Origin of the sequence: Streptomyces sp. 378 (genome assembly GCF_030124145.1) — a bacterium.
GTDB lineage: Bacteria > Actinomycetota > Actinomycetes > Streptomycetales > Streptomycetaceae > Streptomyces.
The window spans coordinates 1-228,131 of record NZ_JASKMS010000003.1; the positions used below are offsets into that span (position 1 = coordinate 1).

General features: G+C 72.2%; 194 protein-coding genes and 18 pseudogenes (1 of these 212 running past the window's edge). 120 read left to right on the forward strand and 92 right to left on the reverse strand.

Translation table 11 applies throughout. The annotated features are described in order from the left end of the window. Nucleotides 1–59 precede the first annotated feature (59 nt). On the reverse strand, nt 60–4,016 hold the full coding sequence (locus tag QNO09_RS05140; protein WP_283968850.1) for a glycosyl hydrolase: 3,957 nt from the start codon (nt 4,014–4,016) through the stop codon (nt 60–62). Between the two features lie 207 nt (nt 4,017–4,223). On the opposite strand from QNO09_RS05140, the gene QNO09_RS05145 reads away from it, so the two are divergent. The 6 genes from QNO09_RS05145 to htpG all read left to right on the forward strand — a co-directional run bounded on the left by QNO09_RS05145 (nt 4,224) and on the right by htpG (nt 11,556). Further along, the gene (locus QNO09_RS05145) at nt 4,224–5,510 is read left to right on the forward strand and encodes an MFS transporter (RefSeq protein ID WP_283968851.1); all 1,287 of its coding nucleotides are present in this window, start codon (nt 4,224–4,226) and stop codon (nt 5,508–5,510) included. A gap of 2 nt (nt 5,511–5,512) precedes the next feature. Further along, nucleotides 5,513–6,976 (forward strand): L-fucose/L-arabinose isomerase family protein, encoded by a 1,464-nt coding sequence (locus QNO09_RS05150; RefSeq protein ID WP_283968852.1) that lies wholly within the window; start codon nt 5,513–5,515, stop codon nt 6,974–6,976. Between the two features lie 356 nt (nt 6,977–7,332). Then, nucleotides 7,333–7,620, forward strand: coding sequence for a DUF3040 domain-containing protein (locus tag QNO09_RS05155; protein ID WP_283968853.1), 288 nt, complete (start codon nt 7,333–7,335; stop codon nt 7,618–7,620). A 193-nt stretch (nt 7,621–7,813) separates the two neighbouring features. Continuing rightward, nucleotides 7,814–8,734, forward strand: coding sequence for a hypothetical protein (locus tag QNO09_RS05160; protein ID WP_283968854.1), 921 nt, complete (start codon nt 7,814–7,816; stop codon nt 8,732–8,734). 120 nt (nt 8,735–8,854) lie between these two features. Then, nucleotides 8,855–9,571, forward strand: coding sequence for a class F sortase (locus QNO09_RS05165; protein WP_451522632.1), 717 nt, complete (start codon nt 8,855–8,857; stop codon nt 9,569–9,571). 86 nt (nt 9,572–9,657) lie between these two features. Continuing rightward, nucleotides 9,658–11,556, forward strand: coding sequence for a molecular chaperone HtpG (gene htpG, locus QNO09_RS05170; RefSeq protein WP_283968856.1), 1,899 nt, complete (start codon nt 9,658–9,660; stop codon nt 11,554–11,556). A gap of 13 nt (nt 11,557–11,569) precedes the next feature. On the opposite strand, the gene QNO09_RS05175 is transcribed toward htpG, so the two are convergent. From QNO09_RS05175 to QNO09_RS05185, 3 genes are all read right to left on the reverse strand, one after another. Next, nucleotides 11,570–11,821 carry a twin-arginine translocase TatA/TatE family subunit gene (locus QNO09_RS05175; protein WP_283968857.1) on the reverse strand — a complete coding sequence of 84 codons (252 nt, stop codon included), beginning with the start codon at nt 11,819–11,821 and terminating at the stop codon, nt 11,570–11,572. Beyond that, the gene (locus QNO09_RS05180; RefSeq protein WP_283968858.1) at nt 11,809–12,474 is read right to left on the reverse strand and encodes a hypothetical protein; all 666 of its coding nucleotides are present in this window, start codon (nt 12,472–12,474) and stop codon (nt 11,809–11,811) included. Before QNO09_RS05180 ends, QNO09_RS05175 begins: the two co-directional genes overlap by 13 nt. A 75-nt stretch (nt 12,475–12,549) precedes the next feature. Beyond that, complete coding sequence (locus QNO09_RS05185; protein WP_283968859.1) at nt 12,550–13,125, reverse strand: TerD family protein; 576 nt, start codon at nt 13,123–13,125, stop codon at nt 12,550–12,552. 144 nt (nt 13,126–13,269) lie between these two features. On the opposite strand from QNO09_RS05185, the gene QNO09_RS05190 reads away from it, so the two are divergent. Both QNO09_RS05190 and QNO09_RS05195 read left to right on the forward strand, forming a co-directional pair. After that, a complete protein-coding gene (locus QNO09_RS05190) occupies nt 13,270–13,656 on the forward strand; it encodes a BlaI/MecI/CopY family transcriptional regulator (RefSeq protein ID WP_283968860.1) in 387 nt (128 codons plus the stop codon). Nucleotides 13,657–13,662: 6 nt separating this feature from the next. Continuing rightward, nucleotides 13,663–14,643 (forward strand): M56 family metallopeptidase, encoded by a 981-nt coding sequence (locus tag QNO09_RS05195; protein ID WP_283968861.1) that lies wholly within the window; start codon nt 13,663–13,665, stop codon nt 14,641–14,643. 336 nt (nt 14,644–14,979) lie between these two features. On the opposite strand, the gene QNO09_RS05200 is transcribed toward QNO09_RS05195, so the two are convergent. The 4 genes and pseudogenes from QNO09_RS05200 to QNO09_RS05210 all read right to left on the reverse strand — a co-directional run bounded on the left by QNO09_RS05200 (nt 14,980) and on the right by QNO09_RS05210 (nt 19,206). After that, nucleotides 14,980–15,372, reverse strand: a complete 393-nt coding sequence (locus QNO09_RS05200; RefSeq protein ID WP_283968862.1) for a hypothetical protein — start codon at nt 15,370–15,372, stop codon at nt 14,980–14,982. A 132-nt stretch (nt 15,373–15,504) separates the two neighbouring features. Beyond that, nucleotides 15,505–17,973: a carbohydrate-binding protein gene (locus QNO09_RS05205; RefSeq protein ID WP_283968863.1), complete on the reverse strand. Its 2,469-nt coding sequence runs from the start codon at nt 17,971–17,973 to the stop codon at nt 15,505–15,507. A gap of 88 nt (nt 17,974–18,061) precedes the next feature. Next, nucleotides 18,062–18,151 (reverse strand): annotated as a pseudogene (locus QNO09_RS39660) (carbohydrate ABC transporter permease); the annotation flags it as partial. 17 nt (nt 18,152–18,168) lie between these two features. Beyond that, on the reverse strand, nt 18,169–19,206 hold the full coding sequence (locus QNO09_RS05210) for a LacI family DNA-binding transcriptional regulator (RefSeq protein WP_283968864.1): 1,038 nt from the start codon (nt 19,204–19,206) through the stop codon (nt 18,169–18,171). Nucleotides 19,207–19,312: 106 nt separating this feature from the next. On the opposite strand from QNO09_RS05210, the gene QNO09_RS05215 reads away from it, so the two are divergent. Next, nucleotides 19,313–21,448 carry an alpha-galactosidase gene (locus QNO09_RS05215; RefSeq protein ID WP_502962245.1) on the forward strand — a complete coding sequence of 712 codons (2,136 nt, stop codon included), beginning with the start codon at nt 19,313–19,315 and terminating at the stop codon, nt 21,446–21,448. Nucleotides 21,449–21,726: 278 nt separating this feature from the next. Here QNO09_RS05215 and QNO09_RS05220 read toward each other — a convergent pair whose 3' ends face one another. Further along, a complete protein-coding gene (locus tag QNO09_RS05220; protein WP_283968865.1) occupies nt 21,727–23,364 on the reverse strand; it encodes a cellulase family glycosylhydrolase in 1,638 nt (545 codons plus the stop codon). A 372-nt stretch (nt 23,365–23,736) separates the two neighbouring features. Then, entirely contained in the window at nt 23,737–24,846 is a 1,110-nt protein-coding gene (locus QNO09_RS05225; RefSeq protein ID WP_283968866.1) for a GDSL-type esterase/lipase family protein, read from the reverse strand. Nucleotides 24,847–25,235: 389 nt separating this feature from the next. Between QNO09_RS05225 and efeU the strand changes: the two genes are divergently transcribed. After that, nucleotides 25,236–27,278 carry an iron uptake transporter permease EfeU gene (efeU, locus tag QNO09_RS05230; RefSeq protein ID WP_283968867.1) on the forward strand — a complete coding sequence of 681 codons (2,043 nt, stop codon included), beginning with the start codon at nt 25,236–25,238 and terminating at the stop codon, nt 27,276–27,278. Between the two features lie 50 nt (nt 27,279–27,328). Further along, nucleotides 27,329–28,612, forward strand: a complete 1,284-nt coding sequence (efeB, locus tag QNO09_RS05235) for an iron uptake transporter deferrochelatase/peroxidase subunit (RefSeq protein WP_283969181.1) — start codon at nt 27,329–27,331, stop codon at nt 28,610–28,612. A gap of 362 nt (nt 28,613–28,974) precedes the next feature. Here efeB and QNO09_RS05240 read toward each other — a convergent pair. Then, nucleotides 28,975–29,187: pseudogene (locus tag QNO09_RS05240) on the reverse strand (tripartite tricarboxylate transporter permease); the annotation flags it as partial. Nucleotides 29,188–29,233: 46 nt separating this feature from the next. On the opposite strand from QNO09_RS05240, the pseudogene QNO09_RS05245 reads away from it, so the two are divergent. Then, nucleotides 29,234–29,542 (forward strand): annotated as a pseudogene (locus QNO09_RS05245) (NAD-binding lipoprotein); the annotation flags it as partial. A 191-nt stretch (nt 29,543–29,733) separates the two neighbouring features. Next, nucleotides 29,734–29,848: pseudogene (locus QNO09_RS05250) on the forward strand (IS481 family transposase); the annotation flags it as partial. On the opposite strand, the gene QNO09_RS05255 reads toward QNO09_RS05250, so the two are convergent. Beyond that, nucleotides 29,842–30,015 carry a hypothetical protein gene (locus QNO09_RS05255; RefSeq protein WP_283969195.1) on the reverse strand — a complete coding sequence of 58 codons (174 nt, stop codon included), beginning with the start codon at nt 30,013–30,015 and terminating at the stop codon, nt 29,842–29,844. The pseudogene QNO09_RS05250 and the gene QNO09_RS05255 overlap by 7 nt on opposite strands. A 177-nt stretch (nt 30,016–30,192) precedes the next feature. On the opposite strand from QNO09_RS05255, the gene QNO09_RS05260 reads away from it, so the two are divergent. The 9 genes from QNO09_RS05260 (at nt 30,193) to QNO09_RS05300 (ending at nt 37,896) form a co-directional block, all read left to right on the forward strand. After that, nucleotides 30,193–30,363, forward strand: a complete 171-nt coding sequence (locus QNO09_RS05260) for a DUF5670 family protein (RefSeq protein WP_184567467.1) — start codon at nt 30,193–30,195, stop codon at nt 30,361–30,363. Nucleotides 30,364–30,455: 92 nt separating this feature from the next. Continuing rightward, nucleotides 30,456–30,947, forward strand: a complete 492-nt coding sequence (locus QNO09_RS05265; protein WP_283968868.1) for a hemerythrin domain-containing protein — start codon at nt 30,456–30,458, stop codon at nt 30,945–30,947. 411 nt (nt 30,948–31,358) lie between these two features. Next, nucleotides 31,359–32,474, forward strand: coding sequence for a Gfo/Idh/MocA family protein (locus tag QNO09_RS05270; protein WP_283968869.1), 1,116 nt, complete (start codon nt 31,359–31,361; stop codon nt 32,472–32,474). Beyond that, entirely contained in the window at nt 32,471–33,397 is a 927-nt protein-coding gene (locus tag QNO09_RS05275) for a DUF6807 domain-containing protein (RefSeq protein ID WP_283968870.1), read from the forward strand. Before QNO09_RS05270 ends, QNO09_RS05275 begins: the two co-directional genes overlap by 4 nt. After that, nucleotides 33,391–34,155 (forward strand): cupin domain-containing protein, encoded by a 765-nt coding sequence (locus QNO09_RS05280; RefSeq protein ID WP_283968871.1) that lies wholly within the window; start codon nt 33,391–33,393, stop codon nt 34,153–34,155. Before QNO09_RS05275 ends, QNO09_RS05280 begins: the two co-directional genes overlap by 7 nt. Before the next feature lie 69 nt (nt 34,156–34,224). Further along, nucleotides 34,225–35,505 (forward strand): ABC transporter substrate-binding protein, encoded by a 1,281-nt coding sequence (locus QNO09_RS05285; RefSeq protein WP_283968872.1) that lies wholly within the window; start codon nt 34,225–34,227, stop codon nt 35,503–35,505. Continuing rightward, on the forward strand, nt 35,502–36,440 hold the full coding sequence (locus tag QNO09_RS05290; RefSeq protein WP_283968873.1) for a carbohydrate ABC transporter permease: 939 nt from the start codon (nt 35,502–35,504) through the stop codon (nt 36,438–36,440). Before QNO09_RS05285 ends, QNO09_RS05290 begins: the two co-directional genes overlap by 4 nt. Beyond that, on the forward strand, nt 36,437–37,297 hold the full coding sequence (locus QNO09_RS05295) for a carbohydrate ABC transporter permease (RefSeq protein ID WP_283968874.1): 861 nt from the start codon (nt 36,437–36,439) through the stop codon (nt 37,295–37,297). The genes QNO09_RS05290 and QNO09_RS05295 overlap by 4 nt, the downstream gene beginning before the upstream one ends. Further along, nucleotides 37,294–37,896, forward strand: coding sequence for a hypothetical protein (locus tag QNO09_RS05300; RefSeq protein ID WP_283968875.1), 603 nt, complete (start codon nt 37,294–37,296; stop codon nt 37,894–37,896). The genes QNO09_RS05295 and QNO09_RS05300 overlap by 4 nt, the downstream gene beginning before the upstream one ends. A 433-nt stretch (nt 37,897–38,329) precedes the next feature. On the opposite strand, the gene QNO09_RS05305 is transcribed toward QNO09_RS05300, so the two are convergent. Next, a complete protein-coding gene (locus QNO09_RS05305; protein WP_283968876.1) occupies nt 38,330–39,031 on the reverse strand; it encodes a phosphatase PAP2 family protein in 702 nt (233 codons plus the stop codon). A gap of 137 nt (nt 39,032–39,168) precedes the next feature. Between QNO09_RS05305 and QNO09_RS05310 the strand changes: the two genes are divergently transcribed. Next, nucleotides 39,169–39,825 (forward strand): class I SAM-dependent methyltransferase, encoded by a 657-nt coding sequence (locus QNO09_RS05310; protein WP_283968877.1) that lies wholly within the window; start codon nt 39,169–39,171, stop codon nt 39,823–39,825. A 199-nt stretch (nt 39,826–40,024) separates the two neighbouring features. Here the strand turns inward: QNO09_RS05310 and QNO09_RS05315 are convergent, their stop codons facing one another. Further along, nucleotides 40,025–41,860 carry a glycoside hydrolase family 15 protein gene (locus QNO09_RS05315; RefSeq protein ID WP_283968878.1) on the reverse strand — a complete coding sequence of 612 codons (1,836 nt, stop codon included), beginning with the start codon at nt 41,858–41,860 and terminating at the stop codon, nt 40,025–40,027. Nucleotides 41,861–41,951: 91 nt separating this feature from the next. After that, nucleotides 41,952–42,731, reverse strand: a complete 780-nt coding sequence (locus QNO09_RS05320; protein ID WP_283968879.1) for a DeoR/GlpR family DNA-binding transcription regulator — start codon at nt 42,729–42,731, stop codon at nt 41,952–41,954. A 116-nt stretch (nt 42,732–42,847) separates the two neighbouring features. Between QNO09_RS05320 and QNO09_RS05325 the strand changes: the two genes are divergently transcribed. Both QNO09_RS05325 and QNO09_RS05330 read left to right on the forward strand, forming a co-directional pair. Beyond that, a complete protein-coding gene (locus QNO09_RS05325) occupies nt 42,848–43,729 on the forward strand; it encodes an SIS domain-containing protein (RefSeq protein WP_283968880.1) in 882 nt (293 codons plus the stop codon). Between the two features lie 13 nt (nt 43,730–43,742). Next, nucleotides 43,743–44,603, forward strand: a complete 861-nt coding sequence (locus tag QNO09_RS05330) for a class II fructose-bisphosphate aldolase (protein WP_283968881.1) — start codon at nt 43,743–43,745, stop codon at nt 44,601–44,603. Here the strand turns inward: QNO09_RS05330 and QNO09_RS05335 are convergent. Then, a complete protein-coding gene (locus QNO09_RS05335) occupies nt 44,593–45,723 on the reverse strand; it encodes a methyltransferase (protein ID WP_283969182.1) in 1,131 nt (376 codons plus the stop codon). The genes QNO09_RS05330 and QNO09_RS05335 overlap by 11 nt on opposite strands. A gap of 68 nt (nt 45,724–45,791) precedes the next feature. Here QNO09_RS05335 and QNO09_RS05340 point away from each other — a divergent pair, with 68 nt between their 5' ends. From QNO09_RS05340 to QNO09_RS05355, 4 genes are all read left to right on the forward strand, one after another. After that, nucleotides 45,792–46,433 carry an alpha-ketoglutarate-dependent dioxygenase AlkB family protein gene (locus QNO09_RS05340; RefSeq protein WP_283968882.1) on the forward strand — a complete coding sequence of 214 codons (642 nt, stop codon included), beginning with the start codon at nt 45,792–45,794 and terminating at the stop codon, nt 46,431–46,433. 114 nt (nt 46,434–46,547) lie between these two features. Next, complete coding sequence (locus QNO09_RS05345) at nt 46,548–47,795, forward strand: ROK family protein (protein WP_283968883.1); 1,248 nt, start codon at nt 46,548–46,550, stop codon at nt 47,793–47,795. Between the two features lie 139 nt (nt 47,796–47,934). Beyond that, nucleotides 47,935–48,825 (forward strand): NAD(P)-dependent oxidoreductase, encoded by an 891-nt coding sequence (locus QNO09_RS05350; protein ID WP_283968884.1) that lies wholly within the window; start codon nt 47,935–47,937, stop codon nt 48,823–48,825. 12 nt (nt 48,826–48,837) lie between these two features. Continuing rightward, nucleotides 48,838–49,260, forward strand: coding sequence for a PPOX class F420-dependent oxidoreductase (locus QNO09_RS05355; protein ID WP_283968885.1), 423 nt, complete (start codon nt 48,838–48,840; stop codon nt 49,258–49,260). A gap of 18 nt (nt 49,261–49,278) precedes the next feature. On the opposite strand, the pseudogene QNO09_RS05360 reads toward QNO09_RS05355, so the two are convergent. The 3 genes and pseudogenes from QNO09_RS05360 to QNO09_RS05375 all read right to left on the reverse strand — a co-directional run. Beyond that, a pseudogene (locus QNO09_RS05360) lies at nt 49,279–49,550 on the reverse strand (phosphotriesterase family protein); the annotation flags it as partial. A 426-nt stretch (nt 49,551–49,976) separates the two neighbouring features. Then, complete coding sequence (locus QNO09_RS05370) at nt 49,977–50,510, reverse strand: ATP-binding protein (protein WP_283968886.1); 534 nt, start codon at nt 50,508–50,510, stop codon at nt 49,977–49,979. Between the two features lie 183 nt (nt 50,511–50,693). Beyond that, a complete protein-coding gene (locus tag QNO09_RS05375) occupies nt 50,694–51,017 on the reverse strand; it encodes a hypothetical protein (protein WP_283968887.1) in 324 nt (107 codons plus the stop codon). A 507-nt stretch (nt 51,018–51,524) separates the two neighbouring features. On the opposite strand from QNO09_RS05375, the gene cds1 reads away from it, so the two are divergent. Beyond that, the gene (gene cds1 / locus QNO09_RS05380) at nt 51,525–52,649 is read left to right on the forward strand and encodes an L-cysteine desulfhydrase Cds1 (protein ID WP_283968888.1); all 1,125 of its coding nucleotides are present in this window, start codon (nt 51,525–51,527) and stop codon (nt 52,647–52,649) included. A gap of 9 nt (nt 52,650–52,658) precedes the next feature. On the opposite strand, the gene QNO09_RS05385 is transcribed toward cds1, so the two are convergent. After that, nucleotides 52,659–53,126, reverse strand: coding sequence for an SRPBCC family protein (locus tag QNO09_RS05385; protein WP_283968889.1), 468 nt, complete (start codon nt 53,124–53,126; stop codon nt 52,659–52,661). 63 nt (nt 53,127–53,189) lie between these two features. Next, entirely contained in the window at nt 53,190–54,020 is an 831-nt protein-coding gene (locus tag QNO09_RS05390) for a DeoR/GlpR family DNA-binding transcription regulator (protein ID WP_283968890.1), read from the reverse strand. Nucleotides 54,021–54,308: 288 nt separating this feature from the next. Between QNO09_RS05390 and QNO09_RS05395 the strand changes: the two genes are divergently transcribed. After that, entirely contained in the window at nt 54,309–56,663 is a 2,355-nt protein-coding gene (locus QNO09_RS05395) for a hypothetical protein (protein ID WP_283968891.1), read from the forward strand. A gap of 5 nt (nt 56,664–56,668) precedes the next feature. On the opposite strand, the gene QNO09_RS05400 is transcribed toward QNO09_RS05395, so the two are convergent. The 4 genes and pseudogenes from QNO09_RS05400 to QNO09_RS05415 form a co-directional block, all read right to left on the reverse strand. Next, nucleotides 56,669–59,104 carry a right-handed parallel beta-helix repeat-containing protein gene (locus QNO09_RS05400; RefSeq protein ID WP_283968892.1) on the reverse strand — a complete coding sequence of 812 codons (2,436 nt, stop codon included), beginning with the start codon at nt 59,102–59,104 and terminating at the stop codon, nt 56,669–56,671. A gap of 228 nt (nt 59,105–59,332) precedes the next feature. After that, nucleotides 59,333–59,938 (reverse strand): Rv1733c family protein, encoded by a 606-nt coding sequence (locus tag QNO09_RS05405; protein ID WP_283968893.1) that lies wholly within the window; start codon nt 59,936–59,938, stop codon nt 59,333–59,335. A 109-nt stretch (nt 59,939–60,047) separates the two neighbouring features. Continuing rightward, nucleotides 60,048–60,929 (reverse strand): annotated as a pseudogene (locus tag QNO09_RS05410) (MOSC domain-containing protein). 43 nt (nt 60,930–60,972) lie between these two features. Next, nucleotides 60,973–61,401 carry a DUF6643 family protein gene (locus tag QNO09_RS05415; protein ID WP_283968894.1) on the reverse strand — a complete coding sequence of 143 codons (429 nt, stop codon included), beginning with the start codon at nt 61,399–61,401 and terminating at the stop codon, nt 60,973–60,975. Between the two features lie 298 nt (nt 61,402–61,699). Between QNO09_RS05415 and QNO09_RS05420 the strand changes: the two genes are divergently transcribed. After that, nucleotides 61,700–62,977 (forward strand): TerD family protein, encoded by a 1,278-nt coding sequence (locus tag QNO09_RS05420; RefSeq protein ID WP_283969183.1) that lies wholly within the window; start codon nt 61,700–61,702, stop codon nt 62,975–62,977. A gap of 15 nt (nt 62,978–62,992) precedes the next feature. Here QNO09_RS05420 and QNO09_RS05425 read toward each other — a convergent pair whose 3' ends face one another. Beyond that, complete coding sequence (locus QNO09_RS05425) at nt 62,993–64,183, reverse strand: glycosyltransferase (RefSeq protein WP_283968895.1); 1,191 nt, start codon at nt 64,181–64,183, stop codon at nt 62,993–62,995. A gap of 39 nt (nt 64,184–64,222) precedes the next feature. Here QNO09_RS05425 and QNO09_RS05430 point away from each other — a divergent pair, with 39 nt between their 5' ends. Both QNO09_RS05430 and QNO09_RS05435 read left to right on the forward strand, forming a co-directional pair. Next, nucleotides 64,223–65,008: a glutamate racemase gene (locus tag QNO09_RS05430; protein ID WP_283968896.1), complete on the forward strand. Its 786-nt coding sequence runs from the start codon at nt 64,223–64,225 to the stop codon at nt 65,006–65,008. A 114-nt stretch (nt 65,009–65,122) separates the two neighbouring features. Then, on the forward strand, nt 65,123–65,677 hold the full coding sequence (locus QNO09_RS05435; RefSeq protein ID WP_283968897.1) for a hypothetical protein: 555 nt from the start codon (nt 65,123–65,125) through the stop codon (nt 65,675–65,677). 62 nt (nt 65,678–65,739) lie between these two features. Here QNO09_RS05435 and QNO09_RS05440 read toward each other — a convergent pair whose 3' ends face one another. Continuing rightward, nucleotides 65,740–66,939, reverse strand: coding sequence for an O-antigen ligase family protein (locus QNO09_RS05440; protein ID WP_283968898.1), 1,200 nt, complete (start codon nt 66,937–66,939; stop codon nt 65,740–65,742). 213 nt (nt 66,940–67,152) lie between these two features. Here QNO09_RS05440 and lnt point away from each other — a divergent pair, with 213 nt between their 5' ends. The 4 genes from lnt to QNO09_RS05460 all read left to right on the forward strand — a co-directional run bounded on the left by lnt (nt 67,153) and on the right by QNO09_RS05460 (nt 72,152). After that, complete coding sequence (gene lnt, locus QNO09_RS05445) at nt 67,153–68,826, forward strand: apolipoprotein N-acyltransferase (protein WP_283968899.1); 1,674 nt, start codon at nt 67,153–67,155, stop codon at nt 68,824–68,826. A gap of 10 nt (nt 68,827–68,836) precedes the next feature. Then, entirely contained in the window at nt 68,837–69,316 is a 480-nt protein-coding gene (locus QNO09_RS05450; protein ID WP_283968900.1) for an NUDIX hydrolase, read from the forward strand. A 54-nt stretch (nt 69,317–69,370) separates the two neighbouring features. Further along, entirely contained in the window at nt 69,371–70,171 is an 801-nt protein-coding gene (locus QNO09_RS05455; RefSeq protein WP_283968901.1) for a 3-hydroxybutyrate dehydrogenase, read from the forward strand. A gap of 76 nt (nt 70,172–70,247) precedes the next feature. Continuing rightward, a complete protein-coding gene (locus QNO09_RS05460) occupies nt 70,248–72,152 on the forward strand; it encodes a helix-turn-helix domain-containing protein (RefSeq protein ID WP_283968902.1) in 1,905 nt (634 codons plus the stop codon). A 980-nt stretch (nt 72,153–73,132) separates the two neighbouring features. Here the strand turns inward: QNO09_RS05460 and QNO09_RS05465 are convergent. The 4 genes and pseudogenes from QNO09_RS05465 to QNO09_RS05480 form a co-directional block, all read right to left on the reverse strand. Then, nucleotides 73,133–74,719: pseudogene (locus tag QNO09_RS05465) on the reverse strand (oleate hydratase); the annotation flags it as partial. Nucleotides 74,720–74,826: 107 nt separating this feature from the next. Beyond that, the gene (locus QNO09_RS05470) at nt 74,827–76,041 is read right to left on the reverse strand and encodes a globin domain-containing protein (RefSeq protein ID WP_283968903.1); all 1,215 of its coding nucleotides are present in this window, start codon (nt 76,039–76,041) and stop codon (nt 74,827–74,829) included. 337 nt (nt 76,042–76,378) lie between these two features. Continuing rightward, entirely contained in the window at nt 76,379–76,537 is a 159-nt protein-coding gene (locus QNO09_RS05475; RefSeq protein WP_283969196.1) for a hypothetical protein, read from the reverse strand. Between the two features lie 14 nt (nt 76,538–76,551). After that, nucleotides 76,552–77,060: pseudogene (locus QNO09_RS05480) on the reverse strand (SulP family inorganic anion transporter); the annotation flags it as partial. Between the two features lie 250 nt (nt 77,061–77,310). Between QNO09_RS05480 and QNO09_RS05485 the strand changes: the two are divergent. Together QNO09_RS05485 and QNO09_RS05490 are read left to right on the forward strand one after the other, a co-directional pair. After that, nucleotides 77,311–77,569: pseudogene (locus QNO09_RS05485) on the forward strand (LuxR C-terminal-related transcriptional regulator); the annotation flags it as partial. Nucleotides 77,570–77,645: 76 nt separating this feature from the next. Continuing rightward, nucleotides 77,646–78,411: pseudogene (locus QNO09_RS05490) on the forward strand (NAD(P)-dependent oxidoreductase); the annotation flags it as partial. A gap of 127 nt (nt 78,412–78,538) precedes the next feature. Here QNO09_RS05490 and QNO09_RS05495 read toward each other — a convergent pair. Further along, nucleotides 78,539–78,955 (reverse strand): pyridoxamine 5'-phosphate oxidase family protein, encoded by a 417-nt coding sequence (locus tag QNO09_RS05495; protein ID WP_283968904.1) that lies wholly within the window; start codon nt 78,953–78,955, stop codon nt 78,539–78,541. A 117-nt stretch (nt 78,956–79,072) separates the two neighbouring features. On the opposite strand from QNO09_RS05495, the pseudogene QNO09_RS05500 reads away from it, so the two are divergent. From QNO09_RS05500 to QNO09_RS39855, 16 genes and pseudogenes are all read left to right on the forward strand, one after another. Beyond that, a pseudogene (locus tag QNO09_RS05500) lies at nt 79,073–79,219 on the forward strand (respiratory nitrate reductase subunit gamma); the annotation flags it as partial. A gap of 241 nt (nt 79,220–79,460) precedes the next feature. Further along, nucleotides 79,461–79,901, forward strand: coding sequence for a pyridoxamine 5'-phosphate oxidase family protein (locus tag QNO09_RS05505; protein ID WP_283968905.1), 441 nt, complete (start codon nt 79,461–79,463; stop codon nt 79,899–79,901). Nucleotides 79,902–80,103: 202 nt separating this feature from the next. Further along, a complete protein-coding gene (locus QNO09_RS05510; protein ID WP_283968906.1) occupies nt 80,104–80,796 on the forward strand; it encodes a response regulator in 693 nt (230 codons plus the stop codon). A 185-nt stretch (nt 80,797–80,981) separates the two neighbouring features. Continuing rightward, nucleotides 80,982–82,010: a type I glyceraldehyde-3-phosphate dehydrogenase gene (gap, locus tag QNO09_RS05515; RefSeq protein WP_283968907.1), complete on the forward strand. Its 1,029-nt coding sequence runs from the start codon at nt 80,982–80,984 to the stop codon at nt 82,008–82,010. Between the two features lie 121 nt (nt 82,011–82,131). Next, nucleotides 82,132–83,874, forward strand: a complete 1,743-nt coding sequence (locus tag QNO09_RS05520; protein ID WP_283968908.1) for a GAF domain-containing sensor histidine kinase — start codon at nt 82,132–82,134, stop codon at nt 83,872–83,874. Nucleotides 83,875–84,005: 131 nt separating this feature from the next. Further along, nucleotides 84,006–84,914, forward strand: a pseudogene (locus QNO09_RS39850) (pyridoxamine 5'-phosphate oxidase family protein). Nucleotides 84,915–85,284: 370 nt separating this feature from the next. Continuing rightward, a complete protein-coding gene (locus QNO09_RS05540) occupies nt 85,285–85,914 on the forward strand; it encodes a DoxX family membrane protein (protein WP_283968910.1) in 630 nt (209 codons plus the stop codon). Between the two features lie 156 nt (nt 85,915–86,070). Then, nucleotides 86,071–86,982, forward strand: a complete 912-nt coding sequence (locus tag QNO09_RS05545; protein WP_283968911.1) for a universal stress protein — start codon at nt 86,071–86,073, stop codon at nt 86,980–86,982. Between the two features lie 21 nt (nt 86,983–87,003). Continuing rightward, entirely contained in the window at nt 87,004–88,026 is a 1,023-nt protein-coding gene (gene adhP / locus QNO09_RS05550; protein ID WP_283968912.1) for an alcohol dehydrogenase AdhP, read from the forward strand. 5 nt (nt 88,027–88,031) lie between these two features. After that, nucleotides 88,032–88,889 (forward strand): annotated as a pseudogene (locus tag QNO09_RS05555) (universal stress protein). A 473-nt stretch (nt 88,890–89,362) separates the two neighbouring features. Then, nucleotides 89,363–92,056 carry a bifunctional acetate--CoA ligase family protein/GNAT family N-acetyltransferase gene (locus QNO09_RS05560; protein ID WP_283968913.1) on the forward strand — a complete coding sequence of 898 codons (2,694 nt, stop codon included), beginning with the start codon at nt 89,363–89,365 and terminating at the stop codon, nt 92,054–92,056. Between the two features lie 151 nt (nt 92,057–92,207). Continuing rightward, the gene (locus tag QNO09_RS05565) at nt 92,208–92,717 is read left to right on the forward strand and encodes a flavodoxin domain-containing protein (protein WP_283969185.1); all 510 of its coding nucleotides are present in this window, start codon (nt 92,208–92,210) and stop codon (nt 92,715–92,717) included. Nucleotides 92,718–92,872: 155 nt separating this feature from the next. After that, nucleotides 92,873–93,502: pseudogene (locus QNO09_RS05570) on the forward strand (zinc-binding dehydrogenase); the annotation flags it as partial. A 32-nt stretch (nt 93,503–93,534) separates the two neighbouring features. Further along, nucleotides 93,535–93,909 (forward strand): annotated as a pseudogene (locus tag QNO09_RS05575) (pyridoxamine 5'-phosphate oxidase family protein); the annotation flags it as partial. Nucleotides 93,910–94,112: 203 nt separating this feature from the next. Beyond that, entirely contained in the window at nt 94,113–94,319 is a 207-nt protein-coding gene (locus QNO09_RS05580; RefSeq protein ID WP_283968914.1) for an Hsp20/alpha crystallin family protein, read from the forward strand. Continuing rightward, nucleotides 94,319–94,480 carry an Hsp20 family protein gene (locus tag QNO09_RS39855; protein ID WP_502962246.1) on the forward strand — a complete coding sequence of 54 codons (162 nt, stop codon included), beginning with the start codon at nt 94,319–94,321 and terminating at the stop codon, nt 94,478–94,480. Before QNO09_RS05580 ends, QNO09_RS39855 begins: the two co-directional genes overlap by 1 nt. Before the next feature lie 40 nt (nt 94,481–94,520). On the opposite strand, the gene QNO09_RS05585 is transcribed toward QNO09_RS39855, so the two are convergent. From QNO09_RS05585 to ppdK, 5 genes and pseudogenes are all read right to left on the reverse strand, one after another. Next, complete coding sequence (locus tag QNO09_RS05585; RefSeq protein WP_283968915.1) at nt 94,521–94,970, reverse strand: flavodoxin domain-containing protein; 450 nt, start codon at nt 94,968–94,970, stop codon at nt 94,521–94,523. 28 nt (nt 94,971–94,998) lie between these two features. Beyond that, a pseudogene (locus QNO09_RS05590) lies at nt 94,999–95,777 on the reverse strand (bifunctional acetaldehyde-CoA/alcohol dehydrogenase); the annotation flags it as partial. A gap of 237 nt (nt 95,778–96,014) precedes the next feature. Beyond that, nucleotides 96,015–96,647 carry a CBS domain-containing protein gene (locus QNO09_RS05595; RefSeq protein WP_283968916.1) on the reverse strand — a complete coding sequence of 211 codons (633 nt, stop codon included), beginning with the start codon at nt 96,645–96,647 and terminating at the stop codon, nt 96,015–96,017. Between the two features lie 78 nt (nt 96,648–96,725). Continuing rightward, nucleotides 96,726–97,109, reverse strand: coding sequence for a hypothetical protein (locus tag QNO09_RS05600; RefSeq protein WP_283968917.1), 384 nt, complete (start codon nt 97,107–97,109; stop codon nt 96,726–96,728). A gap of 143 nt (nt 97,110–97,252) precedes the next feature. After that, a complete protein-coding gene (ppdK, locus tag QNO09_RS05605) occupies nt 97,253–99,949 on the reverse strand; it encodes a pyruvate, phosphate dikinase (RefSeq protein ID WP_283968918.1) in 2,697 nt (898 codons plus the stop codon). Between the two features lie 254 nt (nt 99,950–100,203). On the opposite strand from ppdK, the gene QNO09_RS05610 reads away from it, so the two are divergent. From QNO09_RS05610 to QNO09_RS05630, 5 genes are all read left to right on the forward strand, one after another. Beyond that, nucleotides 100,204–101,136, forward strand: coding sequence for a universal stress protein (locus QNO09_RS05610; protein WP_283968919.1), 933 nt, complete (start codon nt 100,204–100,206; stop codon nt 101,134–101,136). 228 nt (nt 101,137–101,364) lie between these two features. After that, nucleotides 101,365–103,623 carry a formate C-acetyltransferase gene (pflB, locus tag QNO09_RS05615; protein WP_283968920.1) on the forward strand — a complete coding sequence of 753 codons (2,259 nt, stop codon included), beginning with the start codon at nt 101,365–101,367 and terminating at the stop codon, nt 103,621–103,623. After that, nucleotides 103,620–104,384, forward strand: a complete 765-nt coding sequence (gene pflA, locus QNO09_RS05620; protein WP_283968921.1) for a pyruvate formate-lyase-activating protein — start codon at nt 103,620–103,622, stop codon at nt 104,382–104,384. Before pflB ends, pflA begins: the two co-directional genes overlap by 4 nt. A gap of 117 nt (nt 104,385–104,501) precedes the next feature. Further along, nucleotides 104,502–105,494, forward strand: coding sequence for an Acg family FMN-binding oxidoreductase (locus tag QNO09_RS05625; protein WP_283968922.1), 993 nt, complete (start codon nt 104,502–104,504; stop codon nt 105,492–105,494). Between the two features lie 487 nt (nt 105,495–105,981). Beyond that, complete coding sequence (locus tag QNO09_RS05630; protein WP_283968923.1) at nt 105,982–106,869, forward strand: universal stress protein; 888 nt, start codon at nt 105,982–105,984, stop codon at nt 106,867–106,869. Here the strand turns inward: QNO09_RS05630 and QNO09_RS05635 are convergent. The 4 genes and pseudogenes from QNO09_RS05635 to QNO09_RS05650 form a co-directional block, all read right to left on the reverse strand. Continuing rightward, on the reverse strand, nt 106,863–108,191 hold the full coding sequence (locus QNO09_RS05635) for an AAA family ATPase (protein ID WP_502962247.1): 1,329 nt from the start codon (nt 108,189–108,191) through the stop codon (nt 106,863–106,865). The two genes, QNO09_RS05630 and QNO09_RS05635, sit on opposite strands and share 7 nt — an antisense overlap. Before the next feature lie 29 nt (nt 108,192–108,220). Beyond that, nucleotides 108,221–109,714, reverse strand: coding sequence for an NUDIX domain-containing protein (locus tag QNO09_RS05640; RefSeq protein WP_283968924.1), 1,494 nt, complete (start codon nt 109,712–109,714; stop codon nt 108,221–108,223). A gap of 341 nt (nt 109,715–110,055) precedes the next feature. Further along, nucleotides 110,056–110,253, reverse strand: a pseudogene (locus QNO09_RS05645) (ATP-binding cassette domain-containing protein); the annotation flags it as partial. A gap of 162 nt (nt 110,254–110,415) precedes the next feature. Then, nucleotides 110,416–110,943, reverse strand: a complete 528-nt coding sequence (locus QNO09_RS05650; protein ID WP_283968925.1) for a hypothetical protein — start codon at nt 110,941–110,943, stop codon at nt 110,416–110,418. 347 nt (nt 110,944–111,290) lie between these two features. Here QNO09_RS05650 and QNO09_RS05655 point away from each other — a divergent pair, with 347 nt between their 5' ends. The 3 genes from QNO09_RS05655 to QNO09_RS05665 are packed head-to-tail and all read left to right on the forward strand — an operon-like array spanning nt 111,291 to nt 112,881. Further along, entirely contained in the window at nt 111,291–111,710 is a 420-nt protein-coding gene (locus QNO09_RS05655) for a DUF1622 domain-containing protein (RefSeq protein ID WP_283968926.1), read from the forward strand. After that, a complete protein-coding gene (locus QNO09_RS05660) occupies nt 111,707–111,997 on the forward strand; it encodes a DUF1622 domain-containing protein (protein ID WP_283968927.1) in 291 nt (96 codons plus the stop codon). The genes QNO09_RS05655 and QNO09_RS05660 overlap by 4 nt, the downstream gene beginning before the upstream one ends. Then, on the forward strand, nt 111,994–112,881 hold the full coding sequence (locus QNO09_RS05665) for a potassium channel family protein (protein WP_283968928.1): 888 nt from the start codon (nt 111,994–111,996) through the stop codon (nt 112,879–112,881). Before QNO09_RS05660 ends, QNO09_RS05665 begins: the two co-directional genes overlap by 4 nt. Before the next feature lie 128 nt (nt 112,882–113,009). Here QNO09_RS05665 and QNO09_RS05670 read toward each other — a convergent pair whose 3' ends face one another. From QNO09_RS05670 to QNO09_RS05690, 5 genes are all read right to left on the reverse strand, one after another. Then, entirely contained in the window at nt 113,010–113,276 is a 267-nt protein-coding gene (locus QNO09_RS05670) for a hypothetical protein (protein WP_283968929.1), read from the reverse strand. 51 nt (nt 113,277–113,327) lie between these two features. Continuing rightward, nucleotides 113,328–113,558, reverse strand: coding sequence for a YrhK family protein (locus QNO09_RS05675; protein WP_283968930.1), 231 nt, complete (start codon nt 113,556–113,558; stop codon nt 113,328–113,330). Between the two features lie 97 nt (nt 113,559–113,655). Further along, a complete protein-coding gene (locus QNO09_RS05680) occupies nt 113,656–114,693 on the reverse strand; it encodes a S1C family serine protease (protein WP_283968931.1) in 1,038 nt (345 codons plus the stop codon). A 344-nt stretch (nt 114,694–115,037) separates the two neighbouring features. Then, nucleotides 115,038–117,446, reverse strand: a complete 2,409-nt coding sequence (locus tag QNO09_RS05685; RefSeq protein ID WP_283968932.1) for a SpoIIE family protein phosphatase — start codon at nt 117,444–117,446, stop codon at nt 115,038–115,040. A gap of 323 nt (nt 117,447–117,769) precedes the next feature. After that, nucleotides 117,770–119,122 (reverse strand): DUF2254 domain-containing protein, encoded by a 1,353-nt coding sequence (locus tag QNO09_RS05690; protein WP_283968933.1) that lies wholly within the window; start codon nt 119,120–119,122, stop codon nt 117,770–117,772. Between the two features lie 412 nt (nt 119,123–119,534). Here QNO09_RS05690 and QNO09_RS05695 point away from each other — a divergent pair, with 412 nt between their 5' ends. Together QNO09_RS05695 and QNO09_RS05700 are read left to right on the forward strand one after the other, a co-directional pair. Then, nucleotides 119,535–119,954, forward strand: a complete 420-nt coding sequence (locus QNO09_RS05695) for a PRC-barrel domain-containing protein (RefSeq protein ID WP_283968934.1) — start codon at nt 119,535–119,537, stop codon at nt 119,952–119,954. Between the two features lie 337 nt (nt 119,955–120,291). Continuing rightward, the gene (locus tag QNO09_RS05700; protein WP_283968935.1) at nt 120,292–120,948 is read left to right on the forward strand and encodes an alpha/beta fold hydrolase; all 657 of its coding nucleotides are present in this window, start codon (nt 120,292–120,294) and stop codon (nt 120,946–120,948) included. A gap of 79 nt (nt 120,949–121,027) precedes the next feature. On the opposite strand, the gene QNO09_RS05705 is transcribed toward QNO09_RS05700, so the two are convergent. The 3 genes from QNO09_RS05705 to QNO09_RS05715 form a co-directional block, all read right to left on the reverse strand. After that, nucleotides 121,028–121,492 (reverse strand): hypothetical protein, encoded by a 465-nt coding sequence (locus tag QNO09_RS05705; RefSeq protein ID WP_283968936.1) that lies wholly within the window; start codon nt 121,490–121,492, stop codon nt 121,028–121,030. 80 nt (nt 121,493–121,572) lie between these two features. Continuing rightward, entirely contained in the window at nt 121,573–121,935 is a 363-nt protein-coding gene (locus tag QNO09_RS05710) for a hypothetical protein (RefSeq protein WP_283969197.1), read from the reverse strand. Next, nucleotides 121,932–122,261, reverse strand: a complete 330-nt coding sequence (locus tag QNO09_RS05715) for a helix-turn-helix transcriptional regulator (protein WP_283968937.1) — start codon at nt 122,259–122,261, stop codon at nt 121,932–121,934. The genes QNO09_RS05710 and QNO09_RS05715 overlap by 4 nt, the downstream gene beginning before the upstream one ends. A gap of 107 nt (nt 122,262–122,368) precedes the next feature. Between QNO09_RS05715 and QNO09_RS05720 the strand changes: the two genes are divergently transcribed. The 3 genes from QNO09_RS05720 (at nt 122,369) to QNO09_RS05730 (ending at nt 130,009) form a co-directional block, all read left to right on the forward strand. Then, on the forward strand, nt 122,369–122,773 hold the full coding sequence (locus QNO09_RS05720; protein ID WP_283968938.1) for an STAS domain-containing protein: 405 nt from the start codon (nt 122,369–122,371) through the stop codon (nt 122,771–122,773). Nucleotides 122,774–123,072: 299 nt separating this feature from the next. Continuing rightward, nucleotides 123,073–127,344: a HAMP domain-containing protein gene (locus QNO09_RS05725; protein WP_283968939.1), complete on the forward strand. Its 4,272-nt coding sequence runs from the start codon at nt 123,073–123,075 to the stop codon at nt 127,342–127,344. 97 nt (nt 127,345–127,441) lie between these two features. After that, nucleotides 127,442–130,009 carry a SpoIIE family protein phosphatase gene (locus QNO09_RS05730; RefSeq protein WP_502962248.1) on the forward strand — a complete coding sequence of 856 codons (2,568 nt, stop codon included), beginning with the start codon at nt 127,442–127,444 and terminating at the stop codon, nt 130,007–130,009. A 28-nt stretch (nt 130,010–130,037) separates the two neighbouring features. Here QNO09_RS05730 and QNO09_RS05735 read toward each other — a convergent pair whose 3' ends face one another. Beyond that, a complete protein-coding gene (locus QNO09_RS05735) occupies nt 130,038–131,714 on the reverse strand; it encodes an NAD-dependent malic enzyme (RefSeq protein WP_283968940.1) in 1,677 nt (558 codons plus the stop codon). A gap of 168 nt (nt 131,715–131,882) precedes the next feature. On the opposite strand from QNO09_RS05735, the gene QNO09_RS05740 reads away from it, so the two are divergent. The 9 genes from QNO09_RS05740 (at nt 131,883) to hypA (ending at nt 139,051) form a co-directional block, all read left to right on the forward strand. After that, nucleotides 131,883–132,353, forward strand: a complete 471-nt coding sequence (locus QNO09_RS05740; RefSeq protein WP_283968941.1) for a DUF6069 family protein — start codon at nt 131,883–131,885, stop codon at nt 132,351–132,353. Between the two features lie 200 nt (nt 132,354–132,553). Next, entirely contained in the window at nt 132,554–134,125 is a 1,572-nt protein-coding gene (locus tag QNO09_RS05745) for a hypothetical protein (protein WP_283968942.1), read from the forward strand. A 1-nt stretch (nt 134,126) separates the two neighbouring features. After that, nucleotides 134,127–135,215 carry an NADH-quinone oxidoreductase subunit B family protein gene (locus QNO09_RS05750; RefSeq protein ID WP_062925206.1) on the forward strand — a complete coding sequence of 363 codons (1,089 nt, stop codon included), beginning with the start codon at nt 134,127–134,129 and terminating at the stop codon, nt 135,213–135,215. A gap of 79 nt (nt 135,216–135,294) precedes the next feature. Continuing rightward, entirely contained in the window at nt 135,295–137,088 is a 1,794-nt protein-coding gene (locus QNO09_RS05755; RefSeq protein ID WP_283968943.1) for a nickel-dependent hydrogenase large subunit, read from the forward strand. Next, nucleotides 137,081–137,626 (forward strand): NifU-related iron-sulfur-binding protein, encoded by a 546-nt coding sequence (locus tag QNO09_RS05760; protein ID WP_283968944.1) that lies wholly within the window; start codon nt 137,081–137,083, stop codon nt 137,624–137,626. Before QNO09_RS05755 ends, QNO09_RS05760 begins: the two co-directional genes overlap by 8 nt. Continuing rightward, nucleotides 137,623–138,219, forward strand: coding sequence for a DUF5947 family protein (locus QNO09_RS05765; protein ID WP_283968945.1), 597 nt, complete (start codon nt 137,623–137,625; stop codon nt 138,217–138,219). The genes QNO09_RS05760 and QNO09_RS05765 overlap by 4 nt, the downstream gene beginning before the upstream one ends. A 41-nt stretch (nt 138,220–138,260) precedes the next feature. Next, nucleotides 138,261–138,467, forward strand: coding sequence for a hypothetical protein (locus QNO09_RS05770; RefSeq protein ID WP_283968946.1), 207 nt, complete (start codon nt 138,261–138,263; stop codon nt 138,465–138,467). A 76-nt stretch (nt 138,468–138,543) separates the two neighbouring features. After that, a complete protein-coding gene (locus tag QNO09_RS05775; protein WP_283968947.1) occupies nt 138,544–138,693 on the forward strand; it encodes a hypothetical protein in 150 nt (49 codons plus the stop codon). Nucleotides 138,694–138,700: 7 nt separating this feature from the next. Next, entirely contained in the window at nt 138,701–139,051 is a 351-nt protein-coding gene (gene hypA / locus QNO09_RS05780) for a hydrogenase maturation nickel metallochaperone HypA (RefSeq protein ID WP_283968948.1), read from the forward strand. A 66-nt stretch (nt 139,052–139,117) separates the two neighbouring features. Here the strand turns inward: hypA and hypE are convergent, their stop codons facing one another. The 8 genes from hypE to QNO09_RS05820 form a co-directional block, all read right to left on the reverse strand. Then, nucleotides 139,118–140,188 carry a hydrogenase expression/formation protein HypE gene (gene hypE / locus QNO09_RS05785; RefSeq protein WP_283968949.1) on the reverse strand — a complete coding sequence of 357 codons (1,071 nt, stop codon included), beginning with the start codon at nt 140,186–140,188 and terminating at the stop codon, nt 139,118–139,120. Then, entirely contained in the window at nt 140,181–141,323 is a 1,143-nt protein-coding gene (hypD, locus tag QNO09_RS05790; RefSeq protein WP_283968950.1) for a hydrogenase formation protein HypD, read from the reverse strand. The genes hypE and hypD overlap by 8 nt, the downstream gene beginning before the upstream one ends. After that, nucleotides 141,320–141,640: a HypC/HybG/HupF family hydrogenase formation chaperone gene (locus QNO09_RS05795; protein WP_283968951.1), complete on the reverse strand. Its 321-nt coding sequence runs from the start codon at nt 141,638–141,640 to the stop codon at nt 141,320–141,322. Before QNO09_RS05795 ends, hypD begins: the two co-directional genes overlap by 4 nt. 3 nt (nt 141,641–141,643) lie before the next feature. Then, a complete protein-coding gene (gene hypF / locus QNO09_RS05800; RefSeq protein WP_283968952.1) occupies nt 141,644–143,956 on the reverse strand; it encodes a carbamoyltransferase HypF in 2,313 nt (770 codons plus the stop codon). Next, nucleotides 143,953–144,690, reverse strand: coding sequence for a hydrogenase nickel incorporation protein HypB (hypB, locus tag QNO09_RS05805; protein WP_283968953.1), 738 nt, complete (start codon nt 144,688–144,690; stop codon nt 143,953–143,955). The genes hypF and hypB overlap by 4 nt, the downstream gene beginning before the upstream one ends. Before the next feature lie 41 nt (nt 144,691–144,731). After that, a complete protein-coding gene (locus QNO09_RS05810) occupies nt 144,732–145,319 on the reverse strand; it encodes a hydrogenase maturation protease (RefSeq protein WP_283968954.1) in 588 nt (195 codons plus the stop codon). Then, entirely contained in the window at nt 145,316–147,058 is a 1,743-nt protein-coding gene (locus QNO09_RS05815; RefSeq protein ID WP_283968955.1) for an enoyl-CoA hydratase-related protein, read from the reverse strand. Before QNO09_RS05815 ends, QNO09_RS05810 begins: the two co-directional genes overlap by 4 nt. Before the next feature lie 123 nt (nt 147,059–147,181). Next, nucleotides 147,182–148,423, reverse strand: coding sequence for a PP2C family protein-serine/threonine phosphatase (locus tag QNO09_RS05820; protein ID WP_283968956.1), 1,242 nt, complete (start codon nt 148,421–148,423; stop codon nt 147,182–147,184). Between the two features lie 173 nt (nt 148,424–148,596). Here QNO09_RS05820 and QNO09_RS05825 point away from each other — a divergent pair, with 173 nt between their 5' ends. The 8 genes from QNO09_RS05825 to paaE all read left to right on the forward strand — a co-directional run bounded on the left by QNO09_RS05825 (nt 148,597) and on the right by paaE (nt 157,251). Next, nucleotides 148,597–151,080: a SpoIIE family protein phosphatase gene (locus QNO09_RS05825; protein WP_283968957.1), complete on the forward strand. Its 2,484-nt coding sequence runs from the start codon at nt 148,597–148,599 to the stop codon at nt 151,078–151,080. 94 nt (nt 151,081–151,174) lie between these two features. Then, entirely contained in the window at nt 151,175–151,933 is a 759-nt protein-coding gene (locus QNO09_RS05830; RefSeq protein ID WP_283968958.1) for an IclR family transcriptional regulator, read from the forward strand. Between the two features lie 101 nt (nt 151,934–152,034). After that, a complete protein-coding gene (locus QNO09_RS05835; protein WP_283968959.1) occupies nt 152,035–153,264 on the forward strand; it encodes a PP2C family protein-serine/threonine phosphatase in 1,230 nt (409 codons plus the stop codon). A 248-nt stretch (nt 153,265–153,512) separates the two neighbouring features. Further along, nucleotides 153,513–154,499, forward strand: a complete 987-nt coding sequence (gene paaA / locus QNO09_RS05840) for a 1,2-phenylacetyl-CoA epoxidase subunit PaaA (protein WP_283968960.1) — start codon at nt 153,513–153,515, stop codon at nt 154,497–154,499. After that, nucleotides 154,496–154,789, forward strand: a complete 294-nt coding sequence (gene paaB, locus QNO09_RS05845) for a 1,2-phenylacetyl-CoA epoxidase subunit PaaB (RefSeq protein WP_283968961.1) — start codon at nt 154,496–154,498, stop codon at nt 154,787–154,789. Before paaA ends, paaB begins: the two co-directional genes overlap by 4 nt. Before the next feature lie 10 nt (nt 154,790–154,799). Then, the gene (gene paaC / locus QNO09_RS05850; RefSeq protein WP_283968962.1) at nt 154,800–155,627 is read left to right on the forward strand and encodes a 1,2-phenylacetyl-CoA epoxidase subunit PaaC; all 828 of its coding nucleotides are present in this window, start codon (nt 154,800–154,802) and stop codon (nt 155,625–155,627) included. Further along, complete coding sequence (gene paaD, locus QNO09_RS05855) at nt 155,621–156,136, forward strand: 1,2-phenylacetyl-CoA epoxidase subunit PaaD (protein ID WP_283968963.1); 516 nt, start codon at nt 155,621–155,623, stop codon at nt 156,134–156,136. The genes paaC and paaD overlap by 7 nt, the downstream gene beginning before the upstream one ends. Then, a complete protein-coding gene (gene paaE / locus QNO09_RS05860; protein WP_502962249.1) occupies nt 156,136–157,251 on the forward strand; it encodes a 1,2-phenylacetyl-CoA epoxidase subunit PaaE in 1,116 nt (371 codons plus the stop codon). The genes paaD and paaE overlap by 1 nt, the downstream gene beginning before the upstream one ends. Before the next feature lie 332 nt (nt 157,252–157,583). Here paaE and QNO09_RS05865 read toward each other — a convergent pair whose 3' ends face one another. Next, nucleotides 157,584–159,194 (reverse strand): PucR family transcriptional regulator, encoded by a 1,611-nt coding sequence (locus QNO09_RS05865; RefSeq protein ID WP_283968964.1) that lies wholly within the window; start codon nt 159,192–159,194, stop codon nt 157,584–157,586. Between the two features lie 227 nt (nt 159,195–159,421). Here QNO09_RS05865 and QNO09_RS05870 point away from each other — a divergent pair, with 227 nt between their 5' ends. From QNO09_RS05870 to QNO09_RS05890, 5 genes are all read left to right on the forward strand, one after another. Continuing rightward, the gene (locus tag QNO09_RS05870) at nt 159,422–160,690 is read left to right on the forward strand and encodes an aspartate aminotransferase family protein (RefSeq protein ID WP_283968965.1); all 1,269 of its coding nucleotides are present in this window, start codon (nt 159,422–159,424) and stop codon (nt 160,688–160,690) included. Next, nucleotides 160,687–163,554 (forward strand): FAD-binding and (Fe-S)-binding domain-containing protein, encoded by a 2,868-nt coding sequence (locus tag QNO09_RS05875; protein WP_283968966.1) that lies wholly within the window; start codon nt 160,687–160,689, stop codon nt 163,552–163,554. Before QNO09_RS05870 ends, QNO09_RS05875 begins: the two co-directional genes overlap by 4 nt. Then, a complete protein-coding gene (locus QNO09_RS05880; protein ID WP_283968967.1) occupies nt 163,551–164,990 on the forward strand; it encodes an NAD-dependent succinate-semialdehyde dehydrogenase in 1,440 nt (479 codons plus the stop codon). The genes QNO09_RS05875 and QNO09_RS05880 overlap by 4 nt, the downstream gene beginning before the upstream one ends. Before the next feature lie 104 nt (nt 164,991–165,094). Further along, nucleotides 165,095–167,062, forward strand: a complete 1,968-nt coding sequence (locus QNO09_RS05885) for a heavy metal translocating P-type ATPase (RefSeq protein ID WP_283968968.1) — start codon at nt 165,095–165,097, stop codon at nt 167,060–167,062. A gap of 218 nt (nt 167,063–167,280) precedes the next feature. Beyond that, nucleotides 167,281–167,679 (forward strand): SseB family protein, encoded by a 399-nt coding sequence (locus QNO09_RS05890; protein WP_283968969.1) that lies wholly within the window; start codon nt 167,281–167,283, stop codon nt 167,677–167,679. Nucleotides 167,680–167,709: 30 nt separating this feature from the next. Here the strand turns inward: QNO09_RS05890 and QNO09_RS05895 are convergent, their stop codons facing one another. The 5 genes from QNO09_RS05895 to QNO09_RS05915 form a co-directional block, all read right to left on the reverse strand. Then, nucleotides 167,710–168,099, reverse strand: coding sequence for a MarR family winged helix-turn-helix transcriptional regulator (locus QNO09_RS05895; RefSeq protein ID WP_283968970.1), 390 nt, complete (start codon nt 168,097–168,099; stop codon nt 167,710–167,712). A 71-nt stretch (nt 168,100–168,170) separates the two neighbouring features. Next, nucleotides 168,171–169,202, reverse strand: a complete 1,032-nt coding sequence (locus QNO09_RS05900) for a LacI family DNA-binding transcriptional regulator (RefSeq protein ID WP_283968971.1) — start codon at nt 169,200–169,202, stop codon at nt 168,171–168,173. Next, a complete protein-coding gene (locus QNO09_RS05905) occupies nt 169,199–170,107 on the reverse strand; it encodes a carbohydrate ABC transporter permease (RefSeq protein WP_283968972.1) in 909 nt (302 codons plus the stop codon). The genes QNO09_RS05900 and QNO09_RS05905 overlap by 4 nt, the downstream gene beginning before the upstream one ends. Continuing rightward, complete coding sequence (locus tag QNO09_RS05910) at nt 170,104–171,078, reverse strand: carbohydrate ABC transporter permease (protein WP_283968973.1); 975 nt, start codon at nt 171,076–171,078, stop codon at nt 170,104–170,106. Before QNO09_RS05910 ends, QNO09_RS05905 begins: the two co-directional genes overlap by 4 nt. Next, nucleotides 171,075–172,394 (reverse strand): ABC transporter substrate-binding protein, encoded by a 1,320-nt coding sequence (locus QNO09_RS05915; RefSeq protein ID WP_283968974.1) that lies wholly within the window; start codon nt 172,392–172,394, stop codon nt 171,075–171,077. Before QNO09_RS05915 ends, QNO09_RS05910 begins: the two co-directional genes overlap by 4 nt. Before the next feature lie 185 nt (nt 172,395–172,579). On the opposite strand from QNO09_RS05915, the gene QNO09_RS05920 reads away from it, so the two are divergent. From QNO09_RS05920 to QNO09_RS39665, 15 genes are all read left to right on the forward strand, one after another. Then, nucleotides 172,580–174,601, forward strand: a complete 2,022-nt coding sequence (locus QNO09_RS05920) for a beta-galactosidase (protein WP_283968975.1) — start codon at nt 172,580–172,582, stop codon at nt 174,599–174,601. 110 nt (nt 174,602–174,711) lie between these two features. Next, complete coding sequence (locus QNO09_RS05925) at nt 174,712–176,271, forward strand: glycoside hydrolase family 53 protein (protein ID WP_283968976.1); 1,560 nt, start codon at nt 174,712–174,714, stop codon at nt 176,269–176,271. A 183-nt stretch (nt 176,272–176,454) separates the two neighbouring features. Next, on the forward strand, nt 176,455–176,712 hold the full coding sequence (locus QNO09_RS05930) for an ArsR/SmtB family transcription factor (RefSeq protein ID WP_283968977.1): 258 nt from the start codon (nt 176,455–176,457) through the stop codon (nt 176,710–176,712). Nucleotides 176,713–176,777: 65 nt separating this feature from the next. Further along, a complete protein-coding gene (locus QNO09_RS05935) occupies nt 176,778–177,737 on the forward strand; it encodes an SMP-30/gluconolactonase/LRE family protein (protein ID WP_283968978.1) in 960 nt (319 codons plus the stop codon). A gap of 215 nt (nt 177,738–177,952) precedes the next feature. After that, nucleotides 177,953–178,411 carry a fluoride efflux transporter CrcB gene (crcB, locus tag QNO09_RS05940; protein WP_283968979.1) on the forward strand — a complete coding sequence of 153 codons (459 nt, stop codon included), beginning with the start codon at nt 177,953–177,955 and terminating at the stop codon, nt 178,409–178,411. Next, a complete protein-coding gene (locus tag QNO09_RS05945; RefSeq protein WP_283968980.1) occupies nt 178,408–178,788 on the forward strand; it encodes a DUF190 domain-containing protein in 381 nt (126 codons plus the stop codon). The genes crcB and QNO09_RS05945 overlap by 4 nt, the downstream gene beginning before the upstream one ends. Next, the gene (locus QNO09_RS05950; RefSeq protein WP_283968981.1) at nt 178,785–179,132 is read left to right on the forward strand and encodes a fluoride efflux transporter FluC; all 348 of its coding nucleotides are present in this window, start codon (nt 178,785–178,787) and stop codon (nt 179,130–179,132) included. Before QNO09_RS05945 ends, QNO09_RS05950 begins: the two co-directional genes overlap by 4 nt. A gap of 120 nt (nt 179,133–179,252) precedes the next feature. Continuing rightward, complete coding sequence (locus QNO09_RS05955; RefSeq protein ID WP_283968982.1) at nt 179,253–180,089, forward strand: undecaprenyl-diphosphate phosphatase; 837 nt, start codon at nt 179,253–179,255, stop codon at nt 180,087–180,089. 178 nt (nt 180,090–180,267) lie between these two features. Then, complete coding sequence (locus QNO09_RS05960) at nt 180,268–180,945, forward strand: FadR/GntR family transcriptional regulator (protein ID WP_283969188.1); 678 nt, start codon at nt 180,268–180,270, stop codon at nt 180,943–180,945. Then, nucleotides 180,942–182,384, forward strand: a complete 1,443-nt coding sequence (locus QNO09_RS05965) for an amino acid permease (protein WP_283968983.1) — start codon at nt 180,942–180,944, stop codon at nt 182,382–182,384. The genes QNO09_RS05960 and QNO09_RS05965 overlap by 4 nt, the downstream gene beginning before the upstream one ends. 32 nt (nt 182,385–182,416) lie before the next feature. Next, complete coding sequence (locus tag QNO09_RS05970) at nt 182,417–183,433, forward strand: asparaginase (protein ID WP_283969189.1); 1,017 nt, start codon at nt 182,417–182,419, stop codon at nt 183,431–183,433. Nucleotides 183,434–183,551: 118 nt separating this feature from the next. Beyond that, the gene (aspA, locus tag QNO09_RS05975) at nt 183,552–184,961 is read left to right on the forward strand and encodes an aspartate ammonia-lyase (protein ID WP_283968984.1); all 1,410 of its coding nucleotides are present in this window, start codon (nt 183,552–183,554) and stop codon (nt 184,959–184,961) included. A gap of 34 nt (nt 184,962–184,995) precedes the next feature. Continuing rightward, on the forward strand, nt 184,996–185,928 hold the full coding sequence (locus QNO09_RS05980; protein ID WP_283968985.1) for a glutaminase: 933 nt from the start codon (nt 184,996–184,998) through the stop codon (nt 185,926–185,928). Between the two features lie 365 nt (nt 185,929–186,293). Continuing rightward, nucleotides 186,294–187,688: a polyprenol phosphomannose-dependent alpha 1,6 mannosyltransferase MptB gene (gene mptB, locus QNO09_RS05985; protein WP_283968986.1), complete on the forward strand. Its 1,395-nt coding sequence runs from the start codon at nt 186,294–186,296 to the stop codon at nt 187,686–187,688. Beyond that, nucleotides 187,685–189,070 (forward strand): glycosyltransferase 87 family protein, encoded by a 1,386-nt coding sequence (locus QNO09_RS39665; protein ID WP_349636949.1) that lies wholly within the window; start codon nt 187,685–187,687, stop codon nt 189,068–189,070. Before mptB ends, QNO09_RS39665 begins: the two co-directional genes overlap by 4 nt. 59 nt (nt 189,071–189,129) lie before the next feature. On the opposite strand, the pseudogene QNO09_RS05995 reads toward QNO09_RS39665, so the two are convergent. The 4 genes and pseudogenes from QNO09_RS05995 to QNO09_RS06010 form a co-directional block, all read right to left on the reverse strand. Continuing rightward, nucleotides 189,130–189,990, reverse strand: a pseudogene (locus QNO09_RS05995) (D-alanyl-D-alanine carboxypeptidase family protein); the annotation flags it as partial. Between the two features lie 204 nt (nt 189,991–190,194). Next, nucleotides 190,195–191,337: a transcription termination factor Rho gene (rho, locus tag QNO09_RS06000; protein ID WP_283968988.1), complete on the reverse strand. Its 1,143-nt coding sequence runs from the start codon at nt 191,335–191,337 to the stop codon at nt 190,195–190,197. A gap of 263 nt (nt 191,338–191,600) precedes the next feature. Next, nucleotides 191,601–192,428 (reverse strand): class I SAM-dependent methyltransferase, encoded by an 828-nt coding sequence (locus QNO09_RS06005; RefSeq protein ID WP_283968989.1) that lies wholly within the window; start codon nt 192,426–192,428, stop codon nt 191,601–191,603. A 69-nt stretch (nt 192,429–192,497) separates the two neighbouring features. Beyond that, the gene (locus tag QNO09_RS06010) at nt 192,498–192,896 is read right to left on the reverse strand and encodes a nuclear transport factor 2 family protein (protein ID WP_283968990.1); all 399 of its coding nucleotides are present in this window, start codon (nt 192,894–192,896) and stop codon (nt 192,498–192,500) included. Between the two features lie 68 nt (nt 192,897–192,964). Between QNO09_RS06010 and QNO09_RS06015 the strand changes: the two genes are divergently transcribed. Both QNO09_RS06015 and QNO09_RS06020 read left to right on the forward strand, forming a co-directional pair. Next, complete coding sequence (locus QNO09_RS06015; RefSeq protein ID WP_283968991.1) at nt 192,965–193,528, forward strand: PadR family transcriptional regulator; 564 nt, start codon at nt 192,965–192,967, stop codon at nt 193,526–193,528. A gap of 4 nt (nt 193,529–193,532) precedes the next feature. Further along, nucleotides 193,533–194,264, forward strand: a complete 732-nt coding sequence (locus QNO09_RS06020; protein WP_283968992.1) for a class I SAM-dependent methyltransferase — start codon at nt 193,533–193,535, stop codon at nt 194,262–194,264. Nucleotides 194,265–194,296: 32 nt separating this feature from the next. Here QNO09_RS06020 and QNO09_RS06025 read toward each other — a convergent pair whose 3' ends face one another. The 7 genes from QNO09_RS06025 to QNO09_RS06055 form a co-directional block, all read right to left on the reverse strand. Next, nucleotides 194,297–194,515, reverse strand: coding sequence for a serine aminopeptidase domain-containing protein (locus QNO09_RS06025; protein WP_283968993.1), 219 nt, complete (start codon nt 194,513–194,515; stop codon nt 194,297–194,299). A 79-nt stretch (nt 194,516–194,594) separates the two neighbouring features. After that, the gene (locus tag QNO09_RS06030) at nt 194,595–195,761 is read right to left on the reverse strand and encodes a serine hydrolase domain-containing protein (protein WP_283968994.1); all 1,167 of its coding nucleotides are present in this window, start codon (nt 195,759–195,761) and stop codon (nt 194,595–194,597) included. 112 nt (nt 195,762–195,873) lie between these two features. Then, the gene (locus QNO09_RS06035) at nt 195,874–196,842 is read right to left on the reverse strand and encodes an acetylxylan esterase (RefSeq protein WP_283968995.1); all 969 of its coding nucleotides are present in this window, start codon (nt 196,840–196,842) and stop codon (nt 195,874–195,876) included. Nucleotides 196,843–197,091: 249 nt separating this feature from the next. Then, nucleotides 197,092–197,676 (reverse strand): Rv1733c family protein, encoded by a 585-nt coding sequence (locus QNO09_RS06040; RefSeq protein WP_283968996.1) that lies wholly within the window; start codon nt 197,674–197,676, stop codon nt 197,092–197,094. Nucleotides 197,677–197,892: 216 nt separating this feature from the next. Then, nucleotides 197,893–198,648: a ferredoxin reductase gene (locus tag QNO09_RS06045; protein WP_283968997.1), complete on the reverse strand. Its 756-nt coding sequence runs from the start codon at nt 198,646–198,648 to the stop codon at nt 197,893–197,895. Continuing rightward, nucleotides 198,641–199,246, reverse strand: a complete 606-nt coding sequence (locus QNO09_RS06050) for a sulfite oxidase-like oxidoreductase (RefSeq protein ID WP_283968998.1) — start codon at nt 199,244–199,246, stop codon at nt 198,641–198,643. The genes QNO09_RS06045 and QNO09_RS06050 overlap by 8 nt, the downstream gene beginning before the upstream one ends. Nucleotides 199,247–199,333: 87 nt before the next feature. Beyond that, the gene (locus QNO09_RS06055; protein WP_451522742.1) at nt 199,334–199,732 is read right to left on the reverse strand and encodes a MarR family winged helix-turn-helix transcriptional regulator; all 399 of its coding nucleotides are present in this window, start codon (nt 199,730–199,732) and stop codon (nt 199,334–199,336) included. Between the two features lie 310 nt (nt 199,733–200,042). Here QNO09_RS06055 and QNO09_RS06060 point away from each other — a divergent pair, with 310 nt between their 5' ends. Continuing rightward, nucleotides 200,043–200,846, forward strand: coding sequence for a putative protein N(5)-glutamine methyltransferase (locus tag QNO09_RS06060; protein WP_283969000.1), 804 nt, complete (start codon nt 200,043–200,045; stop codon nt 200,844–200,846). Nucleotides 200,847–200,864: 18 nt separating this feature from the next. On the opposite strand, the gene QNO09_RS06065 is transcribed toward QNO09_RS06060, so the two are convergent. Further along, nucleotides 200,865–202,943: a SpoIIE family protein phosphatase gene (locus QNO09_RS06065; RefSeq protein ID WP_283969001.1), complete on the reverse strand. Its 2,079-nt coding sequence runs from the start codon at nt 202,941–202,943 to the stop codon at nt 200,865–200,867. Between the two features lie 249 nt (nt 202,944–203,192). On the opposite strand from QNO09_RS06065, the gene QNO09_RS06070 reads away from it, so the two are divergent. Beyond that, nucleotides 203,193–203,561 carry a hypothetical protein gene (locus tag QNO09_RS06070; RefSeq protein ID WP_283969190.1) on the forward strand — a complete coding sequence of 123 codons (369 nt, stop codon included), beginning with the start codon at nt 203,193–203,195 and terminating at the stop codon, nt 203,559–203,561. 7 nt (nt 203,562–203,568) lie between these two features. Here QNO09_RS06070 and QNO09_RS06075 read toward each other — a convergent pair whose 3' ends face one another. Then, a complete protein-coding gene (locus QNO09_RS06075; protein WP_283969002.1) occupies nt 203,569–204,738 on the reverse strand; it encodes a M20 family metallopeptidase in 1,170 nt (389 codons plus the stop codon). A 97-nt stretch (nt 204,739–204,835) separates the two neighbouring features. On the opposite strand from QNO09_RS06075, the gene QNO09_RS06080 reads away from it, so the two are divergent. Both QNO09_RS06080 and QNO09_RS06085 read left to right on the forward strand, forming a co-directional pair. Beyond that, nucleotides 204,836–206,851, forward strand: a complete 2,016-nt coding sequence (locus QNO09_RS06080; RefSeq protein WP_283969003.1) for an FAD-dependent oxidoreductase — start codon at nt 204,836–204,838, stop codon at nt 206,849–206,851. 29 nt (nt 206,852–206,880) lie between these two features. After that, complete coding sequence (locus QNO09_RS06085) at nt 206,881–207,441, forward strand: PadR family transcriptional regulator (protein WP_283969004.1); 561 nt, start codon at nt 206,881–206,883, stop codon at nt 207,439–207,441. Nucleotides 207,442–207,550: 109 nt separating this feature from the next. Here QNO09_RS06085 and QNO09_RS06090 read toward each other — a convergent pair whose 3' ends face one another. Together QNO09_RS06090 and QNO09_RS06095 are read right to left on the reverse strand one after the other, a co-directional pair. Next, nucleotides 207,551–208,093, reverse strand: a complete 543-nt coding sequence (locus tag QNO09_RS06090) for a hypothetical protein (RefSeq protein WP_283969005.1) — start codon at nt 208,091–208,093, stop codon at nt 207,551–207,553. A gap of 169 nt (nt 208,094–208,262) precedes the next feature. Next, complete coding sequence (locus tag QNO09_RS06095; RefSeq protein ID WP_283969006.1) at nt 208,263–209,189, reverse strand: fibronectin type III domain-containing protein; 927 nt, start codon at nt 209,187–209,189, stop codon at nt 208,263–208,265. A gap of 467 nt (nt 209,190–209,656) precedes the next feature. Here QNO09_RS06095 and QNO09_RS06100 point away from each other — a divergent pair, with 467 nt between their 5' ends. Further along, nucleotides 209,657–210,460: a glycoside hydrolase family 75 protein gene (locus QNO09_RS06100; protein WP_283969007.1), complete on the forward strand. Its 804-nt coding sequence runs from the start codon at nt 209,657–209,659 to the stop codon at nt 210,458–210,460. A 178-nt stretch (nt 210,461–210,638) separates the two neighbouring features. On the opposite strand, the gene QNO09_RS06105 is transcribed toward QNO09_RS06100, so the two are convergent. Genes QNO09_RS06105 through dhaK form a run of 3 tightly spaced genes read right to left on the reverse strand, consistent with a single transcriptional unit; the run spans nt 210,639 to nt 212,683 of the window. Continuing rightward, nucleotides 210,639–211,049 (reverse strand): PTS-dependent dihydroxyacetone kinase phosphotransferase subunit DhaM, encoded by a 411-nt coding sequence (locus QNO09_RS06105; protein ID WP_283969008.1) that lies wholly within the window; start codon nt 211,047–211,049, stop codon nt 210,639–210,641. Continuing rightward, nucleotides 211,042–211,641: a dihydroxyacetone kinase subunit DhaL gene (gene dhaL, locus QNO09_RS06110; protein WP_283969009.1), complete on the reverse strand. Its 600-nt coding sequence runs from the start codon at nt 211,639–211,641 to the stop codon at nt 211,042–211,044. Before dhaL ends, QNO09_RS06105 begins: the two co-directional genes overlap by 8 nt. A 49-nt stretch (nt 211,642–211,690) precedes the next feature. Then, nucleotides 211,691–212,683 carry a dihydroxyacetone kinase subunit DhaK gene (dhaK, locus tag QNO09_RS06115; protein WP_283969010.1) on the reverse strand — a complete coding sequence of 331 codons (993 nt, stop codon included), beginning with the start codon at nt 212,681–212,683 and terminating at the stop codon, nt 211,691–211,693. Nucleotides 212,684–212,972: 289 nt separating this feature from the next. Between dhaK and QNO09_RS06120 the strand changes: the two genes are divergently transcribed. Then, on the forward strand, nt 212,973–213,335 hold the full coding sequence (locus QNO09_RS06120; RefSeq protein WP_283969011.1) for a hypothetical protein: 363 nt from the start codon (nt 212,973–212,975) through the stop codon (nt 213,333–213,335). Nucleotides 213,336–213,392: 57 nt separating this feature from the next. Here QNO09_RS06120 and QNO09_RS06125 read toward each other — a convergent pair whose 3' ends face one another. From QNO09_RS06125 to QNO09_RS06135, 3 genes are all read right to left on the reverse strand, one after another. Then, nucleotides 213,393–213,770 carry a hypothetical protein gene (locus QNO09_RS06125; protein ID WP_283969012.1) on the reverse strand — a complete coding sequence of 126 codons (378 nt, stop codon included), beginning with the start codon at nt 213,768–213,770 and terminating at the stop codon, nt 213,393–213,395. Next, nucleotides 213,767–215,479: an aa3-type cytochrome oxidase subunit I gene (gene ctaD, locus QNO09_RS06130; RefSeq protein ID WP_502962250.1), complete on the reverse strand. Its 1,713-nt coding sequence runs from the start codon at nt 215,477–215,479 to the stop codon at nt 213,767–213,769. The genes QNO09_RS06125 and ctaD overlap by 4 nt, the downstream gene beginning before the upstream one ends. A gap of 140 nt (nt 215,480–215,619) precedes the next feature. Then, on the reverse strand, nt 215,620–216,267 hold the full coding sequence (locus QNO09_RS06135) for a hemerythrin domain-containing protein (RefSeq protein WP_283969014.1): 648 nt from the start codon (nt 216,265–216,267) through the stop codon (nt 215,620–215,622). Nucleotides 216,268–216,569: 302 nt separating this feature from the next. Between QNO09_RS06135 and QNO09_RS06140 the strand changes: the two genes are divergently transcribed. Continuing rightward, nucleotides 216,570–217,664 carry a carboxylate-amine ligase gene (locus QNO09_RS06140; protein WP_283969015.1) on the forward strand — a complete coding sequence of 365 codons (1,095 nt, stop codon included), beginning with the start codon at nt 216,570–216,572 and terminating at the stop codon, nt 217,662–217,664. Nucleotides 217,665–217,683: 19 nt separating this feature from the next. On the opposite strand, the gene QNO09_RS06145 is transcribed toward QNO09_RS06140, so the two are convergent. Beyond that, a complete protein-coding gene (locus QNO09_RS06145; protein WP_283969016.1) occupies nt 217,684–218,034 on the reverse strand; it encodes a hypothetical protein in 351 nt (116 codons plus the stop codon). A 188-nt stretch (nt 218,035–218,222) separates the two neighbouring features. On the opposite strand from QNO09_RS06145, the gene QNO09_RS06150 reads away from it, so the two are divergent. The 3 genes from QNO09_RS06150 (at nt 218,223) to QNO09_RS06160 (ending at nt 221,457) form a co-directional block, all read left to right on the forward strand. Continuing rightward, a complete protein-coding gene (locus tag QNO09_RS06150) occupies nt 218,223–219,506 on the forward strand; it encodes a PP2C family protein-serine/threonine phosphatase (protein WP_283969017.1) in 1,284 nt (427 codons plus the stop codon). Between the two features lie 149 nt (nt 219,507–219,655). Further along, nucleotides 219,656–220,855, forward strand: a complete 1,200-nt coding sequence (locus tag QNO09_RS06155) for a hypothetical protein (RefSeq protein WP_283969018.1) — start codon at nt 219,656–219,658, stop codon at nt 220,853–220,855. Nucleotides 220,856–220,866: 11 nt separating this feature from the next. Then, on the forward strand, nt 220,867–221,457 hold the full coding sequence (locus tag QNO09_RS06160; protein WP_283969019.1) for a hemerythrin domain-containing protein: 591 nt from the start codon (nt 220,867–220,869) through the stop codon (nt 221,455–221,457). A gap of 66 nt (nt 221,458–221,523) precedes the next feature. Here the strand turns inward: QNO09_RS06160 and QNO09_RS06165 are convergent, their stop codons facing one another. Next, nucleotides 221,524–222,066: a DUF6174 domain-containing protein gene (locus tag QNO09_RS06165; protein ID WP_283969020.1), complete on the reverse strand. Its 543-nt coding sequence runs from the start codon at nt 222,064–222,066 to the stop codon at nt 221,524–221,526. 271 nt (nt 222,067–222,337) lie between these two features. On the opposite strand from QNO09_RS06165, the gene QNO09_RS06170 reads away from it, so the two are divergent. Continuing rightward, on the forward strand, nt 222,338–223,435 hold the full coding sequence (locus tag QNO09_RS06170) for a winged helix DNA-binding domain-containing protein (protein ID WP_283969021.1): 1,098 nt from the start codon (nt 222,338–222,340) through the stop codon (nt 223,433–223,435). A gap of 75 nt (nt 223,436–223,510) precedes the next feature. After that, nucleotides 223,511–224,092, forward strand: a complete 582-nt coding sequence (locus QNO09_RS06175) for an Rv1733c family protein (protein WP_283969022.1) — start codon at nt 223,511–223,513, stop codon at nt 224,090–224,092. A gap of 51 nt (nt 224,093–224,143) precedes the next feature. On the opposite strand, the gene QNO09_RS06180 is transcribed toward QNO09_RS06175, so the two are convergent. The 5 genes from QNO09_RS06180 to QNO09_RS06200 form a co-directional block, all read right to left on the reverse strand. Further along, entirely contained in the window at nt 224,144–225,391 is a 1,248-nt protein-coding gene (locus tag QNO09_RS06180) for a cation:proton antiporter (RefSeq protein ID WP_283969023.1), read from the reverse strand. A 6-nt stretch (nt 225,392–225,397) separates the two neighbouring features. Then, nucleotides 225,398–225,883, reverse strand: coding sequence for a cation:proton antiporter regulatory subunit (locus QNO09_RS06185; protein WP_283969024.1), 486 nt, complete (start codon nt 225,881–225,883; stop codon nt 225,398–225,400). Nucleotides 225,884–226,007: 124 nt separating this feature from the next. Then, a complete protein-coding gene (locus QNO09_RS06190) occupies nt 226,008–226,463 on the reverse strand; it encodes a hypothetical protein (protein ID WP_283969025.1) in 456 nt (151 codons plus the stop codon). Nucleotides 226,464–226,655: 192 nt separating this feature from the next. Then, the gene (locus QNO09_RS06195; protein WP_283969026.1) at nt 226,656–227,948 is read right to left on the reverse strand and encodes a putative hexosyltransferase; all 1,293 of its coding nucleotides are present in this window, start codon (nt 227,946–227,948) and stop codon (nt 226,656–226,658) included. Then, nucleotides 227,945–228,131, reverse strand: partial view of a bifunctional glycosyltransferase family 2/GtrA family protein gene (locus QNO09_RS06200; protein ID WP_283969027.1) — the final stretch only. The gene runs 1,088 nt beyond the window's last position; 187 of the gene's 1,275 nt are visible here — the last part of the coding sequence; the start codon falls outside the window, past its right edge — the gene reads right to left on this strand; its stop codon occupies nt 227,945–227,947. The genes QNO09_RS06195 and QNO09_RS06200 overlap by 4 nt, the downstream gene beginning before the upstream one ends.

Below are 228,131 nucleotides of genomic sequence, written 5' to 3' on the forward strand. Positions count from 1 at the left end.
ACCCCCAGAGCACGCACCGAACGCCGCTCCTTCTCCCACGGAGATCCATCAGAAGCGGCCTAGCCGACCAGGGGCGAGTCGGTCGGGATCCGCAGCGTCACCGGACCGAAGAGCCCCGAGGACAACTGGGACGCGAAGGCCCAGGCGGTCGGGGTGGCCTCCGCGAGATACGGCGCCAGCGTGCCCCGGACCGTCACCTCCAGCCGGACGGTACGCCCGGCGGCACCGCGCAACGGGAAGCGGTAGGGCGCGCAGAACGCCTCACCGGCGAACTCCCCGTCGACCGACACCTCCACGCTGCCCCGCACCCGCCCGAGATCCAGCACCGGATCGCACCCGGGCGGCACCTCCACCACCCGCGCATACGTCACACCCCCGCTCCAGCCGCCCAGTCCCCGCTCGCGCCAGTCGCCCAGCGCCAGCGGTGCGGGCACGGTCCGCACCCGTACCGGCCCCCGCCAGGCGGAGCCGCCCCGCAGCACCGCCGTGGGCTCGGTGACCACCTCGACCGCGGTGGGCTCCGGGAGGGGTTCCCGGAGGGCCAGCCGCTCGCCTGTCAGGGCACGTTCCTCTCCACCCCCCACCCGCACCCGCGCGTGCAGCGCCAACGGCAGCTCCAGCGACACCGTCCCCGACGGAACGGTGAACCGGAACCGCTGCGGCGCCAGGTGGACGTCATCGGTGGAACGCGACGGCCACACCGTCCCGCCGGGCACCGGACGGCCGTTGAGCCATGCGGTGTCCGGCAGCGGGTGCGGCCGTACCGCGGCGTGGCAGTGCTGCAACTCGCCCCGCCTGCGCTCGTCCTCGACGGTCCGGCCCCGCCACGCGCCCGTCTCGGCCTCCCAGCCGGCACCGCTGACCAGGGACGTCACCCCGGACCCCGACCGTGCCACCAGGTCGACGAACACCGCGTCCCGGACATCGGCGCTGTCGGCCACAACCTCCAGCGTGTGCGCGCCCGCCCCGATCCGCGGCTCGTGACGGAAGAACACGGGCACGGCGCCCCAGTCCGCCGCGTAGTACTCCGCCTTCTCCTGGCGCGCCACCACCTCCCCGTCGAGCAGCACGGTCACCGCCGAGGCGGCACCCACGACGAGCACCGTCCGCGCGTCCCCGGCCGGGATCCGCAACCGGGCGCGATAGCCGACCCGGCCGTCGGGCCGGACCCCGTCGGGCGGGCGCATGAACCGTGGGCGCGGCCCGAACCCGCCCGGCTCGGTCAGGCAGAAGAAGCTGCCGAGCGGCGTGCCTGCGGCGGCCGAGATCGTCGAGGGCCGGTCCTGGGCGCCCGACAGTTCGTACTCCAGGACGTTGCGGTCGCGGACCACGGTGACCCGGGCGGAGACGACGTAGCCGCCGCCGTCCAGATCCAGCGGTTCCCCGTTCCACCACACCCGCTTGACCGCCTCCGCGCCGACGTGCAGTTCGGCGAGCCCCCGGCGGCCGGTCTCGACGATCGTCCGCACCCGGGCGGCCGTCGCGCCGCCCGGCACGGGGACGCGTACGAACTCCTCGTTCACCAGACCCTTCAGGCCCAGCAACCCGCCCTGGTCCGGGATGCCCCGGCTCGACGAGTACACCGCGACGTCCCAGCCGGACTCCGGTGGCACAAGGGGGAGTTCACCGGCCAGGACCCGCTGTGCACACGCCGCGTCCAGCGGCTCGGGAACCCGATCGAGCGGCACCGGAGGCAGGACCCGGACCCGATTGCCGTAGGTGACGCGGGCCCGCTGCCACGCCCCACCCCCGGTCCACTCCATGGTCCAGATCTGTGGCTCCTCCACGGAGGTTCCGGCGGGCAGCGCCAGATCGCCCCAGGTGTTGTCCATCGTGGGGACCAACCTGCCCTGCCAGCCGGCCGAGAGGTCGAGCACCCGGACCGCCCTCCCCGCCGGGGAAGGCGTCGGCGTCGGACGGCCCTCCCGCCAGACGACCAGGGCCGCGGGAGCCCCGTCCAGCGGCACCTCAATGGTCGACCGGGCGCCGCCGTCGGACACAGTGACGCGGGCCGGGGAGCGCGAGCCGGTCGCCGGGTTCCAGACCTCGGCCTCCGCGACGCGCGCCCGGACGGTGACGGACGAGGTGCGAACGGGCTCGCGAGCAGGGCCGCACGGCCGGAGCGGATGCGCGCCGATCTCCGGGAAGGCGGCCGTGACCAGTGCCACCGCCTCGTCCCCCCTGCGGCGGACGAGCAGCGGTACCTCACCCGTCGCGTGCCCGGCCGCGTCGGCCACCGCCTCGGCGCCGGCCTCGGGGTCGCCCACCCGCTCCAGCCGGGGATGGGCCAGCAGGGCCGCCACGACCGTGTCGTCACCGGACCGGCCGGCGGCCGTGGCGGGCGGTCGGCCCACGACCACGACCCGCCCTCCCGCGTCCAGCAGTGCGGCCAGTCGCCGTGCCGTCGCCTCCTCCAGCACGCTCGCCGAGGGCAGCAGCACCGCGTGATACGCCAGGTCCCGGATCCGCAGGGCGCCGTCCGCGGCCCTGGCGCGCCGCACCGAGTCGTCGTCGACGACGTCGAAGGAGATGCCGCGCCGGTCCAGCGCACCGGCATGCGGCCCGAGCCAGTTGTTGGTGCCGCACAGGTCCAGGTAGTGCCGCTGTGTCTCGTCGGCCCGTCCGTGGCCCCCGCCCAGCCGCCCGTCGCCGAAGTGCCGTACCGGCGCGTCCAGCGGGACGAGGGCCTGCATGGTGGCGGTGGGGTGCAGCACCGCCACCTCGGCCGCGTAGCCGCCCCACGACATGATCGAGCAGATCCGGGCCACGGCCCGGGAGAACGCCGGGTACTGCTTCCAGTAGGGCTGGCGCCAGTCGGTGGACGGCGGCGCCCACTCGAACCAGCCGCCCGCCGTGCCGAAGTAACTGGCATGCGGGTTGTAGAGGTTGGCGCCGCTGCGCAGGAACGGCAGCAGCCAGTCGTAGGTGTCCTCCAGCGTGCCGCCCCAGCCCGAGGAGTGGAACGCCTCGATCCAGACGCGTTCGTGGCCGTAGAGGTGGGCCATGGAGGAGTGCACCTTGGCGTCGCCGTGGTGGTCGCTGCCCGCCGCGCCGTACCAGCGGTGGGTGCGGAAGTAGTCCGTGTAGATCTGCGTCGACTGGGCCGGGTAGCCCGCGCGGGCGGGGTGGCTCTGGTCGCTGCCCAGCAGCAGGCCGCGCTCGCGGTGCCAGTCGGCGAGCGGCCGGAACAGGGCCTCCTCCGTCAACTGCGCGCGGACCGCGTAGTAGTCGGCGCGGACCTTCCCCTCCGGCACGCCGGCGTCCGTGCCGAACAGGGCCGGCAAGTGGTCGAGCAGGTCGTAGCCGCGCCGGGCGCGGAACTCGTCGGCGAAACGACGGCTCCAGGCGTTGGTGCCGGGCAGCTCGTCCTGGAAGCTGCCCGCGATGACGGTGCCGAGGTACTCCGGCACGCGGCGGTCGTACGCGTGGTGGACCGCGTCCATCAACAGGCCCACGGCGTGCGGGTCCAGATAGTCGAACGCCGTCGGCACGGCCGTGACGAGCCGCGCCTCGCTCCCGTCGGGAGCGGCGATCCGCCCGTCGACGGAGAGGTCGAGACGCCGGCCCCCCGGGGCGTACGCGGCCAGGGGAGTCTCGGCATCCCCCAGAGCGACCGAGCCCCGGCAGACGCGGACGTCACGGCAGCGCAGCGCCAGTCCGGCCGCCTCGGGATGACGCCGGGTCACACCGCCCTGCACATTGGCTCCGGAGAACCCGATCTGGTCGTAGAACCACAGCCGGGTGCCCAGCTCCGCCGCCATCTCGCAGGTGTCGGTGAAGCGTGCCCACCACTCCTCGCCGAACCACGCCGGATCGTCGGCCGGTGCCCCGAACGTGGGCCCGGCCGGTGCCATATTGATGACGACCAGGTTGTGCACCCCGCCCTCCGCGAACGCCCGCAACTGCCAGGCGAGTCGCTCGCGGGTGACCTTGGCACCCGACCACCACCACAGGGGAGTGGGGCCGAAGTCGCGGGGCGGGTTCTCGAACAGCTGCCGAAGCGCGGGGGAGAGCACGGACGCGGTCCTTCCCCTAAAACGTTTTGAGACCACCTTCACCGTAAGCGAGCTGGAGCGGTCACGCCATATCCCGGGACGGCCCTGGGAACCCGGCCTCAACTCACCCACACGTGTGCGACGCCTTGTTGCAACGTTTTTCTCGCCCTATCCTCGCTGCGACCAGGCCCCCGGAACCGCGATGTCACCAGACGACGGAGTCGCATCATGGCCGGTACCCGCCCCATCCCCGCACCGCTATGGAAGGCCGCCGCCCTGTCGGGCATGGCCTCCTACCTCGACGCCGGGCTGATCGTGAGCATCGCCGTCAACCTCGGCATCTACCGCGACAGTTACTCCATGGGCGTGTGGATGGCCGGGGCGATCAGCGCCATCGTCACCGGCTGCATCGCCGTCGGATCCCTCGTCGGGGGACGCCTCGCCGACCTCTTCGGCCGCCGCCGCGTCTACAACTGGGACATCTTCTGCTTCGCGCTCGGCGCCCTCGTCATCACACTCGCGCCGGACGACGTCACCCTGCTGATCGGCGTCCTCGTCGCGGGGCTCGCGGCCGGCGCCGACCTGCCGACGTCCCTCGCCGTGGTCTCGGACGCGGCGCCCTCCTGGGCCCGTGGCAGACTCGTGGCGTTCACGCAGGTCATGTGGATGCTGGGCATCGCCGTCGCCGTCTTCCTCGGCTTCGTCCTGTCCACCACGGGCATGACCGGGGCCCGGCTCATCACCGGGCAACTGGCCGTCGCCGCCCTCGTCACCTGGGCCCTGCGGTCCCGGCTGCGACTGCCCGACGAGCTCGCGGAGCCCGGCCCGGAGACGGCCCCGGCGGACCCCGCACCGACCAGCGTGTGGGCCCGCGCCGCCCTGCTCCCGATGGCCGCGACGTTCGTCTTCTACGTGACCTGGGGTCTCGGGGCCAACACCTTCGGACAGTTCGGCACCTATCTGCTCGTCACCGTGAGCGACGCCTCGCAGAGCCTGGCCACCGGGATCAACCTGGCGTTCATCCCGATCGGTGTGCTGCTGACCTTCGCCTTCGTGCGCGTCGCCGACAGCCCCTGGCGCGACCGGCTGTTCCACGTGGCCGCGGTGGTGCAGATCCTCGCCTTCGTCATCGCCTCCCTGACCGCGGGCGCACTTGTCGGCATGCTCGTCTTCTTCGTGCTCTACCAGCTCTCCAACCCCTTCGCCGGAGAGGCCAACTACAAGGTGTGGTCGCAGCTCACACTGCCCGCCGACACCCGAGCCACCACCCAGGGCCTCACCTACGCCCTGTCCCGGGGCGTCTTCGCGGTCGCCGCGTTCTTCACCCCCGCCCTCGCCGACCACAGCCCGTCCGTCCTGCTCTGGACGATCACCGCCTGCATGACGGCGGCGGCGTCGGCGGGCGTGTTCATCATCCGTGTCCTGATCCCCCGTTCCGCGAGCGCGGTGCGCGACGCGGCGGAGCCGCGCGTCCCCAGCACCTGGCCCGCCGACCATCCCGACAAGGAGCACTGATTATGGCAACGACCGCGGATCACACGGCAGTACGAGCCGCCGCCCTGCGTGACCTGCCGCCGCCGGTCACCCGGCGCCGCACCCGGATCGGGCTGGTCGCCGGCGGACTCGGGACCTACTGGCCGCAGTTCCCGGGCCTCCTCCCACAGCTCAAGGAGTCGGCCGCCCATGTCGCCGACCGCCTCCGGGAGATGGACGCGGAGGTGACCGACGCCGGGTTCGTCTCCGACGCACAGGAAGGCGCCCGCGCCGCCGAGGAACTGCGCAGGGCCGACTGCGATCTGATCGTGCTGTTCCTGACGACATACCTCACCTCGTCGATGGTGCTGCCGATCGCCCAGCGTTCGCACACACCGGTGCTGGTCATCGACCTCCAGCCGTCCCAGAAGATGGACCACGCCTCCTTCGACACCGGGGCCTGGCTGGCCTACTGCGGACAGTGCCCCGTCCCGGAGGTCGGCAACGTCTTCCGGCGGGCCGGCCTCCCCTTCCGGTCGGTGTCGGGCTGGCTGCGGCAGGAGTCCGCCTGGCGTCGTATCGAGCAGTGGATCCGGGCCGCGCACATCCGTGCCGCGCTCCGGCACGCCCGGCACGGCCTCATGGGGCACGTGTATCCGGGCATGCTCGACGTGCAGACCGATCCGACACTGCTGGCCACCACGTTCGGCTCGCACGTGGAGGTGCTGGAGTTCGACGACCTGAGGCACCGCGTGGAACGGGTGACCGAGACGGAGACCCGGGAACGGATGGCGCTCGCCCGGCAGATCTTCACCCTCGACGAGAGCGTGCGGGAGGAGGACTTCGCCTGGGGCGCGACCGTGTCCGTCGCCCTGGACCGTCTGGTCGCGGACTTCGAGCTCGACAGCCTCGCCTACTACCACCGCGGCCTCGACGGCGAACTGCACGAGCGGCTCGGGGCCGGCATGATCCTCGGCGCCTCCCTGCTCACCGCCCGGGGCGTGCCCGCGGCCGGCGAGTACGAACTGCGGACGTCGGTGGCCCAGTTGGCATCCCAGAGCATCGGCGCCGGAGGCTCCTTCACCGAGATCCAGGCCCTCGATTTCGAGGACGGCGTGGTGGAGATGGGCCACGACGGCCCGGCCCACCTGTCGGTCGGCGCCCGCGCCCCGCTGCTGCGCGGCCTCGGCGTCTACCACGGCAAGCGCGGCTGGGGCGTGAGTGTCGAGTGCGACGTCCGGCACGGGCCCGTGACCCTGCTCGGCCTCGGTCAGGACGCCGACGGCAGCCTGTCGTTCGTCACCTCCGAGGGCACCGTCGTACCGGGGCCGCTGCTGGAGATCGGCAACACCACCAGCCGCGTCGACTTCGGCCGCGACCCCGGAGAATGGGTCGACGCCTGGAGCGCCACGGGCGTCGGCCACCACTGGTCCGTGACGGTCGGCCGCCATACGGCCGACTTCCGGGCGGCAGCGAGCCTGCTGGGCATCGACCACCGGCAGGTGTGACGGGCCGGGCCTCGTCGAGGATGGGGGTCGCCCCTCTCCCCGGCCAGCCGAGGGCCGAGCGGTAGGAGGCGGCCGGTCCCCGGCCCGCTCGGTCCGTGACAGCACCCCTCCTCGGACAGAACACCCCTCTCGCGGACGCGCGTTCGGACAGCGCGGCCACCGGGAAGGATGAGGGTGGGGCCCCATGGTGGAAGCCGCTGGAGGGGGGAGAAGCCGAAGCCCTGGTGAGAGGGCCGTACCGCCGCATCGGCGGCCCGTCTCCCTGCGCACCGTCACAGGGCCCGACACCCCAGGACTTGTCATGGCCTCGGCCGTGCCCTGCCTCGAAGCGCTCGGGTTTCCGGGAAGGAGAAGCCGTGCCGCAGTCCGAAGACCGGCGTCTGGCCGATCTCGAAGCACGACTCGAACGGGAGGATCCCCGGTTCACCCGGGCCCTGCGATCCGGTCGCCCCGCCCGGCCACGGGAGTACCGCAGAACCGGAGCCTGGTGGGGACTGGGACTCGGCGTGGCCGTACTGGGCTCGGGCATCGTCCTGGCCCAGGGGCTGCTCATCGCGGGCGGGCTGGTCCTCGTCGGCATGGCGGCCCAGCTGGCCGATCCGGACCCGGCCCGCATGACGAACCGGCGGTTCGGGCGGCGCTGACGCGGGCGGGTCTCCGGGCCCCTCCGAAGGCGTCCGGACCCGCGGTATGCCGCCGTCAGGGTGGCGTAGTAACCCGTGTGAACGCCTCGGATGGTGGGACGGCCCGGTCTGACTGACGGTGGTTCACGTCGAGGCCGGGTCTCGTGAGCTGGCAAGGCGTCAGCTGCCCGGCTCGCGACGGAAGGACTCACCGATGCGCTCTGCCCGCATGCTGCTCGCGACGGCCACCGCCACGGCCGCCCTCGCGATCGCCGCACCCGCCGCCTACGCCGAGGCGATGGGTGACTGGGACCACGACAACAACTCCTACAGCAAGGAGCACCACAAGGACGGCGACCACCACGCGCCGCGTGGCGGCGTACACACCGGCGGAGGTGCGCTGGCCGCGCTGACCTCGGACAACGACCGGGAACCCTCGGAGCACGGCAAGGACACCTCCGGCGACCAGGGCCACGAAGAGGGCAAGGAAGAGGGCAAGGAAAAGGGCAAGCACGAGGAGCACGGCAAGGACGACGGGCAGGAGAAGGGCTGGGAGGGCAAGCACGAGGAGCACGGTAAGCCGCACGGCGGGATGCACACCGGCGGCGGTGCCCTGGCGGCCGTGAACTCGAACGACGACGGGCACGAGAAGGGCTGGGAGGGCAAGCACGACAAGCACGACAAGCCGCACGGCGGGATGCACACCGGCGGCGGTGCCCTGGCGGCCGTGAACTCGAACGACGACGGGCACGAGAAGGGCTGGGAGGGCAAGCACGACAAGCACGACAAGCCGCACGGCGGGATGCACACCGGCGGCGGTGCCCTGGCGGCCGTGAACTCGAACGACGACTGGGACAACCCCAAGCACGACCCGGACACGTACAAGGACGGCGAGGGCGGCTGGGGCGACAAGCAGGAAGGGATGGGCTCCGGCGACAAGGGCGACTGGGGCGGCAAGGAGGGCAAGGAGGGCAAGCACGGCAAGCACGACAAGCCGCACGGCGGGATGCACACCGGTGGCGGCGGGCTGGCCTCGGGGCCGGGCGTGACGGCCGGCGGTCTGGCGGTGCTGGCGGTGGCCGGCACGGGCCTGTACGCGCTGCGACGTCAGCGGGCCTCGCAGGGTGCCGTCTGACCGGAACCCGACCGCATGCCGCCGTGGCCGCCGCGCGTGCCCCTCACGTCGCGGCGGCCCGGCTCGTCCTCCCGCGTGCCGTGCCGTGCCCGCTGCCGTGCTCGAATGAGGTGGTCCCTGATGGCAGCCAGTCCCCCCGCTCTTCCCGACCCCGGGCCCGAACCGTCGAGGCGGCGACTCCGTACCGTGGTGACGGTGCTCTGGGCGGCTGCAGCCCTCGCCCTGACCGTGAGCATGGTCGGCGGCCGGGGCGCGTCGCCCGACGCCGGCCCGCCGCACGCACCGTCCGCCCTGTCGGCCGCCTCGGCCGTACCCGAACTGCCCGACACGCCGAACACGTCCGCGGCGCCGCACCGGTCCGCCGACGCGGCGGCCGGCCCGCACCTGCCGCCCTCCCGGCCGGTCCGTCTGATCATCCCCAAGATCTCGGTCGACGCGCCCTTCACCGACCTCGCCATCGGCCCTTCGGGGCAACTGGAGCCACCGCCGCCGGACGACACCAACCTCGTCGGCTGGCACGCCAAGGGGCACACGCCCGGTGAGGCCGGTACCGCGATCATCGCCGGGCACGTGGACACCGCGACCTCCCCTGCCGTGTTCGCCGGGCTCAGCGTGCTGAAGAAGGGCGACCGGTTCCAGGTGGTGCGGGCCGACGGAGTCAAGGCGACCTTCGTCGTGGACGCCGCGGAGTCGTTCGACAAGGACGCCTTCCCCAACGACCGTGTGTACGGCGACACGGCGGAGGCCCAGGTCCGGCTCATCACCTGCTCGGGTGACTACGACCGTCAGGCCCGGGACTACACCGAGAACCTGGTGGTCTTCGCGCACCTCGTCTGACATCCGGTGCCACGGCCTGACTTGGTGTTTTAGAGTGGCTGGCACCAGTTCAGGCGACTGTGGGACCTGCGAGGTATGCGCACACCATGACGACCGAAACGTTTGAGTTCCAGGTAGAGGCACGTCAGCTGCTCCAGCTGATGATCCACTCGGTCTACTCGAACAAGGATGTCTTCCTGCGGGAACTCGTCTCCAACGCCTCCGACGCGCTCGACAAGCTGCGTCTGGAGAAGCTGCGGGACGACTCGCTCGACGCCGATGTGTCGGACCTGCACATCGAGCTCGACGTCGACAAGGAGTCCCGCACCCTCACGGTGCGGGACAACGGCATCGGCATGTCGTACGACGAGGTCGGACGGCTCATCGGCACCATCGCCAACTCCGGGACGGCCACGTTCCTCCAGGAGCTGAAGGAGGCCAAGGACGCGGCCGGGGCCGAGGGACTCATCGGCCAGTTCGGTGTCGGCTTCTACTCCGGATTCATGGTGGCCGACGAGGTGACGCTGGTGACCCGCCGCACCGGCGAGGGCCAGGGGACCCGCTGGACGTCGCGCGGCGAGGCCACGTACACGCTGGAGAGGGTCGACGACGCGCCGCAGGGCACGTCCGTCACCCTGCACCTCAAGCCCGCCGACCCCGAGAACCAGCTGCACGACTACACCTCGGAGTGGACCATCCGGGAGATCGTCAAGCGCTACTCGGACTTCATCACCTGGCCCGTCCGGATGGTCCCGCGGGCGAAGGACGGGGAGGACGCGCCCGAGCCCGAGACGCTGAACTCCATGAAGGCCCTGTGGGCGCGCTCGCGCGACGAGGTCTCCGACGACGAGTACCACGAGCTGTACAAGCACATCAGCCACGACTGGCGCGACCCGCTGGAGACGATCCGGCTCCAGGCCGAGGGCACCTTCGAGTACCAGGCGCTGCTCTTCGTCCCCTCGCATGCCCCGCACGACCTGTTCACCCGGGACTTCAAGCGCGGTGTCCAGCTGTATGTGAAGCGCGTCTTCATCATGGACGACTGTGAGGCGCTGCTTCCGCCGTACCTGCGCTTCGTCAAGGGCGTCGTCGACGCACAGGACCTCTCGCTCAACGTCTCCCGCGAGATCCTCCAGCAGGACCGGCACATCCGGATGATGCAGCGCCGGCTGACCAAGAAGGTCCTGTCCACGGTCAAGGAACTCATGACCGGGGACGCCGAGCGCTACGCCACGTTCTGGCGCGAGTTCGGCACCGCCCTGAAGGAGGGCCTGGTCACCGACTCCGACAACCGCGACGCCATCCTCGCCGTCTCCTCGTTCGCGACCACGCACTCCGACGAGGAGCCGACCACCCTCGCGCAGTACGTGGAGCGGATGAAGGACGGCCAGAACGACGTCTACTACATCACCGGCGAGTCCCGGCAGAGCATCGAGAACTCCCCGCACATGGAGGCGTTCCGGGACAAGGGCATCGAGGTCCTGCTGCTCACGGACGCCGTCGACGAGGTGTGGGTCGACGCCGTCGGCGAGTACGAGGGCAAGAAGCTGCGGTCCGTCGCCAAGGGCGAGATCGACCTCGACGCCGAGGGCGAGGAGAAGGCCGGCGAGGAGCGGGAGAAGCAGGCCGAGGAGTACGCCGGGCTGCTGGGCTGGATGCGGGAGCAGCTCGACGAGGACATCAAGGACGTCCGACTCTCGACACGGCTCACCGTCTCCCCGGCCTGCGTCGTCTCCGACGCGCACGACCTGACCCCGGCCCTGGAGAACATGTACCGGGCGATGGGTCAGGAGGTGCCGCGGACCAAGCGGATCCTGGAGCTCAACCCCGGCCACCCGCTGGTCAAGGGCCTGCACCAGGCGTACCAGGCGAGTGAGGACCGTACGGAGCTCGCCGAGTCCGCCGAGCTGCTGCACACCCTGGCGGTGCTCGCCGAGGGCGGTCAGCCCAAGGATCCGGCGCGCTTTGTCAGGCTGGTGTCCAACCGTCTGGAGCGCACGCTGTAGTCACGGGGCGGGATCAGGGGTGGTCCGGGGCGTCCGCCGCCCGGGCGCCGGGCGGGGTCGTGCCGGTGCCCGGCGGGACGACCTCGCCCCGGACCACCTTCGGAGCCGGGGCCGTGCCGGCCTCCTCGTCCTTGGCCGCTCGGGCCTCGGCCTTGAGGATGCGGGCCGCCTTGCCGGCCGAGCGGGTCAGCTCGGGGAGCTTCTTCACTCCGATGACGGCTATGACGACTACGAGAATGATCGCGAGCTCGCTCAGTCCGAACATGGTGTCCTGTCCTCTCTCGCCCGGGCCGGGCACGGCGTGAGCGTATCGGGCGGGGAGCACGGCGTGATCGCCGTCTCGGGATGCGGCATCAGGTGCCGGCGCAGGTGCGGCAGCATCCCGCGGTCGAGCAGCTCCTGCCGCCAGACCAGCCGGGCGTGCTCCACCTGGTCGGCGGCGGGGGGCGCGCCGCGCCGGCGCGGGGCCGTGTGCAGCACGGCGGCCAGGGTGACGAGACCGGACAGGGCCGCCACCGGCGCCAGGGTCCAGCCGGCCGCGACGAGCGAGCCGGGCAACGGGCCGAGGGCGCCGGCGAGGTGCAGCAGACCGCCGAGCAGCAGCAGCGCGGCGGCGGACGTGCCGGACACGAGCGGTGTGAGCACCGCGAGGGCCGGCAGCAGCCTGCCCGGCCCGCGCAGGCTCCGCGCCTCGCGCCGGGCGGCCCTGCGCACGGCGAGATAGGAGCGGTACGGCTCGTCGGCCGCCGTGGCGATGTCGTCGGCCTGGGCGAGCGCGTGGGCGCGCAGGTGGGCTGCCACCCGGCCGGCCGCGTCGGCGCCCAGGGCGCCGCGTAGGTCCGTGGTGTTCATCGCGTGGTGCAGTACGGCTTCGAAGTCCGCGCGGTCCTCCGGGCGGAGGCGGGACGGTTCGGCCACATGGTCTCCCGGTCGTCGCTGAAGCGGCCGCCGGGTGCGCCGGCACGCGGCGGACCCGACGACCGGCGGCACCTGTCAGACGTTGACGCCGAAGTCGGAGGCGATACCGGCCAGACCCGAGGCGTATCCCTGGCCGACGGCGCGGAACTTCCACTCGGCGCCGTGCCGGTACAGCTCGCCGAAGACCATCGCGGTCTCGGTGGAGGCGTCCTCGGACAGGTCGTAGCGGGCGATCTCCTGACCGCCCGCCTGGTTCACGACCCGGATGAAGGCGTTGCGGACCTGCCCGAAGCTCTGACCGCGGTTCTCGGCGTCGTGGATGGACACCGGGAACACGATCTTGTCGATCTCCGCCGGCACGGCGGCGAGGTTCACCTTGACGGACTCGTCGTCGCCCTCGCCCTCACCGGTGAGGTTGTCACCGGTGTGTTCGACCGAACCGTCCGGGCTCTTCAGGTTGTTGTAGAAGATGAAGTGCTGGTCCGAGGGGACCTTGCCGGAGGCGTCGAGGAGCAGGGCGGAGGCGTCGAGGTCGTAGTCGGTGCCGGTGGTGGTGCGCACGTCCCAGCCGAGGCCGACCAGGACGGCGGTGAGGCCGGGCGCCTCCTTGCTGAGCGAGACGTTGCCGCCCTTGGACAGGGAAACTCCCACGGGGTACTCCTTCTTGAGCGCTGACGTGTGCGGTGCGGACACCACTCTGAAATCTACAACAATGTAGAAGTGCATGGGTTCGGACCGGCGGATCTATACGATGTCCGAACGGGCAGTGCAGGGCGGCGAACAGGAGGCAGGGTGGTGACGGATCCCGGGCAGCGTCCCCGGCGGGGACAGGGTGAGCTGGAGGCGCTGGTGCTGTCGGCGCTGCGGGAGGCGGACGGCCCGGCCACGGCCGGCTGGGTGCAGGAACGCCTCGGCGGCGACCTCGCCTACACGACGGTGATCACCATCCTGACCCGCCTGCTGGGCAAGGGCGCGGTGACCCGGGAGCGGATCGGCCGGTCCTTCGCCTGGACACCCGCCTCGGACCAGGCGGGCCTGGCCGCTCGCAAGATGCGCAAGGTGCTGGACGCCGAGAGCGACCGGGGCGCCGTCCTGGCCAGCTTCGTCACCGGCCTCGGCCCGGACGAGGAGAAACTGCTGCGTGACCTGCTGGACCAGGCGCAGAGCCCAGGGGAAGACTGACACCTGATGGGGGTCTTCGTCTTTCTGCCGCTCGTCCTTCCGCTCACGGCCTGGCCGGTCGCGCGTCTCGCCGAACAGCATCTGCATCCGCGCACCGCGACGCGGCTGCTGACGGCGCTGGCCGTGGTGCTGGCCCTGTGCAGCACGGTGTGTCTGGCGCTGGTGATGGTGGTCGGCACCGCACAGCTCCCCGGCAACCCGTTGCCCGACGGCTGGTCCGATCCCGAGGTGCGGGCGGCGGTGCCCTACGACGAGGTCGTGGGCAAGGCCGCGATTCCCGCGCTGTGCGCGGTGGTCGCCGCCTGCGTGCGGACGGTGCGGCGGCACGGGCGGGTACGCCGTCAGGCGCATCTCGCCCTGTCCGGGCTGCGGGGGACCGAGGTGGCGGTGTTGCCCGACGCCGTGCCCTACGCGTACGCGCTGCCGCCCGGGGGGCGATGGGGCGGCACCGGGCCGGGTGCCGGCGCCGACGGGAGGGGACGGCGTGGCCGTGTCGTGGTGACCACGGCCCTGCTGGACGGGCTGCGGCCGGCCGAGCGGCGGGCCCTGTTCGCCCACGAGCGGGCCCACCTCGCCGCACGGCACGACCGGTACCTGCTCGCCGTGCAGCTCGCGGCCCGGGCCAATCCGTTCCTGCGGCCGCTGCGCACCGCCGTGGCGTACACGGCGGAGCGGTGGGCGGACGAGGAGGCGGCCCGGGTGGTCGGCAGCCGCCGCACGGTGGCGAGGGCGATCGGCAGGGCCGCCCTCGTCTCACGGGGCACGCCGCTGCCCACACTCGCGGGACTCGCCGCTCCCGGGCCGGTACCGCGCCGGGTGGCGGCACTGCTCGGCCCGGCCCCCACCGGACACCACTGGCCCCCGGCGTTCACATCGGTGGGGCTGGCGGTGTGGGGGGCTGCCGCGGGGACGGCCGTCTCGGCGATGTCGTCCGCGAACTCGGCCGTGACCATGGTCCTCATCCTGCACGCGGCGACGCCTCTCTGAGGGGCCGGCGAGGCGGTCTCCGCGGCGGGCCGGGGCCGGACGACCGGGCGGGCCTGCCGGGGCAGCACGTGTCCGAGTGCCGCCCCACGGCCGGACCCGCCGTCGTGCGCGGGCGGTCTGCGGTGTTCACGTCGGTGGGGCCGATGGTGTGCCGGGGCCGTGATCACCTTCGATGCGATGCACGCGGCGGCACCCCGGTGCCTGTGAGGGAGCGCGAGCCCCGGTGCGTCCGAGCGGTTGCCCCTCGGCGGACCGCCGCCGGGATCACCTCCGGACGTACCGGTGCCGCAGCCCGCCTCCATGGCGGACTGCGGCACCGGTGCCCGCTGACGGCCGTCAGCAGTCGCGTATGGGATTGGTCTCGCTGTAGATCGCGGTGTCCTTCATCCAGCCGAGCTGCCCGCTGTCGGCCACCGTCAGTACCCAGCGGGTGGGGTGGGGGCCACCGACCCAGGCTTGGTTGTCGAGCTTGCAGTAGAACCAGCTGGGGTTGGAGTACATGTGGCCCACCACCGTGGTGGGGTCGGGGTAGCGGCGGTTGTTGCCGATGGAGCCGTAGACCGCCGCGCCGGACACGTTGTGGCACCAGGTGCGGATACCGTCCCCGTACGCCCAGCAGTTGTCGGCGGCGGAGGCGCTGGGCGCCATCGCGACCCCCAGGCCGCCGGCCAGAGCCGTCGCCGCAAGAACCGAACCGAGCTTCGTACGCAGGGAACTCCCCGTGGTCATGGCCCGACCGGGCCGTTGTCATGGCCGCTCGGACGTGCGGAGGCGGCCGTGACAACAGACGATGGGCGAGGGGACTTCGGTTGCGGAGGAACGCACCTCACTCCTCCGTGACCGTCCCGCGTCACCGCACTCTCAGCCCACGACCCGGCCGAGCTCGATCCGGTCGATGTTCGGCGCCCAGGCACCGGCGTTGCCGAACGTCACCTGGTTCGCGCCCTTCGCCAGATCCACCGGGACGCCGACCGTCCAGTAGTCGTCCCAGCTCCAGGTGTTCTTGAACGTGACCTTCCGGGGTGCGGCGTTGCCGACCGTGATGTCCGCCGTGCGGGACATGATGTCCGTGTTGTAGGCGTGGCCGTTGTCCCGGCGCTCGTTGTGCGCGTAGTGCACGACCAGCACATAGCGGCCGGACCGGGGTGCGTTCACCGTGAACTCGGCGGTGCTGGAGGGGCTGTTGCCCAGCCATCCGATGTACGAGCCGGCCGACGCGTGCGGGGAGTCGACCAGCTTGGCGCCACCCGCGAGCGTGGCCGAGGCGCCCTCGTGGGAGAGGGTGCCCGAGGTCGATCCGTCACCGGTGACGTCGAGGGAGCGGACGGCGGCGTGGCCCGACGTCATCGCCACACGGTTGTTGCCCGCGAGGAGGTAGAGCCGCAGCGGGCGGCCGGGCGCCGCCGTGACCGTCTCGCCGTGCAGGGTGAGTTTCACCGCCGCCGAGGTCCGCGCCGTCACGGTGTAGTAGCCGTCGCGCGGGGCGTAGACGTCGAAGACGGCCCGGTCGCCCGGGCGCAGGACCAGGGCACCCGTGCCCACGCCGGCCGAGGACGAGTAGTCGTACGACGGTTCGCCGCCGATGTCCGCCAGGGTGGCCTCGTACGAGGTGGCGGCGGCACCGGTGCGGGCCGTCAGGTCGATCCGGTCGAGGGTGACCTCGGCGTCGCCCTTGGCCAGCACCACCTGGTGCGTTCCCGCGCTCAACCGGACACGCACGTCCTTCTTGGCGCGGTAGGTCCAGTTCTCGGTGGACGGGTAGGTGACCGTCACCGGGGCGGCGCCGTCGACCGAGAGCTGCTGCGTGGCGGGCCCGCCGGACTGGTTGCCGTACAGGATCGCCAGGTCGTAGGAGCCGTCCTTCGGCACGTTCACCGTGAACGCGACCTTGCTGCCGGGCTGGTTGAGCGAACCGACGTCCTTGGTGCCGGACGCGGCGTAACCGTTGGCGTTCTGCACGGTGCCCTGGGTGTAGACCTTGCCGTCGGTGAGGGCCGCGTCCTCGGCCTCGTACGACGCCGACCACGGGACGGAGGCGGCGGCCGGGGTGCCCGCACCGCCGGGGGTGAGGACGATCCGGTACGCCGACATCTTGTGCAGGCCGCGCAGCGGGACCGTCGCCGAACCGTCGTCCGCGACCCTCACCTTGGTGCGCGCGAGGACCCGCGGCGCCGCGTGCTGCCCCTCGTATCCGGACCAGGCGGCCTCAGCGACCGTCGCGGTGACCGTACGGCCGAACACGGACCGGGGGACGTTGCGCACGACCACGTCCGCGGCACCGTCCGAGCCGCCGAACAACACCTGGGCCTGGCGGCGCGAGGTGTCCACCGCGGCGAGACCCTGGAGGGTGTCGACCGTGTTCGGCTGCGGCGCGGTCACCCGCACCGTGTTCCCCGTCAGGCCCGCGTACCAGCGGAACAGCCACCAGCCGCCGTTGGGGATGTTGGAGCGCACCACCTGGCCGCTGAGATTCCCGGCGGCGTCCCAGTACGCCATGTTGGCGTACACCTTGTTGCGCTCGAACATCGACACCCACTGCACGAGCTGCCCGGGCACGGACAGGTCGCGGCGGTTGGCGTACTCGTCGATGTTGATCTTCAGTGGCGCGACGCCCGCCTCGCGCTCCAGCTTGCGGTAGTCGTCGTGGTGGCCCTGGAAGTCGCGCAGGGAACCGGAGCCGAGCTCGTGCCAGGTCATCACCTGGGGCAGCACGTTCTCCCGTTTGGCGAAGGCGAGGAAGTCCTTCAACAGGCGGGTGTGATACGCGGCTTCGTTGGGTCCGGCGATGCGCGCGTCCGGGTCGATCGCGCGGATCCGCTGGTACACCGTCTTCCAGTCCTTGAAGAACCGGTCGCGGTTCTTCTCGTACTCCGTCTGGTCCTGGACGTCGAGCTTGTACCAGATCTGGTCGGGCTCGTTGAACGGGATGTAGACGAAGCGGTCGCTGTTCGGGTCGGCCGAGACCTCCTGGACGATCTTGTCGACCTTGGGCAGGTAGTCGTCGATGCCGAGGTCCTCGTACGGCCACTTGGCGTAGACGTCCTGCATCATCACGTTGATCTCGCCGCCGCCGGTGCGGAAGAACGACCTGGAGACCGTGAGCGCGTCGCCGTTGGGGTGCTGGGCGCCGCCTTCCGGCTTCTGCGAGATGCTGGTGATCTTCAGGGGCTCCAGCACGGCGTCGCTGGGCACCCCGTCGTCGCTGAGCCCGTAGAGGGAGCCGTTGGCGCCCAGCATCACCGGGCCCTCGGAGGCGCTGAGGTCGACGGTCAGGCGCTGGGGACCGGCGGCCGCGGCCGCCGGTCCCGCCGCGGGGAGGGTGCCTGCCATGGCGGTTGCTCCAAGTAGTGCTGTGATCAGGGCCGTTCTGGTACGGCGTCTCGTGCGGGTGGGGGTGATCACGCTGCTGGACCTCCAGTCACTTGACGGCTCCATTGGTGATTCCGGACACGATCTTGCGCTGGCCGACGAGGAACACGGCGACCATGGGCAGGCTCATGACCACGACGGTGCTCACACGCGCTGTCAGTCGACGGCCGGAGGCGGCCCCGAGCTCTCGCGCACCACCAGCTCCGGCACGGACACGGGATGGGGGGCGACCGGCGCGGACTCCTCCAGCGCGCCGTGCAGCAGGGCGAACGCGGCCCGGCCGAGTCCGGTGAAGTCCAGTCGTACGGTCGTCAGCGCCGGAGTGAGGAAGGCGGAGTGCGGGGCGTCGTCGAACCCGGCCACGCTGACCTCGCCCGGCACGGACCGGCCGGATTCGTGCAGGGCGCGGAGCACGCCGAGCGCGAGATCGTCGTTGCCGCACAGGATCGCGGTGACCGACGGGTCCCGCGCCAGCTCCAATCCGGCGGCGTGGCCGCCCGCCGGTCCCCAACCGCTCTGCACCGGGCGCGGTTCCGGGGCGCCCGCCTCCGTCAGCGCTCGCCGCCAGCCGCTGGTGCGGGCGCTGGTGCGGCGGGTGCTGGACGGGATGGCGACGTAGTGCACGGTCTCGTGGCCGAGCGAGAGGAGATGGCGGGTCGCCTGGTAGGCGGCCTCCCGGTCGTCGGTCCACACCCAGGGGCTCTCACCGCCGGGCGGGCTCGCCGGGGTCTCGACCACCCCCACGACCGGCAGCCCGTCGGGCACGGCCCCCAACGCCCGTACACCGGCCGGATCGTAGGCGATCACGATGATCCCGCCGCCCGCGTCCGCCGCCCGCTGCACCTCGGCGGCGACGGCCGCGTCCTCGGCGGATTCCAGGACACCGATGCCCACGGCGTAGGACGTGGCGCGGGCGGACTCCTCGATGCCCTGGAGGATCGAGGCATAGCCGTAGTGGGTGGTGTTGGCGGTGAGCACGGTCACGGCGCGGGTGCGCCCGCTGGCCAGAGCCAGGGCGGTGGCGTTGCGCCGGAACCCCAGCTCCTCGATGGCCGTCAGCACCCGCTCCCGGGTGGACGGCCGGACGCTGGGATGGCCGTTGATCACCCGCGAGACCGTCTGGTAGGAGACCCCGGCGGCCGTGGCGACGTCCCTGATGCTCGCCGGGCGCCTTGTGTGACCGGTCACATTCATGCCAGGATTGTGACCGGTCACACTTGGGTCGTCAAGAGACCGTAACGAGGGATTCACGCGGGCCCGCCCTCCCCGGCGACGGGGCGGGGTCAGGAGGGGGAGCACCTTGACCGGCACGGCGGACGCGGCGCACATGGCCTCCAACCAGCGGCAGCACGCGTTCACTTGGGGGCACCAGGCGCTCGACGCCCGGTTCGCCGTCGCCGCCGACGGGACACCACGACTGGTCCGGCTGGCGCACCCCGACGACGACCGCCCGGCCGGCTCGCAGTTCGCCGCACTCCCGCTGGTGGAACTCACCGCCCTCGGCCACGGCAGCGGCTGGTCCGGTCCCCGCTTCACCGGCACGGCGCTCGGCGCGCGGCTCGCCCACCGCGGCCACCGCACCGGCAGCCGTGACGGCTGGGAGTGGCTGACCGTCGAACTCCACGACTCCGCGAGCGGGTTGACCGCGTTCGCCGAACTCACCTCACCGGCGGGCCTGCCCGTCCTGCGCTCGCGCGTCCGGCTCCGCAACGACGGCAGCGCACCCCTGGTCGTCCAGTCCGTCAGCAGCCTGCTGCTCGGCGGCCTGCCCGCGCCGGCCGCCCTCGACGTCCACCGGGCCCGCAACGACTGGCTCGCCGAGTGCCGTTGGTATGCCGAGCCGCTGCGCGCGTGTGTCGCCGACATCAACACGGACGTCCACGAGCACGACAGCCGGGCCGCCCTCGCCCTCACCGGGCGCGGCAGCTGGCCCACCGACGGCCATCTCGCCATGGGCGCGCTGACGGAGCGCGGCGGCGGTCGGGCCTGGGTGTGGCAGGTCGAGTCCCCGGCCGGCTGGCGCTGGGACCTCGGCGAACGCGCCCACGGCACCTGTCTGGCGTTGAACGGCCCCACCGACGCCGAGCACCAGTGGCGGGTCCGGCTCGCCCCGGGCGAGGAGTTCACCACCGTCCCCGGTGCCCTGGCCCTCGGCCCGGACCTCGACACCGCGCTGGGCGCCCTCACCTCCTACCGCCGGGCGATCCGCCGCCCGCACCCCGACCACACCGCCCTCCCCGTCGTCTTCAACGACTACATGAACACCCTCATGGGCGACCCGACCACGGCCAAACTGCTGCCGCTGATCGACGCCGCGGCCGACGCCGGCGCCGAGTACTTCTGCATCGACTCCGGCTGGTACGACGACGACACCCGGGGCTGGTGGGACAGCGTCGGCGCGTGGCAGCCCTCGCCGCGCCGCTTCCCCGACGGCGGCATCCAGGCCGTCCTGGACCGGATCCGGGAGCGCGGGATGGTGCCCGGACTGTGGCTGGAACCGGAGGTCGTCGGGGTGCGCAGCCCCGTCACGACCGAACTGCCCCCCGAGGCGTTCTTCCAGCGCGACGGCGTACGCGTCACCGAACAGGGCCGCCACCAGCTCGACCTGCGCCACCCGGCCGCCCGCGCCCACCTCGACAAGACGGTCGACCGGATCGCCGGCGACTGGGGCGTGGGCTACCTCAAGCTGGACTACAACATCGTCGTCGACCCCGGCACACAGGCCCCCGGGGACCTGGCACCGGGGGCGGGACTGCTCGGCCACGCCCAGGCCTACCTGGACTGGCTCTCCGCGGTACTGGACCGCCACCCCGGCCTCGTCGTCGAGAACTGCGCCTCCGGCGGTATGCGCATGGACGGCGCCACCCTCGCCGTGGCCCAGCTCCAGTCCACCAGCGACCAGCAGGACCCGCTGAGCTACCCGCCCATCGCCGCCGCCGCGCCCACCGTGGTCCCGCCCGAGCAGGGCGCCGTCTGGGCCTACCCGCAGCCCGAGTACGACGACGACCTGATCGCGTGGACCCTCGGCGGGGCCCTCCTCGGCCGCATCCATCTCTCCGGCCACCTGAACCGCATGTCGGACCACCAGCGCGCCCTCGTCCGGGACGCCGTCGATGTCTACAAGTCGATCCGCGAGGACCTCGCCCGGGCTCTGCCGTTCTGGCCGCTGGGCCTGCCCGGCTGGACGGACGACTGGCTGGCCCTCGGACTGCGCGCCCCCGGCGACGGAACGGCCTACCTCTCGGTCTGGCGGCGCGGCGGACCCGGTGAACTCCGTGTCCCCGTCCGGCACCTGGCGGGCCGGGCCGTCCGGGCGGAGGTCCTGCACCCGTCGTCGGCGGGGACGGGCCGGGCCTCCTGGGACGGTGAGGCGCTGACGGTGTCCGTGCCGCGCACACCCGGCGTGTTGCTCGTCCGGCTCGGTCAGGAGCGGTGAGCGGGACCGCTCACGCGGGGACGGCCTCGCGCTGCCGCGTCCGATCGCGCCCGTCCCGGCGAACGCCCACGCCATGCCGGGCTCGGCCACCCGGCGGAACACCCGTCGCACCGGCGGGGTGCACAGCGCGGTCACGAGCACCGCGGCGGCGAGCGTCACGACGCTCTCGCCCAGCGGCCGGTGGGTGAACCGCTTTCCGACGTGGGTGCGGCGCGGATCACATCAAGGGCGGTGCCGCCGGGCAGGGAGCCGGGCGGCACCGCCGTACGCGGGTGCGCTCAGCTCACCGAGCAGTTGGCGCCGTTGAGGGTGAAGGCCGTCGGGCTGGGGTTCGCGGTCGAACGGGTGGCCGTGAAGCCGAGAGTGACCGAGCCGGACGCGGGGATCGTCGCGGTGTAGGAGGCGGCCGCGACGCTCACCTCGGAGCCGCTCTGGGTCGCCGTACCGCCCCACAGGTTGGTGATGCGCTGGCTGTCCGGGAAGGTCCAGCGCAGCGTCCAGCCGTTGATCGCCGACGTGCCGGTGTTGCGCAGGACGATCTCGCCCTGGAAGCCGCCGGACCAGCTGCCCGTCACCCGGTAGCCGACGCCGCAGGCCGCAGGCGAGCCGCCGGGGGAGGTCGTGACCGTCACCGTGCCCGAGCGGGGCGAGCGGTTGCCGGCGGCGTCGCGTGCGTAGACGGCGAAGGTGTGGGAGGTCGCGGGGGACAGGCCGGTGAGGGCGGCGGTGGTCCTCGTGGTGCTCGTGACGGCCGACTCGCCGCCGCCGCTGATCCGCACGACGTCGTAGCCGGTAACGCCCGTCGCGTCGGAGGCGGCGGCCCAGGTCAGGGTGGCGGACGAGGAGGTCACCCCGGAGGCGGTCGGGGTGCCGGGGGCCGTCGGGGGCGTGGTGTCGCCGCCGCCGGAGCCGTAGACCGCGGCCTCCTTGGCGGTGGCGGCGATGCCGTTCGCACCGTTGAAGAGCCGTCGGCCCCAGGAGGTGAGCTGGTCCGGGTCGAAGTTGGTGACCATGTCCAGGTAGCCGACCTCGCTGCTGTTGCCGCTCCACGACCAGCCGAGGTAGCCGAGGCGGAGCTGCTGGGTCACGGCCAGGATGGTGTCCTCGTCGGGATTGCCGTCCGAGTGGTCGTGACCGAACTCGCCGACCACGATGGGGAGCCGGGCGGTGACGAAGCGGTCCAGATAGGCGGTGATCTCGGCGGCGGTGTCGAAGACGCCGTACATGTGGATCGAGAAGACCGTGTTGGCGTCCGGGTCGGCGGCGAAGACCGAGGCGGCGTTGTCGCGCATCGTGAACGCCCAGTCCTGGCCCCAGTTGGGTGCGTCGACCATGATCGTGTGGTCGAACCCGGCGTTGCGCAGCTTCTGGATGGCGCCCTTGGTGTCGGCCGTCCAGGCCGTGTAACCGGTGTTGCCGTGCGGCTCGTTGCCGATGTTGACGATGACGTAGTCCTCCTGGCCGGTCAACGCGCTCTGCACGCTGATCCAGTAGTCGGCGGCGCGGGAGAGCGTGACGGCTCCGCTCTGCTCGCCGTAGCCGGTGGTGTCGTGCACCTCCAGGACGCAGATCAGCCGGTTCTGCTTGCACTGGGAGACCACGTTCGCCACGTCGGCGGCGTCGTTGCGCGTCCAGCGGTCTCCGCTGGAGAGGACCACGCGGACGGTGTTGGCGCCTTTGGCCTTGATGTGGGCCAGGGAGCTGATCCGGTCCGGATACCAGGTGTGGGCGTGGTTGACGCCACGCATCACGAAGTCGTTCCCGTTCGCCTCGAGCAGCCGGCCGTTCTGGACCCGGAAGCCGGTGGGGGCGGCCTGGGCCGGCGGCGTGAGCACGAGGAAGGACAAGAAGAGGCCCAGAAGGGCGGCGGCCACGGTGGCCGGGCGTGGGGTGGCGAGCGTGGGGCGGAGTCTCATGACGGCTCCAGAAGTGGGGGTCGGGTGCGGCGTGTGGTCGGTGGCGTTGTGGCGTTGAACGGGGTGTTGCTGTCGTCGGGTCCGGTCGGCGCGGGCCCGTGGGGCGGGGTCGGGTGGTCGGTGGCGCTGTGGTGCTGAACGGGGTGCTGGTGCTCTCGGGGCCCGGTCCGTACGGGCCCGTGGGGTGGGGTCGGGTGGGGCGTGTGGTCAGTCACGCTGTGGTGCTCGACGGGGTGTTGCTGCTGTCGGGGCCCGGTCCGCTCGGGCCCGTGGCCGGGACGTCCTGGAGGCCGCCATCGCGAGCCCGCGCCCGCGGGTCGCCGGCGGCTCGGCGCCGTCGGCCACGGGCGTCCGTGGATCCCGGCACGGCAGTCATCCCGCCGGTGCCTTCGCGGTGCAGGTGACAGTCGCCGCCGGGGTGCCCGCCGTCGCCGGGACGGTGGCGACGAAGCCGAACGTGGCGCTCGCGCCGGGGGCGAGCGCGCCGTTCCAGGTCGCGTTCGTGACGGTGGCGGTGCCGTCCGCGGCCGTGGTGTGGGTGCCGTTCCAGACCTGGGTGAGTCGCGCTCCGCTCGCCGGCGCGACGGTCGCGGTCCAGCCCGAGACGGTGGAGGCCGACGTGTTGGTCACCGTCACCTCGCCCTGATAGCCGCCCTGCCAGGAGGAGACGGCCCGGAAGCGCGCGGTGCAGGCGGCCGGTTCCTCGCCCGGGTCACCCGGACCGCCCGGGTCCTGCGGGATGCCGGCGTCGAGGACCGCGGCCAGGGCCGGGAACCAGCGGGCAGCGATCTTGTTGTCGCCGGAGGCGTTGGGGTGCACGCCGTCGTAGGTGTCGGTGGCCGTGCTGAAGCCGGTCCACTGGTCGACCACGGTGACGGGGGAGCGGTCGGTGCCGGTCGCCCGGGCCCAGCCGGGAATACGCGCGTTGAAGTCGACGACGCGTTGCGCACAGGCCCCGCAACTGCTCGGGTTCATGGGGATGAGCTGGGCCACGAGGATCCGCGTGTCCGGATCGGAGGCCCTCATCTGCGCCACGAGCCTGGTGTAGGCGGCGAGGATGCGGTCGGGGGAGATGCCGCTCCAGACGTCGTTCGTGCCGAAGTGCATGACAACGATGTCCGGCCGGGTGGAGGCCAGCCTGCCGGGGAGCAGGTCCTGGTCGGCCACATTGGTGACCAGTTCGCCGCCGTGTCCCTCGTTGTCACCGTCGTGCGCCTGTCCGCAGCCCTGCGGGGGGAGGGTGCCGACGAAGTCGATGTCCTTGTATCCGCTGCTCACCAGCCGGTTCCACAGCACGGCGCGCCAGCAGCCAGGCGAGCCGGTGATCGAATCGCCCAGCGGCATGACGCGCACGGGGTCCGCCGCGTTCGCGGTCGCCGCGTGCGATGCGGACGCCATGCCGGGCGGGAGGAACAGGGCGGCCAGGAGCCCGAGAACGGACATGAGCCGTAAGCGCGGGGACGAGTGGGGGGTTCTGCGCATGGTGGTCCCTTCCCTTGATGAGGTGGGAGCGCTCCCACCTCATCAAGCCATCGTTGTCATTGACGCGTCAATAGGCGGGACGGTGAGAGGGCGACGCGCGGAAGCCGGACGCACGCGGCGGCGGTCACCCGGAGGCGGACGTGGACTCGGAGTGGACGCTGCCGTCACCGGCCCTCGGCGAGCACACCGCGGAGGTCTGCGGTGAGAAGAGCCCCCAGACTCCATGACGGTTCCGGGCCGTTGACCTTCGCCGAGACCTTTGCCAGGCCATGAGGCATCCATGACCGGATGCCCAGAGAGCCGAGTCCATGATGGTCGGCGTCGGCAAGGCATGCCTTGGCTAACTCGTTGGAGTGCGTCGGGGCATCGGGTCGGGAGGGCCGCGGTACATGTGGGACGACGCGTTTCCGAGTTTCCTGATCGGGCTGAGGGAAGGACTGGAAGCCGGGCTCGTCGTCTCCGTGCTGGTCGCCACCCTCGTGCGGGCCGGGGCCAGATCGAGGCTGCCGCAGGTGTGGACCGGCGTGCTGGCCGCGATCGCGCTCTCGATGAGCTTCGGTGCGGTCCTCACCTTCACGGCCGCCTCCCTGCCCACCACCGCGCAGGAGGCGTTCGGCGGCGCACTGAGCATCGTCGCCGTCGCGTTCGTCACCGCGATGGTTTTCTGGATGCGGCGATCCGCCCGTAGCCTGGCGAGCGCGCTCAAGGGGAAGGTCACCGAGGCGCTGACCATGGGCGCCGGTGTCCTGGTCCTCACCTCCTTCCTCGCGGTGGGGCGTGAGGGCCTGGAGACCGCCCTGTTCCTGTGGACCACAGCCCGTGCGGCCCACGAGTCGGCCGGCCCCCTGACCGGCGCGGGTGCCGGGCTCGTCCTCGCGGCCCTCCTGTGCTGGGGGCTCTACCGCAGGGTCCTGCGCATCGACCTCACCCGCTTCTTCACCGTCACCGGCGCCGCCCTCGTCGTCATCGCCGCAGGCGTCCTCGGTTACGGGCTGCGCGACCTCCAGGAGGGCGCGGTCCTGCCCGGTGGGACGGCGTACGCCTTCGACCTGAGCGGCAGCGTCGACGCCGGCTCCTGGTACGGCACCCTGCTCCAAGGCGTGCTCAACCTAACGCCGGCGATGACCTGGCTCCAGGTGGCCGGGTACGCCGGTTATCTCGCCGTGGTGATGGCGCTGTTCGTGCGGGGAGGAGGGGGAGGAGGGGGAACGCCGGAAGACCCGAGCCGAGGGCACGCCGACGCGTCGGCCGACCGGCCCACCGGCCCCGCTCCGACCCGTACCCGGCGGCTCCTGCCCGTCGCTGTCGTCGCCGTTCCCGCCCTCCTGGCCGGGCTCGTCGTCGCACTGGCAGACCCCGAACCCGCCGCAGGGGAGACGGTCGCCGTCTCCGAGACGGCCTGCGGCCAGGGCTTCACCGCGCCCGAACCGGGGCGGCAGGACTTCCGGATGCACAACACAGGGACCCAGACGTCCGAGGTGTATCTGATCGACCCGTCCTCGCACGCGGTCTACGGCGAGATCGAGGGCCTGGCCCCCGGCACCACCCGGGACCTCGTCGTCACCGTGGCGGGTGGAACGTACGCCTGGCGCTGTGTGCCGGCCGACGGCAGGGCCGTCACCTCGAAGGCGGTCCGGGTCGACGGCGCAGCCCGTGCCCACGCCGTCGCCCCCGTCTCCGCACAGGATCTCGCCGCACCGCTCAAGGCGTACAAGGCGTACGTGAACCGGGGACTGGCCACGCTCGTCACCCGCACCGGGAGACTCAGCGACGACATCCGCGCCGGGCACCTGGACACCGCCCGCACCGACTGGCTGACCGCCCACCGCACCTACGCCTCCCTCGGCGCCGCCTACGGCACCTTCGAGGACTTCGACCGGAAGATCGACGGACGGCCCGACGGGCTGCCGGACGGCGTCCACGACAAGGACTTCACCGGCTTCCACCGGATCGAGTACGGACTGTGGCACGGCGAGTCCGCGGCCGGGCTCAAGGACGTGGCACAGCGGTTGGCCGACGACGCCGCCGGGTTGCGGAAGGCCTTCCCGCACCAGGACTTCGACCCCTCCGACCTGCCCCTGCGCGCCCACGAGATCCTGGAGAACACCCTCCGGTTCGAGCTGACCGGCGACACCGACCAGGGCAGCGGCACCGGGCTTGCCACCGCCGAGGCCGACCTCGCCGGTACACACGAACTGCTGACCGTGCTGGGGCCGTTGCTCACCTTGCGTGCCCCGAAGCTGCTTCCCACCGTCGACGCGGACAGCACACGACTGCGGAGGCTGCTCGACTCCGGGCACCACGGGGCCGGGTGGACCCCCGTCGACCGGCTCGACCCGGCCGTGAAAGCACGGATCGACGGGGCAGCGGGGCAACTCCTCGAAGACCTCGCGCCGGTGCCGGACCTGCTCGAGATCAGGAAGTCCGCATGAGCGCCCGGCGTCGGGACCAGCGCGCAGAAGACACCGAAGGGAACACCCCCATGCCGTCCGCCGACCCGCCGCCAGGCTGCCCCGCCCACACCGGCCGCCGCTCCTTCGTGAAGACGGCCCTGGGTGCCGGAGCCGCCGGAGCAGTCCTGGCCGGGGGCGGGCTCGCAGTCGCCGAGAGCGGCAGCGGCACGGCCCGGGCGGCCGGGCGGCAGAGCGCCGATCGGGTGGCCTTCCACGGAACCCAACAGGCGGGGATCCTCACCCCCGCCCAGGCGGCCGCCGCCTTCGTCTCCTTCGACGTCATCGCCGACGACCGCGCCGAACTGGCCGATCTGCTGCGGACCCTCACCGAGCGGGCCCGCTTCCTCACCTCCGGCGGCACACCGGTGGACCTCGGCGTCGGCGCCCCGCCCTCGGACAACGGGCTTCTCGGCCCGGTCGTCCCGGCCGACGCGCTCACCGTCACCGTGGGGCTCGGCGCTTCCCTCTTCGACGACCGCTACGGACTCGCCCGGGCCAAACCGCGCCGGCTCACGCCCATGCGGACCTTCCCCAACGACAACCTGAACCCCGCCGAGTGCCACGGCGACCTGTCCCTGCAGATCTGCGCGTCCCGGCAGGACACCGTGCTGCACGCCCTGCGCGACATCGCCAAGCACACGCGGGGCGCCCTGCAGATCCGGTGGCGCGTCGATGGCTTCCAGAACACGCCCCGGCCCAGCGGTGCCCCGCGCAATCTCCTGGGCTTCAAGGACGGCATCGCCAACCCGGACGTGGCGTCGGCCCGCGAGATGGACCGTCTGGTGTGGGTCGGACAGGGGCAGGGCGAGCCCACCTGGGCGGTCGGGGGAAGCTATCAGGTCGTGCGGATCATCCGGATGCTCGTGGAGTTCTGGGACCGGGTCTCGCTGTCCGAGCAGGAGCTGATGTTCGGCCGGCGCAAGGACACCGGCGCCCCGCTGGACGGCGCCGAGGAGACGGACAGCCCGAACTACGCCAAGGACCCGCACGGCACGGCGATCCCGCTCGACGCGCACATCCGGCTCGCCAACCCGCGCACGGCGAAGAGCGACGACTCCCGGCTTCTACGGCGTGGTTACAACTACGACCGGGGCATCGACAGCGTCGGCGACCTCGACATGGGACTGATCTTCTGCTGCTACCAGCAGGACGCGCACCGCCAGTTCGAGGCCACCCAGACCCGGCTGATCGACGAGCCCCTCGTCGACTACATCTCCCCCACCGGCGGCGGCTACTTCTTCGCCCTGCCCGGTGTGCGGGACTCCTCCGACTGGCTGGGCAGGGGGCTGCTGTCGACCGGGCGGACGGGCTGACCGGTGCGACCCCGGAGCGAGAGGAACGGTGACCGGCACGCGCGACGGGTGGGGGGAACGGTGACCGGCACGCGCGACGGGTGGGGGGAACGGCGACCGGTACGCGCGACGGGTGGGGGGAACGGCGACCGGTACGCGCGACGGGTGGGGGGAACGGCGACCGGTACGCGCGACGGGTGGGGGGAACGGCGACCGGTACGCGCGACGGGTGGGGGGAACGGCGACCGGTACGCGCGACGGGTGGGGGGAACGGCGACCGGTACGCGCGACGGGTGGGGGGAACGGCGACCCGCACGCGCGACGTTCAGGAACGGGCGTACGGGTCACCGCGGCCGGCGACGTGGAGTTCCGCCCCGACTCGGTCAGGCTTCGGCGCGGTTCCGAGTCACCGCCTTCCTCAGCAGCGGCCAGGCCAGCAGCAGCACGATCACCGCGTACACGATCACCGCGAACGGCGTGTCGACCAGGACCGTGACGTCGCCGTCGCTGATCTGCAGGGCGCGCCGCAACTGTTGTTCGGCGTTCGGGCCGAGGATCACGCCGATCACGGCGGGCAGCACGGGCAGCCCGTAGCGGATGTCGGTGCTGCTCGCCCTGGTCGCCCTGCTGTACGTGCCGACGCTCGTCGGCCTGCTCATGGCGCAGATCTCCCAGAACCGGCACCTGGCGGCGGTGTTCGAGGAGTTGTTCTCGGCCGACGGCACCGGCATCCGCCCGCGGCCGGCCGGCAACTACGTGCTGCCCGGTTGCGAGACGACCTTCGCCACCGTCGTGGCGGCGGCACGTCAGCGCGGTGAATGCGCCATCGGTTACCGAAGTCACGACGACGCGTCGGCCGGACCGGGCTACGGGGTGCGGATCAACCAGCCCAAGGCGGAGCGGCGCGGCTGGACGGCCGGGGACGAGGTGATCGTGGTCGGCGAGGACTGAGGCCGCCGCGTACCCGGCGCGCCGGACCGGCCCGGTGGAGCCGCCCCGGCGCCACCCGCACGGCCGGTCCTCGCGCGGTCAGCGCCATAACGCGGGCGGAACTCCGTTCTGCCCGGGCGCGAACAACGGCCCCGCAGTCGCGACGCCGGGGGGTGGCGCCGCGTGCCAGTCCTCCTCCGCGAGCACGTTCTCCCGAACGCACCCAGGCCTTGGCAGACTTCCTGCACACCTACCACCACCCTCGCCGCCACACCGCACTCGGAGGCCACCCACCCATCAGCCGCGCGAATCCCGGCGGGTCAATACAGCCGGGGCCACAGCCTCTTGCCGGTGGCCGCGTCCAGGCCGACGAGTTCCATGCGCGGGCCCTCGGACTCGTCCTGGGCCGCGGTGGCCGGGGGGACGAAGCCGTCGCTGCGGGCGTTGGCGCAGTACCCGGCGTCGGCCGGCGCACCGGCAGACGCTCCGATCACCCGGGGAGTTGTGGACAGCCCCTTTTCCCGGCGGGAAGTTCCCATGAAACCCGGCCTCGTTTCCGGCGCCCGGGCAAAAGCGACCCAGGTGCCCCTGATCCGGGTGAAGAAACACAGAAAATTCGACTGCGTGTTCCCCTGAGGCCAGGGCATCAGAGGGGGCGGAGGTTGATAACTATGGTTCCCCTGCTTCTCGTCCTGCTCCTGGCCCTGGTCCTCTTCGGTGCGGGCTTCGCACTGAAGGCCCTGTGGTGGATCGCGGTGATCGTGCTGGTCCTGTGGCTGCTCGGCTTCGTGCTGCGCACCGCGGACAGTGGTGGCCGCAAGGGCCGCTGGTACCGCTGGTAGGCCGACAGGCCGCCACCCGAGGCGAACAGAACATCAGGAATGGGGTAAACGAAGGTGACCCGTATGTCTTCGAGGAAAGGCGTTCCTGTTCCATGGCCGACACACAAGACGTCGTAGAACTCATTCTTCAGGACCACCGGCGTATGGAAGACCTCTTCCGTCAGATGCGGAGCGTCGAAGCCGACCGGGCCGGTGCGTTGCGGGAGTTCGCGGATCTGCTGATCGCGCACGCACAGGCCGAGGAATCCAAGGTCTACCCGGCGCTCAAGCGGTACAAGAACATCGACGACGAAGAGGTCGAGCACGGCGAGCACGAGCACGACGAGGGCAACGAGGCCCTCCTGGAGCTCCTCGAGGTCGACGAGGTCGGCTCCGAGGAGTGGGACTCGAAGCTCGAGGAGCTCGTCGAAGCCGTCACCCACCACGCCGACGAGGAAGAGCGCACCATCCTCAACGGCGCGCGGGAGAACGTGGCGATGGAGCGCCGGGAGGAGCTGGGCCAGGCGTTCGCGCAGGAGCGCGAGCGTCAGCTGAAGGCCGGGTGTGGTTCCGTGGAGAACGTACGCAAGATCGTCGAGTCCTGACTCGACCGGACCGGCCCTGATGGTCACCGCCCGCGGGCGGTGACCATCAGGGCCGGTCGTCGTGGTCACGACCGCGCGGCCCACGGCCCCTCGGATGCCGCGCGGTCGACGTCCCGCGACGGTGGCCGCGCTGTCGGCCGGGACCTGCGCAAGACGCGGTGCGACACGACGGTGGGGGCGGCCCGTCACCCGACCGCCCCGGGGGAGGTCGGGCCCGGCGACGACGCGGAGACGCCGTTTCCATGGCGGGGACAACCATCCGCATCTCTGTCCCGAGCTGGGGCGATGTGCGGGCAGACCTTGTGCAGGTCGTTGCAGGGGGGTTGTCCAGACATTCTCTCCCGCCTAGGGTCCCTACCGAGTGCAAGCGCTTTCCCAGCGTGTGTCCGCCGGCCGTCCGAGGAGCGCCGCATGTCCTTGTCCCCCACCCGCCGCCGCGTGGCCGTCGTCGGCACCGGAGCCATCGTCGCCGGGAGCCATCTGCCCGCGCTGCGGGCCCACTCCGACCGGGTGGAACTGGTGGCCGCCGTCGACGTGGACCAGGAACGGCTCGGCGCCTTCCGTGAGCTGGCCGGTGACCAGGTCGCCGGATACACCTCGACGGACGCGATGCTGGACGCCGAACGCCCCGACCTGGTCCTCATCGGCACCCCGCCCTCCCTGCACCGCGACCAGACGGTGGCCGCGCTGAAGGCGGGCGCCTGGGTGCTGTGCGAGAAGCCCCTCACCCTGTCGCTCGCCGAGTACGACGAGATCGCCGCCGCCGAAGAGGCCTCCGGCGCGTACGCGGCGGTCGTCTTCCAGCACCGCTACGGATCCGGCGCCGTGCACGCCCGCGAGCTGATCACGAGCGGCGAGCTGGGAGCCCCGCTGGTCGCGCACTGCCAGACCACCTGGCACCGGGACGCCGCGTACTACGCGGTGCCGTGGCGCGGGAAGTGGGCCAGCGAGGGTGGCGGCCCGACCATGGGCCACGGCATCCACCAGTACGACCTCATGCTGCACCTGCTCGGGGAGTGGGAGGAGATCCGCGCGATGGCCGCCCGTCTGGTCCACGACACCGAGAGCGAGGACGTCTCCACCGCCCTGGTGCGTTTCCGCAGCGGCGCCCTCGCCACCGTCGTCAACAGCGTGCTGTCCCCGGACGAGGTGAGCCGCATCCGGGTCGACTGCGCGGACGCCACGGTCGAGCTCACCCACCTGTACGGCCACGGCAACGACAGCTGGACCTACACCCCGGCCCCGCACGTCGCCTCCGAGCGGGCCACCGCCTGGCGCACCCCCGCAAGCGACGTGCCCAGCTCGCACACCGCCCAGCTGGGGGCCCTCCTCGACGCCTACGACACCGGCACCAGGCCCCCGGGCAGCGGCCGCGACGCCCGCGCCACCCTGGAGTTCGCCGCCGCCCTGTACAAGGCGGCGTTCACCGGCCGTCCGGTGCACGCGGGGGAGATCGTGCCCGGAGACCCCTTCTACGAGGCCATGCACGGCGAGTCCCCCGACTGGGCCCCCAAGGAGCGCGCATGACCATCCGCGTCACCCACACGTACGGCGAGAACATCGCCGTCACGGCGGCGAACGGTACGGAGATCCTCCGCTACGTCTACCGCCCCGACCCGGATCCCTTCGAGTCCCGCAAGCCCTACGCCCACCCGGTGCGCACGCTCTCCGGCCGCACGGTCACCGGCTACCGCCCGAACGACCACCGCTGGCACAAGGGTCTGCAGATGACCGCGAGCCATCTGTCCGGCCAGAACTTCTGGGGCGGCAACTGCTACGTCCACGGCGAGGGCTACCTCCCCCTGCCCGAGCGTGTCGGCTCGATGCGGCACGACGGCTTCGCGGACCTCACCGTCGAGGACGACCGCCTCGCCCTCACCGAACACCTCACCTGGATCGAGCACGGCGGCGAGGAGTGGGCGCGCGAGGTCCGCGGGCTGACCGTCCACTCGGTGGACGAGGAGGCCGGTTCCTGGGCCCTGGACTGGTCGATCCGCCTCACCAACACCCGTTCCGAACCTCTCGCCTTCGGCTCCCCGACCACCGCGGGCCGTGAGATGGCCGGCTACACCGGACTCCAGTGGCGCGGCCCGCGCGACTTCACCGGCGGCACGGTCTTCGCCCCGGACACCGACGCCGACGCGGGCACACTGATGGGCACCCAGGGGCCCTGGCTCGCCTTCACCACCGAGCACGACGACGTCGACGGCCACTCCACCCTGGTCTTCGCGCACGCGCCGGAGAACCTCGACGAGACGTCCGCGGTCCACGCGTCGCACTGGTTCGTCCGCTCCGAGCCGTTCCCGACGGTCGCGTTCTCCTGGGCGTTCTTCGAGGAGTTCGAGCTGCCGCCGGGGGAGTCCTTCGCCTACCGGTACCGCCTCGTCGTCGCCGACGGCGCCTGGGACCGCGACCGGGTCGGCGCGCATCTGAAGGGCCTGCCGTGGTGAGCGCAGCCGAGCCGGCGGGCCTTGCGCACCCACTGCCCGGCGCGATCGGCCTGTCCCACCTCAGCGCCTACGACTGGGAGGCCGCCGACGGGGTCTGCGGCGGCAGCCCGCACCTGCACCTGGTGTGCACCGAGGCGTACGTCGTCACCGGCGGCCGGGGAGCGGTGCAGACGCTGAGCCCCGACGGCTACCGGGACATCCCCCTCGAAGCCGGCTCCCTCGCCTGGTTCACACCGGGCACCGTGCACCGCATGGTGCAGGGCGGCGATCTGCGCATCACCGTGCTGATGCAGAACAGCGGTCTGCCCGAGGCCGGGGACGCCGTGTTCACCTTCCCGCCCGAGGTGCTCGCCGACCCCGGCCGGTACGCCGCCGCCGCGTCACTGCCGCCCGGCACCGGACCGGAGACGGCGGCCGCCGCCCGGCGCCGCAGGGACCTCGCCGTCGAGGGCTACCTCGTCCTGCGCGAGGCCCTCGTCGCCGGCGACAACGGCCCGTACCTGGAGTTCCAGCGCGCCGCCGCCCGGATCGTGCGCGACAAGGTGCCCACCTGGCAGGCCCTGTGGCGCGAGGGCGCCCTGGCCACCGCGGAACGCACCGGCGCCCAGCTCGACGCCCTGGCCGCCGGCGATCCCGCCTACCTGGGCGAGGCCACCGCCCACGAGGCCGCGCCCACCCGGCTCGGCGGCTTCGGCATGTGCGGCCGGCGTGACGAGTACGCGCTGCCCGGAACGACGCTGCCGCACCAGGGGAAGTAGCGGCAGGGGACCTTGAGGGGGCCCTGAGGGGGGCTCAACCGAAACTCCGTCGAGAGGAGCGAGCTCGGCATGCCCGGACACAGGACGAAGGGGTTCTGCGCGTCGGCCGCCGCACTGGCACTGTGTGCCGTACTGGCGGGCTGCGGAGGATCAGGGGAGACCGGCGGCGGCAAGATCGTGCTGCGCTACACGTGGTGGGGCAACCCCGACCGCGCGGAACGCACCGAGCGGGCGGTCGCGCTGTTCGAGAAACAGCACCCGAACGTCGATGTGACCACGTCGTTCTCCGGCTACGACGCCTACAAGCAGAAGCTCGCCACCCAGGCCGCCGGCGGTGACGCCCCGGACGTGATGCAGCTGGACTACCGGCAGATCGACCAGTACGCCTCCGGTGGCGTGCTGCTGGACCTGACGAAACAGAAGTCCGTCCTGCGCACCTCCGAGATCGACCAGGGCCTGCTCGCCACCGGCCGCGTGGACGACGTGCAGTACGCGATCCCGCAGGGCCGCGGCACCGAGACCGTCGCCTACGACATCGAGACCTGGAAGAAGTCGGGCGTCCCCCTCCCCGGCGAGAGCTGGACCTGGGATCAGTGGGCCGACACCATGCGCGCTCTGGCGAAGAAGACCGGCAAACCCGGGGCGACCGACCCCGGCCAGAGCGAGGACTCCTTCGAGGTCTGGCTGCGCGGGCAGGGCAAGGCCCTCTACACCCGGGACGGCGGGCTCGGGTTCACCGCCGACGACCTCACCCGCTGGTGGACCTTCACCGACCGGCTGCGCCGCGAGGGCGCCGTCTCGCCCGCCGAGCAGACCACGCAGCTCGACGGCTCCGTCGAGAACACCCCGCTGGGACGCGGCATGTCCGTCACGGACGCCAACTGGGACGCCCCGGCCAGCGGCTTCGTCGCCCTCGTCCAGGGCGGCGTCGCGCTCGCCCCCATGCCGTCCGGCGAGGACGGCACACCCGGCCAGTACTTCAAACCGTCCATGTTCCTGGGCGTCTCGGCCAACACCGGCCACCCGAAGGAGGCGGCCCAGCTCGTCGACTTCATGATCAACGACCGGCAGGCCGCGACGATCCTCGGCGCGAGCCGCGGCATCCCCGTCAACGAGACGATCCGCGACGAGATCGGCCCGCGGCTCAAGGACTTCGACAGGACCATCGCCGACTTCCAGGCGTCCCTGGAGGGCAAGCTCAAGGACCCGCCCCAGGCGCCGCCTTCGGGCGACAACGCCCTGCAGAGCACCTTCCAGCGCGACTACGACCAGGTGTCCTACGCGCGCATGTCGCCCCGCGAGGCGGCCGAGAACTACGTCACCGAGGCGAAGGCGGAGCTGAGGTCATGACCACCACCGCGATCCCCGCGGAGGCCGGGCGCGCCCCCGCGGTCGCCCCGAAGCGGCGGCCCAAACGCGAACGCGAGGGCGCCGCCTGGGTGTTCCTCTCGCCCTGGGTGCTCGGCGCGATCGTCCTGACACTGCTGCCGATGGCCGTGTCGCTGTACCTGTCGTTCACCGACTACGACCTGTTCACCCCGCCGAAGTGGGTGGGCCTGCGCAACTACGCGCAGATGTTCACCGAGGACCCGCGCTACTGGCGCTCGGTCGTGACGACCCTGACCTACGTCGTCGTCGCCGTGCCCCTCCAACTGGCGCTCGCCCTGGTCGTCGCGCTGGCCCTGAAGGGCATGAAGCGCGGCAAGGCCTTCTACCGCTCCGCGTTCTACGCGCCGTCCCTGCTCGGCGCGTCGATGTCCATCGCGCTCGTGTGGCGGGCGATCTTCAACGACGGCGGCACCGTGGACCACCTGCTCGGGACCGGAGGCTGGGTCAACCAGCCCGGCTGGGCACTGCTGGCCGTCGCTCTGCTGACGGTGTGGCAGTTCGGGGCGCCGATGGTCATCTTCCTCGCCGGGCTCCAGCAGATCCCCGCCGAGCTGTACGAGGCGGCGGCGGTCGACGGAGCCGGGAAGTGGCGGCAGTTCCTGTCCGTCACCGTCCCGATGCTGTCGCCGGTGCTGTTCTTCAACCTGGTCCTGCAGACCATCCAGGCCTTCCAGGTGTTCACCCCCGCCTTCGCGGTCAGCGCGGGCAAGGGCGGACCGGCCGACTCGACCCTCGTCTACACCCTGTACCTCTACGACCGCGGCTTCGTCGCCTCCCATATGGGCTACGCCTCCGCCATGGCCTGGGTGCTGCTTCTGGTGATCGGCATCGTCACGGCGGTGCTGTTCCGCACCTCGCGCTCCTGGGTCTTCTACGCCTCCGAGGGGGACCGGTGACCTCGACGACCGCCGCCCGCACGCCCGTTCGCCGGGGCCGTCTCGCCCTGCACCTCGGATGCCTGGCCGCCCTGCTGGTCATGCTGTACCCCCTGGCCTGGCTGCTGGCCACCTCGCTCAAGCCCGCCGACGAGGTCATAGCCAGCCTCGACCTGCTTCCCGGCCACCTGGAATGGTCCAACTACCGAACGGCCCTCGACGGCGTCAACGACGTCTCCATCTGGCGGCTGCTGGGCAACTCCCTGCTGATCGCGGGCGGCGCGGTCCTCGGCAACGTCATAAGCTGCTCGCTCGCCGCCTACGCGTTCGCGCGCCTCAGGTTCCGTTTGCGTGGACCCCTGTTCGCCTTCATGATCGCCACGATCATGCTGCCGCACCACGCGGTGCTGATCCCGCAGTACATCATCTTCAACCAGCTCGGCCTGGTGAACACCTACTGGCCGCTGATCCTGCCGAAGTTCCTCGCCACCGAGGCGTTCTTCGTCTTCCTCATCGTGCAGTTCATGCGCGGTCTGCCGCGCGAGCTGGAGGAGGCGGCCCGGATCGACGGCTGCGGCCCCTTCCGCAGCTTCTTCCAGGTCGTGCTGCCGCTCACCCGGCCGGCCCTGATCACCACCGCCATCTTCACGTTCATCTGGACCTGGAACGACTTCTTCACCCAGCTCATCTACCTCTTCGACCCCGAGAAGTTCACCCTCACCCTGGCGTTGCGCTCGTTCGTGGACGCCTCCAGCACCTCCGCGTTCGGCCCGATGTTCGCCCTGTCGGTGATCGCGCTGCTGCCGATCGTGCTGTTCTTCCTCGCCTTCCAGCGGTTCCTGGTGGAGGGCATGGCCAGCTCCGGAGTGAAGGGGTGAGCGGATCGCGTACCCGCGAGGCGGGCGAGGTGTTCGGCCCGCGCATGACCCTGTTCGCCGACGTGCTGAGCGTCGGACTCGCCACGGCGGTGGCCTGTCTGCCCCTGGTCACGGCTCCGGCCGCGCTGTCGACGGCGTGCGCGGTCCTGCGCGGCGCGGGACAGGACCGGCCCGTCACGGCGGGGCGGTATGTCGCCCTGCTGCGGCGGCGGTCGCGCACCGGCGACCTGGTGGCGGGAGCCGTCACCCTGGCCGGCCTGCTGCTGCTGGCGGCGGACCTGGCGCTGGCCGGGGCGGGGCTGCCGGGGGCGCCGCTGTTCGCGGTGGCCGCCGCGGTGATCGGCGCGTGCGCGGCGGTGGTCGGCCTGCGGGCCTGCGCACGCCCCGAGTCGCTGACCGACTGGCGCGCGGCGGTGCGCGGGGCCGGCCGGGACGCCGTGACGGACGTGGGCGGCAGCGGCCTGGTCCTGCTGGCCGTGGCGACCGCCGCGCTGTGCGCGTGGATGCTGCTGCCGCTGGCCTTCCTCGCGCCCGGGCCGCTGGCTCTGGCGCTCACAGCCGTCGACGTACGCCGGTCCGCCGCCGTTGTCCCTCACTAGTGCCCGCGGCAGGCAACGTTTGCCCCGTCGCGACGCCCGGCACGCTCCCCCGTTCCCGGCTTCGCTCGAACGGGAGGGGCCCCCACCGCCGCACCGGCCGAAAGCCCAAGTACGTCCAGTACGAGGGCTTCCGGCCGGCACGCCGAGAGCACGCACCGGACGCCGCTCCTCAATGGGCAAACGTTGCCTGCCGCGGCACTAACCGAACATCCAGGGGCCGCTGGGGTGCCCAGGGCCCTCGCCACCGTCACCAGGACCGGTGATGCTCCCGCCGACAGGCCTCGGGGCTCTCCGGCCGGACGCGGACCAGCGGGTCCGGCTCCAGCACCTGGGCGGGCGGCCCGGTGCGCACCGGGCCGCCCGAGCCGCGTACGCGTTCGTCAGTACAGCCGGGCGGGCCCGGCTGAGCCCCCTTCACCGGCCCGGCCGCGCGTCACCCGCGCAGGGCGCCGGCGACGCTGATCCGCGGCCAGGAACCAGCCGCCGCGAGGAGGGCCTGTGTCCGCGCCGACGGAGTGGCCGCTGCCGCCGCCAGCGCCGCAGCGGCGCTGGCGATTCCGAGGACCGCCCCCGCCGCCACATCGCCCGGGTAGTGCACGCCGGTGTGCACACGGGAGTAGCCGACGGCGCTCGCCAGCGCCCCGAGCGGTACCGCGGCGGGAGGCAAGACCACGCCCACGGCGGTGGCGAACGCGACCGCCGACGCCGTGTGCCCGGACGGGAACGACGCCGAGGTGGGCATCTTGACGTGCCGGTCCACCGTCACCCGGGCCGCCTCGCGGTCGGGCCGCGCCCGGCGCACCAGGCGCTTGCCGAGCAGATTGGCGGAGGCCGAGGCCACGGCGATCGCGCCGACGCCGACGAGGGCGGCCCTGCGCGGCCGCTTCCCGGCCAGCGCCAGGGCGGCGGCGATGGCGAACGAGATCTTGGAGTGATCGGCCGCGTGCGACAGGTGGCGCAGTGTCCGGTCCAGGGTCGGCGTGGGGGTGGCGGCCACCGCCGCGTACAACGCGCCGTCCACGGCCCTGAGATCGCCGAACACGGCGCCCAGGAGCCGGTCGCGTCCCTCCGTGAAGTCCTCGGCGTTTCGGAGCGGACGGGGGGCGTCCGCGTCTGTGGTCGTCGGATCGGTCATGTGCTTCTCCCCGCAGTGGCCTTCCCCAGCACGGTACCGGCTCACGCCCGGCGCACGCTCGGCGCCCCTGCGGGCCGGTACCTCCCGAGTGCCCGGACGGCGGACGGCCACCGGCGGTGAGCAGGGACACTGAGCGCATGTCACCCCTGTCTCGCCGCGTGCTGAGCGCACTGGAGCGTTTCCACGCCGCCCGCCCCTGGGACCACAACGCCCACTTCCACCGCTGGATCCTGCGGCAGCTACCCGGGCGGGTGGGGAGCGCCCTGGACGTGGGCTGCGGCAGTGGCGACCTGTCCCGGCTGCTGGCCGTCCGGGCAAAACGCGTGCACGCCATCGACGCCGATCCGCAGATCACGGCCAGGGCGCGGGAACTGACCCCGGCGACGGCCCCGGTGACCTACACGGCGGCCGACGCGCTGACCGGTCTCGGTGAGCGGTCGTACGACGTCATCACCTGCGTCGCCGTCGTCCACCATCTGCCGTTCACCGAGGCCCTGGAGTCCTTCCGCGACCGTCTCGCCCCGGGGGGCACCCTGGTGATCGTCGGCGTGGCCCGGGAGTCGACGCCGGTCGACCATCTGCTCGGCATCGCGTCCCTCCCGCTCAACGTCGTCATGGCGCTGTTCAAGAACCGGGGCCGCCCGGCACCCCGGCCGGTCTCGATGACCGCCCCCACCCGTGCGCCGGACCTCACCTTCCCCGAGATCGTGCGCGAGGCCCGGGCCGTACTACCCGGCGTCCGTCTGCGCCGCCGTCTGCTGTGGCGCTACACCCTGGTGTGGCGCCACCGCTGATCCGCCGACGTCCCGGTCCGCGGCCCGCAAGGCCCGCAGCCGCGGCGAGTTGCCTGCCACGAGGACCGACGAGAAGGCCATGGCCGCACCCGCGATCATCGGGGTGAGCAGGCCGGAGGCGGCCAGGTCCGCGCCGGGGAAGCGGTGGCCGCACCCGACCCCCCGGGGGCATGCGGAGGACGGCCACGGGCACGGAGCGTCAGCCCAGCGCCCGGTCCAGGTTGAACGCCGCGCTGATCAGCGCCAGGTGGGTGAACGCCTGCGGGAAGTTGCCCTGCTGCTCCCCGGTGTGGCTGATCTCCTCGGCGTACAGGCCGAGATGGTTGGCGTACGTCAGCATCTTCTCGAAGGCCAGGCGCGCCTCGTCGATCCGGCCGGCGTGCACCATCGCCTCGACGTACCAGAACGAGCAGATGGAGAACGTGCCCTCGTCGCCGCGCAGCCCGTCCGGGCTCGACCGGGGGTCGTAGCGGTAGACCAGGGAGTCGGACACCAGCTCCTCGGTGAGCACGTCCAGCGTCGACAGCCACTTCGGATCGGTCGGGGCGATGAACTTCGTCAGCGGCATCATCAGCACGGCGGCGTCCAGCACGTCACCCTCCTCGTGCTGGACGAAGGCCCCGCGCCGCGCACACCAGCCCCGGCTCATGATCCGCCGGTAGATCGTGTCGCGGCACTCCCGCCAGCGCGGCAGGTCCGCGGGCAGGCCGCGCCGGTTGGCCATCCGGATGGCCCGCTCGATCGCCACCCAGCACATCAGCCGCGAGTACAGGAAGTTCTTGCGCCCGCCCCGCGTCTCCCAGATCCCCTCGTCGGGCTGGTCCCAGTGCAGGCACACCCAGTCCACCAGCGCGCACACGTCGTCCCACTGACCGCTGGAGATGGGCTTGGCCCACTTGTCGTACAGGTAGATCGAGTCGATCAGCGCGCCGTAGATGTCGAGCTGGAGCTGATCGGCCGCCGCGTTGCCGACCCGCACCGGCGCGGAGCCGTGGTGGCCCTCCAGGTGGTCCAGGGTGCGCTCGGGCAGCTCGGCGCGGCCGTCGATGCCGTACATGATCTGCAGCGGGCCGGAGCGCTTGCCGTCGCCCGGGCTGATGTGCCGGGTCACGAAGTGCATGAAGGCCTCGGCCTCGCCGCTGAAGCCCAGCCGCAGCAGGGCGTAGACGCAGAACGCCGCGTCCCGCACCCACACGTACCGGTAGTCCCAGTTGCGTTCGCCGCCGAGTTCCTCGGGCAGGCTCGTCGTCGGCGCGGCCACGATCGCCCCGGTGGGCGCGTAGGTGAGCAGCTTCAGCGTCAGGGCCGAGCGGTGCACCATCTCCCGCCAGCGGCCCTTGTACCGGGACGCCGCCAGCCAGTGCCGCCAGTACGCCACCGTCGCCTCGAACTGCTCCTCGGCCTCCGTGCGCGCGCACCTCCGGGGCGCCACGTCGCCGCCGACCTTGTCCAGCGCGAACACCGCCGACTCGCCCTCGGAGAGTTTGAAGTCGCCGCGCACGTCCGGGCCGTCGGCCTCCAGCGGCACCGTCGCGGTCAGCGCGAGCGCCATCCCCTCCGTCTCGAACACCGCCGTGTCCCCGGTCAGCCGGAGGGTGTGCGGCAGGGAGCCGTAGTCGAACCGGGGCGCCACGCGCGTACGGAAGGGGATCGAGCCCCGCACGCACACCACCCGCCGGATCAGCCGGTGCCGCTCCGCCTCGGCCGGCCCGCCGCCGACCGGCATGAAGTCCTGCACCTCGCCGACCCCGTCCTCGGTGAAGAACCGGGTGATCAGGACGTTGGTGTCGGGGAAGTAGAACTGCTTGGTCCGCGCCGGCACGGTCGCCGCCAGTTCGAAGCAGCCGCCGCGCTCCGCGTCCAGGATCGCCGCGAACACGCTCGGCGCGTCGAAGGCCGGGCAGCAGTACCAGTCGATCGTGCCGTCGGTGCCCACCAGGGCCACACTGCGCAGATCGCCGATCAGCCCGTGCTCGGCGATCGGTACATACCGCCGGCCGCTCGCCACGCCCCGGTCCCGTGCCGCTCCGCCCATGACGGCCTCCCTGCCCGGTAGGCGCCTCAGCCCCAGCCTAGAACCGCCGACGGACGTGCGCTGTCGGAGCGTCGCTGTCGGGCCCTCACCGTCAGACCGTGACGACCCGCAGCCCGGTTTCCTCGAACCGCCGCACTGTCTGCGTGTCGGCCGCCGTGTCCGTGACCAGCGTGTCCACCGCCTCGACCGCGCAGATCCGGGCGAACGCCCGCTGCCCGAGTTTGCTGGAGTCGGCGGCCACCACCACCCGTTCCGCCCGCTGGCACAGCAGCCGGTTGATCGCCGCCTCGGCCTCGTCGTGCGCCGCGGCGCCGTGGGTCACGTCGAAGGCGACGACGCCGAGCACCGCCACGTCGACGGTGATCTGCCCGAGCACCCCGTCCGCGAGCGGCCCGACCAGCTCGAACGACTGGGGCCGTGCCACCCCGCCGGTCAGCACGATCTTGAACTGAGGCCGTACGGCCAGTTCGTTGGCGATGTTCAGCGCGTTCGTCACGACGGTCAGGGCGGGCGACCCGGAGGTCAGGTCCCCGCGCATGGCCAGGGCCCGTGCCACCTCGGTCGTGGTCGTCCCCCCGGTCAGCCCGACCGCCTCGCCCGGCGCCACCAGATCCGCCACCGCCTTGGCGATGCGCTGCTTCTCGGAGGCGTGGCGGGCCGTCTTGTAGCGCAGCGGCAGCTCGTAGGAGACGCCGTGCACGACCGCCCCGCCCCGGGTGCGCACGAGCATCTGCTGCTCGGCGAGCCCGTCGAAGTCACGGCGGATCGTCGCCGCCGACACCCCGAGCTCCGCCGCCGCGTCCTCGACGTCCAGCCGGCCGCGCTCCACGAGCAGTTCCAGCAGCGCCTTCCAGCGGGCGTCGCGCGACATCAGGACCTCCACCTCTCCATTTCCGGCGACCCTAGCGCACCCGATCCGGCCGAATGCTTGATGATGCTCGAAGGCTGGCTATATCGTGCAGGAAAAATCAGAACGGAGGGTGCGGTATGACGCATGTCGAGGACGAGCTGGCAGACCAGCCCGCATGCTGGGCCCGCGCCGCGTCCCAGGCGGCCCGGTACGCGAAAGTGCTGCCGGTGCCGGGGGAGAGGGTCGCGATCGTCGGCTGTGGCACCTCGTACTTCATGGCGCAGGCGGCCGCGGCCCTGCGCGAGGGCGCGGGCCAGGGCGAGACCGACGCGTTCGCGGCATCCGAGTTCCCCCACGGCCGCCGCTACGACCGGGTCGTCGCCCTCACCCGCTCCGGCACCACGACCGAGGTCCTGGACCTGCTGAGCCGGTTGCGGGGCCGCACCGCCACCACCGCGGTCACCGCCGACCCGGACACACCCGTGCGGACGGCCGCCGACGACCTCGCCGTCCTGGACTTCGCGGACGAACGCTCCGTCGTCCAGACCCGGTTCGCGACCACGGCCCTCACTCTGCTCCGCGCCCACTTCGGCCTCCACCCCGACACGGCCGTCACCGACGCCCGTACGGCCCTGACGGAACCGCTGCCCGAACGACTGGTGGAATGCGGGCAGTTCACTTTCCTGGGGCGCGGCTGGACCGTCGGTCTGGCCCACGAGGCCGGGCTGAAGATGCGCGAGGCCGCGCTGGCCTGGGCGGAGTCCTACCCGGCCATGGAGTACCGGCACGGTCCCATCAGCGTCAGCACGACGGGCACGGCGACCTGGATGCTGGGCGACGCGCCGGACGGACTGGCCGAACAGGTGCGCGGCACCGGCGCGTTGTGGATCGCCGGGCGCCTCGACCCGCTCGCCGAACTGATCCGCGCCCAGCGCCTCGCGGTCGCCGTCGCCGCGTCCCGCGGGCTGGACCCCGACAGCCCGCGCCACCTCACGCGCTCGGTGATCCTCGCGCCCTGACCCGGGAGACCCCGTGCCCCTGACCACCACCGGCGACCTCGTCACCCGCGCCGCCGCGGCCGGCTCGGCCGTCGCCTCCTTCAACGTCATCACCCTGGAACACATCGAGGCCGTCATCGCGGGCGCCGAGTCCGCGCACGCCCCCGTCGTCCTCCAGGTCAGCGAGAACGCGGTCAAGTTTCGCGGCGGACAACTGCTTCCGCTCGCCCGAGCAGCCGTCGCCGCCGCCGAACACGCCGCCGTCCCCGTCGCTCTGCACCTCGACCACGTGCGGAGCGACGCACTGCTGCGCCGGGCCGCGGACGCCGGCTTCAGCTCCGTGATGTACGACGCGGCCCGGCTCCCCTACGCGCAGAACCTCGCCGCGACCCGGGCGGCGGTCGACTGGGCACACGCCCACGGGCTCTGGATCGAGGCCGAGTTGGGCCAGATCGGCGGAAAGAACGGCAGCCCCCCGCTGGACGCGCACGCCCCCGGCGCCCGCACCGACCCCGAGGAGGCACGGGCGTTCGTCGCCGACGCGGGCGTGGACGCCCTGGCCGTCGCCATCGGCAGCTCCCACGCCATGACCACCCGCACGGCGGCCCTCGACCACGCCCTGCTCACACGCCTGTCGGCCGCACTGGACGTCCCGCTCGTCCTGCACGGCTCCTCCGGCCTACCGGACGGCGAACTCACGGCGGCCGTCGCGGGCGGCATCGCCAAGGTCAACATCGGCACCGCCCTGAACATCGCACTGACCGGCGCGATCCGGGAGTTCCTCACCGAGCGGCCCGAGGCGGTCGACCCGCGCGGTTACCTGACCCTCGCGCGGGAGGCGATGACACGGGCGGTGGCCACAACCCTGCGGACCCTCGGCGCCGCTAGCGCTTGACCGCCTTCAGCACCACGAACTTCGGGTCGCTCGCGACCAGTTGACTGTTGCCGAACAGCTTGCGCAGCGTGACGTGGTAGCCGAGGTGCCGGTTGCCGACCACCCACAGCTCGCCGCCCGGCCGCAGCGCGCGCCGCGCCCCGGTGAACATCCGCCGGGCCGTGGCGTCGGTCGTCGCCTGGTGGGAGTGGAAGGGCGGGTTGTTGAGGACCAGGTCGACACTGCCGGACGGCACGCCCGCCAGCCCGTCGCCGACCCGGAACTCGGCACGCCCCGGCGCGCCGTTGGCCTCGTACGTCGCCTCCGCCGAGGCCACGGCCTGGAACGACTCGTCCACGAACAGCACCTCGGCGTTCGGATCGGCGAGCGCCACCGCCGTGCCCACCACGCCGTTGCCGCACCCCAGATCCACCACCCGGCGGCCCCGGCCGTCCGGCAGGTGCCGCAGGAAGAACCGCGTCCCGATGTCGAGCCGGTCGGCGCAGAAGACCCCGGCGTGGTTCACGACCGTGCTGCCCGCAGCCGGGCCGACGTCGTCCGGCAGCGCGTAGACGTACGGCCACGGACTGCCGGGCCGCTCCAGCGCCGGATCAGGCGTGCAGAAGATCAGCCGGGCCTTCTTCTCGGCCAGCGAGGTGCGGGTCGGGCCGAGGATCCGCTCGAACAGCCGCAGCGTCGAGGTGTGGATCTCCTTCACCATGCCGGTGCCGACGACGACCGTCCCCGGGTGCACGGCCGGCGCCAGACGCAGCAACTGGTCCTCCAGCAGCGCCAGACTCTTGGGGACCCGCACCAGCAGTACGTCGACCCGCTCCGGCGGCGGGTCCTGCGTGGTGAGCAGCCGGACCGCGCCCGGCTCGGCCCCGGCCCGCGCGAGGTTGGCGCGGGTCGCCTCCCGCGCGAGGTAGGAGTCGGTGATCTGCACCGGCCCGTGCGCCGCGAGCGCCGTGACCAGCGCTCCCCAACGGTCCCCGACGACCACGACCGTGCCGTCCAGCGGCACCCGCTCCTCGGCCAGATGCCGCAGCAGATACTCGTCCGAGGCGTCCCAGGCGCGCAGCCTGTCGCGCGGGTCCTCGGGGAAACGGGTCAGCGCCGGCTCGCCCCACGGCGTCGTCATACGGTCGTTCATCGTGCGACCAGGCTAGCCGAGCCGCAGCTCAGGACGGGTCGGGCACCATGGAAGGCATGGACGCCGAGCTGTTTCCCAGAGCCCGTACGCAGGTGGCGCCCGGTGCCGTCCACCTGCCCGACTGGCTGGAAGCGGAACGACAGAGGGCACTGCTGGCCGCCTGCCGCGGGTGGGCCCGGCCACCCGCCGGCCTGCGCACCGTCCGCACCCCGGGCGGCGGCACCATGACCGCCCGGCAGGTCTGCCTCGGCTGGCACTGGTACCCGTACGGCTACGCCCGCACGGTCGCCGACGGGGACGACGCCCCGGTGAAGCCGTTCCCGCGGTGGCTCGGCGAACTGGGCCGCCGGGCGGTCCGCGACACCGTGGGAGGACCCGCTCCGGACTACGACATCGCGCTGATCAACTTCTATGACGCCGACGCCCGCATGGGCATGCACCGCGACAGCGACGAGAAGTCGGACGCGCCGGTGGTGTCGCTGAGCCTCGGTGACACCTGCGTCTTCCGCTTCGGCAACACGCGGACGCGCACGCGGCCCTACACCGACATCGAACTGCGCAGCGGCGACCTCTTCGTCTTCGGAGGACCTGCCCGCCTCGCCTACCACGGCGTCCCCCGCGTCCACCCCGGCACGGCACCGCCGGGGCTGGGCCTGACGGGCCGGCTCAACATCACACTCCGGGTCAGTGGCCTCTGAGAGGTGTGCAAGGGGGTGTTCACGGGCGTCGCGGCGGGCGGGACTCCGCGGACACCCCGGCGCCCGGCGGGCACGCCGGGCCACCACCGGGCGGATCATGGGAGACTCGCCCTCATGAGCGGGAAGGCGGACCCCCGGCAGGCGGGGGACGGGAGCATGCCGAGGACGCGGCTGGACCGGGGGCGCGGAGCGCTCGGACCGGCGCTGGAACTCGTGCACACCGGACGCGCGCCGACCCGGGCCGTCCTCACCGCCGAGCTCGGGGTGACCCGGGCGACGGCCGGCGCGGTCGCCGCGGAGCTGGAGGCGCTCGGGCTGATCCGGGTCGACGCCCGGCCCGGCGCGGCGGCCGGCTCGCAGGGCAGGCCCTCCCACCGGCTGGCCGTCGCCGACGACGGGCCCGTCGCGCTCGCGGCGCAGGTCCACTCCGACGGCTTCCGGGCGGCGTTGGTCGGGCTGGGCGGCCGGATCGTCGCCACCGCGCCCGGCTGCGAGGTCGTCGACGCCGACCCGGCCAAGGTGCTCGCCTCGGTCGTCGCGGCCGGTGCCGAGCTGCTGCGCGAGACCGGACTGCGATGTGTGGGCGCGGGTCTCGCCGTACCGTCCGCCGTCGCCGAACCCGAGGGTCTGGCGCTGAACCCCCTCCACCTGGCGTGGCCTGCGGGTGCGCCGGTCCGGGACATCTTCGCCGAGCAGGTGCGCGCGGCCGGTGTCGACGGGCCCGCGTTCGCCGCGAACGACGTCAACCTCGCCGCGATCGCCGAGCACCGGCACGGCGCCGGCCGCGGCGCCCGCGACCTGCTGTGCGTGGCCACCGGTCACCGCGGTGTCGGCGGCGCGCTCGTCCTCGACGGCCGCCTGCACCGGGGCAGTTCGGGCCTGGCGCTGGAGGTCGGGCACCTCACCGTGCACCCCGAGGGCCGCCCCTGCCACTGCGGCGGCCGCGGCTGCCTCGACGTCGAGACCGACCCGCTGGCCTTCCTCACGCAGGCCGGGCGCGAACCCGGCCCCGAGGTGTCCCTGCTCCAGCAGTCCATCGACCTGATCCGCCACCACTACGACGACCCGGGCGTCCGCACCGCCGCCGAGGCCCTGATCGACCGTCTGGGTCTGGGCCTGGCGGGCCTGGTCAACATCCTCAACCCGGACCGCATCATCCTCGGCGGCCTGCACCGCACCCTCCTCGACGCCGACCCGGGCCGCCTGCGCGCGGTCGTGGCCGACCGCAGCCTGTGGGGGCAGAGCGGCGGCGTCCCCATCCTGCCGTGCACGCTCGACCACAACAGCCTGGTCGGCGCGGCGGAACTGGCCTGGCAGCCCGTCCTGGACGATCCGCTCCGAGCGCTGACCGCGCGGGGGTGAGCGCGGTCCGGGCGTGCTCCGGAGATCCTGACCCCACGGGTATCAGGCTTGTCCGCGCCGCCTGCGGGAAGGTTCGTCGCCGAGCGGGCAGGCTGGTCCGCGGGCAGTCCGCCCGCACCGCACCACCGAGGAAGCAGACATGACCGACAAGCTCACCGTGAGCGTCCTGGGCACCGGCATCATGGGCGCCGCGATGGCCCGCAACCTCGCCCGCGCCGGGCACACGGTCCACGCCTGGAACCGCACCCGGGCCAAGGCCGAGCCGCTGGCCGCGGAGGGCGTGCGCATCGCCGACACCCCCGCGCAGGCCGTCCAGGACGCCGACGTCGTCCTGACCATGCTCTACGACGGTCCGGCCGCGCTGGACACCATGCGCGAGGCCGTCCCCGCCCTGCGCCCCGGCACCGCCTGGGTGCAGTCCACCACCGCGGGCATCGAGGATGTCGCCGAACTGGCCGCCTTCGCCCACCGGCACGGCCTGGTCTTCTACGACGCCCCCGTCCTGGGCACCCGCCAGCCCGCCGAGGCCGGGAAGCTGACCGTGCTCGCGGCCGGCCCCACCGAAGGGCGGGAGAGGGTCACACCGGTGTTCGAAGCGGTCGGCGCCCGTACCGTCTGGTCGGGCGAGGACGGAGCGGCGGGCGGCGCGACCCGCCTCAAGCTCGTCGCCAACAGCTGGGTCCTCGCCGTCACGGCCGCCGCCGGCGAAGCCCTCGCCCTGTCCAAGGCCCTCGGTGTCGACCCGCACGGCTTCTTCGACCTCGTCGCCGGGGGTCCGCTCGACATGGGCTATCTGCGCGCCAAGTCCGATCTCGTTCTCCAGGACAGGCTCACCCCGCCCCAGTTCGCGGTGACCACGGCCGCCAAGGACGCCCGGCTGATCGTCCAGGCCGGCGCCGACAACGGCGTACGCCTGGATGTCGCCGAAGCGGCCGCCGCCCGCATGGAGCGCGCCGCCGCCCAGGGCCACGCCGACGAGGACATGGCGGCGGCCTACTTCGCCAGCTTCGACGAGAAGACCGACGCCTAGGAGGTTCCCCAGATGTCCAAGCCGCCACTGCCGCCCGAGGCCGAGGCCCTGCTGAGCCGGCCCAACCCGTGCGTCATGGCCACGCTGCGCTCCGACGGCGCTCCCGTCTCCACCGCCACCTGGTATGTGTGGCAGGACGGCCGGGTGCTGATCAACCTCGACGAGGGCCGGGTGCGTCTGAAACATCTGCGCCGCGACCCGCGCGTCACCCTCACCGTCCTCGTCGGCGACGACTGGTACACCCACGTCACCCTGATCGGCCGCGTCGCCGAGATGTACGACGACGAGAACCTGGCCGACATCGACCTCCTCGCCCGGCACTACACCGGCGAGCCCTATCCGGACCGCTTCCGCCCCCGGGTCAGCGCCTGGATCGACGTCGAGCGCTGGCACGGCTGGGGCTCGATGAAGGACAGCGACCAGGCCGGCGGCTGAGGCCGCCGGTGCCACCGGTCAGCGGCACTCCACCCCGAACGCCCGGCCCGCGTTCTCGGTGAGGATGCGCCCCACCGGCTCCTCGCCGACGGCGTCGGCGAGCCGGGGGGCACCCGGCGCAGCAGTTACGGGCATCCCCGGGCCGCCGTTCACCGAGCGGGCGGCGGCCGTGTGGTGTCCGCGCCCAGCAGCAGCCGGCCGCCGAACCCCGCCTCGGCGAGGGCGAGTACGGCGTCCGGCATCCGCCAGTCCGTGGCGTGATGGACGAGTGACGGCCCGTCAAAAGCCAGATCCGGCCGGCAAGGAAGGCGCGGCACGACCACGACGACCGCCCCGACGACCACGCGGCCCGCCGCCCGGGTCGTCGGCGCGGTGAAGCCGTACGGCGGAGGCGACACCGCCGTACGCGCCGTCCCTCGACGGCGTGACCGTGACCTTTCCGGCCGCTTCACCGCGGTCGCGGGGCCCTCTGGCTCCGGCCCGTCCGCCCTGATGCACGGCGCGGCCGGCCTCGACACCTCGGCCAGTACCCCAAGAGCAAGAGGACCGCCCGGCCTCGACACCCCGGCCGGCCCTCTTGCGGGACCGCGTCCGGCCCGGCGTGCGGCACGCCCGGACGTACGGCGGGCCGTCGCCACGGAGTGACGTGCGCCCCGGGGGCGTACCCGGTGGCGCATGCGCCCGGAACCCCCGGAGGAACGGTGGTCACCGCCCGGTCAGCCGGCAACGGCGGACCGGGCGGGAGCATGGTCGGGCCGGAGCCCGTCGGTGGAAGCCCCGACCTCGGCGAACCTGCGCGCGGGCTTCTCCTGGGCCGTGCGCCGCGACCGAAGCGGCGGCGCCGTCACCACGGGAGGGGACGTCGGCAGCGTGAACCACACGACCTTGCCGGACTCGCCGTCCGGCCGGACGCCCCAGCTCTCGCTCATGGCGGCCACCATGGCGAGCCCGCGTCCGCAGGTCGCCAGCGGCTCGGCGTCGTCGACCACGGGCATCCGTGGATCGCCGTCGCGCACCGAGACGGTGAGCCGGTCGAGCAGCAGCTCTATCTCCACGGTGCACGTCTTGTCGGGCTGGGCGTGCCGGTGGACGTTGGACAACAGCTCCGTCACGCCGAGCGAGGCCCGGTCGATCAGGGGGTCGAGATGCCAGTAGCGCAACTGCGCAGATACGATTCTGCGGACCTGGCCGATCCGCGACGGCAGGGCTTGGAGCTCCACCGTGCAGTGCCTGCTTGGGTAGCTGATCACGGCTGCGACTCCCCGACGTGAGGTCCGGAAGAACACGGAGTTCGGATCCAGCAGGGCGCCTGCGTGACGCTGCCGCCTGCTGTCGTGGCCGGCGGGCTGGTTCGCAGCGTTATCGCCGGTAAACCCAGAGTGACGTGAGACCAGAGTGGCGCAGGGGATGAGGTACCGCAAGTCGCGGACATCTCAGCCGCCACGCCCCGACGCCCGGCGCACGGCTTCGATGAAGCGCCGCGCGGCCGGCGGGCCCGGCTCTCCCGGTGCGGGGTCGTGATCGCCCAGGGTGAGCAGGTACCGATTGCCGTTGAGATCCGCCGTGGCCCGGTCATCGGGGCCGAACCAGGGCTTGGAGGCACGCACGGCCTGCACCGGCGCGCTGTCGATCTCACTGCCGTAGCTGGTCAGCAGCTCGAGCCTGCCGTCGCTGATCCGGACCTGCCCGGCCCGGGTGAGCGACCGCAGCCGCTTCCCGATCCGCACGCCCGTGGCCCTGAACTCCGGTTCTCCCATGCCACCCGCCCCCTGGTGCGTCTCGGTGTACCGGCGCGCCGTGCGCGACGCCCGGTACGGGCTCGTGTCCTGATCCAGTGTGCCCCGTCCGGACCCGCGGTCCCCTCGGGGGTGGTGCGCCCGGCCCGGCCCGAACGTCGGCCCGAGCGCACGGTGTTGTCCGCCGCACCCCCGCCGCGGGGACGAGGTGCCCGTACCCGGAAGCCGGCTCCGGACGGTGCGTCGTACCCCCGCGGTCGCCCGCCGGGGCCTTGGTCCCGCCGTGCAGTCTGCCTCCGCCCGGCGGCGAGCACCAGTGCCCGCGAGCCCCTCGCCGGGGGGCGCCCGCAGCATGCCCGCCCATGCGCCCCCCGGTCTGCGCGCCCCCTTGCACCGGCCCTGCCCCTGGGGGCGCTTTGAGGGGCTCAAAGAAGCGTTTATGCAGGTGAGAAGCGTGCGCAAGGTGCTTATGATCGGAGGTGTCGGCCGCGCGGCGCGTCGACGGCGCGCAGCGTTAGGAGCCCCCTCGTGAGCACTCCCCAGCAGACCCGGACCGGCGTGACCCACGACGTCGACCACAGCGACGCCGCCTACCGGGCGTGGCTCAAAGAAGCCGTCCGCAGAGTCCAGGCCGACGCCAACCGCTCGGCCGACACGCATCTGCTCCAGTTCCCCCTGCCCGAGCGGTGGGGCATCGATCTGTACCTGAAGGACGAGTCGACCCACCCCACCGGCAGCCTCAAGCACCGCCTCGCCCGCTCCCTCTTCCTCTACGGCCTCTGCAATGGCTGGATCCGGCCGGACCGCCCCGTCATCGAGGCCTCCAGCGGCTCGACGGCCGTCTCCGAGGCGTACTTCGCGAAGCTGATCGGCGTGCCCTTCATCGCCGTCATGCCGCGCACGACGAGCGCCGAGAAGATCCGCCTCATCGAGTTCCACTCCGGCCGGTGTCACTTCGTGGACGACCCTCGCACGATGTACGAGGAGTCCGCCCGCCTCGCGGCCGAGACCGGCGGCCACTACATGGACCAGTTCACCTACGCCGAGCGGGCCACGGACTGGCGCGGGAACAACAACATCGCCGAATCCATCTTCCGTCAGCTGCGCCTGGAGCGGTTTCCCGAGCCGGCGTGGATCGTCGCCACGGCGGGCACGGGCGGCACCTCCGCGACCCTCGCGCGTTACGTCCACTACATGCAGTACGACACGCGCGTCTGCGTGGCCGACCCGGAGAACTCGTGCTTCTTCGAGGGCTGGACCACCGGCGATCCGGACGTCACCTGCGACTGCGGCTCCCGCATCGAGGGCATCGGCCGGCCCCGAATGGAACCGAGCTTCGTGCCCGGCGCGATCGACCGGATGATGAAGGTGCCCGACGCGGCCAGCGTCGCCGCCGTACGGGCCCTGGAGCGCGCCATCGGCCGCAAGGCGGGCGGCTCGACCGGCACGGGGCTGTGGAGCGCGCTGAAGATCGTCGCGGAGATGGTGTCGGAGGGGCGGCGGGGCAGCGTCGTGACCCTGCTGTGCGACCCGGGGGACCGGTATCTCGACAAGTACTACTCGGACGCCTGGCTGGCGGCCCAGGGGCTGGACATCGAGCCGTACACGGCCATGATCGACTCGTTGCTGAGGACGGGCGTCTGGCGCGACTGAGTACGGCCCTCAGGCGTTCAGCCGCCGGTCCAGTGCCGTCATGGCGTCCCGGAACGCGCGCGCCTGGCCCCCGCGCACCGCTTTCATCGCCAGCCGGTAGGCCGCCGTCCCGTCGGTGGCGAACGTCCACCGCACCCGGGTGCCGCCGCCGACCGGCGCGAGCCGCCATTCCTCGGCTATCGCCCGCACGCCCGGCACGTTGGTGACGTCGACGCGATAGGCGTACACCTCGGGCGCCTCCGCCGCGATGAGCGACTCGCGGAACCGGATGCCACCGGTGAGCGTGATGTCGCGCCCCGAGCCCGCGTCGACCGGGCGGGCTGCCGTCACCCGCGGGAACCACTCGGTCCAGCCGGGCACGTCGGCGAGCGCGTCGTAGACCTGCTCCACCGGAGCGGAGACCCCTCGGCCGAAAACGTGCCGAACGGGCGCGGTCCCGACGAAGTCGAGCTCCACCGGGCGCAGTCGACGAGCCATGGACGAAGCCCTCCTGGACGGAAGCGGTCGAGACCGTGGAGGGTCACCCTAGCTGGCGCTCCGTCAGCTGTCTGTACCGTCCTCGGGCTCCCCGGCCACCACCAGGCGCCGCAGGTGCTCGGCGACCACCCCGCGTGCCTCCTCCGGAAGACCGGCGTCCGTGACCAGCGTGTCGATCCGCTCCAGTGAGGCGAACGAACTCAGGCCCACCTTGCCCCACTTGGTGTGGTCGGCGACCACGACCACACGGCGCGCGGACTGGACGAGCCGCCGGTTCGTCTCGGCCTCCGCGAGGTTCGGCGTCGACAGACCGGCCTCGACCGATATGCCGTGCACCCCGAGGAACAGCAGGTCGAAGTGGAGCGCCGCGATCGCCTGGTCGGCCACGGGGCCCACGAGCGAGTCGGAGGGCGTGCGCACCCCGCCCGTCAGCACGACCGTGGCCGCGCCCTGCCGAGGGCCCGAGGTGCGCTGCGCCGCGTGGAACACGTCGGCGACCCGCACCGAGTTGGTGACCACCGTGAGATCCGGGACGTCCAGCAGCTGGTGCGCCAGCGCGAAGGTCGTCGTACCGCCCGACAGGGCGATCGCCGCGCCCGGCGCGACCAGTTTGGCCGCGGCGCGCGCGATGTCCTCCTTGGCGGTCAGCTCCAGGCCGGACTTGGCCTCGAAGCCCGGTTCGTGCGTACTCGCCTCGACCACCGGGACCGCGCCGCCGTGCACCTTCTCCAGCACGCCCTGGCGGGCGAGCGCGTCGAGGTCGCGGCGGACCGTCATGTCCGACACGCCGAGCTTGCGGGTCAGCTCGTTGACCCGGACACCGCCCCGGCGGCGGACCTCGTCGAGGATCAGGGATCTCCGCTGCTCCGCGAGGAGGTTCTGATTCTCGCTCACGTACGCTCCGGTCCTTTCGCCTCAATGCCGTCCGACACGCCCCACACCGGCTCCGACTGGGACATTCTTCCTGGCTCCGGTGCGAGGACGTCTCATCCTCGCATGTCGCGGGGCGGGGAGCGCCACCGACTGCTCGTCGCGCACATGTCACCCGTGGTTCATGCTTCGCCGCGGTTCATCACGGATCGGGGAGATTCCGTGACAGGAGGTGTACGCCGCCGCGGAAGTGGAGATCCTTGTGCCCGCACGGACGGAGCCGACGGCGTGTCACGGGGGAAGTGCGAATCAGTGGAACGTGCGCGGGAACATGCGTCGACCGGCGGACCGGACGGTCCCGCCGCGCGGCCCGGCGAAACCGGGACCGCACTGGAACTCCTGGTCCACGGCGTGGGCGGGACCACGCCGCAGGAGATGCTCAACGATCCGCGCACGGTGCGGATCACCGGCGACGACACCGCGGCCGTCTTCCGGCGCGCCGACGACGTCGACGCCGAGCACAGCCCCGACGACCGCCGCCGCGACGGACCGGTGCCCGAGGCGTACGTCTGGTGCAACCTCACCTCCGGCAACGGCACCCGCGCCCTGTGGTTGCTGCTGCTGCCCTTCATGGTCGTCAACCTCGCCCACTGGATGCGCCCCACCGCCCACGGCCGCCGCCGCGCCGTGCGTCTGTACGGCCTCCTGGTGCGGCTCGCCGGGCTCACACTGACGGTGCTGCTCGTCGCCGCGGCCTGCGAGGTCGCCCTCGATCTGGCGGCTTGGCAGTGCGCGGGCACCGCCGCCTGCGCCGACCGCCACACCTGGCTGGGCTTCCTCTCACCCACCGTCTCGGACGGCGGCTGGTGGAGCGCCCCGGGCCGCAGGCTCGCCCTCGCCGCGGCCGTCCCCACCGCCCTGACCCTCCTGCTGTGGTACCTGTCCCGGCGTACGTGGAGCGACTACGAGTCCCAGCAGCCCATCGAACGCGCCCCCGAGCCCGAAGCGGACGGCGGCCCGACGGCACTCGGCCGGCCCGGGTTCTGGTACGGACGCCGGCTGGTGGCGCGCCTGCGTGCCGCGCACACCGCCGCCGGCCTGATCACGGTCGCCGCAGCGGTCGGCAGCGCCGCCGCCCGCCACGACCGCCGGCCCGGCGGCCCCGCCGTCCTCGACACCCTGGGGCTGATCCTGGAAGCGGCCCTCGCGGCCTGCGCGGTCGCCGTGGTGTGGGTGGTGTGCCGCCGGGGCCGCAGCGAGAAACGGCTGGACCGGGAACTCGACGAGCGCTTAGTACGGCGTCTGCCGCTCGCGGCGCTCGTCCTGCTCGCCCTCGCCCTGCTGTACGCCGGATGGGAGCGCCCCGGGTGGACGTCGCACGGCAGACTGCCGGGTGACACGACCTTCGGCGGGATCGCCCTGGTCCAGGGCCTGCTCGTGATCGTCCTCGGTGTCGTCGCCCACGTTCTCCACCGCACCGACCCCGACCGGCGGGCGGTGCTGCGGGGCCTGGGCGGACCGGCCGTGGCGATGCTGGCCTGCGCACTGGGCGGGGTGATGTCCGGCGGCGTGTCCCAGCGCGTGTCCGACTGGCTGGACGGCACCGGAGCGTCCATCGAGGGCCCGCCGGTCCTGCTGACCTGGCAGGCGTCCGTGATCCCGCCGCTGCTCGTCGTCCTGCTGGGGCTCATCGGCTGGCTGGGCCATCGTGCCTGGCGACTCGCCCGGGCCGAGCGGACCGCCGTGGCACTCGACTACCCGGACGAGGACCTGGACCCCGCCCGCACCCGCCGTATCGCCTACACCCGGGCGATGGCCGCGCTCACCGACCGGGGACCCCGCGTCGTGGCCGTCACCTCAGGTGCCACGCTGCTGCTCGGTGCCGGAGCCCTGGTGGGCGCCCTGGTCACCGACGAAACCCCGGGCGAGGCCGCGCAGGGCGCCTACCCCGTCGTCCACGGCGCCGCCGAGACCGCCCAGGCGCTCGGCTCCTGGCTCATCGGCTTCGGCTTCATACTCTTCGTCACCTGGGGCCGGCGCGCCTACAAGGACGCCGCGGCCCGCCGCACCATCGGCATCCTGTGGGACGTCGGCACCTTCTGGCCGCGTGCCTCCCACCCCTTCGCCCCGCCCTGCTACGCCGAGCGCGCGGTGCCCGACCTGACCTGGCGGATAGCGACCTGGACCCGTGTCACCGGCGGACGGCTGGTCCTCTCCGGCCACTCGCAGGGCAGCGTGCTCGCCGCCGCGGCGGCCTGGCAACTCGCCCCGTCCGCCCGCAAACGGGTCGCACTGCTCACCTACGGCTCACCTCTGGAGCGCCTCTACGGCCGCTGGTTCCCGGCGCACTTCGGACTCGCCGCGCTCAGCTCCCTGCACCGGGACGTCGACTGCTGGCGGAACCTGTACCGGCTGACCGACCCCATCGGCGGCCCGGTGCGCCTGCCCGGCGACCGCGGCCCGCAGGTCGACCACGTCCCCCTGCGGGACCCGCTCGCCTACGGCCGCACCGATCTCCTGCCGCTGCCCGCGCCGATCCTCGGGCACTCCGACTACCGGGCCGACCCGGCCTTCGCCGAGGAACGCCGCAAGCTGCTGGCCCGGCTGCGGCCGGACGTCCCGGAGGTGCCCTCGCCCCGTCCCCGACCCGAGCCGCCCGCCGCCTGAGAGGGTCACAGGAGCTCGGGCAGATCCTCGGCGTAGAGCAGCGTCAGGTCGTCCGTGCTCGGCTCCACGACCTGGGCGACCCGGCTCGCGTGCCGCTCGACCATGGCCTCGAAGGTCTGCCGCGCGGTACGGCCGTTGCCGAACGCCGGGCCCTTGGGGAGCACCGTGAAGTACTTCCGCAGGGCCTCCGCCGCGCCCGGCGCGAGTCGGTACTCGTGCTCCTCGGCCTGCTGCTCCACGATCCGCAGCAGGTCATCGGGGCCGTAGTCGCTGAAGGTGATGGTCCGTGAGAAGCGGGACGCCACCCCCGGGTTCACCGACAGGAAGCGCTCCATCTCCGCCGTGTAGCCCGCGACGATCACCACGACCGCGTCCCGGTGGTCCTCCATCAGCTTCACCAGGGTGTCGATGGCCTCCTTGCCGAAGTCGCGGCCCCCGTCCTCCGGGGAGAGCGCGTACGCCTCGTCGATGAACAGCACGCCGCCGCGCGCCTTCTCGAAGGCCTCCTGGGTGCGGATCGCCGTCGAGCCGATGTGCTCGCCGACCAGGTCGACGCGGGACACCTCGACCAGATGGCCCTTCTCCAGCACGCCGAGAGAGGCGAGGATCTCGCCGTAGAGCCGCGCGACCGTCGTCTTGCCGGTGCCGGGGGAGCCCGTGAAGACCAGGTGCCGCTTGACCGACGCCGCCTTCAGACCCGCCTCCTGCCGGCGCCGGCCGACCTCGATCATGTCGGTGAGGGCACGCACCTCGCGCTTGACGCTCTCCAGGCCCACCAGCGCGTCCAGTTCACCCAGGACATCCTTGGAGGAGCGGCCCGGCTGCTCGGGCTCGGCGACCGGTGCCAGGGGCTCCGGTTCGGCGCGCTGCCCCGGGACCGCGCCCAGCAGGCCGGGGGAGTGACTCGCCGTCTGCACGGCCGTCTCCCGCGCCGCGGGTGTGCGCGGCCCACCGCTCTCGTCGCTCGTGCAGTCCTCGACCAGCGGGCTCGCTCCGGAGGCCGCGTCCGCACCGCCGTCCGCGAACTCGTAGCCGCCGCGCGCGCACCGCTCCGTGCGGCACTTCCGCAGCGTCGTACGGCTGCCGTCGATCACATGGAAGCCGTAGCCGCCACTGCCCGTGACCCGGCAGTTCAGGAAACTGCCGCGGCCACCGGCCGAGACGTAGACCCCGGCCTCCGCCGGGGAGTCGATCGTGCAGCGCTCGACGGTGGGATCGGCGCCCTTGGTGACGATCACGCCGGTCTGGGTGCCGTCCACCGTGCAGTTGCTGAGCGTGCCGCCGCTGCCGTGGTCGCGGAACCAGGCGCCCGTCGCCGCGTCCCGGATCCGGCAGTCGTCGAGCTGAGCGGTCGCGCCGTCGCTCACCGACACGGCCGTGTTGCGCACCTGCGAGAGGTCGGTGTCGACGACGTCCGCGCGCGAACCGCGGTCCAGGACGAACAGCGCGTCCGGCACGTCGTGCACCCGGCACGAGTCGAGCACCGCCGTCGCCCCGTCGCTCACCCACACCGCCGGGTAGTCGCCGGTGCTGTCGAAGATCTCGCACTGGTTGGCGTCCACGCGCGTGCCCGGGTCCCACACCGACAGGCCGTTGCGCCCGAACTGCCGCACGGTGGTGCGGGTCAGCGTGAGAACGGAACGGGAGCGCAGGTCGACCGCGTTCTCCGGGATGTCGTGGATACGGCAGTCGGCGAGCGTCAGTACGGCGTCCGTGTCGAGCGTGACCCCGTCGGCCGTCGTGCGGTGCACATCGCAGTCGGTGAGGTGCGCGGTGGCCCGGCCGGTGATCTGCACACCGCTGCCCCGCACTTCGTAGATCTCGCAGCCCACCGCTTCCAGCGCCGAGTTCTCCCCGGTCGCCGACAGGCCCGAGCCCGAGGTGTGGTGGATCCGGCAGCGCTCCAGGCGGGGGTGGGCGCCGCCGCGCACCGCCACGCCCGCCTGGCCGGCCGCGACGACCTCGCACTCCTCGAACACCCCGCCCGCGCCGTCGAGTACGGCGATGCCGATGCCCGCCGGGTTGTCGACCGCGCAGCGCCGCACCGTGGGCCGCGCGCTTCCGCGGACCTCGATCCCGGCCGCCGACCGGGTCACGATCCGCACGTCCCGCAGCTCCGGGGTGCCCTCCTCCACCAGCACGGCGGGAGCGGCCGCGTCCTGGCCCTCCACATGGAGGTCCTGCACCACCGCCGAGGCCCGCACAGTCAGTGGCACCCCGTCCGCGGGCGCGATCCGCACGGAGCCGGGGGAGCCCTCGGGACCCCGCAGGGTCACCGCGCGCTGCAGGACGAGGTTCTCCCGGTAGGTGCCGGGCGCGACGGTGAGGACGTCTCCGTCGGCCGCGGCCTCCAGGGCGGCGGCGAGCGATGCGTACTCACCCGTGCGGCGCCGCCACCGCGACGTGCCGGTGTGCGTCACCTGGACCGTGCCCTGTGCCATGGTGTAGCTGTGCCCCCACCTCGGTCGTACTGATGGCTCGTCCGCCCTCGGGGCGCTCCGGCCGGGGTCGCGACCGCGACCGAGCCCGGCCGTGGTGGCCCGGGCGCGCACGCGGCACCGACACCGGCGCGTCCCTGGGGCTCGCTCGCGCGCGGGTTGTGCCGAACGGTTCGGCCGGACCACCGTAGCGTGCGCGCGGGTGGTGGGTTGACCAGAGCCGGAAGGCCGTCAGTTGCCGGCGCCCGTCCTGCCCCAGTCCGGACCCGCCCTGTCCCATGCCTGGTCCCAACGGGCGTACCGGCGGCGGACCATGTGCCAGACGATCAGCCGTCTGCCGCCCTCGATGAGGCCGCCCGTCACCAGGGCCGCGCCGAAGCCGGCGAGGACCGCGTGCGTCGAGGCCGTCGCGGAGTCGAGCGGGCGCGCCACCAACCGGCCGTGCCGGTCGGTCCATATGCGAAACTCGTCGCCCTGCCGCGGGTCCTTGAGACTCGCCAGGACGGGCCCCTGGTGCGGGGAGCCGTCCGGCGCGGTCCAGCCGGCGAGGACGCGGTTGCGCAGATCTCTGCCCGACGAGGTCTCCGGGTCGGCGTCCAGCGGGGAGCGGTCCAGCTTGCGGACCACGGTGGCCGTCACCGGGTGCCGCGCTTCGTGCTGGGCCCGGACGGAGCGCTGCAGCGCGTCCTGCGCGGCTCCTCCGACGAAGGAGCCCACCACGGGGGCGGCCGACAGGATGAGCAGCAGGGCGGCCAGGGCCACCCAGGCCTCGGCGAGGTCGGTCGCGCGGCACAGTGGGTTGCGCCGCCAGCGCCAGAGTCCGCTGATCGCTCGCACCGCCCGCACCCCCTTCCCCGCTCCGTGATACTCCCCGGCGGAGCCGTCCGCGCGCGGACCTCTCGAAGAGAGACATCACCTCTCCCCAGGGCTGCCTCTCATGAATTTCTCACACCAGGCCAACGCCCGGGCCGGCGGCGCGGTTCCCGCGGCGGTCGGAGCGCTGTTCGAGGATCCCGACCGGGTCACCCACCCGGATCGTGCCCCGGGAGAGGGGTATCAGGTTCTGCCCGAAGACCAGCTTGCCGCCGAGCCGCCGGTGCCGCCCCAGGCTGAACAGGGGCTCGCGGGCGCGCTCGCCGGTGCCCTGGTCGGTGGTGGTGACCACGCATCGGCCGCAGGGCTTGGCCGCGCGGAAGTGCACCTCCCCGACGGCGAGGCGCGACCAGTCGTCCTCGGCCCACGCGGGGGTGCCCGCCACGACCACGTTCGGCCGGAAGCGGTTCATGGGCAGGGGGCCCTCGTCGGCGTGCTCGCCCCGCGCGATGAGGGAGTTGAGGGCGTCGAGCGAGGCCGTCGTGGTGAGCAGCAGCGGAAAACCGTCGGCGAAGGAGACGGTCTCACCGGGCCGCGCGTACTGCGGGGCGACGGGCCGGCGCGTGGCCGGCTCGTCCATGTACGCCAGGCGCGCGTCGATGCCGAGGAAGGAGCTGACCCAGGCGTGCGCGGCCTCGTCCTCGGCCGGGACCGCCTCGACCTTGTCGCGGAAGATCTCCACCGTCACGGTGGCGAGGGGCCGGGGGACGGCCACCGTCAGCGGCCGCATGCCGGGTGTGGACAGCCGGACGGCGCCACCGGGCAGCAGCTCGGCGGCGGCGAGCGCCAGGCGCGGCAGCAGGCGTTGTGTGACGACCTTTCCCCCGTCGTCGATCAGCACCCAGCGCCGGTCACCGGCCGGCCCTCAGGGCTCCACGACGGCCTCCCGGGGCGCCGGGCCCCGGACCGCCTTGACCGGATGGATGTGAAGCGCGTGCAGGTGAGCGTTCCCCATGGGGCCATCGTGCCAGGCGGCACCGACAGCCCCCGGGGGCGGCTCAGTACCCGCGGTACTGCTGGTTGTTGTACGGGTCCTGATAGGGGGCCGGGGCCGGCCGGGGAGCCGCGGGGCGCATCGCCTCGTAGCCGGCGGGGGCCGCCGGACGCGGCTGCTGCGGCTGGGGGCCGGGGTAGCCGCGCGGAGCGGTGGCCTGCTGCGGGATGTACGCCGCGGGCGCCTGCTGCAGAGGTGCGGGCTGCTGCGCCTGCGGATAGCCGTAGAAGGGCTGGGAAGGAGCTGCCGGGAGGGCGGGCAGCGCCGACGGGAGGGCGGGCAGGTTGCCGCCCGGCATGTCGTACTGAGCGGGGACCCGGATCGGAGCGATCTGCGGGGTGCCCCGCTCGGCGACGAGCTTGTCGTAGATCGGGGTGTCCGGGAAGGAGGCGGAGTAGTAGCCGCCGCCATAGGTGGAGCGGGGGGAGGTCATGGCACATAAGTTAAGCCCACGATGTGCTGGTTGGGGAGACCGATAAGAGGGTTGTTTTCCGTGTCCGCAGTGACCCGGTATCCCCAATGCGAGCGAACTCGGCAAAAAGGGGCGGCGAACGAGGGCTTGATCGTGTAAAGGCCGAGTTCCGGGCGGGTTACCAGCGGTTGGCGCTCGGGCTTCCGGTCGCTCGTGCCTGGGACTTCGCCGACGGCAAGGAATAGGTTGTGCGGACGGAGCCGGACCGACGGCCGGGGCGGGTTTGGCGCGGTGACACTCGATGGGGGCGGAAATGCACATGCTGAAAGGTTCAAATACTCCGGTGCCCACTGCGGCTTTGCGGGTGGAATGGGGGTGGCGGACCGGCCCCGGAGTGCCGGACGCCGACGCCTCCGCTTTGCTGCTGGCAAGCGGAAAGGTCCGCTCGGACGCGGACTTCGTCTTCTACAACCAGCCCACGCACTCCTCGGGAGCCGTCCGGCACGAGGGCAAGCGCACCGTCGGCGGCCGGGTGACCGACACGCTCCTCATCGACCTCGCGCGCGTGGAGCCCGCGATCGAGACGATCGTCCTGGCCGCCTCCTCCGACGGCGGCCCCTTCGGGCGGGTTCCCGACCTGTACATCGAGGTCCAGGACGCCGCCCAGGGCGCTGCGGTGGCCCGTTTCGACAACCCGGGCGCCACCGATGAAACCGCTTTCGTGCTGGGCGAGTTCTACCGCCGCCAGGGCGCCTGGAAGTTCCGCGCCGTCGGCCAGGGCTACAGCAGCGGACTCGAAGGTCTGGCCACGGACTACGGCATCACGGTGGACGAACCGCAGCAGGCGGCCCCGGCCATGGCTCCGGCACCCCCACCCGTCCCACCGCCCGCCCCGTACACGCCCCCGCCGGCGCCGCAGCCCGTGGCCCCACCCCCGCCCGCCGCGCCGCCCGCGCCCGTCCGCCTCACCAAGGTGACGCTCACCAAGGCGGCCCCCTCCGTCTCGCTCACGAAGCAGGGTGGCACCTCCGGCGCGCTGCACGTGAACCTCAACTGGCAGGTGCGCAAGCAGTTCTCGGGGTGGAGCAGCAAGTTCGGGCGCCCGACCGCGATGCACTCCGACCTCGACCTCGACCTGTGCGCGCTGTACGAACTCGCCGACGGCAGCAAGGGCGTCGTACAGGCCCTCGGCAACAGCTTCGGGGCGCTGCATCAGCCTCCGTACATCCACCTCGACGGAGACGACCGCACCGGCGCCGTGTCGACGGGTGAGAACCTCACCGTCAACCTCGACCACAAGGAAGCCTTCCGGCGGATCCTCATCTTCGTCACCATCTACCAAGGCGCCCGCTCCTTCGCCGAACTGAACGCGTCGGTGACGCTCCGGCCCCAGCACGGGGCGCCGATCGAGTTCTCCCTCGACGAGTGCACGGTCCCGTCGCTGGTGTGCGCGCTCGCCCTGATCACCAACAGCGGCGGCGACCTGGTCGTCCAGCGGGAGGCGCGCTATCTGGTGCCCGACCGCGGGGTGAGCCCGCAGCGGACCGTCGACCACGCCTACGGGTGGGGCATGAACTGGACCCCCGGCCGCAAGTGACCGAGCCCGGCGCCGTCAGCCCTCGTCGGGCACGGCGTCCGGACTGGCGTAGGTGCGGCCCTTCCAGGCCGCGCCGCGCCCCCGGTAGTGCTGCACCGCCGAGTCGACCGTCATGAGGAGATAGAGGAACGCGGTGAACGGCAGCAGGGGAGCGAGCCACAGCGGCTGCCGGTAGTAACGGAGCATCGGGACGTACGTCCCCGCCATGACGAGCCAGGCGAGACCGCCGAGGACCGCGGCCGGGGCGCCACCGGCGACGAGGCCGGCCAGGACGGCCACGGGCGGGACCAGGTACACCAGCGCCAGCCCGGCGACCGTCCCGGCCAGCAGCAGAGGGCTGTACCGCACCTGCGCGTACGCGCTGCGCGAGACCATGCGCCACAGGTCGTGCAGCCGCGGATACGGTCGCACGCTGTCCACCCGCTCGGCGAGCCCCAGCCAGACGCGGCCGCCGCCCCGCTTGACGGCCCGGGCGAGCGCCACGTCGTCGATCACGGCGTGCCGGATCGCGTCCGGGATCCGCGCCGCCTCGGCCGCATCCGCCCGCAGCAGGACGCAGCCCCCGGCCGCGGCCGCCGTCCGGCCCTTCTCGCCGATCCGGCGGAAGGGGTAGAGCTGTGCGAAGAAGTACACGAACGCCGGCACGACGAGCCGCTCCCACACGCTCTCCACCCGCAGCCGGGCCATCTGGGAGACGACGTCGAACCCTCCCGAACGCGCCGCCGCCACCAATTCCCGCAGACTGTCCGGCGCGTGCGCGATGTCGGCGTCCGTCAGGAGGAGGTACTCCGGCTCGCGCGCGCGTGCCAGCCCGATGCCGTGGCGCACCGCCCACAGCTTGCCGGTCCAGCCCGCCGGGGGCTCGCCCGGCGAGCCCACGGTCAGCGGCAGCCCACCGTGCCGGCGCGCCAGCTCACGCGCCAGATCACCGGTGCCGTCCGAACTGCCGTCGTCGACGAGGAAGATCTCCGCCCGCCCCGGATAGTCCTGGACGAGCAGCGACGGCAGCGCGGCGGGCAGCACGGCCGCCTCGTCGCGCGCGGGGACGACGACGCACACGGCCGGCCACGCGTCCGGCTCCTCGCGCGAAGGCAGCCGCACATCGGTGCGCCAGAAGAAGCCCTGGCAGAGCAGCAGCCACAGCCAGGCGAGCAGTGATCCAGCGGCGGTCCACACAACAGCGCTCACGCGCGCAGTCTGCCCCACGGGACCTGCCCGGGACCGCTCATCGTCTATCGTGATCGGGTGAAGATCGCGCTCATGGACTCCGGAATCGGTCTGCTGGCGGCCACCGCCGCGGTACGGCGACTGCGCCCCGACGCCGATCTCGTGCTCTCCCTGGACCCCGACGGCATGCCGTGGGGCCCGCGCACCCCGCAGGACCTGACCAGGCGTGCCCTGGCCGTCGCCGAGGCCGCCGCCGCGCGCCGCCCCGACGCCCTGATCGTCGGCTGCAACACCGCGACCGTGCACGCGCTCACCGCCCTGCGCGCCCGCCTCGAACCCGGGCTCCCGGTCGTCGGCACCGTCCCGGCGATCAAACCGGCCGCGGCCGGCGGCGGGCACCTCGCCATCTGGGCCACCCCGGCCACCACCGGCAGCCCCTACCAGCGGGACCTGATCCGGAACTTCGCCGGCGGCGTGCCCGTCACCGAGGTGCCGTGCTGGGGTCTCGCCGAGGCCGTGGAACACGCGGACGAGGCGGCGATCGACGCGGCCGTGTCCGCGGCCGCCGCCCTCACCCCGGACGAGGTGACGACCGTCGTGCTCGGCTGCACCCACTACGAACTGGTCGCCGAGCGCATCCGGACCGCCGTCCAGCGCCCCGGTCGACCGCCGCTCGTGCTGCACGGCTCGGCGGGCGCCGTGGCCGCCCAGGCCCTGCGTCGGCTCGGCGAGCAGCCCGCGCCGGGAGCCACACCGCACGGCACGCTCACCGTGCTGCTCAGCGGACGCGAGGGCGCGCTGCCGGACCCCGCGCTGGCCTATGCGGAGGGCCGCCTGCTGCAGGCGGTCACACCCGCCGGCTGACCGGAACCCGTCACCGACGGTCATCGTCGTTCCGGGGCAGCCCGCCGCCCGGCCGGCGCCGTCACGCTCCGCCATGAGGTACCAGCGGAGTGAATCCTGAGTACCCTCAAAGACATGAGGGACCACCGCCACGGCGAGAACGCCCCCCACCCGCACTCGGAGGTGTGGACCGGCCGTGCCACCAACCGAGTGCAGTGGCTGCTGGCGCTCGCGGGTGCCGCCTGCATGGCACTGGGCATCGAGCTGGCCGTCGACTCGGCCTGGAAGTCCGGCATCGCCCCGCTCGTCATGGCCGTCGTGGGGTGCATCGCCGCCGGGCTGCTGGTCCTCTTCGGAACACTCGCCTTCGTGCACGTCGCCCTGCGGGTCGACGAGGAGCACCTCGAAGTGCGCTGCGGCCACATCGGCGTGCCCCGCCGCCGTATCCCGCTCTCCCAGGTGGTCGGCGCCACCTACATCTCCCATGTCACCCCCCGCCACTGGGGCGGCTGGGGTTACCGGTGGCGGCCCGAGAAGGGCACCGCGGTGGTCGTACGCCGGGGGGAGGGCGTGGAGCTGGAGCTGTGGGACGGGCACACCTTCACGATCACCGTGGACGACGCGGAGGCGGCCGTACGGGTGATCGAGGCCCGCCTGCGGCCCACCAAGCCGGGCGCCCCCGCGCACTGAACCGCCGAGCGCTCATCGCGTCCATCGGCCCGGCCCACCGACCATGTCGCCCGCTGAACCGCTCAGGGTTCCTGTGCGCCGGATGCGACCGCGCCGCCGCAGCAGGGGTGATCACCGACTGTGATCACGGCGCCGCGGCGCGGCCGTCGTCGAGGACCGGACGCCGTGCCGGTCGGCACGCGGTGGTGCGCCGTCACCAGGCAGTAGTGCGGTTCGCCCCGCGCGGGGGGGCTCTCCGGAGCGTGGCTCGTGGGTTCCAGGGGGCGCGCCGTGGCCATGCCCGCCAGCAGGCCCGCTCCCAGCGACACCGCGGTGAAGCTGAGCGCGTTGCCGATCGCGGCGATGGCGGCGAGCGCCGTCAGGGCCGCGCCCGCGGTGAGCGCCACCGGGGTCGGGCGCGGGCCGCGCCACAGGGCGTAGAGCATCCAGCAGAACGCCGCCGCCAGCAGGAGCACACCGACGACGCCCTGTTCGGCCGCCTGTTGCAGGAGCGCCGAGTGGGGCTTGCCGTCGGACAGCAGTGACTCGGCGGATGTCGCGCTCAGCTCCCCGAAACGGCCCGGGCCGGCTCCCAGAGCGGTGTCCTCGCCCACCAGTTGCCACGCCTCGTGCCACAGGCGGACGCGGTGCGGCGTCAGTCGCCCCTCCAGCGCGGCCATGAGACCGCCCGGCACGGCATGCGCGGCGATCGCCCAGATCACGCCGGTCACCAGGACGGCGACGGCCGCCAGCACGGCCATCCCGGCGCCGCGGTGACGGGTACGGCCGAGGGCCAGCGAGCCCGCCAGCACCGCGAGACAGGTCACGAAGCCACCGGTCGAGCCGAGCACGGCCGCCAGCGCCGCGATCGCGGCGGCCAGCAGACGCAGGGCGAACCGCACGGCCGGGACCGGCGCGGCCCAGGCCGCGCAGCAGGCGGCACCGGCCGACAGCGTCAGTACGGCGGCGGTCCCCCCGGCGTGCCCCAGGGGCGCGGCGATCTGCGGGCCCGGAGCGAGGTGCGGAACGGCCACGGTCAGCGTGATCCCGGCCAGCGCGCCGGCCAACGGTGCCCCGACGGGCAGCAGCGCCCCGCTGATCCGCCCGGCGGCATACCCGGCGGCCACGGCCAGCACCGCCAGGAGCACCCCCTCGGGCCTGCCGTCGTGCACGGCGGCCGTGATCAGGGACCAGCCGGCGCAGGCCCCCAGCACCACGACGCCCGCCGCGTCAGAAACGATTCGTCTCTCGCCGTCCGCGTCCGTTCCGGACGAGGACGTCACCCCTGTGGAACCCACCCCGCCCGCCCCCCGGCGCCCCGTGCCCCGACCTGTGAAGACCTCGGCCGGAACGGGCCCGACGGGCCGTACGACTGAGGCTTGGCACACCGTAACGGCTGGTGAGGGGTTTGGGGATGTGTCGTGACGAAATGAACAGGGAGTCCGCCCCGCAGACTGCGCTGTTCGCCCCGAGGTCACGCGCCTTAGACTCCGGGAGTGACCGTCACCGCAACCTCCGTCGGCGAGTCGGACCAGCTGGAGCCGCGGACCGCGCCCGCGGCGCGGACCTGGGCCGAGCGGCTCGTGCGTCTCCTTCCGGCCGCCGCAGCCGCGCTCTCCGGCCTGCTCCTCTACGTCTCCTTCCCGCCCCGCACGCTGTGGTGGCTGGCCCTGCCGGCGTTCGCCGTCTTCGGCTGGGTGCTGCGCGGCCGCGGCTGGAAGGCGGCCCTGGGCCTCGGCTACCTCTTCGGCCTCGGCTTCCTGCTGCCGCTGCTGGTGTGGACCGGAGTGGAGGTGGGGCCGGGACCGTGGCTCGCCCTGGTGGCGATCGAGGCCCTCTTCATCGCCGTGGTCGGTGCGGGTGTGGCGGCGGTGTCGAATCTGCCCGGCTGGCCGGTGTGGGCGGCCGCCGTGTGGATCGCCGGCGAGGCGGCACGCGCGCGTGCGCCCTTCAGCGGCTTCCCCTGGGGAAAGATCGCGTTCGGGCAGGCGGACGGCGTGTTCCTGCCGCTCGCCGCGGTGGGCGGCACCCCGGTGCTCGGCTTCGCGGTGGTCCTGTGCGGCTTCGGGCTGTACGAGGCCGTCCGGCTGGCCGGGCGCCGGCGGCGGACCGGTGAGGTGCGGCGCGCAGCGGCGGCCGTGGGCCTGCTGAGCCTTGCCGTCCCGGTCGTGGGCGCCGTCGCGGCCCGGCCGCTGGTCAGCGACACGGCCCAGGACGGCACCGCCACCGTCGCGGTGATCCAGGGCAACGTGCCCCGCGCCGGCCTCGACTTCAACTCCCAGCGACGCGCCGTCCTCGACTACCACGCGCGCGAGACGGAACGCCTGGCCGCCCAGGTCAAGGCCGGCAAGGCCGAGCAGCCCGACTTCGTGCTGTGGCCGGAGAACTCCTCCGACATCGACCCCTTCGCCAACCCCGACGCCCGCGCCGTCATCGACAGCGCGGCCCGGTCCATCGGTGTGCCCATCTCGGTCGGCGGCGTCGTCGAGCGGGACGGCAGGCTGTACAACGAGCAGATCCTGTGGGACCCGGCGAAGGGCCCCGTCGACACCTACGACAAGCGCCAGATCCAGCCGTTCGGCGAGTACCTGCCGCTGCGCTCGCTCGTCGGCGCGATCAACAACGACTGGACCGCGATGGTCCGCCAGGACTTCAGCCGTGGCACCAAGCCGGGCGTGTTCACCATGGACGGCACCAAGGTCGGATTGGTCACCTGTTACGAGGCCGCCTTCGACTGGACCGTGCGCTCCGAGGTCACCGACGGCGCCCAGATGATCTCCGTGCCCAGCAACAACGCCACCTTCGACCGCAGCGAGATGACCTACCAGCAGCTCGCCATGTCCCGGGTGCGCGCGGTCGAACACAGCCGGACCGTCACGGTGCCGGTGACCAGCGGTGTCAGCGCGATCATCATGCCGAACGGGAGAATCACGCAGAAGACCGGCATGTTCGTCGCCGACTCCCTGGTGCAGAAGGTGCCGCTGCGGTCCTCGCAGACTCCCGCCACCCGGCTCGGCATCCTCCCGGAGATCGCGCTCGTGCTTCTCGCGGCCGGCGGACTCGGCTGGGCCGGCGCCACCGGGCTGCGCGGACGACGCGCCGGTGACATGGAGCGGTACGCCGGTCGCACGCCGCCCGAATCGCGTCGGGCCGCCGAAAGCGGCCCTTAAGGTCGACGGCATGGCTACTCCCGACTTCATCCGCACCCTCCGGGCCTCCGCCGGTCATCAGCTGCTCTGGCTCCCCGGGGTCACCGCCCTCGTCTTCGACGACGAGGGCAAGGTGCTGCTCAACCGCCGCGCCGACACCCGCAAGTGGTCCGTGATCGGCGGCATCCCGGACCCCGGGGAGCAGCCCGCGGCCTGCGCGGCGCGAGAGGTCTACGAGGAGACGGCCGTGCGCTGCGTCGCCGAACGGGTCGTCGTCGTCCAGGCCCTGGAGCCGGTCACGTACGAGAACGGCGACACCTGCCAGTACATGGACATCACCTTCCGCTGCCGGGCCGTCGGCGGCGAGGCGCGGGTCAACGACGACGAGTCGCTGGACGTGGCCTGGTTCGACGTCGACGCCCTGCCCGAACTGAACGAGTTCGGACTGCTCAGGATCAAGCAGGCCCTGTCGGACGCCCCCACATGGTTCGACCCCACTGCCTTGGGCTGAACTATGGGGCCTGACCATATGGGGTGGGGCGGGGGCGCTGCCTAGGGTCGCACCATGACCGCGCCCCGTGCCCACCTGGCCCCCCACGCCGTTCCGCTCGACCTGGGCGGACGCACCGCGCTCGTCACCGGCGCCGCCGGCGGCATCGGCCGTGCCTGCGCTCTGCGGCTCGCGACCGCCGGGGCCAAGGTGAGAGCCGTCGACCGGGACGCCGCGGGGCTGGAGACACTGGCCGACCGGGGACGCGGTCTCGCCGGCACCGTAGAGCCGCACGTCCTGGACCTCACCGACCTGGACGCCGCCGAACTCGCCGCCGCGGGCACCGACGTCCTCGTCAACAACGCCGGGATCCAACTGATGCGACCCATCGAGGAGTTCCCGCCCGACGTCTTCCACACGGTGCTCACCGTGATGCTGGAAGCGCCGTTCCGGCTCATCCGCGGAGCCCTGCCCCACATGTACGGGCAGGGGTGGGGCCGCATCGTGAACGTGTCATCCGTCCATGGGCTGCGCGCCTCGGCCTACAAGTCGGCCTATGTGGCCGCCAAACATGGTCTGGAAGGACTGTCCAAGACCACCGCCCTCGAAGGCGCACCCCACGGAGTCACCTCGAACTGTGTGAACCCCGCCTATGTGCGCACCCCCCTGGTCGAGAAGCAGCTCGCCGACCAGGCGCAGACGCACGGCATCCCCGAGGAGCGGGTCCTGACCGAGGTGCTCCTGCGGGACAGCGCCGTCAAGCGGCGTATCGAACCGGAGGAGGTCGCCGAGGCGGTGGCGTATCTGTGCGGTCCTCAGGCGTCCTTCGTGACCGGCACCTCGCTCGTGCTCGACGGTGGCTGGACCGCCCACTGAGCCCGCCGCTTCCGTCGGCCCGGGGAGTTGTCCACAGGGCTGACGGGACGGCCCGGTCATGGTGAATCCTGTGAGCATGTCCAGCGATCATGTGCAGTCCGCCGAGATGCCGTTCCTCGAGCTCTTGGCCAGAGGCGCGTCGGCCGACGTCTACGAGCAGCCGGAGCTGCTCGCGCGTGCCGAGGGGCGCCCGGAGGAGTGGATCGCCGCGCTCCGGCAGGCCAAGCCGCTCGCCCTGCGCGTGCGCGCCGAGCTGGAGGGGCGGCGCCGGCGCGAGGCCGAGCTGTCCGCCCTGTTCGAGACCGCCCACGACCTCGCGGGGCTGCGCGACCTCGACGCCGTGCTCCAGGCGATCGTGCAGCGCGCCCGCTCGCTGCTGGGCACGGACGTCGCCTACCTCAGCCTGCACGACACCGAGCGCGGCGACACCTACATGCGGGTCACCGAGGGCTCCGTCGCGGCCCGGTTCCAGCAGCTGCGGCTTGGCATGGGGGAGGGGCTCGGCGGCCTGGTCGCCCAGACCGCGCGCCCCTATGTCACCGACGACTACTTCAAGGACGACCGTTTCCAGCACACCCTCACCATCGACGCGGGCGTGCGGGACGAAGGACTGGTGGCCATCCTCGGGGTGCCGCTGACCCTAGGGCACCACGTCATCGGCGTGCTGTTCGCCGCGGACCGCCGCGCCCGGGTCTTCGAGCGGGAGCAGATCGCCCTGCTCGGTTCGTTCGCCGCCCTCGCCGCGGCCGCCATCGACACCGCGAACCTGCTCGCCGAGACCCGGTCGGCGCTCGCCGGTCTGGAACGGGCCAACGAGATCATCCGGGACCGCAGCGGCGTCATCGAACGCGCGTCCGACGTGCACGACCGGCTGGCCGAGCTCGTCCTGCGCGGCGGCGGGGTGCACGACGTGGCCGCAGCCGTCTCCGAAATCCTCGACGGCACGGTCCGGTTCGCCGAGCCCACCGCCGCCCCGGCCGGGGCGCTGGAGACGTCCCGCGCGGAGGGCCACGTGGTGCGGCACGAGGACGACTGGATCGCGGCCGTCACCGCGGGCGGTGAACTGCTCGGCGCGCTGGTGCTGCGCGGCCACCCGGGACTCGACCCCGTCGACCAGCGCACCCTGGAACGTGCCGCCATGGTCACCTCCCTGCTGCTCCTGGCCCGCAGATCCGCCGCCGAGGCCGAACAACGCGTGCGCGGCGAACTGCTGGACGACCTGCTCGACGCCCGCGACCGCGACCCGCGCCTGCTGCGGGAGCGTGCGGCCCGGCTCCACGCCGACCTCGACGCGCTCCACGTGGTCCTGGCCGCGCGGCCGGAGGGCGGCGCGGCCGATGCCGACCAAGAGGCGGACGCCCGCAGACGCCTGGCGGCGGCCGCGTCCCACCTGGCCGCCACCCGGTACGGCCTGGCCGCCGCGCGGGACGGGGGCACCGTCCTGCTGCTGCCCCTCGGCCCCGGGGACACGGCGACCGGCCTGGCCCGCCGCGCCGCCCGGCACCTGGGCACCGCGGTCCACGCACCGGTCACCGTCGGCGCTTCCGCACCCGCCGACGACCTCGCCCTCCGCCCCGAGACCGTGGCCACGGCCTACGCGGAGGCCCGGCGCTGCCTCGAAGCCCTGCGCGTCCTCGGCCGTTGTGGCGACGGGGCCGCCGCCGAGGACTTCGGCTTCCTGGGACTGCTCTTGGCCGGCGACCGGGACATCCCGGGCTTCGTCGACCGCACCATCGGTCAGGTCCTCGCCTACGACCGGCGCCGTGGCACGGAACTGCTGCGCACCCTCGACGCGTACTTCGCGTGCGGCATGAGCCCCGCCCGCACCAAGGACGAGCTGCACGTCCATGTGAACACGGTCGCCCAGCGCCTGGAGCGTGTCGGCCGCCTCCTCGGCGACGACTGGCAGAGCCCGGCGCGCGCCCTGGAGATCCAGCTCGCCCTGCGCCTGCACCGGTTGTCGGCGCCGGCACGGCACTGACCCCCGTACGCGCGGACGTACGGGGGCCGCAGAACACGCTCGCGGGATCAGACGCTGCGGGCGTCCTCCACGGTGGCACTCGTCCGGTCGGCCCCCGGCTCGGTGGCCGGAACGACATCGGCCAGGTCCCGGTGACGGGTCTCCTCGGCCACAGCCACCGCGATGACCGTGAGGATCACTCTACTGACGAGTCATCAGGTATCGGTGCGGGGCCATGGCGTGCCTGTGCGGCGTCCGATTGGGCATTGCAGACTGGCCGACCATCGGACGGATGCTGACCTGATGGGCGGCTGGGTCCCTTTCGGTACGGGGACTCAGCCGTAGCCCTGTCGTCTTGTGGGAAGTCGACAAGGCGTGAGTGGCCCCGTATTGGTGGGTGCTCGGTCCTGCCCTCGAAAAAATGTCGTGGCGAAGTGCTCCCAGCAAGTTCTTGGTCTGCTGGTGGTACCTGCTTGCTGTAGCGCTGATCTGGCACGGTCTCCGCCCGTACAGCGAGGCGTACCTGCGCCGCTTGCGCAGTCGGAGGCGATGGCGGACCGGCTCGTGGTGACACTGCGGGAGCGGCAACCGGGCTGGCGGACGGTGGACGCGCTGGGGGACCGGGTGCGTGAGGGGCTCGCCCAGCCGAGCGAGCTCGACGACCTGTCGGAGCGGTGCGGGGCAGACCTGGAAAATCCCAGGGTGAGCGGGTGCCGCGAGGTCTCCTGCGTCGGCGGGCCTGCTGAAGCACCTCGAGCTCGTGGCGGGGGAGCCTGGCCAGCAGGCGACCGGGGGCCCCGCGAAGAGCACCGTCCCCGACAGCTCGGTGGCGCCGGACCAGATCGGAGTGCTCCGCGATTCGTACAGCAGCGGTTCGCTATGGGTGTCCATCGCCACGATCGCTGCCTGTACCGGTCGGCCCCACTCGTCGACGGGGGTACAACCCGTTGCCGTACCCGGCCAGTCCCACCGCGGCCACGGCTCCCAGGTTCCGCTCCACGTCACCGACGGTGCATGGTTTCCAGAGCGGCGGCCAGCACGTGGGGATCGTGGTGGCCCTTGTAGACCGCGGGCGGTTTTCTGCCGAGGCCGAGGAGCTGGGCTACGGCTGTCCAGGCGGTGCGTACGGAGTACTCGACGGTGAAGACCACGTCGTCGGGCACCTCGGCGAACTGGCCGATGAAGGCCAGGTTGACCGAGCCCTCGGGTACGACCTTGGGACGGTCGTCGCGGCGGCGGGCCAGGAACTGGCTGGTGATGTACGGCATCAGGCAGGGCACGACGGTGGAGGTCTCCATCACACGTGCCGCCACCGCGTCGTCGAAGGGCAGGTGGTGCAGGACCTCTTCGAGGATCTCCCGGCCGGAACACATCGTCATCGGCTTGGGCGTGTGGTTGCCGGCGCGGCCGGGGCGCAGGCCGTAGCCCCACCAGACGGAGACGTCCTCGGGCTGGTCGCGGTAGACGGGCTGGCGGCCCGCGGCGATGGTGAGCAGCCAGTTGGAGTCGGTGAACGTCATCAGCCCGCCCCGGCCGGTCTCCCGGCCGCTGAACTCCGCTAGCGCGTCCAGGAGGGCGGGGTCCTTGGCAGTGACGGTGAACGACTCCCAGCGGGACTCCTTGACGTGCTTGTCGAAGGCGTCGGGATTGCCGAAGTCGTCGCGGCCCCGGGCGAGCCGGTGCCAGAGCAGCCAGGCGTCCGAGTTCCGGGGTGGGGGCGGCGGAGCGGCGAATTGGGAGCCGAAGCTGGTCGAGTCGGTCATGGAGCCGTTGGTCACCAGGACCAGGTCCTCGGGGGCCACATCGATCTGTTCCTCACGGCCGTCCCGGGTCAAGTAGATGCGCTTGACTGTCGTGGACCGGTGCCCCGGCGCGAACCCGAGGTCGGTGACGTGGCAGTGGGTGTGGACGGTGACGCCCCGTTCGTGGAGCCAGGTGGTCAGGGGGCGCACGATGGAGTCGTACTGGCTGTAGCGGGTGTGGTGGATGTCGGAGAGGGTGGAGAACTCGGGGGCGAGGTGGATGAAGCGCCTGAGGTAGCGGCGGAACTCGATGGCGCTGTGCCAGGGCTGGAAGGCGAACGTGGTGCACCACAGGAACCAGAAGTTCGTGGTGAAGAAGTGCTCGGAGAAGCAGTCGGTGATCCGCTTGCCGTCCAGGTGTCCCTCGGGTGTCACCAGGCAGCGGACCAGGTCCAGGCGGTCGCGCTCGGAGAAACCCATCGAGCTTACGTCGACGATCCTTCCGTCGCCGTCCACGAGCCGTGCGATGTCGTCCCAGGCGAAGTCCTCGTGTCCGGCGAGGATCTCCTGCGTCACGGACACCGAGGGCTCGTCGAGCGAGGGGATGCCGGAGAGCAGGTCGTACGTGCAGCGGTACTCGGCCTCGAACATCCGCCCGCCGCGCATGGTGTAGCCGACGTCGGCCGTGCCGCCCGCGTCCAGGCTGCCGCCGAGGTTCCGCTGCTCCTCGAAGAGGTGGATGTCCGCTCCGTCGAATCCGCCGTCGCGGATCAGGAACGTGGCCGCGGCGAGCGCCGCTATGCCGCTGCCCACCAGGTATGCCTTCGCCATCGCACAACTCCTCGTTCTGGCCCGTTGTTCGGGAACCGCACGGTGTCAGCGTTTCCCGTGCCTGCGTGCGCCGTCAGTGGGCTGTTGGTCACCCACCTGGTGCGGACGGCCCCATCAGTCGTTCAGGCCGCCCGCCCGGGAAGCCACAGGTCGGGGCCGAAGACCTCGTAGCGGATGCTGCGCGCCGGGACGCCGGAGGCCAGCAACTGGCCGCGCACCTCCCGCATGAAAGGCAGCGGCCCGCACAGGAACACCGTGGCGCCGTCGGGCAGTTCGAAGTCGTCGAGGTTCATCAGGCCCTCGCGCGCGTCGGGTTCCGCCGGGCCGGGCTGCTCGTACCAGAAGACCGCGCGGGCTCCCGGCAGTTGCCTGACCAGCTCGCCCGTCTCGGTGCGCAGAGCATGGTCGGCGGGGGAGCGGTCGGCGTGCAGCACCAGCACCGGCCGGGTCGAGCCGAGGGCGGCGAGGTGCGCCAGGATGCTGGTCATGGGGGTGCCGCCGATGCCCGCGGAGACCAGGACGACCGGGGTGGTGGCGTCCGCCGGGTCGTCGAGGAAGACGTCCCCGAAGGGAGCCGACAGCGTCAGTTCGTCCCCCTCGCGGACCTGGTCGTGCAGCAGGTTGGAGACCTCGCCGTCCGGCGCGCCGGACGTGCCTGCGACCCGTTTGACGGTGATGCGCCGCAGGTCCCCGCCCGGGTCGGACGACAGGCTGTACTGGCGCAGTTGGTGCACCCCGTCGGCCATCAGCACCCGTACGCTCACGTACTGGCCCGCCCGCGCCTGCGGTGCCGGCTGCCCGTCCGAGGGGCGGAGCAGGAAGGACACCACGTCGTCGGTTTCGCTGCGGCGCTCGACGACCGTCCACTGCCGCCAGATCTGCCCGGGCTCGACGCCCGCGTCCTGGTAGAGGCGGGCCTCCTGGGCGATCAGGGCGCCGGCCATCAGCCAGTACACCTCGTCCCACGCGGCCGCCACCTCGGGGGTGACCGCGTCGCCGAGGACATCGGCTATCGCGCCGAACAGATACTTGTGCACGATCGTGTACTGGTCGTCGGTGACCCCCACCGCTGCATGCTTGTGCGCGATACGGCTCAGCAGGGCGTCGGGCCGGACGGCCGGTTGCTCCAGCAACATGGTCGCGAAGGCCGCGATCGAGCCGGCCAGGGCGCGGCGCTGGGCACCGCTTGCCTGGTTGCCACGGTTGAACATCCCGTCGAGCAGCTCCGGCCGGTCGCGGAACATGGCGCCGTAGAAGCGGGTGGTGATCTCGTCGAGGGCTCCGGCCACGGTGGGAAGGGTGGCGCGTACCACGGCGGCGGATTCTGCGGACAGCATGAAGACTCCCAGGCAGGCGGGGGGTGAGGTGGGATCGGGCGCCGTAACGAAGGGGCGACCCTCTTCTGTGTAGCAGGCACCGGACCGCGTTTCGGCGGTGCTGGGCGAAGAAGGGCCGAACGGCCCCATCGAATCAGGCACAGCTGACCCAGGGGTCCCGCCGGGCCCGGGCCGGATGGGCTGGGGACGACCTCCTGTCGGCCCTGTCCGCTGCCGCGGCGGGCGCGATCAGCCGCGTCCGACGACGACGGCGTTCGCGGGCACTCCACAAGCAGCGGATGGCTGAACATCGGGGCGTGGGCGGCCTACTGGTCGCGGCGCCACTCCCGGTACGCGGCTACGGCCGTCGGCAGGTGGGAAAGATCCGCTCGGGGCCGACGGCGTCCACGAGGCCGTACGCCGTCAGGTCGTCCAGCAGGTCCTGCTTGACGCGGACGAGGGCGAAGACGATTCCGCGGTCGGTGAGTTCACGGCGGAGTGCGTCGACGGCGTCCAAGGCGGTGATGTCGCCAGAGCGACGGCGGCGAAGACGACCGTGGCCGGATGGGCGTCCGCCAGGTTCCGGACGAAGGACCACAGCTGCGGGAAGACGTGGAACCCGCGGTGTCGACGCCGGTCAACTTGGGCAGTTGGTCCACCATCATGATCAGCGCCACGCCCGCCAGGTAGCCGATGAGCACGGCCGGGACAGCAGATCCGCGAGGAAGCCGAGCCGCGTCGCCCAGGCCACCACGCACAGCAGTCCCACCGCAGTCGCGAGTGTGGCCGCCAGCGTCGCGTACCGGGCCGGATCTCCGGCGGCGTGCGGACCGACCACCGTCGCCGTCATCAGCGCGGTCGTCGACCTCCGGGCCGACCGAGAGCAGGCGGGAGGACCCGAGCAGGGCGTACAGGGCGAGCGCGGGCAGGATCGCCCACAGCCCGGCGACCCGCCGCAGCCCGGCCACGCCCGCGCAGGCCATCACCTGGGGCACGAGGTACGCGGCCACCGTCACCCCGGCCAGGACGTCGCCCTTCAGCCACGAGCACCGGTAGCCGAGGAGCGTGCCGAGCCCGGGTGCCGGACGGCGCCAACCACCCCATCGCGGAGCACGGTCGCCCGAACTACGGGACGCGACCCTCCTTCTGACGAGTGGTCTCAAGGATCCACTGGCCAACGGACCGCGCAGGGGCCGATGGTCCCGACTCGGACGGCATGGTCCTCACACTGAAGGGCCGACCGGTCTCCCCGGCGTATGGCACCGCCGGCGCCGGGCAAGCGGTCGGAACCGAGCGGTCGCCGCCGGTCAGTCCCTGCTCGACCCGAGCGCCACCACCCGGCTGATGGCCCGGCTGCGTCAAGGGCCCGGAGCCCCAGGAGGAGCCGGACGCCCTACCAGGACTCACCGCCCGCGAGCGGGAGATCCTGGCCCTGGTCGGGGAGGGACTGACCAACCGCCAGATCGGCCAGCGGCTCGTGGAGCGGCGCATCCAGGCCGCGGTCATCGCCACGCAGGCCCAGGACCGGCTGCGGCACGAAGCACGCTGAGCCTTCACACGCGGATGTGCCCGACGGCTCCGCCCTACGGTGGAGGGTGATCAACCGCCCCACGGGAGGAGAGCACATGGAGATCGTCGTGTACGGAGTCCTCGCGGACGAGGAGCCGCTGCTGCACGACGCGTTCGGCAAAGCCCTTGGTGACCGCCATGAGCTGCGCTGCCTACGGCTGTTCCTGAACAGGGACACCGCACCGACCGCGGCCGGTCATGAGGTGGTGCTCAGCAGCGTCAACGACACCCTGGACGCGAACGTGCTGCGCGCTGGCCCGGGGCGGCACGAAGATGATCGCCCAGCGGGCCACCGGCTACAACAACATCGACCTGACGGCGGCCGAGGAGTTCGGGCTGACGGTGGCCCGGGTGTCGTACTACTCGCCGTACTCGGTCGCCGAGTTCGCGTGGGCGCTGGCGCTCGCCGTGGACCGGCGGATCGTGCGGGCCGCGCACCGCACCCGGGAGTTCGACTTCAGGCTCGACGGGCTGATGGGCCGCGACCTTCGGGGCCGGACGGCCGGGGTTGTGGGAACCGGGAAGATCGGAGCCGCGTTCGCCCGGATCGCCCATGGTTTCGGCATGCGGCTGCTGGGCTGGGACGTCGCCGAGAATCCCGACTGCCTGGCTCTGGGTATGGAGTACGTCGAGCGGGAGCGGCTGTTCGCCGAGGCGGACCTGGTCAGCCTGCCCGTGCCGCTGCTGGAAGACACCCACCACCTGGTGGACGCCCGCGCCCTGGCAGCGATGAAGGACGACGCGATCCTGGTCAACTCCAGCCGTGGCGGCCTGGTCGACACCGACGCCCTGCTGGAGACCCTGCGCGCGGGGCGGCTGAGCGCCTGGCACATCGTGTTCCGTCATGGTCGCGTCGGTGTGCGGATTCCGGGTGCTCGGCGGTGCCGCCGGGCTGACACTGGAATCGTCCATTCTGCTGCTGCCCGAGCCTCAGGAGCTGCCACCACGCTCACAGACCCGGCGGGCGAAGCTCCCGGCCGGTGACCATCTCGGATTCGATCCGCACGAACACGGCCCCTGCCATTGGCATCCAGGACGTGGGGCCGTCCCGGGACAGCCGCTCGTGCTCGGCGGGGTCGGTCACCACGGTGGCCCGTCCGGTGACGACCACGCTCCAGCCGGACCGGGTCGCCGCGTCGAACTCGTCCGCCTCGAAGGCGACGACGACGCCGTCGATGGCGCGTACGAGGTCCGAGTCCGGCGAGGTGCACAGCAGGACGGAGGTGTCCGTGTCCAGGGAGAAGTTGACGGGGAGGACCGCGGGCAATGCCTGCCTGGTGTAGACCACGCGGCCAACCGGCACCTTGGCGAGCAGGCGCAAGCTTTCCTGCCGGTCGACTGCGCGAAAGGCGTCGTTCTGGTACATCAGTCCATCGTCCCCGCGGCCGTCGTGTGGGGGTAGGGCCGACCGGCCCTACCCCCACACGACGCGAGGAAGGCCGATCGCAGCCGTTGTTCCGCGGGTGCGCATGCAGACAAGGCGGTACGGGGAGGAGGGTGGTTCCGCTCCATCTTCTACCTCCAGCCCGACCCGGCCCTGATGACCAAAGCCCCGGTGCTCTTCCGACTCCACGCGATCAGCGCCCTACTGTTGTTCGCGGCCTGGCCGTTCACCCGGCTCGTGCGCATCCTCACCCCAAGCTCAGAATTTCCGTCTGTGGCAGGAGGCGGATCTGTCGGTTCCTGTCCGGCGGCGTGACGTCCCCGACGGGACGCGCACCCGCTCCCGGACGTGCGGACCCGTCGATCGCGGTGTGACACGGGGCGTTCTCCGGTACGGCCGGGACCGATGGCCCCTCATTCCCGGGTCGCATCCGGCTCAGGATGGGGTGACGCAGAACCGTGTACCAAGCGAGAGACGGGGCCGGCTGATGTACACCAACGACGGTTTCCACGAACTCGGACGGCAGGAGTGCCTTCGGCGGCTGGCCAAGGTGCCCGTCGGCCGCATCGTCTACACGCGCCAGGCCCTGCCCGCCGTCTTGCCGGTGAACTTCGGTCTGGACGGCGAAGGTGCGGTGGTGCTGCGCACTTCCGCGGCCTCGGAACTGGTCCACGCGATCGACGGTGCGGTGGTCGCCTTCGAGGTCGACGACGTCGACGCGGTCCGGTACTCCGGCTGGAGCGTCATCGTCACCGGAACCGCCGTGGTGGTGACCGACCCCGCCGAGCACGAACGCCTGGCCCGCACCGTTTCGGCCTCCTGGGTGCCCTCACCGCAGGGAGTCTTCGTCCGTATCGAGCCCGAACTGGTCACCGGGCGCGAGCTCGTCGGCGGACGCACCCTGTACGGGGTGGACCTCACCGCCTGAGCCACTCCTTCTGGATTGCATCGCCGCGATCCAGCGCGCCGCACGAACCTGCACGACGCTGCCGGCGGCGGTAGCAAATCCACCAGGTGGGGAATCCGGAGAGTGGAATCCGGTAATCAGGGACCACTGGCCCTGGCCTCCGGTCCCTCGGACGGGGAAGGATTCCCATGGAAACAGAAGAGGACATCACAAGGAGTAACCGATGGCGGACAGTGAGCAGGCCGGCACCGGAGGTCCCATCAGGGTCTTCCTCCTGGACGACCACGAGGTCGTCCGGCGCGGTGTGCACGACTTGCTGAACGACGAGCCGGACATCACGGTGGTCGGCGAAGCCGCCACGGTCGAGCAGGCCCTGGTGCGCGTCCCCGCGCTGCGCCCCGATGTGGCGGTCCTCGACGTCCGCCTGCCCGACGGCGACGGCGTGACCGTGTGCCGTGAACTGCGCTCGAGCATGCCCGAGCTGGCCTGCCTGATGCTGACCTCGTTCGACGACGAGGAGGCCCTGTTGGACTCGATCATGGCAGGTGCGTCCGGGTACGTCCTGAAGCAGATCCAGGGCTCGGACCTGGTCTCAGCGGTGCGCACCGTGGCCCGTGGCCAGTCGCTGCTGGACCCGAGCGCCACGGCCAAGCTGATGGCAAGGTTGCGGGGAGGTCAGAAGCAGGAGGAAGAGCCGGACGCCCTGCCGGGGCTGACCGAGCGGGAGCGGGAGATCCTGGCCCTGATCGGTGAGGGCCTGACCAATCGGCAGATCGGCCAGAAGCTTTATCTGGCGGAGAAGACGGTGAAGAACCACATCTCCCGCCTGCTGGCCAAGCTGGGCGTGGAGCGTCGTATCCAGGCCGCCGTCATCGCCACTCAGGCGCAGGACCGGCTGCGCGGCGAGGGCCGCTGAGGCGGAGCCGGGGGAGCGGAGAGGCCTGCCGACGCCTCCCGCCCCGGCCCGCTGCCGCCGCGCAGGGCCGAACGGCCCCCGGTTCACCCCTCTTGGGCCCAAGCCCGCCCCCCACGACGGCGGAAGGCTGATAGCGCACCCGGACGACACCGGGCATCGCGAACCCGTCGGGGAGGACGAGGGACATGACCGTACGCGTGGGCATCAACGGCTTCGGCCGCATCGGACGCAACTACCTGCGCTGCGCACTGGAGCGCGCGGAGAATCCTGCCGGCACTTCCATCGAGGTGGTGGCGGTCAACGATCTCACCTCGCCGGAGGCACTGGCCCATCTGCTGGCGTACGACTCGACCTATGGGCGGCTCGGCCGCGTCGTCGAGCACGACGACAGTTCGCTGACCGTCGACGGCCACCGCGTCGCCGTCACCGCGGAGCGCGACCCCGGCGCCCTGGCCTGGGGCGACCTCGGCGTGGACGTCGTCATCGAGTCCACCGGCCGCTTCCGCACCCGCGAGCAGGCCGGCCTGCACCTGAGGGCGGGAGCGCGCAAGGTGCTGCTGTCGGTTCCGGGCAAGGGCGTCGACGCCACTGTGGTGATGGGCGTCAATGAAGGAACGTACGACCCGGACCGGCATCACGTGGTTTCCAACGCTTCCTGCACCACCAACTGCGTGGCCCCGATGGTGAAGGTGCTTGACGAACACTTCGGCCTCGTCAAGGGGCTGATGACCACCATCCACGGCTACACCAACGACCAGGTGGTCCTCGACGGCCCGCACAAGGACCTGCGCCGGGGCCGCAGCGCCGCTGTCAACATCATCCCCACCAGTACAGGTGCGGCCCGCGCGGTCGGCCTCGTCCTGCCGGAACTGTCCGGCACCCTGGACGGCATGGCCGTACGCGTCCCCGTCGAGGACGGGTCGCTGACCGACCTGAGCGTGGTGCTCGACCGGCCGGCGACCGCCGACGAGGTCAACGCGGCCTTCCGGGAGGCCGCCGACGGGCCGCTGAAGGGCACCCTGCGGGTGTCCGACGCGCCGATCGTCTCCCGCGACGTCGTGGGGGACCCCGCCTCGTGCGTCCTGGACGCCCCGCTGACCCAGGCCCACGGCGATCTGGTGAAGGTCTTCGGCTGGTACGACAACGAGTGGGGGTACACCAACCGGCTGCTCGACCTCACGGAGTACGTCGCCGCGAGGTTGCCGCGGACCTGACCCGGCCTGGCGTGCTCTCCCTCCTGGCGGGGCTGATCTCGTGTCCTCCTCGCGCGCCGACCGCTACCGTGGCAGATGAGCGGACGGCGGTCGGCTCTACGCGGATAGTGGGAGGATCACGTTGCCAAGCTCCGAGGAGGCTCCGAAGGCCCAGGTAAAGCTGCCCCAGCTCAGGCTGGACGAGCTGCTGGAGGAGTTGCAGGCCCGCATCGACGCGGCCCGGGGGACCCAGGACCGGGTGCACAGTCTGCTGGAAGCGGTGCTGTCGGTCGGCCGGGAACTCGACCTGGAGCAGGCGCTGTACAGCATCGTGGAGGCCGCGACGGCACTGGTGGACGCGCAGTACGGCGCACTCGGTGTGATCGGCCCGGACGGCAAGCGGCTGTCGGCCTTCCACACGGTCGGCGTCAGCGAGGACCAGATCGCCCGCATCGGGAACTACCCGGAGGGGCACGGCATCCTGGGTGAGCTGATCCGCCACCCCGAGCCGCTGCGCCTGCCGAAGCTCTCCGAGCATCCGGCCTCCTACGGTTTCCCGCCGCACCATCCTCCGATGAACACGTTCCTGGGCGTTCCCATCCGGGTCAGAAACCAGGTGTTCGGCAACCTGTACCTGACCGAAAAGCGGGGCGGGACCGACTTCGACGACGAGGACGAGGCCGTCCTGTCCACCCTCGCCGTGGCCGCTGGCGTCGCCATCGACAACGCCCGTCTGTACGAGGAATCCCGGCTGCGTGAGCGGTGGCTGCAAGCGAACGCCGAGATCACCCACAGCCTGATGTCCGGCGGCGACCAAGCGGAGGTACTGCGGCTGATCGCCGAGCGAGCGCGGGACATCACCGGCGCCGGACTCGCCGTGGTCGCGGTGCCGATGAAAGACACGGATACGCTCACCGTGGAGCTGGCCATCGGCCGGCAGGCGGAGGCCCACCGCGGACTGGTGCTGCCCGTCGAGGGCAGCCTCATCGGGCGGGCCTTCGCCGACGTGGCACCGGTGACCAGCCCGAGCGTCTCCCAGGACGACGGGATCTCGGCTGGTTCGCCGCGTTTTTCAGGCCTGGGTCCGGCCGTCGCCGTGCCCGTGGGGACGGGGGACGGCGTACGCGGGGTCGTGCTGCTGGTGCGTGAGGCGGGCGCGAACGAGTTCACCCAGAAGGAGATGGAGCCGCTGCAGGGCTTCGCCGCGCAGGCCGCGGTCGCCATGGAACTCGCCGAACGCCGTAAGGACGCCGAACAGATCGCTGTTCTTGAAGATCGCGACCGGATCGCCCGGGACCTGCACGACCTGGCCATCCAGCGGCTGTTCGCCACCGGGATGACCCTGCAGAGCGCCGGCCGCCTCATCGAGCACGCGCAGGCCTCGGAGCGCGTGTTGCGGGCCGTTGACGACCTCGATGAAACCATCAAGATCATTCGGTCGACGATCTTCGGCCTGCGCACGCGCGACGACGACGCGGCCCCCAGCCTGCGGGCCCGAGCGGTACGCGTGGTCGGTGAGGCCGCGCCCGTCCTGGGCTTCGCGCCCAGTGTGCGCATGGAGGGACTGCTCGACACCCATGTTCCGAAGGAGACCGCCGACCACATCGTGGCCGTGCTGTCCGAGTCCCTCACCAACATCGCCCGCCACGCGCACGCCGACCGCGCCGAGGTGGTGCTGGAGACCGACGGCAACGAGGTGCGCCTCACGGTCACCGACAACGGTGTGGGCGTACCCGAGGGGGGCCGCCGCAGCGGCCTCGCCAACATGGCCGAGCGGGCCAGGAAGCTCGGCGGGGACATGGAACTCGCCGGCCGGGACGGCGGCGGTACACGACTGCGGTGGCACGCCCCGGTGAGGGAAGGGCAGGGCCCCTCGGGTAGGTGATCAGCCCCGAGGCACCAGGTGCCTTTGGGCGGGAAGGACGCCGGGACGCCACCCAGTGGTGCGGGACCCTGCTCGGCGTGACCCTGGAAGGGCGAGCCAAGAGCGGACCCACCGAGGTAAACGGCACCGTCATGCACGCTCAGCTGGGCGATCTGCTGATCGTCGAAAGTCCGGCCTCCGGCACCGCTCGACGCGACGGCGAGATCGTCGGGCTGCACCACGACGACGGAACGCCCCCGTACGACGTGCGATGGTCGGACACGGGCCAGGTCACGCTCGTGTTCCCCGGGCCGGACGCACACGTCCAGCACCTCCACACCGAGGCCGCAGCGCCAGGCGGGACGACGGACCCGAGCACGACAGCCGCCACCGCGACCCGCCCCCCGCAGCGCAGCGACGCAGCCCGGGGACGTGGGGCGGCGCGTGGCGGCCGCACGTCGGCGACAAGGCCTCAGCCGGGAGGAAACGGCCCGCCGCGCCCACATGGCGCCGGAGTACCTCGCCTACCTGGAGGAACATCCTTCGGATCCCAGTCTGGCGACGCTGCTGCGACTGGCCGACGCCCTCGGCACCCGGCTCGTCGAACCCGGGGCGGTGACCAGGATCTGCCACCAGGGCAGGGGCACGCCCTCCTGCACCCCCGCCTGAGGGAACTCAGCCAGGAGGAGTGCCGCACCCTGCTGTCCACGCACGGTGTGGGGCGCGTTTCTGTGACCACCCCTGACGGCCCGGCCGTGCTCCCGGTCAACTACGACGTGGTCGACGACGCCCTCGTCTTCCGCACCTCGCCGGACGAGGCTCCCGCCGCGGCCGTCGGCACGGAGGTCGCCTTCGAGGTGGACCACATCGACGATGCGATGAGCCAGGGCTGGAGCGTTCTCGCGGTCGGCCGGGCCGAGGCCGTCAGAGACCCCGACGAGGTGCGCCGCCTGGACACGCGGGCCCATACCGATCCGTGGCCGGGGGAAGGACGCACGTTGTGGGCGATGATCCGGCCCGTCCGCGTGACAGGGCGTCGTATCACGCCGGCGGACCGGTGAGCGGATCACCCGGCCTCCAGCCCCTCGCGGGCCGTGCAAAGTGGCCAGGTGGGCCTGACGGGGCGGGCCGCGGGCGACACACCAGGGCTGAGGGCTGAGTGGCCTGAACCCGGTGGCGGCTCTCCGCCGCGCAGGGCCACGCCCAACACCAGGCACAGCTGTCCGGTTCGCGGCACGAGCGCGGCGGACCGGACAGCCGGCCCGCCGCCTTGGGACCCGCCGGGTTCGTCGTATCGCGCTGAACGGCCCCCCGGCCCAGGGCCGTTCAGCCCGCGGTCGTGGACCTTCGGCCTCCGGTGCGAACCGGCGCCGCCCATGAAAGTGAACGGTGTCAGGAACCAACCGGACCATCCCCGAAGGGATCACCGTCATGGCCGTGCACGATCACTCACACCGGAGTGCGGGTCTCCACCTGCCGTCGTTCCGAGGGAACAGGACGTCCACCGCACCCGAGTCCGCCGTGTCGGCACGCGACGACACGCACACCGCGCGGGCCTACGTCTTCGGTTCGGTGCGCCTCCTCATGGGTTTCGTCTTCCTGTGGGCCTTCCTGGACAAGACGTTCGGCTTTGGTTACGCCACCCCGTCCGGCAAGGGCTGGATCGACGGCGGATCGCCGACGAAGGGGTTCCTCGGCTCAGTGTCCGTCGGGCCGATGGAGTCGACGTTCCACGAGTGGGCCGGCGCGGCCTGGGCGGACTGGCTGTTCATGCTCGGCCTGCTGGGCATCGGCCTGGCACTGGTCGCCGGGATCGGACTGCGCCTGGCCGCGATGGCGGGGACCGCGATGATGGCGCTGATGTGGGTCGCGGAGTGGCCACCGGCCCAGCACCTCTCGGACGGTTCGCCGAGCATGTCGACGAACCCCTTCGCCGACTACCACCTCGTCTACGCCGCCGTCCTGATCGCCCTGGCCGCCGTCTCCGCGGGCGACACCCTGGGGGCCGGCCGGCTCTGGGCCAGGCTCCGGTTCGTCCGCGACAACGGCTGGCTGCGCTGAACGCGGGGATTGCGGTGGGCTCGCCACCGGGCCCACCGCCCGGGCGGTGGGAGGGACGGTCGGGTCCCGGTCCGGGACCAGTGGCCCCTGCACTGCCCGCCGCCCGCGCACGACCCTCGAATCGGACCCCTTGCTTCACTTCTGGAGGTTGAGAGCATGTCCCGCACGATCACCGTAGGTCTCGACGGCTCGTCCGAGAGCCGGGCCGCCGCCGAGTGGGCGGCCAGGGAAGCGAAGCTACGCGGGCTGGCGCTCAAGCTCGTCCATGTCTGGCAGCCGGTGCCGGTGCCGGAGCCGATGGCCCAGGCACCGCTCCTCGGTGCCGAGACCCACCAGCACTGGACCGAGCGGATCCCGCGCGAAGCCGCCGCGGGTCTGCGGTTGCGGCACCCGGGCGTCGAGGTGAGCACGGAGCAGCTCTCCGGCAACGCCGCCGAGGCGCTGTGCTCGGCGGCGGAGGAGTCCGCGCTGCTGGTCCTGGGGTCGCGCGGCATGAGCGGGATCGGCGGGTTCCTGGTCGGCTCCGTCGGCCAGGCCGTCCTGGCGCACGCCGAGCTGCCGGTCGTCCTGGTGCGCGCGGGAGAGCAGGCCGCCGACGAGCACGAGATGGACCCCACCGGCATTCCGTCGGCGGCGGCCCCTTACCGGCCCGTCGTGCTCGGCATGGACACCGGCCGGCCGGATGAAGGACTGATCGAGTTCGCCTTCGACGCGGCGGTGCGCCGCGCCACGTCCCTGAGGGTCGTCCACGGCTGGAACCCGCCGCCCCACTACGCCTACGGCTTGTCAGCCGACCCCGGATTTCACGACACCCTCGCCCAGAGCGAGGCCGCCGGCCTGGCGGAGGTGCTGCGCCCGTGGCGGCAGAAGTTCCCGGACGTCGAGGTTCTGGAGGAGTCCCGCTCCGGCAGCCCGGCCCTGCACCTGATCGACGCCTCCCGCGAGGCATCCCTCGTCGTCGTGGGCCGCCGGGTCCGCCGCAACCCGCTCGGCGCCCACATCGGTCCCGTCACGCACGCCGTCCTGCACCACGCCACCGCGCCCGTCGCCGTCGTCCCGCACGACTGAGCATCCTGAGGAGAAGCAACCATGAAGGCAGCAGTCGTCCGGGCCTTCGGTGAACCGCTGGTCATCGAGGAGCGCCCCGACCCCGAGCCCGGCCCCGGCCAGATCCGTGTCCGTCTCGAGGCGTCCGGGCTGTGCCACACCGACATCCACGCCGCGCACGGGGACTGGCCGGTCAAGCCGAACCCGCCGTTCGTGCCCGGGCACGAGGGCGTGGGTCTGGTGGAGGCCCTCGGCGAGGGCGTCACCCACCTGGCCGTCGGGCAGCGGGTCGCGGTGCCCTGGCTGGGCCGGGCCTGCGGGCGGTGCGAGCACTGCCTGTCCGGCTGGGAGACGCTGTGCGAGCAGCAGATCAACACCGGCTATGGCTGCGACGGGGGATACGCGGAGAAGATGCTGGCTTGGGCCGACTTCGCCCAGCTGGTGCCTGAGGGCGTCACCCCGTTCGACGCGGCCCCGCTGACCTGCGCGGGCGTGACGACGTACAAGGCCCTGAAGGTCGCCGACGTCCGGCCCGCCCAGCTCGTCGCGATCTCCGGCGTCGGCGGCCTCGGACACCTGGCCGTGCAGTACGCGAAGATCGCCGGAGCCACCGTCGCCGCGATCGACGTCACCGACGACAAACTGCGGCTTGCCCGTGAGCTGGGTGCCGATCTCGTCATCGACGCCCGCAAGGACGACGTGGGAGCGGTGCTGAAGCGACACGGCGGTGCGCACGCGGCGATCGCGCTCGCGGTGAACGAGGCCGCGTTCACGGCGGTCAACTCCGGTCTGCGCCGGGGCGGCAAGCTGGTGATGGTGGCGCTGCCCGCACGCGGCACGATCCAGGTGCCGATCTTCGACACGGTCCTGAACGGCACCAGTGTGATCGGCTCGATCGTCGGCACCCGGCAGGACCTCGCCGAGGTCTTCCAGCTCCACGCGGCCGGCCGGACGAAGGTCATCTACGAGACCCGCCCGCTCGCCGCCGTCAATGACTCCATCGACGAGGTGCTGCGCGGCGAGGTCAAGGCCCGCATCGTCTTCGACCTGGGAGTACGGTCATGAACACCATGGGCCTTCCGCTCGTCGTCGGCGTCGACGGATCCGAGCCGAGCCTGCGGGCCGTGGACTGGGCAGCCGACGAGGCCGCCCTGCGCGGGGCGCCTTTGCGGCTGGTGAACGCCTCGCTGTGGGAACGGTATGAAGGCGCCGCACTCGCGCGTGACCTCGGCAAGTCGTCCGGACGGGGCATCGCCGAGGACATCGTCGAGACCGCGGCGCGGCGCGCCCGCCGGCGCGCTGCGGACGTGAAGATCTCCACCGCCGTGCTCCCCGAGGAGCCTGAGTGCGCGCTGGTGCGCGAGGGACGGAACGCTTCCGCACTGGTCCTGGGCACCCGTGGCCGCGGAGACATCGCCAACCTGCTGCTCGGCTCCGTCAGCCTGACCGTGGCATCTCACGCGTCCGCCCGGTGATCGTCGTGCGTGGCAACCACGACAACCAGGCCAGGGTCGGGCTGCGCGGCCGCATCCTCCTCGGAGTCGGCGACGCATCGACGGCTGCTGTCGACTTCGCCTACCAGGAGGCGAAGAGGCGTGGGGTGCCGCTGGACGCCGTCCGCGCCTGGCGCTGTCCCGCGCACGAGACCACCGACCACCCCCTGCTCGCGGGCGAGCCCACGCGCCTGCACGAGGAGCAGGCTGCCAAGGTGCTGGAAGCGGCCCTGAAAGATGCTCCGGCGGACATGGAGCTGCACCGGCGCACGATCGAGGGACCCGCTCGCAGGGTGCTCCTCGCCGCCTCGTACGAGGCCAGACCTCCTCGTTGTCGGGGCCCGGCGCCGACAGCCCGGGCACCTCGGCCGCGTCGCCCACACCGTCCTGCACCACTCCGCCTGTCCGGTGGCGGTCGTATCCGAGCGGGCGTGAGGTCAAAGGCCCCAACGTGGTCGGGGACGTATCGCTGCCGCTCGCGCTCGGTCGGCTGCGGCAGGGCGACTGCCCGCCGCCTCCGGTCCTCACGACGGCAAGCCAGCCGAGTGCTCTCCGCCTTCACCCACTCCTGCAGTTTCACCAGCTCCGTCTGCAGACGCACGAGTGCTGCCCGCGTACGCCGTACGCGGCAGTTTCGCCGCCTTCTTGCAGGCCCTGCAGCCTCCTCACCGGTGACCCGGTCATCCACCGCTGGGTACTCGCCCAAGGTGGAACATCGGAGCGCCACGGTACTGACCGCCGACAGACCGCGCACCCGGAGGGCGCGCCCCTGCGAGCGGCGACCGAATCGACGAGCGTGGCGGGGCGATGGGGCCGACCGGCCCTCGGATCGGTCCCGGACAGCCCATGGGTCCCCGCGGCGAACCGCTGGATGCTCGAAGAGTCGAGAGACTTGGAGGAGAGCCGCGATGACGGACGACGTGCTCAACCGACCCCCTGTCCACGCCCTGCTCACGGACGGCACCACCGTGTGCATCCGTCCTGTGCTGCCCGGCGACCACGATCAGCTGGAGGGGCTGTACGAGGAGATGTCCCCGGAGAACCTGCGCCTGAGGTTCTTCGCGGTGAGCCGCAGTTCCGCCACCGCGGCCGCCGATCGAGCCTGTGCGTCGGCACGGCCCGGCTACCGGGCACTGCTGGCCGAGACGAAGGGCCAGGTGATCGGCCTCGCCGAGTACGACACCGGGGGCGGCAGGGGCTCGGCCGAGATCTCCGTCGCCGTCGCCGACGGGCTGCACCACCGGGGCGTGGGCACCCTGCTTGTCGAACACCTGGTCTCGGCGGCCCGGTCGGACGGCGTCACCGCCTTCACGGCCGACGCGCTGAGCGAGAACCGCGAAGTCCTCAGGCTCTTCACCGACCTCGGCCTGGACGTGACCCGGCGCTTCGAGGGCGCCGAGGTGCGCTGCACGATAGCCCTCGACGAGGACGACGCCTACCTGACGGCGGTGGAGGCCCGAGGCCGGGCCGCCGACGTGGCCAGCCTCGTACCGTTGCTGCGGCCGAAGGCTGTGGCCGTCGTCGGCGCCGGCCGCAAGCCCGGCTCGGTCGGCCGCGCCCTGCTCCACCACCTGCACGCCGGCGGTTACACCGGGCGCCTGTTCGCGGTGAACCCCAGCGCCACCAACATCCTGGGCGTGCCTTCCTACCCCTCGATCACCGCCCTGCCCAGGACGCCCGACCTCGTGGTGATCGCCGCGCCCGCTCCCGCGGTCCCGAGCGTCGCAGAGGAGTGCGGCAAGGCGGGCGTACGGGCCCTCGTGGTCGTCTCCGCAGGCCTCGACGGTACCCGGGCGCAGGCGCTCCTGACCGCTTGCCGTACCCACGGCATGCGCCTGGTAGGCCCCAACTGCCTCGGCATCTCCAACACCGACCCGGACCTGGGCCTGGACGCGACGTTCGCCGCCGGTCACCCGAAACCCGGCAGCGCGGGCGTGGCCGTGCAGTCCGGTGGTGTGGGCATCGCCCTGCTCGACGGGCTGTCCCGCCTGGGCATCGGCGTGTCCACGTTCGCCTCCCTCGGCGACAAGTTGGACGTCAGTGGCAACGACATGCTCCAGTGGTGGGAGAGCGACGGCCGCACCGACCTCGCCCTGCTGCACCTGGAGTCCTTCGGTAACCCGCGGGCTTTCTCCCGCACCGCCCGGCGCGTCACCCGCCGCATGCCCGTCCTCACCGTCGACGCCGGCCGCACCGACGCGGGCCGACGGGCCGCCGCCTCACACACGGCGGCCGCCGCCACCCGCACCATGACCCGGCAGGCCCTCTTCACCCAGGCCGGCATCACCGCCACCCACTCGATCGGCGAACTCCTCGCCACCGCAGCCCTGTTCCACACCCAGCCGCACCCGGCGGGGACCCGCGTCGCCATCGTCACCAACGCCGGCGGCGCGGGCGTGCTGACCGCCGACGCCTGCGCCGAAGCGGGGCTCGTCCTGCCGCAGTTCACACCCGGACTCGTCGACGACCTGCTGGCCGTACTGCCTTCCGGTGCGGCCGTCGGCAATCCCGTGGACGCCACCGCGGCCGTATCGGAGGACCAACTGCGCGAGTGCGTCGACCGGCTCCTGACGTATCCGGGGATCGACGCCGTGCTGCTCGCCCTCGTCCCCACCGCGGTTGCCTCGGCGACAGGTGACGATCTGGTCCGGGCCCTCACCGCAGGACCGGGACGACAGGCGCGGCCGGTCGCCCTCGTCCGCCTGGAGCAGGACGTGGCGGTCAACCTGCTGCCCGCCGTCGGCGGCGGCACCATCCCCTCGTACGCCGAACCCCAGGCGGCGGCACGGGCCCTGGCCCACGCCGCCCGGCGGGCTGCCTGGCTCGCCCGCCCGGCCGGCACCCTACCGGCTCTCGACGGCGTCGACACCGGCCGCGCCCGCAAGATCACTGGGACGTACCTCGCCTCGCATCCGGACGGTGGCTGGCTCGACCCACTCACCTGCGCAGACCTGCTGGCCTGCTACGACATCCCCCAGCTGCCGTGGGCATGGGCCGACACGGAGGGCGACGCCGTCCACGCCGCCGAACGGCTGGGCGGTGTCGACGGCCGGGTGGTCATGAAGGCCCACTGGCCTGGACTGGTGCACAAGAGCGAGCAGCACGCGGTCCACCTCGACCTGCGGGGCGAGGACCAGGTCCGTGCCGCCTACCAGGACTTGGAGAGCCGGTTCGCCGGGCTGATGACCGGGGTGGTCGTGCAGCCGCTCGCCGAACGCGGCACCGAGCTGTTCGCCGGAGTCGCCCAGGACGACGTCTTCGGGCCGCTCGTCCTGTTCGGGCTCGGTGGGACGGCTACGGAGGTGCTCGCCGATCACGCCGCCCGCCTCGCCCCGCTCACGGACCACGACGTGCACGACCTCATCACCGCCCCGCGCTGCGCCCCGCTGCTGTTCGGCGCGCGCGGCAACGGACCCGTGGACCTCGAAGGCCTGGAACAGGTCCTCCTGCGGCTGTCCCGCATGGCGGAGGACCTGCCGCAACTCGCCGAGGCCGACTTCAACCCGGTCCTCGCCACACCCGGCCAGGTCATGGTGCTCGACGCGCGGATACGCCTCCTGCCGCGCAGGCCCAAGGACCCCTATCTGCGCCGACTGCGCTGAGGAGGAACCGGCATGAAGTGGCCCGGCGACATGCGGAGCGGCTGCCAGTGCTCGACGATCCCTTGCCATGACCCGGCCGATCGACGGCGGGGTCGACGTCGTCGACAAGCTCACCCACCGGCTCGACGACTGTGAAAGGAGGCGAACCACCATGCCGAGCAACGTGTTGGTCGCCTACGGAACAACCAACGGATCGACCGCGGAGATCGCCGAAGCCGTGGCCGCCGTCTTGCGCAAGGAAGGGCTCGCGGCCGAGGCGCTGCCTGCCCGGTCCGTGACGAGCGTGTCGCCGTACGACGCCGTCGTGGTCGGTGGCGGGCTGTACGCCGGGCGCTGGCACAAGGACGCCCGCCGCTTCGTGCGGCGACACGGCAGGTCCTTGGCCGGTCGGCCGGTGTGGTTCTTCAGCAGCGGGCCGCTCGATGCCTCGGCGTCGGAGCGGGACATCCCGCCTGTGCCCGGCGTACGGCGCGCCATGGACAAGTTGGACGTCGCCGAGCACGTCACTTTCGGAGGACGCCTTGCGGAAGGCGCGAAAGGACGCATCGCCCGGATGATCCTGCGTTCCGGGAAGGGCGGGGACTTCCGCGACTTCGACGTGATCGAGGCCTGGGCCGCGCGGGTGGCCAAGGAGCTCACCGACGGAGAGAAGAACCGCTAGCGGAACGTTCCGACGATCGGCCCTTGGTGCCTGTGCGCAGGCGGGTACCGGGGGCCCGCCGTCTTGCGTCAGGGCGTTTACGCCGACGAGATGGTCAGAGACTCTCCCACGCCGGGCCGTGCCAGGTGGGTGGTGAACCAGTCGGCGGCCAGATCCGGGCCGACATCTTCCCGACGGCGTACGAGGTCGGCGTGCTCAACGGAAAGGTCCGTCCAGGAGACACCGTCGTGGTCGTTGGGGCCGGCCCCATCGGGCTGGCGGCCATCGCCACCGCCCGGCTGTTCGCGCCCGAGCGGATCGTCGCCGTCGACCTGGCCGCCTCCCGGCTGGAGGCCGCCAGGCGGCTCGGGGCGGATGCCGTGGCCGACGTCCGGGAAGCCCCCGAGCAGCTGATCGCCGACCTCACCGAAGGGCTGGGTGCCGACGTGGTCATCGAGGCGGTCGGCGTGCCGGAGAGCTTCGAGCTGTGCACGCGCGTGGTGCGGCCCGGCGGCCACGTGGCCAACGTCGGTGTGTACGGCAAGCCCGTGACTCTGCACCTGGAAGACCTGTGGATCAAGAACGTGACGATCACCACAGGGCTGGTCGGCACGCACTCCACGCCGACCCTGCTGCGGATGGCGTCCGCCGGACGGCTCCCGACGTCGCAATTGGTCACCCACACCTTCCCGCCGGACCAGATGGAGGAGGCGTACGACGTCTTCCGCGACGCCGCCGGGACCGGTGCCCTGAAGGTGGTCCTCGGCGGACAACAGCACGACGCCGTCGCTGTGCGGGCGGCCTGACGCCGGCCCCGGCCCTTCTCCGGGAGCTGGCTATGTACGCAAACTACGGATTCCGCGAACTGGAACGGCAGGAGTGCCTGCGTCTGCTGGCACAGGTGCCGGTGGGACGCATCGTCCACACATGCCGGGCTCTCCCCTCGGTGCTGCCGGTCACTTCTGTCTGGACTACGACGGCGCGGTGGTCGCCTTCGAGGCCGACGAGGTGCACGCGGTCGCTCACTCGGGCTGGAGCGTCGTCGTCACCGGTTCCGCCTCGGTGGTGACCGATCCTGCCGAGCACGAGCGCCTCGCCCGGGACCGGCCCTCGCTCCTGGGTGCCGTGGCCCGAGGAGGTCTTCGTGCGCATCGAGCCGGAGTTGGTCACCGGCCGGGAGCTCGTCGGCGGACGCACTCTGTACGGAGTGGATGTCCAGCTTGAGGCGCTGCGCCTGAGCGACGTCCAACGGCAGCGGTCACGGCCTCTCGTGCGGCGTGCCCTCGAGGACAACGCCGACGCGACCGTACCGGTCTGCGGCGACGCCCGAACCCTGGATGCGACGGCTCGCAGAGCGGTGCAGTTCGGCAATCTGTCGGTTCAGGACGAGCGGCACACGCAAGAGGATTCCCCGTGATGGACACTCTTCCCGAAACGCACGGCATCCATGTGGAAGAGCGCCTGACGGACGGGACGTATGTACTGCTGGCCGCGCTTCCCGGGGTCAACCCCAGCGATGGCATCGAGATCACGGTCACGGGAGGTGTGCTGGACCTGCGTGCCCAGGCATCGAGATCACGGTCACGGGAGGTGTGCTGGACCTGCGTGCCCAGCGCAGCGTGATGACCGCGGGGAAACCGAGGCAACAAGGTCCCTTACGGCCACCTTCTCCGCTGCCGGCCGGGGCGAAGGGTGACGAGGTGGCGGCGGAGTACAAGCATGGTGTCCTGACCATCACGGTGCCGGTGCCGCCGGCCGACCACCGCCGCTTCCTCCGCTCCTGAACCAGCGATCGTCACGGGCGACCGAGGTGTCCGAACCGGCTCAGCCATGAGTCAGCTCGGCCGCGATTTCCGCCGTCCACGCGTCAATGGCGTCCCAGTCCCGGTAGTCACCGAACCGGCCGCCCACCACGCGGAAGAAGATCCTGTCCGTGCGCGGAAGCTGGGCCGGTGTGAGGACGCCCGAGAACAGACGGTGCCCCCGGTACGCCAGACCGGCGGGCAGGTCTCGCTCGATCACCGGAATCTCCTTCGTGACCAGGCGCTTCCACGGCCCCCGCAGCGCAGCCGGCATCCCGACGCTGAAGATCCATACCGGTCGCATGCCCAGTACGTCGCGGTTGTCCCGTATGAAGGCTCTCGCCGGGGTCAGCCAGCGCTGGCTGTGAACCGCGCTTCCGAGGACGAACGCCTCATAGGTGTCGGCGTCGTCGACCTCCGCCATGGGACGCGCCCGCGCTGCAAGTCCCGCTCGGCGCAGCTGGGCAGCCATCCGCTCGGCGATCTGCCGGGTGGAGCCGTGCCTGCGGCTCGAAGTAGATCTTCGGCGGGACCTTGAACCACTGGAGGTTGTTGCGCCGGGTGGAGACCCGCTTGACGTTCAGCAACTGGGCCGCGGAGACGTTGTTGGAGACGGAGGTGCTCCCCCAGGATCCGCAGCCCAGCGTGAGCGACGGCAGCAGTCCGTTGTAGACACCGCCGATGGCTCCCTGGGAGGACGGGGCGTTGACGATGACCCGTACGGTCTTCATCCGCCTGCCGTACGCCTCGGCGAGGGCGGGGTCCTCGGTGTGGATGACGGCGCTGTGGCCCTGACCGTGGAAGGCCACCATGTCGGCGGCCAGGTCGAAGCCCTGCCGCTCGTCCTCGGCACGCAGCACGGCCAGCACCGGGCAGAGCTTCTCTCGGGTCAACGGCTCGTGCGCGCCCACCCGTTCGGCCTCGACCAGGATGATCGAGGTGTCGGCGGGAACGGTGAACCCGGCCTGCTCGGCGATCCACGACGGACTCTGCCCCACGGCCGCCGAACGTGCTCGCAGGCGAACATGTTCTTGGCCGCCTTGTCCTCGAAGACGCCGCGCATGGTCTCCTCCACCGCCAGCAGCGCCAGCGCGGTGTGCTGGTCGAGGGCGGCGACCGACGCCTTCTTGACGATGTGGTCGACCTGCTCCTGGGTGAGGGCCTCGTAGTCGTCGAGTGCCTTGAGCGCGGCCGTCACGAGACGGTCCACGGCGATGGTGGTGTCGGACGGCGCGGCAGTGGTGGCCGGGTCCGCGGTTCCGCCGTCGTGTCGGGTCATGGGGAGTGCGCCTCCGTTGTGAGGGGCCGCCGTGGATGTACGGCGGCGGATGGGCGGGAGCCGCGCCGCGAGTGAAGGGCACCGCTCACGGTTTCCACTGTCCAGCGCTTCGTGGCGCCGCCCCAGGCGCCGAAGGTCCCCGTCCGAGACCGTCAGGCCCGGGCCGCCAGGGCCGGGTGGCCCACCATTGGCCGGGCTTCGGCGCCGGCGGGCGACACGTCCGTCACCGGGGTCCGGTCACCCGGGCACACTGGGTACGGAGCAGTCGTCGTCGAGGAACGTCAATCCGTTGACCACTCCTACGACGCCTTCGAGCCGCCACACCGAGTGGACGGCCTCCGGGACCTGACTGCGCAGTTCCACGCGGCCGTCGAGCGTGACGACGCCGTCCCGGACGGAGACGCGGACCGCGTCGGGTGGCAGCCCCAGGCCACCGACGAGGACCTCCTCGGTCACCTGGCGCCGGATGTCATCGTCCGTGCGCAGGAAGACCCGGAGCAGGTCGCGGCGCGTGGCGATGCCGATGAGGCGGTCCTCCTCGTCCACCACGGGCAGCCGCTCGACGCCGCAGCGCTCCATCAGCCGTGCCGCGTCCGGGACGGACTGCTCCGGATGCACGGTGATCGCCGGTGCCGACATCAGGTCCTGCGCCGTGACGGCACGGGCCGGGGCCCGGCCCGCCCTGTTCGCCTGGGCGCGTACCAGGTCGGTCCCGGAGACCACGCCGAGCACCTTGTCGTCGTCGTCGACGACGGGCAGCCCGCTGATCCGGTGGTGGTCGAGCAGCCGGACGACCTCCTTGAACGGTGTCGTCCGGCAGGCCTGGACGACGTCGCTGGTCATCACTTCACCGACGGTGTGGGATGTCACGGTGGCTCCTCCTTCACCAGCGCGGGGCGGACGGGAGGGGATCGGCCGACCCCCTCCGTACCACGCCGCCCGGCGTTCCTAACGCTGCTGACCACCGCGCCACGGCGGTGGTGTGGCGGTCCTGCGGGCTGCGTCCCGGCGGTGCGCGGCGCGTTCCGTGCGGCTGCGCAACCGGTCCTGCAGACGATCGGCGAGCTCCCGGGCGCTCGCCTCACGGGCGTGCACGACGACGAGGTCGCCGCCCACCTGAATCTCGGCGCCGGCGGACCAGGGAAGCTCGACGTGGTGGGCCGCCTCCCTGGTGACACGCACCTCGCCGCTGACGGGCGGAAGCCCGGGACGGTCCAGCACGGCGTCGACCTTCTCCCGGACGTAGGCGAGCGACTCCTCGTCCACGTCGCCCTCCGCCCGCACGCGTACGGAGGCGGTGCCGCCTTCGGTGCCGGTGTTCTTGGCAGTCATGTGCTCCACTCCTGATCGTTCGTGGTGATCGTTTTTGGCGCGCCTCAAGACTGCTGCGTGCGCCGCCCCGGTCCCAGGGCCGGCCGGCCTCGGGAGACGGGGCCGTGGGTCCGGCCACTGGCTGTCGTCGGGCCCCCGGGGCGTCACCGGCTGTCGCTCACGTCGGTCTCCTCCAGCGCGGCCCGTCCCGCCTCCAGGCGGGCGACCGGGACCCGGAAGGGCGAGCAGGAGACGTAGTCCAGGCCGGTGGTGTGGAAGAAGTGCACCGAGTCGGGGTCGCCGCCGTGCTCGCCGCACACGCCGATCTTCAGGTCCGGCCGGGTGGCGCGGCCCTCGGCGACAGCCATCCGGACCAGTCGGCCCACCCCGTCCCGGTCGAGCGTCTCGAACGGGGAGACGGGGAAGACGCCCTTGTCGAGGTAGGCGGAGAAGAACTCCGCCTCGACGTCGTCGCGGGAGAAGCCCCAGGTCGTTTGGGTGAGGTCGTTGGTGCCGAACGAGAAGAACTCGGCCTCCGCGGCGATCCGGTCCGCCGTCAGCGCCGCCCGGGGCAGCTCGATCATGGTCCCCACGGGGCAGCTGACGGGGACGCCGGACGCGGCGGAGACGTCGCCCAGTACCCGCTCCACCTCCTCGCGGACGATCCGCAGTTCGCGGACGTCCCCGACGAGCGGAACCATGATCTCCGCCCGGGGGCTGCCGCCGGCCCGTGTCCTCTCCGCGACGGCCTCGCCGATCGCCCGCACCTGCATGGCGACCAGACCGGGAACGACCAGGCCGAGGCGCACGCCCCGCAGCCCGAGCATGGGGTTCTCCTCGTGCATCCGGTTCACCGCGCTCAGCAGTTCGACGTCGTGCGCGGCCGGCAGGTCGCCGCGCGCCTCGGCGGCGGCGATCCGCACCGCGAGCTCCGTGCGGTCGGGCAGGAACTCATGCAGCGGCGGGTCCAGCAGGCGGATGGTGACCGGCAGGCCGTCCATGGCCTCCAGGATGCCGCTGAAGTCCTCCCGCTGGAGCGGCAGGAGCGCCGCCAGGGCCCGGTCGCGGGCACCGTCCGTGCCGGCCAGGATCATCTCCTCGACCAGCTTGCGTCGCTCCCCGAGGAACATGTGCTCGGTGCGGCACAGCCCGATGCCCTGCGCACCGAACCGGCGCGCGCGGGCGGCGTCCTCGGGGGTATCGGCGTTGGCTCGCACCTCCAGCCGCCGCACGGTGTCGGCCCGGGCCAGCGCGCGGGTCACCGCGTCGACGACCCTGGCCGACCCCTCATCGCCGGCACCCGACTCCAGGAACCGCATGACCGCCGAGTCCACCAGCGGCACCGGCCCCGGGTACACGGCGCCGGCGGAACCGTCCACGGAGATCACCGTGCCTTCCTCGACGACGGTGCCGTCGGGGGCGGTGAAGCGCCGGGCCTCGACGTCGACGGAGAGTTCCTCGGCACCGCACACGCAGACCTTGCCCATGCCGCGCGCCACCACGGCAGCGTGGCTGGTCTTGCCGCCCCGGCTGGTGAGCACCGCCTGGGCGGCGATCATGCCGGGCAGGTCGTCGGGGGTCGTCTCCTGGCGGACGAGGACCACCTTCTCGCCGGCCGCGGCACGCCGTACCGCCTCGGCGGAGTGGAAGACCACCGCGCCGACCGCGGCACCGGGTGAAGCCGGGAGGCCATGGGCGAGCGGATCGCCCATCGCCGAGGTGTCGAAGCGAGGGAACATCAGCCGGGCCAGTTCCTCGCCGCTCACCCGGGCGAGGCTCTCGTCCGGGGTGATGAGTCCCTCGTCGGCGAGTTCGGCTGCGATGGCGAAGGCGGCCTCGGCGGTCCGCTTGCCGACCCGGGTCTGCAGCATCCACAACCTGCCGCGCTCGATCGTGAACTCGATGTCGCACAGGTCCCGGTAGTGCCGCTCAAGGGTCCGCATGTGCTCGCACAGCCGGGCGTACGAGTGCGGGTCCAGGCGTTCCAGCTCGGCCAGGGGCACGGTGTTGCGGATGCCGGCGACGACGTCCTCGCCCTGCGCGTTGGGCAGGTAGTCGCCGTACAGGCCGGGGCGTCCGGTGGCCGGGTCGCGGGTGAAGGCGACGCCGCTGCCCGAGTCGGGGCCGAGGTTGCCGAAGACCATGCACTGCACGGTGACGGCGGTGCCCAGGTCGTCGGGGATGTGCTCGCGCCGCCGGTACAGGCGCGCCCGCTCGCCGTTCCAGGACTGGAAGACGGCCAGGACCGCCCGGCGCAGCTGCTCGGCGGGGGACTGCGGGAAGTGCTCGCCGGTCTCCAGGTGGATGATGTTCTTGTACGTCTCGACCAGCTGGGCGAGGTCGGCGGCGTCCAGGTGCACGTCGTCCGGGGCGCCGCGCAGGTCCTTGAGCAGGGCGATGGCGCGCTCGAACAGGGCTGGGTCGACGCCCATGACCGTACTGCCGAACATCTGGATCAGTCGGCGGTAGGAGTCCCAGGCGAAGCGTTCACTGCCCGAGACCTTGGCCAGGCCCAGCACGGAGTCGTCGTTCAGGCCGATGTCGAGGATCGTCTCCATCATGCCGGGCATGGAGAAACGCGCCCCGGAACGGACGGAGAGCAGCAGCGGATCGTCCGGCTGCCCCAGCAGCCGGCCCGCGGCCGTCTCGACGGTCGTCAGGTGCTCGGAGACCTCCTGCCACATGCCCACGGGCTCGCCGCCGCTGGCGAGGAAGGCCCGGCAGGCCTCGGTGGTGATGACGAACCCAGGAGGGACGGGCAGTCCGAGCCGGGTCATCTCGGCCAGGTTGGAGCCCTTGCCGCCGAGCAGGCCGGCCATGTCCCGGCCGCCCTGTGCGAAGTCGTACACGTAACGGGCCATGACGCTGTGCTCCTCAGCTGTGGGGACCTGTCGAGTTCCAGCGTCGAACGGCGAGCGTGCCGGCGCGAGGTGCCGTCAGGCCCGGGCCGGGGGCCGATGGGCCCCGTCCCGGGCCGCCGGAACCGCGCCCGCCATTCGATGGGGGCGAAGGGGCCCGCGCACAGGGCGTGCGGCCCTGGGCATTCGCTTCCCGCGCGAGGAGGCTCGAAGCCGTCAGGAGAACCGGAGGGTCCGGGCTCCGGGAGGGACGTGCGATGTTCTGCAACGTCGTAGTGGGAGTCGACGGATCACCCGCGAGCCTGGCGGCCGCGCACTGGGCGGCTCACGAGGCCTCGCGCCGCGGCACCGGGCTGGCTGTCGTGCACGCCTGGCGCCGCCACCCCCATCCCGCACCGTACGTGCCCAGGGACCGTACCGAGCACGACTGGGCCGAGCAGACACTCCGGGATGCCGTCGACAGCGTCCGCGCGGCCCACCCCGGGCTGCGGATCGTCGACCGCCTCGTGTGCGACGCGCCGGTCGCCGCCCTGGTCGCCGCCGCCGCGGAGGCCGAGCTGCTGGTCCTCGGATCACTCGGTATGGGCAGGGTGAGCGGGTTCGTCATGGGATCCGTGTCCCAGCGCGTGGTGGCCCGGTCGACGCGGCCCGTGGTGCTGGTGAGGGCGGGGCTGAGCGCAGCCGACGAGCATGTGCCGGCCGCGGACGGCATCGCACCGGAGGAGATCCTCGAGACGCCGTACCGCGCGGTCGTCCTGGGTCTGGACGTCCAGCACCCGTGTGACGAACTGATCGAGTTCGCCTTCGACGCCGCCCGGCGGCGCGGCACCGCCCTGCGTGTCGTCCACGCGTTCCGGACGCCGCCGCGACCCGCCTCTGATCCGTCGTTGGTCACACCGCCGACCGTCCCGTCGGTCCCGGTGGCCGGGCCGGAAGCGCTCGCGGCCGGGGAGCACGCGGTGGTGGCGGCACTGCGCCCGTGGTGCGAGAAGTATCCGACCGTTTTTGTGACCGAGACGGTGACCGCCGGCCGGGCCGCCACCCTCTTGGTGCACGCCGCGCGCGACGCCGGATTGCTCGTGGTGGGGCGCCGCACGAGCGGGGGCCGGCTCGGTGCCCACACCGGTCCGGTGACCCACGCCGTCCTGCACCACGCCGCCTGCCCCGTCGTCGTGGTCCCGCACGTCTGAACTCACCTGCGGTCGACTGCTCGCCCGCCCCAGGGCCTCGTCGGCTCTGCTCGTCCGCGCCCTGATCGACGCGCAGCAGTGCCTGTGGGTGGGCCGAACGTCCCGGCCGACCCGGGCCGGACGGGACCGGTGCGGTGCCCTGTCCGGCACTGCCCCCTGCCACTGCGGACGACGAGCATCGACAACGAGAAGAACAGTGAGAAAGCCCGCCCAGGGAGAGGACCTGCGATGACCGCGACCGTGACAGCCGGCCCCCGGACCGCCGACGCCTGGCGGCAGTACGCCGGAACCAAGTGGCGTGAGCGCATCGACGTGCGCGACTTCATCCAGGCGAACTACACGCCCTACGAAGGCGACGCGACCTTCCTGGCCGGGCCCACGCACCGCACCCGCGCGGTCTGGGAGAAGGTCAGCGCACTCTTCCCGGAGGAGCGGCGCCGCGGCATCCACGACGTCGACACCGCGACCCCCTCCACGATCACCTCGCACGCCCCCGGCTGGATCGACCGGGACCGCGAGTTGATCGTGGGCCTGCAGACCGACGCTCCGCTCAAGCGCGCCATCATGCCGAACGGCGGCCTGCGCATGGTGGAGAACGGACTGCGGGCCTACGGCTACGAGGCCGACCCGTTCGTGTCCAGGGTCTTCGGCACCTACCGCAGGACCCACAACGACGGCGTGTTCGACGCCTACACCCCCGAGATGCGCGCCGCCCGCAAGGCCGGGATCATCACCGGTCTGCCGGACGCCTACGGCCGCGGCCGGATCATCGGCGACTACCGACGCGTGGCCCTCTACGGCACCGACCGCCTCATCGCGGCCAAGCGGGCTGAACGCGCCCTGCTGGACGCGCGGCCCTCCAGCGCGGACGTCATCCGGGACCGTGAGGAACTGGCCGAGCAGATCCGCGCGCTGGGCGAGCTGACGCAGATGGCCGCTTCCTACGGCTGCGACGTCGCCCGCCCGGCCACCACCGCGCACGAGGCCGTCCAGTGGCTCTACCTCGGCTATCTGGCCGCCGTGAAGGAACAGAACGGCGCGGCGATGTCCCTGGGCCGCACCTCCACCTTCCTCGACGTCTACCTCCAGCGCGACCTCGACGAGGGCCTCCTCGACGAGACCCGTGCCCAGGAGCTGATCGACGACTTCGTTATCAAACTCCGCATCGTGCGCTTCCTGCGCACCCCCGAGTACGACGCCCTGTTCTCCGGCGACCCGACCTGGGTGACCGAGTCCATCGGCGGTATCGGCACCGACGGCCGCCCGCTGGTCACCCGCACCTCCTTCCGCTTCCTGCAGACCCTCTACAACCTCGGCCCGGCCCCTGAGCCGAACCTGACCGTGCTGTGGTCGCCCCGGCTGCCGGACGGCTTCAAGGAGTTCTGCGCGCAGGTGTCCATCGACACCAGCGCCGTGCAGTACGAGTCCGACGACCTGATGCGGCCCCGCACAGGAGACGACACCGCGATCGCCTGCTGCGTCTCCGCCATGGCGGTCGGCAAGCAGATGCAGTTCTTCGGAGCCCGGGTCAACCTGGCCAAGGCCCTCCTGTACGCCGTCAACGGCGGCCGGGACGAGATGACCGGCGAACAGATCGCCCCCGCAACGCCCCCGCTGACCGGCGAGTACCTCGACTACGACGAGCTGTCGGCGGCCTACGACCGGACGCTGGACTGGCTGGCGGAGACGTACGTCGACGCGCTCAACGTCATCCACTACATGCACGACAAGTACGCCTACGAGCGCATCGAGATGGCCCTGCACGACCACCCCGTGCACCGCTTCATGGCCTGCGGCATCGCCGGGCTCTCCGTCGCCGCGGACAGCCTGTCGGCCGTGAAGTACGCCCGGGTGAAGGTGTTCCGTGACGCGAACGGTCTGGCGGTGGACTTCCGGACCGAGGGCGAGTTCCCGGCGTACGGCAACAACGACGACCGAGCGGACTCCCTCGCCGTCGCCCTGGTGGAGTCGTTCATGGCGAAGGTGCGCAGGCACCCCACCTACCGGAACGCCGAGCACACTCAGTCGGTGCTGACCATCACGTCCAACGTCGTCTACGGCAAGCACACCGGCAACACTCCCGACGGCCGTCGCGCCGGACAGCCCTTCGCGCCCGGCGCCAACCCGATGAACGGCCGTGACCGGCACGGGGTGGCGGCGTCCGCGCTGTCGGTGGCCAAGCTGCCGTACGAGCAGGCCCGCGACGGCATCTCGCTGACCACAACGATCACTCCCGAGGGGCTGGGGCACCACCCGGGCGAGCGCGCCGCGCACCTGGTCGGCATCCTCGACGCCTACATGGCGTCCGGCGGCTTCCACATGAACGTCAACGTCCTGGACCGGGCCGTCCTGGAGGACGCCATGGAACACCCGGAGAAGTACCCCGAGCTGACGATCCGGGTCTCCGGGTACGCCGTCAACTTCGTTCGCCTGACCCGCGAGCAGCAGCTCGACGTGATCAGCCGTACCTTCCACGGAGCGCTGTGAACACCGCGACCGACCGTACGACGGGACTCGGCCGGACGACCGGCCGGATCCACTCCTGGGACCTGTCCACCGGCGTGGACGGTCCCGGGACCCGGTTCGTCCTGTTCGTCAACGGTTGTCCGCTGCGCTGCCTGTACTGCGCCAACCCCGACACCTGGCACCTGCGGGACGGCCGGGAGGCCACGGTCGACGAGGTGATGGCCGAGATCGAGAAGTTCCGCCCCTTCGTCATCACGGCCGGAGGCGGCGTGACGATCACCGGCGGCGAGCCACTGCTCCAGCCCGCCTTCACGGCGGCGGTGCTGCGTCGCTGCAAGGAGGCCGGACTGCACACCGCCCTGGACACCTCCGGTTTCCTCGGCGCCCGTGCCACCGACGAACTGCTGACCGACACGGACCTCGTGCTGCTGGACATCAAGTCCTTCGATGCCGGCACCTACCGGAAGCTGACCGGCGGCGATCTCGGGCCCACTCTCAGCTTCGCCACCCGCCTGAACCGGCTCGGAGCGCCGATGTGGATCCGCTACGTCCTGGTACCCGGCTGGACCGACGACCCACGCGCCGTAGAGGGACTCGCCCGCTTCCTGTGGGGCCTCGGCAACGTCGAACGGGTCGACGTCCTGCCGTTCCACAAGCTCGGCGCGGGCAAGTACGAGGCACTGGGCATTCCCTTCCCCCTGCGGGACAACCCGGTTCCGGACGCCGCGCTGGTGGACCGAGTGCGAGGTCAGTTCCGCGAGCGCGGTCTGGCGGCTTACTGATGACACTCATGCCGGCGTCCGTCTGCACTCGTGGTCCTGATCCCCCCGGCACACCGATCGGCTCGCTGGGGTACCCGTGCTGTGACCGCCCCTGACCGGGGCGGCGAGGAGGATGCCATGGCTGAGCGACCACTCGACGAGAAGACAGTGACCACGCTGGTGGCCGAGGCCACGGCGGCGCCGTCCATGCACAACGCGCAGCCGTGGCGCTTTCGCTACCTGAGTGGCGAGCGCGTCCTGCAGCTGCGGGCCGACCCCGACCGGGCCATGCCCCGGTCCGACCCCGACAACCGGGCGCTGCACATCGGGTGCGGGGCAGCTCTGCTCAACCTGCGTGTCGCCGCGGCGCACGCGGATCTCGCTCCCGAGACGACGCTGCTGCCCGAGCCGGACGACCCGCTGCTGCTCGCCGCCGTACGTCTGCCCGACCCGATCGGGAGCGTGCGGGACGAGGAGCTGGCGCGGCTGCACCCGGCAATCCGGCAGCGGCACACCAGCCGCCATCCCTTCGCCGAGAAGGGCATCCCCGAGACCGTGCGGACCACCTTGCAGGAAGCGGCGGCGCGGGAGGGGGCGACGCTGTCCTTCCCCGGCCCCTGGCATGCCGAAACCGTGCTCGACCTGGTCCGCGACGCCGAGAGCCGCGACAGCGTGTACCCGGACGCCGACCAAGACCTGGTCCGCTGGACCCGGCTCGGAGCGGAGGCGGACACCGCAGTCGACGGCGTCCCCGAGTACGCCTTCGGCCCGCGCAGGCGCGACGGCAAAGCCCCAGTGCGGGACTTCTCCGGACGCCGGCCGGTGGCCGACCGCGGCACCACCGCCTTCGAGCACACCCCGCACCTGTCCCTGCTGAGCACCCGCCGCGAGGGTCCCGCCGACTGGCTGCGCGCGGGTCAGGCCCTCGAACGCGTCCTCCTTGAGGCCACCCTGGCCGACCTGGCCACCTCCCTGACCTCGCACGCGCTGGAGGATCGCGAGCTGCGTCTGCTGGCCCGTGACCCGGCCTCGGGCATCGGGCAGGTGCAGATGGTGCTGCGACTTGGCTACGGGCCGCGAGGCCCGGCGACCCCGCGCCGACCGGTGCGGGACGTCCTGGACATCACGTAGCCAGGCGCAGGGGCCGCACGACGGGTGCTCGGTGTGTGCGGCCTGTGTCGAGGCCGCCGCCGGCGACCCGGCCCCCCTTGCTCAGCGGTGCCTGTCGAGCCGTTCCCGGGCGGCCCACCAGGCGCCCAGCACACCAGCACGGCCGTCGTCGAGCCGCACTGTGGTGGACGAGCCCGCCTAGCTGTCGGCTGCCGCCTGGGTGGTGCCGGACTTGAGGGTGTCGTCGGACGCGTCCATCGCACGGTTGCGCGCACGCGATTGTCGGCCATCTGCCCGGCGAAACGGAACACCGACACCGGACGCCTGATCCACGTGCACCAGGGCCCTGTGGCCCTGCCCTCGGGACCGGACGGGTCACAGTCCTGCCCGCCCGGTTCCGGCCAGTGCCGGTTGGCCCTGGTGGCGGCCACTCGGCCCAAAGCCAGCGGAGCCTGGGCGGGGTGAACTTGAAGGTGACAGCTAACAATCATCTGTATGAGGAGGCATGGTGAGTGGTCTTGTTGTCGTGGGTGTGGACGGTTCGGCGTCGAGTCTGGCCGCAGTGGAGGTCGCCGCAGGGGAGGCGCGGTCACGCGGGGCGGGGCTGAGAGTGGTACACGCGTTTGTCTGGCCCGCGATGCACGTACCGTTGGGGCCGTCGCCGCTGGGACCGCCGGAGGGCGGGCTGCGGAACATGGTCGATCGCCTGGTGACCGAAGCGGTCGAGCGGGCGCGGGCGGTGGCGCCGGACATCCATGTCAGTCATGTGGTGCTGACCGGTGAGCCGTTGACGGTTCTCGAGGCGCAGTCGCGTGCCGCGGAGTTGATGGTGATCGGTTCCCGGGGCATGGGCGGGTTCGTCGGGCTGCTGGTGGGCTCGACGGCGGTGCATCTGGCGGCGCACGGCCGGTGTCCGGTACTCGTCGTGCGCGAGCAGCCGCACGCCGACGGTCCGATCGTGCTGGGCGTCGACGGCTCGGCCGCGGGGCAGAAGGCGGTGGATTTCGCCTTCGCCGAGGCCGCCCTGCGGAACGCGCCGTTGGTGGCGCTCAACACCTGGACCACGTGGAATGCGCCGATGCCCGCCCCGCAGGATCCGTCAGAGCCGTACGCGAACCCCCCGGGAGCGCTGGCCGAGGAGGAGGAGCGGCTGCTCGCCGAGGCGCTCGCCGGCCGTCAGGAGCGCTACCCCGGTGTGGCGGTGCAACACCGGGTGGTGCACGGCGGGACGAGGGAGGCGCTGATCGAGGCGAGCCGGTCCGCTCAGCTGCTGGTGGTCGGCGCCCGGGGACGCGGCGGCTTCGCCGGGCTGCTCCTGGGGTCGGTCAGCCAGGCCCTCCTGCACCACGCGCACTGCCCGGTCGCGGTGGTACGGGGCACGACAGAGCGTCACTGAGGGCGCCGGTCGTGGGGTCCGGAAGCGGGCCCCGCGACCGTGGCGGGCAACGGGGCTGTGGCGCGGGTGGGGGCGAAACGGGTGAGGACGGGTCCGCAGACGGCCAGGAGCATCACATAAGTGGTGACCAGGGCTCCGAGGCGGTCCTGGGCGGGACCGGCCAGGCCGATGATGACGACGGAGAACTCTCCGCGGGCGATGAGCGCGGTTCCGGCCCGCAGCCGGCCGCGGCGGCCCGCACCGTCGCGGCCGGCTGCGTACCAGCCGGTGGCCAGCTTCGTGGCCGCGCCGACCTGGAAGGCATTGACGCGGGTGCCGAGGTCGAGTTCGTGGCCGTCCTGGTCGACGAGGGTTACGTCCACGGCCGCGCCGGCGGAGTGGGGCGCGATCTCCGGCGGCGAGACGTACCGGCTGGCGGCCTGGTGCAGCTGCTCAGCCGTCCAGCCGGGGTGAGCGGAGGCCAGCTCGTTTCGGTACTCGGTGAAGTAGTGCTGCTGTAGGGCCAGCGGCCGGTAGCCCTCGATGAACAGCAGGTCGGTGCCGGCGGGCAGGAGCGAGCGGGCGTTCTCCAGCCGGGCGAGGACGCCCTCGCGGACGTGGGCGAACGCGCCCAGTGGATCTTGCTTGCGGGGATCGACGCGGAAGCTGTGGTCACGCACGTCGACGAGCGGCTCCCCGCACTCGCGCACCGTGATCGCGGCGACCCGTGGATCGGACATCAACACCAGAGGGTTCATCGAGTCTCCCCGCGACGGTTTGCACTGCGGTGGCGGGATGGGGGAGGCAGCGGCCAGGTCGGTTTCGCCCATGATTCGCGCGGCGGTGTCCTGCAGCGTGCTGTCGGCCGGGATCACGGTCTCCAGACCGCCGGGCAGCAGATCCAGCTCGCGGTACCAGGAGGCGAGGTGGCTGTCGGTGACTTCCGTCAGGTACGCGGCATCCGCCTTCGACGCGTGTCGGACAAACGTCGATTCCAGCGGCACGTCCAGGTAGTAGCAGCGGGAGACACCGCGGTGGTCCCGCACCAGAGACGTGATCAAGTGGCTGTAGCGGTCGGCGTACAGGATCCCCTCAAGCACCACGTGAAAGCCGGCGTTCAGTGCTTCGCGCGCGATCCTGCCCAGCAGGGCGATGTTGGCGCCACGCGCGGTGTCGTGTTCCCTGAGCACGTTCCGGCGGATCACGTCCTGGCCCACGACCGCGATACCGCGGCCGTAGTGATCTCGCAGGCCCTGGGCCACGCTTGACTTGCCTGACGCCGAGTTGCCGCGGATCACCACCAGACGGGTGTCATCACGGCCGACCGCAGTTGCAGTGGACACACGACGGTGTGCGCCGCTCGGAGTGCCGGTCATGTGCGCCAGCCCGTCTCGCTGTACAGGTCCCCGTTCTGGATCTTTGCGATGGCTTGGCGGGTGTAGGAAACGAGGTTGTCGGGCAGCGCGGCGGGATCCCAGAACGTCCACTGGGTGCACTTGTCCGGCTCGCGCAGTTCCGGCTCGCCGGTCCACGTGCGAGCGCGGAAGAACAAGCCCACGCGGGGCCGGTCCCCAGCGCGGTCGATGTGGTGGACGACATGGACGAGTTCGACGTCCCGGCGCTCGACGCGCAGTCCGGCTTCCTCCCGTGCCTCCCTGATCAGGCAGGTGATGGCGCTCTCCTGCTCGCAGTGGCCGGCCAGGACGTGCCAGGTGGACGGCGCGAACGCGGAGTCGGGGTGGCGCAGCCCGAGCAGCACCGTCCCGTCGGGCCGCTCCAGGTAGAGGTGGACGCCGATGACGTTGAGGACCGTGCCGTGCGGCGAAGCTGGGCGGCGCTCCTCGTGCGACGAGAGCCCGCTCTGCGACGCAGTGCTGGAAGCGTTGGCCGGGAGGCTGGCGGCGTGGCGCCGTACGAGATCGCTGGTGGTGTCTGCGATGCGCAGGCGGTGGAGGTCGTCGAGGGCGAACCAGGCCAGCATCACCCCTTCCGTCAGACGGAGTTCGCGGGGATCGCCGTTCCAGCGGCCGGCGTAGATGGCGATGGGCACGCTCGCGCCGGCGTCGTCGGAGGCGTACTCGGTGCCGAACGGGGTCAGGTCGGCGATGTCGAGGCCGGCTTCCTCGGCCAGTTCCCGCCGCACGGTGTGTTCCAGGGTGGCGTCCTGGGGCTCTCGACCGCCGCCCAGCAGGGACCACATGCCCGGCTCCCAGATCCGGCCGGGGAAGTAGTCGCGCAGGTGGAGCAGGTACTCGCCTCGGTCGTTGTAGATCAGGGCGGAGGCGTTGGCCGCATCCGGTTCGGTCTTGGGCGGGAGCTTGAGCAGCTTCTCGCGCAGTGAGGGGGAGGACACCCTGTCCACGGGACGCCACTCGATGCCGCCGACCTCTCCTTCCTGCAGCACCACGGGCACATCTGTTGAGGGGTGCAGGCGGAAGAGGAACCGGAGGTCGAAGTGCTGGTGGCCGGGTTCGCCTTTGCCTGGGTGGGCGTCGATGTCGTGGATGTCGATGTCGAACGGCACTGCCTCATAGCCGGGCCACGGTGCCACGGCCTGCGGCGGGATCCCGGTCTCCTCGTGGAGCTCCCGCAGCGCCGCTGATGCCAGGGACTCGTCGGTGGGCTCGGGGTGTCCGCCGGGGGCGAGGACCTTCCCGCTCGCCAGGGGCAGCACGTGCAGGACGCGGCCGAGCGGGTCGACGACCATCGCGCCGCAGGTGACGTGTCCGGTGAAGGTGGAGCGGCAGGCGATGTCGGTGGGACGTTCGAGGGCGGCAAGGAGGACACCGAGCTGCTCGCGCTCGTGAGGGTGGCGAGCGAGGTAGGTCTCGACGGTGGTGCGGATGTGGTCGTGCGACAACGGCATGGGGCTACCTCAGAGGGGCGTGGAGCGGGAGGAGTCGAGGCGGGGTGCGTGTTCGGGTCAGCTCAGCCGCATCCCCTCCACAGGGATCTCCTCGATGGCGGCGGAGCGAGCGGTGGGCAGGCCCCCACCGCTCGCGTGCCGTCTCCGCCGCGAGCTGGGCTTGCCGCGCGCCGGGCGGGCCCCAGCCCAGCAGGGCGGCTGCCTGGGCGGGGGTGGCGAGCAGGCGGGCGAAGGGGTGGCCGGAGGCGGGGTCGACGGCCGCCGGCCCGATGCCGGTGACCCGGGCGGCCAGGCGGAGCCGGGCATTGGGCCCCACTCCGCCGCAGACCTCGCCGGTCTCGTGTGATGTTGTCGCGCATCGTCAGCGGCAGGTACGTGAACTTCTGCGGCACCAGCGCGACGTGCTTCCACAACCCCCACGGGTCCAGGTACGCGGTGGAGGCGTGGTCCCAGGCCACGTCGCCTTCGGTGGGCAGCAGCAGCTCGCACAGTAGGCGCGAGAGGGTCGTCTTGCCGGAGCCGTTCTCCCCGACCAGCGCCCTCTCGAACACCGGCCTCCTGCGGTTCGTCGTCCGGCGCGGTCCCCTTGGGGGGTTGCGGCGGCTGGTCCTGAGTGATGGCCGAGGTCATCGTTCCCCCTAGGACGGTCGCTGCGGCAGAGTCGTGAGGTCTAACGACACGGCTGCGATATCGAACACACGTCATTCGGTCGTGCTGGGGAGCCCGCTATTTCCTGCGTCGGGGGACCCTGCGGGCGCGGGATCCCTGGTCTGGCTTGGAGCGCCTGCGGGCAGGAAATGGCCGAAACGCCGACACCGCCAAACAGCGTGGGCAGCACGGCGGGCCATCCCGGTCGTCCCCTCCTGGCCGGGATCTGGTTCGGCCTGCAGCAGCCTTTCCAGCTCTGTTTCGGCGTGGCCGACCGCGCCCGTCAGAGCCTCATGGTGGTGGGCGGACAGGACGCCGGATCCCAGTCCGGCCGCGGCGATCACCGCGTTGAGCGCGTCTGTCGCCCCGTCGTCCAGGGCAGACGCGGCGACGGGGTGGTGCAGTGCGTCTCGTGCGGCGTAGGCGTCGAGTCGGGCGACGCTGACGACGGAGTCGACTACGCGGGCGGCATGTCGTCCGGTGCGGTCCAGGTCCAGGGCTGACAGGCCCGTCCGGTCCAGGCCCTGCTCCATCAGGGCCATGATCTTGATCTGGCGGCCATGGAGGAGCCGGTTGCCCATGCCGCGACGCTGGGCCATGGCGTCGGCCGCATCGGTTCACCGCCCGATCCGGGCGAGGGCGCAGGCGCCGGCCACGAGCAGGGTGACGTCAACATACAGGTCAGGCGCACATGTGGTGAGGCAACACAGTTCGAGGGTTGGCTCTGCGTGCGGCCACTATGCCGACTCGCGGAAGGGTGGTTCAGCGACTCGAAGCCGCTCGCAACGAGTGCCGGCCGGGACGCGTAGTCCGGGATGATCCGACGGTGCGGTGCGGATGCCGGACCCATCGGTATCGAGTGCGGACGAGCGGTGCGGATGCCGGACCCATCGGTATCGAGTGCGGACGGGCGGGTACTCAATCGATCATGATTTTGTCGCTGGAGTTGTTGCCCGAGTCCGCGCTGCGCGAGGCGATCGGCTTCCTCGTGCGGCTGATCGAGTCGGCCGGTGCTCTGATCATCTTCGTGGGAGCGGTCTGGGCGTTCTGGCGGTTCGTGTCCTCGGGCCTGCGCGGCGGTGGCCGGGTCGAGGAGTTCAACCGCATCCGGTTGGGACTGGGACGCTTCCTGGTCCTCGGACTCGAGTTCCAGCTGGCGGGTGATGTGCTGCGCACGGCGGTGGCGCCGAGCTTCACCGAGATCGGTCAGCTCGCCGCCATCGCGGCCATCCGTACCGCGTTGAACTACTTCCTGGGCCGGGAGATCGCGCAGGAGCGCGCCGAGCTGCGGAACACCGAATCGTCCCGGTCTCACGCCGGGCACGACGGTGAGGGGAAGAAGACGTGAGCGAGTGGCTGAACGCCGCCGCTGTGCTGATCACCGCGTTCGGGCTCCTGTCGGCCGTGGCGGCCTACCGGACAGTGCGCGCCGTCGGCTCCGCCCTGGCGGTGCTGCTCGACTTCCTGGTCGCCGCCGGTCTCGTCCGCCTCGCCGGCGACCTGTCCTGGGACGGCATCCTGCTCGCGGCTGCCGTCGTCGCCGTACGAAAACTCATCAGCGTGGGACTGGCCACCGCGCGCCACACCGCAGGAGTGTCGGTGCGCGGCGTTCTGCATCCGGAGGGACGCAGGTGAGCGGGGGAGCGGGCTGGCTCGTCACACTGATCGGCGCGATACTCGCCGTGGCCGTCCTGCGGGACGTGTTCCACACCCTGTGGCGCCCCACGGGGCGGGGGGAGGCGAGCAGGTGGGTGACAGCCGGGCTGTGGCGGTTGGCCCGCCGGATCGACGTCGGCGGCCGGGTCGTCTCGGTGACCGGTCCGCTGGCGCTGGCCATGGTGGCCGCCCTCTGGACCATGACGATGATCCTGGGCTGGGCGCTGATCTACTGGCCGCACCTGCCGGGCGGCTTCTCCTACTCCAGCGACCTGAACCCGGCGCAACGCACCGGATTCCTCGACGCGCTGTACCTGTCCGCGGTCACGGTGGCCACCCTGGGGTTCGGCGACATCGTTCCGGCCGACGGCTGGCTGCGCATCGCCGCACCTCTTGAAGCGCTCATCGGCTTCGCCCTGCTCACGGCCGTCGTCTCCTGGATCTCCCAGGTGTATCCCGCGGTCACCCGCCGCAGGACCCTCGCCCTGCGTCTGGCGATACTGCGGAGGGCCGGGCACCCCGCCGACCGGTTCGGCCCCACCATGACGGCGAGCCTGCTGACGAGCCTCGCCGCCGACGTGACGCAGGTCCGGGTCGATCTCAACCAGCACGCCGAGGCCTACTACTTCCACGATGCCGAGGACGACACGTCCCTGGCCGCGATGGCGGGCTACGCCGCTGACCTGGCCGTCCAGGGGCAGATGTCAGCCAGCGTCGAGGTCCGCACCGGCGCCGCCCTCCTCGGCCGTGCCCTGGAAGACTTCACCAGGGTTCTGAACCGGGAGTTCCTCCGTCTGGACACGGACGACGCCATGACGATCCTGCACGCCTACGCGACCGACCGCAGGCGGCGACTGGCCTGACCCGGCCGAGCGGATCTTTCGTCTTTCAACCGAGCACTCCGACGACCGGGATTCGGCGGCGGTGGCCCGGCCGTGTCAGCGCGGCATCGTGCTCGTGAGCGTGCCGAGCCAGGCGGCGAAGACCAGTGCTATCGCGCAGCCGCGGCATGGCGTTTGAGCAGGTCGGGCCGCAGCGAGGCATACCGGGCTTCGTACGTGCCGCGGAGCTGTTCGGCCCGCGCGACCGTCGTGCGGAGCATCCGGCGGGTCAGTTCGAGTCGATGGTGCACGTAGACCTGTGCCACCTCCTCGCACTGCGCGCTGGTGAGCCAGTCCAGTGCGGCGCACAGGGCGGCTGCTTCGTCCCGAGCCGCCGTGCGGTGACCGTGCGTGTCTCGGGCGCCTTGCCGCAGCACGGGGCAATCCGGTTGGAGCTGGTGATCACGCCCCTGCCCCGGCCGGCGTGCTCAACCGGGGGAACCGCGGCTCCTGCGAGCGTGCCGGACGAACACCTCTCCCACGGTCCCGACGAACATGCCCAGCGAACCGGCCACGAAAAGCCACAGAGCGACCCGCTCCAGACTGGGGAACAGGAAGAACACACTCCCCACCAGGAACGTGGTGTTGCCGAATCCGCCGATGATCAGGTGGATCAGCGGGAAGTCCTGGAGCAGATACCTCTTGAATCGGGTCGACAAGCCGTGTCCCTCCCGGAGTTGGTCGTGTGCTGTGCGCAACAGGACCGGTGGGTACCACCCCGGCACAGGAGGAAAACACCTCGACGGCTCGTGATGATCAGGGGCTCCTGAGGGTCTCGAGGGTCATCCGCACGGTGTGGGAGCTTCCCGCCCGGTCGTAGGTGAGGGAGACCTTGTCGCCGGGGCTGTGGGCGGCCAGTGCCTCGGCGAGCGTCTGCACGGAGGAGATCCGCGTGTCGCCGAGGTTCGTGATGATGTCGCCGGGTCGCAGGCCGGCCTCGTCCGCGGCGCCGCCTTCCGCGACGGTGACGATGGCCGCGCCCGCCGGAGCGGAGTCGGTTTCCAGGACGGTGCGCACCGTGACACCGAGCGCGGCGCGTCCGCTGCTGGTCACCCTGCCGTCTTCGATCAACTGGTCCGCGATGCGGGTGACGGCGGAGCTGGGGATGGCGAAGCCGATGCCGGGGGCGGCCCCGCCGAGTCGCTGGTCGACGGCGCCCAGGGTGTTGATGCCGATCACCCGGCTGGAGAGGTCGACCAGCGCACCACCGCTGTTGCCGGGGTTGATGGCGGCCGACGTCTGCACCATGTTGGGGATCGAGCCGGGCGCCGAGCCGCCGTCGGCGGGCCTGGAGACGGTTCGGCCGATGGCGGAGACGATGCCCTGGGTGACACTGCTGGACAGCCCCAGGGGATTGCCCATGGCGAGCACGATCTGTCCGACCTCGACCTCCTTGCTGTCGGCGAACGTCGCCGGGCGCAGTCCGGACGGCGGGTTCTCCAGACGGATGACGGCAAGGTCGTTGGCTGCGTAGCGGCCGACCAGTTCGGCCTGAAGGGGCTGCTGGCGGTCGGCGAGATCGACGGTGAAGCGGCGTTGCTCGCCGACGACATGGGCATTGGTGACGATGTGGCCCTGCTTGTCGTAGACGACGCCGGAGCCCAGCCCGCCCTCGGTCGTGATCTCCACGACCGAGGGAAGGACGTCGTTCACGACACGCATGTAGTCGCTCTGCAGCTCGCTGCTCGCCGAACGCTCTTCAACGGGCGGGGAAGTGCCGGCCGTGCTCTTCGGGGAGTCGGCGGAGCCGCTGGTGCATGACACCGCCAGCACCGCGAGCAGCCCCGCCGCCACACCGCTCCGCCTCCGGCGCGCCCGACTCCGGCGTGCGGGGGACGCGGGGGGTACGGCAGGGGCATGGGGGCGGTCCTGGAAGATCACGGCGCGCTCCTGTCGGGCTGGGGACACTCGGGCAGCGTGCGGAAACGGGGCGGGGCGTCCGGGTGGGGTGCCCGGTCGGATCATCGGGGCGTGCCCTGACCGCCTCGCGGAGGCGGCACGACGGTGGAGCGGCCGTCCGCGGGCAGAAGGCCGTCACCGGGTGCACCCACCTCGCCGCACCCTGGTACCCCGCACGTCACCCTTCACCCGCACGGCAGGCCGCGCTGTCGGTGCCCGGCAGCGTTACCGCAGGTGGCCTACCCGGAGGCGAGTGGTTGCTCGGCCCAGACGGTCTTGCCGTCGCGGCTGTAGCGGGTACCCCACCGCTCCGTCATCTGGGCCACCAGGAAAAGACCGCGACCCCCTTCGTCAGTGCTGCCGGCCCGGCGCAGGTGCGGCGAGGTATGGCTGCCGTCGCTGACCTCGCAGACCAGAGACCGCTCGCGGATCAACCGCAGGGTCACCGGATCGCTGGCGTAACGGTAGGCATTGGTCACCAGTTCGCTGACGACCAGCTCGGTGGTGAACGTGAGGTGTTCCAGTCCCCATTCGGCCAGTTTCGCGGTGACGAGCGACCTGGCCCGGGTGGCCGCGGTGGCCTCCTGGGGCAGCTGCCAGGAGGCGACGTTCCGTTCCGGGAGGACACGGGTGCGAGCGATGACCAGAGCGATGTCGTCGGCCGGACGAGCGGGCACCAGAGCGTCCACGACCGCCTGGCACGTCTCCTCCAAGGGGTCCGCGGGGCGGCTCACGGCCGCACACAGCCGTGCCAGGCTCTCGTCGGCGTCCAGGGTGCGCTCGCCGATCAGCCCGTTGGTGTAGAGCGTGATCAGGCTGCCCTCGGCCAGCTCGAACTCCCGCGCTTCGAAGGGCAGACCGCCCAGGCCGAGCGGCGGGCCGGCGGGCAGGTCGAGCAACTCCGCCCGGCCGTCCGGGCTCGTCACCACCGGCGGCGGATGGCCGGCGCGCGCAGCGGAACAGCGCCGCGAGATGGGGTCGTAGACGGCGTACAGGCATGTCGCGCTGACAGTCTGCTGGGTGGCCGGACGTTCCCGGGCCGTCTCCACCTCGGCCGCCAGCAGGTTCACCAGGTCGTCGAGGCGGGACAGCACCTCGTCGGGTTCCAGGTCCAGGCTGGCCAGAGTGTGAACGGCCGTACGCAGCCGGCCCATGGTGGCGGCCGCGTGCAGGCCGCGGCCGACCACGTCGCCGACGACGAGGGCGACCCTCGCCCCGGACAGGGGAATGACATCGAACCAGTCACCGCCCAGGCCCGGGCCCGCGGCGGCCGGCAGATAGCGAGGCGTCGCCTCGATGGCCGGCTGCTGGGGCACCGCGCTGGGGAGGAGACTGCTCTGCAAGGTGAGCGAGGTCTGCTGCTGCTGGGCGAAGCGCCGGGCGTTGTCGATGGACAGGGCGGCGCGTGCGGCGAGCTCCGACGCCAGGGTCAGATCATCGGCTTCGAAGGAATCGGGCCGCCGCGAGCGCCACAGGCTCATCACGCCCAGCACCAGGCCCCGGGCTGCCAACGGAACAACGATCAGGGAGTGCGCGCCGGGTGGCACGGCCTGGCCCGTGCCCGGCTCCAGGGACCACAGCGCGGACGGAAGCGCGGGTGCCAGGACAGGGCGGCCGTCGGTCAGGCACCTGGCCTGAGGCGTGCCCGGCGCGTAGTCGAGCGGCTCTTCCCGCGGGGCGCGCGGGCAGTGCTCCTGCCCGCCGGCGCTGCACATGGCCACCCGCACCACGGGCTCCATCAGGGCGCGTGCCGGTTCATCCCCCCGGACGACCGGATCCAGCAGATCCACCGAGGCGTGGTCGGCGAGGTGAGGGACGAGCACGTCGGTGAGTTCCCACGCGGTCTGCCCCATGTCCAGGGTCGTACCGACGTGCGAGCTGGCCTCGGCGAGGAGGGCCAGCCGCCGCTGGGCACGGTGGCGGTCGGTGATGTCCTCGATCATCTCGGCCACCCCCAGCACCCGGCCCGCGGGATCCGTCATGGGGAAGGACGACACCGATACGACGCGTTCTCGCGCCGGGTCCCGCTCCAGGCGGGCGTACTGCTCGGAGTAGACCAACGACCTCCCGGTCCGCAGCACCCGGCGCACGCGGTCCACGGCCTTACGCGCGTCGTCCGGGACGAGCAGAACCCCGACGGGCCTGTCCCGGAGCTCGGCGGCCGTGACCCCGGCGAACCGCTCGATCGCCCGGTTGACCCGCAGAATCCGCATGTCGGGACCGTGCACGACCAGGCCGACGGGGCACCGTCGGTACAACCCGTCGAGAACCGCGCGGTCCCTCCGCCACTCCAGGACATCGGCCGCGGGCGCCCCGGCGAGACACCACTCGCGGGCATCGCCCCGTGAGAACTCGGAGACCCTGAGCCCCAGTTCCACCTGCTCGCCGCCGCGGTGCCGCACCGTCAGCATCCCGAACCAGACACCGGCTTTCCGGCAGGCCGCCGCGGCATCCCTGACGGCCGGCAGATCGCGGGGGTCCACCAGGACCTCGAAGGCCGAGCGGCCGATCACCTCGGGGCCCGGGTAACCGGTGAGGTCCTGGGCACGCCGGCTCCATCCCACCACGGTTCCCAGGTCGTCGAGTACCCCCAGGGCGGCCAGTTGCAGGCCGAGCGGATCGTCATCGCTCTCGCTGAGCTCCCTCACCCGCTTCTCCACTGCCGTACACCCCTCACACCCCTCGCCGTGTCCGCCGGGACTGCCCGGGGCCTGGTTCGCAGCCCGTTCGGATCGTGGAACGAACAGGCGGTGACTGATCGCGGAGCCCGTGCCTACCTACAGCCTGCCCCTGCCCCTGCCCGCACGCATGCCGGGACGGCCGCCAGAGGGGCGTGCCGGGCGGAGGAGTATGCCGAGCCGGGGCGGTTCCCGAGGCGGCACAGGGGCGCCTGTGCGCCGGTGCGCCCCCGCACCTGGAAGGAGAATGGACACGCGCCCGAGGCCCGGCCCGTGTTCGTGACGTGCTGCGGTCAGCTGCCGGGCCCGCGGGGCCAACGCCCGGCCAGCGCGTCGTCGACGAGCCGGGTCAGTTCGGTGAGCTTGAAGTGCTCGGTGGCGTGCAGGTTCTGGGCATCGATGGTGGAGCGCAGTCGGGTGAGTGCGGCGGTGACGGGCGGGTGCTGAACGGGCTCGACATGCCAGGCCAGTTCACGCAGCAGCATGGCGATACGGGCCAGGACGGCGGGCTCGGCGGCTCCGTAGCGCAGGGGCTGGTCCACCGCCAGATCCAGCAGATCCCGCAGGTCCGGACGGCGCAGCACGACCCTGACCTGCTGGTGGTCGTCGCACAGCAGACGAGGGCCGAGGTCACGGCGCGCCAACGCGCAGAGCAGGGCGGAGGAGTGGGACAGGGCGTGCACGGCGGTGGTCGGATCGTTGATGCCCGGGGAGAGCGCCTTGGCGACGATATCGGTGAGCTGCCGGAGCCCGAAGGCGACGTCCTGCAGTTCGGTGCGCTCGGGACCGGTCCGCACCGCCTCGGCGACTCCTTCGGCCAGCGCCTCACGTGTGCCCGACGAGAACGGCTCACCGGCGCGGGCCCAGGCGGCTCCGATGGGCGTGCCGGCGATCAGTGAGCTCCCGGGGGAGCGGTCGAGGACCACGAACGCGTCGGCTTCGACAGTGGCCTTCACCAGGGCCGCCTCGTCCACGGACGTGAGGAAGCCGGAGCGGTCGGCGGTCAGGACCAGCGCGTTGTCCGGTGGCTCCGGTAGCGCGGCGGGAGGTCTGCCCGCGTCCGGATCCGCGCGGTCACCGTCCTCCTTCATGGCGAGAAGAAGGCTGATGGAATGGTCGGCGGCGGAGTGGACACTGCTCATCATCGTCTCGATGCGGATCTCGCGTGCAAGGTGCGACAGGAACAGAACCAGGGCGAGCACGCTGGCCAGGGTGAGCACGAAGGCCGCGGTGACCGATACCCGGGGCACGAAACCGCTCTGCCCGTCCTCCCCGGTGCGCACGGTGCGCAGCACGGTCAGGGCGAAGGTGAACGTCGTGAGGAAGAGTGCCAGCGTCGTCTTGACGTACCGGTCCGCGGAGAAGGTCCGCAACACGCGCGGGGAGAACTGACTGCTCGCCAGTTGAAGCGTCAAGACGGTGAGCGAGAAGGTCAGCGCCGTGACCGTGACCAGGGAACCGGCGATCGCGGCCAGCACCGAGCGCGCGGCGTCCGGACTGCCGCCGAACAGGTAGTCGCTCAACCAGATCGGCAGGTCGTACTGAATCCGCTTGTCCAGCCGCGGCAGTCCCACCCCGGCGACGACGGCGAGTGCGATCCCCAGCGTAGGCAGCGGCCACAGCTGGACCCGGAGCGTGTCACGCATCGGCATGCGTCATGCGGGCCGGGCATCCGGACCGGGGCGAGCGGATCGCCGGCCGGGGGAGGCGGAGGGAGCGCTGCGGTGACGGCGCGATCTCAGGCTTCGGCACGGTTTCAGGCTATAGACCTCGGCGTCGGTGGCAACCGGAGAACACCGCTGTGGCCGGATGCCGTGCGGGCCGGCTGTCGTCGCGCTTCCGCGAAGACGAGGTCGGCGCTCTGGACGGCGGCGACGGCGGGCAGCGGAGTGGCGACGACCTTGCCCGCCTCCCGGACGACGACGAATCGGTTCCCGGCGTAGTCGTCCCGGATTCCCCGGATACGCATGACACGGTCAGGGGAGGGAACCGGGACGGAAATGGCAGAACGGGGACCGAGAGCCCGCTGTTCTGCATGTCGTGACGTTGGGAGAATCCATGAAGTCCGGCGACATCCCCGTCCTGACCAGGCTTTCCGATGCGCCGCAGGTCATCCCCGCCGCCGATGAGGACATCCGGGGCCGGAAGGTGACCGACCGCTCCGGGAACGAACTCGGCAAGGTCGGCGACCTGATCGTCGACGAGGGGGAACGCAAAGTCCGTTTCCTCCTTCTGGAACACGGTGGCTTCCTGGGCATCGGCGAGAAGAAGAGCTACGTCCCCGTCGATGCCGTGGCGGACGTGAGCGAGGACGCGGTGTGCATCGACCGAACCCGGGACGAGGTGGCCGACGCCCCCGCATACGACCCGGAACTCGTCGACCAGGACGTGTTCTACGACCGCCTCTATATGCACTACGGTTACGTCCCCTTCTGGAGTGCCGGCTACGTCGCGCCGCGCTTTCCCTACCGGCCCTGAGTCTTGCCGTCGTGGCGGAGTACGGCACAGGACGGTGCGGCATCAGCCGGGCTGTTGATCCGGCCGACGGCCGACTCGGTGAGCGTGTCCGCAAGGAGTGGCGGATGCCTGAGGGGCGAACGGTGACAGACCATTCCCGGCTCCGCCGCGGCCACCAGTGGTCGCGGCGGGGCGGGGAACAGGCTGCCACAAGCCCGGCAGGACCCCGGTGAGCCGGCCGACGGCCGTGAGCTCCGGCGCGAGCGACCACAGTGCGCGCACCGCTCGTCCGGTGCGGCGGACCAGGCCGGTACGGCGCCTGTACGCCGCAGGCCCCGCGGGAAGTGACCGCCTGCCCGTGGTCTGGATACCGGGGCTGGGAGCGGTGAACGCTCTGCTTCCCTCATTCAGCCGATGCGCCGAGCACACCACCTGCCATCTGCTCGACCTCCCGGGCTTCACAGCCCCCGGGAGACGGGCCTGCAACCCGCCGATGGTCGGCCCGCTCGCCGGGACCGTGACGAACTGGCTCGCCCGCGTCCCCGACAGCCCCGTCGTGCTGGCCGGGCATTCCACCGGCGCCCAGGTGGCGCTGCGCGCAGCGGTCCGCGCCCCGGGCCTGGTGCGCGCTCTGGTTCTGCTCGGGATGACCTTCCCGCCTCACCTGCGCCACACCGCACCCCTGCTCCGGGCCGCGACCCGCACCGCCGTGCGCGAACCCGCCGGACTGCTCGGCGCCGTCGTACCGGACTACCTCAGGGCCGGCCCGCTGCGCCTGACCCGTTATCTGGCCTCGGCCCTCGGCGACCGCCCGGAGCAGGCCCTGCCGGAGCTGAGCTGTCCCGTCCTGCTGGCCGCCGGCGCACACGATCCGCTGGCGCCGCCCGACTGGATCACACACGCGGCGCGGCAGACGCCCTCCGGCCGCGCGGTGATCTTGCCCGGAGCCCACGGCTTCCCCTACAGCGACCCGGAACCCACGGCCGCCCTCGTCCTCGGGGCGACGGCCACCTGACGCGCGCCGCACGCACCCGGGGTGCCGCCTGCGACGAGAACGTCTCCGAGTGACGGCGGCGCGGTGAGTCCTCGATGACCTAACCGCTCGGTCGGGTGTCGACGTCGGAAGCAACGAGGTAGTGCTCGTCGACCCAGTCCTTGTAGAGGGGGTCGTTCCAGTTGACCCCGAGGTCCTTCTTGACGGCCTCGGCGTTGAATCCCGCCTTGACCGTACCGGTGACCTGGACGGTCTCTCCTTCTTCGACGTCGGTGGTGTCCGCCGAGACCACGAGCAGTTCGTCGACGTCCGATTCCGGAACGCCCGCGAGGGTGAACGAATGCCGATTGAGCACCTCGTTCACATCGGCACTGAGAGTGACCTCTTTTCCGACCCACCGGTGCACATCTCGCCACAGCGAGGTCTCCTGCACGTCTTGCACGTCCGCGCCCTTCTCGGGACCCGCCGTATCGCCGTTGCCGCATCCGCTGACGATCGCGCCGCTGAGAAGAAGCGCGGCAAGGAGGGGCATGGCCCTGCGGCGGCCTGTGGTGGTGGTACGCATGAAGCCGGGTCCCTTTCGCCTGGTTCTTGAGCGTGGGCGTGGGAGTAACCCGGGCAAAGGACGGGCAAACCGCTGTCCGCTCACTGTGGAGTGACGGTGGAGGGAGTGACGGTGGAGGCGACGATGTAGTGCTTGTCGTCCCACTCGGTGAAGAGGTCGTCGTTCCAGTTCACGCCGAGGTCGTCTTTCACTCTCACGGCTTCGAAACGCTCTGTCACGGTGCCGGTGACCCGCACTGTCCGGCCCTTGTCCAGATCCGTGGCGTCGGCGGAGACGATGAGAAGCGGATCCGTGCCCGATGCGGGGGTCCCCGCGATGGTGAAGGCGTTTACGGCCGATTCGAGCCCGGCGAGCAGGTGCTGCCCCGCCTGGACCCAGCCCGGCCGAGTCAGTGGAACGAGGGCGCCGATCCGGAGGGGTCCGCCCGGGTCGTCGGCGGTCACGAGCCGACGGGATTCCTCGTGCGGTCGGTCTCGTCCTGCACGAGCAGGGAGAGCAGCGCAGCCACGGAGAGGCCCGCTTCGGCCGGGTGGCGCAGCACCTTGTCCGGCTCGATGCGGTAGGTGTTCGTGCGCCCGTCCCGGGTGCGAGACAGGTAACCGTCCCGCTCGAGATCGGCGATGATCCGCGCGACGGCGCGCTCCGTGAGCCGGCAGCGGGCGGCGATGTCACGGATGCGGACGTTCGGATTGTCGGCGATGACGGCCAGGACGCGAGCGTGGCTGGTGATGAACGTCCATCCGGTGTGGGACTCGGGCACTCCTACCATGCGCAGCATTTTAGGGGTCCATCATTGCCGGAACGTAGATACGTGACATACTTTTCATGCAACAGATGACGTGCTCCCCTAGGGGAGAAGCACAGAGGGAGCCCAAGGTGCCCTGGGACGACGCCGGCATGCCCGCGCTCACGCGCGACATCGGCAGTGAGCCACTGCCGGGACCGGCCGCCGCGCATGGCCCGGAAGGGGCCGCGGTGTCGCAGTACGACTGGCGCGGTGCCTGGGTCGTCAACGCACATGGCTCCTGCGACATGGACACGATCACACCGTTGGCGAATGCGCTGCGGACCGCGATCAGGAGGTATCCGAAGGTGATCCTGGACGCCTCCGGGATCACCTTCGCGGACTCGACGCTGCTGAATCTGCTGATCCTGACCCACCAGACGGGCACGCTGCGCGTGGTCGCCCCGTCACCGCAGCTGCGGCGGCTCTGTGAGATCACCGGGGTCGACGGCATCCTGGAGATCAGGGACACGGTCGACGACGCCGCCGCGCCCTGAGCCGGGCCTCCACCCGGTACACGCGGCGTGACCAGGACTTCTTCAGGGCGGACGCCGCTGCCGCGGAGGTTCCCGTCGCTGCCGCTCCACGGGGCTCGTGACGTGGCCGCGCTGTTCGGCCAGGATGGCGGCTCCGGCTTTGTTCAGGTTTCGAAACGTGGGTTAACCTGCGGCGTATTTCCACATCGCATACACGTCCGTGAATGCGGAGATGATGCACGACAATCGGGCCGCCCATCGGTCCGGCGGGTTCCGAGTCCTCGTCGCGAGGACTCTAGGGGAGCGGAACGAGGGTGCGCATGACCAGCGACAGCACTGGGGTTGTCGATGCGGTGCCGGGCGACCAGGAGTTGCGCCGGCTGCTGGCCGGCCTGACAGCCGTTCGCGACGGGGACTTCGGCACCCGGCTGCCGGACGACGCGGACGGCCTCATGGGCGACATCGCCACGGTCTTCAACGGCATGGTCGACCAGCTGTCCGTGTTCACCTCCGAAGTCACCCGGGTGGCCCGCGAGGTCGGCACCGAGGGGACGCTCGGCGGGCAGGCGGAGGTGCCGGGGGTCTCGGGTACCTGGGCCGACCTCACCGACTCGGTCAACGCCATGGCGGGCAACCTGACCACCCAGGTCCGCGACATCGCCCAGGTGGCCACGGCCGTGGCCAAGGGCGACCTCTCCCAGAAGATCGACGTGCCCGCCCGCGGTGAGATCCTGCAGCTGAAGGAGACCGTCAACACGATGGTCGACCAGTTGTCCGCGTTCGCCGACGAGGTCACGCGGGTCGCCCGGGAGGTCGGCAGCGAGGGACGGCTCGGCGGACAGGCGCAGGTGCCGGGTGTGGCCGGTGTCTGGCGCGACCTGACCGACTCCGTGAACCACATGGCGGGCAACCTCACGAGCCAGGTCCGTTCCATCGCCCAGGTGACCACGGCGGTCGCCGAGGGCGATCTCTCCCAGAAGATCACCGTGGACGCTCGTGGTGAGATCCTGGAGCTGAAGAGCACCATCAACACGATGGTCGACCAGTTGTCCGCGTTCGCCGACGAGGTCACGCGGGTGGCCCGCGAGGTCGGCACCGAGGGACGCCTCGGCGGGCAGGCGGACGTCAAGGGCGTCAAGGGCACCTGGCGCGACCTCACCGACTCGGTGAACTTCATGGCGGGCAACCTCACCGGCCAGGTCCGCAACATCGCGCTGGTGGCGACCGCCGTCGCCAAGGGCGATCTCTCCCAGAAGATCACCGTGGACGCTCGTGGTGAGATCCTGGAGCTGAAGAGCACCATCAACACGATGGTCGACCAGTTGTCCGCGTTCGCCGACGAGGTCACGCGGGTCGCCCGCGAGGTCGGCACCGAAGGACGCCTCGGCGGACAAGCCCAGGTGCGCGGTGTGTCGGGAACCTGGAAGGACCTCACCGACAACGTCAACGTGATGGCGTCGAACCTGACCGGCCAGGTCCGTTCCATCGCCCAGGTCGCCACCGCCGTGGCGCGCGGCGACCTGTCACAGCGGATCACCGTGGAGGCCGCCGGCGAGGTCGCGGCGCTGGCCGAGGTCATCAACACGATGGTCGACACGCTGTCGGCCTTCGCCGACGAGGTCACGCGTGTCGCCCGCGAGGTCGGCACCGAAGGACGCCTCGGGGGCCAGGCGCACGTGCCGAACGTCGCCGGCACCTGGAAGGACCTCACCGACAACGTCAACTCGATGGCGAACAACCTCACCGGCCAGGTCCGCAACATCGCGCTGGTGACGACCGCGGTGGCCAAGGGCGACCTGTCGAAGAAGATCGACGTCGACGCCCGCGGGGAGATCCTCGAACTCAAGACGACGATCAACACGATGGTCGACCAGTTGTCCGCGTTCGCCGACGAGGTCACGCGTGTCGCCCGCGAGGTCGGCACCGAGGGACGCCTCGGCGGGCAGGCCGAGGTCGAGGGCGTCTCCGGAACCTGGAAGCGCCTGACGGAGAACGTCAACGAGCTGGCGGGCAACCTGACCCGGCAGGTCCGCGCCATCGCCGAGGTCGCGAGCGCCGTCGCCGAGGGCGACCTGACGCGCTCCATCACCGTGGAGGCGTCCGGCGAGGTCGCCGAGCTCAAGGACAACATCAACTCCATGGTGGAGTCCCTGCGCGAGACCACCCGGGCCAACCAGGAGCAGGACTGGCTCAAGACCAACCTCGCCCGTATCTCGGGCCTGATGCAGGGCCACCGCGACCTGCCCGTGGTCGCCGAGCTGATCATGGACGAGCTGGTGCCCCTGGTGTCGGCCCAGTACGGGGCCTTCTACCTCGCCGAGGACGGCGACGACGGGCCCGAACTGCGGCTCGTCGGCTCCTACGGCTACCCGGAGGACAGCAGCCGCCCCACCCGCATCGCCTTCGGCCGCACCCTCGTCGGCCAGGCCGCGCGCAGCCGGCGCACCATCATGGTGGACGAGCTGCCGGACGGCTATGTGACCATCTCCTCAGGCCTCGGCCAGGTGGTGCCGACCGCGCTGGTGCTGCTGCCCATCGTGGTCGAGGGCCAGGTCCTCGGCGTCATCGAGCTGGCGTCGGTCACGCCCTTCACCCAGATCCACCGGGACTTCCTCGCCCAGCTGATGGAGACCATCGGCGTCAACGTCAACACCATCGTGGCCAACGCCCGCACCGACGAGCTGCTGGTCGAGTCGCAGCGCCTCACGGTCGAACTCCAGGCCCGCTCCACGGAGTTGCAGGTGCAGCAGGAGGAACTGCAGCGCTCCAACGCGGAACTGGAGGAGAAGGCCTCGCTGCTCGCGACGCAGAACCGGGACATCGAGGCGAAGAACCTGCAGATCGAGCAGGCCCGCCAGGAACTGGAGACCCGCGCCCAGCAGCTGTCGCTGGCCTCGAAGTACAAGTCGGAGTTCCTGGCCAACATGAGCCACGAACTGCGCACCCCGCTCAACAGCCTGCTCATCCTGGCCCAGTTGCTGGCACAGAACCCGTCCCGCAACCTCACGCCCAAGCAGGTCGAGTACGCGCAGATCATCCACTCCGCCGGTTCCGATCTGCTGCAGCTCATCAACGACATCCTCGACCTGTCGAAGGTCGAGGCCGGGAAGATGGACGTCACGCCCGAGCGGGTGACGCTGCGCCAGCTCATCGAGTACGTCGAGGCCACCTTCCGGCCGATGACGACCCAGAAGAGCCTGGAATTCAAGGTGACCACCGCCGCGGGCGCGCCGGCGGACGTGCTCACGGACGACTCCCGGCTGCGCCAGGTGCTGCGCAACCTCCTGTCGAACGCCGTGAAGTTCACCGAGCAGGGCGGCGTGGAGCTGAGCATCGAGCCCGCCTCGGACGACGAGGTGCCCGAGGGCGTGGTCCGGGGCGCCGCCGTGGTCGCCTTCCGCGTCAAGGACACCGGCATCGGCATCCCCGAGCAGCACCTCGAGACGATCTTCGGTGCCTTCCAGCAGGCGGACGGCACGACGAGCCGGAAGTACGGCGGTACCGGCCTGGGCCTGTCCATCACGCGGGAGATCGCCCAGCTGCTCGGCGGCGCCGTGTCGGTGCAGAGCACACCCGGCCAGGGGAGCACGTTCACGCTCTTCCTGCCGGTGGCCCGTCCCGACTTCGAGGAACTGCTCGGTCACGGCAGAACACCCGAGCGCGCGGCGGCCGAACCCCTGCCGCAGGGACTGTCCGGCTCGGTGCCGGTGCCGCAGATCGGGCCCGGCCCCCGGCCGAGGCGTCTGCTCGTCGTGGAGGAGCGGTCGCGCGGTCTGCTGACGCTCGTCGCGGAGAGCGTGGTCGCCGACCTGGCGCACGGCCGCGCCGACGGCGCTCAGCGTCCCGCGGTCGACATCATCACCGCCGTCGGCGCGCAGGAGGCGGCCGGTGCGCTGGCGTCCGAGCCGTGCCACTGCGTCGTCCTGGAGCTGGGCATGCGCGACGGCGAGGCGTCCCGGTTCCTCCGGGCCCTGGAGGGTGACTCGGCGCTGACGAGCGTTCCGGTGCTGGTGCACAACAGCCACCCCGTGGACGTGCCCCTGGACGAGACGCTGCGGTCCCGCTCGGAGGGCGGCGCCCTGGAGCTGCTGTCCAGCCTCGACGAGCTGCGTGAGCGCATCGCGCTGCACCTGTCCGCCGAGGAGCCCGGGGATGTGCTGTCCCTGGTCCGGACCGAGGGACAGCAGCAACCGACGCCGCCCTCCCCCGACGCCGCGTCGGCCGGCCGCACCGTCCTCGTCGTGGACGACGACGCGCGGAACCTGTTCGCCCTGAGCGGGATCCTGGAGTTGCAGGGCTTCCGCGTCCTGCACGCCGAGAACGGGCGCAGAGGCATCGAGACGCTGGTGAACAACCCGGACGTCGCCATCGTGCTGATGGATGTGATGATGCCGGAGATGGACGGCTACACCGCGACGGCCGAGATCCGCCGGATGCCCCAGTACGCCGAGCTGCCCATCATCGCCGTCACGGCGAAGGCGATGCCCGGAGACCGGGACAAGAGCCTCGCCTCGGGAGCCAGCGACTACGTCACCAAGCCCGTCGACACGCGCGACCTCATCGCCTGCGTCCGCCGCTGGCTGCCGGCATGAGCACACCGGCGCCCGACCCGCACACCCGCGGGCCGGGCGCCCCGCAGCGCCTGCCGTCCCGCGCCTCAGAGCGCTCCAGTCGAGGAGCATCCACACCGTGAGCATGTCCGAGCAGCCGCGCGAACCGGGTCAGGACCGTGAGCCGCAGCGCGACTCGGCCACCGGTCCGGAGTCCACTCCGTCGTCCGTGCCGTCCGACGCGTTGCCCCCGGCCACCGCTGGGGAGGCGAAGGCCGCCGACGGGGAGGCGGCGCCTCCCGACGGGCCGTCCGGGGTCATGGAGGAGCCGCCGGCGTCCTCCGACGACCCGCCCGGCGACCTCGACGAGCTCTCCTCCGCCTCACCGGTGGGCCGGCTGGCCGCCACCGTGGAACGGCTCAGCCGGGAGGTGCGCGCCGCCCAGGCGGAGGCCGAAGGGCGGGCCCTGATCGAGCTCGCGAAGGGCGTCCTGGTCGAGCGGCTGAAGTGTGGTCCGGCCCAGGCCGCCCGGCAGCTCACCCAGTTGGCCGAGCAGGCCCAGGTGACGCCCCTGGAGTTCGCCGTCGACGTCATCAACCAGGCCGCCCGGGACCGGATGTCCGAGGTGACGGACGCCTTCCTCGCCGCCACCAAGGCCGCCGACGAGACCGAGCGCGAGTCGGCGGCCGTACGCCTGCGCGCGGCCGAGAGCGGCGTGCTGGCCGCGGACGACACCCAGGCCGTGGCCGACGCCCTGCTGGAACAGGCGCTGCGTCCCCTCGGCGCGGTGGCGGTGGCCGTATGGGCCGTGGGCTCCGACGGCTCGCTCACCCTGGCGGGCAGCGCGGGATTCTCACCGGCCGAGGCCGCACGCTGGCGCTACGTCCCGCCGGACGTGGTGACCGTGGCCCGGCGGGGCCTCATGGAGCGAGAGGGGCAGTGGATCAGCACGCTCGGCCCGACCGGACTGCCCAGCATCGGTCTGCACCACCACCCGGACGGTGGCCGGGTCGCCCTGCCCGCCGGCACCGGGGGGCGCATCCACGGCGTCCTGGAGATCGCCTGGCCGGACCGGCTGGAGCCGCAGCCTCCGCAGATCGTCCGCCAGGTGGAGGCGCTGGCCGAACTGTGCGCCCACACCCTGGAGTTGTACACGCCGCCCCAGGGGGCCGCCCAGGAGCCGCGCGTCCTGCCGGACGCCGCCGAGCTGATGGACCTGGCCGACGGGCTGCACGACCCCGCCCTCGTGCTGGTGCCGCACCTGGACGGCGACGGCCACTTGGTGGACTTCCGCATCCAGCACGTGAACAGCCGGTTCATGGACCCCGCGGGCAGGCCGCGGGCGGTCGTGAGCGGCGCGCTGCTTCTGGAGGCCTACCCGATGGCCGCCGGGGACAGCGAGTTGTTCCAGCGCGTCGAGCGGGTCTATGCCACCGGTGAGCCCTTCCGGGCCCGGCGGATGAACCTCACCGCCCTCGTCGACCAGGTCCCCCTCTCGGCGGTGGCGGACATCAGCATCAGCCGCCACGGGATGTCCGTACTCCTCATCTGGCGTATCGAGGACGAGACGGCGCGCCTTGCGAGCCTGCTCCAGCACGCCCAGCGGCTCGGCCGCATCGGCGGGTTCGAGGAGAACGTGCTCACCGGCGAGATCACCTGGAACGGACAGCTCTTCGACCTCTACGGCCGGCCGGAGACGAGCACCCCGGTGGCCCTGGAAGAGCTGCCGGCCCATGCCCACCCGGACGACGGCGTCTCCATCCGCCGCTTCCTGCGCACGCTGCTGCACCACCGGCGGCCGGCGGCCGCGGCCTTCCGGCTGCAGCGGCCGGACGGGGTGACCCGCCACATCCGGATCGTCGCCGAACCCGTGCTCGACACCGACGACCGGCTGCTCCTGATCCGCGGTGCCTACCAGGACATCTCGGCCCAGCACTGGACCGAGGTGGCGCTCGCCGCCACCCGCGACCAGCTGGCCCACACCGAGCAGCAGGCCACCGAACGCAACCGGCTGACCCTGCAGTTGCAGCACGCCATCATGCCCCCCACCCAGGCGCCGTTGCAGGTGTCCGGGCTCCAGGTGGCCGTCCGCTACCGGCCCGCGGAGACCGAGCAACTCGTGGGCGGCGACTGGTACGACGCCGTCGTCCTGCCGTCCCGGAAGGTGTTGCTCTGCGTGGGCGACGTGGCCGGGCACGGCATCGAGGCCGCCACCAGCATGGTCGTCCTGCGCAACGCGCTGCGCGGTCTGGCGGTGACCGGCGCCGGGCCGGGCCAGCTGCTGTCGTGGCTCAACATCGTGGCGCACCATCTGACGGGCGCCGTCACCGCGACCGCGGTGTGCGGGCTGTACGACCCGGTCGGGCGGACGCTGCGCTGGGCCCGGGCGGGACACCTGCCGCCCGTGCTCGTCCGGGACACCGAAGCGGCTCCTCTGCCCCTGGTCAAGGGCCTGCTGCTGGGTGCCGTCCCCGAGGCCGTGTACGAGGAGACCGAGCTTCGACTGGAACCCGAGGACACCCTGTTGATGTACACGGACGGCCTGGTCGAACGCCGCGACCGGCCGGTGGAGGAGTCCCTGACCCACCTCCTGACCACCGCCCGCGCGGCGCCCAGCACCCTCGACCAGCAGCTGGACCGCCTTCTCACCTACAGCAAGTCGGACACCGACGACGACACCTGCATCGTGGGCATCCGGGTCGGGTGAGGGGCGCGGCCGGGTCCACCGAACCCTCCTAGTCCTCGTAGCGCGGCGTCCACTGCGCCCGGGCGACCGCCTCGCGCAGCTCCTGCTCCGTGGCCTGGGGCGCCACCCCGTCCTCCACGGCGGCGAGGGCCGCGGCCAGGGCGATCTCGCGGGCGGATTCCCGCATGCCGGTCAGGGGCGGCAGCAACGGCACGGGGCCGTCGTCGCCGTCCGCCGCCCGGACCGCGCACCGTGCGACGGCCCGGGCGGCGGCCACGAGCATGCGGTCGGTGACCCGGGTGGCCCGGCTCGCGGTCACCGCGAGTCCCATGGCCGGGAAGACGTACACGTTGTTCGACTGCGCCACCGGCACGTCCTGCCCGTCGACCGTCAGGGGCGGGAAGGGCGAGCCGGTGGCGATCAGCGCCCGGCCGTCGGTCCAGCGGGTGAGGTCCGCGGGCTCGGCCTCGGAGTGCGAGGTGGGGTTGGAGAGCGGGAAGACGACGGGCCGTTCGCAGGTCGAGGCCATCTGCCGCACGATGTCCTCGGTGAACGCGCCGTGAGCCGTCGACAGCCCGATCAGGGCCGTCGGCTCGACGCGGCGCACCACGTCGGCGAGGCCGGTGCCCTCCCAGCCGGCCACCTCGCTGTCGTCGCGGGCGAACATCCGCTGCTGCGGGGACAGTTCGGAGCGTGAGGACACCAGCAGGCCGTCGACGTCGAGGATCCAGAACCGTGCCGTGGCCTCGTCCTCCGGGAGGCCCTCGTCGATCATGGCCGTACGGATCATGTCGGCGACGCCGATGGCGGCCGATCCCGCACCCAGGATCACCACGCGCTGCTCGGGCAGCGGGGTGCCGGCCACGTTCGCCGCGGTGGACAGGGCGCCCAGCGTGACGGCCGCGGTGCCCTGGATGTCGTCGTTGAACGTGAGCAGCCGGTCACGGTAGCGGGCGAGGATCGGGTGGGCGTGGGCGGTGGCGAAGTCCTCCCACTGCAGCAGTGTCCCGGGCAGCTCCGCCTCGACCGCCGAGACGAACGCCTCGATCATCTCGTCGTACTCGGCGCCGGTCAGCCGCCGGGCGCGGCGGCCCAGATAGCGGGGATTGTCGAGGAGGCTCTCGTTGTCGGTGCCGACGTCCAGCAGGATCGGCAGGGTGCGGGCGGGGTGGATGCCGCCGATCGCCGTGTAGAGGCTGAGCTTGCCGATCGGGATGCCCATGCCGCCGACGCCCTGGTCGCCCAGGCCGAGAATGCGCTGCCCGTCGGTGACGACGATGACGTCCACCGCGTGGTCCCGGTGCGGGCGGTTGCGCAGGATGTCACGGAAGCGGTGCCGGTCCTCCCAGGACAGGAAGAGCCCGCGCGGCCGACGGTAGATCTCGCTGAACCGCCGACAGGCCTCACCCACCGTCGGCGTGTAGACGACGGGCAGCAGCTCCTCCAGGTACTCGGTGACCAGACGGTAGAAGAGCACCTCGTTGGTGTCCTGGAGCTGCCGCAGGTAGATGTGCCGGTTCAGGGGCTTGTCGTAGCCGCGGAACGCCTCGTAGGCGCGAGCGACCTGCTCGTCCAGGGTCTCCACGGCGGGCGGCAGCAGCCCGTCGAGTCCCAGCTCCTCGCGTTCGCGTCGGCTGAAGGCGGTGCCCTTGTTGACCAGCGGGTCGGCCAGGGTGGTGACGGCCGGGCTCGTGGTGGGGCGGGGTCGATGTGTCGGCTGGTCCATGAGGTGACGCCTTCCCGTGACAGGCCGGTTCGTGCGGGTGACGTGTGCCATCCGGAGGAACACCGGCCCCGGGAAGACACCTTGGGTCACCGATGAGTTCCGCCGTGCCGCACGGTCTGACTCTCCGAAAGCCCCACCGCGCCCCGACAACCGCCAGGAGAACGTGACATGAGTGCGACGACGCCAGTGACCCAGACCACGCAGACCGGTTCCCGGAGCACCTCCGGCTTCCTCGCCACGCGCCCCGTATGGCTGGTCGGCCTGGTGGCGACCCTCGCCGGAGCCGTCGTGACGGAGGCCTTCGCGCTCGTCACACGGGCCGCCGGTGTCCCGATGGAGGCGGCGAGTCCGGGCGCCACCCAGGCCGCGGAGATCCCGGTCGGCGGCTTCTTCGGCGGAGTGCTGTTCTGGTCGGTCGCGGGGATCGTCCTCGCGGTCGCCCTCGCCCGCTGGGCCAAGCGGCCCGCCCGCACCTTCACGGTGACCACCGTCGCGCTCACCGCACTGTCCCTGGCCGGCCCGGCCGTCGCCCCGCACACCGCCACGTCCACCCAGATCGTCCTGGCGGTGTCCCACGTGGTCGCCGCCGCGGTCGTCGTCCCGCTGCTGGCACACAGGCTCGCCCACGGGCAGCGCTGACTCCTCCACCACCGACACGGGCCCGTCGCGCCTCGGCGCTGACGGGCCCGTCGCCGTGCTCCTCGTCTCCGCCACACCCTCCGACTGCCCCACGAGCACCCCGAACGGCCCAATTCCGCTGCGCCGGAGGAGGCGAGCGGGGATGAGCGGTGTGACCGTGGTGGAAGGGATGCGCGTGCACCCGGCGACGAGGAGGCGTGATGGCGGAGGCACTGGCCGAGGACGGCACGAAGAGCGCTGCCCCACCGGGCGGCGCGGGCCCGGCCCCGGGCGTCTTCGAGCAGCTCAGCGCCGTCGCCGACGCCGTCCTCTACGAGGGCTACCTCCTCTACCCCTACCGCCGCTCCTCCGCCAAGAACCGCGTCCGCTGGCAGTTCGGGGTGCTGTTCCCCCGGGACTGGGTGGAGGCGGACGGCCCCGTCACCCCCGGTGTCTCCGGCTCCGCCGACTCCTGGTACCAGCGGACCGAATGCCTGCTGCGGGTCCGTCAGCCGGACCGTGCCCGCGTACGCGTGCGGGTGCGTTACCTCCAGATGCAGCGCAAGCAGGTGGAGGACGCCGGCCACGGCCCCGTCGAGTCGCTGCGCACCGGCGACGGCACGGTGCACCTGACCTTCGACGAGGCCCTGCCGCGCGAGTGCGAGGTCGAGGTCCCGCTCGACGAACTCCTCCGGGACGGACCCACCGTCGCCGTGGGCGCCGCGGCAGGAGAGGACATCGAGCCGCTGGCCGAAGGCGCAGGGCGGGTGGTGCGCAGCCGCGAGGAGATCCGGGCCGAGACCACCGTCACCGCCGAGCGGCTCTCCGACGGCCTCTGCCGGATCCGCGTCCACACCACGAACACCGCGCCCGCCCCGCCCGCGCACACCGCGCGGGACGAGGCGCTGCGCCGGGCCCTCATCGCCACCCACACCCTCATCGGGGGCGAGGGGGTGGAGTTCGTCTCGCTGATCGATCCGCCGACGGACCTGCGAGCACCGGCCCGCGCGTGCCGCAACGAGTTCACCTTCCCCGTCCTCGGCGGTGAAGCGGGGGACGCCGGCCGTGTCGTGCTGTCCGCGCCGATCATCCTGCCCGACCACCCCCAGGTCGCTCCCGAGAGCCCGGGCGACCTGCACGACGCGGCGGAGATCGACGAGATCCTCACCCTGCGCACGATGCTGCTGACCGATGAGGAGAAGCGCGAGGCGCGGGCCACCGACCCGCGGGCGGCGGCGATCCTCGACCGGGTCGACACCATGCCGCAGGAGGTGTTCGAACGGCTGCACGGCGCGGTCCGCTCCCTGACACCGGCCGCCCCCACGACTCCTGCCGACCGGCCGCAGGGCACTGCCGGTTCGCCGGTACCGGTCACCCCCGAGGCGCCCGCCGACCGTCCCGCCTGGTGGCAGGAGGGCGGCGATGACGGTCTCTCCCCGACCAGCGACACCGTGCTCGTCGACGGTGTCCCCCTGGCCGGCGGCAGCCGCGTACGGCTCCGCCCCCGGGGACGCGGCGCCGACGCCCAGGACATGTTCCTGGCCGGGCGGATCGCCGAGGTCGCCGCCGTCTTCCACGACGTCGACGGCAGCGTGCACCTCGCCGTCACCCTCGACGACGACCCGGCCGCCGAACTGAACAACTGGTACGGCCGCTTCCACTACTTCCGGCCCGACGAGCTCGAACCCCTCGAGCCCGCCGGATGCCCGGACGAGCCGTCGGCACCGGCTCCCGCCGCAGCTCCGGCGCGGCACACGACCGACTCCGAGACCCCCGCAGCGGAGGCCGAGTGACATGACCACCCACAGCAGCACCACCGAAGTCAGCAAGGAACCCGAACGGTCCGAGGACCGGCAGGGCATCGACGAGATCCACATCCTCTGGATCTCCGAGGGCATGAGCTGCGACGGCGACACCGTCTCGCTCACCGCAGCCGACCAGCCCTCCATCGAGGACCTGGTGCTCGGGCTGATCCCGGGCCTGCCGAAGGTGAACCTGGTCAACAAGGTGCTCTCGCCCAGCCTGGGCGGTGAGGACTTCCTCGCGCCCTACCGGGCGGCCGTACGCGGCGAACTGGGCCCGTTCATCCTCGTCATCGAGGGCTCCATCCCCAACCAGAACATCATCGAGGGCGACGGCTACTGGACCTCCTTCGGCAACGATCCGGAGACCGGCGAGCCGCAGACCCTCAACTGGTGGATCGACCAACTGGCCCCCAAGGCCTGGGCGGTGGTCGCCGCCGGCACCTGCGCCACCTTCGGCGGCATCCACGCCATGTCCGGCAACCCGACGGGCTGCATGGGCCTCGCCGACTACCTGGGCTGGGACTACACCTCCCAGGCCGGCCTGCCGATCGTCAACGTGCCCGGCTGCCCGATCCAGCCCGAGAACTTCATGGAGACCCTGATCTGGGTCCTGTACCACGCGGCCGGCTCCGCGCCCCCGCCACCGCTGGACCACATGCTGCGCCCGCAGTGGCTGTTCGGGAAGACGGTCCACGAGGGCTGCGACCGCGGCTCGTACTACGAGCAGGCCAACTTCGCCACGGACTACAACTCGCCCAAGTGCCTGGTCAAGACGGGCTGTTGGGGCCCGGTCGTGAATTGCAACGTGCCCAAGCGCGGCTGGATGGCCGGCATCGGCGGCTGCCCCAACGTCGGCGGCATCTGCATCGGCTGCACGATGCCCGGCTTCCCCGACGCGTTCATGCCGTTCATGGACGAGCCTCCGGGCAGCACCCTGTCGTCCCTCGTCGTCAAGCCGTACGGGGCCGTCATCCGACGGCTGCGCGGCGTGACCAACGAGCTGGTCAACCACGAGCCCAGGTGGCGCCACAACAAGCACAAGCTGACCAGCGGTTACGACCCGCACTGGCGTCCCTGATGACGCGTCTTTGGGCGAAACGTCCCCTGACTCACCCCACCACCCCACACACCACCGACAGCGAGGGGCAGTACCGCAGATGACCACCACCGAGGCCCGGCCCACGGACCGCAAGCCGCCACAGCTCGTGGACATGTCCTGGGATCCGATCACGCGGATCATCGGGAACCTGGGCATCTACACGAAGATCGACTTCGCCAACCGGGAAGTCGTCGAATGCCACAGCACCTCGTCGCTCTTCCGCGGCTACTCGGTGTTCATGAAGGGCAAGGACCCGCGCGACGCAGGCTTCATCACCTCCCGGATCTGCGGCATCTGCGGCGACAACCACACCACCTGCTCCGACTACGCCCAGCAGATGGCCTACGGCGTCAAGCCGCCCCCGCTGGCCGAGCACATCGTCAACCTCGGCGAGGCCGCCGAGTACATGTTCGACCACACGATCTTCCAGGACAACCTGGTCTTCGTGGACTTCTGCGAGGCGATGGTCAAGGCCACCAACCCCGGTGTCCTGGCCCGCGCCGAGCGCACCGAGGCACCCCGCGGCGAGATCCACGGCTACCGCACGATCGCCGACATCATGAAGGCCTTCAACCCCTTCGAGGGCGAGGTCTACAAGGAGGCCCTCAAGGTCAGCCGGGTCACCCGCGAGATGTTCTGCCTGATGGAGGGACGGCACGTCCACCCCTCCACGCTGTACCCGGGCGGCGTCGGCACGATGCCGCAGCCGACCGTCTTCACCGACTACCTCAGCCGCCTCATGCGGGTCATCGACTTCGTGAAGAAGGCCGTCGCCATGAACGACGACGTCTTCGACTTCTTCTACGAGGCACTGCCCGGTTACGAGGAGGTCGGCCGCCGCCGCGTCCTGCTGGGCTGCTGGGGCGCCTTCCAGAACCCCCAGACCGTCGACTACCGCTACGAGAACATGAACTCCTGGGGCAAGGACATGTACGTCACCCCGGGCATCATCGTCGACGGCGAACTGGTCACCAACAACCTCGTCGACATCAACCTCGGCCTGCGCATCATGCTCGGCAGCTCGTACTACGAGGATTGGGTCAACGAGTCGCCCTTCGTCACCCACGACCCGCTCGGCAACCCCGTCGACATGCGCCACCCGTGGAACCAGACCACCGTCCCGGTGCCGCAGAAGCGCGACTTCGACGACAAGTACAGCTGGGTGATGAGCCCCCGCTGGTTCGACCAGCGCACCGGCGACCACCTCGCCCTCGACACCGGCGGCGGCCCGCTGGCCCGCCTGTGGTCGACCGCGCTCAGCGGCCTGGTCGACACCCCGTACGTCAAGTCCACCGGCCACAGCGTGCGCATCTCGCTGCCCAAGGGCGAGTCCCTGCCGGAGACCACCCTGGAGTGGCGCATCCCGCAGTGGAGCAACACCATCGAACGAGACCGCGCCCGGCCCTACTTCATCGCCTACGCGGCCGCCATGGCCCTGCAGTTCATCGAAGAGGCCATGGGCATGGTCCGCGCCGGCGAGACCAAGGTGTTCGAGAACTACGAGGTGCCCGACGAGGCGATCGGCTGCGGCTTCCACGAGGCGGTGCGCGGCGTCCTCTCCCACCACCTGGTGATCAAGGACAAGAAGATCGCCAACTACCACCCGTACCCGCCCACCCCGTGGAACGCCAGCCCCCGCGACATGTACGGCACCCCCGGCCCGTACGAGGACGCCGTCCAGGGCCAGCCCATCTTCGAGGAGAACGGGCCGGACGACTTCAAGGGCGTCGACATCATGCGCACCGTCCGCAGCTTCGACCCCTGTCTGCCGTGCGGTGTGCACATGTACGTCGGCAAGGGCAAGACACTGACCACCCTGCACTCGCCGACCTACGGGGCGAACCATGGCTGAGGCCGCCGGCGCACGGCTGGCCGATCCGGACGTCGAGGCCAGGCTCGGCCGGCTGGACGAGCTGCTGGAAGGCATCGAGTCCGCGCCCGCCCCCACGACCCGCTCGGCGACCGAGGCGGTGGCGCTGCTGACCGAGGTCTACGGCGAGGCCCTGGCCCGGGTCCTGGACCACGCGGACGAGCGACTGGCCGAGCGCCTCGCCGAGGACGAACTGCTGGCGCACCTCATGGTGCTGCACGACATCCACCCCGAGCCCGCCGAACGCCGGGCGGCCCGCGCGGTCGAACGCCTGCGGCCCGCCGTGCAGGAGCGCGGCGGTGACGTGGAGTGGGCCGGAGTGGAAGGACAGGTCGCCCGCGTGCGTCTGACGACGGGCGGCTGCGGGTCCGGCTGCGGAGGCGGAGGCTCCGAGGTCACCGACGCGGTCCGCGCGGCGGTGCTCTCCGTGGCGCCCGAGCTGACGGCGGTGGAGCCCGTGACCGAGACAGCCCCCGCGTTCGTCCCGCTGACCACGCTGACGCACCGGGGCGCACCGTGACCACCGACGGGGCACTGGCCCGCCTCATCCGCACCTCGGCCGACCGCACCGCGACGGCCCGGACGGAGGTGTGCGACCTGTGCGCCGCGCCGGTCGCCGAGGAGCACGCACACCTGTACGACACCGGGCAGGAGGAGGTGCGCTGCGTCTGCGGCCCCTGCTCCGTGCTGTTCGCCGACGCGGCGGCGGGGGAGGGCACGTACCGGCTCGTACCCCGGCGCCGGGTCCGGCTGCCCGAGGTCGACACGGCAGTGCTGGGCGTACCGGTCGGTCTGGTCTTCTTCGTGCCCCGCGCGGACGGCTCCGTCACCGCCGAGGGACCGAGCCCGGCGGGGGCCATGCGGTGGGAGGTGGAAGCGGCCGCCTGGCAGAAGCTGTCCGGCACGGTTCCGCAGCTCGCCACCGTGGAACCCGAGGTGGAGGCTCTGCTGGTGAACACCGTCCACGGCCTCGACCACCACTGGATCGTGCCGATCGACGACTGCTACCGGATGGTCGCCGTCGTACGCCGGGAGTGGCGCGGCCTGTCCGGCGGCGGCCGGATCTGGCCGGCCCTCGAGCAGTTCTTCGAGGACCTCACCGAGCGGTCATGACCACGCACTCCGCAGGCCGGAGGCGAGGAAGGAGAGCACCCATGGGAAGCATCAGAGTGGGCCGACCCCAGGCGAAGCCCGACACGCCCCGGCACATCGCCGGTATCCACCAGGGCAACCAGGGACCGCGCGAGCGGCAGAAGGGACACCACGAGGACGGCACCGCCGACGCGCGCCGCTCCACGGGGATCCACTGGAAGCGGCATGACACCCTCGCCGAGACCATGCCGAACATCTCCCCGGGATGAGCACCGTGATGAGAACGAGCAGGGAGTCACCGCGATGAAACGAGTACGCAGACCGGTCACGTGCAGACAGGGCGGGATGAGCGGACAGCGGGTGCTGAAGACCGAGGCCGTCCTGGTGGGCGGTGTGGCCCTGGCCCTGCTGTGCTGGGAATGGCCCAGCCTGAGGCGCGAGATGCGGATCTGGCGGATGGCCGGCGGATTCCGCGCCGGCCACCGCTACCCGTGAGCCGGCCGTGCACGAACTGTCGATCGCGACCGCGATCATCGAGCGGGCCGACGAGCTGGCCCGGGCGGACGGGACGGACGCCGTCTCGAAGGTGACCGTCCGGGTCGGCGAGCTGGCGGGCGTCGTGCCGGACGCCCTCGGCTTCGCCTTCGAGGTGGCCCGCGACGGCACCGCCCTCGCGGGGGCACACCTCGTCGTGGAACAGATCCCCGCGCAGGCTTGGTGCGGCCCGTGCGCCGAGGAGTTCGCGGTGGGCGTGCCCCCGTTCTTCTGGTGCCCGCGCTGCGACCAGCCCTCCAGCGATCTGCGCAGCGGCCGGGAACTGGAGATCGCGGCCGTCGAGCCGCTGACGGCATAGAGGAACAGACGGGCGAGGGCCCCGCCGGCGCACCGGCGAGGCCCTCGCCCGTCTGTCGTCCTCCGGTCAGCAGATGCGTGGCAACTGCTCCCCGAGCGGCAGGTCCACCACCCGCGTCCCGCCGAGACCGGTGGCGACCACCACCATCCCGGGGTGCTCGGCGACACACTCGCCGATCACCGTGGCCCCGGCACCCCGGGGATGGGCCCGCATCGCCGCCAGCACCGCCTCCGCCTCCGACGGGGGAACGAACGCGACCAACCGCCCCTCGTTGGCGACGTAGAGCGGGTCGAGCCCGAGGAACCCGCAGGCGTTCGCCACCGCGTCCGGCACCGGAACGGCCCGTTCCTGGAGCCGGACACCGGTCCCGGAGGCACGGGCGATCTCGTTGAGGGACGCGCCCAGGCCGCCCCTGGTGGGGTCGCGCAGCACATGGATGTCCGGGGTGACGGCCAGCATCGCCGCCACCAGATCCGCCAGCGGCGCGGTGTCGCTGGCGATCTCCACCCCGAACTCCAGCCCCTCCCGGACGCTCATGATCGCCACACCGTGCAGCCCGATCGGGCCGCTGACGATGACCACGTCGCCGGGGCGGGCACGCTGGGGCCGGATGTCCACCCCGCCGGGCACCAGACCCACCCCGGCGGTGGTGACGTACACCCCGTCGCCGTGCCCGGACTCCACCACCTTGGTGTCACCCGTCGCGATGGTGACCCCGGCCGCCTCGGCCGCCGCCCCCATGGAGCGCGCGATCCGCTCGACGACCGTCAGCTCCACGCCCTCCTCCAGCACGAAGGCGGCGGAGAGATAGGCCGGTACGGCACCGCTCATCGCGAGGTCGTTCACGGTGCCGTTGACCGCGAGATCGCCGAGGCCGCCGCCGGGGAAGAACAGCGGCCGGACCACATAGGAGTCCGTGGAGAAGGCCAGCCGCGCGCCGCCCAGTTCCAGGACGGCGGAGTCGGCGAGGCCGGACAGGGTGGCGTTGCCGTAGGCAGGGGTGAAGATCTGCTCCATCAGCTCCGCCGACAGCGCACCCCCTCCACCGTGCCCCATGACCACGACTCCCTGGTCGCGCAGTGGGGCGGGGCAGGTCCAGGCGGCCGGGTCCACCACATCGGTGAGTTGTTCAGGCAACGGGGGCCACCTCCTGCTGCGCGGCCCCGCCGGCCTGCGGTGCCGGGGCGTTCATCCTCCGGTACAGGTAATAGGCCGCGCAGGCGCCCTCGCTGGAGACCATGGTGGCGCCGAGCGGGGTACGCGGTGTGCAGGTGGTGCCGAACGCGCCGCACTCGGTCGGCTTGATCAGACCCTGGAGCACCTCGCCGGCACGGCACTCGGCGGGCTCCTCGGTGCGGATCCCGCCGACGTCGAAGCGGTGCTCCGCGTCGTACGCCCGGAAGGCGTCGGTCAGCCGCCAGCCGCTCCCCGGGATCGGCCCGATGCCGCGCCAGGCCCGGTCGGTGACCTCGAAGACCTCCTCGATCATGCGCACCGCGGCCGGGTTGCCCTCCTCGCGCACGGCACGCGGGTAGGCGTTCTCCACCCGGTGCTCGCCGCGCTCCAGCTGGCGCACCGCCCGGCGGATGCCCTCCAGGATGTCCAGCGGCTCGAAGCCGGTCACCACCATCGGCACCCGGAACCGCTCGGCCAGCTCCGGGTACTCGGCCATGCCCATCACGCTGCACACGTGCCCGGCGGCGAGGAAGCCCTGCACCCGGCACTCGGGTGCCGTCATGATCGCCTCGACGGCCGGGGGCACCCGCACGTGCGACACCAGCAGGCTGAAGTTGCTTAGGCCCAGCCGGCGCGCCTGGTGCACGGCCATCGCGTTGGCCGGGGCCGTGGTCTCGAAGCCGATCGCGAAGAACACCACCTCCCGGTCCGGGTTGCGGCGGGCCAGCTCCAGGGCGTCGAGCGGCGAGTACACCACCCGCACGTCACCGCCTTCGCCCTTGACCCGGAACAGGTCGCGGTCGGTGCCCGGCACCCGGAGCATGTCGCCGAAGGAGCAGAAGATCACCCCGGGCCGCGAGGCGATCTCCAGCGCCCTGTCGATGACCTCCAGCGGGGTGACACAGACCGGGCAGCCGGGCCCGTGGATCAACTCAACCTGCTCCGGCAGAAGTTGGTCGATGCCATGACGGATGATCGAGTGGGTCTGCCCCCCGCACACCTCCATCAGGGCCCACGGCCGGGTGGCGGTGGCGCGGATCTCGTCCAGCAGGCGCCGCGCCAGTTCGGGGTCGTTGAACTCGTCGATGTACTTCACCGGGTCTCACTTCCGCTGTCCTGCGGCTCCGCCACCGCGGCAGAGCCCGCCTCCTGGGCCGCCTGCTCCCAGGCGTCCCCGAACTCCTCCTCCAGCAGCCCCAGTTCCTCGAACAACTTCAGGGAGGCCAGAGCCGACTCCTCGTCCAGGCGCTGGAGCGCGAATCCGACGTGCACGATGACGTACTCGCCCACCCGCACATCGGACACGTACTCCAGGCACGCCTGTTTCCGGACGCCGCCGAAGTCGACCAGCCCGGTGAGCGGGTCGGAACTGTCGTCGATGGCCACGACCTTGCCGGGCACTGCCAAACACATGGGTCACTCCTCCTGTCGTAGGTGCGCCGCGACCACCAGCTGGCCGAGGGCCAGCCCGCCGTCGTTCGGCGGGACTTCGCCGTGCCGGAGCACCGCGAAGCCGTCATCGGTCAGCAGCCGCGCGCACTCCTCCTCCAGCAGGGCGTTGGCGAACACCCCGCCGCTGAGAGCGACGGTGGCCAGGCCGGTGTCCTGACGCGCCCGCCGGCAGATCCCCGCCACCGCCCGCGCCACGGCCCGGTGGAACCGGGCCGCGAGCACGGCGGCCGGGGTGCCGCGCCGCAGGTCGGTGATCAGCGCGCTGAACACGGGCGCCGGGTCGAGCCCGTCGGCGAAGGTGTACGCCGCCGTGTCGGCGCCCCACGCCGAAGCGGCCGCGGCCTCCAGCTCCAGTGCGGCCTGCGCCTCGTACTCCGCGCGATGGCACACGCCGACGAGTGACGACACGGCGTCGAAGAGCCGGCCCATGCTGGAGGTCGGCACACAGGCCAGGCCGCCCGGCAACTGCCTTTCGAGCACGGCCCGTTCCTCGGGCGCGCAGGCCGTCACACACGGCAGGTCCGCGTCCCACGGCAGCCCCGCCGCCCACAGCCGGGCCAGCGCCAGGCGGCACGGGTTGGCCACACCGGCGTCACCGCCGGGCAGCGGGGCGGGGGAGAGGCGGGCGTAGCGCCGGAAGCCGGTGTAGTCGGCGAGCAGGATCTCGCCGCCCCAGACCGTGCCGTCGTCGCCGTAGCCCGTGCCGTCGAAGGCGACGCCGATCACCGGGGTGGTGCCGTCGAGGCCGTGTTCGGCCATGGCGGAGGCGATGTGCGCGTGGTGGTGCTGGACCAGCACGGGCGCGTGCCCGGCCAGTCGGGTGGCCCAGCGGGTCGAGTGGTAGCCCGGATGCCGGTCGGCGGCGACCAGCTCGGGGCGCACGCCGGTCAGGGCGCGCAGGTGCGCCTCCGCCCCCCGGGCCGCCTCCAGGGTGGCCAGATCGCCCATGTCGCCGATGTGCGGGCCGAACCAGGCCTGGTCATCCGCACCGAGGCACAGGGCGTTCTTCAGATCACCGCCCACGGCGAGAGCGGGCCGCACCGCGACCGGCAGCCGCAGCGGCCGGGGCACATAGCCGCGGGACCGGCGCAGCACCTGCTCGGTGCCGTCGGGCCGTACCCGCAGCAGGGAGTCGTCGCACGGCGAGGCGATGGGCCGGTCGTGGGCGAGCCAGGCGTCGGCCAACCCGGCGAGCCGGGTCAGCGCCTCGTCGTCGTCCGTGACGATCGGCTCTCCGGAGCGGTTGCCGCTCGTCATGACCAGCATGCGTGGGCCGGGCGGATCACCGGGCAGGCCGAACAGCAGGGTGTGCACGGGCGTGTAGGGCAGCATCACCCCGAGGTGCGGGCTGCCGGGGCAGACGCCGGGTGCCGGACCGTCGGCTTCCGAGTGCCGGCGCAGCAGGACGATGGGGCGCCGAGGGCTGGTGAGGGCAGCCAGTTCGGACGCGGAGAGCTCGGCGATCCGGCGTACTTCGTCGAGGTCCGCGCACATCACCGCGAACGGCTTGCCACCGCGCGCCTTGCGGGCCCGCAGCGTGGCCACGGACTGTGCCTGGCCGGCGTCGCAGGCCAGGTGGTAGCCGCCGAGGCCCTTGACGGCGACGATCCGCCCGGCGGCCAGCAGCGCCCGTGCCGACGCCAGTGCCTCGGCGCCCCGGGCGGGGCGGACGTCGCTCCCGGACGCGGGCACCAGGCGCAGCCGGGGGCCGCAACCGGGACAGGCCACGGGCTGGGCGTGGAAGCGCCGGTCGAGGGGATCGCCGTACTCCCGGGCGCACTCGCCGCACATCGGGAAGCCGGACATGGTCGTGACGGCACGGTCGTACGGCATGCCGGTGGCGATGGTGAAGCGGGGCCCGCAGTGGGTGCAGGTGACGAACGGGTGCCGGTGCCGACGGTCGGCCGGGTCACCCAGTTCCCGCAGGCAGTCCGCGCAGGCCGCCGTGTCGGGCGGGAGCAGCGTGCTGCCGGGGGAGCGGTCGGTGGAGCGGATCCCGAAAGAGCCCTCGACCCCGGTGACGGGCAGATCCTCGACCCCGACACCGGTGACGGCGGCCAGCGGCGGATGCTCCCCGGCCAGTCGGTCACAGAAGGCGGCGACACCGTCCGGCGGGCCTTCCACCTCGATGAGGACGCCGCCGGCCGTGTTGCTCACGAAGCCCGCGAGCGCGAGATCGGTGGCCAGACGGTGTACGAAGGGGCGGAACCCCACCCCCTGCACGGTGCCGCGCACGGTGAGGCGGCGGCGCACCGCCCGGGTGGCGGGCGCTGTCACGAGACAAGGCCGGCTGCGGCGCTCTCGTGCGTGTGGGTGTGCGGGCGGGGCGCCAGGGGCGGACGGTGCACAGGCGCCCCGTCCCGGACGGCGAGCACGCGTTCCAGCAGGGTGTCGACGCCGGCGCCGGTGCGGGCGCAGGACCGCACGACCTCCACCCCGGGGTTGACCCGCTGGACGTTCGTCATGAAGGCCGCCTCGTCGAACCCGGCCGGCCCGGCCAGATCGGTCTTGGTCAGCACCACCAGATGGGCGGACCCGAAGGCCGTGGGGTACTTCAGTGGTTTGTCCTCGCCCTCCGTCACCGCCATGAGCACGATCCGCAGGCTCTCGCCGAGGTCGTAGGAGGCGGGGCAGACGAGATTGCCGACGTTCTCCACGAACAGCAGTGAGGTGCCCTCGGGCAGCCAGCTCTCCACGTGGCCGCGCAGCTGCCGGGCCTCCAGGTGGCACAGTCCGTCCGTCAGTAGCTGCTTCACCGGCGCTCCCGAACGGGCCAGCCGGTCGGCGTCGTTCTCGGTCGCCAGGTCGGCGGTGAGCGCGGCCACCGGAAGGCTCCGCTCCACCGCCCTGGCCAGCACTCTTCCGAGCAGTTCCGTCTTGCCGCTGCCCGGGCTGGACAGCAGGTTGACCACGCTTGCTCCGCGCCGGGTCAACTCCTCACGCAGATCGGCGGCCAGACCGTCGTTCTTCGCCAGGACGGCCTGAGTGACCTCGTCCACGGAATCGCACATGGGCGCCGCTCCTCGCGGGTCGGTAGGGACATCTCGTTCCGCTACCGATCCTCCGCGCCCGCGCCTGCCGTGCCGGGCAGCACGGCCGACGACAGGGCGGGGGATTCGTCCGGGCGGCTCAACGGGGGTGTGGCGGCCGGGTCCGCGAGCAGCACGGGCACCATGGTGTGCAGGGCCGCGACGGCCCGGCCGACCGCTTCGCCCACCGTCGCGCTGATGCCCGGGGCGATGTCCTCGTCGGCCGGTGCCCGCAGCTCGGGTTCGCAGGCCAGGACCAGGACGCGCGGCAGGGGCTCGTCGCCCAGATGGGCGGCCAGGGCGAGAACCCTGGCCGGGTCCATGCCGTGCGCCTCGGGCGGTGCGCCCGAGGCGGAGCGGTCCGGCAGGTCCGGCTCGATCAGCGACAGCGTGCCCGGCTCGTGTCCGCGTACGGCGGCGTCGACCAGGACGGCCGTGTCGTAGCCGTCGAGCAGCGCGTACGCCAGGTCCATGCCGCGGATGCCGAAGTCCCGCACCGTGACCTCGGGCGGCAGCGGGTGCCGTTCCAGGGCGCGGATCACCTCGGGGCCGAAGGCGTCGTCGGCGAGGAAGATGTTGCCGACGCCCGCCACGAGCAGTCGCGTGCTCATCGCGCGTCCCCGGCGGCCAGCGGCCTGGGGGAGCCGGTCGGGAGCTTACGGACGAACGCGGACCGCAGCGCGTGGTACGGCGCCTCCGGGTCGAAGAACACGGCCCGCATACGGGCGAGTTCGGCCCGCCGGTACTCGGCGAGCGGCCGGTGCAGCTCGTCCGCGTGCCGTGCGGTGGCCTTGGCGGTGATCCGGCGCGGGAGGTCGGGATCGGCGGTCAGGTCGGCGGCCAGGCGCTCGACCTCGGCGGTGAAGTCCTGGGCCGCGACCGGCACCAGGCGGTCGACCAGTCCGATCCGCTCCGCGGTCGCGGCGCTCACCGGGCGGGCTTCGGTCGTCAGCCGCTCGGCCGTCTCGGCGCCCACCCGGCGGGGCAGCGAGTACGTCCAGTACTCCGACCCGTGCAGGCCCATGTTCCGGTAGTGCGGGTTGAGGACGCCGCCCGTGCGGCACCAGACCTCGTCGGCGGCCAGGGCGAGCATGACGCCGCCGGCCGCCGCGTTGCCGCCGAGCGCCGCCACCACCAGCCGGTCGGTGGTGCGCAGCACCGCCTCGACCAGGTCGTTCATGGCGTTGAGGTTGGACCAGGACTCGCCCGCCGGGTCGCTCGACGCCTCGATGACGTTGAGGTGGATGCCGTTGGAGAAGAAGTCGCGGGCGCCGCCGAGCACCAGCACCGAGGTGGGGCGGGTGAGCGCGTAGCGCCAGGCGGCGAGCAGCCTGCGGCAGTGGGTGGTGCTCATCGCCCCGCCCGGGAACGAGAAGGACAGGAAGCCGATCGGGCCGCGCTGCCGGTAGCGGATGTCGGCCCAGGTGGTGCGGCCCGGGGGCAGTTCGAGCGGTGCGGCGATCTCGGGCAGCCAGTACGGGCGGTCGTTGGAACCCGGCATGCCCGGGCCGCTGCCGGGCGGGGCGGGGAAGCCGGACAGCACCGAGGCGGCCGGCCGGCGGAACGACGCCGGGTCACCGGAGCTCTTGCGGGGGCGCAGCTCCGGGATCCACACGGCGCCGTCCCGGGTGGCCCGGCAGACCGCACCGGCCCGGGTCGCGAGCAGTTCCCCGGGTTCCCCGCGCAGCCGGTCCTCGGGGTGCCCGCCGTGCAGGAACACCTCCCGGCCGCAGATCTCGTCCCGGACGCCCGGCTGCGAGTCGGCCCCGCGGAGTCTGCGCAGCACCGTCGCGGTGTCGTCGTCCCAGTCGATGCGCCGCTGCTCCTGGCGGAAGAAGTCCCGCCACATCACGTGGACGCCGGGTTCGTTCTGTGGGCGCGGCTTGTAGGACCCGTCGGCGTAGCGCCGCACGGCCAGCAGTACGGCGGCCGTGGCGGCGTCCGACAACTCGTTGCGGTACACGTCGCTCTTGCCCACCGGCGGCACCGGGAAGGAGCCGTCCGCCCACACGTCCCCCGCGTCCATGGCCGCCTCGGCCTGGAGCACCGTCACGCCCCACTCGCGGGCCTCCTCGGCGATCGCCCAGTCCAGCGACGAGGGGCCCCGGTCGCCGGGCGGCCCCGGGTGGACGATCAGGCAGGTGTGCTCTCGCCACACGTCCTCGGGCAGGGACGACTTCAACATCGGGGCGATGATCAGCTCCGGGCCCATCTCGCGTACGGCGTCCCGGACGGCGTCGGGCCCGTGCGAGGCGAGCACGACGTCCACCCGGTGCCCTTCGTCCGACAGCTCGGCGTACACACGCTGGGACAGGCTGTTGAACGCGCTGGCGACAAGCAAGATGTCCATGACATCGCATGTTCGCCGGTACGGGGAGGGCCGAGAAGGACCCCTGCGGCGTTTCGCCCCCCTCGTCCGCTTCCGGCCTACTCTCCGCCCGTGCGGGCATCCCGGCCGGCGGCTGTCCCGGCCTCACAGCCGGATCACGACGAGGGCGATGTCGTCGGGTGCCCCGCCGGTGACACCGAGACGGTTCAGCAGCGTGTCGGCCAGCCGGTCGGGGGCGAGCGTCGCGTGCCGGGAGAGTGCCGAGGTCAGGCGGGACAGGCCGACGTCGATGTCCTCCCGGCGGCGCTCGATGAGCCCGTCGGTGTAGAGCACGAGGGTGTCGCCCGGGGCGTAGGACAGGCCGGCCTGGGGGCGGGGGACGTGGTGCGGGCGGGCGCCGAGGGGCGGGTCGGTGGCCTGGTCCAGCAACGCGCAGCCGCCGTCGCGGTGGAGCAGGACGGGGGGCGGGTGTCCGGCGTTGCTGTAGATGATCAGCCTGCTGCGGGTGTCGACGAGCACCTTGACGGCGGTCGCGGCGGTCGCGCCGTCGACGGAGCGGGCGTACAGGCCGAGCACTTCGAGGGCCTGGGCCGGGCTGGGCACGGCCCGGATGGCGGCGCTCAGGGCGCTGCGCAGCATGCCCATGACGGCTGCTGCGGGCAGTCCGTGGCCGACGACGTCGCCCACCGCCACGGCGTAGCGGTCGGGCGGCAGATCCACGATGTCGTACCAGTCGCCGCACACGTTGAGTGATCTGGTGGCGGGCAGGTACCGGACGGCCATGGCGTCACCGTGCCGGCCGAGGTCCGGCGCCTGCAGCATGGCCTCTTGCAGGGTGACACCGATCTGGCGTTCACGCGCGTGGGCGTTGCGCAGTTCCTGGTTCAGGCGGTGCAGTTGGCGGGCCCGGACGTAGAGTTCGGCCGCCGTGCCCTGCCCTTGCTCGGTGAGCTCCTCGGTGAGCCGCCGCGCCGGTCCCGAGTGCACGAAGGCGGTGACGTCCTCGGAGCGCTGGACGATCCATTTCGTCGCCCCGTCCGGTCCCGGAATCGGGGTGTGGACGTCGGACCACCAGCGCTCCTCGAACCCGTCCGGCCGGTCGCTCGCGGGAATGTCGTACCGCTGCAGCACCAGGGTGTCCGGTTGCCCCGTGTCCAGGACCCGGTGCAGTGACTCCTTGAGATCGCGTTGTGTGTCGTCGTCGGGAGCATCGGGATTCCCCGGCAGCGCGTCGAAGAAGTAGCTTCCGGTCAGTTCCGCCTCGGCCCGCCCGGTGGCCTGCAGATACGCCGCATTCACATAGCGGATCACGAGGTCCGCGTCCAGCAGCAGATGGGGACACGGCGTAGCGTCGAGAAAGGCGGTGAAACTGATGTCCGCTGTCATGACGCGCTCATCTCCGTCCGTGAGCGCGACGGTCCGGTAGAGCCAATCTACTAGGGGACCGGCCTTTCGGCCCGCCCCGTCTGTCACGCTTACTCCGTGAATTCATGGCTTTGCATCGATGAGAATGGCATCGACGGGTTCGAACAGGTAGCTGCTGGAGGCGGGTGAGCGCGATGGGCCCACCGGGGGCCACCGAAGGCGAAGGCGCGGCGCCGCGGCCGGTGCCGCCCGTTGACGAGGCGGCCACGGCCCGAGCTGTCGTGGACGCCGACGGCACGGTGATCGGGTGGAGCGAAGGCGCACAACGCCTGGTGGGCCACCCGGCCTCGGCGGTGATCGGCAGGCCGGCGGCCCTGCTGCTCGCGGGAGGCCCCCCGCGAGAGATCCTGCGCTCCCTCGCGGGGGTACGGCGGTGGAACGGCACGGCGACCCTGCGGCACCGGGACGGGCACCTCCTCCCCGTGACCCTGCTGGCCCACCGCCGCGCCCGGGGCCCGAGCGGCGACGGCGAGGCCCACGAATGGCTCTTGGTCTCGCCGCTGTCCCGCGACCGGCCGCGGCCCGACGAAGACCTGCTGACCAGCTGGTCCCTGAGCCAGTCGCCGTGCACCATGGCGCTCTACGACACCGGGCTGCGGCTCCTCAAGGCCAACGCGGACATGGAACGCGTCATGGGGCTCTCGGAAGCGGAGATGCGCGGACTCAGAGTGTCGGAGATCGTGCCCCACCCGGAGGGCGAACGCACCGAGGACCTGATGCGAAGAGCCGTCGCCACCGGGGAACAGCAACACCTGCGGGCCGCCCTGCACCTGGTCGACGATGAGCACGAGACCCTCTGGTCGGTGTCTCTCGCTCCCGTGCGCGACCCCCGGGGAACCGTGCGCGGGATCCTGCTGTCCGCGCACGACATGACCGAGGAGCACCGGGCCCGGCAGCGGCTCGCTCTCGTCGCCGAGGCCGGCGTGCGCATCGGCACCATTCTCGATCTGGACCGCACCGCCCGGGAGATGGCAGATGTGGCCGTCGGGCAGTTGGCGGACTTCGTCACGGTCGACCTCCTCCCCGACATCCAGGACGGCCAGGAACCGCGCGCGACCACGCTGCCGGGGCCGGTCGAGCTGCGCCGCGTGGCCAACCAGTCGGTGCTGCCGGGCTGCCCCGAGGCGGTGGTCCCGCTCGGTACCGTCGCCACCTACCCGTCCACCTCGCCCGCCGCCGAATGCCTGGCCTCCGGACAGCCGCTGATCCAGCAGGTGGGGCCGACCGGGATCGACCGGTGGGCGGACCAGGCGCCGGACCGGGCGGAACGCATGCGGCGCTTCGGTTTCCACTCCGTCCTCGCGATCCCGATGCGGGCCCGCGGGGTGACCCTCGGCGTCGCCACCTTCTCCCGGCACCGGCGCCCCGACCCCTTCGAGCACGACGACCTGCTGCTGGCGGCCGAAATCACCGCCCGGGCCGCCCTGAGCATCGACAACGCCCGCCGCTACACCCGGGAGCGGGACACCTCGCTGACCCTGCAGAGCAGCCTGCTGCCACGGCGGATGCCCCGGCAGACCGCCGTCGAGGTCGCCTCACGCTATCTGCCCGCCGACGCGCAGGTCGGGGTGGGCGGCGACTGGTTCGACGTCATCCCGCTCTCCGGCGCCCGGGTGGCCCTGGTCGTGGGCGACGTCGTGGGGCACGGCATCCAGGCTTCCGCCTCCATGGGACGTCTCCGCACCGCCGTCCGTACCCTGGCCGACGTCGACCTGGGGCCCGACGAGCTGCTGACCCATCTCGACGACCTGGTCAACCGGCTGTCGGCCGAGAACGACGACGCCTCCGGCGCCGCCGACGTCGGCGCCACCTGCCTGTACGCCGTGTACGACCCGGTCACCCGGCGCTGCACCCTGGCCCGTGCCGGCCATCCCGAACCGGTGCTGCTCAGTCCCGGTGGCGCGCCCCGCGTCCTCGGCCTGCCCGCGGGGCCGCCGCTGGGGCTGGGGGGCCTGCCGTTCGAGGCGGCCGAGGTGGAGCTGCCCGAGGGCAGCCTGCTCGTGCTGCACACGGACGGCCTCGTCGAGTCCAGGGACCGCGACGTCGACGAAGGCATGGACCTGCTGATGCGGGCGCTGGGCCGCTCAGGACCCGATCTGGAGCGCATCTGCGACGCCGTCGTCGAGGACGTTCTCCCGGACCGGCCGGGCGACGACGTGGCGCTGCTCATCGCGCGCACGCGCGCCCTGGACGCGGGCCACGTGGCCGCCTGGGACGTGCCGCCGCAACCGTCCGCGGTGGCCGAGATCAGGAGCAGGGCGAGCCGGCAGCTGACGCAGTGGGGCCTGGAGGAGACGGCGTTCGTCACGGAGCTGGTCGTGAGCGAACTGGTCACCAATGCCATCCGGTACGGAGAACCGCCGATCCAGCTGCGCCTGATCCTCGACCGCCGGCTCATCTGCGAGGTCTCCGACGCCAGCAGTACCGCCCCGCACCTGCGCCGGGCCCGCGTCTACGACGAGGGCGGGCGTGGCCTGCTGCTGGTCGCGCAGCTGTGCCACAAGTGGGGGACCCGCCACACGTACCGCGGCAAGACGATCTGGGCCGAACAGACCCTGCCGGCTGGACTGACCACGCCGCGGGCCGCCGGGGCCGAGGACGGCCTGCCGGCGGACTGACCACGCCGCGGGCCGAGCCGAGGCCGAGGACGGAAGGGCAGGCGTCCCGACCGGCCGCCTTGCCCGCTCCGGGCCTCGGGCGCACGCTGGTCCCATGGGTACGCGAGACGGCCCTACGCTCATCAACTCCGTCCAGCGGGCCATGCGGCTGCTGGAGGCGGTGAGCGCGCACGACAACGGCGCGCCGGCCAAGCAGCTGGCGCGTGAGACGGGCCTGCCCCTGGCCACCGCCTACCACCTGCTGAGGACCCTGGTGCACGACGGGTACGTGCGGAAGCTGGACGACGGCGGCTTCGTCCTCGGCGACAAACTGCAGACCCTGCGCTCCACAGGCCGTGCACAGGCGCTGCTCAGCCGCGTCCGGCCCACCCTCGCCGCACTGCGCGACGAACTCGCGAGCCCCGCCTACCTCACCTTCTACGAGGACGGCGAGATCCGGGTCGCCGAGATCGTCGACGGGCCCGGCACCCCGCGTGTCGATCTCTGGGTGGGGTTCGAGGACGCGGGGCACGCCACCGCCCTGGGCAAGGCCGTCCTGCGGGAACTGGACGAGGAGGCCCGCCAGGACTACCTCTCCCGCCACCACCTCGCCGATCTCACCCCACGAACGGTCACCAGCCTCCCCGAGCTGCTCAGACGGCTGGAGACCCCGCCCCTGGCCCCGGCCGTCACGGACCTGGAGGAGTACGCCCTCGGCACGGTCTGCGTCGCCGTCCCGGTCTACAGCGGGGACACGCTCGGCTCCCTCGGTGTCTCGCTGCCGTCGAACCGGCTGTCCCGGCTGCCGGAGATCCGGGAACGGCTGCTCCCGACCGCGAGCCGGGTGACGCGGAGCCTCTCGCTCACTATCTGAAAATACGCTCCTTGCCGGTGGCCGGTCTCACCCCGTTCTCTGGATGAAACAGACATTCCGGCGACGTGCCCCGCGCACAGGTGAGGACTGCGGACCCAGACATGAGCCAAGCCCGCAACCATGGCGTCGATGATCAGCCGGTACGACCGTCCGGCAACCGGGTGGCCGGTGCCGGGGCCTCGGCCCGCCGACGCGCCGTCGCACGGCTGGCCACCGGGACACCCGTCCTGCCCGTCCTCGTCGTCCTGGTCGTCGCCCTCGCCGTGTCGGTCGACCTCGCCGGCGGAGCCGGGATGATCTGGCTCCCCCTGCTGGCGGCCGGGCCCGCCCTGGCGGCCACGACCAGCGGACCGCGCGGCGTCCTGTGCGTCGGCTCCCTCGCCGTGGCGCTCGGCGTGGCGCTCGGCGTCCGGGACGGGGCGCCGGGCCGGGAACTGACCGCCGTACTGTCGGCCCTGGTCGCCGTCACCCTCGCGAGCGTCCTGGCCAGCGCCCTGCGCGGGCGCCGGGAGCGGGTGCTCGCCGCCGTCCGCTCGGTCGCGGAGACCGCCCAGCACGCGCTGCTCAAGCCCGTGCCGTCGACGGTCGGGCCCTTCCAGGCGGCCGTCCGCTACAGCGCCGCCGCGGCCGAGGCCCGTATCGGCGGGGACCTGTACGCGCTGATACCCACCCCGCACGGCGTGCGGCTGATCGTCGGCGACGTGCGCGGCAAGGGGCTGCCCGCCGTCGGGACCGCGGCGCTGGTGCTCGGTGTCTTCCGCGAGGCCGCCCACGACGAGGCCGATCTCCTGGCCGTGGTCGACCGGATCGAGCGGAGCCTCGCGCGCAACCTCGGGCACGACGACTTCGTCACCGCCGTGGTCGCCGGATACCCGCGGGCGGGGCAGCTGGAGGTGGTGAACTGCGGGCACGCGCCCCCGCTGCTGGTGAGCGACTCCGGGAGCATCACCACGGTGGAACCCGCACACCCGGCCCCGCCCCTCGGGCTGCGCGCCCTCACCGGGCACACCCCAGGGCTCCAGACGCTCCCCTTCGACGACGGCGACCAACTGCTGCTCTACACGGACGGGGTCACCGAGGCCCGCGACGGCGACCGGGCCTTCTACCCCCTGGCCGAAGGCCTGCGGCGCCACGTCTCGCACGAGCCGGCACACACGGTCGGCGCGCTCCACGACGAACTGCTGGCCCATGTGGGCGGCCGACTGCACGACGACGCGGCCCTGCTCCTCATCCGCAAGCCGGCCGTACGCCCCGCGGAACTGGCCCCCCGGGTGAGCGAACCCGGCCCGGCCGGCGCCGCCCGGGTGCGCGAGGAGAGGTGCTGCTCATGAGGGCTGCGGCGGCCGCAAGGGGTCAGGCCTCGAGCAGATCATGCCGTCCTTGACCGCCTTCGCGGTCTCCCCGCCGCGGCCTGGCGCTGCTCGGAGCCGGTGCCGGGGCGGGTTTCGATGCGAACGGTCATGTGGTCCAGCCTGTTCGGCGCCTGTCAAGGTCCGGGACTTGCCCGAGAGGTCTTACCAAGGCGCGCCCGCTTGTCCTACCATGGACCGAACGAATGGTCGGTTGGGAAGTGGGACGGATGGAAACGACACGCTCCAGCCCCGCGGGGACGGACGGCGCCGAGCCGGTTCTCCAGCAGCACTTCGACGCGACGATCGCGCGGGACCAGCGGATCGAGCCGCGCGACTGGATGCCGGAGGGCTACCGGAAGACACTGATCCGGCAGATCGCGCAGCACGCGCACTCGGAGATCATCGGCATGCAGCCGGAGGGCGAGTGGATCACCCGCGCGCCGTCGCTGCGCCGCAAGGCCATTCTGTTCGCCAAGGTCCAGGACGAGGCCGGGCACGGGCTGTACCTGTACTCGGCGGCGGAGACGCTGGGCGCCGACCGCGCGGATCTGACCGGGCGCTTGATCGAGGGGCGCCAGAAGTACTCGTCGATCTTCAACTACCCGACGCTGAGCTTCGCGGACGTCGGGGTGATCGGCTGGTTCGTGGACGGCGCCGCGATCTGCAACCAAGTGCCGCTGTGCCGCTCCTCGTACGGGCCGTACGCGCGCGCCATGGTGCGGATCTGCAAGGAGGAATCGTTCCACCAGCGGCAGGGCTACGAGCTGCTGATGACGATGATGCGCGGCACCCCCGAGCAGCGCGAGATGGTGCAGGACGCGGTGAACCGCTGGTGGTGGCCGTCGCTGATGATGTTCGGCCCGCCCGACGACGCCTCGCCCAACTCCGCGCAGTCCATGGCCTGGAAGATCAAGCGGCACAGCAACGACGAACTGCGCCGGCGGTTCGTCGACATGACCGTCCCGCAGGCCGAGAAGCTCGGCGTGACGCTCCCGGACCCGGAGCTGCGCTGGAACGAGGAGCGGGGCCACCACGACTTCGGCACGCCCGACTGGGACGAGCTGATGCGGGTCATCAAGGGCGACGGCCCCTGTAACGACCAACGCGTGGAACGGCGGCGCACGGCCCACGAGGAGGGCGCCTGGGTGCGCGAGGCGGCCACCGCCCACGCCGCCAAACAGGCCGCCCGCGAGCGGAAGGGAGCGGTGGCATGACCGCCGACCGGCAGGACTGGCCCCTGTACGAGGTGTTCGTACGCGGCAAGCGCGGGCTGAACCACGTCCATGTGGGCTCGCTGCACGCCGCCGACGACCGTATGGCGCTCACCCACGCCCGCGACCTCTACACCCGCCGCAACGAGGGCGTCTCGATCTGGGTCGTGCGCTCCGAGCACATCGCCGCCTCCACCCGCGACGAGAAGGACCCCTTCTTCGAGCCCAGCGCCGACAAGGTCTACCGGCACCCGACCTTCTACGACATCCCCGACGACGTCCCGCACATCTGAAGGAGAGGGCATGAGCGACGACCACGTCTACATGACCCTCGCCGAGGGACACGAGGACGACACCCGCTGGGCTTACGGCACCGGCTTCGAGGACCCCCTGCACGGCGTCGACACCACCGTGCCCGACGACGTGGACGCCGGTGAACTGGCCGCCCTGTGCGTCAGCCTGGCCGACGACGCCCTGATCTCGGCCCAGCGGCTCGCCGAGTGGACCACCCGTGCCCCCGAGCTGGAGGAGGAGGTGGCGCTGGCCAACATCGGCCTCGACCTGCTCGGCCAGGCCCGCCTGCTCTACTCCCGCGCGGGCCAGGCCGACGGCACCGGCCGCGGCGAGGACGCCTTCGCCTACTTCCGCGACCCCGGTGACTTCCGCAACGTACGCCTGGCCGAACTCCCGAACGGCGACTTCGCGTTCTCGATCGTGCGGCTGCTGGTGCTCGCCAGCTGGCGCCTCGCCCACTTCGAGCGGCTCACCGCCCACCGCGACCCGGTGCTGGCGGCGATCGCCGCCAAGGGCGTGAAGGAACTGGCCTACCACCGCCAGTACGCGGCCGAGTGGGCCGTACGCCTCGGCGACGGCACCGAGGAGTCGCACCGCCGGATGCGCAAGGCACAGGAGCAGGTGGCGCCCTACCTCGGCGAGCTGTTCACGGCGTACGACGTCCGGGACGAGGTCGTCGCGGTGCTGCGCCAGGTCACCGAGGCGGCCGGGCTGCCCATGCCCGTCTACCGGCCGCTGCCCGGCGCGGGCCGCGCCGGGGAGCACACCGAGCATCTCGCCCCGCTGCTGGCCGAGTTGCAGGGGGTGGCCCGCGCCCACCCGGAGGCGACATGGTGACCGCACTCCTGGACGCCCGAAGGGCCCGGCACATCGCCGAGCAGGTGCCCGACCCCGAACTGCCCATGCTCACCCTGGCCGACCTCGGAGTGCTGCGCGAGGTGACCATGGCCCCGGACGGCACGGTCGTCGCGAGCCTGACCCCGACCTACTCGGGCTGCCCGGCGATGGCCGAGATGCGCGCGGGCGTGGCCGCCCGGCTGCGGGACGCCGGCTACGCCCGCGTGGAGATCCGCACCGTCCTCGACCCGCCCTGGAGCAGCGACTGGATCACGCCGGCCGGCCGTCGCAAGCTCGCCGAGCACGGCATCGCCCCGCCCGGCGCCGCGCCCGCGCGCCCCACCGGGCCGGTCCCGCTCGTGCTGTCACCGGCCCGCCGCTCGGTGCCCTGCCCCCGGTGCGGTCACCCCGACACCGAGGAGACCTCCCGTTTCGGCGCCACGTCCTGCAAGGCCCTGTGGCGCTGCCTCGCCTGCCGCGAGCCGTTCGAGTACGTCAAGGAGATCTGATGGAGGACCTGATGGAGCCGGCCCCCGCCCCGGCGGCACGTCCGCGTGCCCGCCGCCGCCCGGTCTTCCACCCCCTGCGGGTCGCCGCCGTGCAGCCCCTGTGCGAGGACTCCGCAGCCGTGAGCTTCGACATCCCGGCCGAACTGGCCGAGGAGTTCACCTTCGCGCCCGGCCAGTCGCTCACCCTGCGGCGCGACATCGAAGGCCGGGACGAGCGCCGCTCCTACTCGATCTGCGCGCCCGCCGGCACGGCACCGCGCATCGGCGTCCGGGTGGTGCCGGGCGGCCTGTTCTCCTCCTGGCTGGTGCACGACGTACGCCCCGGCGACACCGTCGAGGTGATGGCACCCACCGGTGCCTTCACCCCCGACCTCACCACCCACGGCCACCACGTCCTCATCGCCGCCGGCTCCGGCATCACGCCCATGGTCTCCATCGCCGAGTCCGTCCTGGCCGCCGACCCCCGCTCGCGCGTCACCCTCCTCTACGGCAACCGCCGCACCGGCACGGTGATGTTCGCGGACGAGCTCGCCGACCTGAAGGACCTCTACCCGACGCGGTTCCAGCTCGCCCACGTCCTCTCCCGCGAGCCCCGCGAGGCCGAGGTGCTCTCCGGCCGCCTCGACGCCGAACGGCTCTCCGCCCTGGTCGACGCACTCGTCGACGTGGAGTCCGCCGACCACTGGTGGCTGTGCGGCCCGCACGGCATAGTCCGCGCAGCCCAGCAGGTCCTCACCGGCCTCGGCGTGCCCGCCGACCGCGTCCACCAGGAGCTGTTCTACGCCGACGACGAGCCCGTCCGCGAGGTCCAGCACGCCGAGACCGGCCCCTCCGGCCCGGTCAGCCAGGTCACGGTCACCCTCGACGGACGCTCCACCACCTCCGCCCTGCCCCGCGAGCGGACCCTCCTGGAAGGCGCCCAGCAGACCCGCCCCGATCTGCCGTTCGCCTGCAAGGGCGGGGTCTGCGGCACCTGCCGCGCCCTGGTCACCGACGGCAAGGCCGACATGCGCCGCAACTTCGCCCTCGAACCGTCCGAGGTCGACGCGGGCTACGTCCTCACCTGCCAGTCGTACCCGGTGTCCGAGACACTGACGGTGGACTTCGACACCTGATCGCCCGGGCGGTGCGCCGGCCTGCGGCCCCGGCCCTGTGGGCCGGCGCTTCCAACCGGCGACAGGCCGGTGCGCACCGGGTCGGCAGGAGCGCGACGTAGCCCACGTCGCGCACGACGTCGTCATCGCGCCGGCGTTCCACGGAGCCGTCGATCATCGCCGCGGCACCGGCGGCACCGGCGGCACCGGCGGCACCGGCGGCACCGGATGGACTGAGTAGCTGATCGCTTCCAGGACGGTGGGCAGCCGCGGTACGGACCGGCGGCGGCACGCCGGTCCGCGCGGCGAAGGCGGCGACGGCCGGTATCGGGGCGTGGGCCTTCCGCCTCCTCTCAGTCGGCGCGCAGGACCCGCAACGCCGTGAGGGCGACGTGCAGTTCGGTACGGCGGTCGCCGGCCTCGAGGTCGGTGTCGAGGATGCGTTCGATGGTGCGCAGGCGCTGGTACATGGTCTCCCTGGACAGGCCGCCGCGACGGGCCGCCGTGGTCTTGTTGCCGGCGGCGTCGAGGTAGTGGCCCAGGGTCGTCAGCAGGTCGGTGCCGTGCCGGGTGTCGTGGTCGATGAGCCGGCCCAGCCGGCGTTCCGTGTAGTCCTGGATCCGGGTGTCCTCGCGCAGCGCGTACAGCAGCCGGCGCAGGTCGATGTCCGGCAGCTCGTGGAAGGAACGGTCCGGGGGGAGCGGCTGGCCGGGTGGAGTGGCCTCTATGACGCGGGCCGCCTCCCGGAACGAGCGGGCGGTGCCGGCGAGATCCGCCACTTCCGAGCCGACGCCGACGATCGCCCGCGGGGCCAGCGTCAGCGCGGTACGGCTCAGTCGCTCGGCCACGGGCCGCCAGGGCTGGGCGGGGCGCAGGGCCAGCAGCACGCCGAGGCGGCCGGGGGAGAGCTCTCCGGCCAGGGCCGGGACGCCGGTCGACCTCAGCTCCCGGTGCAGCCGGGTCTCCGGGTCGGCGCCTTCCCCGCCGGGGCCCAGGTCCACGAGGATCGCCAGGAAGACACCGGCCTCCGTGGGCAGGCCCAGCGCGGCGCAGCGGGCGCGGATGTCCTCGGTGGAGTGGTGGCGCTGCTCCGCCAGTTCCCGCAGGGCGTTGCGGTGGGCGGTGTGCTCCCAGGGCGTGGTGTGGATGAGCCGGGCCACGGTCAGGGCCATCGCCGTCCGCTCCAGGACGGTGACGTGCTCGGGCCCGAAGAGCGGCCCGTCCGCGGGCAGCATGGCCAGGCGGCCCCACCGTTCGCCCTGGTAGGCGACGGGTGCCGTGAGCCAGCCCTCCGGGCCTCCCACCTGCGTGTGGCCGCCGGGCTCCGTCGCCCGGGAGCGCCGCTCCCAGTCCCCGAGCGCCTCTTCCACCGTGCTCCCGGAGGGCTCGCAGATCAGCGCCTGGTGCACCAGGTTCTCCAGCACGACCGTCCGGCCGCTCATCTCCGCCGCCGCGCGCACCACGTCCTCCGCCCCCGCCCCGCGCAGGGTGAGGGCCGTGAACGCCTCGTGGATCCGCTGGGTCCGCCGCATGGCGTCGGCCTGGCTGCCGAGGATGAGCGCGTGCACGACCTGGGTGACCTCCAGGAAGTTCACGTCCCGGGCGAGCGTGACCAGGGGGAGACCCCGCGCCCGGCAGGCCTGCACGAGGACGTCGGGCGGCCGGTGGTAGCGCCGTACGAGCTCGATGACCAGGGCGGCCGCCCCCACCTCGGTGAGTTCGTCCACGTACCGGCGGATCCCCGCGGCGTCGTCGGGCAGGGGCATGCCCGTGGTCAGCACCAGCTCGCCGCCCTTGAGGAAGGAGGCCGGGTCCGTCAGTTCGGTGATGTGCACCCAGCGCACCGGCCGGTCCAGCCGGTCCAGCCCCGTGACGACCTGGGGCTGTCCGGCGGCCAGGACGGGCAGGGCGAGAACGTCGGCGAGGGTCGGGGCGCGACCGGCCGTCGGGGGGTGCTCGTTCACGGTGCCTCCCTGCGTGCCCGGTCACTCTGACAAGCGGGGCTGACCTGCGCAAGAGCAGGCCACCAAAGGGGCGGGCGGGGCGCGGGGGGCCGAGCGGTTGACACAACGTCCGAACAACGGGTTCCGGCTGGACAGATCACGCGTTGTCGTGTCCCGCGGCGGCTTGGATGCTCGGGTACCGGAGCTGAGCCAAGCAACCAGACCTCGTCCTACGGCCGGGAGACACCATGACCGCACTGTCGCCGCACCTTCGCCAGGCCACGCCCGTCGTGGCGGCCAGGGGCGAGGGCGTCCACCTCTACGGTGAGGACGGCCGCCGCTACCTCGACTTCACCGCCGGTATCGGCGTCACCAGCACCGGGCACTGCCACCCCAAGGTCGTGGCGGCGGCGCAGGAGCAGGTCGGCACGCTGATCCACGGCCAGTACACGACCGTCATGCACCAGCCGCTGCGCCGCCTCGTCGACAAGCTGGGCGAGGTGCTGCCCGCCGGTCTGGACAGCCTGTTCTTCACCAACTCCGGCAGTGAGGCCGTCGAGGCGGCGCTGCGGCTGGCCCGCCAGGCCACCGGCCGGCCCAACGTGCTGGTCTGTCACGGCGGATTCCACGGCCGTACGGTCGCCGCCGCCTCCATGACCACCTCCGGCATCCGCTTCCGGTCCGGGTTCTCGCCGCTGATGAGCGGCGTGGTCGTCACCCCGTTCCCGACGGCCTTCCGGTACGGCTGGGACGAGGAGACCGCCACCCGCTTCGCCCTGCGGGAACTCGACTACACCCTCCAGACGATCTCGTCGCCCGCCGACACCGCGGCGATCATCGTCGAGCCGGTCCTCGGCGAGGGCGGCTACGTCCCCGCGAACCGCGCCTTCCTCGAGGGCTTGCGGGAGCGCGCGGACCGGCACGGATTCCTGCTGATCTTCGACGAGGTGCAGACCGGCGTCGGCCGTACCGGCCGCTTCTGGGGCCATGACCACTTCGGCGTCACACCCGACATCCTCGTCACCGCCAAGGGCCTGGCCAGCGGCTTCCCGATCTCCGGCATCGCCGCCTCCGAGGAACTGATGGCGAAGGCCTGGCCGGGCTCGCAGGGCGGCACGTACGGCGCCAACGCCGTCGCCTGCGCCGCCGCCTGCGCGACCCTGGACGTCGTGCGCGACGAGAAGCTGGTCGAGAACGCCGAGGCGATGGGCAAGCGGCTCCGCCAGGGCCTGGAGGCCGTGGCCGACCGGACCCCGGGCATCGGTGACGTGCGCGGCCTGGGCCTCATGCTCGCCACCGAATTCGTCACCGAGGACGGCAGCCCCGACCCGGAGACCGCCGCCCGCGTCCAGCGTGCCGCGATCGACGAGGGCCTGCTCCTGCTGCTGTGCGGCGCCTGGAACCAGGTCGTCCGGATGATCCCGGCGCTCGTGATCGACGAGACGGGCGTGGACGAGGGCCTCCAGGCCTGGGCGAACGCCGTCGAAACCGGTACGTCGGGAGCGTCGGAGCGATGACCACCGCCACCCGCGACCCGGAGGGTTTCGCGGCCCGTCTCGCCGAGCTGGCGCCCGGTCTGCGGGTGGAGACCGGCCCGGGGGCCACCGGCCCGTACGCCTACGACGCTTCCAACTATCGTGTCCCGCCGCGGGCGGTGGCCTTCCCCCGCACCGCCGAGGATGTGGTGGCGGTGCTGCGGGCCTGCCGCGAGGCGGGTGTGCCGGTCACGGCCCGGGGCGGTGGCACCAGCATGGCCGGCAACGCCGTCGGCCCCGGTGTGGTGCTGGACTTCTCCCGGTACATGAACCGGATCCTGGACATCGACGTGCAGGCGCGTACCGCGCGGGTCGAGGCCGGTGTGGTCCTGGACGCGCTGCGCCGTGCGACGGCGTCGCACGGTCTGGATTTCGGTCCGGACCCGTCCTCGCACAGCCGGTGCACGCTGGGCGGGATGATCGGCAACGACGCGTGCGGGAACCGTTCGGTGCGCGACGGGCGGACCGGTGGGCATGTCGTGGCCCTGGAGATCGTGACGGCTGACGGCGTGCGGGCCGTCGCCGATCACACGGGGCTGCATCCGCTCGACCCGGCCGACGGTGATGTCGTCGCCCGTCTGGAGGCCGGCCTCAAGCGTCTGGTCGGTGACAACCTGGCGTTGATCCGGACCGAGCTGGGGCGTATTCCGCGTCAGGTCTCGGGTTACCAGTTGCAGCACCTGCTGCCGGAGAACGGGTTCGATCTGGCCCGTGCTCTGGTGGGCACCGAAGGCACCTGTGCGGTCGTCACCGCCGCGACGGTCCGCCTGGTGGCGACCGCACAGGCATCCACCCTGCTGACCCTCGGCTATGAGGACGTCGTCGAGGCGGCCGAGGACGTGCCGCGGATCCTGCGCTTCTCGCCCAGCGCGGTGGAGGGCATGGACGAGGCGATCGTCGCCACGATGCGCGCCCGCCGCGGTCCCGCGTCCGTGACCGGTCTGCCCGAGGGCCGGGCGTGGCTGTATGTCGAACTCGAAGGCGATGACCAGGCCACCGTGAACGCACGCGCCGCCGAGCTCCTGGAGGCGCTCAGGGCGCAGGGGCGGCTGACCGGCGGCCGGGTGGTGACACGTCCCGCGGAGCGGCGTTCGCTGTGGCGGGTGCGTGAGGACGGGGCCGGGCTCGCCGCCCGGCTGGTGGACGGCGGGGAGTCGTGGCCCGGCTGGGAGGACGCGGCCGTCGCTCCGGAGAATCTGGCCGCCTACCTGCGCGATTTCCGCAAGCTGCTCGCCTCCCACAAGCTGACCGGTGTGCTGTACGGGCACTTCGGTGCCGGCTGCGTCCACGTGCGCATCGACTTCGACATGGCGAGCGACACCGGCCGGGTGGTGATGCGCCGCTTCCTCGCCGAAGCCGCCGCCCTGGTCGTCGAGCACGGCGGCACGCTGTCCGGTGAGCACGGTGACGGACGCGCCCGCAGTGAACTGCTGGAGGTGATGTACAGCCACCGCATGATCGCCGCGTTCGCCGCGTTCAAGAACGTCTTCGACCCCGACGGGCTGCTCAACCCCGGCGTCGTCGTCGACCCCGCCCCGCTGGACGCCGACCTCGCACTGCGTGAACTGCCCCTGGTCGACACGACGTTCGGTTTCCCGCACGACGCGGACGGTTTCGCCGGTGCGGTACGCCGGTGTGTCGGGGTCGGCCGGTGCCGCTCGGACGCGGGCGGGGTGATGTGCCCCAGTTACCGGGCCACGGGTGAGGAGAACGACTCCACCCGCGGCCGGGCCCGCATGCTCCAGGAGATGGTGCGCGGCGAGGCCGTCACCGACGGCTGGCGCTCCACCGAGGTCAAAGACGCCCTCGACTTGTGCCTGTCGTGCAAGGCCTGCTCCAGCGACTGCCCCGTCGGTGTCGACATGGCCACCTACAAGGCCGAATTCCTCCACCAGCACTACAAGGGCAGGATCCGCCCCCGCTCCCACTACTCCCTGGGCTGGCTGCCCCTGACCTCGGCCCTGGCCGGATACGCCGCCCGCCCGATCAACCTGCTGCTGCGCGGACCGCTCGGCAGACTCCTCGCCCGCCTCGGCGGGGTCACCACCAAGCGCCGGATCCCCGAGTTCGCCTCCCGCCGGAGCCTGCGCAGGACCCTGCGCGCGGCGAAACCCGAGGGGGCCGCCAAGGCGATCCTCTTCGTCGACAGCTTCACCCGAGCCTTCCGCCCCCAGATCGCCGGAGCGGCCGGCCGTGTCCTGGCCGACGCCGGTATCCCCTGCACGGCGCAGGACGATCTGTGCTGCGGACTGACCTGGGTCAGCACCGGCCAGCTCACCGTGGCCCGCCGCATCATGGCCCGCACCGTCGCCGCACTCGACAACGGCGACACCCGGCCCGTCATCGTCGCCGAACCGAGCTGCGCCGCCGCCCTCAAACGCGACGTGCCCGAACTCCTGGGGACAAGCGCGGCCCGGCGCGTCGCCGCCCGCGTCCACACCTTCACCGGTGCGCTGACCGACCTCGCCGACCCCGGCTGGACCCCGCCGCCCCTGCCCGAGAACGTCGTCCTGCAGACCCACTGCCACGAATACGCCACCTTCACCGGCCGCCACCCCGCCGACCTGCTGCGCCGCCTGGGCGTACGCGGAGTCGACGAGGCCGAGGGCTGCTGCGGGCTCGCGGGCAACTTCGGCTTCGAGGCCCAGCACTACGACACCTCCATCGCCGTCGCCGACCAGGCCCTCAAACCCCGGCTCGACAACCTCGGCAGGCGCCCCGTCGTCGCCGACGGCTTCAGCTGCGCCACCCAGATCGACCACCTCGCCGGCGACCAGGGCATCCGTGCCCTGCACCTCGCCGAACTCCTCGACCCCGCCGCCGACCGACCAGGAGAAACGACATGACCGAGGTACTGACTCAGTTGTTCATCGGCGGGGCCTGGGTGGACGCCGCGGACGGCGCCACCATGGCGGTCGACGACCCCGCCACGGGCGAGATCCTCTGCCACGTCGCCGACGCCGGCCCCAAGGACGCCCGGCTCGCCGAAGAGGCGGCCGTCCGGGCCCAGCCCGGCTGGGCCCGCACCGCGCCCCGGGCACGCAGCGAGATCCTGCGCCGCGCCTACGAGCTCATCGTGGAGCGCACCGACGAACTCGCCCATCTGATGACGTCCGAGATGGGCAAACCACTCGCCGAGGCCAGGGGCGAGGTGGCCTACGCCGCGGAGTTCTTCCGCTGGTTCTCCGAGGAGGCCGTGCGGATCGAGGGGGGCCACGGGCTGCTCCCCGACGGCCGCAACCGCATGCTGCTCTCCCGCCGTCCGGTCGGCCCCTGCCTGCTGATCACCCCGTGGAACTTCCCGCTGGCCATGGGCACCCGCAAGATGGGCCCGGCGATCGCCGCGGGCTGCACGATGATCCTCAAGCCCGCCCCGCAGACGCCCCTGGCCAGCCTCGCGCTGGCCGGGATCCTCAAAGAGGCGGGCCTGCCCGACGGGGTGCTGAACGTCGTCACCACCTCCCGCGCGGGCGAGGTCTGCGAGCCGCTGCTGCGTGGCGGCCGCATCCGCAAGCTGTCCTTCACCGGCTCCACCGCCGTCGGCCGGCTGCTGCTGGCCCAGTGTGCCGACACCGTCGTCCGCGCCTCGATGGAGCTGGGCGGCAACGCGCCCTTCATCGTCTTCGACGACGCCGACCTGGACGTGGCCGTGGACGGAGCCATGGTCGCCAAGATGCGCAACATGGGCGAGGCCTGCACCGCCGCCAACCGCTTCTTCGTCCACCGGTCGGTGGCCGGGGAGTTCGGACGGCGGCTCGCCGAGCGGATGGGCGCGCTCGTGGTGGGTCCCGGCACGCGGGCCGGTGTCGACGTCGGCCCGCTGATCGACGCGGCGGGACGGGCCAAGGTCGAGGAGTTGGTCGCCGACGCGGTGGAGCGCGGCGCCCAGGTGCTCGTCGGGGGACGCAGGCCCGAAGGCCCCGGCAACTTCTACCCGCCGACCGTGCTCGCCGGAGTGGACCCCGGCAGCCGACTGATGGACACGGAGATCTTCGGCCCGGTCGCGGCGATCCTCACCTTCGACGACGAGGACGAGGTCCTGCGCCGCGCCAACGACACGCCGTGGGGCCTGGTCGGCTACGTCTTCACCCGGGGGCTGGACCGGGGGCTGCGTGTCAGCGAGGGGCTGGAGGTGGGCATGGTGGGCCTGAACACCGGCCTCGTCTCCAACCCGGCGGCCCCGTTCGGCGGGGTCAAGCAGTCCGGCCTCGGGCGTGAGGGCGGCCGGGTGGGGATCGACGAGTTCCTGGAGCACCAGTACGTGGCCGTGCCCGTGAGGTGACGGGGGACCTGCGCGGCGGGGCCCGCACATGAAGGCATGAATGAGTCTTCATGTGTTCCTGTATGGTGAGGGGCGCCGACGCGCCCCCGCCAGAAGGACCCCTGATGACCTCCACCCTCACGCCACAGCAGGCCGAACGGGCCAAACCCGACCGCCCCGGGACCGCCCCCCGGCGGCGCACCCGTGTCCTCGCGCTCCCGGAGGCGCGCTGGGCCGCCGCGGCCACCGTCTTCTTCCTGCTCGCGCTGCCTTTGCAGTTGAGCGGCGCCCCGGCCTGGACCTGGGGCCCGCTGTACGCGCTGTCGTACGTCACCGGCGGATGGGAGCCCGGCTGGGAAGGGCTCAAGGCGCTCAAGGAACGCACCCTCGACGTCGACCTGCTGATGGTCGTCGCCGCCCTGGGCGCGGCCGCGATCGGGCAGGTCATGGACGGCGCCCTGCTCATCGTCATCTTCGCCACCTCCGGAGCGCTGGAGGCGCTGGCCACGGCCCGCACCGCCGACTCGGTCCGAGGCCTGCTCGACCTGGCCCCCGCGACAGCCACCCGTCTCGGCCCCGACGGCGGCGAACGGGCCGTCCCCGTCGAGGAACTGGAGGTCGGCGACACCGTCCTGGTGCGTCCCGGGGAGCGGGTCGGCGCCGACGGCCGGGTGCTGGACGGGGCGAGCGAGGTGGATCAGGCGACCATCACCGGAGAGCCGCTGCCCGTGGCGAAGGAGTGGGGGGACGAGGTCTTCGCGGGCACCCTCAACGGCACCGGCGCGCTGCGGATCCGGGTCGAGCGCGACGCGTCCGACTCGGTGATCGCCCGGATCGTCCGCATGGTGCAGGAGGCGTCCGAGACCAAGGCGCCCACGCAGCTGTTCATCGAGAAGGTCGAACAGCGCTACTCGCTGGGCATGGTGGCCGCGACCCTGGCCGTCTTCCTGGTGCCGCTCGCGTTCGGCGCGCAGCTCACCGACGCGCTGCTGCGCGCCATGACGTTCATGATCGTCGCCTCCCCGTGTGCGGTGGTGCTGGCCACCATGCCGCCTCTGCTGTCGGCCATCGCCAACGCCGGGCGACACGGCGTACTCGTGAAGTCGGCCGTGGTGATGGAGCGGCTCGGCCAGGTCGACGCGGTCGCGTTGGACAAGACCGGCACCCTCACCGAGGGCAGCCCCCGTGTCACCGACGTCCGGCCGCTGCCCGGCAGCGGCCTGGACGAGGGGGAGCTGCTGACGCTGGCGGCGGCCGCCGAGCGGCCCAGCGAACATCCGCTGGCCCGTGCGGTCGTCGACGCGGCCCGCGAGCGCGGCCTCGACCTGCCCGACGCGCAGGACTTCACCTCCGCGCCCGGCGTCGGGGTCACGGCCGTCGTCGGTGGCCGTACGGTCGCGGTGGGCGCCCCGGCCCGGCTGATGGACGACGCCGTCGCCACGGCCGCGGAACTGGAGGAGTCCGGCCGTACCGCCGTCCTGGTCGTCGTGGACGGCAGCCCCGCCGGGCTGCTCGGCATCGCCGACCGGCTGCGCCCGGACGCCGCCGCCACGGTCGCCTCCCTCGCCCGGCTCACCGGCACCGCCCCGGTGCTCCTCACCGGCGACAACCCCCGGGCCGCCGCACATCTCGCCTCCGAGACCGGCATCGACGACGTGCGCGCCGGGCTGCTGCCGCAGGACAAGCTGGCCGCCGTCCAGGAGATGGAGAGCGCGGGCCGCAAGGTGCTGGTCGTCGGGGACGGCGTCAACGACGCGCCCGCCCTCGCCGCCGCGCACACCGGGATCGCCATGGGCCGGGCCGGCTCCGACCTGGCTCTGGAGACCGCGGACGCCGTCATCGTGCGCGACGAACTCGCCGCGGTCCCGGCCACCGTCGCCCTGTCCCGCCGGGCCCGCAAGCTGGTCGTGCAGAACCTGGTGATCGCCGGGGTGTTCATCGCCGGTCTCGTCGTCTGGGACCTGGCCGGTGACCTGCCGCTGCCGCTGGGCGTCGCGGGCCACGAGGGCTCCACGGTCCTGGTCGGCCTGAACGGGCTGCGCCTGCTGCGGGAGGGCGCCTGGCAGCGGGCCGCCGCCGAGGGAAACGGCTGACCGGCGCTCCCGTCGGCGCACCGGCGGGGGACCGATGGTTCTCCGGCACCACTCGTCTCCGCGGGCGCCCGGCCCACGAGATCTCTCCCGCGCCTCCACGAAACCCGGAGGCCCACCAGGGTTGCCCCGTGCCCGTTCGGGTACGCGAGCAGGACCGCACCCGGGGGCGGATCTTGCCCCGGGTTGGCCGCACGACCGCCGCTATCAGGGAATCTGCCATGGAGACACCTGCAAACGACCCCACGCCCACGCCCGCCCAGCGGGCTCTGGACGTCCTCGCCGAGAACACCGAGGACGCGGCGGCTCTGGACGCGCTCGCCAACAGCGACGTGCTCATCCCCGTGCCCGACGACGCGGGCGACGCCGACGCCAATCCCACGGCGGTGGCGTTGCCGGTGCTGGAGCAGCCGGGTGGCGAACCGGTGGTGCCCGTGTTCACCTCCGAGGTGGAGATGGCCGGGCTGCTGCCGTTCGTCTCCCGCTACCGCCTGGTGCCGCTCGGCGCCCTCGCCGCGCAGTGGCCGGCCGACGACCTGTCGCTCACCATCGACGGCAGCTCGGAGCACCGCCTGACACTCACCTCGGAGGGAGTCCGCACCCTGCTGGCACGTCAGTGAGGCGACCGGCCCGGCCCGGGCCCGGGGGGCTCAGCCGCCCAGCGTCCGGGCCAGTGCCGCCCGTTGCAGGGGCAGCACCTCGGCGTGCAGGTCACGACCCTTGGACGTCAGGGAGACCCACACGCCCCGCCGGTCCTCCGCGCACACCGACCGGGTCACCAGCCCGTCCTTCTCCAGCCGGGCGATCAGGCGCGACAGCGCGCTCTGGCTGAGGTGGACGCGCCCCACGAGGTTCTGCACCCGGCACTGCTCGCCCTCCTCGGGCGCCGAGGTCGCGAGCATGTCCAGGACCTCGAAGTCGGACGCGCCGAGACCGTGCGGATGCAGGGCGCGGTCGATCTCGCACAGCGTGCGGGCATGCGTCGACAGGATGTCCCGCCACCGCTCCTCGAGCTGCCCGTCGGCCGTTTTCGACGCCATACCGGAACGGTAACACCGGCGCGGGGTTTCAATGACCGTGCATGCAGTAGGGGCTCGGGCGGAGCTCGGCCCTAGGTCGAATCCCGCGTCACCAGTTCCGTCGGCAGGATCACCGCAGCCGGGTCCTCGCCCCCGATCTGCGCGAGCAGTACCCGCACCATCTCGGCGCTGATGCGGTCCCAGGGCTGCCGGATGGTCGTCAGTTCGGGGCTGGTGGCCACGGCGGCCGGGGAGTCGTCGAAGCCGCCGACCGCCACGTCCTGCGGCACCCGCCGCCCGGCCCGCTGCAGCGCCGCGAGCACGCCCTGCGCCATGAGGTCGGACGCCACGAACACCGCGTCGACGTCCGGGGCCTGCGCCAGCAGCCGCTCGGCGCCCGCCTCGCCGCTCGCGCGGCTGTAGTCGCCGGAGACGACCAGTCGCTTCTCGAACTCCAGGCCGGCCTCCGCGAGCACCTCCTTGTAGCCGGCGAGCCGCTCGACCCCACCGGGAGTGTCCAGCGGACCGGTGACCGTGCCCACCCGGCGCCGTCCGAGCGACAGCAGGTGGCGCACCATGTCGCGGGCCCCGTCACGGTCGTCGGCCGCCACATAACTCACCTTGGACGCCAGCCCGATCGGCTTCCCGCACGCGACCAGCGGCACCCCTGCCTCGCGCAGCCGCTCGGCGACCGGATCGCCGGAGTGGCTGGAGACCAGCAGCACCCCGTCGACATGCCCGGCGGTGATGTAGCGCGTGATCCGCCGTCGTTCGTCCTCGGTGCCCGCCAGCATCAGCAGCAGCGGAATGTCGTGCGCGGCGAGCGCCTGGGTGCACCCGCGCAGCAGCACATTGAAGTTGGGGTCCTCGAAGAACCGCTCCTGCGGCTCCGTGAGCAGGAAACCGACCGAGTCGGAGCGCCCGGTGATCAGGGAGCGGGCGTGCCGGTTGACCACGTAACCCGTTCTGCGGATGGCCGCGTTGACCGCCTCCTGGGCGGCCGGGCTGACGTAGTGGCCGCCGTTGAGCACGCGCGAGACGGTGCCGCGCGAGACTCCCGCCTCGCGCGCCACATCGTGGATCGTGGGCGGCCTGCGCCTGCCTCCCGCAGCGTTCATGGTCATGACTTTACGGCTCCGGAGAGCAGATCCAGACTCCAGAACCGCTGGATGACCAGGAAGAGGACGACCAGCGGGAGTACCGCGAGGAGCGCGCCCGTGATCACCAGGGTGTACAGCGCCGGGGTGTTGGCGCCCTGCTCCAGCAAGGTGAACAGGCCGAGCGTGATCGGGAACTTCTCGTCGTCGCTGAGCATGATGTAGGGGAGCAGGAAGTTGTTCCAGATCGCCACGAACTGGAACAGGAACACCGTCACCATGCCCGGGATCATCATCGGCAGCGCGATGCGTGTGAAGATCCGCCACTCGCTCGCCCCGTCCATGCGTCCCGCCTCGACCACGTCGGCGGGCACCGCGGCGGCGGCGTAGATCCGCGCGAGGTAGACGCCGTACGGGGAGAGGATCTGCGGCAGCAGGACGGACAGATAGGAGTCGGTGAGGTCTGCCTTCGCCAGCAGCAGGTACTGCGGGACGGCGAGGATCACCGGCGGCATCAGCACCCCCGCGAGCAGCACGTTGAAGAGCGTCTCGCGGCCCCGGAAGCGGTAGATCGCGAGCGCGTAGCCGCTCACCGCCGACACGCACGCCGACAGCAGGGCCCCGAGACCGGCGTACAGCGCGGAGTTGCCCATCCACTGCCAGTAGACGCCGTCTCGATAGGCGTTGAGGTCCCGGAGGTTGCCGGCGAAGCCCGTGCCCGGCAGGAACGTGAAGGTGGAGAACAGCTCACGCCCGGACTTGGTGGCGGCGATGACCACCCAGGCGACCGGCAGCAGACAGTAGAGCGCGCCGAGCAGCAGCGTGACCGTGGGAATCAGGGCGATCCTGCGGCGCAGCGGCGGGCGTTCCCGGGCGGTGCCGGGCGCGCTGCCCGCCACCGGCTCGGCCTGGGGGACGGCGAGGGAGCTCATCGAGCGGCCTCCTGCTTGTGACGACGGTTCGCGGCCCGCAGGAAGCCGAAGGAGAGGAGGAGTGTGGCGAAGGCGATGATCACGGCCTGCGCCGCGGCTCCGTGGATGTCACCTTCGCCGAAGGCGTCCCGGTACACCTTCATCAGCGGACTCCACGTGGTGGACACGGAGTTGGTGAGCGGCTTGAGGGTGGTCGGCTCGTTGAACACCTGGAGCGTCGCGATGATCGAGAAGAAGAAGGTCAGCACCAGCGAGGGCGCCACCATCGGGATCTTGATGCGCAGGGCGATCTGGCGCGGGGTGGCGCCGTCCAGCTTCGCCGCCTCGTACACCTCCGCCGGGATCGCCCGCAGCGAGGTGTAGATGACGATCATGTTGAAGCCGGTGCCGCCCCAGACCGCGATGTTGGACAGGGCCAGGTACAGCGGCCCGCCGTCCAGCAGGTCCGGCTGCGGCATCCCGAGCTTGTCGAGGACGAAGTAGAAGGGGCTGACGTCCGGCAGGTAGAGAAAGCCCCACAGCAGCGCCGCCACCACACCGGGGATGGCGTACGGCAGGAAGATCGCGAGCCGCGTGGCGGGTGCGAGCCGCACCTTCTCCGAGTCGAGCATCAGCGCGAACAGCAGGGCCAGGCCGAGCATGACGGGCACGACGATGCAGCCGTAGCCGAGCACACGCAGGGCGCCGTGCAGCAGTTCGCTGTCGGAGAGGGCGTCGGTGTAGTTCTCCGCACCGGCCCAGACCTCCGTGCGGGCGCCGGAGCCGAGGCCGAGGCCGGAGACCCGCACCTTGCGGAAGCTCAGCCAGAGCGCGTAACCGATGGGGAGGGCGAAGAACAGGGCGAACAAGATCGTCGCGGGGAGGAGGAAGACATAGGGGGCGCTTCGCGCTCGTTCGAGGGTGGTGGTGGGAGGGCGGTCGTACGGGGCCCCCTTGACCCCGTACGACCGCCGGCGTGCCGTGGCTTTCACCGCGCGACCCCGAAGCCCTGCTTCTTCATGTCGGCGACGGTGTCGTCCTGCATGGTGTTCAGAGCGGTAACGAAGTCGGACTTGTTCTTCGCGGCGGCGCCGAAGGCGTCCTTGAAGGCCGTGTAGGCGACGTTGACGTTCGGGCCCCAGGCGGAGGGCGCGGTGGTCTCCGCGATGTCGGCGGCCTTGGTGTAGAAGTCGGCCTGGTGCGAGAAGTAGGCCGGCGGCTTGAGGAAGGCGCCGCTGGTCTGGGCGTTGGTGGCGGCCGGGTAGATGCCGCTCTCCTTGGCCAGCGCGTTCAGGGCCTCGCCGTCGGTGTTGAGCCAGGTGGCGAACTCGGCGGCGGCCTCCCGGTGTTCGGAGTCGGTGGTGACGCCGGTGGAGGAGCCGCCCCAGCTGCCGGTGCGGTTCTCGCTCGCGGACCACTGGGGGAGCGGGGCCATGGCCCACTTGCCCTTGGTGTCGGGCGCGGCGGTGGTGAGCGTGCCCGGTGCCCACACGGCGCTGACCCAGGCGATCTGCTTGCCGGTGTTGAGCGCCTTGTTCCAGGCCGGGGTGTACATCGGCTGGTTGTCGATGGCGCCCTCCTTCACCAGGCCGCCCCAGAACTTCGCGACCTTCCGCGTCGCCGCGTCGTTGATGGAGACCTTCCACTGGTCGCCGGAGGTCGTCCACCACTTCGCGCCCGCCTGCTGGGCGAGGCCGGCGAAGAGGCCGGAGTCGCTGGCGGAGAAGGTGGTCAGGTCCTTCTCCGGGGCCGCCTTCTTCAGCTCGCGGGCCGTCCGCGCGAACTCGTCCCAGGTCGTGGGCACGGTGAGGCCGTACTTCTCGAACAGGTCCGCGCGGTAGTAGAACATCATCGGCCCGATGTCCTGCGGGACGGCGTAGACCGCGTCCGTGCCCAGCGTCGTCTGCTGCCAGACCCCGTCGGCGAAGCCGCTCTTCGCGTCACCCACGTCGCCGGATATGTCCGCGAGCGCGTCGTTGCTGACCAGGGTGGGCAGCGCCTGGTACTCGGCCTGCACCAGGTCGGGTGCCTTGCCCGCCTTGTGCGCGGTGAGGATCTTGGTGACGAGTGCGTCACCGGAGGCCTGCTTCTTCACCGTGACGGTGATCCGGTTCTTCTTGCCCGGTCCCTTGTTCCACAGGTCCACGACCTTGTCCATGCCGGGCGTCCAGGTCCAGTAGGTCAGCGAGACCGGTCCCGACTCGGTCTCGCTGTCCCCGTTCCCGGAGCCGCAGGCGGCGAGGGTGGTGGCGCCGAGCGCGACGGCGACGGCGGTTGTCACGAGGCGGCGGCGCTTCGTGTACGGCATGGATCTCTCCCCTGACCTGGGGTCCTCGCCTGCTGCGGGGACCCTGCCATGCTTCTGTGAGCGTTCACAGTAGAGAAACATCCAGGACACTTGTCAATGGTTGTTGCTGTGCGGTTATGTTGGGCTCAGCGCCGCATCGGCGTGTGTGAACGTTCCCATTTGATCGATCGACCGGGAGACCATCCATGCCGGAGACCACCCCCAGGGGCCTCACCAGGCTCGCCTTCGGTGGGGACTACAACCCCGAGCAGTGGCCGGAAAGCGTCTGGCAGGACGACGTCCGGCTGATGCGGGAGGCCGGCGTCACCCTGGTGAGCGTCGGGATCTTCTCCTGGGCGCTGCTGGAGCCCTCACCGGGCAGGTACGACTTCGGCTGGATGGACCGGCTCCTGGACCTGCTGCACGAGCACGGCATCCGCGTCGACCTCGGCACCCCCACCGTCGTGCCGCCCGTCTGGTTCTACCGGGCCCACCCCGAAGCACTGCCCGTGACCGCCGAGGGCGTGCGCTACGCGTTCGGCTCCCGCGCGGCCATCTGCCACAGCAACGCCGACTACCGCGCGGCCGCGGCATCCATCACGCACCAGCTCGCCGAGCGTTACGGCGACCACCCGGCGCTGGCGATGTGGCACGTGCACAACGAGTACGGCGTCCCCGTATCGGCCTGCTACTGCGACTCCTGCGCCGCCCACTTCCGCCGCTGGCTCGCGGCCACGTACGGTACGGTCGACGCGGTCAACGAGGCCTGGGGCACCGCCTTCTGGGGCCAGCGCTACGGTGACTTCGAGGACATCGAGCCGCCCCGGCTCACCCCCGCGGCCGTCAACCCGGCCCAGGCGCTGGACTACAAGCGGTTCGCCGACGCCACCATGCGCGAGAACTTCGTCAGCGAACGGGACATCCTGCACCGCCTCTCGCCGGGCGTCCCGGTCACCACCAACTTCATGACGGCGCTCAGCCAGTGCGACTCGGTCGACTACTGGGCCTGGGGCCGCGAGGTCGACCTCGTCACCAACGACCACTACCTGATCACCGACGGCCGGCGCACCCACGTCAACCTGGCCATGGCCGCGGACCTCACCCGTTCCGTCGCGGGCGGCGCGCCCTGGCTGCTGCTAGAGCACTCCACCTCGGGCGTCAACTGGCAACCGCGCAACCCGGCCAAGGCCCCCGGCCAGATGGCCCGCAACTCCCTCGCCCACGTGGCCCGCGGCTCCGACGGCGCCCTGTTCTTCCAGTGGCGCCAGTCCCGGCGCGGCGCCGAGAAGTTCCACTCGGCGATGGTCCCGCACGGCGGCACCGACACCCGGGTGTGGCGCGAGGTCGTCGAACTCGGCGCCGCCGTCCAGGCGTTGAGCGAGATCCGCGGCACCCGCACGCAGGCCGACGTGGCCGTGCTGTGGGACTGGCACTCCTGGTGGGCGCAGAGCCTCGACTGGCGCCCCAGCGTCGACCACGACGCCCGCGAGCGCGCCGACTCGTTCTACGAGGCCCTGTACGACCGCCACCTCACCGTCGACTTCGCCCACCCCGAAGCCGACCTGTCGAGGTATCCCCTGGTCGTCGTACCGGCCCTGTACCTGATGACGGAGGCGGCCGGACGCAACCTGACCTCGTACGTCGAGAACGGCGGCACGCTGGTCGTCTCCTGCTTCTCCGGCATCGTCGACGAGCACGACACCGTCCACGAGGGCGCCTACCCGGGCCCGCTGCGGGACGTCCTCGGCCTCACCGTCGAGGAGTTCTCGCCGTTGCTGCCCGGCGAACGGGTGCGTGTCACCGGCCCCGACGGAACCGAGCTGTCCGCCGACGTGTGGACGGAGTTCGTGGTGCCGCGCGGCGCCGAGACCGTCCTGACCTACGCCGACGGCCTCGCCGCCGGCCGGCCCGCGGTGACCCGGCACCGCCTCGGCGAGGGCACCGCCTGGTACGTCTCCACCCGGCTGGGTGCCGACGGCCTCGACACACTGCTCGGCCGGGCGAGCGAGGACGCGCGGCTCGGTCCGCGCACCGAGCTGCCCCGTGACGTCGAAGTGGTCCGCCGTACCGGCGAGTCGGGCACCTACCTGTTCGCCGTCAACCACACCGGCTCCGACGCCAAGGTGCCCCTGGAGACGCCCGGCACCGAACTGCTGACCGGTGAACGCGCCGCCGGCCGCCTGGCGGTCCCGGCCGGAGCCGTCCGGGTCGTCCGGCTCGACGGCTGAACCGACTCCCTCCGCCCGCGCGAGCCACGAGCCGCGGGCGGAGGGTCCTCACCTGCCCCCCGGGTGAGAGGAACTCCCCCATCCTCACGTCGAAGGGACGACGGACGACGATGTTCCATCCCAGACGCACGCTCAGGGCCCTGCTGCTCCCGCTCGCCGCGGGCCTCGCCCTCACCGCCCTGCCCGCCACCTCGGCACAGGCCGCGAGCACGCTGACCAACGGCGGTTTCGAAGCCGGCGGCGCGGGCGCCGCCACCCCGAGCGGCTGGTCCGAACACGGTGACACCGGCGCCTCGTTCACCGAGTCCGGCGGCCACGGCGGCAGCTACCGCCTCAGCCACTGGGCCTCGTCGGCCTACAAGGTGGAGACGTACCAGTACCTGTCCGGACTCGCCAACGGGAACTACAAGCTCACCGCCTGGGTGCGCTCCGGCGGCGGGCAGAAGTCCGCCTTCATCGCGCTGAAGAACTGCGGCGGCGCCGAGCAGCGCACCGACGTGCCGGTCTCGGCCAGTGGGTGGATCCGGATCGTGGTGCCGGTCCGGGTGACCGGCAACCAGTGCACGATCAGCGTCAACAGTGACGCGAACGCGGGCAACTGGATCAATGTCGACGACCTGACCTTCACGTCCGGCACGTCCGGTACGTCGATCAAGGGCGCCGACATCTCGTCCCTGGCCAAGAGCGAGGCCAAGGGCGGCGTCTACCGCGACAGCTCGGGCACCGCCGGCGACCCCCTCGCCGTCCTCAAGTCGAACGGCATGAACTACGCCCGCCTCAAGGTCTGGGTGAACCCGGCCGACGGCTACCACGACAAGGCCCGTGTCCTGGCCACGGCCAAGCGGGTCAAGGCCCAGGGCATGAAGTTGCTGGTCGACTTCCACTACTCGGACTTCTGGGCCGACCCGGGACGCCAGGACAAGCCCGTCGCCTGGGCCGGACACTCCTACGGTCAACTGAAGACGGACGTGTACCACCACACGTACGACGTGCTGAACGCCCTGAAGGCGCAGGGCACCACCGCCGACATGGTCCAGGTCGGCAACGAGATCAACGGCGGCATGCTCTGGAACGAGGGATCCACCGCGAACTGGACGCAACTGGCCGGTCTGCTCAACTCCGGCTACGACGCGGTCAAGGCGGTGAGTCCCTCCACCACCGTGGCCCTGCACCTCGCCGAGGGCGGTGACCTGGAGGGCACCCGCCGGTGGTTCGACAGCGCACGCTCCAACGGTGTGCGGTTCGACGCCATCGGCCTGTCCTTCTACGGCTACTGGCACGGCAGCCTGGCCGACTTCCAGACGACCCTCGATGACGCGGCCGCCCGCTACGGCAAGCCGGTCTTCGTCGCCGAGACCGCCTACCCGTTCCGCCTCGACAGCGAGGACGCGCACGAGAACATCATCGACACCGGCGGCGAACTGGTCCCCGGCTACCCGGCGAGCGTGGCCGGCCAGACCCGGTGGATGAACGACATGGCGAGCATCGTGGAGGCCGTCCCGAACGGCCGTGGCCTGGGCATCTTCTACTGGGAGGCGACCTGGACCGCGGTGCCCGGCAACGGCTGGGACCCGACCGACGCCGCCTCCGGCAACGGCTGGGAGAACCAGGCGCTGTTCGGCTACGACGACCGGGCGCTGTCCTCGATGTCCTGGTTCCGTCACCGCTGAGCGCGCGGGGGAGGAGCCCGCTCTCCGGGCCCCTCCCCTCGGGTCGCATCCACGTGCGAACTCCGCCTCCCGCCGAGGCAGTTCGGTATCGGTCAACGATGCCGAGTCCCGGACGCGACGGCATCGACTGCGAGACAGTGGGAAGACGCGGTGAGAGGGCGAAGCGCGAGGCAGGGGCACGACATGCTGAGGACTCCCACGGACGAGACGCGGCTCCGGATCCTGGCCTGGCTGAAGGACCCCGCTCGCGCGGCCGACGGTGTCACCGCGGACGCCGTCGCCGAGCGGTTCTCGATCCCGCGCCCCGCCGCCGCCACCCACCTCCGGCTGCTGGAGGCCACCGGCATGCTGCGCACCAGCAGGGCCGCGGGCCGCGTGCGCTACCACCGCGACGACATGCGCATCGCCGACGTGGCCCGGATGTTCGAGAAGGGCTGGTAGGCGCCAGGGGCCGGCGGGCGTCCCGGTACAGCGGTATCCCTTACGAGGTGAAGGACACGCGCGCGATGGACCGTCCCACGGCACTCGTCCCCCGCCACTACGTCGCGGTGGGCCACGGCCCCGAGGACGTGGTCGCCGACCCGCGCGGCCGCGTCCTCACCGGCGTCGCGGACGGCCGCATCCTGCGACTCGACGCCCTCGCCGACCCGGTCGCGGCCCGTGTCGAGGTGATCGCCGAAACCGGCGGCAGGCCGCTCGGCCTCGAACTCCTGCCGGACGGGGACCTGCTGGTGTGCGACGCGGAGCGCGGCCTGCTGCGCGTCGACACCGGTGACGGCACGGTGCGCATCCTCGCCGACTCGGTGGCGGGGGAGCCGCTGCGCTTCTGCAGCAATGCCGTGGCCCTCTCCGACGGCAGCGTCTACTTCACCGTCTCCAGTCGCCGCTACCCCCTGGAACAGTGGATCGGCGACATCGTCGAACACACCGGCACGGGCCGGCTGCTGCGGCTCGCCCCCGGCGGTGACACCCCCGAGGTGGTGCTGGACGGCCTGCAGTTCGCCAACGGGATCGCCGTCGGCGCGGACGAGTCCTTCCTCGTCGTCGCCGAGACCGGCGCCTGCCGGCTCCTGCGCCACTGGCTCACGGGGCCAAAGGCCGGGCGCAGCGAGCCATTCGCCGAGAACCTCCCGGGCATGCCCGACAACCTCTGGCGCGGCGCACCCGACGGACCGATCTGGGTCGCGCTCGCCGGACCCCGCGTTCCGGCCCTCGACCTGCTCCACCGCGGCGCGCCCGGCGTCCGCGCCGCCGCCGCCCGGGTGGCCGTGCGCGCCCCGTTCCGGCCCACCGGCACGATCGCCCTCCAGGCCTTCGACGACCAGGGCCGCGTCGTCCACCACCTCGCCCGCCGCCGCTCCGGCTACCGCATGCCCACCAGCGTCTGCGAAGCGGGCGGGCACCTGATCCTGGGCAGCGTCTGGGAGCGGGGCGTGGCGGTCTGCGAAGCGCCCACCCCGAGGTGACCTCCACCGCCCACCCCGGAGTGACCACCACCGCCCGCCTCGGGGTGACCCCGCCCCGCACCCGGGGTTAACCTGAACTCCGGCCGCGGTCCCTCGCGGCGCGGCGGTGGGGCCCGCCGTACCCGAACCGCGGCAGCGACGCCGCCAACGGTCCCTACTTGCGACGGCACGCGCCCGTACGACCCGGGCTCCCGGCGAGTAGGAGACACCTCCCCATGACATCCCCCGAGAGCCTCCGTGTGCAGGCCTCCACCACTCCGCGACAGTCTCCCTGGCGCGCCCAGGCACCCGGCGTCGCGGTCGTGTCGCTCGGCGGGGGAGTGGGCGCGGCCGCCCGGTACGCCGCCTCCCTCCTCTGGCCCACGCCCCCGGACGGCTTCCCCTGGTGGACCCTCTGCGTCAACATCGTCGGCTGCGCCGTGATCGGCGTGTTCATGGTGGTCGTCACCGAGATCCGGACCGCCCACCCCCTCGTCCGCCCCTTCTTCGGCACCGGCGTCCTCGGCGGCTTCACGACCTTCTCGACGTACGCCGTCGACGTCCGGACACTCATCGACGGCGGCCGTGTCGGCATCGGTCTGGCCTACCTCGCAGCGACCCCCCTCGCGGCGCTCACCGCGGTGTGGCTCGCGGCCGGAGCGACCCGCCGCGTCCTGAAAGGAAGGCGACGATGACGAGACCGACCGGCAGGGCCCTGCGCCTGACCGTCTTCATCGGCGAGAGCGACACCTGGCACCACAAGCCCCTGTACTCGGAGATCGTCCACCGGGCCCACACGGCGGGCCTCGCGGGTGCCAGTGTCTTCCGCGGCATCGAGGGCTTCGGCGCGTCCTCCCTGATCCACACCTCGCGGTTGCTGTCCCTGAGCGAGGACCTGCCGATCGCTGTGGTGATCGTCGACGCCGAGCCACGCGTCCGGGCCTTCCTGCCGCAGCTCGACGAACTGGTCACCGAGGGACTGGTGACCCTCGACGACTGCGAGATCATCCGGTACTCCGGCCGGGACGACACGCCCGGCACCACGGACACGAAGGGTAAGAAGTCGTTGTGAACTGGCTGCTGGTCGTCGGCGGCGCACTGGTCGGCGCCCCGCTGCGCTACCTCACCGACCGGGCGGTCCAGGCGCGGCACGACTCGGTCTTCCCCTGGGGCACCTTCACGGTGAACGTCACCGGCTCGCTGGTCCTCGGCCTGCTCACCGGAGCCGCCACCCACCTGCAACTGCTGCTCGGCACCGGCCTGTGCGGGGCCCTGACGACCTATTCGACGTTCTCCTACGAGACGCTGCGGCTGGCGGAGACCGGGGCCCGACGCCAGGCCGCCGTCAACGTGGCGGCCAGTGTGGTGGCCGGCGTCGGGGCGGCGTTCGCGGGGGCGGCGCTCGTGCGCATGTGAGGGGCCGCGAGGGGTGCGGGTGGGGCAGGAGCGCGCCACGTGCACGTGAGAGCCGTCCTCACCCGCGTGGGGTAGGACATTGCGCTGCGCCCCCGCCTCCCTCGAGCAGAACTGGATCCCATGAGCGTCATCAGCGTCGGTCAGGCCGTCGTCCTCGGAGCCGTCGAGGGGGTGACCGAGTTCCTGCCCGTCTCCTCCACCGGCCATCTGAAGATCGTCGAGGGGCTGATGGGCATCCCCGTCGACGACAGTGCCGTGGTCGGGTTCTCGGCCGTCATCCAGGTCGGCGCGATCGCCGCGGTGCTCGTGTACTTCTTCAAGGACATCGTGCGGATCGTCTCCGCGTGGGGGCGGGGGCTGCGCGACCGCGAGGAGCGGTACCACCACGACTACAGGTTCGCCTGGTGGGTGATCTACGCGACCATCCCGATCGTCGCCGTCGGACTCGCCGCCAAGCCGCTCATCGAGGGGCCGCTCGCCTCGCTGTGGGTGGTGGCCGGTTCGCTGATCGTCGGCAGTGGGGTGATGTGGGCGGCGGACCGGATGGGCCGGCACAAGCGCGGCGAGGACGACACCTCGTTCAGGGACGCGATGCTGGTCGGCAGCTCCCAGATCCTCGCCCTGCTCTTCCCCGGCTTCTCCCGCTCCGGCGCCACCATGTCCACCGCGCTCATCCTCGACCTGGACCGCGTCGCCGCCACCCGGCTCTCCTTCTTCCTGGGCATCCCGGCCCTGACCGGTGCGGGCCTCTACGAACTGAAGGACGCCCTGGGCGCCGGGGTGGGCGCGGCTCCGCTCGCCGTCGGCACGGCCGTGTCGTTCGTCGTGGCCTACGCCTCCATCGCCTGGCTGCTGAAGTTCGTCGCCAAGCACTCCTTCAACGCCTTCGTGATCTACCGGACCCTGGTGGGAGTGCTGCTGTTCGGCCTGCTCGGAGCGGGTGTGCTGCACAGTTGAGAGGTCTGCCGGGAGGCGCCGTGGGCTGTCTGCGGCGCCTCCCGGCCCGTCGCGCAGGTTCCCGGCGCCCCTTCGGGGCGCTTCCGCCTTGACAGCACGAGCCGTGGCCCGGAGTATCTCTCCCGTGAACCTGTCAGACAGCCGGACAGCCGGACAGCCCGTGCGGCGCATCAGCGCCATGGAAGCGGTGCTGGCGCACTTGCGCGGCGCCATCGAACGGGGCGAGTACGCCATCGGCGACAAGCTCCCCTCCGAGGCGGAGCTGTGCCGTGCTCTGGAGGTCTCCCGGCCGGTGCTGCGCGAGGCGCTGCGGGCCCTGCAGACCATGGGCCTGACCGTGTCCCGGACCGGCAAGGGCACCTTCGTGGTGGCCAGCACCGTGGAGGACCCCACCTTCGGTGACTACGCGGCCAGCGACCTGCTGGAGGTGCGCCGCCACGTCGAGATCCCGGTCGCCGGGTACGCGGCCCGGCGCCGCACCCCGGAGAACCTCGACCATCTCGCCCACCTGCTCGACCGCATGGAGCGGGAGACGGACACCACGGCGTGGGTGGCCATGGACACGCTGTTCCACCTCGCCGTCGCCGAGGCGGCCCAGAACCCGGTCTTCCGCCGGGTCATCGAGGAGATCCGGGACGCGCTGGCCCGCCAGTCCGCCTTCCTCAACGAGCTGGGCGGCCGCCGCGAGCAGTCCAACCGCGAGCACCGGGCGATCGTCGAGGCCCTGGTCGACGGTTCCGAGAACGACGCGGTGGAGGCCATGGCCCACCACCTCGATCGCGTCGAGACGACCCTCACCGACATCGTGCGCGCGTCGCACACGGACACCCCCACGGAAGGCGGAACCGAGGCGTGAGCGAACAGGCCCTGCACGACGATGTGCAGAAACGTTCCATCCATGTCGACGCCGGAGACGCGGGCTACAGCAAGTCCCTGAAGTCCCGGCACGTCAACATGATCGCCATCGGCGGAGCCATCGGCACCGGCCTCTTCCTCGGCGCAGGGGGCCGCCTCGCCGAAGCCGGCCCCTCCCTCTTCATCGCCTACGCCGTCTGCGGCCTCTTCGCCTTCCTCGTCGTGCGCGCCCTCGGCGAACTCGTGCTCTACCGGCCCTCCTCCGGCGCCTTCGTCTCCTACGCCCGCGAGTTCATGGGGGAGAAGGGCGCCTACACCGCGGGCTGGATGTACTTCCTCAACTGGGCCACCACCGGCATCGCCGACATCACCGCCGTCGCCACCTACACCCACTACTGGGGCATGTTCTCCGACGTACCCCAGTGGGTCATCGCGCTGATCGCCCTCGCCGTGGTGCTCACCGTGAACCTGATCTCGGTGAAGATCTTCGGCGAGCTGGAGTTCTGGTTCGCCATCGTCAAGGTCGGCGCCCTGGTCGTCTTCATGTGCATCGGCATCTTCCTGCTGGTCACCCAGCACCCCGTCGACGGCCACACCCCAGGTCCGTCCCTGATCGGCGACAGCGGCGGCCTCTTCCCGCACGGCCTGCTGCCCATGCTGCTGATCATCCAGGGCGTCGTCTTCGCCTACGCCTCCGTCGAACTGGTCGGCGTCGCGGCCGGCGAGACCGAGAACCCCGAGAAGATCATGCCGAAGGCGATCAACTCGATCATGTGGCGCGTCGGCGTCTTCTACGTCGGCTCGGTCGTCCTGCTGTCGATGTTGCTGCCCTGGAACAAGTACACCGCCGGTGAGAGCCCCTTCGTGACGGTGCTGTCCAACATCGGCGTCCCGGCGGCCGGCGGCGTGATGAACCTGGTCGTCCTCACCGCCGCGATGTCCTCCCTCAACTCCGGCCTGTACTCCACCGGCCGCATCCTGCGCTCCATGGCCATGGCCGGATCCGCGCCGCAGTTCACCTCCGTGATGAGCCGCAGCCAGGTCCCCTACGGCGGCATCCTGCTCACCAGCGGCATCTGCGTGCTGGGCGTCGGCCTCAACTTCGTCGTGCCCGCCGAGGCGTTCGAGATCGTGCTGAACTTCGCCGCCATCGGCATCCTCGCCACCTGGGGCATGATCATGATCTGCCACCTCCTCTTCTGGCAGAAGACCCAGCGGGGCGAACTGACCCGCCCGGGCTACCGGCTCCCGGGCTCCCCCTGGACCGAGATCGTGACGCTGGCATTCCTCGCCTCCGTCCTGGTCCTCATGTACGCCGACGGCGGCGCGGGCCGCACCACCGTGCTGTGCCTGCCGCTGATCGCCGGGGCCCTGGTCGCCGGATGGTTCGCCATCCGCGGCCGTATCGCGCGCAAGTCCACCACCGGAGCCGGCGCGTGAGGAACGCGCCGCTCCACGAGAAGCAGGCAGTGATGTTCAGCAGCTCTCTCGCGGACGCACCCCTGGTCCGTGAACCCGCCCACGCCCCCGTCGCCCACCTCGTCCGCGGCGGGATCGTCGAAGGCATCCACTACGGTTCCGTCGTCGTCCTCGGCGCCGACGGGGAGGTCTCGCTCCAGATCGGGGACATCGAGGCCGCCTTCTACCCCCGTTCCGCGATCAAGCCCGTCCAGGCCGTGGCCATGGTCCGGGCGGGACTGCCGCTCGACGGCGAGCTGCTGTCGCTGACGGCCGCCAGTCACTCCGGCGAGGAACGCCACCTCGCCGGCACCCGGCGCATCCTCGAACTCGCCGGGCTCACCGAGGACCACCTGCGCAACGTCCCCGACCTGCCGTTCGACCCGGTCGTGCGGGACGGCTGGGTGCGCGAGGGCCGAATGCCCTCACGGCTCGCCCAGAACTGCTCCGGCAAGCACGCCGCCATGCTCTACACCTGCGCCCTCAACGGCTGGTCCCTGGAGGACTACCTCGACCCCGGTCACCCGCTCCAGCAGGCCGTCGCCGAGATCGTCGAGGACCTCACCGGGCAGCGCATCGCCCGGGTCACCGTCGACGGATGCGGGGCGCCCCTGTTCTCCCTCTCGCTGCACGGCCTGGCCCGGGCCACCGCCCGGATCGTCACCGCGGCGCCGGGCACACCCGAGGCCCGGGTCGCCGACGCGATGCGGGAGCACGCCGAGATGGCGTCCGGCTCCGGCCGGGACGTCGCCGCGCTGATGCGGGCCGTGCCGGGGCTGCTGACCAAGGACGGCTTCGAGGGCGTCCAGGTCGCCGCCCTGCCCGACGGGCGGGCCGTCGCCGTGAAGATCGCCGACGGGGCGAACCGGGCGCGGGTGCCGGTGGCTGCCGCCGCGTTGGCCCGGGCCGGCGTCGACCCGGAGCTGCTCACCGAGTTCGCGGGTGAGCCGCTGCTCGGAGGTGGGCGGGAGGTCGGGCGTGTGCGGCCCGTTCGCTCGCTGGAGCCGGTCGCCGGTACGGCCCACGCCTGACGACCTGCCGGATCTCCCCTCCGACGGCTGCGGGTCCGCTGTGGCCGGTCGCGCAGTTCCCCGCGCCCCTTCAGGGGCGCTTCCACCCTGTACCTCAGAGAAGAGGACCCTCACCGTCATGACCGCCGCCACCCGCTCCGAGCACGACCTGCTCGGCGACCGTGACGTTCCCGCCGAGGCGTACTGGGGTGTGCACACCCTGCGCGCCACGGAGAACTTCCCCATCACGGGCATGCCCATCTCCGCCTACCCGCACCTGATCGACGCCCTCGCCGCCGTCAAGGAGGCCGCCGCCCTCGCCAACGAGGAACTCGGCCTGCTGGACCCCAAGAAGGCCGCCGCCATCGTCGGGGCCTGCCGCGAGATCCGCGACGGCGAGCTGCACGACCAGTTCGTCGTGGACGTCGTCCAGGGCGGCGCCGGCACCTCCACCAACATGAACGCCAACGAGGTCGTGGCGAACCGGGCGCTGGAACTGCTGGGCCGCGCCAAGGGCGAGTACGCATTCCTGCACCCGAACGAGGACGTCAACCTCGGCCAGTCCACCAACGACGTCTATCCGACCGCCGTCAAGATCGCGACGGTGTTCGCGGTGCGCGGGCTGCTCGACGCGATGTCCCTCCTCCAGGACACGTTCGCGCACAAGGCCGTCGAATTCCGCGACGTGCTCAAGATGGGCCGTACCCAGTTGCAGGACGCCGTGCCCATGACGCTGGGGCAGGAGTTCTCGGCCTATGCCGTCATGCTGGACGAGGACCGGTCCCGCCTCGCCGAGGCCGTCCGGCTGATCCACGAGATCAACCTGGGCGCGACCGCGATCGGCACCGGGCTCAACGCCCCCGCCGGATACGCCGAGGCCGCCCGCCGCCACCTCGCGGCCATCACCGGGCTGCCCCTGGTCACGGCGGCCAACCTGGTCGAGGCGACCCAGGACTGCGGTGCCTTCGTGCAGATGTCCGGCGTGCTCAAGCGCGTCGCCGTCAAGCTGTCCAAGACCTGCAACGACCTGCGGCTGCTGTCCTCCGGCCCGCGCGCCGGCCTGGGCGAGATCAACCTGCCGCCCGTGCAGGCCGGTTCGTCCATCATGCCCGGCAAGGTCAACCCGGTGATCCCCGAGGTCGTCAACCAGGTCGCCTTCGAGGTGATCGGCAACGACGTCACCATCACCATGGCCGCCGAGGCCGGACAGCTCCAGCTCAACGCCTTCGAGCCGATCATCCTGCACTCCCTGTCGGAGTCCATCACGCACCTGCGCAACGCGTGCGTGACCCTGGCCGAGCGCTGCGTGTCCGGCATCACCGCCAACACCGAGGCGCTGCGCGCCGGCGTCGAGAACTCCATCGGCCTGGTGACCGCCCTCAACCCGCACATCGGCTACACCGCCGCCACCGACATCGCCAAGGAGGCCCTGGCCACCGGGCGGGGCGTGGCCGAACTGGTCCTGGAGAAAGGTCTGTTGCCCGCCGAGACACTCGCCGGGCTGCTGCGCCCCGAGGTCCTGGCGGGCAGCGGCCGGACCCAGGCCTGACCTGCCGGAGCACACCGGGACCGACGGAGGGACAATGGTGATCATGACGTCGTCGACCACCTTCCAGCCGGTCCTGGAGCGCATTGCCGAGGAGATCGAGCGAACCCCCGGCCGCGGCCGGCCCGCCGACTACATCCCGGCGCTCGCCGCCTGCGACCCGCGGCGCTTCGGCATGGCCGTCGCCGACCTCGACGGCACCGTGTACGGGGTGGGGGACTGGCGGCAGCCCTTCTCCGCGCAGTCCCTCACCAAGGTGTTCACCCTCGCCCTCGACCTGGCCCGCGAGGGCGACGCCCTGTGGGAGCACGTGAGCCGCGAGCCCTCCGGCAACCCCTTCAACTCCCTGGTGCAGCTGGAGTACGAGAACGGCATCCCGCGCAACCCGTTCATCAACGCCGGCGCCCTCGTCGTCACCGACCGGCTGCACACCCGGACCGGTGACGCCTCGGGTGAACTGCTGGCGTTCCTGCGGGCGGAGAGCGGCAATCCGGACCTGACCTTCGACAAGGAGGTCGCCGCCTCCGAGTCCGCCCACGGCGACCGCAACGCCGCGCTCGGCCACTTCATGGCGTCGTACGGCAACATCGACAACCCCGTGCCCACGCTCCTGGAGCAGTACTTCCGCCAGTGCTCCATCGCCGCCTCCTGCGCCGATCTCGCCCTCGCCACGAGCTTCCTGGCCCGGCACGGCATCCGCGCCGACGGCACCCGCCTGCTCTCGCGCAGCCAGGCCAAGCAGATCAACGCGATCATGCTGACCTGCGGCACGTACGACGCGGCGGGCGACTTCGCCTACCGGGTGGGCCTGCCCGGCAAGAGCGGCGTGGGAGGTGGCATCATCGCGGTCGTCCCGGGCCGCTGCACCCTGTGCGTGTGGAGCCCGGGCCTCGACGAGCGGGGCAACTCGGTGGCGGGCGTGGCGGCGCTCGACCGCTTCACGACCCTGACCGGGCTGTCGGTCTTCTGACCGCCGGCGCCACCATGCCGGGGGCGGGCCGGGCGCTCATCGGCGCGCGCACCGGGGTGCGCCCTCCGCGCAGCCTGCTTGCTTTCAGCCGAGGAAATCCTCCAGCACGGGCAGCGGCAGATCCGTGCGCCGCATGAGGCTCATGTACCCGACTCCCGGCTCGCGGTCCTCCCCCGAGCACGAGGAGGGTGGGCGCCATCAGGCCCCGCAGGCCGTCCGTGGGGGCACTGGCGCCGGTAGAACGTCCGCCGTGGTGGGAACTCATCCGCCGGCGATCACCGGCCGGTCACGCGCAGGCCGTCCCCCGGAGAGAGCAGCGCCCCCTTCCGGCCATCCGCCGTTGACACGCTGCCCGAGTGTTGGCCATGGCTTTCCCCGTCGATCTCCGCCGCTGCCAGATACTCGGGCTGGCCGGTACCGCCTGCCTCGCCCTGGGCGGTGAGACGGCCGGTGCCCTGCCCGTGGCGGACCTCCTCCACCCGGCCTCCGTTCACGCCGCCCTCGGCCTGGTCGGGGCGTACTTCGGCGTCGTCCTGCTGATCGCGGCCTGGGCGCTGCTGGGCCGGGTGGTCCGCGAGCCCAGACCACCCGCCCCCCGCGCCCTGCTGCTCGTCCTCGCCGCCTGGGCGGCCCCGCTGCTGCTCGCCCCGCCGCTGTTCAGCCGGGACGTCTACAGCTACCTCGCCCAGGGCGCGATGGTCGAGGCGCACATGGACGTGTACGCGCACGGGCCGTCCCGGCTCGGCGGTCCGCTCGCCGATGAGGTCGCCCCGCTGTGGGCGCACACGGGCGCCCCGTACGGCCCGGTGTTCCTCGCCGTCGCGGCGGGGCTGTCGGGTCTGACCCACGGCGAACTGCCCGCCGGGCTGCTCGGCATGCGGCTCGTCGCCCTCGCCGGCGTGGCCCTGATGGCGGCCGCGCTGCCCCGCCTCGCACGGCACAGCGGTGCCGACCCGTCCGCCGCCCTGTGGCTCGGCGCCCTCAACCCGCTCGTCCTGCTGCACCTGGTCGCGGGCGCCCACAACGACGCCGTCATGCTCGGCCTGCTCGGCGTCGGCCTGGTGGCGGCGCTCGGCCGGTGGCCGGTTCTCGGAGCCGTCCTCGTCACCCTCGCCGCCCTGGTCAAGGCGCCCGCCGTGCTCGGACTCGCCGCCGTCGTCGTCCTCCAGATCCGCGCGGGCCACAGCCCGGCCAAGGCCCTGGTGACCACCACGGCCGCGGCAGCGGCGACCACCGCCGCCGCGACGGCCGCCGCCGGCACCGGATACGGCTGGGTCGGCGCGCTCGACACGCCCGTCTCACCCGGGAACTGGGCCCTGACCACGCTCCTCGGCCGCGCCACCCGGGCCCTGCTGGAGCACCTGGGCAGCGATCTCGCGCCCCTGGCCGTTCCCGCCTGGCACGCGCTGGGCATCATGGCCGCCGTGGTCGCGAGCGTGCTGATCTGGCTGCGGCTGCGCCCCCGGCCGGTGTACGCGCTCGGCCTGTCCCTGGCGGCCGTGGCCGCGCTCGGCCCGGCGATCCGCCCCTGGTACGCGCTGTGGGGCCTGTTCCTCATCGCCGCCGCCACACCCAGTACGTCCGTACGCCACCGCATGGCGGCGGTGACCGGGGTGCTCGCGCTGTGCGTCCTGCCCAGCGGAGGCCCGGCGGACACGGGGCAGCTCGTGCTCGCCGTCTCCGGCGGCGCACTCGCGGTCGTCGTACTGTGGCAGGCCCACCAGGCCGAGCTCGCCCCGGTGCCGGGACGCGCGGCATGACCCCGGCCCTGCCCCGCACCGATCGCGGCCGGCTGCTGCTGGTGCTCGCCCTCGCCACGCTGGTGACCGCGTTCACCGCGACCGTGCCCTTGCTGCGCGACTGGTTCGACCTGCGCGTCTACTACGGCAGCATCGACACCTGGGTCCACCACGGCGGCCGCCTCTACGACTACCGGGTGCCCGGCACGACGTACGGCTTCACCTACCCGCCCTTCGCCGCGGTCGCCATGCTGCCGATGGCCCTGCTGGGCCTTCACACCGCGATCGCCGCCGCCCTGCTGCTCAATCTGGCCGCCCTGGCCGTGATCCTGCGCCTGCTCGCCGGAGCGGACCGGCGGCGCCCCGGCTGGTTCGGCTGGGCCCTGATCGCCTGTCTGCTCGCCCTCTTCGAACCGCTCCGCGACACCGTCGGCTTCGGCCAGGTCAACCTTCTGCTGCTGGCCCTCGTCCTCGTCGACGCGACGCTGCTCGCCACCGGACGCGGACGCCTGGCGGGTGCCGGCATCGGGCTCGCGGCCGCGATCAAGCTCACGCCCGCCCTGTTCATCGGCCTGCTGCTGGTGGCCCGACGGTGGCGCGCGGCCGCTGTCGCCACGGCCGTCGCCCTCGCCGCCACGGCCCTGGCGGCGGGGGTGGACCCGGACGCCTCGCGGTTCTACTGGACCGAGGCACTGTGGGACACCGACCGCGTCGGACGTCTCGGCTACGTCTCGAACCAGTCGGTGCAGGGCGTCCTGGCCCGGCTCGGTGAACCGGACCGCGCGGTGTGGGCGGTCGCGGTCCTGCTGGTCCTTGTGATGTGGGCGCTCCGGACGCGCCGGGCGGTCGCCGCGGGGAACTGGGCGGCGGCGTTCGCCCTGACCGGCCTCGCGGCCTGTCTCGTCAGCCCGGTCACCTGGGTGCACCATCTCGTGTGGCTGCTGCCGTCCTTCGCCGTGCTGGTCCGCGCGGGTCGCCCGCGGGTCGCGGGCGCCCTGTACGCGGTGCTGTGCACCAGCGTGGTGTGGCTGTGGTTCGACGACCCGTCAGGTGTCGACGGGTTCCTGGGCAGCAACACCTATGCCTGGATCACTCTGGGGCTGCTGCTGTGGCTGCCGGTGGGTCAGTCCCGCCCGGGTCTACGGACCGGAAGCCGCAGCACCAGCACCACGACGGCCGCGCCGGTGCCGGCGGCACCCGCGATCAGCGTCGCCTCCGTCCAGGCGGAGTCGCGCCCCTCCGGGACGGCCGCCGCCTCGGCGGCGGGCGGCGGCGTCGCCGGCCTGGCCCGGGTCGGCGGCGCGCCGAGCGAGCCCACCGCCCGTACCTTCCCGGACGCCGTGAAGCCCCAGTCGAGCAGTGAACGCGCCTCCTCGTACACGGCGGACCCGCCGCCCTCCTGAGGGTTCATCACCGTCACGACCAGGGTGCGCCCGTCCCGCCGCGCCGCGGCCACGAGCGTGCTGCCGGCCTTGCTGGTGTAGCCGTTCTTGATGCCGATCAGCCCCCGGTACGGCTTCACCCCGTCGGCCCCGCTCAGCAGCCGATTGGTGTTGCGGATCGGGTACGACCAGGTGCCGCCGCCGGGGAATTTGGCCTCGACCGTGGCGCAGTACCGGGCGAAGTCGGGGTTGCGCAACCCCACCCGGCCGAAGAGCGCCAGGTCGTACGCCGACGACACCTGGCCCGGCGCGTCGTAGCCGTCGGGTGACACCACGTGGGTGTCGAAGGCGCCGAGGGACCGGGCCTTGGCCTGCATCCGCTCGGCGGTGAGCCGCCAGCCGCCGTTGAGCTCGGCCAGGACGTGCACGGCGTCGTTGCCCGAGTTGAGGAAGACACCCCGCCACAGGTCGCCGATCCGGTACGTACGGCCCTCGGCGACGCCGACCAGGCTGCTGCCGGCACCGATGCCCCGCAGCTCCCGCGCGCGGACCGTGTGCCGGATGCCCGCCGGCAGCCCGGGCAGCACGGTGAGGGCGAACAGGGTCTTCAGGGTGCTGGCCGGGGGCAGCTTGCGGTGGGCGTTGCGGGCGGCCAGCACCTCGCCGGTACGGGCGTCGGCCACCAGCCAGGACAGGGCGGAGACCTCCGGGACGCGGGGCGCCCCGGCGCGCGGGCGGACCTGGGTGCCGGGGCGGTACAGCAGCGAGGGGTGGGGGGCCGCGGCCCTCGGCCCGCCCGGCGGAGTGGGCTCGGCCCCGCCGGGATCGGCCGCCGCCGTGGGCATCAGCGCCAGGAGCCCTGCCACGCAGAGCGCACCGGCCGATACGGCCGCCCGGGAAGAGAATCCGATGATCATATGATCAACGTAGAAAACGGACATGCTCCGCGCGGTGACGACGGGGCCGCACTCCCCGCACCAGCACCCGGATGGATGATCTCCTGTGTCCTGCCCTCCGGCCGTCCGCCGCGTCCTCGGCGACCACGCCCCACGCGCCCGCGCAAGGTCCGGTGGCGCCGGGATCGACACACCCTCGGCGCCGGGGAGGGGCGCTTTCTCGACTGCTCGGTGGCTCCCCGGGGCCCGTCAGTCCGAGGGCAGGGTCGGCTGGACGCGCCGCAGGAACGTCGCGTTGTCCGGTGTCTCGCGCATGCGCTCGAGAAGGGTCTCCAGGCCGCCCTGCCCGTCGCGGCCCCGCAGCACGCGCCGCAGCCCGTGGACGGCCGTCAACTCGGCCGGACGCAGCAGGAGTTCTTCCCGGCGGGTGCCGGAGGGAGTGATGTCGACGGCCGGGAACACGCGTCGGGACGCCGGGTCCCGGCTCAGGCGCAGTTCCATGTTCCCGGTGCTCTTCAACTCCTCGAAGTAGTAGTCGTCGGCCCGGGAGCCGGTCTCCACCAGAGCGGTCGCGAGGATCGTGAGCGAACCGCCCTCCTCGGCCGACCGGGCGGCACCGAAGAACCGCTTGGGGCCGGTCAGCGCGGACGCGTCGACACCCCCGGTGAGGATGCGGCCGCCGGACGCGGCCGCGTTGTTGTGCGCCCGGCACAGCCGGGTCAGGGAGTCGAGGAGGAGGACGACGTCCTCGCCGGCCTCCACGAGCCGCTTGGCGCGCTCGATCACCAGGTCGGCGAGCGCGATGTGCTGTTCGGGGCCGCGGTCGAAGGTCGAGGCGTAGATCTCGCCCCGCACACAGCGCCGCATGTCGGTGACCTCCTCGGGCCGCTCGTCGAGCAGCAGCGTCATCAGCCGGCACTCGGGATGGTTGCCGCTGACGGCGGCCGCGATCTGCTGGAGGAGGACGGTCTTGCCGGTTTTGGGCGGGGCCACGAGGAGTCCGCGCTGGCCCTTGCCGACCGGCGCGACAAGGTCGAGGACGCGTCCGGCCAGTCCGGCGGCGGGGTGTTCGAGCCGCAGGCGTTCGTGCGGGTGCAGCGGCGTCAGGTCGTGGAAGTGGCGCCGCCCACGCAGGTCCACGGGTGTGCGGTGGTCGATCCGTGTGACATCGGTCAGGGCGCGCCGGTCGCCGGGCACGCCCTCGACGAAGTCGCCCTTGCGCAGGCCGTACCGGCGGATCAGCGCGGGGGAGACCGCGGCGTCGGCGGGTGTGGGCAGGCAGTTCTCGGGGCGCAGGTGTCCCCTTCCGTTCGCGTCGATGTCGAGGACGCCGGACACGGCCCGGGCGGGCGTCTGCTGCCGCGCGGACGGCTGTTGGAGTGTGGTGGTCATGGTGGTGGTGTCCTTTCACGGACGGCAGGCATGAGACATGCGAAGGCAAGGGGGGAGAGGGCCGCGAGGGGAGGGGGCTGTGGCACGCCTCCGGGCGGCGGGGAAACAGCGCCTCGGACACGACGGAACGCGTCGACGCTGGAAATGAAGGAGAGAGGTGAGGAACCGGCACCGGCGCCCACACGAAGGGGCGTGCACGAGTGCTGCTCGGATTGTACCACCGACAGCGGTGGACGTGGGCAGTCGATCCTGGGTGGGCTACCTCAGCGGGTGGCCAGCAGCCCGTACAGCAACGGGATGCGCGGCTCGGGCAGCCGCCACCAGCCGGACTCCGTACGGACCATCCGCGCCCAGCGCGGCCAGGGAAGTTCGTCGCCTTCCCGCAGTCGCCGCACGGCGAGTCCCGCATCCGTCAACGCATTGACGACCTCGCCCATTCCGTGCATCCACTCGTAACTGTCCGTGGCGCCCTCGACGGCCGGACCGTCCGTGTAGGTATGGGTCCCGTCGCGGTGCACCGGGCCCGCGCCGCCCAGATAGTCGTGGCGCAGCAGCAGTTCGGGGCCCTCGTCCGGTGCGGGCTTCGGCCCGAGCGAGTTGAGCAGGGGATGGAACTCGACAACGTACAACCGCCCGCCGGGGCGCAGGAGCCGGCCGATGACCTCCGCCCACCGGTCCAGGTCCGGGAGGTAGCACAGCGCGCCCTTGCCGGTGTAGACGACGTCGAACCGCCGCCCGCCCAGGGCCTCGACGGCGTCGTACACGTTCGCCCGGACGTACGTCACGTCCGCGCCGGCCCTCGCCGCGATGTCCCGGGCGGCCGCCACGGATGCCTCGGAGAAGTCGAGGCCGACGGCCCGGGCACCGCGCCGGGCGAAGGCGATCGTCTCCGTGCCGAGGTGGCACTGCAGATGCAGCACGTCACGCCCGGCCAGCTCGCCGAGGTCCTCCCACTCGAACGGGGCGAACCAGCGTTCCGGGTCGGGGTCCTGGTCGAGACCGTAGAACCGGCTGGCGAGGTGGACGGGCGTGCGGGCGTCCCAGTTGGCCTGGTTGGCCCGCATCAGCCGGTCGTGCTCGGCGGACGTCATGAGGACATCCAACCCTGAACCGGCCGCGGGCGCCGGGGGAACGCGGGAAAGGGCCGTAGGACCCGTCGCTCAGAGCGAGCGGGTCCGCGCTTCCTCGGCGATCCGCTCGAACTGCGCGCCCATGGCCGCCGCCAGCGCCTGGGCCGCGGACAACGGGCGCACCATCACGGTGAGTTCGTCGATGAGCCCGTTCTCGTCGACGTGGATGAAGTCGCAGCCGTCGATCTCCCGGTCGCCGACGCGCGCGGTGAAGACCAGGGCGTGGTCGCGGCCGTTCACGTCGTTGATCTCGCGCACGTAGCGGAAGTCCTGGAAGACCCCGGACACCGCGCGCAGGATCGCCGCCGTGATCGCCTTGCCGGCGTACGGCTTGAACACGACCGGGCTGGTGAAGACGACGTCCGGCGCCAGCAGCGCCTCGGCGGCGTCGAGGTCGAGCTTCTCGACCGCCTCGCGGAATGCACGCATCGAAACCGCCTAGTCAATTCGTTGAGTAAGTGCGGAGTAGATTAGTCAAACATTGGTACGGTGTCCACATGTCTCTCAAGTACGCCGTCCTGGCGGCGCTCCTGGAGGGCGAGGCCTCGGGATACGAGCTGTCCAAGGTGTTCGACGTGTCGCTGGCCAACTTCTGGGCGTGCACCCCCCAGCAGCTCTACCGGGAACTGGAGCGCCTCGCGCAGGACGGACTGATCGAGGCCAGGGTGGTGCGCCAGGAACGGCGGCCCGACAAACGCATGTTCACGCTGACCGAGGCCGGCCGCGAGGACCTGGACGCGTTCGCCGCCACACCGCCCCGGCGGCCGACCGCCATCCGCGACGAACTCCTCATCAAGATCCAGGCGATGGACGGCGCGGACCCCGGGGCGACCCGTGCGCTGGTCGAGGAGCGCGCCGCGTGGGCCCGCGCCAAACTCGCCCGCTACCTCCGCGTCCGCGAGCGCCTCCTGGCCGGCCGCAGCGAGGAGGAGTACCTGCGGGGGGCCGACCGCGTCGGCCCGTACCTCACGCTGATGGGAGGCATCGGCTTCGAGGAGGAGAACCTCCGCTGGTGCGCACGCGTCCTCGCCGCCCTGCGGCAGCGGGCTCGCCTAGGCTGAGCCGATGTTCAGCCCCGAAGGACCCCGTCTGCGTGAGCTCGCCGTCCAGGCGCTGTCGTCCGTCGAGCACGGTTACGACCTCCTTGCGCCGAAGTTCGATCACACGCCCTTCCGGACTCCCGACGCCGTCCTCGACGCCGTCGGCTCCGCCCTGCGGCGGACGGGGCCCTTCGGCGCCGGGCTCGACCTGTGCTGCGGCACCGGTGCGGGCGTCGGCGTCCTCGCGCGGCTGTGCGAGGAACGCGTCACGGGCGTCGACTTCAGCGCGGGCATGCTCGACGTCGCACGCGAGCGGGTCGGGCCGCAGGGTCCGCCGGTCTCCTGGGTCCGGGCCGACGCGCGCGCCCTGCCCTTCGCGCCGGCCTTCGACCTGGTGGTGAGCTTCGGGGCCTTCGGGCACTTCCTGCCCCGCGAACTGCCCGGACTGTTCACACAGGTCCGCTCCGTCCTGCGGCCGGGCGGCCGCTTCGCGTTCCCGCTGGTCGCGCCGCCCCGCCCCGCCTCCCTCGGCTACTGGACACTGCTGGGCTTCGACACCGTGATGCGGGTGCGCAACGCGCTCTGGCGCCCTGCGTTCGTCATGTACTACCGCGCGTTCCGCCTCGCGGACGTACAGCGCGCACTCGCCGCGGCCGGCTTCCGGGTGGAGCTCCACGCGCTGGAGGAGTTCGGGCGGCGCCCCGACGGGAGCCCCCGGGTGCGGCTCGTCATGGCCAGGCTGCCGGACACCCCGTAGGCCCCGCGACGCCGCCCCGCGGCAGGTGCTCGTCAGCCGCGCAGGAAGTCCGGCGGATCGTCGTCGAACGCCTTCTCGTAGTCGCCGACCCGGCCGTGCGGGGTGCCCGGGTACACCGTCCGTGCCGCGTCCTTCACGAGCCGGGACGCCCGGTGGGCCGAGGCGGCGATCGGCGCGATCCGGTCGTCGTCCCCGTGCGCGACGAGCGTCGGCACGTCGATGCGCCGCGGGTCCTCGGTGAAGTCGGTCACGGAGAAGTGTGTGACGCAGTCGGGGGCACCGACCAGCCGGGAAGGACGGCCGGGCGGTCCGGCCGGAACCGGCCCGCCCTCACAGCGCGCTGTACAGGGCGTCGACCAGGGCCGTCTTCCGCGGGTCGTTGGCGATATGAGGGCCCATCCGGTTCATCACATAGCCGAGGGACACGCCCGCCTCGGGGTCGGCGAGCCCGCAGGAGCCGCCGAAGCCGTCGTGTCCGAAAGCACGCGGGTTGGGCCCGTAGGAGCCGTCGGGTCCGCTGAGCCAGAGCCCGAGCCCCACTTCCGTCTCGTGCTCGAAGCCGGCGCCGAGCACCAGGTCCCGGCAACTGCCCTGCCCCTCGCGCACCCGCTCGGCCGCCTCGCGGGACAGCAGGCGATGCCCTCCGTGGGAGCCGAGCCCCGCGAAGACGCCGTACAGCGACGCGACCGCACGTGCGGTGCCGTGCCCGTTCGCCGCCGGGATCTCGGCGGCCCGCCACTCGGGTGTGTTGGCCACCTCTGCGGACACCGCCGGGTTGGTCAGGGCGGCGATCGCCGCGGGCGCCAACTGGGCGAAAACCGACGCCTGTTCGCTGCCTGCCGGGGCCGCCGGCGCGATGAGCTCGGCCACCCGGCCCGAGTCCCGCACCGGCAGGCCGATGTGGAAGTCGACATCGAGCGGCCCCGTCACCTCCCGCGCCAGGAAGGCCCCCGGCCGCAGTCCCGACACCCGCCGGACGACCTCGCCGACCAGATGGCCGTACGTCAGCGCGTGATAGCCGGACCGGGTGCCCGGTTCCCACCACGGTTCGGTCGCCGCGAGCCGCTGTGTGGTCAGCTCCCAGTCGCAGAGCTGCTCCAGCGAGTGCGGTTCCCGCAGGCCGGCCAGGCCGGCGCGGTGGGACAGCAGATGCCGGACGAGAACCTTCTCCTTGCCCGCCGCCGCGAACTCGGGCCAGTACACGGCCACCGGCGCGTCCAGGTCCAGCAGACCCCGGTCGACGAGGAGGTGTGCGCATAGCGCCACCGGTCCCTTGGTGGTGGACCAGACGTTGACCAGCGTGTCCCGTTCCCACGGCCGGGAGCGCGCCGCGTCCGCCCAGCCGCCCCACAGATCCACCACGGTCGCGCCGCCGACGGTGACGGCCACCGCGGCGCCCCGTTCACCCCGCTCCCGGAAGTTGTCCTCGAACGCCCTGCGCACCGCGGTGAACCGCGCGTCACAGTGACCGTGCACCTGTGTCTCGTTCCCGGACATGAGCCCCCTCCGCCGACGGTCCTCGGCCCGGGCCGCTGTGTCGCGGTCCGGGCGCGATGAACGTACCGACTGGTCGGACCAGGAGGAAGCCCGCCGGGTGGGAACGGCCGGATCAGATGTACGAACGCATCCAGCGCACCTTGGCCGCCTGCTGGAAGGGGCCGCCGCCCTCGTGGTCGTTGAAGTCGTAGACCTCGATCGTCTTGTCCTCGTGGCTCCAGGCGTTGAAGGCCGCGAAGACGGTCGAGGGCGGGCAGGTCTGGTCCTCCAATGCGGCCGAGAAGAGCGCGGGAGCCCGGCCGCGGGCGGCGAAGTGGACGCCGTCGAAGTACGACACCGTGCGCAGGGCGTCCTCGGCGCGGCCGCGGTGCGTCTTGAGGTAGAGGCCGATCTCCCGGTACGGGTGCCGGTCCGTGATCGTCGTCGCGCGCGGGAAGTCGCACAGGAACGGCACGTCCGGGGCGATGCCCGCCAGGTCCGGCACCAGACCGCCGACCGCGATCGTGATGCCGCCGCCCTGGCTGGAACCGACGGCCACCGTGCGCGCCGGGTCGGTGAGGGGGTGCGAACGGGCCGCCTCCACCGCACGCACCGCGTCCGTGTAGACCCGGCGGTAGTAGTAGTCCTCCGGGGCGTCGATGCCGCGCGTCATGAAACCGGGGTACGCGGGCGCACCCCCCACCGGGTCCGCCGTGCCGCCGCCCCCGCCCCAGGCGCTGCCCTGTCCGCGGGTGTCCATCACGAAGTGCGCCCGGCCCGAGGACGCCCAGAGCAGGTGCTCGTGCGGGAGGCCGCGCCCTCCGCCGTAACCGACGAACTCCACGACCAGCGGCAGCGGACCGTCCGCGCCGGCCGGCAGGGTGAGCCAGCCCTTGACCGGATGGCCGCCGAAGCCCGCGTACGTCACGTCGAACACCTGTACGGTGGACAGGTCCGTGTCGACCGGTTCGAAGCGGGCGTCCAGCTCGTGCCGACGCGCCTCCTGGAGGGTCTTGGACCAGAACGCGTCGAAGTCCTCCGGCTCGGTGGCCGCACTGCGGTATTCGCGGAGTTCGTCGAGAGGAAGGTCGAACAGGGCCATGCGTGACCACCTTGGGTGAGGAGCGGCTACAGGGGCGGTGCGGATGATCACACTACGGCGGTGGTCGGAGGACTGGCCAGGGTTTTATCCGGGACTGGCTTGCGGAGTGCTGCCCTGCCGGAGCAGGTCATGCCTGGTCACGGGCCGGAGAGCGAGATCACGGGTGAGAGTGCCGCAGAGGGTGTCGTGCGCGGGTGGTCGGGTCACCTGGTGGTCGTGAGGGCACGGCCGTGCGGATGCCGCCGTGTCTCACGTGCGGCGGTGCGTCCACCGCGGTTCCGTGCGGGCCCACGCCCGGTCCCACTCGGCCAGGCGGCGGCGCAGTGCCATCCGGCGTACCAGGAGGTGGCCGAGGAGCACGACGAGCACCGCACCGCCCGCGGCGCAGGTCCCGAGCGTGAGGGTGTGCTGCCAGACGGCCGTGTCGTCCATCGGCGGCATCACGTTCCGCCCCTGCCGGTCGAACCAGACGTCCACGGCCTCGCCCCGCCGGGCGTCCGCGGGCACCCGGGCCGTGCTGGTGCGCGTGCCTCCACCCGGCTCCGTCCAGCGCACGGTCGCCCGGTACGTGTACTGCCGGCCGGCCTGCACCGCCGCCAGCGTGTCGCCCTTCCGGCCGACCACCTCGACCCGGACGCGATGTCGCTCGGCCCGCTGCTCCGCCGACACCGACCGGGCCTCGTCGTGGGCCCACGAGGCGGCCGCCACCCCCGCCAGGGGCGCGCCCACGAGGATGAGGACGGCGACCACCAGCCGCGTCCACGCCTCGACGGCGTCCGACCGGCGCCGCAGCGGACTGCGCCGCCAACGCCAGCCGCGTACCCGGGTGCGCATGCCCACCTCCTCGCCCTCACCGCGGCCCGGGGCCGGACCGGCTGCGGTGCGCCGCCTCTGCCTCCGTGTCACGCCGCGCGTGCGAAGGCCCACACCGACGGGGTCCCCCCGCGCCCCTCGATCGCTCCGGGGCCGTGCGGACGGGAGGAGCGGCGTGCCGGACCCCCGGCTGGGTGCCCGGCGCGACCACGGCAAAACAGCGGCAGAACAGCGAGTTCAGCCGAAACGCTCGATCCGGATCCGGTCCACCGGCTGACCGGCCGTCACGAGCAGTCGGGAGGCGTGCTCGGCGAAGGAGTTGGAGCCGCACACATAGGCCTCCCACCCACCGGAAGGCCGCTGGGCCAGGAGCGGCGCCACATGTGCGGCCGCCATACGTCCCACTGCCGCACCCTCCGGCGCGCTCCGGGTGAAGACGGGCGTGGTCTCGGCGCCGAACTCCCGGGCATAGATGAGCTCCTCGGGGCTGCGGGCGGACACCACCAGCCGCAGCGGCACGGTCAGGTTCCGGGCCCGGTGGTGGCGGACCATCGACATCAGCGGTACGACGCCGGAGCCGGCGCCGATGAGGAGGGCGGGCCGGTCGCCCGGCCAGGCGAAGAAGCCGCTCACCGGGCCCCGCACCTCGACCCGGTCACCGGGCCGGGCGACGGTGTGGAACCAGCCCGAGACCTCGCCGCCCTCGACATGGTCCAGGGTCAGCTCCACATGCCCCGAGTCGTCCGGCGCGGAGGCGATCGAGTAGTGGCGCTGGGCCGCGTAGCCGTCCTCGGCGGTCAGCCGCACCATCAGGTGCTGGCCGGGCAGATGCCCCGGCCAGCCGGGCACGGCGAGTCGGAAGGTGGCGGCGCGGGGGGTCTCGCGGCGGATCTCGGTGAGCGTGGCGATCCGCCACGCGGAGGCTGCCCGCTCGCTCACCTCGACGCGTCCGGGCACGGCGAACCGCGTGGGAGGCACGAAGGTCTCAGTCACCGGAGTACCTCTGCTCCTCCCACGGGTTGCCCCGTTCGTGATAGCCGTTCTGCTCCCAGAAGCCCGGCTCGTCGTGGTCGAGGATCCGCAGACCCGCGATCCACTTGGCGCTCTTCCAGAAGTACAGGTGCGGCACCAGCAGCCGTGCCGGGCCGCCGTGCTCGGGGGCGAGGGGTCGTCCGTCGTACTCCCAGGCGATCCACGCGCGCCCGCCGGTCAGGTCGGTGAGCGGGAGATTGGCCGTGTAGCCGGTGTGCGAATAGGCGACGGCATGGGTGGCCGCTGCCTGGGGCCGGACCACTTCCAGGAACGCGTCCAGGGACACGCCCGAGAACCGCACCCCGAATTTCGACCAGCTCGTCACGCAGTGGATGGGGCCCTCGTACGCCGACGGCGGCAGCCGGTGCGCCTCCTCCCAGTCCCAGGTGCGGGGCTCGGCCACCAGCCCGTCGACGCGGAAGGTCCAGTCGGCGGGTGCCAGTTCGGGAGTGACCTCGGCGGACAGGACGGGCCAGTCCTCGCCGGCGTCGTACTGGCCGGGCGGCAGACCGGGATCGGCGACGCGCGGACGCCCGGTGAAGCCTCGGGTGATGTGCATGCGGTGGTGCCTCCGGGCCGGTCCGACGGTGCCCCGCCGGACCGGTGTGCTCAGTGTGTGCGTATTCAACCGTACGTGCGGGGGTGTCTAGGCCTGCCGATCGGGACCGGGCCGCGCGTTGTAGCGCACGAGGTAGTCCGCGAACCGGTTCAGGTCCTGCGTCGGCCAGTCGGCCAGGCGTTCACGGAAGGCCGCCCGGCGGCTCTCGGTGACCTGCGCCAGGAGGTGCCGCCCGGTGTCCGTCAGGTGCACCACCTGGACGCGATGGTCCCGCGCGTCGGGTCGGCGCTCGATGAGGCCGGCGCGCTCCAGCCCTCCCACCTGGCGGCTCACGGTGGACTTGTCCAGGGCGTAGTGGGCGGCCAGGTCGGTGGCCCGGCATCCCCCGCTCTCCTCCAGATGCCCCAGCAGCGTGTACGACACCAGCGACAGCTCGGGATGCATCCGGCCCGCCGCGGCACGGGCGCGGCGGGCGAAGACCGTCATCTCCCGCTGGATGGTCTCCACGGCGTCGGCGGTGTGCACGGGACCTCCCTCTCACCGCGTGCGGCTCGACTCCCTCCATGGTTGCATGACTCAACCACCTGCCGGGCGGGCGGCCGATCGCCGTACCGGGCGGCCTGCCCGTCGGGTAGGGTTGCCGTCCGGCCGGGGAGGGACCCCGTCGTCGGAAGCCGAGGAGGTGAGCCCCATCACCGCTGTGTCAGCTCGGGTGCTCTCCTCTCGATGTCGCGCGGATCGCCGGTCGTAGGCGATCGCCGGAGCGCCCTTCGGCTCCCGAAAGGCTACTGGCCGCATGCCGTCCGTCTCCGCACTTCCCCCGTCCGGCCCCTCCTCCCGTGACTCCGTCGTCGCCGCCCTGCGCGCCGCGGGGTGCGTCTTCGCCGAGGACGAGGCCGAGTTGATCCTCACCGCCGCGCGCACCCCGGCCGAGGCCGTCGCCATGGTCGAGCGCCGTGTCGCGGGCCTGCCCCTCGAACTCGTCGTCGGCTGGGCCGAGTTCCGGGGTCTGCGCATCACCGTCGCCCCCGGGGTCTTCGTGCCCCGCCGGCGCACCGAGTTCCTGGTCGAGCAGGCCCTGGAGCAGGCGCCCGACGCCACCGTCGTCGTCGACCTGTGCTGCGGCTCGGGTGCCGTCGGAGCGGCGCTGGCCGCCGCCCTCGGCCGCGTCGAACTGCACGCAGCCGACATCGACCCGGCCGCCGTACGGTGCGCCCGCGGCAACGTCGCCGCCGCGGGCGGCCATGTCCACCAGGGTGATCTGTTCGAGGCGCTGCCCGCCGCGCTGCGTGGCCGCGTCGGCATCCTCGCCGCCAACGTGCCCTACGTGCCCAGCGACGAGATCGGGCTGCTGCCCCTGGAGGCCCGCGACCACGAGCCGCTGGTCGCCCTCGACGGCGGTACGGACGGCCTCGACGTACTGCGGCGGGTCGCGGCCGAGGCGCCCCACTGGCTCGCTCCCGGCGGCTGCGTCCTGGTGGAGACCAGCCGGCACCAGGCCCCGGCCGCCGTCGACACCTTCGAACGCAACGGCCTCACGACCCGGCCGGCCGTGTCGCGGGAGTGGAACGCCCAGGTGGTGATCGGCGTCCGGGCGTAGGACCCGCCACCCGAGCCCTCAAGCCGGTGCGGTCGCCCGTGCGATGAGCAGGGCCACGTCGTCGAAGTTGTCCGGCTCGTGCAGCGTGCGCAGGAGGAGGTCGCAGACCTCCTCCAGTGGCCGGTCGGGTCCGTCGAGCAGGGAAAGCAGCGTGTCGAGCCGTTCGTCGAGCGGGTCGCGCCGGGTCTCGACGAGGCCGTCGGTGTAGAACACCAGCCGGTCGCCGGGTTCGAGGTCGACGGTGGTCGTGGAGAAGGCGACACCGCCCACGCCGAGCGGCACCCCGGTCGGCAGGTCGAGCAGCTCCGGCGGCCCGCCGGCCCGGACGCGCACCGGCGGCAGATGTCCGGCGTTGGCGATCCTGCACTGCCGCAGATGCGGGTCGTGGACGGCGTAGACGCAGGTCGCGATGGACTGCTCCAGGCCCGCGGTGATCTTGTCGAGGTGCTCCAGGAGCACGTTCGGGTCGAGATCCAGGGAGGCGAGGGTGTTGGTCGCCGTGCGCAGCCGCCCCATGGCCGCCGCGGCGGGGATGCCGCTGCCCATCACATCGCCCACGACGAGCGCCGTCTTGCCGCCGTCCAGCGGGATCACGTCGAACCAGTCGCCGCCGACCTCACTCGTCGCCCCGGCCGGCTGGTAGCGGGAGGCGACCTCCAGCCCGCCCGTCACCGGCGGATGGCTGGGCAGCAGGCTGCGCTGGAGCGTGAGCGCGGTCTCGCGAGCGCTCTGGTACCAGCGGGCGTTGTCGATCTGCACGGCGGCCCGGGCGGCCAGCTCCCGCGCCAGCATCAGGTCGTCCTCGCCGAACGGCAGCGGATTGCGGGTGCGCTTGAGATCCAGGGCGCCCAGCACCTCGCCGCGCGCGATCAGCGGCACCGCCAGATAGGAGTGCACCCCGGCCCGGCCCAGCAGTTCGGCCGCCTCGGAGGAACGGGCGATGTGGTCCAGGTCCTCGCCCTTGACCTCCGGCAGCATCACCGGGGCGGCCGTGCGCACGCACTGGGTGACAAGCCGGTCGGGGGCGTACCGGGCGACCTGCCCGGGAGGGTCGGCCGCCTCCAGCGCCTCGGCGGAGTCGTACCCCTCGACCGCCAGCGCCCGGATCACGGCGGCCTCGGCCGGGCCGAGGCTCGTGCGCCGGCCCTGCACCACCGCGTCCAGCAGGTCGACGGCCGCGATGTCCGCGAGCTCCGGCACGGCCACCTCGGCCAGCTCACGGGCCGTGCGGTCCAGATCCAGCGTGGTGCCGATCCGGCCCGAGGCGTCGGCGATCAGGGCCAGCCGCCGCCGCGCCGCCTCGGCCTCGATGCCCGCCCGGTACTGGTCGGTGACGTCGACGATCGACACGGCCACGCCCAGGATGGTCCCGAAGGCGTTCTCCAGCCGGTACAGCGAGACCGACCAGGCGTGGTCCTCGTGCGGGTCGGCCGGGGTGCGGCCGATCGTGGCCTGGTCGACGACCGGTGTGCCCGTCTCCAGTACCCGGCGCGTGGCGGTCTCCAGGGCCTCGACGTCCATCCGCGGCACCACCTCGCGGACCGTGCGGCCGAGGTGCTCCTCGGCCGGCACGCCGTTGATCTCCTCCAGTGCCTTGTTGACCGAGACGTACCGCAGCTCGGTGTCCAGCACGGCCAGCCCGATCGGGGACTGCGCGATCATCCGCGTCGACAGCGCCACCTCCCGCTCCAGACGGTGCACGGTCGTCTGGTCGGCGCACAGCCCCAGCGCGTAGACGTCGCCCTGGTCGTCCAGCAGCCGCATGTTGCGGAACTCCACCAACCGCGTGCCGCCGTCCTTGCGGCGGATCGGGAAGGCCCCCGCCCAGCTCTGCCCGGTGCCCATGACGTCGGCGAACAGCTTGACCACGAGGTCGACGTGCTGCTCGTGGACCATGATGCGGGCGGCGTACTGCCCGAGCGCCTCCCGGGCCTCGTAGCCGAACAGTTCCTCGGCCTGCGGGCTCCACAGCACGATGCGGCCCTCGGCGTCCAGGACCACCGAGGCCACGCGCAGCACGTCGAGCAGGCCGCTCGGGCGCACGGATCCGCGTACCGGACCTTCGGCCCTGGACTCGAAAGACCCGGCTGCATTCATCCCACGCCCCGCCTTCGCCGTCCTCACGGCACGCCGTCGTGTGCCGACACCCCATGTTCTACCGCGCGGAGCCGTTGCCCCGAGGCCCCTTCCGCCACCTTCCACCATCTCCCACCCCGGCGCGGGCTGCCCGCAACGCGTCACCGCGGAGTGGGCACCGCCGGTAGTGCTCGCCGGAAGGTGGTGCTTTGCTGGGGTAGGGGCGGATACGGCATGTGGTGGCCGCGAGAGGAGCGATTCACGATGGCGATGGACCACGAGCGACCGCACCCGCACTCCGTCTCGGTGGAGATCAGCGGGTGCAGCAAGCACGACGCCCGGATCGTGTTCGACGCGCTGTGCTCCTGCTTCGAGTCCGACCGGTGCGCCGACGACGTGCCCGAGGACCTGCACGAGACCCGCCCGACCGTCTGGCTCGGCACCTTCGACGTCGCCGACGAGCACGAGGGCGCGCGGCCGGTCCACCTGTCGTCCTCCGTGGAGGCCGACCTGCACGGCGGTTACTGGGCGATCGAACGATTCCGCACGACCCTGGACTCGCTGTTCGACGTGCACGATCTGAGCACGGCCTCCGGCGACCAGGAGAAGGAGCTGCACGTGCGCCTGCAGAGCAGGTGAGCGCCGCTCACCGCGTCAGCAGGTCCCGGACGGCACGCCGGTAGACGGCGTGCACCGCGGGCAGCTCCGCCAGGTGCACGAGTTCGTCCACGCCGTGCAGCCCCTCGTGGGGCAGGCCGAAACCGGCCGTGGCGGGGATGCCCTCGCCCGCCAGGAGATTGCCGATGTTCGACGGGCCGGCCGTCCTGGCCCGCACCCGCAGTCCCTGCCCGGCCGCGGCGCCCAGGAGCGCGGCGGCCGGCTGCTCGTCCCGCGCCAGCCGGTACGGCGGCCAGGACGCCACCGCCGTGACCTCGGTCGGCCGCGGGGACGGCAGCTCCCCGTCCAGTCCGGTCACCGCCGCTCTGACCAGGTGCTCGGCGGCGCGGGCGTCGAAGTCCGGCGTGGTGCGGACGTCCACGCCGATCTCGCAGCGGTCCGGGACGACGGAGAAGCCCTCACCGCCGTGGCAGTAGGTCACCGTCAGCTTCGGCGGCAACGGGAATGCCCCGCTCGCCCCGGGCAGCGGGGTTGCGTCCAGCAGCCCTACGAGGCGTGCCGCCCGCGACACCGCGCCGAGCACGGGCCGGCGCGACCCGGAGTGCCCCGACGTCCCGTGGACGGCGATCCGGGCCCGCCACAGTCCGCGTCCGCCGACCACGACCTCGTCGAAACCCGGGTAGCCGATCATCACCCCGGCCGGGCGGACCGCGTCCGGGTCGGCGAGGTAGGCCCGGGCGCCCCCGAAGCCACCCGTGTGCTCGTCGGCGTCGAGCAGCACCGCGAGTCCGCCGCGCAGTCCGGCGGCCCGGCCGTGCACCTCGGCCGCGAGGTGGCAGAACAGGGCGGCGGCGAGCTTCGAGTCGGCTGCGCCCCGGCCCCGCAGCCGGCCGTCGACGACGTCCCCGGCGGTGGGCGGGAAGGACCAGGCCGTCTCGTCGCCGTAGGGGGCGGTGTCGACGCACGCGTCCAGGGCCCACCAGGGCCCGGGCCGGCCGCCCGCGATCTCCACCAGCAGCGCGACCGGGCGGCGCGCGCCGTCGTGCAGTCGGCGGTTCGGCAGCCCGTGGCGGGTGAGCCAGTCCTCCAGAACCGCCAGGACGGGTGCGCATTCGTCGAGGCCGGCCCGGCTCGGGCGGCGGATGAGCTCGCCCGCGAGATCCACCACCGCGGACAGCGGCCCAAGGTCCCTGGTCATGCCCCTACTGTGCCCTCCATCACCTTGTGCAACTAGTTGCATAAACCGTCGGTAGTCCTCTACAACTACAGGCACGACACCGCGCACGGAGGGCCCGATGAGCCGTTACCCGCACCTGCTGACCCCCCTCGACCTGGGCTTCACGACCCTGCCCAACCGGGTCCTCATGGGCTCCATGCACGTCGGCCTGGAGGAGGCGGAGGGAGGCTTCGCGCGCATGGCCGCCTTCTACGCCGCCCGCGCCCGCGGCGGAGTGGGCCTGATCGTCACCGGCGGCATCGCCCCGAACGACGAGGGACGGCCCTACGAGGGCGGCGCCAGGCTCACCACCGAGGCGGAGGCCGAGCAGCACCGGGTCATCACCGACGCCGTGCACCGCGAGGGCGGGCGGATCGCGATGCAGATCCTGCACTTCGGCCGGTACGCCTACCACAAGGACCTCGTCGCGCCGAGCCCGGTCCAGGCGCCGATCAGCCCCTTCCCGCCCCGCGAGCTCACCGACGCCGACATCGAGCGGACGATCGACGACTACGCCCGCGCCGCCCGTCTCGCCCGGCAGGCCGGCTACGACGGCGTCGAGATCATGGGCTCCGAGGGCTACCTCATCAACGAGTTCATCGCCCGGCAGACCAACCAGCGCGCCGACCGCTGGGGCGGCTCGTACGAGAACCGCACGCGCTTCCCGCTGGAGATCGTGCGCCGGGTGCGCGAGGCCGTCGGCGAGGACTTCATCGTCATCTACCGGCTCTCCATGCTCGACCTCGTCCCGGGCGGCTCGACGCTCGACGAGGTCATCACCCTCGCCAAGGCCGTCGAGGCCGCCGGGGCGACGATCATCAACACCGGCATCGGCTGGCACGAGGCCCGCATCCCCACCATCGCGACCTCCGTGCCGCGCGGCGCGTACACCTGGGTGACCAAGCGGCTCATGGGCGAGGTGTCCGTCCCGCTCGTCACCACCAACCGCATCAACACCCCCGAACTCGCCGAGGAGCTGCTCGCCGAGGGCGCCGCCGACATGGTGTCGATGGCCCGCCCCATGCTCGCCGACCCCGACTTCGTCACCAAGGCCGCCGCCGGCCGGCCCGAGGCGATCAACACCTGCATCGGCTGCAACCAGGCCTGCCTCGACCACACCTTCAGCGGTCTGATCACCTCCTGCCTGGTCAACCCGCGTGCCTGCCACGAGACCGAGCTGGTGCTCTCCCCGACCCGGCTGCGCAAGCGCGTCGCGGTCGTCGGCGCCGGTCCGGCCGGGCTGGCCTGCGCGGTCTCGGCCGCCGAGCGCGGGCACGAGGTGACGCTGTTCGACGCGGCGAGCGAGATCGGCGGGCAGCTCAACGTCGCCCGCAAGGTACCCGGGAAGCAGGAGTTCGACGAGACGCTGCGCTACTTCCGCACCCAGCTCGACTGGCACGGCGTCGACATCCGGCTGAACACCCTCGTCACGGCCGCGGACGTCGACGGCTTCGACGAGGTCGTCGTCGCCACCGGCGTCACCCCGCGCACCCCCGAGATCCCGGGCGTGGACCACCCCAGCGTGGTCGGCTACCTCGACGTCCTGCGCGACGGCGCCCCCGTCGGCGACCGGGTCGCGATCCTCGGCGCGGGCGGCATCGGCTTCGACGTCGCCGAGTTCCTCACCGACGGCGGCGACAAGGCCCACGAGGACCCGGCGACGTACTTCCGCCAGTGGGGCGTCGACATGGACTACCGCGGACCCGGCGGACTCGCCGCGCCCGAGCGGCCCGCCCCGCCGCGCACCGTCCACCTGCTCCAGCGCAAGACCTCCAAGGTTGGCGCCGGCCTCGGCAAGACCACCGGCTGGATCCACCGCACCGAGCTCAAGCACCGCGGCGTCACCATGGTCCCGGGCGCGCGCTACGACCGGATCGACGACGCCGGACTGCACATCACCGTCGGCGAGGAGAGCACGGTCCTGGAGGTCGACACCATCGTGCTGTGCACGGGCCAGGAGCCGCGCCGCGGCCTGTACGAGGAGCTGCTCGCCGCCGGGCGCAGCACGCACCTCATCGGCGGTGCCGACGTGGCGGCCGAGCTGGACGCCAAGCGCGCCATCAAGCAGGGTACGGAGCTGGCGGCCGCCCTCTAGTGCGGGTTTCGCGTCCCTAGGATGAGGTCATGTCACTCCCGCACGCGATCCTCACCGCCCTGCTCGAGAAGCCGTCGTCGGGGTTGGAGCTGACGCGCCGGTTCGACCGGTCGATCGGCTACTTCTGGTCGGCGACGCACCAGCAGATCTATCGCGAGCTCGGGAAACTGGAGGCCGACGGCCTCATCAGGGCCCTGCCGTCCGAGCAGCCGGCCCGCGGGCAGAAGAAGAGCTACGAGGTCCTGCCCGCGGGCCGCGCCGAGCTGGCCCGCTGGACCTCCGCATCCCAGGACCCCAAGCCGCATCGCGACACGCTGCTGCTGCGGCTCAGGGCGGCGGCCGTGGTCGGCACGGCGGGTCTCGAAGCCGATCTGCGACGCCATCTGGAGCTGCACGAACGGCAGTTGGCGGAGTACGAGGAGATCGAGAAGCGCGACTTCCCACCCGACCGGGACAGCGCCGAGGTCCGGCTGCGGCACCTGGTGCTGCGGGCCGGCATCGATCTGGAGACCTTCTGGACCCAGTGGCTCAGGCGCGCGCTGACGGACTTCGCCGAACTCCCGGACGGCGGCCCGGCCGAGCCGGCTTGAACGAGGGCGAGCCCGACGGGGCACGGCCGCCGGTCCGGCGCGATCACGACATGACGGCGGCCCGCCCGACCGGAGCGCTTCGGGAGAGCGGGCCGCCGTCCGTACCGGGTCAGAGCCGGTACGGCTTGTTGCGCCGGCGCAGGTACCAGGCCGTCCCGAGGAGGCCCGCGCCGACCAGAGTGCCGCCCGCCACCAACGTGATGGTTCCGTAGTCCGTCGTGCTGCCGCCGACCCCGCCCATGACGCCGCGGGACGGCGAGACGGAGGGGGAGGCGGTCCGCGAGGGGGAGGGGGCGGTGGAGACCACGACGGACTGGGTGCCCGCGGTGGTGCCGTCCGAGCAGACGACGATGACGGTGTACGTCCCCGGGGAGACGCCCGACCAGGCGGCGGACTGACTGGTCGTCGTCCCCGACAGGGTCACCTGGCGGCCCTGGGCGAAGCTGCCCTGACTGCTGGTGAGAAGCGAGGCGCTGCCCCAGCTGCCGTTGATCTGGGTGCACGAACTGGTCGTGACCGACACCGTGGACCCCGTGGTTCTCACGGAGATGCCCGGGTCCGCGACAGCGGGCACCGAGGCCAGGGCGAGGGGCAGCGCGGCAGCGGCTGCCACGGTCAGGCCGGAGCGGAGAACTGGCGATGAGTTGCGCATGTGGACTGCCCTCCGGCGGCACGGTTGGCGGTACATCCTTGCGCCGCCGAGGGTCGGGGAACGTCCGTGCTGCCTCTGGGTCAGCCAAAGCGCCCGCGGCCCCTTCCGCACCCCGAGCGCCCCCGTGCAGGTGACGGCTCCCGCTCCGGCCGACGCCCCGAGAGGCGGGTCAGCGCCCCGAGCCCGTCGTCACCGCCCGCTCCGCGGAGAAGCCTCCCCACCTGCCGTCCGGCAGCATCGCCCGGATCCGGACCCGGTGGGTGACACCGGCCTTCCGCCCGGCGTAGAAGCTGTAGGTGGCCCGCTCGCGCGGGGCGTCGCCGCCGTACACCAGGGACGTGGCGGGCCGGCCGTCCAGATGGATCTGGTACTCGGTGACCGCGCCGTCCACGCGGGGCGGCACCCAGTCCAGGTCGAGGTGGTACGCCCCGTCCTCGCGGTGGCTCGTCGCCCGGAAGCCGGTCGGGGCGGTGCCGCGGCCGTCATCCGTGCCCGGAGTGGTGAGCCGGACGGCGGCGGTGGCGGGGGAGACGTTGCCTGCCGCGTCCCGGGCCCGGATCGTGAACGCGTAGTCCGTACCGGGCCGCAGCCCCGTGAGCACCGTGGCCGTCTGGCCGCCGCCCACACTGTGGATCTTCGTGCCTCCCTGGTGGATGTCGTACGACACCACGCCCCGGTCGTCCGTCGAGGCGGACCAGGACAACTGGGCCGCCCGGCTGCCGGCCGCCCGGCCGTCGGGTGCGGAGGGGCGGGTCGGCGCGGAGCGGTCGTCGGCGACGACGGCAGGTGTCCGCGTCCGGACCTCCGCACTGCGCGGCCCGAGCCGCCCGTCGGCGTCCCGTGCCCGTACGGAGAAGACGTACCGCGTCGCGGGCCGCAGCCTGGTGACATCCACCATGTGCCGCGACGCCGGCACCTCCTCGACCTTCGTGGTGCCGCGATACACCTCGTAGACGGAGGCCCGGGCGGTCGCGTTCCACATGACGTGCACGCTCGTCGCGCTGCCCGCCGCGGCGGTGACCCCCGTGGGCGCGCCGGGCGCACCACCGTCGTTCCCCTCCTCCGCTCCGGCCCAGCCGCATGATGCGACCAGCACGAGCGTTCCGCAGAGCGCCAGGTGGCGCGGGAGGGACGGGGGGACGGAACGGCTTCGCACGACACTGCCTCCCGGGGGCGGCACGCAGGAATGGTCCGGACCAATATGACGCCGTTGGCGCGACCACATCAAGAGGGCGTTCCGGCCGGGCACCGGATGTCGCTGCCGAGGGCGCCACCGACGCCGTGTGTGACCACCCGGGAGAGTTACGTATGCTGAAGTCCCTCACGGCCGAACTCCTGGCGGACACCAGGGTGTTCGGGCCTGTCGCGCGGACCGCTGTCGTCGCAGATCCCGCGCCGGCGCGGGCGGCCGGGCGGCCGGAGTCCTACGCGGACTCAGGCCCCCGGCCCCGGTCGGAGGTTGGGGACATGCACCGTCCGGCCCTCCAGAGGTGGCCGGGTGCTCGCCCCGGGGCCATTTTGGGCTGAGGCCCCGTCAGGTCCCCGAGGAGAGGCTCCCGTATCGTGCGTGTCCAGTCGCTCACGCTGGCCGCGGCCAGCGCCGCCCTGCTCGCCCCGACCACGCCCCCCGCCGCCCCGACCACGCCCCCCGCCGCCCCGACCACGCCCCCCGCCGCCCCGACCACGCCCCTCGCCGTCCCGACCACGCCCCTCGCCGTCCCGACCACGCCCCTCGCCGTCCCGACCACGCCCGCCGTGTTGCGCGAGAGCGCCGTGAGCGCCGCCGGCCTGCTCGCCAAGGTGCGGGACTGCACTCCCGTCTCCCGTGGTCGCTACCGCAGCGACAACGGCGCACCCGCGACCATCCCGGTCTGCGGCACTCGGGACGCCGTGTTCTGGAAGGCGGACATGGACATCGACTGCGACGGCCGCCCCGGCCCCCGCTGCAACCACCGCACCGACCCCTACTTCGCCGCGAGCACCGCCTACGCCCAGTCCGACGGCCGCCCGTTGAGCGCCGAGCACCTGCCCTACGTCGTCGTACCCGCGCCGAGCGGCATCTGGGACTACCGGGACCACGGCATCGGCGGCGGTTCGGTGGTGGCCGTCGTCTACCGCGACCGGGTGCGCTACGCGGTCGTCGGCGACACGGGCCCTCAGGGCATCATCGGCGAGGCGTCCTACGCCACCGCCGAGGCCCTCGGCATCCGCCCCGACCCGCACGGCGGCGGCGTCCCCTCCGGCGTCACCTACATCGTCTTCAAGAACACCAAGGTGTCGCCCATCGAAGACCACGCCGCGGCCGTGACGGCGGGGGAGCGGGCGGCGAAACGGTTCATCGACGGGAGCGGGCCCGGCGGACGCTGACCAGGCGGGGACGGAACGGCACAGGGCGGCGTCCTCTGCGGTACCGAGGGCGCCGCGCGGGGTGGCGGTGGGAGCCGGATCACGGCCGAGCGGACCGGAAGGACTGACGCGGCGTCACGAGCACGCCGCGGCCGGGCACACCGCCGATCCGGCGTGCGTGCCCGGCCGCGCTCGCCGCTCACACCTTCCGGTAGGTGTACGCCTCAGTGGCGGCCGCCTCCACCGCCGCCAGATCGGCACCGGTGGACGCCGTGACGACCGCGGCCACGGCCCCCTCCACGAAGGGGGCGTCCACCAGCCGCGTCCCCTCGGGCAGTTCGTCGCCCTCCGCGAGCAGCGCCTTCACGGTGAGCACCGCGCTGCCCAGGTCGGTCAGCACGGCGACTCCGGCACCGCGGTCGACGGACGCGGCCGCCGCAGCGATCAGTTCGGAACTCGTACCGAGCCCACCGCCCTCGGTGCCGCCCGCCGGAGCGACGGGCACCACCGGGCCGGCGCCCGCGAGCCCCTTCGCCAGCTCGGCGACCGACGCGGCCACCTGCGCGCTGTGCGACACCAGCACGATCCCCACCAACGGCTCGTCACTCACCGGCGGCCTCCGCGAGTCCGGCGATCAGCAGCGCCGACGAGGTGGCACCGGGGTCCTGGTGGCCGATGCTGCGCTCGCCCACATAGCTCGCCCGGCCCTTGCGCGCCTGCAAGGGTGTCGTCGCCACGGCGCCCTCCTCCGCGGCGGTGCGGGCCGCCGCGAACGAGTCGCCGAGCGCCTCCACCGCGGGCACCAGCGCGTCGATCATGGTCTTGTCGCCCGGGGCGGCGCCGCCGAGCGTCATGACCGCGTCCACCCCCGCCCGCAGGGCCTCGGCCAGCTGCTCCGCGCTGACCTCGCCGGCATCGCCCAGCGCCTTGCCGGTACGGCGCAGCAGCGTCCCGTACAGCGGCCCCGAGGCGCCGCCGACCGTCGAGATCAGCTGGCGTCCGGCCAGGGTCAGGACGGCGCCGGGCGTGCCCGGAGCATCCTTCTCCAGGACGGCCACGACGGCCGTGAACCCGCGCTGGAGGTTGCTGCCGTGATCGGCGTCCCCGATGGGGGAGTCGAGGGCGGTGAGCCGTTCCGCCTCGCGGTCGACGGACGCGGCGGTCACCGTCATCCAACGGCGGAAGAAATCGGCGTCGAGCACTGGATCTCCTTGCCTGGTAGGTACCTGGTGATCCTCTACCCCCTGTGAGTCACACGCCCCAGCGCAGGCCCGGGGTCTTCACCGGCGCGTCGTACAGCCGCAGCAGCTCCTCGTCGACCTGGCACAGGGTGAGCGAGGCGCCCGCCATGTCCAGCGAGGTGACGTAGTTGCCGACGAGGACGCGGGCCACGGGGACGCCGCGCTGGGCGAGTACCCGGTGCACCTCGGCATTGAAGCCGTACAGCTCCAGCAGGGGCGTCGCACCCATGCCGTTGACCAGGACCAGCACCGGATTGCGCGGCTGGAGGTCCTCGACCACCGCCTCGACGGCGGCCTCGGCGATCTCGCCGGAGGTCATCATCACCCGCCGCTCACGGCCGGGCTCGCCGTGGATTCCGATGCCCAACTCCAGTTCCCCGGGCGGCAGATCGAAGGTGGGGCTGCCCTTGGCCGGCGTGCTGCAGGCGCTCAGCGCGACACCGAAACTGCGGGAGTTCTCATTCACCTGCCGGGCGATCGCCTCGACCCGCTCCAGCGACATGCCCTCGGCAGCGGCGGCACCCGCGATCTTCTCCACGAACAAGGTCGCGCCCGTACCGCGCCGCCCCGCCGTGTACAGACTGTCGGTCACCGCCACGTCATCGTTGACCAGCACCTTCGCGACCTGGATGCCCTCGTCCTCGGCCATCTCGGCGGCCATGTCGAAGTTGAGCACGTCACCGGTGTAGTTCTTCACGATGAACAGCACACCCGCCCCGCTGTCCACGGCGGCGGCCGCGCGCAGCATCTGGTCGGGCACGGGGGAGGTGAACACCTCGCCCGGACAGGCCGCCGACAGCATGCCGGGGCCCACGAAACCACCGTGCAACGGCTCGTGCCCCGAACCTCCGCCCGAGACGAGCCCCACCTGCCCCGCGACCGGGGCGTCCCGCCGCACGATCACCCGGTTCTCCATGTCCACGGTCAGCTCCGGGTGGGCGGCCGCCATGCCGCGCAGCGCGTCCGCGACCACGCTCTCCGGGACGTTGATCAGCATCTTCACGGGTACCTCCTGGTGAGCCTGGTCACTGTGCTCTGGCCTTCATTTTTGCAGTCCAGGATGGGCGAGGCCAGTTGTCGACCTTGGCGGTCGGCGACCGCTTCCGCGGTCCTCGGTGACGGTACGTCAGGCCGAGGCGACCTGGCGCATCACGGGGCCGAGCACGCCCGGCACCGGACGGGTGCGTGGTGATGAACCCCTCTAGACATCCGATCTATTTGCCGGTCACGATGTTCGCGCCGTCGATTGGCACCGATGTGGCGTCGCAGATGCACACCGTCGCGAGGGCGCCATGGGTCCGGCCCACGCGCAGGACGCCGAGCGGGAGGCCGCCCGTATCCGGCCGGTGATCGAGCGGCTGTGGGAGCAGCGGACATGGGACCCCGTGACCCTACGTACGGCCCTGCTGCGGCTCGGCTACCGGGAGGAGCGCGTCACGCAGGACGGCAAGCGTCTCGGCGGCAGGCTCACCGTCACGACGATGTCCCCGCGCTGGAAGGACGACGGCTACGTCACACCCGAGGGCACACGAGTCGCCCTGCGCGTCCACGACGACGCCTGCGTGTCGGCGTTCGTGCAGAAGTCGAACTTCGAGGTGCGGACCAACGGCCCGTACCCGGAGACGGGCTGCTTCGAGCCGCCCTACGGCCACTGAACGGCACGATCACCACGCCGTGCCCCGCGAGGAGGGGCAAGGCCGTCCGGCCGGCCGTCAGCGGGTGAGCACACCGGCCGCCAGCGAGCCCGCCCCCGCGGCACAGGCCAGCACCGCGCAGGCGCCCGCCGCGTGACGCCGCAGCAGGGCGCTCCGCAGCTCGGCATAGCGGCTCTCGTACTCCTGCCGCAGTTCGTCGGCCCGTCGCACGGTGCCGAGCATGAGCCGACGGGTGACATCGAGGCGCCGGTGGACGTAGTGGACGGTGACTTCCTCGGCTTGGGCCGTGGTCAGCCACGGCAGCCGCGCGCAGAGTTCCTCGGCCTCGCGCTGCGCCTGGTCGCGGTGGGCGTGGGCGAGAAGGTAGCCCTCGGTCTCGTCGGCCAGAACGCTGCGCGGCTCACCGCCCGGTGCCTCGTTCCTGCCGCGTCTCACCGCCGTTCGCCCTTGTGCCCCTCGGCGTCGAGCACGTCGCGCTGCCCGGTGTTCGCCGCCTCGTCGATGCTCGCCAGGTCCGGGTGGCGCAGGTCGAAGGCGGGCGACTCGGAGCGGATCTTGGGCAGGGTGAGGAAGTTGTGGCGGGGCGGCGGGCAGGACGTGGCCCACTCCAGGGAGCGGCCGTAGCCCCAGGGGTCGTCGACCTCGACCTTCTCGCCCCTCTGGGCGGTCCGCCACACGTTGTAGAGGAAGGGCAGGGTGGAGAGGCCGAGCAGGAACGCGCCGATCGAGGAGACGGTGTTGAGGGCGGTGAAGCCGTCGGCGGCGAGGTAGTCGGCGTAACGGCGGGGCATGCCCTCGGCGCCGAGCCAGTGCTGCACCAGGAACGTCGTGTGGAAGCCGATGAACAGCGTCCAGAAGTGAATCTTCTCCAGCCGGTCGTCGAGCATGGTGCCGGTCATCTTCGGCCACCAGAAACTGAATCCGCCGAACATCGCGAACACGATGGTGCCGAAGAGCACGTAGTGGAAGTGGGCGACCACGAAGTAGCTGTCGGTGACGTGCCAGTCCAGTGGCGGGGACCCCAGGATGACGCCGGTCAGGCCGCCGAAGAGGAAGGTGACCAGGAAGCCGAGCGCCCACAGCATGGGTGGTTCGAACGACAGCGAGCCACGCCACATGGTGCCGATCCAGTTGAAGAACTTCACGCCCGTCGGCACGGCGATCAGATACGTCATGAAGGCGAAGAACGGCAGCAGGACAGCGCCGGTGGCGAACATGTGGTGCGCCCACACCGTCACGGACAGTCCACCGATGGCGATGGTGGCGCCGATCAGCCCGGTGTAACCGAAGATCGGCTTGCGGGAGAAGACGGGGATGATCTCGGTGATCACGCCGAAGAACGGCAACGCCAGGATGTAGACCTCGGGGTGCCCGAAGAACCAGAACAGGTGCTGCCACAGGATCGCCCCGCCGTTGGCCGGGTCGAAGACCTGGGCACCGAACCTGCGGTCCGCCTCCAGCACCAGCAGCGCGGCGGCCAGCACCGGGAAGGCCAGCAGCACCAGCACCGACGTGAGCAGGACGTTCCACGTGAAGATCGGCATCCGGAACATGGTCATGCCGGGGGCGCGCATACAGATGATGGTGGTGATGAAGTTGACCGCGCCGAGGATGGTGCCGAACCCGGACAGCGCCAGCCCCATGATCCACAGGTCGCCGCCGACCTGCGGCGTGCGCACCTCCAGGCTCAGCGGGGTGTAGGCGGTCCAGCCGAAGTCCGCGGTGCCCTGCGGAGTGAGGAAGCTGCCGATCACGATCAGGCCGCCGAAGAGGAACAGCCAGTACGAGAGCATGTTCAGCCGTGGGAAGGCCACATCGGGTGAGCCGATCTGCAGCGGCATGATGGCGTTGGCGAACCCGGCGAAGGTGGGTGTCGCGAACAGCAGCAGCATGATCGTGCCGTGCATGGTGAACGCCTGGTTGTACTGCTCACTGGAGACGATCTGCAGCCCCGGCCGCGCCAGCTCCGCCCGGATGACCATCGCCAGCGCCCCGGCGACCAGGAAGAACCCGAACGACGTGATCAGGTACAGGTGCCCGATCTTCTTGTGATCGGTGGTCGTCATCCAGGAGACGATCACCTTCCCCCTGCCGCGGCGCTCCACCGCGGGTACCGGCGCAACCGGTTCAGTGTGTGTCGCCATCAGTTCCTCGATCGGCAGCAACGGTGCTCGGACGGTCATCCGGCCGGGAGGAACCTATTCCTTCTGATTCGTCGGCGTTGTCTGTAACCGGGCTTTCTGAGCCGAATGGTGGAATGATCCATTCGACCGGGCGGTGGCGGTCAATGCCGTTTGCACAGGACCGCGGCGACGGCGGCGGATGCGAGGAGACCGGCGAGTGCGGCCGGGATCTTCTTCGTCACGGCCGAGGGAATGCTGAGCCCCAGCCCGTCGCACAGCCGGCCGTAGAGGCTGAGCGGCACGCCCAGAAGCGCGTTGCCGGGTGGGCGTCGCGGGACGACCGGGTGGGGATGTGTGGGCGCGCTCATGCGCACCGTCTCCCAGGCGGTACCCGGCCGACGCAACCGAGCGGTGTCCAGGCTCTCCTGCAGCCGGGGCAGGACCAGGTCCTCCTCGTCCCGGATGTCCTGGCGGATCGGTGCGAAGACCCGCCGCACCTTCTCCTCGCGCTCCGGACTGCCGGGTGTCATGCGCTCGACGCCGGCGACCAGATCGTTGACCTGCTGATGCTCCTCCTCCACACGCGCGGTCAGTTCCTCACCGTCCGGCACCGAGCGCCGCACGGCCGGCCACAGCACGGTCTCCTCCGCGAAGGCGTGGCTGAAGACGAGCTGGACGACCTCCTTGAGGACCCGCTCGCGCTCCGCGCCGTCGGTGAGGATCCGGTAGCGCTCCATGAGCCGGTCCATCTCCGCGTGATCACGCCGTTGCCGGGCGAGAACGCTGCCCGGACCGCCCAGTTGCTCCACCGTCCGCTCTTCGATCGTCCCGGGCGTGAACCGCTCCCTTCCGCGCGCCGGCGAGGACCTCCGGCACCGTGACGGCGGTCACCGAACCGCCGTCGCGCGAGTACCCCGCCCCCGAGGACGGCACCCCGCCCGCAGCGGACACGGTGCAGCCGGTTTCCTCGTCTGTGTCATGTTTTGTCTGCCCGTCGGCGCGGCACTCGGGACGTACACGAGCGCACCCCGAAGGGTGACCGTCGCTGCCTGAGGGACGTCTACGGGGCGCGGTATCCGGCCCGGCCGCCGGGCGGAACAGAGGGTGGTCGATGACGACGATCGGCGTGGAAGAGGAGTACCTGCTGCTCGATCCGGTGACGGGCCTGCCGGTACCTCAGGCGGACAAAGTCCGCGCCGCGGCGGGCGTGGGGCATCTGGTGACCGACCAGGAGGTGCAGTCCGAGCTGCTCCAGGCGCAGGTCGAGGTGGCCACCCCGGTCTGCCGCACCCTGGAGGAGGTGGGCGGCCATCTGCTGCGTCTGCGGCACGCCGTCGGTGTGGCCGCCGAGGAGCACGGTTGCCGGATCGGGGTCTGCGGGACACCGCCGCTCCGGCACGGCCGCCCCATCGCCGTCACCGACCAGGCCCGCTACCGCGCCATGGTCGCCCAGGCGCCGCAACTGGTGGCCGAGCAACTGGTCAACGGCACCCATGTGCACGTCGCCGTGCCCGACCGGGAGGCCGGTGTGCAGGTGCTGAACCGGATCCGCGCCTGGCTGCCGACCCTGACGGCCATGGCCTCCAACTCTCCGCTGTGGGACGGCCACGACACCGGCTTCGCGAGCTGGCGCACGGTGATCTTCAGTCGGTGGCCGGTCAGCGGCGTGCCCCCGCACTTCCGGGACGCCGCCGACTACGACCGGCGCGCCGAACGGCTGCTCGAAGCCGGCCTGATCTCCGACACCGGACAGCTCTACTGGCAGGCCCGCCTGTCCGCCGCCTATCCGACCGTCGAGGTGCGGTGCCTGGACGTCCAGCTGCGGGCGGACGAGGCGGTCATGTTCGCCGCGCTCATCCGGGCTCTGGTGGAGACCGCCCTCGCGGAAGCGGCGGCCGACACGCCCGCGCCCGACTACGCGCCGGAACTGCTGCAGGCCGCCATGTGGCACGCGGCCCGGCACGGGCTCGGCGACACCCTGGTCGACCCCGGCGGCACCGCGCACCGGGCCGGAGACGTGCTCTACGAGTTCCTGCGGCACGTCGCCCCGGCGCTGGACGCGTCCGGGGACACCCGTCAGGTCACGTCCCTGATCCACCGGCTGTTGCAGGACGGCACCGGCGCGGACCGGCAGCGCGCCGCCCTCGCCCAAGGAGGTCTGCGCGCGGTCACCGAACTGATCAGCGCCCAGAGCACGATGCCGTGACGCCCCGCGGAACCGTCCCTCAGGCCGCCGCGGCGAACGCGGCGGCGACAGCGGTGTCGGCACGGGCGTGGACGACCAGTCGCGTGCCGACGGTGTCGGCGTCCGCCTCCAGCGCGCGCCGGGTGGGCGCGCTGTGCGTGGCCACCGACATCAGCGTCCCCAGCCGGCTGCACAGCCGGTGCACGCGCAGGACCACGCTGACCACCGCGTCCTGAGCGGCCGGCTCGTCGAGGAGAACGACCACCGGCGCCGGCCGGAAGGCCTGGACGAGGTCACTGATCTTCGTGAGGAGCGCGGCACGCCCGCCGACCCCGGGGTCCTGGTGGATCGTGATCACGAGGACTCCGCGATCGAGAGAATGGGAAAGCAACACGGCCTGGGTGCCTCCGTTTCCTCTGTCGGCGGGACGTTCCGCCGTGGAAGTACCCGAAGCCGGTCCCTCGAAGCCTCCCGGTGCCGATACCTTTCCGACCCCACCCGGCGCCGGATGCGCGCACCGGGTCCTGAGAGGGCGTTTCGCGGGTAGTCGTCCGGTGCGACGATCGGAGGTGAACGCTGATGGAGCGGAGCGGGGAGGGCGGTCGGCGGATGCTCGCCGACCTGCTGGACGCCAGTCACCTCATGCCCATCGAGCTGCTTCCGGCCAAGGCGACCGAGTGCGCACGCGCGGCCTCCTTCCGCCAGGTGCTGATCTACGTGGCGGATCTGCAGCGCACCGTCCTGCGGCTGCTCCCGGGCGACGCCGCCCAGGGACACGAGACGGAGCTGCCCATCGAGGGGACGGTCGCCGGACGGGCCTACCAGTACACCGACGTCCTGCCGGCCGCGCCCCCGGGCGGCGGGGTGTCCGAGTGGTGGGTCCCGCTGCTGGACGGTACCGAGCGCCTCGGGCTGTTGCGGGTGAGCAGCGAACACGACGACGCCGCGGCCCGCGCGGACATGCAGGCGCTCGCGGCGCTCGTCTCACTGATCATCGTCAGCAAACGGGGCACCAGCGACGCACTGGCCAGACTGGTGCGCGCACGGCCGATGAGCGTGGCCGCGGAGATGCAGTGGAACCTCCTGCCGCCGCGCACCTACGCCGACGGAAGGGTCACGATCTCCGCGTCCCAGGAACCGGCCTACGACATCAGCGGTGACGTCTTCGAATACGCCGTCGACGGGCCCCTGGTCCATCTGACGGTCTTCGACGCGATGGGGCACGACACCGCCGCCGGACTGTCGGGCGCCCTCGCCCTGGGCGCCTGCCGCAATGCCCGACGCCAGGGCGCGGGCCTCGTCGAGAAGGCGGAGGCCGTCGAAGCCGCCCTCCTGGAGCAGTACGACCACCAGCGCTACGTCACCGGAATCCTGGCCACTCTCGACACCCGCACCGGCGTCCTGCAGTGGGTCAACCGCGGTCACCACGCGCCGATCGTCATCCGCGACAACCGCTGGGCCGGCCGGCTCTCCTGCCGGCCGGCCCACCCGATGGGCACCGACCTCGGGCTGCGCAGCACCGTGTGCGAGGAGCATCTCCAGCCGGGCGACCGGATCGTTCTCTACACCGACGGCATCACCGAGGCGCGCCGCTCCGGGGGTCGGGAGTTCGGCCTGGCGCGCTTCACCGACTTCCTCATCCGCCACCACGCCGACGGCCTGCCCGTCCCCGAGACACTGCGCCGCCTCATCCAGGCCGTCCTCGAATACCACGACGGCCGACTCCAGGACGATGCCACCGTCCTGCTGTGCGAGTGGATCGGCCCCCACCTGGAGCCGGCCGACACCGCTGCCGACCTGACCGGCCTGTCGACGAACGGCCCCTGTGACGACAGCGGACCGGCGGGAGACGCCGTGCGGTGAACACCCCGTGCGGTGAGCACCCACTTGGGGTGCGAACGGTGGCTGGAAAACGACCCGGCCGAAACAGTGGGAGAAAGAACGTGTTCTCGTCGGCCCTGGCGGGGCACTCCGTCGGCGCGCGAGTTTCTTCATCCCCCAGGAGACCGTCCATGACCTTCAACCCCCTGGAACAACGCGGTATCCCGCTCGACCGTCAGGTCCGCAACTGGCGCGAGCTGAACGTCACCCCGATCGATCCCGATCACTGCGACCCCTACACCCGTTGCCGCATCATCGCGATGAACGGCATCGAGGTCGAGGCGATCATGTTCAGCCACCAGCTCGCCCGCAACACCGTCGACCCGGAGGTGAAGCGGCAGCTGGCCCAGACCCGCTACATCGAGGCACAGCAGCAGAAGGTCGTGAACTGGCTGCTGCCGGGGGTGTCGTCGGTGCTGGAGACGACGATCGCCTACGAGCAGGTCGCGGTGGATCTGACCGCGTGGGTGGCGCGGATGGAGCCGGATCCGTATCTGAAGCAGGCGTACCAGTTCGGTGTGCTGGAGGACTTCGACCACCTGTACCGGTACGCGAACCTGTACGAGATGATCGAGCACCGCAAGGCGGAGTCGATCGTCGAGGGCCTGACCGAGGTGATGCCGGGCCGGCCGACGAAGTACCACCACCGCCACCCGGCCGACAACGTGCGTGACCCGTACGACAAGGACCGGACGAACCCGCTGTCGAAGCTGCACGCGTTGACGATCATGTCGGCGGAGCAGCAGACCATGAACTTCTACATGAACACCGGCCCCACCTACATGGAGCCGATCGCCCGGCAGCTCTACCAGGAGATCGGCCTGATCGAGGAGGAGCACGTCACCCACTACGAGTCGCTCGTCGACCCCGGGGAGACGTGGTGGGAGCAGCTGGTCAACCACGAGTACAACGAGTGCTACCTGTACTACTCGTTCATGGAGCAGGAGAGCGACCCCAAGGTCAAGGCGATCTGGGAGCTCCATCTGAACCAGGAGCTGGAACACCTGCACATCGCCTGCGACCTGATGCGCCGCCACGACGGCCGCGACCCCGAGTCGGTGCTGGCGCCGGAGCTGCCGAACGTGCTCACCTTCGAGCCGAACAAGCAGTACCTGCGGGAACTCCTGGACACCCAGATGGACCTGACCACGCTGGGCGCCGGTTACGTACGTGAGGCGCACGAGCGGTTCGAGAAGATGCAGGAGCAGCTCCACGGCGGTGAGGAGCCGCCCAGCGAGCGGGTCATGGCCCAGCACGACGAGATGTTCGGCCGCGAGTACCGCGTCGAGACCGAGGGCGAGCACCCCGACCCCGCGATGCGCGAGAAGTGAGGCGGCCGACCATGCCCGAGATGCACACCCCCCAGGCAGGCGACGACCGGGCGGCGGACACCGACGTGGTGGCCCTCCTCATGCGCCAGCACGGCGACATCCGCAACCTCTTCGACGAGGTCGAGCAGAGCCAGGGCGAGGAGCGCCGCGAGGCCTTCCGCCGCCTGGTGCGGCTGCTGGCCGTGCACGAGACCGCCGAGGAGGAGGTCGTCCATCCCTTCGTCCGCCGCAACGTCACCGGCGGTGAGCAGGTCGTGGAGGACCGGCTGGCCGAGGAGCGGGCGGCCAAGGAAACCCTCGTCGCCCTGGACGAACTGGACACCGACGACCCGAAGTTCATGCTTCAGCTGACGCAGCTGCGCAAGGACGTGCAGGAGCACGCCCGGGCGGAGGAGCGCTACGAGTTCACGCACATCCGCCGGAGCACCGACGCCGGCCGCCTCGCCTCCTTGGCCAAGGCCGTGAAGGCCGCCGAGGCCATGGCGCCCACCCGCCCCCACCCGGGTGTCGAGTCCGGCGCGGCCACTATGGCCCTCGGTCCGGTCGCGGCCCTCGTGGACCGCACGAAGGACGCGGTCCGCAAGGCGATGGGCAAGGACTGAGCCCCGACCACCGCGGCCGGCCGGCCGCAGGTGATGGCGCGCTCGGCCGCGAGGAGCCGGACCGCGTCACGACGCCGGGCGGGGTTCGGCCGGATCCCCGGCGCGCCGGCCGTCCGCCGGCGCGTAGGCGCTGATGGTGTAACGCGCCTCGTCGTCGACCGCGTTCTCCTCCCAGTCCAGGACGATCCGCACCGGATGGCCGTCGCCGGGTGCGTACTCCGCCTCGGCCGTGTCCGCGCCGCCTTGTCGCGCCTGCTCCAGCTCCCTGAGGAGTTCGCCGAGCGCGGGCACGGCGTCCGGGGTGCTCTCGACCGCGCGGCGGCCCATGCCGTCGAGGCCCACCGCCTTCACCACGGCACCGTCGCGGACCCAGACCCGGAAGGTGCCGAGCAGGTTGCGTTCCCCTTCGCTCGACCGGAGCGTGTAGGCGTACGAGGCGGGCTCCCGCCAAAAGACGCCGCTGTGGCCCGATGCGCTCGGTGTTCCCGGGGCCGCCGAAGCCGTCGGGCTCGTCGACGTCCCGGAGCCGCAGGCGGCGACCGCGCAGATGAGGCCTGCGCTCAGCACGGCACCGGACACGGCTCGGACGGCACGGGCTGCGGCGGTCATGGTGGTGGTCCCTTCGACGACGGCTACCGCTATGACGCCGGCCGTCCGGGAAACGTTCGGCGGGGCCCGTCGACCACCGCCGCCGGCATGGTCCGGGCCGGCTCGGTCTCCTGTCCTGCTCGTGGGCGTTCACCCCGGGGCGGACGCCGGCGACCTGTGGTCGCCTGATGCGGTCATGATCTGACCGCATCCCGTGCCACCGTGAACGCGCAAGCCGCCCGGACACCCTGGACCACGGGTCGGCACACGACGCGAAGACCGAGGTGCTGCGATGACCGTTCTCGACACCCGGGCGCTCAACCGCGCCACTCTCGCCCGGCAGTTGCTCCTCGAGCGCGCCGACCTGCCGGTCCTCGACGCCATCGCCCACCTGGGCGGTCTCCAGGCGCAGGAACCCCAGGAGCCGTTCCCCGGCCTCTGGTCGCGGCTGCGGGCGTTCGACCCGGACCGGCTGTCCGACCTGCTGACCGGGCGGCGCGTGGTGCGCACCCACCTCATGCGCCGCACGGTCCATCTCGTCACCGCCGACGACGCCGTCGCCTGGCGCGCCCGCCACGACGGCATGCTGCGCCGGCGTGTGGTCGGGGTCTACCGGCGGGAACTCGACGGGGTCGATCACGGCGAACTCGCCGAGGCGGGCCGGACGGTCATGGCCGACGGCGAACCCCGCTCCATGCCCGAACTCGCGCGAGCCGTCGCCGACCGCTGGCCCTCGGCCGGGCCGCGGCCCCTCGGTGAGCTGCTGGTCGCCGCCCTCCTCCCGACGGTGCAACTGCCGCCGCGCGGGGTGTGGCGAACGAAGGCCGGCGTGCGCTACGCGCTGATGTCCTCCTGGCTGGGACGCGAGATCGACCCGCTCTCCCCGGACGGCTCCGACCCCGTGGGCCAGGCCCTCGTACGGCGCTATCTCGCAGCCTTCGGACCCGCCGCCTCGGCCGACCTGCGCGCCTGGTGCGGCCTCGCCGGGCTGCCCGCCGCGGTTTTCGCCGTACGCGAGGAACTGGTCGCCTTCCGGGACGAACGCGGTCGCGAACTGCTCGATCTCCCGGGCGCCCCGCGCCCCGACCCCGACACCCCCGCCCCGGTGCGATTCCTCCCGGCGTTCGACAACGCGATCCTCGGTTACCACGACCGCAGCCGGATCATCGACGACGCGCACCGCCCGCTGTCCGTCGCCGGCGCCCGCGTCGTTCTGGTCGACGGCAGGGTGGCCGCGACCTGGACGGTCGAGGCCGACACCGTGCACGTCACCCCGCTGCGCCGCTTCTCCCGCGCCGACCGCGCCGCCGTCGCCGACGAAGGGCGCGCGATGGCCCGCTTCCTCTCCGGTGAGAGCGACCGGGTACGGGTCGCCGCGTCTCCCGCCTGACGCGCGGTGCGCGTCAGCCGCTGTCGGGCGCACACTGGAAGGGTGCTGCCGGTACTCACGAGGGGGTGTCGGCCGATGGGACCCGCAGAGCGCGTGACCGTGCGGTGGTGGCGGTGGCGGCGCAATGCGCTCAAACGGCGCGTCGACGTCGTCGAAGCCTGGGTCGTGCTCGGGGGCTGGGTGCTCGCCCTGCTCGGCGGACTGCTCGCCGGACTGCTGGCGGCGGGCTCGGTCGAGCGGGCCGTCGAACGGCAGCGGGCCGAGAGCCGCCAGGTCCGGGCCGTGGTCGTCGAGGACGCGCCCGGCCCGTCGCCGGCCCGCACGGCGAGCGACCACCGGGTGTGGGGCGAGGTGCGGTGGACCGCGCCCGACGGCTCGACCCACCGGGACGAGGCCCGGGTACCACCCGAGGCTCCCGCGGGGAGCACCATCCCTGTGTGGGTGAACCGCAGCGGTGACATCACGGCCCCACCGGTGTCCGGCGGCGAGGCCTGGCTGCACACCGCCATGGGCGGCGCACTCGCGGGGGCCTTCGTCGGCGGCACGGTCCTGGGAACCACCCGGCTGACCCGGCTGGCCCTGGACCGGTGGCGCCTGGCCCGGTGGGAGGCGGAGTGGGAGCGGATCGACACGCGCGGGGGGCGGAAGACGGGCTGAGGACGCCGGTGCCCGTCCCGCGCTCCGCGTCCGCCGGCCCCGGCGGCGTGGTCAGGCTCGGCCCATCGTGTCCTGGTCGTCGAGGGTCTCGTGTGCGCCCGGTGGAACCGGTGGCGTCGCCCTTGACCCGGCCGCCCGGCGCGGGCGTCCGGCCAGGCGTGTGGCCAGCGGCTCCGTCCAGCGGGCGGTCAGGGGGCCGAGCAGGACCAGGATGAGGACGTACGCCGTGGCCAGGGGGCCGAGCGAGGGCTCGATGCCGGAGGTCACGGCGAGCCCGGCGATGACGATGGAGAACTCGCCGCGGGCCACCAGCGTGCCGCCGGCCCGCCAACGGCCCCTGGGCCCGATCCCGGCGCGGCGCGCGGCCCAATACCCCGTGGCGATCTTCGTGGCGGTGGTGACGGCCGCCAGGGCGAGGGCGGGCAGCAGGACGGGCGGAATGCTCGCCGGGTGGGTGTGCAGGCCGAAGAAGACGAAGAACACGGCGGCGAACAGGTCGCGCAGCGGCGCCAGCAGAGTCGTCGCGCCCTCGGCGACCTCGCCCGACAGCGCGATGCCGACCAGGAACGCGCCCACCGCGGCCGACACCTGCAACTGCTGGGCGAGACCCGCGACCACGAGGGTCACGCCGAGGACGACCAGCAGCAGCTTCTCCGGATCGTCGCTGGAGACGAAGCGGGAGACGTGGCGGCCGAAACGCACCGCGAGGACCAGCACCAGGGTCAGCACGCCCACGGCGATGGCCAGGGTGATGCCGCCCGCGGCCAGACCCACCCCGGCCAGCAGGGCCGTGACGATGGGCAGGTACACCGCCATGGAGAGGTCCTCCAGGACCAGGATGCTGAGGATGGCCGGTGTCTCACGATTGCCCAGCCGCCCCAGGTCGCCGAGGATCTTGGCGATGACGCCGGAGGAGGAGACCCAGGTGACACCGGCCAGGACGACGGCGGCGACCGGGCCCCAGCCGAGCAGCAGGGCCAGCACCGCGCCCGGCAGGGCATTGAGGACGGCGTCGATGAGCCCTGCGGGGTAGTGGGTCCTGAGGTGGGAGACCAGGTCGGTGGCCGTGTACTCGAGGCCCAGCATGAGCAGCAGGAGGATGACCCCGATCTCGGCGCCGACGGCGACGAAGTCCTCGCTGGCGCCCAGCGGCAGCAGCCCGCCCTCCCCGAACGCGAGCCCGGCCAGCAGGTAGAGGGGGATCGGCGAGAAGCGGAAGCGCCCGGCGAGGCGGCCGAGCAGCCCGAGCCCGAGGATGAGACAGCCGAACTCGATCAGGAAGACCGCGGAGGAGTGCATGGCGGGTCACTCCCGCCCGAGTATCGCGGCGGCCGCCTCCACGCCCTCGCGGGTCCCGATGACGATGAGGGTGTCGCCACCGGCCAGCCGGAAGTCCGGGGCGGGGGAGGGGATCGCCTCCGCCCGGCGCAGCACCGCCACCACGGACGCGCCGGTGTCGGTACGGATCCGGGACTCGCCCAGCAGCCGCCCGCTGAAGTGAGCGGAGGCGGGCAGCTCGATCCGCTCGGCGACGAGCCCCAGGTCGGTGGTGGACAGCAGATTCGGGGTGTGGTGCGCCGGCATCAGGGCGTCGACGAGGGTGGTGGCCTCCTCCGACGTCAGCCGCACCGAGAGGTCGCAGGCGTCCGGGTCGTCCTCGCGGTAGGCGCTGATCGTCCGGTGCCCGTCGCGGTGCGCGACCACCGACAGGCGTCGGCTCTCCCGTGTCGTCAGGTCGTAGCGGACTCCTATGCCCGGCAACGGGGTGCTGCTGAGGCGTGGCGCGCCCATCTCCCTCCCCCTTCGGTCTGCTTGCGCGTTCCTGCCTGCGGGGGGCCGCCCGGACGAGCGTCCAGAACCGGCCTGTGTGGCTCATCCTAGGCGGCGGGGCGCCACCATACCCCTCCTGCGGGGGCTATCGGGACGGCTGAGGGAAGGGGGATACGGAGGGGAGCGGTGTGGCGGTGGGCAGGCGCGCGGTCGCCCCCTCGACCTGCCGCACCGTGTCCTCGCCCGGCCGGTGGCCGGTGCCCGCGCCGGTGGACAGCTGGGACCAGGCACCCAGGGCCAGGGCGACGGCGGCCGCCGTGGCGGCGACCCGTCCCGCGCGCCGGACCTTGGCCCGGCGGTCCAGGTCACCCCATGCCACGCCGACCCGCGGGTCCTCCGGCTGCCACAGATCACCGACGGCGTGCGGGGGTTGGAGCCGCCGCCCCGCGGCCCGCTCGTCGGCGGAGGGTTCTCTGGGAGCGGAGACGCGTATGGCGGACTCGCTGTCGGTGAGGAACCTCAGCCACACCTCGTCGGGGACCGGGCGAACACCGGGCGGCTCGTGAGGAGTTCCCCGCCCGTCCGGCTCTTCGGTGGTCACGTCCCGTCATCCCCTCTCCGGCCGTCGGCCTGATCACTGCGCGGCGCGAGATCAGTATGCCGCCCGGGCACTGAAGCCGCCCCTCGTCGGATGCCGCACATCGCGTCCGAGACCGACCTGGAACGTGCCGCGGGGCGGGAGCGGCCGGCCGTGCTCCCGCCCCACGGGTCAGACCGCCGGCAGCCAGGCCGTCTACGGCACGCCCAGCTGGAACAGCACGTATCCCGCATACGACCCGGAGGCCAGAGCGGCCGTGCCGAGGACCGCGGCCAGGGACGGCCATCGGAGCCGGCGCATCGCGAGAGCGAGCGGCACGAACAGCGGGAAGAGCGGGAGCAGATAGCGCGAGACGTTGCCGAAGTACTGCTGGGTGGTCATCACCATGAGGTAGGAGAGGACGGTGTAGACGACGAGTACGGCCGCCGGGCGCAGCCGCAGCAGCAGCACCGTCAGCACCGGCACCATCAGCACCACGCAGACACCGATGACATCCTCGAAGGGCATCGCGAAGAGATAGTCGAAGTCGCCCACCGGGATGGAGGTCAGCACGTTGAACGTGTGGACTCCCCAGTCGAACTTGTGGGCCCAGGCGCCGTCCTGGAGCTTGGAGTAGCCGTTGATGTCGCCCATGCGCCAGTTGACCCAGGCGAGGTAGCCGAACAGGCCCAGCGGGGCGATGGCCACGGCGGCGAGCAGACGACGGACACTCGGGCGCGAGCCGCCCGGGTGCGAGGGATCGTCCCCACGCCGTAGCAGGGCAGCCGCAGCGGCGACGGCGAGGGCGGCGACCAGTGCCACGGCGGTGGGCCGGCAGAGCCCGGCCGCACAGGTCAGCAGGCCGGCGGTGAGCCAGCGGCGGGACATGACGGCGTGACAGGCCCAGGCGGCGAGCGCCGTGTAGAGCGACTCGGAGTACCCCGACCACTCCGTGCCGGAGCCGGGCCAGACCGCCCACAGCCCGGCCGCCACGAGACCCGCCCGGTGCCCGCCCAGGCGTCTCGCCACGGCGTGGATGCCGAGCGCGGCGGCGAAGGAAGCGACGACGGAGACCGTCATGCCGGCGCCGTAGAGGCCGAGTCCGGTGCACTCCGAGACCAGCCGCATCAGCGCCGGGTACAGCGGGAAGAACGCCGCCGAGTTGCCCTCCAGTGTGATCAGCCCCGTCGCTCCCGGGACCGGCTTCAGAGCGGGGTCGTAGCCGTGCGCGGCGATCTGCTGGTACCACCAGCCGTCCCAGCTGGCCAGAACGTCCCAGGCGTGCTCGCCGCCGCCGAAGCGCGGGTTCTTCTCCCGGAAGTCGCCCGTGGAGTCCAGCAGGTACATGAAGACGGCGAAGCCGGCCAGCTTCAGCACGCCGTACGTCAGCAGCACCGGCCCGTAGCGCACGGCGGCTGCGCGCAGCCGCGGCCGGAACTGCCGCTTCCCGCGCGGGACTTCGGGGATCTCGACGCCGGAGGGCGGGCGACGCAGCTGGACGGTGCTCATGCGGCGGAGTGTCCTGTCGTGCGGCGGGCCGGGAACACCCAGGCCCGCAAGAGGAGGAAGCGCAGCAGGGTCGCGGCCAGGTTGGCGGCGATCAGAGTCACCAGGTCGATCCGGTGCCCGGCGCCGGGAGCGGTGTGGTGCAGGACGGCCAGCGAGCCACTGGTCAGGGCCAGCCCGACCAGG

What these genes read in the sequence shown, in the direction of transcription:
- QNO09_RS05145 (WP_283968851.1), top strand. Translation starts at nt 4,224, where the DNA reads ATGGCCGGTACCCGCCCCATCCCCGCACCGCTATGGAAGGCCGCCGCC.
- QNO09_RS05150 (WP_283968852.1), top strand. Translation starts at nt 5,513, where the DNA reads ATGGCAACGACCGCGGATCACACGGCAGTACGAGCCGCCGCCCTGCGT.
- QNO09_RS05160 (WP_283968854.1), top strand. Translation starts at nt 7,814, where the DNA reads ATGCGCTCTGCCCGCATGCTGCTCGCGACGGCCACCGCCACGGCCGCC.
- QNO09_RS05165 (WP_451522632.1), top strand. Translation starts at nt 8,855, where the DNA reads ATGGCAGCCAGTCCCCCCGCTCTTCCCGACCCCGGGCCCGAACCGTCG.
- htpG (WP_283968856.1), top strand. Translation starts at nt 9,658, where the DNA reads ATGACGACCGAAACGTTTGAGTTCCAGGTAGAGGCACGTCAGCTGCTC.
- QNO09_RS05175 (WP_283968857.1), bottom strand. Translation starts at nt 11,821, where the DNA reads ATGTTCGGACTGAGCGAGCTCGCGATCATTCTCGTAGTCGTCATAGCC.
- QNO09_RS05195 (WP_283968861.1), top strand. Translation starts at nt 13,663, where the DNA reads ATGGGGGTCTTCGTCTTTCTGCCGCTCGTCCTTCCGCTCACGGCCTGG.
- QNO09_RS05200 (WP_283968862.1), bottom strand. Translation starts at nt 15,372, where the DNA reads ATGACCACGGGGAGTTCCCTGCGTACGAAGCTCGGTTCGGTTCTTGCG.
- QNO09_RS05205 (WP_283968863.1), bottom strand. Translation starts at nt 17,973, where the DNA reads ATGGCAGGCACCCTCCCCGCGGCGGGACCGGCGGCCGCGGCCGCCGGT.
- QNO09_RS05210 (WP_283968864.1), bottom strand. Translation starts at nt 19,206, where the DNA reads ATGAATGTGACCGGTCACACAAGGCGCCCGGCGAGCATCAGGGACGTC.
- QNO09_RS05220 (WP_283968865.1), bottom strand. Translation starts at nt 23,364, where the DNA reads ATGAGACTCCGCCCCACGCTCGCCACCCCACGCCCGGCCACCGTGGCC.
- QNO09_RS05225 (WP_283968866.1), bottom strand. Translation starts at nt 24,846, where the DNA reads ATGCGCAGAACCCCCCACTCGTCCCCGCGCTTACGGCTCATGTCCGTT.
- efeU (WP_283968867.1), top strand. Translation starts at nt 25,236, where the DNA reads ATGTGGGACGACGCGTTTCCGAGTTTCCTGATCGGGCTGAGGGAAGGA.
- efeB (WP_283969181.1), top strand. Translation starts at nt 27,329, where the DNA reads ATGCCGTCCGCCGACCCGCCGCCAGGCTGCCCCGCCCACACCGGCCGC.
- QNO09_RS05260 (WP_184567467.1), top strand. Translation starts at nt 30,193, where the DNA reads ATGGTTCCCCTGCTTCTCGTCCTGCTCCTGGCCCTGGTCCTCTTCGGT.
- QNO09_RS05265 (WP_283968868.1), top strand. Translation starts at nt 30,456, where the DNA reads ATGGCCGACACACAAGACGTCGTAGAACTCATTCTTCAGGACCACCGG.
- QNO09_RS05270 (WP_283968869.1), top strand. Translation starts at nt 31,359, where the DNA reads ATGTCCTTGTCCCCCACCCGCCGCCGCGTGGCCGTCGTCGGCACCGGA.
- QNO09_RS05275 (WP_283968870.1), top strand. Translation starts at nt 32,471, where the DNA reads ATGACCATCCGCGTCACCCACACGTACGGCGAGAACATCGCCGTCACG.
- QNO09_RS05285 (WP_283968872.1), top strand. Translation starts at nt 34,225, where the DNA reads ATGCCCGGACACAGGACGAAGGGGTTCTGCGCGTCGGCCGCCGCACTG.
- QNO09_RS05290 (WP_283968873.1), top strand. Translation starts at nt 35,502, where the DNA reads ATGACCACCACCGCGATCCCCGCGGAGGCCGGGCGCGCCCCCGCGGTC.
- QNO09_RS05305 (WP_283968876.1), bottom strand. Translation starts at nt 39,031, where the DNA reads ATGACCGATCCGACGACCACAGACGCGGACGCCCCCCGTCCGCTCCGA.
- QNO09_RS05310 (WP_283968877.1), top strand. Translation starts at nt 39,169, where the DNA reads ATGTCACCCCTGTCTCGCCGCGTGCTGAGCGCACTGGAGCGTTTCCAC.
- QNO09_RS05315 (WP_283968878.1), bottom strand. Translation starts at nt 41,860, where the DNA reads ATGGGCGGAGCGGCACGGGACCGGGGCGTGGCGAGCGGCCGGCGGTAT.
- QNO09_RS05320 (WP_283968879.1), bottom strand. Translation starts at nt 42,731, where the DNA reads ATGTCGCGCGACGCCCGCTGGAAGGCGCTGCTGGAACTGCTCGTGGAG.
- QNO09_RS05325 (WP_283968880.1), top strand. Translation starts at nt 42,848, where the DNA reads ATGACGCATGTCGAGGACGAGCTGGCAGACCAGCCCGCATGCTGGGCC.
- QNO09_RS05335 (WP_283969182.1), bottom strand. Translation starts at nt 45,723, where the DNA reads ATGACGACGCCGTGGGGCGAGCCGGCGCTGACCCGTTTCCCCGAGGAC.
- QNO09_RS05340 (WP_283968882.1), top strand. Translation starts at nt 45,792, where the DNA reads ATGGACGCCGAGCTGTTTCCCAGAGCCCGTACGCAGGTGGCGCCCGGT.
- QNO09_RS05345 (WP_283968883.1), top strand. Translation starts at nt 46,548, where the DNA reads ATGAGCGGGAAGGCGGACCCCCGGCAGGCGGGGGACGGGAGCATGCCG.
- QNO09_RS05350 (WP_283968884.1), top strand. Translation starts at nt 47,935, where the DNA reads ATGACCGACAAGCTCACCGTGAGCGTCCTGGGCACCGGCATCATGGGC.
- QNO09_RS05355 (WP_283968885.1), top strand. Translation starts at nt 48,838, where the DNA reads ATGTCCAAGCCGCCACTGCCGCCCGAGGCCGAGGCCCTGCTGAGCCGG.
- QNO09_RS05375 (WP_283968887.1), bottom strand. Translation starts at nt 51,017, where the DNA reads ATGGGAGAACCGGAGTTCAGGGCCACGGGCGTGCGGATCGGGAAGCGG.
- QNO09_RS05385 (WP_283968889.1), bottom strand. Translation starts at nt 53,126, where the DNA reads ATGGCTCGTCGACTGCGCCCGGTGGAGCTCGACTTCGTCGGGACCGCG.
- QNO09_RS05400 (WP_283968892.1), bottom strand. Translation starts at nt 59,104, where the DNA reads ATGGCACAGGGCACGGTCCAGGTGACGCACACCGGCACGTCGCGGTGG.
- QNO09_RS05415 (WP_283968894.1), bottom strand. Translation starts at nt 61,401, where the DNA reads ATGACCTCCCCCCGCTCCACCTATGGCGGCGGCTACTACTCCGCCTCC.
- QNO09_RS05420 (WP_283969183.1), top strand. Translation starts at nt 61,700, where the DNA reads ATGCTGAAAGGTTCAAATACTCCGGTGCCCACTGCGGCTTTGCGGGTG.
- QNO09_RS05435 (WP_283968897.1), top strand. Translation starts at nt 65,123, where the DNA reads ATGAGGGACCACCGCCACGGCGAGAACGCCCCCCACCCGCACTCGGAG.
- QNO09_RS05450 (WP_283968900.1), top strand. Translation starts at nt 68,837, where the DNA reads ATGGCTACTCCCGACTTCATCCGCACCCTCCGGGCCTCCGCCGGTCAT.
- QNO09_RS05455 (WP_283968901.1), top strand. Translation starts at nt 69,371, where the DNA reads ATGACCGCGCCCCGTGCCCACCTGGCCCCCCACGCCGTTCCGCTCGAC.
- QNO09_RS05460 (WP_283968902.1), top strand. Translation starts at nt 70,248, where the DNA reads ATGTCCAGCGATCATGTGCAGTCCGCCGAGATGCCGTTCCTCGAGCTC.
- QNO09_RS05470 (WP_283968903.1), bottom strand. Translation starts at nt 76,041, where the DNA reads ATGCTGTCCGCAGAATCCGCCGCCGTGGTACGCGCCACCCTTCCCACC.
- QNO09_RS05495 (WP_283968904.1), bottom strand. Translation starts at nt 78,955, where the DNA reads ATGTACCAGAACGACGCCTTTCGCGCAGTCGACCGGCAGGAAAGCTTG.
- QNO09_RS05505 (WP_283968905.1), top strand. Translation starts at nt 79,461, where the DNA reads ATGTACACCAACGACGGTTTCCACGAACTCGGACGGCAGGAGTGCCTT.
- QNO09_RS05510 (WP_283968906.1), top strand. Translation starts at nt 80,104, where the DNA reads ATGGCGGACAGTGAGCAGGCCGGCACCGGAGGTCCCATCAGGGTCTTC.
- gap (WP_283968907.1), top strand. Translation starts at nt 80,982, where the DNA reads ATGACCGTACGCGTGGGCATCAACGGCTTCGGCCGCATCGGACGCAAC.
- QNO09_RS05540 (WP_283968910.1), top strand. Translation starts at nt 85,285, where the DNA reads ATGGCCGTGCACGATCACTCACACCGGAGTGCGGGTCTCCACCTGCCG.
- QNO09_RS05545 (WP_283968911.1), top strand. Translation starts at nt 86,071, where the DNA reads ATGTCCCGCACGATCACCGTAGGTCTCGACGGCTCGTCCGAGAGCCGG.
- adhP (WP_283968912.1), top strand. Translation starts at nt 87,004, where the DNA reads ATGAAGGCAGCAGTCGTCCGGGCCTTCGGTGAACCGCTGGTCATCGAG.
- QNO09_RS05560 (WP_283968913.1), top strand. Translation starts at nt 89,363, where the DNA reads ATGACGGACGACGTGCTCAACCGACCCCCTGTCCACGCCCTGCTCACG.
- QNO09_RS05565 (WP_283969185.1), top strand. Translation starts at nt 92,208, where the DNA reads ATGCCGAGCAACGTGTTGGTCGCCTACGGAACAACCAACGGATCGACC.
- QNO09_RS05580 (WP_283968914.1), top strand. Translation starts at nt 94,113, where the DNA reads ATGGACACTCTTCCCGAAACGCACGGCATCCATGTGGAAGAGCGCCTG.
- QNO09_RS39855 (WP_502962246.1), top strand. Translation starts at nt 94,319, where the DNA reads ATGACCGCGGGGAAACCGAGGCAACAAGGTCCCTTACGGCCACCTTCT.
- QNO09_RS05585 (WP_283968915.1), bottom strand. Translation starts at nt 94,970, where the DNA reads ATGGCTGCCCAGCTGCGCCGAGCGGGACTTGCAGCGCGGGCGCGTCCC.
- QNO09_RS05600 (WP_283968917.1), bottom strand. Translation starts at nt 97,109, where the DNA reads ATGACTGCCAAGAACACCGGCACCGAAGGCGGCACCGCCTCCGTACGC.
- ppdK (WP_283968918.1), bottom strand. Translation starts at nt 99,949, where the DNA reads ATGGCCCGTTACGTGTACGACTTCGCACAGGGCGGCCGGGACATGGCC.
- QNO09_RS05610 (WP_283968919.1), top strand. Translation starts at nt 100,204, where the DNA reads ATGTTCTGCAACGTCGTAGTGGGAGTCGACGGATCACCCGCGAGCCTG.
- pflB (WP_283968920.1), top strand. Translation starts at nt 101,365, where the DNA reads ATGACCGCGACCGTGACAGCCGGCCCCCGGACCGCCGACGCCTGGCGG.
- QNO09_RS05625 (WP_283968922.1), top strand. Translation starts at nt 104,502, where the DNA reads ATGGCTGAGCGACCACTCGACGAGAAGACAGTGACCACGCTGGTGGCC.
- QNO09_RS05640 (WP_283968924.1), bottom strand. Translation starts at nt 109,714, where the DNA reads ATGCCGTTGTCGCACGACCACATCCGCACCACCGTCGAGACCTACCTC.
- QNO09_RS05650 (WP_283968925.1), bottom strand. Translation starts at nt 110,943, where the DNA reads ATGGGCAACCGGCTCCTCCATGGCCGCCAGATCAAGATCATGGCCCTG.
- QNO09_RS05655 (WP_283968926.1), top strand. Translation starts at nt 111,291, where the DNA reads ATGATTTTGTCGCTGGAGTTGTTGCCCGAGTCCGCGCTGCGCGAGGCG.
- QNO09_RS05690 (WP_283968933.1), bottom strand. Translation starts at nt 119,122, where the DNA reads ATGCGTGACACGCTCCGGGTCCAGCTGTGGCCGCTGCCTACGCTGGGG.
- QNO09_RS05695 (WP_283968934.1), top strand. Translation starts at nt 119,535, where the DNA reads ATGAAGTCCGGCGACATCCCCGTCCTGACCAGGCTTTCCGATGCGCCG.
- QNO09_RS05705 (WP_283968936.1), bottom strand. Translation starts at nt 121,492, where the DNA reads ATGCGTACCACCACCACAGGCCGCCGCAGGGCCATGCCCCTCCTTGCC.
- QNO09_RS05715 (WP_283968937.1), bottom strand. Translation starts at nt 122,261, where the DNA reads ATGGTAGGAGTGCCCGAGTCCCACACCGGATGGACGTTCATCACCAGC.
- QNO09_RS05725 (WP_283968939.1), top strand. Translation starts at nt 123,073, where the DNA reads ATGACCAGCGACAGCACTGGGGTTGTCGATGCGGTGCCGGGCGACCAG.
- QNO09_RS05735 (WP_283968940.1), bottom strand. Translation starts at nt 131,714, where the DNA reads ATGGACCAGCCGACACATCGACCCCGCCCCACCACGAGCCCGGCCGTC.
- QNO09_RS05740 (WP_283968941.1), top strand. Translation starts at nt 131,883, where the DNA reads ATGAGTGCGACGACGCCAGTGACCCAGACCACGCAGACCGGTTCCCGG.
- QNO09_RS05745 (WP_283968942.1), top strand. Translation starts at nt 132,554, where the DNA reads ATGGCGGAGGCACTGGCCGAGGACGGCACGAAGAGCGCTGCCCCACCG.
- QNO09_RS05750 (WP_062925206.1), top strand. Translation starts at nt 134,127, where the DNA reads ATGACCACCCACAGCAGCACCACCGAAGTCAGCAAGGAACCCGAACGG.
- QNO09_RS05755 (WP_283968943.1), top strand. Translation starts at nt 135,295, where the DNA reads ATGACCACCACCGAGGCCCGGCCCACGGACCGCAAGCCGCCACAGCTC.
- QNO09_RS05760 (WP_283968944.1), top strand. Translation starts at nt 137,081, where the DNA reads ATGGCTGAGGCCGCCGGCGCACGGCTGGCCGATCCGGACGTCGAGGCC.
- QNO09_RS05770 (WP_283968946.1), top strand. Translation starts at nt 138,261, where the DNA reads ATGGGAAGCATCAGAGTGGGCCGACCCCAGGCGAAGCCCGACACGCCC.
- QNO09_RS05775 (WP_283968947.1), top strand. Translation starts at nt 138,544, where the DNA reads ATGAGCGGACAGCGGGTGCTGAAGACCGAGGCCGTCCTGGTGGGCGGT.
- QNO09_RS05795 (WP_283968951.1), bottom strand. Translation starts at nt 141,640, where the DNA reads ATGTGTTTGGCAGTGCCCGGCAAGGTCGTGGCCATCGACGACAGTTCC.
- hypB (WP_283968953.1), bottom strand. Translation starts at nt 144,690, where the DNA reads ATGTGCGATTCCGTGGACGAGGTCACTCAGGCCGTCCTGGCGAAGAAC.
- QNO09_RS05810 (WP_283968954.1), bottom strand. Translation starts at nt 145,319, where the DNA reads ATGAGCACGCGACTGCTCGTGGCGGGCGTCGGCAACATCTTCCTCGCC.
- QNO09_RS05815 (WP_283968955.1), bottom strand. Translation starts at nt 147,058, where the DNA reads ATGGACATCTTGCTTGTCGCCAGCGCGTTCAACAGCCTGTCCCAGCGT.
- QNO09_RS05820 (WP_283968956.1), bottom strand. Translation starts at nt 148,423, where the DNA reads ATGACAGCGGACATCAGTTTCACCGCCTTTCTCGACGCTACGCCGTGT.
- QNO09_RS05825 (WP_283968957.1), top strand. Translation starts at nt 148,597, where the DNA reads ATGGGCCCACCGGGGGCCACCGAAGGCGAAGGCGCGGCGCCGCGGCCG.
- QNO09_RS05830 (WP_283968958.1), top strand. Translation starts at nt 151,175, where the DNA reads ATGGGTACGCGAGACGGCCCTACGCTCATCAACTCCGTCCAGCGGGCC.
- QNO09_RS05835 (WP_283968959.1), top strand. Translation starts at nt 152,035, where the DNA reads ATGAGCCAAGCCCGCAACCATGGCGTCGATGATCAGCCGGTACGACCG.
- paaA (WP_283968960.1), top strand. Translation starts at nt 153,513, where the DNA reads ATGGAAACGACACGCTCCAGCCCCGCGGGGACGGACGGCGCCGAGCCG.
- paaB (WP_283968961.1), top strand. Translation starts at nt 154,496, where the DNA reads ATGACCGCCGACCGGCAGGACTGGCCCCTGTACGAGGTGTTCGTACGC.
- paaC (WP_283968962.1), top strand. Translation starts at nt 154,800, where the DNA reads ATGAGCGACGACCACGTCTACATGACCCTCGCCGAGGGACACGAGGAC.
- paaD (WP_283968963.1), top strand. Translation starts at nt 155,621, where the DNA reads ATGGTGACCGCACTCCTGGACGCCCGAAGGGCCCGGCACATCGCCGAG.
- paaE (WP_502962249.1), top strand. Translation starts at nt 156,136, where the DNA reads ATGGAGGACCTGATGGAGCCGGCCCCCGCCCCGGCGGCACGTCCGCGT.
- QNO09_RS05870 (WP_283968965.1), top strand. Translation starts at nt 159,422, where the DNA reads ATGACCGCACTGTCGCCGCACCTTCGCCAGGCCACGCCCGTCGTGGCG.
- QNO09_RS05875 (WP_283968966.1), top strand. Translation starts at nt 160,687, where the DNA reads ATGACCACCGCCACCCGCGACCCGGAGGGTTTCGCGGCCCGTCTCGCC.
- QNO09_RS05880 (WP_283968967.1), top strand. Translation starts at nt 163,551, where the DNA reads ATGACCGAGGTACTGACTCAGTTGTTCATCGGCGGGGCCTGGGTGGAC.
- QNO09_RS05885 (WP_283968968.1), top strand. Translation starts at nt 165,095, where the DNA reads ATGACCTCCACCCTCACGCCACAGCAGGCCGAACGGGCCAAACCCGAC.
- QNO09_RS05890 (WP_283968969.1), top strand. Translation starts at nt 167,281, where the DNA reads ATGGAGACACCTGCAAACGACCCCACGCCCACGCCCGCCCAGCGGGCT.
- QNO09_RS05895 (WP_283968970.1), bottom strand. Translation starts at nt 168,099, where the DNA reads ATGGCGTCGAAAACGGCCGACGGGCAGCTCGAGGAGCGGTGGCGGGAC.
- QNO09_RS05900 (WP_283968971.1), bottom strand. Translation starts at nt 169,202, where the DNA reads ATGACCATGAACGCTGCGGGAGGCAGGCGCAGGCCGCCCACGATCCAC.
- QNO09_RS05905 (WP_283968972.1), bottom strand. Translation starts at nt 170,107, where the DNA reads ATGAGCTCCCTCGCCGTCCCCCAGGCCGAGCCGGTGGCGGGCAGCGCG.
- QNO09_RS05915 (WP_283968974.1), bottom strand. Translation starts at nt 172,394, where the DNA reads ATGCCGTACACGAAGCGCCGCCGCCTCGTGACAACCGCCGTCGCCGTC.
- QNO09_RS05920 (WP_283968975.1), top strand. Translation starts at nt 172,580, where the DNA reads ATGCCGGAGACCACCCCCAGGGGCCTCACCAGGCTCGCCTTCGGTGGG.
- QNO09_RS05925 (WP_283968976.1), top strand. Translation starts at nt 174,712, where the DNA reads ATGTTCCATCCCAGACGCACGCTCAGGGCCCTGCTGCTCCCGCTCGCC.
- QNO09_RS05930 (WP_283968977.1), top strand. Translation starts at nt 176,455, where the DNA reads ATGCTGAGGACTCCCACGGACGAGACGCGGCTCCGGATCCTGGCCTGG.
- QNO09_RS05935 (WP_283968978.1), top strand. Translation starts at nt 176,778, where the DNA reads ATGGACCGTCCCACGGCACTCGTCCCCCGCCACTACGTCGCGGTGGGC.
- crcB (WP_283968979.1), top strand. Translation starts at nt 177,953, where the DNA reads ATGACATCCCCCGAGAGCCTCCGTGTGCAGGCCTCCACCACTCCGCGA.
- QNO09_RS05945 (WP_283968980.1), top strand. Translation starts at nt 178,408, where the DNA reads ATGACGAGACCGACCGGCAGGGCCCTGCGCCTGACCGTCTTCATCGGC.
- QNO09_RS05955 (WP_283968982.1), top strand. Translation starts at nt 179,253, where the DNA reads ATGAGCGTCATCAGCGTCGGTCAGGCCGTCGTCCTCGGAGCCGTCGAG.
- QNO09_RS05960 (WP_283969188.1), top strand. Translation starts at nt 180,268, where the DNA reads ATGGAAGCGGTGCTGGCGCACTTGCGCGGCGCCATCGAACGGGGCGAG.
- QNO09_RS05970 (WP_283969189.1), top strand. Translation starts at nt 182,417, where the DNA reads ATGTTCAGCAGCTCTCTCGCGGACGCACCCCTGGTCCGTGAACCCGCC.
- aspA (WP_283968984.1), top strand. Translation starts at nt 183,552, where the DNA reads ATGACCGCCGCCACCCGCTCCGAGCACGACCTGCTCGGCGACCGTGAC.
- QNO09_RS05980 (WP_283968985.1), top strand. Translation starts at nt 184,996, where the DNA reads ATGGTGATCATGACGTCGTCGACCACCTTCCAGCCGGTCCTGGAGCGC.
- mptB (WP_283968986.1), top strand. Translation starts at nt 186,294, where the DNA reads ATGGCTTTCCCCGTCGATCTCCGCCGCTGCCAGATACTCGGGCTGGCC.
- QNO09_RS39665 (WP_349636949.1), top strand. Translation starts at nt 187,685, where the DNA reads ATGACCCCGGCCCTGCCCCGCACCGATCGCGGCCGGCTGCTGCTGGTG.
- rho (WP_283968988.1), bottom strand. Translation starts at nt 191,337, where the DNA reads ATGACCACCACACTCCAACAGCCGTCCGCGCGGCAGCAGACGCCCGCC.
- QNO09_RS06005 (WP_283968989.1), bottom strand. Translation starts at nt 192,428, where the DNA reads ATGACGTCCGCCGAGCACGACCGGCTGATGCGGGCCAACCAGGCCAAC.
- QNO09_RS06010 (WP_283968990.1), bottom strand. Translation starts at nt 192,896, where the DNA reads ATGCGTGCATTCCGCGAGGCGGTCGAGAAGCTCGACCTCGACGCCGCC.
- QNO09_RS06015 (WP_283968991.1), top strand. Translation starts at nt 192,965, where the DNA reads ATGTCTCTCAAGTACGCCGTCCTGGCGGCGCTCCTGGAGGGCGAGGCC.
- QNO09_RS06020 (WP_283968992.1), top strand. Translation starts at nt 193,533, where the DNA reads ATGTTCAGCCCCGAAGGACCCCGTCTGCGTGAGCTCGCCGTCCAGGCG.
- QNO09_RS06030 (WP_283968994.1), bottom strand. Translation starts at nt 195,761, where the DNA reads ATGTCCGGGAACGAGACACAGGTGCACGGTCACTGTGACGCGCGGTTC.
- QNO09_RS06035 (WP_283968995.1), bottom strand. Translation starts at nt 196,842, where the DNA reads ATGGCCCTGTTCGACCTTCCTCTCGACGAACTCCGCGAATACCGCAGT.
- QNO09_RS06040 (WP_283968996.1), bottom strand. Translation starts at nt 197,676, where the DNA reads ATGCGCACCCGGGTACGCGGCTGGCGTTGGCGGCGCAGTCCGCTGCGG.
- QNO09_RS06050 (WP_283968998.1), bottom strand. Translation starts at nt 199,246, where the DNA reads ATGCACATCACCCGAGGCTTCACCGGGCGTCCGCGCGTCGCCGATCCC.
- QNO09_RS06055 (WP_451522742.1), bottom strand. Translation starts at nt 199,732, where the DNA reads ATGACGGTCTTCGCCCGCCGCGCCCGTGCCGCGGCGGGCCGGATGCAT.
- QNO09_RS06060 (WP_283969000.1), top strand. Translation starts at nt 200,043, where the DNA reads ATGCCGTCCGTCTCCGCACTTCCCCCGTCCGGCCCCTCCTCCCGTGAC.
- QNO09_RS06065 (WP_283969001.1), bottom strand. Translation starts at nt 202,943, where the DNA reads ATGAATGCAGCCGGGTCTTTCGAGTCCAGGGCCGAAGGTCCGGTACGC.
- QNO09_RS06070 (WP_283969190.1), top strand. Translation starts at nt 203,193, where the DNA reads ATGGACCACGAGCGACCGCACCCGCACTCCGTCTCGGTGGAGATCAGC.
- QNO09_RS06075 (WP_283969002.1), bottom strand. Translation starts at nt 204,738, where the DNA reads ATGACCAGGGACCTTGGGCCGCTGTCCGCGGTGGTGGATCTCGCGGGC.
- QNO09_RS06080 (WP_283969003.1), top strand. Translation starts at nt 204,836, where the DNA reads ATGAGCCGTTACCCGCACCTGCTGACCCCCCTCGACCTGGGCTTCACG.
- QNO09_RS06085 (WP_283969004.1), top strand. Translation starts at nt 206,881, where the DNA reads ATGTCACTCCCGCACGCGATCCTCACCGCCCTGCTCGAGAAGCCGTCG.
- QNO09_RS06090 (WP_283969005.1), bottom strand. Translation starts at nt 208,093, where the DNA reads ATGCGCAACTCATCGCCAGTTCTCCGCTCCGGCCTGACCGTGGCAGCC.
- QNO09_RS06120 (WP_283969011.1), top strand. Translation starts at nt 212,973, where the DNA reads ATGGGTCCGGCCCACGCGCAGGACGCCGAGCGGGAGGCCGCCCGTATC.
- ctaD (WP_502962250.1), bottom strand. Translation starts at nt 215,479, where the DNA reads ATGGCGACACACACTGAACCGGTTGCGCCGGTACCCGCGGTGGAGCGC.
- QNO09_RS06140 (WP_283969015.1), top strand. Translation starts at nt 216,570, where the DNA reads ATGACGACGATCGGCGTGGAAGAGGAGTACCTGCTGCTCGATCCGGTG.
- QNO09_RS06150 (WP_283969017.1), top strand. Translation starts at nt 218,223, where the DNA reads ATGGAGCGGAGCGGGGAGGGCGGTCGGCGGATGCTCGCCGACCTGCTG.
- QNO09_RS06155 (WP_283969018.1), top strand. Translation starts at nt 219,656, where the DNA reads ATGACCTTCAACCCCCTGGAACAACGCGGTATCCCGCTCGACCGTCAG.
- QNO09_RS06160 (WP_283969019.1), top strand. Translation starts at nt 220,867, where the DNA reads ATGCCCGAGATGCACACCCCCCAGGCAGGCGACGACCGGGCGGCGGAC.
- QNO09_RS06165 (WP_283969020.1), bottom strand. Translation starts at nt 222,066, where the DNA reads ATGACCGCCGCAGCCCGTGCCGTCCGAGCCGTGTCCGGTGCCGTGCTG.
- QNO09_RS06170 (WP_283969021.1), top strand. Translation starts at nt 222,338, where the DNA reads ATGACCGTTCTCGACACCCGGGCGCTCAACCGCGCCACTCTCGCCCGG.
- QNO09_RS06175 (WP_283969022.1), top strand. Translation starts at nt 223,511, where the DNA reads ATGGGACCCGCAGAGCGCGTGACCGTGCGGTGGTGGCGGTGGCGGCGC.
- QNO09_RS06180 (WP_283969023.1), bottom strand. Translation starts at nt 225,391, where the DNA reads ATGCACTCCTCCGCGGTCTTCCTGATCGAGTTCGGCTGTCTCATCCTC.
- QNO09_RS06185 (WP_283969024.1), bottom strand. Translation starts at nt 225,883, where the DNA reads ATGGGCGCGCCACGCCTCAGCAGCACCCCGTTGCCGGGCATAGGAGTC.
- QNO09_RS06195 (WP_283969026.1), bottom strand. Translation starts at nt 227,948, where the DNA reads ATGAGCACCGTCCAGCTGCGTCGCCCGCCCTCCGGCGTCGAGATCCCC.